The 230,686-nt window shown below is 67.6% G+C and carries 188 protein-coding genes, 2 pseudogenes and 1 riboswitch (2 of these 191 only partly in view); of the genes and pseudogenes, 88 read left to right on the forward strand and 102 right to left on the reverse strand.

Annotated features, from left to right (window positions below; translation table 11 throughout):
• The 6 genes in view from ACIGKQ_RS05820 to ACIGKQ_RS05845 are tightly spaced (at most 51 nt apart) and all read right to left on the reverse strand, a layout consistent with a single transcriptional unit that may run on beyond the window.
• A protein-coding gene (locus tag ACIGKQ_RS05820; protein ID WP_396572690.1) for an amino acid adenylation domain-containing protein crosses the window boundary here: on the reverse strand, positions 1 to 1,118 show its start. It extends 3,478 nt beyond the left edge of the window; the window shows 1,118 of its 4,596 coding nt (coding positions 1-1,118); its start codon is at positions 1,116 to 1,118; the stop codon falls past the left edge of the window.
• Entirely contained in the window at positions 1,115 to 6,604 is a 5,490-nt protein-coding gene (locus ACIGKQ_RS05825; RefSeq protein ID WP_396572692.1) for an amino acid adenylation domain-containing protein, read from the reverse strand. Before ACIGKQ_RS05825 ends, ACIGKQ_RS05820 begins: the two co-directional genes overlap by 4 nt.
• A gap of 5 nt (positions 6,605 to 6,609) precedes the next feature.
• A complete protein-coding gene (locus ACIGKQ_RS05830) occupies positions 6,610 to 7,530 on the reverse strand; it encodes a hypothetical protein (RefSeq protein ID WP_328714763.1) in 921 nt (306 codons plus the stop codon).
• A 51-nt stretch (positions 7,531 to 7,581) separates the two neighbouring features.
• Positions 7,582 to 10,821 (reverse strand): nocobactin polyketide synthase NbtC, encoded by a 3,240-nt coding sequence (gene nbtC, locus ACIGKQ_RS05835; protein ID WP_396572693.1) that lies wholly within the window; start codon positions 10,819 to 10,821, stop codon positions 7,582 to 7,584.
• Entirely contained in the window at positions 10,814 to 12,130 is a 1,317-nt protein-coding gene (locus ACIGKQ_RS05840) for a polyketide synthase (protein WP_396572695.1), read from the reverse strand. The genes nbtC and ACIGKQ_RS05840 overlap by 8 nt, the downstream gene beginning before the upstream one ends.
• Positions 12,130 to 12,921 (reverse strand): thioesterase II family protein, encoded by a 792-nt coding sequence (locus ACIGKQ_RS05845; RefSeq protein ID WP_396572697.1) that lies wholly within the window; start codon positions 12,919 to 12,921, stop codon positions 12,130 to 12,132. The genes ACIGKQ_RS05840 and ACIGKQ_RS05845 overlap by 1 nt, the downstream gene beginning before the upstream one ends.
• Positions 12,922 to 12,986: 65 nt before the next feature.
• Here ACIGKQ_RS05845 and ACIGKQ_RS05850 point away from each other — a divergent pair, with 65 nt between their 5' ends.
• The gene (locus tag ACIGKQ_RS05850) at positions 12,987 to 13,628 is read left to right on the forward strand and encodes a GNAT family N-acetyltransferase (protein ID WP_396572872.1); all 642 of its coding nucleotides are present in this window, start codon (positions 12,987 to 12,989) and stop codon (positions 13,626 to 13,628) included.
• A 10-nt stretch (positions 13,629 to 13,638) separates the two neighbouring features.
• On the opposite strand, the gene ACIGKQ_RS05855 is transcribed toward ACIGKQ_RS05850, so the two are convergent.
• The 3 genes from ACIGKQ_RS05855 to ACIGKQ_RS05865 are packed head-to-tail and all read right to left on the reverse strand — an operon-like array spanning position 13,639 to position 19,921.
• Positions 13,639 to 14,952: a SidA/IucD/PvdA family monooxygenase gene (locus ACIGKQ_RS05855; RefSeq protein ID WP_235725813.1), complete on the reverse strand. Its 1,314-nt coding sequence runs from the start codon at positions 14,950 to 14,952 to the stop codon at positions 13,639 to 13,641.
• Positions 14,952 to 18,554, reverse strand: a complete 3,603-nt coding sequence (locus ACIGKQ_RS05860; protein ID WP_396572699.1) for an amino acid adenylation domain-containing protein — start codon at positions 18,552 to 18,554, stop codon at positions 14,952 to 14,954. Before ACIGKQ_RS05860 ends, ACIGKQ_RS05855 begins: the two co-directional genes overlap by 1 nt.
• Positions 18,551 to 19,921 (reverse strand): salicylate synthase, encoded by a 1,371-nt coding sequence (locus tag ACIGKQ_RS05865; protein ID WP_396572701.1) that lies wholly within the window; start codon positions 19,919 to 19,921, stop codon positions 18,551 to 18,553. Before ACIGKQ_RS05865 ends, ACIGKQ_RS05860 begins: the two co-directional genes overlap by 4 nt.
• A gap of 126 nt (positions 19,922 to 20,047) precedes the next feature.
• Here ACIGKQ_RS05865 and ACIGKQ_RS05870 point away from each other — a divergent pair, with 126 nt between their 5' ends.
• Together ACIGKQ_RS05870 and ACIGKQ_RS05875 are read left to right on the forward strand one after the other, a co-directional pair.
• Complete coding sequence (locus ACIGKQ_RS05870) at positions 20,048 to 20,278, forward strand: hypothetical protein (RefSeq protein WP_396572702.1); 231 nt, start codon at positions 20,048 to 20,050, stop codon at positions 20,276 to 20,278.
• A complete protein-coding gene (locus ACIGKQ_RS05875; RefSeq protein ID WP_396572704.1) occupies positions 20,271 to 21,947 on the forward strand; it encodes a (2,3-dihydroxybenzoyl)adenylate synthase in 1,677 nt (558 codons plus the stop codon). Before ACIGKQ_RS05870 ends, ACIGKQ_RS05875 begins: the two co-directional genes overlap by 8 nt.
• Positions 21,948 to 21,969: 22 nt before the next feature.
• Here ACIGKQ_RS05875 and ACIGKQ_RS05880 read toward each other — a convergent pair whose 3' ends face one another.
• Positions 21,970 to 22,725, reverse strand: a complete 756-nt coding sequence (locus tag ACIGKQ_RS05880; protein ID WP_235725817.1) for a siderophore-interacting protein — start codon at positions 22,723 to 22,725, stop codon at positions 21,970 to 21,972.
• A gap of 58 nt (positions 22,726 to 22,783) precedes the next feature.
• The gene (locus ACIGKQ_RS05885) at positions 22,784 to 23,131 is read right to left on the reverse strand and encodes a GNAT family N-acetyltransferase (RefSeq protein ID WP_235725818.1); all 348 of its coding nucleotides are present in this window, start codon (positions 23,129 to 23,131) and stop codon (positions 22,784 to 22,786) included.
• A 187-nt stretch (positions 23,132 to 23,318) separates the two neighbouring features.
• A riboswitch (TPP riboswitch) is annotated at positions 23,319 to 23,434 on the forward strand.
• On the opposite strand from ACIGKQ_RS05885, the gene thiC reads away from it, so the two are divergent.
• From thiC to ACIGKQ_RS05900, 3 genes are all read left to right on the forward strand, one after another.
• Positions 23,426 to 25,102 carry a phosphomethylpyrimidine synthase ThiC gene (thiC, locus tag ACIGKQ_RS05890; RefSeq protein WP_396572705.1) on the forward strand — a complete coding sequence of 559 codons (1,677 nt, stop codon included), beginning with the start codon at positions 23,426 to 23,428 and terminating at the stop codon, positions 25,100 to 25,102. Its footprint overlaps the riboswitch before it by 9 nt.
• The gene (gene thiD / locus ACIGKQ_RS05895) at positions 25,102 to 25,962 is read left to right on the forward strand and encodes a bifunctional hydroxymethylpyrimidine kinase/phosphomethylpyrimidine kinase (RefSeq protein ID WP_235725820.1); all 861 of its coding nucleotides are present in this window, start codon (positions 25,102 to 25,104) and stop codon (positions 25,960 to 25,962) included. Before thiC ends, thiD begins: the two co-directional genes overlap by 1 nt.
• Positions 25,963 to 26,075: 113 nt before the next feature.
• The gene (locus ACIGKQ_RS05900; RefSeq protein WP_235725821.1) at positions 26,076 to 26,858 is read left to right on the forward strand and encodes an HAD-IIA family hydrolase; all 783 of its coding nucleotides are present in this window, start codon (positions 26,076 to 26,078) and stop codon (positions 26,856 to 26,858) included.
• Positions 26,859 to 27,096: 238 nt separating this feature from the next.
• Here ACIGKQ_RS05900 and ACIGKQ_RS05905 read toward each other — a convergent pair whose 3' ends face one another.
• Complete coding sequence (locus tag ACIGKQ_RS05905; protein WP_235725822.1) at positions 27,097 to 27,477, reverse strand: SHOCT domain-containing protein; 381 nt, start codon at positions 27,475 to 27,477, stop codon at positions 27,097 to 27,099.
• 113 nt (positions 27,478 to 27,590) lie between these two features.
• Between ACIGKQ_RS05905 and ACIGKQ_RS05910 the strand changes: the two genes are divergently transcribed.
• Positions 27,591 to 28,622 (forward strand): LLM class flavin-dependent oxidoreductase, encoded by a 1,032-nt coding sequence (locus ACIGKQ_RS05910; protein WP_396572708.1) that lies wholly within the window; start codon positions 27,591 to 27,593, stop codon positions 28,620 to 28,622.
• On the opposite strand, the gene egtD is transcribed toward ACIGKQ_RS05910, so the two are convergent.
• Complete coding sequence (egtD, locus tag ACIGKQ_RS05915; RefSeq protein ID WP_396572710.1) at positions 28,609 to 29,565, reverse strand: L-histidine N(alpha)-methyltransferase; 957 nt, start codon at positions 29,563 to 29,565, stop codon at positions 28,609 to 28,611. The two genes, ACIGKQ_RS05910 and egtD, sit on opposite strands and share 14 nt — an antisense overlap.
• Positions 29,562 to 30,848: an ergothioneine biosynthesis protein EgtB gene (gene egtB / locus ACIGKQ_RS05920; protein ID WP_396572711.1), complete on the reverse strand. Its 1,287-nt coding sequence runs from the start codon at positions 30,846 to 30,848 to the stop codon at positions 29,562 to 29,564. Before egtB ends, egtD begins: the two co-directional genes overlap by 4 nt.
• 266 nt (positions 30,849 to 31,114) lie before the next feature.
• Between egtB and ACIGKQ_RS05925 the strand changes: the two genes are divergently transcribed.
• Positions 31,115 to 31,870: a Clp protease N-terminal domain-containing protein gene (locus ACIGKQ_RS05925; protein WP_266060832.1), complete on the forward strand. Its 756-nt coding sequence runs from the start codon at positions 31,115 to 31,117 to the stop codon at positions 31,868 to 31,870.
• Between the two features lie 9 nt (positions 31,871 to 31,879).
• Here ACIGKQ_RS05925 and ACIGKQ_RS05930 read toward each other — a convergent pair whose 3' ends face one another.
• Positions 31,880 to 32,488: a DUF5709 domain-containing protein gene (locus ACIGKQ_RS05930; RefSeq protein ID WP_396572713.1), complete on the reverse strand. Its 609-nt coding sequence runs from the start codon at positions 32,486 to 32,488 to the stop codon at positions 31,880 to 31,882.
• Between the two features lie 94 nt (positions 32,489 to 32,582).
• Between ACIGKQ_RS05930 and ACIGKQ_RS05935 the strand changes: the two genes are divergently transcribed.
• Positions 32,583 to 33,707 (forward strand): hypothetical protein, encoded by a 1,125-nt coding sequence (locus ACIGKQ_RS05935; protein ID WP_396572715.1) that lies wholly within the window; start codon positions 32,583 to 32,585, stop codon positions 33,705 to 33,707.
• Between the two features lie 124 nt (positions 33,708 to 33,831).
• Positions 33,832 to 34,413 carry a hypothetical protein gene (locus ACIGKQ_RS05940; protein ID WP_266060830.1) on the forward strand — a complete coding sequence of 194 codons (582 nt, stop codon included), beginning with the start codon at positions 33,832 to 33,834 and terminating at the stop codon, positions 34,411 to 34,413.
• Positions 34,414 to 34,439: 26 nt separating this feature from the next.
• Here ACIGKQ_RS05940 and ACIGKQ_RS05945 read toward each other — a convergent pair whose 3' ends face one another.
• Entirely contained in the window at positions 34,440 to 35,009 is a 570-nt protein-coding gene (locus ACIGKQ_RS05945) for an HdeD family acid-resistance protein (protein ID WP_266060828.1), read from the reverse strand.
• 67 nt (positions 35,010 to 35,076) lie between these two features.
• Here ACIGKQ_RS05945 and ACIGKQ_RS05950 point away from each other — a divergent pair, with 67 nt between their 5' ends.
• Entirely contained in the window at positions 35,077 to 35,946 is an 870-nt protein-coding gene (locus tag ACIGKQ_RS05950; RefSeq protein ID WP_396572717.1) for an acyl-CoA thioesterase domain-containing protein, read from the forward strand.
• A gap of 65 nt (positions 35,947 to 36,011) precedes the next feature.
• Positions 36,012 to 37,085, forward strand: coding sequence for a DUF4185 domain-containing protein (locus tag ACIGKQ_RS05955; protein ID WP_235725830.1), 1,074 nt, complete (start codon positions 36,012 to 36,014; stop codon positions 37,083 to 37,085).
• A gap of 60 nt (positions 37,086 to 37,145) precedes the next feature.
• Here ACIGKQ_RS05955 and ACIGKQ_RS05960 read toward each other — a convergent pair whose 3' ends face one another.
• The 3 genes from ACIGKQ_RS05960 to ACIGKQ_RS05970 all read right to left on the reverse strand — a co-directional run bounded on the left by ACIGKQ_RS05960 (position 37,146) and on the right by ACIGKQ_RS05970 (position 39,481).
• Positions 37,146 to 37,769, reverse strand: a complete 624-nt coding sequence (locus ACIGKQ_RS05960) for a DUF305 domain-containing protein (RefSeq protein WP_396572720.1) — start codon at positions 37,767 to 37,769, stop codon at positions 37,146 to 37,148.
• Positions 37,770 to 37,863: 94 nt separating this feature from the next.
• Positions 37,864 to 38,277 carry a hypothetical protein gene (locus ACIGKQ_RS05965; protein WP_235725832.1) on the reverse strand — a complete coding sequence of 138 codons (414 nt, stop codon included), beginning with the start codon at positions 38,275 to 38,277 and terminating at the stop codon, positions 37,864 to 37,866.
• Positions 38,278 to 38,287: 10 nt separating this feature from the next.
• Positions 38,288 to 39,481 (reverse strand): phosphatase PAP2 family protein, encoded by a 1,194-nt coding sequence (locus ACIGKQ_RS05970; protein WP_396572721.1) that lies wholly within the window; start codon positions 39,479 to 39,481, stop codon positions 38,288 to 38,290.
• Positions 39,482 to 39,664: 183 nt separating this feature from the next.
• Between ACIGKQ_RS05970 and ACIGKQ_RS05975 the strand changes: the two genes are divergently transcribed.
• From ACIGKQ_RS05975 to ACIGKQ_RS05990, 4 genes are all read left to right on the forward strand, one after another.
• The gene (locus ACIGKQ_RS05975; RefSeq protein ID WP_235725834.1) at positions 39,665 to 39,880 is read left to right on the forward strand and encodes a hypothetical protein; all 216 of its coding nucleotides are present in this window, start codon (positions 39,665 to 39,667) and stop codon (positions 39,878 to 39,880) included.
• 48 nt (positions 39,881 to 39,928) lie between these two features.
• The gene (locus ACIGKQ_RS05980) at positions 39,929 to 40,699 is read left to right on the forward strand and encodes a deoxyribonuclease IV (protein WP_235725835.1); all 771 of its coding nucleotides are present in this window, start codon (positions 39,929 to 39,931) and stop codon (positions 40,697 to 40,699) included.
• A gap of 248 nt (positions 40,700 to 40,947) precedes the next feature.
• Positions 40,948 to 42,783 carry an acyl-CoA dehydrogenase gene (locus ACIGKQ_RS05985; RefSeq protein ID WP_396572723.1) on the forward strand — a complete coding sequence of 612 codons (1,836 nt, stop codon included), beginning with the start codon at positions 40,948 to 40,950 and terminating at the stop codon, positions 42,781 to 42,783.
• 129 nt (positions 42,784 to 42,912) lie between these two features.
• Positions 42,913 to 45,045 carry an MMPL family transporter gene (locus tag ACIGKQ_RS05990; RefSeq protein WP_396572725.1) on the forward strand — a complete coding sequence of 711 codons (2,133 nt, stop codon included), beginning with the start codon at positions 42,913 to 42,915 and terminating at the stop codon, positions 45,043 to 45,045.
• A 62-nt stretch (positions 45,046 to 45,107) separates the two neighbouring features.
• On the opposite strand, the gene ACIGKQ_RS05995 is transcribed toward ACIGKQ_RS05990, so the two are convergent.
• The 5 genes from ACIGKQ_RS05995 to ACIGKQ_RS06015 form a co-directional block, all read right to left on the reverse strand.
• A complete protein-coding gene (locus tag ACIGKQ_RS05995; protein ID WP_235725839.1) occupies positions 45,108 to 45,527 on the reverse strand; it encodes a type II toxin-antitoxin system VapC family toxin in 420 nt (139 codons plus the stop codon).
• The gene (locus ACIGKQ_RS06000; RefSeq protein ID WP_235725840.1) at positions 45,511 to 45,744 is read right to left on the reverse strand and encodes an AbrB/MazE/SpoVT family DNA-binding domain-containing protein; all 234 of its coding nucleotides are present in this window, start codon (positions 45,742 to 45,744) and stop codon (positions 45,511 to 45,513) included. The genes ACIGKQ_RS05995 and ACIGKQ_RS06000 overlap by 17 nt, the downstream gene beginning before the upstream one ends.
• A 126-nt stretch (positions 45,745 to 45,870) precedes the next feature.
• A complete protein-coding gene (locus ACIGKQ_RS06005; RefSeq protein WP_235725841.1) occupies positions 45,871 to 46,647 on the reverse strand; it encodes an SDR family NAD(P)-dependent oxidoreductase in 777 nt (258 codons plus the stop codon).
• A 218-nt stretch (positions 46,648 to 46,865) separates the two neighbouring features.
• Positions 46,866 to 48,578 (reverse strand): VanW family protein, encoded by a 1,713-nt coding sequence (locus ACIGKQ_RS06010; protein ID WP_235725842.1) that lies wholly within the window; start codon positions 48,576 to 48,578, stop codon positions 46,866 to 46,868.
• Between the two features lie 221 nt (positions 48,579 to 48,799).
• Positions 48,800 to 50,095, reverse strand: a complete 1,296-nt coding sequence (locus tag ACIGKQ_RS06015) for an acetyl-CoA C-acetyltransferase (RefSeq protein WP_235725850.1) — start codon at positions 50,093 to 50,095, stop codon at positions 48,800 to 48,802.
• A gap of 147 nt (positions 50,096 to 50,242) precedes the next feature.
• On the opposite strand from ACIGKQ_RS06015, the gene ACIGKQ_RS06020 reads away from it, so the two are divergent.
• Positions 50,243 to 51,598, forward strand: a complete 1,356-nt coding sequence (locus ACIGKQ_RS06020; RefSeq protein WP_396572728.1) for a 3-oxoacyl-ACP reductase — start codon at positions 50,243 to 50,245, stop codon at positions 51,596 to 51,598.
• Positions 51,598 to 52,485 carry a MaoC/PaaZ C-terminal domain-containing protein gene (locus ACIGKQ_RS06025; protein ID WP_396572729.1) on the forward strand — a complete coding sequence of 296 codons (888 nt, stop codon included), beginning with the start codon at positions 51,598 to 51,600 and terminating at the stop codon, positions 52,483 to 52,485. The genes ACIGKQ_RS06020 and ACIGKQ_RS06025 overlap by 1 nt, the downstream gene beginning before the upstream one ends.
• A 77-nt stretch (positions 52,486 to 52,562) precedes the next feature.
• Here the strand turns inward: ACIGKQ_RS06025 and ACIGKQ_RS06030 are convergent, their stop codons facing one another.
• The 5 genes from ACIGKQ_RS06030 to ACIGKQ_RS06050 all read right to left on the reverse strand — a co-directional run bounded on the left by ACIGKQ_RS06030 (position 52,563) and on the right by ACIGKQ_RS06050 (position 58,346).
• Positions 52,563 to 53,144, reverse strand: coding sequence for an SRPBCC domain-containing protein (locus ACIGKQ_RS06030; protein ID WP_396572730.1), 582 nt, complete (start codon positions 53,142 to 53,144; stop codon positions 52,563 to 52,565).
• A 3-nt stretch (positions 53,145 to 53,147) separates the two neighbouring features.
• Positions 53,148 to 53,468, reverse strand: a complete 321-nt coding sequence (locus ACIGKQ_RS06035; RefSeq protein WP_396572731.1) for an ArsR/SmtB family transcription factor — start codon at positions 53,466 to 53,468, stop codon at positions 53,148 to 53,150.
• A 270-nt stretch (positions 53,469 to 53,738) separates the two neighbouring features.
• Positions 53,739 to 54,353 (reverse strand): TetR/AcrR family transcriptional regulator, encoded by a 615-nt coding sequence (locus tag ACIGKQ_RS06040; RefSeq protein WP_396572732.1) that lies wholly within the window; start codon positions 54,351 to 54,353, stop codon positions 53,739 to 53,741.
• Between the two features lie 67 nt (positions 54,354 to 54,420).
• The gene (locus tag ACIGKQ_RS06045; protein ID WP_396572734.1) at positions 54,421 to 56,598 is read right to left on the reverse strand and encodes a LuxR C-terminal-related transcriptional regulator; all 2,178 of its coding nucleotides are present in this window, start codon (positions 56,596 to 56,598) and stop codon (positions 54,421 to 54,423) included.
• Between the two features lie 5 nt (positions 56,599 to 56,603).
• Positions 56,604 to 58,346, reverse strand: coding sequence for an Hsp70 family protein (locus ACIGKQ_RS06050; protein ID WP_396572736.1), 1,743 nt, complete (start codon positions 58,344 to 58,346; stop codon positions 56,604 to 56,606).
• Positions 58,347 to 58,556: 210 nt separating this feature from the next.
• Between ACIGKQ_RS06050 and ACIGKQ_RS06055 the strand changes: the two genes are divergently transcribed.
• The 4 genes from ACIGKQ_RS06055 (at position 58,557) to ACIGKQ_RS06070 (ending at position 67,811) form a co-directional block, all read left to right on the forward strand.
• Entirely contained in the window at positions 58,557 to 61,817 is a 3,261-nt protein-coding gene (locus ACIGKQ_RS06055; RefSeq protein ID WP_396572737.1) for an IniB N-terminal domain-containing protein, read from the forward strand.
• Positions 61,818 to 61,883: 66 nt separating this feature from the next.
• Positions 61,884 to 63,722 carry a dynamin family protein gene (locus ACIGKQ_RS06060; RefSeq protein ID WP_396572739.1) on the forward strand — a complete coding sequence of 613 codons (1,839 nt, stop codon included), beginning with the start codon at positions 61,884 to 61,886 and terminating at the stop codon, positions 63,720 to 63,722.
• Positions 63,722 to 65,200 carry a dynamin family protein gene (locus ACIGKQ_RS06065; protein WP_396572741.1) on the forward strand — a complete coding sequence of 493 codons (1,479 nt, stop codon included), beginning with the start codon at positions 63,722 to 63,724 and terminating at the stop codon, positions 65,198 to 65,200. Before ACIGKQ_RS06060 ends, ACIGKQ_RS06065 begins: the two co-directional genes overlap by 1 nt.
• Before the next feature lie 553 nt (positions 65,201 to 65,753).
• The gene (locus ACIGKQ_RS06070) at positions 65,754 to 67,811 is read left to right on the forward strand and encodes an HNH endonuclease signature motif containing protein (protein WP_396572743.1); all 2,058 of its coding nucleotides are present in this window, start codon (positions 65,754 to 65,756) and stop codon (positions 67,809 to 67,811) included.
• On the opposite strand, the gene ACIGKQ_RS06075 is transcribed toward ACIGKQ_RS06070, so the two are convergent.
• Together ACIGKQ_RS06075 and ACIGKQ_RS06080 are read right to left on the reverse strand one after the other, a co-directional pair.
• Positions 67,795 to 68,274, reverse strand: a complete 480-nt coding sequence (locus ACIGKQ_RS06075; RefSeq protein WP_396572745.1) for a hypothetical protein — start codon at positions 68,272 to 68,274, stop codon at positions 67,795 to 67,797. The two genes, ACIGKQ_RS06070 and ACIGKQ_RS06075, sit on opposite strands and share 17 nt — an antisense overlap.
• A 68-nt stretch (positions 68,275 to 68,342) precedes the next feature.
• A complete protein-coding gene (locus tag ACIGKQ_RS06080; RefSeq protein WP_396572747.1) occupies positions 68,343 to 69,545 on the reverse strand; it encodes a glycoside hydrolase family 3 N-terminal domain-containing protein in 1,203 nt (400 codons plus the stop codon).
• Between the two features lie 29 nt (positions 69,546 to 69,574).
• Between ACIGKQ_RS06080 and ACIGKQ_RS06085 the strand changes: the two genes are divergently transcribed.
• From ACIGKQ_RS06085 to ACIGKQ_RS06100, 4 genes are all read left to right on the forward strand, one after another.
• Positions 69,575 to 70,144, forward strand: coding sequence for a universal stress protein (locus ACIGKQ_RS06085; RefSeq protein WP_235722805.1), 570 nt, complete (start codon positions 69,575 to 69,577; stop codon positions 70,142 to 70,144).
• A gap of 136 nt (positions 70,145 to 70,280) precedes the next feature.
• Positions 70,281 to 70,769, forward strand: a complete 489-nt coding sequence (locus ACIGKQ_RS06090) for a hypothetical protein (RefSeq protein WP_235722806.1) — start codon at positions 70,281 to 70,283, stop codon at positions 70,767 to 70,769.
• A 67-nt stretch (positions 70,770 to 70,836) separates the two neighbouring features.
• Positions 70,837 to 71,037 carry a DUF2613 domain-containing protein gene (locus tag ACIGKQ_RS06095; protein WP_160902062.1) on the forward strand — a complete coding sequence of 67 codons (201 nt, stop codon included), beginning with the start codon at positions 70,837 to 70,839 and terminating at the stop codon, positions 71,035 to 71,037.
• A gap of 92 nt (positions 71,038 to 71,129) precedes the next feature.
• Positions 71,130 to 75,383 carry an alpha-(1->3)-arabinofuranosyltransferase family protein gene (locus ACIGKQ_RS06100; RefSeq protein WP_396572749.1) on the forward strand — a complete coding sequence of 1,418 codons (4,254 nt, stop codon included), beginning with the start codon at positions 71,130 to 71,132 and terminating at the stop codon, positions 75,381 to 75,383.
• Positions 75,384 to 75,394: 11 nt separating this feature from the next.
• On the opposite strand, the pseudogene ACIGKQ_RS06105 reads toward ACIGKQ_RS06100, so the two are convergent.
• Positions 75,395 to 76,537 (reverse strand): annotated as a pseudogene (locus ACIGKQ_RS06105) (acyltransferase family protein); the annotation flags it as partial.
• Positions 76,538 to 76,618: 81 nt separating this feature from the next.
• Here ACIGKQ_RS06105 and ACIGKQ_RS06110 point away from each other — a divergent pair.
• Positions 76,619 to 77,830, forward strand: a complete 1,212-nt coding sequence (locus tag ACIGKQ_RS06110; protein WP_396572750.1) for a DUF3068 domain-containing protein — start codon at positions 76,619 to 76,621, stop codon at positions 77,828 to 77,830.
• Here the strand turns inward: ACIGKQ_RS06110 and ACIGKQ_RS06115 are convergent.
• The gene (locus ACIGKQ_RS06115) at positions 77,760 to 78,935 is read right to left on the reverse strand and encodes a polysaccharide biosynthesis protein (RefSeq protein ID WP_396572874.1); all 1,176 of its coding nucleotides are present in this window, start codon (positions 78,933 to 78,935) and stop codon (positions 77,760 to 77,762) included. The genes ACIGKQ_RS06110 and ACIGKQ_RS06115 overlap by 71 nt on opposite strands.
• Before the next feature lie 246 nt (positions 78,936 to 79,181).
• Here ACIGKQ_RS06115 and ACIGKQ_RS06120 point away from each other — a divergent pair, with 246 nt between their 5' ends.
• The gene (locus tag ACIGKQ_RS06120; RefSeq protein ID WP_266060897.1) at positions 79,182 to 80,102 is read left to right on the forward strand and encodes a CoA ester lyase; all 921 of its coding nucleotides are present in this window, start codon (positions 79,182 to 79,184) and stop codon (positions 80,100 to 80,102) included.
• Positions 80,103 to 80,109: 7 nt separating this feature from the next.
• The gene (locus ACIGKQ_RS06125; RefSeq protein WP_396572751.1) at positions 80,110 to 81,861 is read left to right on the forward strand and encodes a hypothetical protein; all 1,752 of its coding nucleotides are present in this window, start codon (positions 80,110 to 80,112) and stop codon (positions 81,859 to 81,861) included.
• Here the strand turns inward: ACIGKQ_RS06125 and ACIGKQ_RS06130 are convergent.
• A complete protein-coding gene (locus ACIGKQ_RS06130; protein ID WP_235722810.1) occupies positions 81,800 to 82,969 on the reverse strand; it encodes a glycosyltransferase family 4 protein in 1,170 nt (389 codons plus the stop codon). The two genes, ACIGKQ_RS06125 and ACIGKQ_RS06130, sit on opposite strands and share 62 nt — an antisense overlap.
• A 258-nt stretch (positions 82,970 to 83,227) precedes the next feature.
• On the opposite strand from ACIGKQ_RS06130, the gene ACIGKQ_RS06135 reads away from it, so the two are divergent.
• Together ACIGKQ_RS06135 and ACIGKQ_RS06140 are read left to right on the forward strand one after the other, a co-directional pair.
• Complete coding sequence (locus ACIGKQ_RS06135; protein ID WP_235722811.1) at positions 83,228 to 83,911, forward strand: TetR/AcrR family transcriptional regulator; 684 nt, start codon at positions 83,228 to 83,230, stop codon at positions 83,909 to 83,911.
• Complete coding sequence (locus ACIGKQ_RS06140) at positions 83,908 to 84,678, forward strand: class I SAM-dependent methyltransferase (RefSeq protein ID WP_235722812.1); 771 nt, start codon at positions 83,908 to 83,910, stop codon at positions 84,676 to 84,678. Before ACIGKQ_RS06135 ends, ACIGKQ_RS06140 begins: the two co-directional genes overlap by 4 nt.
• A 16-nt stretch (positions 84,679 to 84,694) precedes the next feature.
• On the opposite strand, the gene ACIGKQ_RS06145 is transcribed toward ACIGKQ_RS06140, so the two are convergent.
• From ACIGKQ_RS06145 to ACIGKQ_RS06180, 8 genes are all read right to left on the reverse strand, one after another.
• Positions 84,695 to 85,453: a hypothetical protein gene (locus ACIGKQ_RS06145; protein ID WP_235722813.1), complete on the reverse strand. Its 759-nt coding sequence runs from the start codon at positions 85,451 to 85,453 to the stop codon at positions 84,695 to 84,697.
• A gap of 52 nt (positions 85,454 to 85,505) precedes the next feature.
• Positions 85,506 to 88,064 (reverse strand): ABC transporter permease, encoded by a 2,559-nt coding sequence (locus ACIGKQ_RS06150; protein ID WP_396572754.1) that lies wholly within the window; start codon positions 88,062 to 88,064, stop codon positions 85,506 to 85,508.
• A 4-nt stretch (positions 88,065 to 88,068) separates the two neighbouring features.
• A complete protein-coding gene (locus ACIGKQ_RS06155) occupies positions 88,069 to 88,965 on the reverse strand; it encodes an ABC transporter ATP-binding protein (protein WP_396572756.1) in 897 nt (298 codons plus the stop codon).
• Positions 88,966 to 89,069: 104 nt separating this feature from the next.
• Positions 89,070 to 90,083 (reverse strand): esterase-like activity of phytase family protein, encoded by a 1,014-nt coding sequence (locus ACIGKQ_RS06160; RefSeq protein WP_235722816.1) that lies wholly within the window; start codon positions 90,081 to 90,083, stop codon positions 89,070 to 89,072.
• Positions 90,084 to 90,344: 261 nt separating this feature from the next.
• Positions 90,345 to 92,174, reverse strand: a complete 1,830-nt coding sequence (locus ACIGKQ_RS06165) for a phosphoenolpyruvate carboxykinase (GTP) (RefSeq protein ID WP_266060782.1) — start codon at positions 92,172 to 92,174, stop codon at positions 90,345 to 90,347.
• A 220-nt stretch (positions 92,175 to 92,394) separates the two neighbouring features.
• Complete coding sequence (locus ACIGKQ_RS06170; RefSeq protein ID WP_266060781.1) at positions 92,395 to 92,793, reverse strand: DUF6802 family protein; 399 nt, start codon at positions 92,791 to 92,793, stop codon at positions 92,395 to 92,397.
• A 184-nt stretch (positions 92,794 to 92,977) separates the two neighbouring features.
• On the reverse strand, positions 92,978 to 94,435 hold the full coding sequence (locus ACIGKQ_RS06175) for a GTPase domain-containing protein (RefSeq protein ID WP_287015178.1): 1,458 nt from the start codon (positions 94,433 to 94,435) through the stop codon (positions 92,978 to 92,980).
• Positions 94,420 to 95,286 carry a hypothetical protein gene (locus ACIGKQ_RS06180; protein ID WP_266060778.1) on the reverse strand — a complete coding sequence of 289 codons (867 nt, stop codon included), beginning with the start codon at positions 95,284 to 95,286 and terminating at the stop codon, positions 94,420 to 94,422. The genes ACIGKQ_RS06175 and ACIGKQ_RS06180 overlap by 16 nt, the downstream gene beginning before the upstream one ends.
• A gap of 104 nt (positions 95,287 to 95,390) precedes the next feature.
• Here ACIGKQ_RS06180 and trmB point away from each other — a divergent pair, with 104 nt between their 5' ends.
• The 4 genes from trmB to ACIGKQ_RS06200 all read left to right on the forward strand — a co-directional run bounded on the left by trmB (position 95,391) and on the right by ACIGKQ_RS06200 (position 101,810).
• On the forward strand, positions 95,391 to 96,170 hold the full coding sequence (gene trmB / locus ACIGKQ_RS06185; protein ID WP_235722821.1) for a tRNA (guanosine(46)-N7)-methyltransferase TrmB: 780 nt from the start codon (positions 95,391 to 95,393) through the stop codon (positions 96,168 to 96,170).
• Entirely contained in the window at positions 96,167 to 96,907 is a 741-nt protein-coding gene (locus tag ACIGKQ_RS06190; RefSeq protein WP_287015175.1) for an NYN domain-containing protein, read from the forward strand. The genes trmB and ACIGKQ_RS06190 overlap by 4 nt, the downstream gene beginning before the upstream one ends.
• 123 nt (positions 96,908 to 97,030) lie before the next feature.
• Entirely contained in the window at positions 97,031 to 100,306 is a 3,276-nt protein-coding gene (locus ACIGKQ_RS06195) for an MMPL family transporter (protein WP_396572759.1), read from the forward strand.
• Positions 100,307 to 100,454: 148 nt separating this feature from the next.
• A complete protein-coding gene (locus ACIGKQ_RS06200; protein WP_396572761.1) occupies positions 100,455 to 101,810 on the forward strand; it encodes an MFS transporter in 1,356 nt (451 codons plus the stop codon).
• A gap of 106 nt (positions 101,811 to 101,916) precedes the next feature.
• On the opposite strand, the gene ACIGKQ_RS06205 is transcribed toward ACIGKQ_RS06200, so the two are convergent.
• From ACIGKQ_RS06205 to ACIGKQ_RS06215, 3 genes are read right to left on the reverse strand one after another with little or no spacing between them, the layout of a single operon-like run.
• A complete protein-coding gene (locus ACIGKQ_RS06205) occupies positions 101,917 to 102,612 on the reverse strand; it encodes a response regulator transcription factor (protein ID WP_287015172.1) in 696 nt (231 codons plus the stop codon).
• Positions 102,581 to 103,816, reverse strand: coding sequence for a MacS family sensor histidine kinase (gene macS / locus ACIGKQ_RS06210; protein WP_396572763.1), 1,236 nt, complete (start codon positions 103,814 to 103,816; stop codon positions 102,581 to 102,583). The genes ACIGKQ_RS06205 and macS overlap by 32 nt, the downstream gene beginning before the upstream one ends.
• Positions 103,785 to 105,137 carry an AI-2E family transporter gene (locus tag ACIGKQ_RS06215; RefSeq protein WP_328714734.1) on the reverse strand — a complete coding sequence of 451 codons (1,353 nt, stop codon included), beginning with the start codon at positions 105,135 to 105,137 and terminating at the stop codon, positions 103,785 to 103,787. The genes macS and ACIGKQ_RS06215 overlap by 32 nt, the downstream gene beginning before the upstream one ends.
• 34 nt (positions 105,138 to 105,171) lie before the next feature.
• Here ACIGKQ_RS06215 and ACIGKQ_RS06220 point away from each other — a divergent pair, with 34 nt between their 5' ends.
• Together ACIGKQ_RS06220 and ACIGKQ_RS06225 are read left to right on the forward strand one after the other, a co-directional pair.
• Positions 105,172 to 106,317 carry a YbhN family protein gene (locus ACIGKQ_RS06220; protein ID WP_328714732.1) on the forward strand — a complete coding sequence of 382 codons (1,146 nt, stop codon included), beginning with the start codon at positions 105,172 to 105,174 and terminating at the stop codon, positions 106,315 to 106,317.
• 6 nt (positions 106,318 to 106,323) lie between these two features.
• Complete coding sequence (locus ACIGKQ_RS06225) at positions 106,324 to 106,788, forward strand: DUF3054 domain-containing protein (RefSeq protein WP_372474978.1); 465 nt, start codon at positions 106,324 to 106,326, stop codon at positions 106,786 to 106,788.
• A 98-nt stretch (positions 106,789 to 106,886) separates the two neighbouring features.
• On the opposite strand, the gene ACIGKQ_RS06230 is transcribed toward ACIGKQ_RS06225, so the two are convergent.
• Positions 106,887 to 108,530: an NTF2-like N-terminal transpeptidase domain-containing protein gene (locus ACIGKQ_RS06230; protein ID WP_235723034.1), complete on the reverse strand. Its 1,644-nt coding sequence runs from the start codon at positions 108,528 to 108,530 to the stop codon at positions 106,887 to 106,889.
• A gap of 150 nt (positions 108,531 to 108,680) precedes the next feature.
• On the opposite strand from ACIGKQ_RS06230, the gene ACIGKQ_RS06235 reads away from it, so the two are divergent.
• Entirely contained in the window at positions 108,681 to 109,427 is a 747-nt protein-coding gene (locus ACIGKQ_RS06235; protein WP_396572765.1) for a pirin family protein, read from the forward strand.
• A gap of 81 nt (positions 109,428 to 109,508) precedes the next feature.
• On the opposite strand, the gene ACIGKQ_RS06240 is transcribed toward ACIGKQ_RS06235, so the two are convergent.
• Positions 109,509 to 110,954: a dihydrolipoyl dehydrogenase family protein gene (locus ACIGKQ_RS06240; protein WP_396572766.1), complete on the reverse strand. Its 1,446-nt coding sequence runs from the start codon at positions 110,952 to 110,954 to the stop codon at positions 109,509 to 109,511.
• 57 nt (positions 110,955 to 111,011) lie between these two features.
• Here ACIGKQ_RS06240 and ACIGKQ_RS06245 point away from each other — a divergent pair, with 57 nt between their 5' ends.
• A complete protein-coding gene (locus tag ACIGKQ_RS06245) occupies positions 111,012 to 113,000 on the forward strand; it encodes a M13 family metallopeptidase (protein ID WP_396572768.1) in 1,989 nt (662 codons plus the stop codon).
• A 17-nt stretch (positions 113,001 to 113,017) separates the two neighbouring features.
• Entirely contained in the window at positions 113,018 to 113,536 is a 519-nt protein-coding gene (locus ACIGKQ_RS06250) for a potassium channel family protein (RefSeq protein WP_268900060.1), read from the forward strand.
• Between the two features lie 59 nt (positions 113,537 to 113,595).
• Here ACIGKQ_RS06250 and ACIGKQ_RS06255 read toward each other — a convergent pair whose 3' ends face one another.
• The gene (locus ACIGKQ_RS06255; RefSeq protein WP_160902038.1) at positions 113,596 to 114,723 is read right to left on the reverse strand and encodes an NDMA-dependent alcohol dehydrogenase; all 1,128 of its coding nucleotides are present in this window, start codon (positions 114,721 to 114,723) and stop codon (positions 113,596 to 113,598) included.
• A gap of 190 nt (positions 114,724 to 114,913) precedes the next feature.
• Here ACIGKQ_RS06255 and ACIGKQ_RS06260 point away from each other — a divergent pair, with 190 nt between their 5' ends.
• From ACIGKQ_RS06260 to ACIGKQ_RS06270, 3 genes are all read left to right on the forward strand, one after another.
• Positions 114,914 to 116,968: an MMPL family transporter gene (locus ACIGKQ_RS06260; protein ID WP_396572770.1), complete on the forward strand. Its 2,055-nt coding sequence runs from the start codon at positions 114,914 to 114,916 to the stop codon at positions 116,966 to 116,968.
• 164 nt (positions 116,969 to 117,132) lie between these two features.
• Entirely contained in the window at positions 117,133 to 118,089 is a 957-nt protein-coding gene (locus ACIGKQ_RS06265; protein WP_266060895.1) for a R2-like ligand-binding oxidase, read from the forward strand.
• A 236-nt stretch (positions 118,090 to 118,325) separates the two neighbouring features.
• Entirely contained in the window at positions 118,326 to 119,183 is an 858-nt protein-coding gene (locus ACIGKQ_RS06270; RefSeq protein WP_266060761.1) for an alpha/beta fold hydrolase, read from the forward strand.
• A 221-nt stretch (positions 119,184 to 119,404) separates the two neighbouring features.
• Here ACIGKQ_RS06270 and ACIGKQ_RS06275 read toward each other — a convergent pair whose 3' ends face one another.
• The 3 genes from ACIGKQ_RS06275 to ACIGKQ_RS06285 all read right to left on the reverse strand — a co-directional run bounded on the left by ACIGKQ_RS06275 (position 119,405) and on the right by ACIGKQ_RS06285 (position 123,947).
• Positions 119,405 to 120,085: a slipin family protein gene (locus ACIGKQ_RS06275; protein WP_266060760.1), complete on the reverse strand. Its 681-nt coding sequence runs from the start codon at positions 120,083 to 120,085 to the stop codon at positions 119,405 to 119,407.
• A 441-nt stretch (positions 120,086 to 120,526) separates the two neighbouring features.
• Positions 120,527 to 122,701: a 3-hydroxyacyl-CoA dehydrogenase NAD-binding domain-containing protein gene (locus tag ACIGKQ_RS06280; RefSeq protein WP_396572773.1), complete on the reverse strand. Its 2,175-nt coding sequence runs from the start codon at positions 122,699 to 122,701 to the stop codon at positions 120,527 to 120,529.
• A gap of 34 nt (positions 122,702 to 122,735) precedes the next feature.
• Positions 122,736 to 123,947, reverse strand: a complete 1,212-nt coding sequence (locus ACIGKQ_RS06285) for an acetyl-CoA C-acetyltransferase (protein WP_396572775.1) — start codon at positions 123,945 to 123,947, stop codon at positions 122,736 to 122,738.
• Between the two features lie 130 nt (positions 123,948 to 124,077).
• Here ACIGKQ_RS06285 and ACIGKQ_RS06290 point away from each other — a divergent pair, with 130 nt between their 5' ends.
• Together ACIGKQ_RS06290 and ACIGKQ_RS06295 are read left to right on the forward strand one after the other, a co-directional pair.
• Complete coding sequence (locus tag ACIGKQ_RS06290) at positions 124,078 to 125,250, forward strand: TetR/AcrR family transcriptional regulator (RefSeq protein WP_396572776.1); 1,173 nt, start codon at positions 124,078 to 124,080, stop codon at positions 125,248 to 125,250.
• A 127-nt stretch (positions 125,251 to 125,377) separates the two neighbouring features.
• The gene (locus ACIGKQ_RS06295; protein ID WP_235722845.1) at positions 125,378 to 126,310 is read left to right on the forward strand and encodes an adenylate/guanylate cyclase domain-containing protein; all 933 of its coding nucleotides are present in this window, start codon (positions 125,378 to 125,380) and stop codon (positions 126,308 to 126,310) included.
• Here ACIGKQ_RS06295 and ACIGKQ_RS06300 read toward each other — a convergent pair.
• From ACIGKQ_RS06300 to ACIGKQ_RS06315, 4 genes are read right to left on the reverse strand one after another with little or no spacing between them, the layout of a single operon-like run.
• On the reverse strand, positions 126,277 to 127,356 hold the full coding sequence (locus ACIGKQ_RS06300; protein WP_396572779.1) for a sulfate/molybdate ABC transporter ATP-binding protein: 1,080 nt from the start codon (positions 127,354 to 127,356) through the stop codon (positions 126,277 to 126,279). The genes ACIGKQ_RS06295 and ACIGKQ_RS06300 overlap by 34 nt on opposite strands.
• A complete protein-coding gene (locus ACIGKQ_RS06305; protein WP_396572781.1) occupies positions 127,353 to 128,135 on the reverse strand; it encodes an ABC transporter permease in 783 nt (260 codons plus the stop codon). The genes ACIGKQ_RS06300 and ACIGKQ_RS06305 overlap by 4 nt, the downstream gene beginning before the upstream one ends.
• Positions 128,135 to 128,908, reverse strand: a complete 774-nt coding sequence (gene modA, locus ACIGKQ_RS06310; protein ID WP_372512341.1) for a molybdate ABC transporter substrate-binding protein — start codon at positions 128,906 to 128,908, stop codon at positions 128,135 to 128,137. The genes ACIGKQ_RS06305 and modA overlap by 1 nt, the downstream gene beginning before the upstream one ends.
• A 32-nt stretch (positions 128,909 to 128,940) precedes the next feature.
• Positions 128,941 to 129,342 carry a molybdopterin-binding protein gene (locus ACIGKQ_RS06315; RefSeq protein WP_235722849.1) on the reverse strand — a complete coding sequence of 134 codons (402 nt, stop codon included), beginning with the start codon at positions 129,340 to 129,342 and terminating at the stop codon, positions 128,941 to 128,943.
• A 246-nt stretch (positions 129,343 to 129,588) separates the two neighbouring features.
• Here ACIGKQ_RS06315 and ACIGKQ_RS06320 point away from each other — a divergent pair, with 246 nt between their 5' ends.
• Together ACIGKQ_RS06320 and ACIGKQ_RS06325 are read left to right on the forward strand one after the other, a co-directional pair.
• Positions 129,589 to 130,605, forward strand: a complete 1,017-nt coding sequence (locus tag ACIGKQ_RS06320) for an ATP-binding cassette domain-containing protein (RefSeq protein WP_287015162.1) — start codon at positions 129,589 to 129,591, stop codon at positions 130,603 to 130,605.
• A complete protein-coding gene (locus ACIGKQ_RS06325) occupies positions 130,602 to 131,450 on the forward strand; it encodes an ABC transporter permease (protein ID WP_396572784.1) in 849 nt (282 codons plus the stop codon). The genes ACIGKQ_RS06320 and ACIGKQ_RS06325 overlap by 4 nt, the downstream gene beginning before the upstream one ends.
• 51 nt (positions 131,451 to 131,501) lie before the next feature.
• Here ACIGKQ_RS06325 and ACIGKQ_RS06330 read toward each other — a convergent pair whose 3' ends face one another.
• Entirely contained in the window at positions 131,502 to 132,809 is a 1,308-nt protein-coding gene (locus ACIGKQ_RS06330) for an ROK family transcriptional regulator (protein ID WP_287015160.1), read from the reverse strand.
• A 567-nt stretch (positions 132,810 to 133,376) separates the two neighbouring features.
• Here ACIGKQ_RS06330 and ACIGKQ_RS06335 point away from each other — a divergent pair.
• Positions 133,377 to 134,423 (forward strand): sigma-70 family RNA polymerase sigma factor, encoded by a 1,047-nt coding sequence (locus tag ACIGKQ_RS06335; protein WP_328714725.1) that lies wholly within the window; start codon positions 133,377 to 133,379, stop codon positions 134,421 to 134,423.
• A 23-nt stretch (positions 134,424 to 134,446) separates the two neighbouring features.
• Here ACIGKQ_RS06335 and ACIGKQ_RS06340 read toward each other — a convergent pair whose 3' ends face one another.
• Complete coding sequence (locus ACIGKQ_RS06340; RefSeq protein ID WP_235722855.1) at positions 134,447 to 134,878, reverse strand: VOC family protein; 432 nt, start codon at positions 134,876 to 134,878, stop codon at positions 134,447 to 134,449.
• Positions 134,879 to 134,975: 97 nt separating this feature from the next.
• On the opposite strand from ACIGKQ_RS06340, the gene ACIGKQ_RS06345 reads away from it, so the two are divergent.
• Positions 134,976 to 135,662, forward strand: a complete 687-nt coding sequence (locus tag ACIGKQ_RS06345; protein ID WP_266060748.1) for a histidine phosphatase family protein — start codon at positions 134,976 to 134,978, stop codon at positions 135,660 to 135,662.
• A 265-nt stretch (positions 135,663 to 135,927) separates the two neighbouring features.
• Here the strand turns inward: ACIGKQ_RS06345 and ACIGKQ_RS06350 are convergent, their stop codons facing one another.
• The 5 genes from ACIGKQ_RS06350 to ACIGKQ_RS06370 form a co-directional block, all read right to left on the reverse strand.
• Positions 135,928 to 136,665: an SDR family NAD(P)-dependent oxidoreductase gene (locus ACIGKQ_RS06350; RefSeq protein ID WP_396572786.1), complete on the reverse strand. Its 738-nt coding sequence runs from the start codon at positions 136,663 to 136,665 to the stop codon at positions 135,928 to 135,930.
• Positions 136,658 to 137,683, reverse strand: coding sequence for a phosphotransferase family protein (locus tag ACIGKQ_RS06355; protein WP_396572788.1), 1,026 nt, complete (start codon positions 137,681 to 137,683; stop codon positions 136,658 to 136,660). The genes ACIGKQ_RS06350 and ACIGKQ_RS06355 overlap by 8 nt, the downstream gene beginning before the upstream one ends.
• Positions 137,680 to 138,894: an acyl-CoA dehydrogenase family protein gene (locus ACIGKQ_RS06360; RefSeq protein WP_235722859.1), complete on the reverse strand. Its 1,215-nt coding sequence runs from the start codon at positions 138,892 to 138,894 to the stop codon at positions 137,680 to 137,682. Before ACIGKQ_RS06360 ends, ACIGKQ_RS06355 begins: the two co-directional genes overlap by 4 nt.
• Positions 138,895 to 138,983: 89 nt before the next feature.
• A complete protein-coding gene (locus tag ACIGKQ_RS06365) occupies positions 138,984 to 139,634 on the reverse strand; it encodes a TetR/AcrR family transcriptional regulator (RefSeq protein ID WP_235722860.1) in 651 nt (216 codons plus the stop codon).
• Positions 139,635 to 139,679: 45 nt separating this feature from the next.
• On the reverse strand, positions 139,680 to 140,345 hold the full coding sequence (locus tag ACIGKQ_RS06370) for a TetR/AcrR family transcriptional regulator (protein WP_235722861.1): 666 nt from the start codon (positions 140,343 to 140,345) through the stop codon (positions 139,680 to 139,682).
• Between the two features lie 119 nt (positions 140,346 to 140,464).
• Between ACIGKQ_RS06370 and ACIGKQ_RS06375 the strand changes: the two genes are divergently transcribed.
• A complete protein-coding gene (locus ACIGKQ_RS06375; protein ID WP_396572791.1) occupies positions 140,465 to 141,379 on the forward strand; it encodes an oxygenase MpaB family protein in 915 nt (304 codons plus the stop codon).
• Between the two features lie 48 nt (positions 141,380 to 141,427).
• Here ACIGKQ_RS06375 and ACIGKQ_RS06380 read toward each other — a convergent pair whose 3' ends face one another.
• Complete coding sequence (locus ACIGKQ_RS06380) at positions 141,428 to 142,729, reverse strand: alpha-hydroxy-acid oxidizing protein (protein WP_396572792.1); 1,302 nt, start codon at positions 142,727 to 142,729, stop codon at positions 141,428 to 141,430.
• Between the two features lie 137 nt (positions 142,730 to 142,866).
• Here ACIGKQ_RS06380 and ACIGKQ_RS06385 point away from each other — a divergent pair, with 137 nt between their 5' ends.
• The 8 genes from ACIGKQ_RS06385 to ACIGKQ_RS06420 all read left to right on the forward strand — a co-directional run bounded on the left by ACIGKQ_RS06385 (position 142,867) and on the right by ACIGKQ_RS06420 (position 154,717).
• Positions 142,867 to 145,107 (forward strand): MMPL family transporter, encoded by a 2,241-nt coding sequence (locus tag ACIGKQ_RS06385; RefSeq protein WP_396572794.1) that lies wholly within the window; start codon positions 142,867 to 142,869, stop codon positions 145,105 to 145,107.
• Positions 145,108 to 145,407: 300 nt separating this feature from the next.
• Entirely contained in the window at positions 145,408 to 146,646 is a 1,239-nt protein-coding gene (locus ACIGKQ_RS06390) for an amidohydrolase family protein (RefSeq protein WP_396572796.1), read from the forward strand.
• A gap of 4 nt (positions 146,647 to 146,650) precedes the next feature.
• A complete protein-coding gene (locus ACIGKQ_RS06395; protein WP_266060738.1) occupies positions 146,651 to 147,925 on the forward strand; it encodes a threonine/serine exporter ThrE family protein in 1,275 nt (424 codons plus the stop codon).
• A gap of 823 nt (positions 147,926 to 148,748) precedes the next feature.
• The gene (locus ACIGKQ_RS06400; RefSeq protein WP_266060736.1) at positions 148,749 to 149,504 is read left to right on the forward strand and encodes an ATP-binding cassette domain-containing protein; all 756 of its coding nucleotides are present in this window, start codon (positions 148,749 to 148,751) and stop codon (positions 149,502 to 149,504) included.
• Position 149,505: 1 nt separating this feature from the next.
• Positions 149,506 to 151,470 (forward strand): YhgE/Pip domain-containing protein, encoded by a 1,965-nt coding sequence (locus ACIGKQ_RS06405; protein WP_266060734.1) that lies wholly within the window; start codon positions 149,506 to 149,508, stop codon positions 151,468 to 151,470.
• 84 nt (positions 151,471 to 151,554) lie between these two features.
• Positions 151,555 to 152,964 (forward strand): glutamate decarboxylase, encoded by a 1,410-nt coding sequence (locus tag ACIGKQ_RS06410; RefSeq protein ID WP_266060732.1) that lies wholly within the window; start codon positions 151,555 to 151,557, stop codon positions 152,962 to 152,964.
• Positions 152,965 to 153,024: 60 nt separating this feature from the next.
• Positions 153,025 to 153,693 carry a hypothetical protein gene (locus ACIGKQ_RS06415; RefSeq protein WP_235722870.1) on the forward strand — a complete coding sequence of 223 codons (669 nt, stop codon included), beginning with the start codon at positions 153,025 to 153,027 and terminating at the stop codon, positions 153,691 to 153,693.
• Between the two features lie 10 nt (positions 153,694 to 153,703).
• Entirely contained in the window at positions 153,704 to 154,717 is a 1,014-nt protein-coding gene (locus ACIGKQ_RS06420; protein WP_266060730.1) for an AraC family transcriptional regulator, read from the forward strand.
• Positions 154,718 to 154,736: 19 nt separating this feature from the next.
• Here the strand turns inward: ACIGKQ_RS06420 and ACIGKQ_RS06425 are convergent, their stop codons facing one another.
• Positions 154,737 to 155,357, reverse strand: coding sequence for a LysE family transporter (locus ACIGKQ_RS06425; RefSeq protein WP_328714718.1), 621 nt, complete (start codon positions 155,355 to 155,357; stop codon positions 154,737 to 154,739).
• Between the two features lie 80 nt (positions 155,358 to 155,437).
• Between ACIGKQ_RS06425 and ACIGKQ_RS06430 the strand changes: the two genes are divergently transcribed.
• Both ACIGKQ_RS06430 and ACIGKQ_RS06435 read left to right on the forward strand, forming a co-directional pair.
• Positions 155,438 to 156,355: a LysR family transcriptional regulator ArgP gene (locus ACIGKQ_RS06430; RefSeq protein WP_266060725.1), complete on the forward strand. Its 918-nt coding sequence runs from the start codon at positions 155,438 to 155,440 to the stop codon at positions 156,353 to 156,355.
• Positions 156,356 to 156,442: 87 nt separating this feature from the next.
• Positions 156,443 to 158,330 (forward strand): annotated as a pseudogene (locus tag ACIGKQ_RS06435) (alkyl/aryl-sulfatase).
• Between the two features lie 38 nt (positions 158,331 to 158,368).
• Here the strand turns inward: ACIGKQ_RS06435 and ACIGKQ_RS06440 are convergent.
• Positions 158,369 to 159,667: an MFS transporter gene (locus ACIGKQ_RS06440; RefSeq protein WP_266060723.1), complete on the reverse strand. Its 1,299-nt coding sequence runs from the start codon at positions 159,665 to 159,667 to the stop codon at positions 158,369 to 158,371.
• A gap of 96 nt (positions 159,668 to 159,763) precedes the next feature.
• Between ACIGKQ_RS06440 and ACIGKQ_RS06445 the strand changes: the two genes are divergently transcribed.
• A complete protein-coding gene (locus ACIGKQ_RS06445; protein ID WP_266060721.1) occupies positions 159,764 to 160,243 on the forward strand; it encodes a DUF2231 domain-containing protein in 480 nt (159 codons plus the stop codon).
• Between the two features lie 43 nt (positions 160,244 to 160,286).
• Positions 160,287 to 160,976, forward strand: coding sequence for a response regulator transcription factor (locus ACIGKQ_RS06450; protein ID WP_235722875.1), 690 nt, complete (start codon positions 160,287 to 160,289; stop codon positions 160,974 to 160,976).
• On the opposite strand, the gene ACIGKQ_RS06455 is transcribed toward ACIGKQ_RS06450, so the two are convergent.
• Complete coding sequence (locus ACIGKQ_RS06455) at positions 160,937 to 162,382, reverse strand: cell wall metabolism sensor histidine kinase WalK (RefSeq protein WP_235722876.1); 1,446 nt, start codon at positions 162,380 to 162,382, stop codon at positions 160,937 to 160,939. The genes ACIGKQ_RS06450 and ACIGKQ_RS06455 overlap by 40 nt on opposite strands.
• A gap of 154 nt (positions 162,383 to 162,536) precedes the next feature.
• Between ACIGKQ_RS06455 and ACIGKQ_RS06460 the strand changes: the two genes are divergently transcribed.
• Complete coding sequence (locus ACIGKQ_RS06460) at positions 162,537 to 163,226, forward strand: phosphatase PAP2 family protein (RefSeq protein WP_235722877.1); 690 nt, start codon at positions 162,537 to 162,539, stop codon at positions 163,224 to 163,226.
• Here the strand turns inward: ACIGKQ_RS06460 and ACIGKQ_RS06465 are convergent.
• Positions 163,153 to 164,169, reverse strand: a complete 1,017-nt coding sequence (locus ACIGKQ_RS06465; protein ID WP_396572800.1) for an iron-containing redox enzyme family protein — start codon at positions 164,167 to 164,169, stop codon at positions 163,153 to 163,155. The two genes, ACIGKQ_RS06460 and ACIGKQ_RS06465, sit on opposite strands and share 74 nt — an antisense overlap.
• Before the next feature lie 89 nt (positions 164,170 to 164,258).
• Here ACIGKQ_RS06465 and ACIGKQ_RS06470 point away from each other — a divergent pair, with 89 nt between their 5' ends.
• The gene (locus ACIGKQ_RS06470; protein WP_235722879.1) at positions 164,259 to 164,495 is read left to right on the forward strand and encodes a CDGSH iron-sulfur domain-containing protein; all 237 of its coding nucleotides are present in this window, start codon (positions 164,259 to 164,261) and stop codon (positions 164,493 to 164,495) included.
• A gap of 20 nt (positions 164,496 to 164,515) precedes the next feature.
• Here the strand turns inward: ACIGKQ_RS06470 and ACIGKQ_RS06475 are convergent, their stop codons facing one another.
• Together ACIGKQ_RS06475 and ACIGKQ_RS06480 are read right to left on the reverse strand one after the other, a co-directional pair.
• On the reverse strand, positions 164,516 to 168,778 hold the full coding sequence (locus tag ACIGKQ_RS06475; protein WP_396572802.1) for an amino acid adenylation domain-containing protein: 4,263 nt from the start codon (positions 168,776 to 168,778) through the stop codon (positions 164,516 to 164,518).
• A gap of 209 nt (positions 168,779 to 168,987) precedes the next feature.
• Positions 168,988 to 170,040, reverse strand: coding sequence for an alpha/beta hydrolase family protein (locus ACIGKQ_RS06480; RefSeq protein WP_266060892.1), 1,053 nt, complete (start codon positions 170,038 to 170,040; stop codon positions 168,988 to 168,990).
• Positions 170,041 to 170,192: 152 nt separating this feature from the next.
• Here ACIGKQ_RS06480 and ACIGKQ_RS06485 point away from each other — a divergent pair, with 152 nt between their 5' ends.
• The gene (locus tag ACIGKQ_RS06485) at positions 170,193 to 171,380 is read left to right on the forward strand and encodes an MFS transporter (protein WP_266060716.1); all 1,188 of its coding nucleotides are present in this window, start codon (positions 170,193 to 170,195) and stop codon (positions 171,378 to 171,380) included.
• Between the two features lie 19 nt (positions 171,381 to 171,399).
• Here the strand turns inward: ACIGKQ_RS06485 and ACIGKQ_RS06490 are convergent, their stop codons facing one another.
• Positions 171,400 to 172,374 carry a Ku protein gene (locus tag ACIGKQ_RS06490; RefSeq protein WP_235722882.1) on the reverse strand — a complete coding sequence of 325 codons (975 nt, stop codon included), beginning with the start codon at positions 172,372 to 172,374 and terminating at the stop codon, positions 171,400 to 171,402.
• A 71-nt stretch (positions 172,375 to 172,445) separates the two neighbouring features.
• Between ACIGKQ_RS06490 and ACIGKQ_RS06495 the strand changes: the two genes are divergently transcribed.
• Both ACIGKQ_RS06495 and ACIGKQ_RS06500 read left to right on the forward strand, forming a co-directional pair.
• Complete coding sequence (locus ACIGKQ_RS06495; protein WP_396572805.1) at positions 172,446 to 174,827, forward strand: ATP-dependent DNA ligase; 2,382 nt, start codon at positions 172,446 to 172,448, stop codon at positions 174,825 to 174,827.
• A 55-nt stretch (positions 174,828 to 174,882) separates the two neighbouring features.
• A complete protein-coding gene (locus ACIGKQ_RS06500) occupies positions 174,883 to 175,599 on the forward strand; it encodes a dienelactone hydrolase family protein (protein WP_396572807.1) in 717 nt (238 codons plus the stop codon).
• 20 nt (positions 175,600 to 175,619) lie between these two features.
• Here the strand turns inward: ACIGKQ_RS06500 and ACIGKQ_RS06505 are convergent, their stop codons facing one another.
• The gene (locus ACIGKQ_RS06505) at positions 175,620 to 176,645 is read right to left on the reverse strand and encodes an alcohol dehydrogenase catalytic domain-containing protein (protein WP_396572809.1); all 1,026 of its coding nucleotides are present in this window, start codon (positions 176,643 to 176,645) and stop codon (positions 175,620 to 175,622) included.
• Positions 176,646 to 176,859: 214 nt separating this feature from the next.
• On the opposite strand from ACIGKQ_RS06505, the gene ACIGKQ_RS06510 reads away from it, so the two are divergent.
• The gene (locus tag ACIGKQ_RS06510; protein ID WP_266060711.1) at positions 176,860 to 177,618 is read left to right on the forward strand and encodes a metallophosphoesterase; all 759 of its coding nucleotides are present in this window, start codon (positions 176,860 to 176,862) and stop codon (positions 177,616 to 177,618) included.
• Positions 177,619 to 177,664: 46 nt separating this feature from the next.
• Here the strand turns inward: ACIGKQ_RS06510 and ACIGKQ_RS06515 are convergent, their stop codons facing one another.
• The 24 genes from ACIGKQ_RS06515 to ACIGKQ_RS06630 form a co-directional block, all read right to left on the reverse strand.
• On the reverse strand, positions 177,665 to 178,705 hold the full coding sequence (locus tag ACIGKQ_RS06515; protein ID WP_266060889.1) for a YdcF family protein: 1,041 nt from the start codon (positions 178,703 to 178,705) through the stop codon (positions 177,665 to 177,667).
• 84 nt (positions 178,706 to 178,789) lie between these two features.
• Positions 178,790 to 179,212, reverse strand: a complete 423-nt coding sequence (locus ACIGKQ_RS06520) for a DoxX family protein (protein WP_396572811.1) — start codon at positions 179,210 to 179,212, stop codon at positions 178,790 to 178,792.
• 170 nt (positions 179,213 to 179,382) lie between these two features.
• Complete coding sequence (locus tag ACIGKQ_RS06525; RefSeq protein ID WP_396572813.1) at positions 179,383 to 180,912, reverse strand: NAD(P)(+) transhydrogenase (Re/Si-specific) subunit beta; 1,530 nt, start codon at positions 180,910 to 180,912, stop codon at positions 179,383 to 179,385.
• On the reverse strand, positions 180,909 to 181,214 hold the full coding sequence (locus ACIGKQ_RS06530) for an NAD(P) transhydrogenase subunit alpha (protein WP_160902001.1): 306 nt from the start codon (positions 181,212 to 181,214) through the stop codon (positions 180,909 to 180,911). The genes ACIGKQ_RS06525 and ACIGKQ_RS06530 overlap by 4 nt, the downstream gene beginning before the upstream one ends.
• Positions 181,214 to 182,296, reverse strand: coding sequence for a Re/Si-specific NAD(P)(+) transhydrogenase subunit alpha (locus tag ACIGKQ_RS06535; RefSeq protein ID WP_235722888.1), 1,083 nt, complete (start codon positions 182,294 to 182,296; stop codon positions 181,214 to 181,216). Before ACIGKQ_RS06535 ends, ACIGKQ_RS06530 begins: the two co-directional genes overlap by 1 nt.
• A gap of 410 nt (positions 182,297 to 182,706) precedes the next feature.
• Positions 182,707 to 184,260, reverse strand: a complete 1,554-nt coding sequence (locus tag ACIGKQ_RS06540; protein ID WP_396572816.1) for a molybdopterin-dependent oxidoreductase — start codon at positions 184,258 to 184,260, stop codon at positions 182,707 to 182,709.
• A gap of 52 nt (positions 184,261 to 184,312) precedes the next feature.
• Entirely contained in the window at positions 184,313 to 185,788 is a 1,476-nt protein-coding gene (locus ACIGKQ_RS06545; protein WP_235722890.1) for an FAD-binding protein, read from the reverse strand.
• A gap of 145 nt (positions 185,789 to 185,933) precedes the next feature.
• The gene (locus ACIGKQ_RS06550) at positions 185,934 to 188,192 is read right to left on the reverse strand and encodes a cation-translocating P-type ATPase (protein ID WP_266060704.1); all 2,259 of its coding nucleotides are present in this window, start codon (positions 188,190 to 188,192) and stop codon (positions 185,934 to 185,936) included.
• A gap of 6 nt (positions 188,193 to 188,198) precedes the next feature.
• On the reverse strand, positions 188,199 to 188,363 hold the full coding sequence (locus tag ACIGKQ_RS06555) for a hypothetical protein (protein WP_266060703.1): 165 nt from the start codon (positions 188,361 to 188,363) through the stop codon (positions 188,199 to 188,201).
• On the reverse strand, positions 188,360 to 188,563 hold the full coding sequence (locus tag ACIGKQ_RS06560) for a heavy-metal-associated domain-containing protein (protein ID WP_235722893.1): 204 nt from the start codon (positions 188,561 to 188,563) through the stop codon (positions 188,360 to 188,362). The genes ACIGKQ_RS06555 and ACIGKQ_RS06560 overlap by 4 nt, the downstream gene beginning before the upstream one ends.
• A gap of 111 nt (positions 188,564 to 188,674) precedes the next feature.
• Positions 188,675 to 188,968 (reverse strand): metal-sensitive transcriptional regulator, encoded by a 294-nt coding sequence (locus ACIGKQ_RS06565; RefSeq protein WP_235722894.1) that lies wholly within the window; start codon positions 188,966 to 188,968, stop codon positions 188,675 to 188,677.
• Between the two features lie 121 nt (positions 188,969 to 189,089).
• On the reverse strand, positions 189,090 to 190,073 hold the full coding sequence (locus ACIGKQ_RS06570) for a hypothetical protein (RefSeq protein WP_396572819.1): 984 nt from the start codon (positions 190,071 to 190,073) through the stop codon (positions 189,090 to 189,092).
• A gap of 214 nt (positions 190,074 to 190,287) precedes the next feature.
• Positions 190,288 to 191,169 carry an alpha/beta fold hydrolase gene (locus ACIGKQ_RS06575; RefSeq protein WP_396572821.1) on the reverse strand — a complete coding sequence of 294 codons (882 nt, stop codon included), beginning with the start codon at positions 191,167 to 191,169 and terminating at the stop codon, positions 190,288 to 190,290.
• A 76-nt stretch (positions 191,170 to 191,245) separates the two neighbouring features.
• The gene (gene nadB / locus ACIGKQ_RS06580) at positions 191,246 to 192,874 is read right to left on the reverse strand and encodes an L-aspartate oxidase (protein ID WP_396572823.1); all 1,629 of its coding nucleotides are present in this window, start codon (positions 192,872 to 192,874) and stop codon (positions 191,246 to 191,248) included.
• A gap of 89 nt (positions 192,875 to 192,963) precedes the next feature.
• Positions 192,964 to 194,358 carry an NADH-quinone oxidoreductase subunit N gene (locus ACIGKQ_RS06585; protein WP_396572877.1) on the reverse strand — a complete coding sequence of 465 codons (1,395 nt, stop codon included), beginning with the start codon at positions 194,356 to 194,358 and terminating at the stop codon, positions 192,964 to 192,966.
• 15 nt (positions 194,359 to 194,373) lie between these two features.
• Positions 194,374 to 195,879 carry a NuoM family protein gene (locus tag ACIGKQ_RS06590; protein WP_396572825.1) on the reverse strand — a complete coding sequence of 502 codons (1,506 nt, stop codon included), beginning with the start codon at positions 195,877 to 195,879 and terminating at the stop codon, positions 194,374 to 194,376.
• Between the two features lie 2 nt (positions 195,880 to 195,881).
• Positions 195,882 to 197,729 (reverse strand): proton-conducting transporter membrane subunit, encoded by a 1,848-nt coding sequence (locus ACIGKQ_RS06595; RefSeq protein WP_396572827.1) that lies wholly within the window; start codon positions 197,727 to 197,729, stop codon positions 195,882 to 195,884.
• 7 nt (positions 197,730 to 197,736) lie between these two features.
• The gene (locus ACIGKQ_RS06600) at positions 197,737 to 198,039 is read right to left on the reverse strand and encodes an NADH-quinone oxidoreductase subunit K (RefSeq protein ID WP_266060692.1); all 303 of its coding nucleotides are present in this window, start codon (positions 198,037 to 198,039) and stop codon (positions 197,737 to 197,739) included.
• Positions 198,036 to 198,599: an NADH-quinone oxidoreductase subunit J gene (locus ACIGKQ_RS06605; protein WP_396572829.1), complete on the reverse strand. Its 564-nt coding sequence runs from the start codon at positions 198,597 to 198,599 to the stop codon at positions 198,036 to 198,038. Before ACIGKQ_RS06605 ends, ACIGKQ_RS06600 begins: the two co-directional genes overlap by 4 nt.
• A 2-nt stretch (positions 198,600 to 198,601) precedes the next feature.
• Positions 198,602 to 199,537: a complex I subunit 1 family protein gene (locus ACIGKQ_RS06610; RefSeq protein WP_396572831.1), complete on the reverse strand. Its 936-nt coding sequence runs from the start codon at positions 199,535 to 199,537 to the stop codon at positions 198,602 to 198,604.
• Complete coding sequence (locus ACIGKQ_RS06615; protein WP_396572832.1) at positions 199,530 to 200,696, reverse strand: hypothetical protein; 1,167 nt, start codon at positions 200,694 to 200,696, stop codon at positions 199,530 to 199,532. The genes ACIGKQ_RS06610 and ACIGKQ_RS06615 overlap by 8 nt, the downstream gene beginning before the upstream one ends.
• On the reverse strand, positions 200,687 to 201,031 hold the full coding sequence (locus ACIGKQ_RS06620) for an NADH-quinone oxidoreductase subunit A (protein WP_235723042.1): 345 nt from the start codon (positions 201,029 to 201,031) through the stop codon (positions 200,687 to 200,689). Before ACIGKQ_RS06620 ends, ACIGKQ_RS06615 begins: the two co-directional genes overlap by 10 nt.
• Positions 201,032 to 201,221: 190 nt before the next feature.
• Positions 201,222 to 202,016, reverse strand: coding sequence for an alpha/beta fold hydrolase (locus tag ACIGKQ_RS06625; protein WP_287015128.1), 795 nt, complete (start codon positions 202,014 to 202,016; stop codon positions 201,222 to 201,224).
• An 11-nt stretch (positions 202,017 to 202,027) separates the two neighbouring features.
• Complete coding sequence (locus ACIGKQ_RS06630; RefSeq protein WP_266060684.1) at positions 202,028 to 203,071, reverse strand: NAD(P)-dependent alcohol dehydrogenase; 1,044 nt, start codon at positions 203,069 to 203,071, stop codon at positions 202,028 to 202,030.
• Positions 203,072 to 203,256: 185 nt separating this feature from the next.
• Here ACIGKQ_RS06630 and ACIGKQ_RS06635 point away from each other — a divergent pair, with 185 nt between their 5' ends.
• The 7 genes from ACIGKQ_RS06635 (at position 203,257) to ACIGKQ_RS06665 (ending at position 210,759) form a co-directional block, all read left to right on the forward strand.
• A complete protein-coding gene (locus ACIGKQ_RS06635; protein ID WP_266060683.1) occupies positions 203,257 to 204,528 on the forward strand; it encodes an MFS transporter in 1,272 nt (423 codons plus the stop codon).
• Between the two features lie 44 nt (positions 204,529 to 204,572).
• A complete protein-coding gene (locus ACIGKQ_RS06640) occupies positions 204,573 to 204,938 on the forward strand; it encodes a metalloregulator ArsR/SmtB family transcription factor (protein ID WP_266060681.1) in 366 nt (121 codons plus the stop codon).
• Between the two features lie 170 nt (positions 204,939 to 205,108).
• The gene (locus tag ACIGKQ_RS06645; RefSeq protein ID WP_396572835.1) at positions 205,109 to 206,053 is read left to right on the forward strand and encodes a metal ABC transporter substrate-binding protein; all 945 of its coding nucleotides are present in this window, start codon (positions 205,109 to 205,111) and stop codon (positions 206,051 to 206,053) included.
• Positions 206,040 to 206,822, forward strand: a complete 783-nt coding sequence (locus ACIGKQ_RS06650; protein WP_235722909.1) for a metal ABC transporter ATP-binding protein — start codon at positions 206,040 to 206,042, stop codon at positions 206,820 to 206,822. Before ACIGKQ_RS06645 ends, ACIGKQ_RS06650 begins: the two co-directional genes overlap by 14 nt.
• Before the next feature lie 38 nt (positions 206,823 to 206,860).
• Complete coding sequence (locus ACIGKQ_RS06655; protein ID WP_396572879.1) at positions 206,861 to 207,682, forward strand: metal ABC transporter permease; 822 nt, start codon at positions 206,861 to 206,863, stop codon at positions 207,680 to 207,682.
• A gap of 47 nt (positions 207,683 to 207,729) precedes the next feature.
• Complete coding sequence (locus ACIGKQ_RS06660; protein ID WP_396572837.1) at positions 207,730 to 209,130, forward strand: ABC1 kinase family protein; 1,401 nt, start codon at positions 207,730 to 207,732, stop codon at positions 209,128 to 209,130.
• Positions 209,131 to 209,238: 108 nt separating this feature from the next.
• Positions 209,239 to 210,759, forward strand: coding sequence for a DUF3068 domain-containing protein (locus ACIGKQ_RS06665; protein WP_396572839.1), 1,521 nt, complete (start codon positions 209,239 to 209,241; stop codon positions 210,757 to 210,759).
• 296 nt (positions 210,760 to 211,055) lie between these two features.
• On the opposite strand, the gene ACIGKQ_RS06670 is transcribed toward ACIGKQ_RS06665, so the two are convergent.
• Positions 211,056 to 211,385: a hypothetical protein gene (locus ACIGKQ_RS06670; protein ID WP_396572841.1), complete on the reverse strand. Its 330-nt coding sequence runs from the start codon at positions 211,383 to 211,385 to the stop codon at positions 211,056 to 211,058.
• 146 nt (positions 211,386 to 211,531) lie between these two features.
• Here ACIGKQ_RS06670 and ACIGKQ_RS06675 point away from each other — a divergent pair, with 146 nt between their 5' ends.
• Positions 211,532 to 211,807: a hypothetical protein gene (locus tag ACIGKQ_RS06675; protein ID WP_396572843.1), complete on the forward strand. Its 276-nt coding sequence runs from the start codon at positions 211,532 to 211,534 to the stop codon at positions 211,805 to 211,807.
• 110 nt (positions 211,808 to 211,917) lie between these two features.
• Here ACIGKQ_RS06675 and ACIGKQ_RS06680 read toward each other — a convergent pair whose 3' ends face one another.
• Entirely contained in the window at positions 211,918 to 212,880 is a 963-nt protein-coding gene (locus ACIGKQ_RS06680) for an alpha/beta hydrolase (RefSeq protein WP_396572845.1), read from the reverse strand.
• A 328-nt stretch (positions 212,881 to 213,208) separates the two neighbouring features.
• Between ACIGKQ_RS06680 and ACIGKQ_RS06685 the strand changes: the two genes are divergently transcribed.
• The 8 genes from ACIGKQ_RS06685 (at position 213,209) to ACIGKQ_RS06720 (ending at position 224,235) form a co-directional block, all read left to right on the forward strand.
• A complete protein-coding gene (locus tag ACIGKQ_RS06685; protein WP_396572846.1) occupies positions 213,209 to 214,696 on the forward strand; it encodes an amidase in 1,488 nt (495 codons plus the stop codon).
• A gap of 68 nt (positions 214,697 to 214,764) precedes the next feature.
• Entirely contained in the window at positions 214,765 to 216,426 is a 1,662-nt protein-coding gene (locus tag ACIGKQ_RS06690; RefSeq protein ID WP_396572848.1) for an FAD-binding dehydrogenase, read from the forward strand.
• 41 nt (positions 216,427 to 216,467) lie between these two features.
• Positions 216,468 to 217,523: a Dyp-type peroxidase gene (locus tag ACIGKQ_RS06695; RefSeq protein ID WP_396572850.1), complete on the forward strand. Its 1,056-nt coding sequence runs from the start codon at positions 216,468 to 216,470 to the stop codon at positions 217,521 to 217,523.
• Between the two features lie 45 nt (positions 217,524 to 217,568).
• Positions 217,569 to 218,378: a family 1 encapsulin nanocompartment shell protein gene (locus tag ACIGKQ_RS06700; protein WP_328715809.1), complete on the forward strand. Its 810-nt coding sequence runs from the start codon at positions 217,569 to 217,571 to the stop codon at positions 218,376 to 218,378.
• A gap of 88 nt (positions 218,379 to 218,466) precedes the next feature.
• A complete protein-coding gene (locus ACIGKQ_RS06705; protein ID WP_396572852.1) occupies positions 218,467 to 220,200 on the forward strand; it encodes an ABC transporter ATP-binding protein in 1,734 nt (577 codons plus the stop codon).
• Entirely contained in the window at positions 220,197 to 222,173 is a 1,977-nt protein-coding gene (locus tag ACIGKQ_RS06710) for an ABC transporter ATP-binding protein (RefSeq protein WP_396572854.1), read from the forward strand. The genes ACIGKQ_RS06705 and ACIGKQ_RS06710 overlap by 4 nt, the downstream gene beginning before the upstream one ends.
• 39 nt (positions 222,174 to 222,212) lie before the next feature.
• Positions 222,213 to 223,571, forward strand: coding sequence for a TrkH family potassium uptake protein (locus tag ACIGKQ_RS06715; protein ID WP_396572856.1), 1,359 nt, complete (start codon positions 222,213 to 222,215; stop codon positions 223,569 to 223,571).
• A 25-nt stretch (positions 223,572 to 223,596) separates the two neighbouring features.
• Complete coding sequence (locus ACIGKQ_RS06720; RefSeq protein ID WP_235722921.1) at positions 223,597 to 224,235, forward strand: TrkA family potassium uptake protein; 639 nt, start codon at positions 223,597 to 223,599, stop codon at positions 224,233 to 224,235.
• A 9-nt stretch (positions 224,236 to 224,244) separates the two neighbouring features.
• On the opposite strand, the gene ACIGKQ_RS06725 is transcribed toward ACIGKQ_RS06720, so the two are convergent.
• Positions 224,245 to 224,931 carry a hypothetical protein gene (locus ACIGKQ_RS06725; protein ID WP_396572857.1) on the reverse strand — a complete coding sequence of 229 codons (687 nt, stop codon included), beginning with the start codon at positions 224,929 to 224,931 and terminating at the stop codon, positions 224,245 to 224,247.
• A 46-nt stretch (positions 224,932 to 224,977) separates the two neighbouring features.
• Between ACIGKQ_RS06725 and ACIGKQ_RS06730 the strand changes: the two genes are divergently transcribed.
• Positions 224,978 to 225,547 (forward strand): YdeI family protein, encoded by a 570-nt coding sequence (locus ACIGKQ_RS06730; protein ID WP_396572858.1) that lies wholly within the window; start codon positions 224,978 to 224,980, stop codon positions 225,545 to 225,547.
• Positions 225,548 to 225,649: 102 nt separating this feature from the next.
• On the opposite strand, the gene ACIGKQ_RS06735 is transcribed toward ACIGKQ_RS06730, so the two are convergent.
• A complete protein-coding gene (locus tag ACIGKQ_RS06735; protein WP_396572860.1) occupies positions 225,650 to 226,441 on the reverse strand; it encodes an SDR family oxidoreductase in 792 nt (263 codons plus the stop codon).
• Positions 226,442 to 226,734: 293 nt separating this feature from the next.
• On the opposite strand from ACIGKQ_RS06735, the gene ACIGKQ_RS06740 reads away from it, so the two are divergent.
• Complete coding sequence (locus ACIGKQ_RS06740) at positions 226,735 to 226,872, forward strand: hypothetical protein (RefSeq protein WP_287014670.1); 138 nt, start codon at positions 226,735 to 226,737, stop codon at positions 226,870 to 226,872.
• 82 nt (positions 226,873 to 226,954) lie between these two features.
• Here ACIGKQ_RS06740 and ACIGKQ_RS06745 read toward each other — a convergent pair whose 3' ends face one another.
• The 3 genes from ACIGKQ_RS06745 to rnhA all read right to left on the reverse strand — a co-directional run bounded on the left by ACIGKQ_RS06745 (position 226,955) and on the right by rnhA (position 228,654).
• The gene (locus ACIGKQ_RS06745; protein WP_266060655.1) at positions 226,955 to 227,161 is read right to left on the reverse strand and encodes a cold-shock protein; all 207 of its coding nucleotides are present in this window, start codon (positions 227,159 to 227,161) and stop codon (positions 226,955 to 226,957) included.
• 123 nt (positions 227,162 to 227,284) lie between these two features.
• On the reverse strand, positions 227,285 to 228,217 hold the full coding sequence (locus ACIGKQ_RS06750) for a D-isomer specific 2-hydroxyacid dehydrogenase family protein (RefSeq protein ID WP_287014672.1): 933 nt from the start codon (positions 228,215 to 228,217) through the stop codon (positions 227,285 to 227,287).
• A complete protein-coding gene (rnhA, locus tag ACIGKQ_RS06755; protein WP_235723046.1) occupies positions 228,214 to 228,654 on the reverse strand; it encodes a ribonuclease HI in 441 nt (146 codons plus the stop codon). The genes ACIGKQ_RS06750 and rnhA overlap by 4 nt, the downstream gene beginning before the upstream one ends.
• Before the next feature lie 179 nt (positions 228,655 to 228,833).
• On the opposite strand from rnhA, the gene ACIGKQ_RS06760 reads away from it, so the two are divergent.
• Positions 228,834 to 229,601, forward strand: a complete 768-nt coding sequence (locus ACIGKQ_RS06760) for a methyltransferase domain-containing protein (RefSeq protein ID WP_235722927.1) — start codon at positions 228,834 to 228,836, stop codon at positions 229,599 to 229,601.
• Between the two features lie 120 nt (positions 229,602 to 229,721).
• Positions 229,722 to 230,686, forward strand: the 5' portion of a protein-coding gene (gene mgtE, locus ACIGKQ_RS06765; RefSeq protein ID WP_396572863.1) for a magnesium transporter. The gene runs 373 nt beyond the window's last position; the window shows 965 of its 1,338 coding nt (coding positions 1-965); it begins with the start codon at positions 229,722 to 229,724; the stop codon falls past the right edge of the window.

A 230,686-nucleotide genomic window follows, 5' to 3' on the forward strand; every position in this document is an offset into this window, starting at 1 on the left:
GCCAAACTCTCCATCGCCAGCGGTAGGAAGCGGGTGCCGTCGGGCGCGGAGACCGGCTCGGTGGCCGACCCGATCGGGGCGTTCTCGAATACGAAGAGCGTGTCGAACAGGGCCGAATGCCCCGACGCCCGTTGGATATCCGACAACCCCAGGTATCCGTGGTCGCGCATCTGGATCGACGTGCGTTGCAGGGCAGCGCAGTTCGCTCTCACCGTCTCGGGTTCACCGGCGGCCGCAGTGAGTCGGACGCGCGCCGGGACGGTGTTGATGAACAGGCCGATCATCTCGTCGGCGCCCGCAAGACCCTGCGGACGCCCGGAAATGGTGGTCCCGAACACGACGTCGTCTCGATCGGTGAGCCTTCCGAGCACAGTGGCCCACGCGTATTGGACCGCGGTGTTGACCGTGAGGCCCGCCGATCTGGCCCACGTGATCAGGCGTTCGGTGTCGGCGACCGGCAGACGATGACGCGTGCGCACGGGTTCGGTGGTCGTCGTACCGGCCTCACCGAGCATCAGCGGCTCGACCCCCGCGAGGTGATCCACCCACCGCGCGCGGGCGGCGTCGACGTCCTGCGCGGCCAACCAGGCGATGTAGTTGCGGTACGGCCGAACCGGCGGCAATGTCGAACTCGAGGCGCCCGCGGCGTAGATCGTGAGCAGTTCGGAGAAGAACAGCGCGATCGACCACCCATCCATCAGGATGTGATGTGCGGTGACCAGCAGTCGCCATCGGCCGTCGAGCTCGACGAGCTTCACCCGGATCGACGGCCCGCGGCGCAGATCGAACCGGCGGGCGCGTTCGGCGGCGGCCAATTCGTCGAACTGTGCGGCGGTGGCGCTGATTTCCTCCCAGGGGACCTTGACGCGACTGGGCACGATCTGCACCGGTTTCGGTAGATCTTTGTCCCACAAGGACACCCGGAGATTAGGGTGTCTGTCGACGATCACGTCGACGCTGCGATGCAGCCGGTCCACGTCGAGCGGGCCGGTGATCTCGACGACGAATTGCATCGAGTAGACATCGAATCCCTCGCCGGCCATCTCGGACAGCGTGAACAGCCCTTCCTGTAGGGGGCTGAGCGCCAGTACGTCCTCGATCTCGGGCGCGGTGGTCACTGCTGCGACTTCCAGGCCGCGCCGAGCGACGACAGCATGTCGTCGCTGAGACCCGACGCACTCATCGGTGCAGCGTCGGCCTGGTCATCGGCGTGCCGTGCTGCGGAATCGCTCCCCGCTTGATCGGCACCCGGATCCTGGGTCGACGATCGGGTCTGCTCCTCGTCGACGGCCGCGGCCAATTCGGCGATCGAGTAGTGGTCGAAGATCTGCTGCGGTGCCAGCGGGAGACCTTCCGCGGCTGCGCGGGCTGACCACTGGATCGAGATGACGCTGTCGCCACCGACGGCGAAGAAGTTGTCATCGCGACCGAGTCCGTCCACACCGAGCAGATCGGACAGGATGGCGATCAGCCGTTCCTCGGTCGGGGTCTGCGCCCCTCCCCCGGCAGTCGCGGTCATCGCCATCACCATCGGCGCCGGAGTCGAATCGAACGGATCGGTGAATCGTGATCCGGGTGCCAACGCGGACAGCGTCTCGCCGAGTGCGGCTCCCGCCCCCGACTCGGTGGCCACCCACTCGCGCACCGACCCCAGGTCGGTCGACCCGGTGTGCTGTAGCGCCGCCAGCGTCCGCGGTGTCGCGTGCACGCGGTGCGGCCGGTCGCGGGTGATGATGGCGGCGAGTTCGGCCGGGTCCTCCGCGTGCATGTCCGGGGTGATCACTCCGGGCAGCGGCGGCAGCACGATCGCCTCGACCGGGGTGTCGGCGTCCGCGCCGAAGGCGGTCAGCATGGCGCCGAGCGCGGCCGCGATTCCGTCGATGGTGCTCTGGTCGTAGAGATCTGCACTGCCGACGATGCGACCGTCGAGACCGCCTTCGGCGCTCACGGTGAGGATCACGTTGAGATCCAGGAACGAGGTGTCCTGCTCCACGGGCAGCAGCGCAATGGTGGCATCGGCGTCGTCGAGCGGCCGGCCGGTGATGTTCTGGTCCCGATCACGGAAGTGGATCATGCTCTGGAACAGCGGGTTCCGGGATCTGGTTCGCCGCGGATTGAGCGCCTCGACGAGCCGCTCGATGGGCACATCCTGGTGAGCGAAGGCGTCGAGGACCGTGTCGCGGCAACGCCGGATGAGTTGCCGCACGGTCGGCGCGCGGTCAGTACGCGAACGCAGTGCCACCATGTTGGCGAACAGACCGACGAGGCGTTCGGTACCGACGTCGACGCGTCCGGCCACCGGGGTGCCGATGGTGATGTCGTCCCCACCACCGAGCCTGCTCCAGAGTGCCGTCAACGCAGCGGTGATCATCATGAATTCGGTGGCGCCGCAATCATCGGCCGTGCGCCGCAACCGTCGATGCGTTTCCGGGGACACCGCCAGGTCGGCGAGCACGCCGGCCTTCCCGAGCGCGGGCGGGCGTGGCCGATCAGCGGCAACCGTGATCTCATCTGGTTGCCCGTCGAGCACGGCACGCCAGTGCTCGATCTGCCGACGGCCGAATTCTGCTGCGCTGTCCAGATCTGCGGCGCTGTCGGACTTCGCGGCACCGGACGCATCCGTGGCGTGCACGTCGGCTCGGTCCACCCCCACCGGGAACACCCGATGCTGCCAGAGTGCGTAGTCGGTGTAGGTCAGTTCCGGTGTGGGCAGTGCGGGCGCCATCCCCGCGACGCGGGCCCGATAGGCCGCGATCAAATCGTCAATCAGCACATCGGTGGACCAGTGGTCGATCACCATGTGATGTACCACCAACGACAGGGTGTGCCGGGTGTCGTTCTCGCGCAGCAGACTCACGTTCAGCAGCGGCCCCTCGGCGAGGTCGAAGAGGTGCTCGCGGGTCTGAGCCAACTGTGCGGTGAGCGTGTCCGGGCCATCGACGTCGACAACCGGCACGTCCAGACTCACACTGTCGGCGACGCGTGCGGTCGGCAGGCCGTCGCGCTCCACGAACGTGGTGCGCAGCGCGGAGTGGCAGGCGACCACATCGTCGAGCGCGGCACGCAGCGCAGCCACGTCGATCGGACCGTCGAGTCGCAACGCCAGCGGGATGTTCCCCGCCGCGCCCGGCCCTTCGAAACGGTGCTGGAACCACATCGCGAGCTGCGAAAAGGACAGCGGAACCGGGTCGGGCACATCGACGTGGCGCAACGGTGGGCGGGTGGATGCCGTGGCGTTCGGGGGTGCCGGCATGCTCACCGATGGTGCGGCCGGGACGCTGGTGTCGACGCCGGTGCTGTCGTCGAGACCGACAGCACCGTCATCCAGGGCGTCGAGTTCACCCAGGTCGTCGATATCGCCCAGGTCGTCGAGGTCGATACCGAACTCTTCGCGCACCGCGGCATTCACCGCAGCCGCCAGTCCGGCGACGGTCGGATTGTCGAGCGGCAGACGTACATCCACATCGATACCGAACTCGGTAGTCAACGTGGTCACGAGCCGAGCAGCGAGTAACGAATGGCCACCCAGGTCGAAGAACGATGCTCCGGCCGAAATGTCGTCGCGGCCGAACAGTTCGGCATAAACCGCCGCGATCCGCTTCTCGGTCGGCGTCTGCGGTTCCCGGTCATCGCGGGGACGCACCGTGATGATCGGCAGCGCATCCCGATCGAGCTTGCCGTGCGTCGTCAGCGGCACCTCGTCGATGACGGCGACCGCGGACGGCACCATGTAGTCCGGAAGGCGGGTGCGGGCGTCGGCCAGCACCGCGTCGAGGTCGATCGCCGACCCTGCGTGTGCCGCCGGGATGACGTAGGCGATCAGACGCGCACCGGAATCGTCGGAGTCCACCAGGACGAGCGCATGGGCGACGTCGGGATGGTGGGTCAGACCGGCTTCCACCTCACCGAGTTCGATGCGGAATCCGCGCACCTTGACCTGCTCGTCGGCGCGGCCCACGAATTCCAGGTCGCCGTCGGGATTTCGGCGCGCGAGGTCTCCGGTGCGATAGAGACGAGCTCCCGGCGTGAACGGATCGGCGACGAACCGCGTCGCGGTCAGCATCGGGCGACCGAGATATCCCCGCGCCAGTTGCGTACCGCCGAGATAGATCTCCCCGACCACACCGTCAGGGACCAACCGCAGTCCCGGGTCGAGCAGGTAAGCGGCCACATTGGTGTTGGGTGTGCCGATCGGCACCACGGTGTTGCCCTGCGGTGTGGTGATCGGGTGATGTGTGGCTGCGACGACGGCCTCGGTGGGTCCGTAGTTGTTCGACAACGCCGCATCGAAGTTGGTGGTGAAGGCGTCGGCCACCTCGCCGGAGAAGGCCTCGCCGCCGACCGGGACGGTGCGCAGCATCGTCCACTGTTTGACCTCCGGCACCATCAGCAGCGTCGACAGCAAGGTCGGCACCATGTGCATCACGGTCACGCGACGACGTACGAGAAGCTCTGCCATATAGGCGATGTCGTGCACCGCACCGGGCTTGGGCACCACCAGGGTCGCGCCCACGGCCAAGGTGCAGAAGATCTCGAACATCGATGCGTCGAAGCTCACCGACGACGTCTGCACGAGCCGATCCTCGGCACCGATCACCTCGCCGGCACCGAATCCGATCAGATGATCGGCGATGGCATCGTGCGACACCGCAACACCTTTCGGCGCCCCGGTGGAACCGGAGGTGTAGATCACGTAGGCGAGATTCGATGGATGCAGCGGCGATCGACGTTCGGCGTCGGTGGGAGCGCTTGCCGCCGAGGCGTATTCCGTGTTCGACGACACCTCCTCCTCGGCGGCCGCCAACGCGGCTGCGTCGAGTACCAAGCGAGGCGCGGCGTCGGAGATGAGGAACTCGGTTCGGTCGGCCGGATAGTCGGGGTCGATCGGCAGATATGCGGCACCCGACTTGAGCACAGCCAGCGCGGCGACCACGAATCCGACCGATGCGCCGAGGCGGAGTCCGATCACGTCGTCGGGGCCCGCACCCGATCGGATCAGCCAGTGCGCCAGCCGGTTCGATCGCTCGTCGAGGGCCCGGTAGCTCAGGGTGACATCATCGGAGACGACCGCATCATGCTCGGGGCGCGCGGCGACCGCGGCGGCGAACAGATCGACGACGGTACTCGACGCGACCGGCGCGCGGTGCCCGGTGGAGGCCGCCAGCACGCGCTCGCGTGCGGCGGGGGCGAGAAGTTCGTGGTCCCGGATCGGCGCGAGCGGATTGCCCAGCATGTGCTCGAGCAGGTTGAGGTAGCCGTCGGCGATGTCGGATGCCAGGACGTCGCCGAAGCGTTCGGTGTCGTATTCGATCTCCAGCGACGCCTGCTCACCGGTCACGATGCTGAACTCCAACGGCAGCTGACCGTTCGGCGTGCTCAGCTCGACGAGAGGTTCAGCGGCGACTCCGCGCAAGGCGAAGCCCTGTGCGTCGCCGCGGGCGCTGAGGCTGATCTCGACGAGTTGTTCGAGTCCGTCGGCTCCGGGCGCGCGCTGCGGGTTGAGCGCTCCGACAACCGCGTCGATCGGCGCACTCTGGTGGGCCAGTCCGTCGGTCAGGCGCTGTCCCGCCAGCGAGATGAGCCGGTCGAAGTTGTCGTGGCCGGCCAGCCGGGTTCGCATCAGCAGGGTGTTGCCGAAGTAGCCGATGAGCGGGGCTGCCTGGGCAGGCCGCTGGGTGACCGGAACCGCGATCGTGAAGTCGGTGGCCCCGGTGAGCCGATGGATCAGCGCGTCGAGGGCGGCGGCGTAGACGGTGAACGGACTGACCGCGCCCGTGCGGGCCAGCTCGTCGACTCGGTCACGCATGGTGTCGGGCAGCGGACGGGTGAGCAGCGCACTCTGGCGCCGCCCGGAGGCGTCGGCGCGCCGGGCCGGTAGGCCGACCGGTTCCGGAAGCGGGGTGAGTTGGGTTAGCCAATGGTCGAGGTCTGCGGCCACTGTCGCGGCGTCGGTGTCGGGCAGGTCGACATACTGCCGCGGCAACGGCGTCGACCCGCCGGCGTCGGCCACACCGTCCTCGGCGTTGTATGCGCGGTTGACCTCGTCGAACAGAATCGGCCACGACTCGTCGTCCCAGCAGATGTGGTGCACGGTGAGCAGCAGGATGTGTTCGTCGGTGCCGGAGGCGATCAGTAGCAGCCGGATCGGCGGCTGAGTCGTGAGATCGAACGGCGTCCCGAACTCCCGGCGCGCGAGCACCGTCAGCCGCCGGTCGCGACGAGTGCCGGTCAGATCGCCGATGTCGTCGGTGCGCCAGGCCAGGGTGGCGGCGGCGTGATGACGCGCACGTGGCTCGCCGTCGTCGTCCGATTCGTAGGTGGTGCGCAGGATCTCGTGGCGGGCCACCACCGCGGTGAACGCGGCACGCAGCCGCTCCTCGTCGAGCGGACCGGCGAGCCGATAGGCGACCCCGACGTTGAGGCTGGTGTCCGCGCTGTCGCGGTGCGACACGAACCAGAGTCGGCGTTGGGCCGCCGCCAACGGACTCGTCGCACCGTCCGGGCGGGCCGCGATCAGTGTGTCCGTACCGGAACCGGCCAGCCCGCCGGCCGCCAGCCGCTGACGGAGAAGTTCTTTCCTGCGCTGGGTGAGATCGTCTGCCATCGCGGTCAGAGGCTGCAGGGGATCTGCGCGTAGGAACCGATGTCACAGATCGACCGGTTCGACAACTTCCACTGGCCGCCCTGCCAGACCCAGTACACCGGCATGCGGGCCGGCTGGTAGCCCGGCGACTTCAGTTCCAGCGTCGCCTTGGCGGTGTTGCCGTTCACGGTGACCGGCCCGGTCACGTTGTAGGTGAAACCGAGCGGCTTGAACCGCTGGAGCAGCAGCACGATGGGCTGCGCCTGGTTCACTGCGCGCTGACCACCCTCCAGACGCTGCGCCTTCTGGGCATTCGATCCGCCACCGACGAGGACGTCGAGGTCGTTCTGAAGCTGACCGACCGTCGGCGTCGCCCGCGATGCGGTGGTCGTCTGGGTGGTCTGCTGAGTCTGCTGGGTCGGCTGCTGCGGGGCTGCCTCAGGCACCGCGCCCGGTGCCAGTCCTCCACCGGAGGCGCCGCCACCGGCGGGCAGGTCGGCGCTGCTGCCCTCGCCGGGCGGGCCGAGCACCTCCCCCTTGGGCCCGGCCGCGATCGACGGGTTCGCGGCACCGGCCGGCGGTGCGGCAGACGCCGGCGCACCGGCGGTGGGCGCCTGCTGCGGCAGCTGTCCCTGTGCGGAACCCAGGTTGACCACCGTGGGCTGCGCGGATGATGCCGACGTGCCCTGCCCGATGTCGGACAGCAACAGACCGACCACACCGATCGTCACGATCAGCGCGGAGATGATCGCCGAGACGCCGCCGGCCACGAGCACGGTCGGCCAGCTGACGCCCCCGGCCGGGCCATTCGGGGCGTCGCCCGAGTCATCTGCCGGCTCGTCGGTCGGGGTGTCCACGGCGCTGTCGGCCGCGGACTGCTCTGGCGTTGCCGAGTAGGCCTGGGCACCGATCGGTCCGGTGGCGGTGTCGTCGTAATCGCTCGACATGGGCTCGCTCCCCTCACTGGGCCCGTGCTGTTTCATTAGCCTGACCTTACTTCATCGACCTGCAGGGATGTCAGGAGCCATCAGGGCGATGACCTCCCGCAACGTCGCACCACCGAGTATCGCCTCGATCGGGAGGTCCTGGCCGAGCGTGGCCTGCACTCGCTTGCGTAGGTCGAGGGCCTGCAGTGAATCCAGACCGAGTGCTACCAGCGGAAGATCGGGGTCGAGATCCATTCCGCCCGCCGGCAAGCCCATCGCGCCGGCGAGTTCGGCGCGGAGCAGTTCGGCCTGGCCAGATTTGGTCGTCCCAGGACCCGCTTCGACACTGTCGGCGCCAGGTGCAGGAGTGTCGACTGTCTCCATCGGAGTGACCGGGGGCGGTGCCGCGGGTGCCGGATCGCCGACAGACGGCGTGGGGCTGTCACCGACCTCGGTCAGGATCTGCGCGGCTCCCAGCACACTCAGCAATGCACGCAACTCGCCGAAGTCGGCGGCGAGGACGACGCTGTCACCGGACAGATCCGCGAATCCCGCCGCGATGGCCGCAGCGGGAGCCATCGGGATCACCCCGGCGCCCGCCACCCGGGCCACACCGTCGGCGTCGAGCGGCCCTTGAGCCTGCCACAGTCCCCACTGCACCGACACCGCGTTGATCCCGTCGGCGCGCAGCTCGGCGGCCGTGACGTCGAGCATCCGGTTTGCCATCGCGTACAGGGCCTGGTCACGGCCGCCCAGCGTCGCGGCCAGCGACGAACACAGCACCACGCGCACATCGTCGACCTGTGGGACGGCGCGGATGACGTTGCCGATGCCGACGACCTTGGCGCGGGTGGCGGTCGCGATGTCCGTGGTGGAGATGGTTTCCATCGGCCCCGCCACATAGTTCAGGGCCGCGTGCAGGACCACGCTGACGGGTTCGGGCAGGCGGGCCGCGAGGTGGTCGATCGCGGCCTCGTCGCCGATGTCGCAGGCGACCACGTCGATGACCGTCTGGTATCGACGGCGGATGGCGTCGATACGGCCGAGTGCCTCCGCCGTGCCGCCCGAGCGGCTGACCAGCGTGATGCGGCCGGCGCCCCCCGACGCGAAGTGCGCACAGAATTCCAGTCCGAGCTTGCCGGTGCCGCCGGTGATGAGGACGTGTGGCGTGTCTGCCCGCAGCGGCGCGGCGGTCGTCGCATCGGGTGCGGCGGGGATCAGTCGTTTCACGAATGGCGAGCCCCCGCGCAGCGCGATCTCCGGTTCGTCGGCGATGTGCAGCGCGGACAGCACAGCGGATGCCCGCTCGCCGGCGGACGCAGTGTCTTCGGCGGCGCCGAGGTCGAGGTGTCGGAACCGGGTACCCGGGTGTTCGGCGGCCGCGCACCGCAGCGCGGAGCTCACCGAGGCCTGGACCAGATCCGGTGCCGTTCCGTCTCCGGCCGCGTCGCTGTCCACCGATTCACCATCGATCGTCAGCCACCAGAACTGTTCGACGAGCGGCCCCGGGCCGGGCCGCCAGCGTCCGTCGGCGAGAACAGCTGCGAGGTGATCGCCGGCCGTGTCGGGTTTGGTGCCCGGCAGGCCGGTCAACAGCAGCACGGTGTCGAACGCCGACTCCGGTTGCTGCCCTTGACCGTCGGTCGTCGTCGGGTCGACCACGTCGGCGACTGCGCCGTGATCCGGAGCCGCCGCACAGATCTGCGCGGCCAGGTCCGCGCATTGACCGGTGGGATCGAGCACCGCGATCTTTCTCGGCGCCTGGGTCTTGCGGCGCTTCAACGGAAGCCAACCGGCCTGCAGACGATGCGCGGCCCGGCCGACCTGCCGGGCGGCCCAGTCCGGCGAATTGACGTCGTCGCCGAGCCCGGATTCGCGGTCGGCCCACAGATGGACCCGGCGCATCACGGTGTTCGGGAACCCTTCCAGCGGTGGCCGCGGAGTCGCCTGCGCGTCGGCGTCCCCCAGCGCGTCCCACCGGAATCCGGTGTCGGCGACGGCCACCGCGGCGACGTTGCGCGTGAATTCGGCCAGGCCATCGGCATCACGCCGCGACGTACCGAGGATCTGTCGACTCGATCCGGCATCGTCGACCCCGGCCAGCGTCTCGCCGATCGCGAGCAACAGAGTGGGGTGTTCGGACATCTCGACGAACAGGTTGGCGCCATGGGTCCGCGCGGCATCGCTGATCGCCTTGTCGAAGCGCACCCGGTTGCGCAGATTCCAGAACCAGTAGTCGCCCAACGACATCGACTCGTCCAGAGCCCCGCCGAGTGTCGCGCCGACGCACGGCAGCCCGCCGGACAGCATCGACTCATTCTCCAGGTAGGTGCCCAGCGCGTCGAGGAAGGCAGGCTGGTACTCGCTGACGATGCTGGTGTGCGCCGGGTACTCGACGCGAATCTCCTTGGCGAATTTGCCTTGGGCGGTGAGCGATTCCACCATCTCGAGCACTGTGTCCCGTTGGCCGGAGATGCACAGGATGTGGGCGGAGTTGACCACCGACAGCTGCGCCCACCCAGAGTGGCGAGCCAGCATGTCCTCGCATTCGTCGACGTCGATGCCGACGACGGCCATCGTGTGCCCGCGCGGCGACAGCTCGTGGACCAGCCGGGCGCGGATGGTCACGATCGTCAACGCATCCGGCAACGTCATCGCACCACTGCGGTAGGCGGCGGCGATCTCACCCTGCGAGTGCCCGACGGTGACCGCGGGCGCCACTCCGGCGGCGTCCCACATCGCGGTGAGCCCCACCATCTGCATGAACAGGGCCGGCTGGATCACCCGGACATCGGATGCCGCCGGGTCGTCCTCGGCGAGCTCGCCGAGCACGTAGTCGCGCGGCGACGTGCCGAACAGTCGCATCGACTGTGTGTGACATTCCTCCACCGCGCGCCGATACGGTTCGGAGAGTGCGTGATACCCCCGTCCCATGCCGGGTCGCTGGCTGCCCTGGCCGGGGAAGGTGTAGGCGATCTGCCGGGATGTGGCGGCGCCGGCACCGACGATGACGTCGGGATGCGGCCGTCCCTCGGCGAGTGCGTCGAGCGCGCCGGCGAGCTGATGAGGCTCGGTGGCGAGGATAAGTGCGCGATGCCGGCGGGCCGGCCGGGTGCGCAGCAGCTGATCGGCGACGGCGGCCACCGGCACACCCGGATGTGTTCGGACGTAGTCGTGCAGGGCTGCGGCCTCGGCTGCGATGAGCTCTGCGGCATCGGAACTCACCAGCACCGGCACCCGCCCGTCGGGCATCCGCGGTCCCGCGAACGGGGCTGCGGCACCCGACATTGCGCGTGTGGTCGTCTCAGACATGGGCTGCCTCGCTCTCCGCGACCGGCATCGAGATGATGGCGTGGGCGTTGGTTCCCGACACCCCGAAACTCGACACCGCGGCGTAGCGGCGGTCTCCGCGCGCCTGCCACGGCTGTGTCGTCGTCGACAAGCGCAACCCGCCGCGATCCCAGTCGATGGCGGCGGTGGGGTCGTCGGCATACAAGCTCGGCACGGTCATCCCGTGTCGGCCACACTGCAGCACCTTGATGAGTCCGAGGATGCCCGCGGCCGCCTGTGCGTGTCCCGCGTTGGATTTCACCGACCCGAGCAGGACCGGGCGGTCGGCTGGCCGGGCGGCACCGTAGGTGTTCTGCAATGCCTCGAGTTCCATCGGATCGCCCAGCGGCGTACCGGTGCCGTGTCCTTCGATCACGTCGACGTCGGCCGGGCACACCCCGGCGGCAGCGATGGTGCGATCGACCAGCTGCTGCTGGGCGCGTGCACTGGGCACGACGATCGGGCCGCCGCCACCGTTGTGGTTGACCCGCGTGCCGAGCACGGTGCCGTAGATGCGATGGCCGAGCCGCCGTGCGCGGCCCTCCGGTTCCACCACCACCACGCCGGCACCCTCGCCCCACAGGGTGCCGGTGGCGCCGGCACTGTAGGAACGGCAGTGTCCGTCGTCGGCCAGTCCGTTGTTCTTGGCGAACTCGAAGAAGGCGCCGGGAGAGCCCATCACGCACACACCGCCGGCGAGCGCCCACTCGCATTCCCCCGACCGCACGGCGTTGGCGGCCAGATGCAGCGCGGTCAACGACGACGCGCACGCGGTGTCGACGGTCATCGACGGGCCGACCGTACCCAGGACGTGCGAGATCCGGCCGGCCACCGCACCCAGCGCGGTACCGGCGATGCGATGACCGGAGTAGTCGTTGACCGCGGCAGCGCGCGGCCCGTACTCGGCGATCGAGGCACCCATGTAGACGCCGACCTCATGGTCGCGCAGCGCCGCGGGATTGATTCCAGTGTTCTCCAGCGCCCGCCACGCCACTCGCATCGCGACACGCTGCTGTGGGTCCATGGCGACCGCCTCACGGGGACTCACCCCGAAGAACAGCGGGTCGAAATCGGCCGCGCCGCGCAGAAATCCGCCGGCATCGGAAACCTCACCCCAGCCCTCGAGTGCGCCGAGCGCCAGCACCTGATCGACCGGCCAGTCGCGGTCCCGCGGAAACGGTTCGATGAGTTCCACACCGTCGGCCAGTGCGGCGAAGAAGTCCTCGGGTGTCTCGATCCCACCGGGCGCCTCCACCGCCATGCCGGCGATGACGACGGGTTCGACGCTCATCAGTGGCCCACCCGGTGGGTGGCCGCGTCGCGGGTCTCGACGAGCACCTCGAGGATCTCCGTGTCGTTGGCGTCGAGGTAAAAATGTCCCCCGTCGAGGACGCTGACCGTGACGTCGTCGGCGTGCTGGGTCCAGGTGTGCAGGTCGTGCGGCCGGATCACCGGGTCGTCTGCGCCACCGAGCACCGTGATCGGCGCGGCGATGCGCGCATCGGTTGTCGCGCTGTACGCGTCGAACGCCTGGTAGTCGGCGCGTAGCACCGGCAGCGCCATCCGCATGACGGCGTCGCTGCCCATCACCGCTCCCCCGGTGCCGTCGAGCGCCGACAGATGCGCCATCAACCTGTCGTCGTCGGTCGGATGCGGCGGGAGGTCGGCGACCTTGCTGGGCGCGGTCGCCGCCGAAACCACCAGTCCCGCGATCGGTACCGCCGAACCCTCCGCGCGGCGAACGAATTCGAACGCGACGATGGCGCCGAGGCTGTGGCCGAAGACGGTCAGCGGGCGTTCGGATGCGTCCGGTCGGGCGAGATAGGCCGTGTGCGCTTCGGCGGCCAGATCGGTGAGAGCGGTGGCTGCCGGTTCACGCATCCGGTCCTGGCGCCCGGGGTATTGCATGATCAGCACGGTGAACTCGCGACTGAACAGTTCCGACAGCGCGCGATAGGCCGATGCCCCGGCGCCGGCATGCGGAAACACCAGCAGCGGAGGGAGGCCGGGTCGCAGCGGCTGATGGAACTGCCGCAGCGCACCGAGGGCGGGGCGGGCGGTGCCGGTCTGGTTCTGCGTCATGTCAACTTCCTGTGTGGGTTAGCCTGGCCAGCATGTCCACTCGAGACCGAACGGAGCCGACCCTCATGGAATCCGCCGCTGCCGGGACGCCCGATGGGTACACCATCGGCCGCGAGATCACCGATGTCGGAGCGGATGTGGTCGCCGCCGGCGGCCCGGTGGTACCGGCGCTGACCGGCCGTTTCCGGTTGCGGGCGGTGGACCCGACCGGCGACGACCCGGCGATGCTGGTGTCGTGGTTCGCTCGGCCGCATCTGGTGGAAACCTGGGAGCAGGAGTGGTCGGAGGCGAAGTGGCGGGCCGACTCGACGCACCGCCTCGCCGGCGACTATTCGCGTCCGCTGATCGTCTCGCTCGACGGAACCGAGATCGGTTACGTCGAGCTGTACCGGCCCGCTCGTGACGAGATCGCGCGGCTGTACCCGGTGGACCCGTACGACATGGGCATCCACATCGCGACCGCTGACCCGGCACTCACCGGCCGCGGCGTGATGTCGGGGTGGCTCGCCGAGTTGGCGCAGGCTCTCTTCGATGCCGATTCTCGTTGTCGGCGTGTGGTTCTGGAGCCCGATGCGCGCAACTCGCGAGTTCGCCGCGCACTGACCCGTCACGGGTGGACCGATGCGGGTGAGTTCGATGTGCGGCCGGATCGGCGGATCGCCCTGCACATCCTGGGCCGCACCCCGGCCGACGTGCCGCAGCTGTGATCCGAGCATGTCAGCGTTCCTCACTCAGGACGGCCGCGCGTGCACCGCGGCCCTGACGCTCGGTGATCCGTAGCACCCGGTTGGACAGTTCGCCGAGCGAACTCAGGTTAGGGAAGCCCGGACCTTGTGCAAACCCGGCGAGGTTGGGTAGGAACAACTTCGGCGTCAGGCCAGTGACGGCGAGGTCGTGACCGATGGCCGACTCGATGCGTTCGAGCGTGGGCGGCCAGCCCAGTGTCAGTTCCAACAGATCCGCGGCGTCGTCGGTGAACAGGTCCAGGAACCATAGTGGTTGCCCGCCGGTCGCGTCGACGACGAGGTCGAAGGTGAGGGTCTGCGGGGCGCGCCCTTCGTTGTGCAGTGTCACCGCGATCAGCTCACCGGCCCGGCGGGCCGCCACCACGCGACCCTGCAGATGCTGGATACGACTGTCGCCGAGCAGGTTTTCCTGCACGCTGACCGAGAAGACACCGCGGTCGGTGCGCCGGATCACGTCGCGCCGTTCGGCCGGCGAGATGGCCGACCATCCGGTCGGATCGCTGAACATGGCGTTCTCGAAGTAACTCTCGCCACGTGTGTAGATGGTGGCGCCCGGCGAGATCACCGAGACCGACATGACCTCGTGGCGGGCCAATTCGTCGAGGGCAGAACCTGCGGTCTCGCCGCCACCGATGACCGCGGCGCGGGAGGCCACGGGCAGGTCGCGGCGCGAGACGCGGTCCCAGAACGCGGCAACCGACAGCACGTGCTCGTCGTCGAGGATCGCGGTGTCGCTCGATCCGGGTCCGGTGATCATGAGCGCATCGCCCACCACCTCACTGCTGCCGCCGTCGGGCATGGCGATCTGCAGGCTCCACTGGTCGTCGTCGGCGGAGACCGAACGCACGGTGCCGATGGTGATGTCGAGGTCGATGCGGGTGGCCACCCACTGCAGGTAGCGCGCCCACACATGGTGATGCGGGTTGGGGCGACCTCGGTCGATCCACTCGGCGTAGGTCTGGTGTTCCACCAGGAACGACATCCAACTGTAGGCCTGCATGCGGCGGCTGATCTCGGCGTTGAGGTCGCTGTGTGCAGTGCGGCCGGTGACCGTCGACCGGTAGGGGAAACCGATGTCCTTCTCGGGTCCCGTGCCGAGCCGGTGACGACCGTCGGTCCAGCCGCCGATGGACTGCCAGTTCGCGCCCACCGCATGCGATTCCACCACACGGACGTGCGGCGCCGGCAGCCCGAGTCCACGCATCACGGAGGCTTTGGCGGCCACGGCGATCGCCTTCGGGCCGGCCCCGATCACCAGGAGGGTCTGCGGAGGTCGAGTGCTCATCAGCGCGATCCCCCGGCCAGTTCGGCATCGGTGAGTTCAGCCTCGTCCATGGCCGCCACCTCGAGGTAGATCGCCGCCACCTGGTAGAGCCGGCCGGGCTGTTCGTCGGCCGCATCCACGCGCTGCGCGAGTTCACGCACCGTACGGGCGGTGAAGATGTCGACCACACCGATCTGCGGGGCGTCGAGCCACTCCCGGGCGCGCGCCACCACGGCGGTCGCGAGGACCGAATCGCCGCCGACGGCGAAGAAGTCGTCGGTCACCCCGATCCGGGCGGGGTCGGCGCCGAGCACCTCGACGACGATCATCAACAGCGCCCGCTCGAGGTCGTCCGCCGGTTCCACCCTCTGATGGTTGCCGGCGCCGGTGTCGTCGAACACCGCGGCGATCGCGGCGCGGTCGAGTTTGCCGTTCCCGGTCAGCGGGAGCTCGTCGAGGATCTCGATGGTGGCCGGGATCATGTAGGCAGGCAACAACTCCCGCAGCGCAGCGGCGATCGTTTCGGCGGACGGCCCCGTGGCGGCGGTGTCGTCGGTGGTGACCGCGGCGGCCAGACTGCGGGCACCGCCGGGCGCGGTGAGCACGGTCGCGACTGCGTGACGAACACCGTCGACCGATCGCAAGGCACCCTCGACCTCACCGAGTTCGACCCGGAATCCACGGATCTTGACCTGATGGTCTGCCCGACCCAGGAATTCGATAGTGCCGTCCGGCCAATACCGCGCCAGATCGCCGGTGCGATACCACCGGTGGCCGTCACGTTCGATGAACCGTTGCGCGGTGCGCTCGGGATCGTTGCGGTATCCGTGCGCCACACCGGCACCGCCGACCCAGAGTTCACCGGTGACCCAGTCCGGGCAGTCGCGGTCGGCCGAATCGACGATGCGACACATCACGTTGCGCAGCGGGGTTCCGAACGGCACCGACGTCCACTGCGCCGGCGGATCGACGACCTCGCAGACGGTCCCGTGAATGGCGATCTCGGTGGCACCGCCCAAGCCGGCGAAGCGGGCGCCGGGTGCCAACGCATGCAGGCGGCGCGGTAGGTCGACGCCCACCCAGTCCCCACCGAGCAACACCGCGCGCAGCGAATCTCCGAGCCCGGCAGATCCTTCCTCGGCGACGGTCAGCAGCATGTCCAGCGCACTGGGGACGCAGGTGAGGATCGACGCGCGATGGGTGCGCAGCAGATCGAGCCAGCCGGCCGGGTCGCGGGCATCGTCGGCGTCCACCGCGATGACGGCACCGCCGGCGCTGTAGAGGCCGAAGATGTCGTAGACGGAGATGTCGAACTCGAGTGCCGCCACGGTCAGCGAGCGATCCTCGGGGCCCACCGCGAAGCGGTCGTTGATGTCGTCGATGGTGTTCATCGCGGCCCGGTGCGGCACCTCGACACCCTTGGGCGTGCCGGTGGAGCCGGAGGTGAACAGGATGTAGGCGATCGATTCCGGGTCGGGCAGCACGGCTTGCGTGAACGGCGCGCGATGCGTCCTGGCGTGGGCGAGGTCGATGCCGACGACCCCGTCGAGCATGTCGTCGAGCGCGCCGTCGGCGCCGAGGACCACCCGGATGTCGCCGGTGGACAGGATCGTCGCGCGGCGCGTGACCGGCTGGTCGTGACCGATCGGTACCCAGGTGGCCCCGGTCGCGAACACCCCGAGTGTGGCCACCACCTGGTCGGGCCCCTTCGGGATCTGCACGCCGACCGCGTCGCCGGGAAGCACCCCTGCATCGCGCAGGGCGCCGGCCACCGCGAGTGCCTGACCCGCCAGTTCGCCGTAGCTCAGCGTGCCGCCACGCCAGAACAGGGCGGCGCGGTTGGGTTCGGCGACGGCGCGGGTGAAGAATTCCTGGTGCAGCACTCGCCCACTGCTCGGTGCGGCGGTGTCGTTGACCCGTCGTCGCACCTCCCGCTGCAGGGCGGGCAGCGCGGGGACAGCTGTACCCAGCCAGCCGGAGTCCCCGTCGGTCAGCCGTTCGATGGCCGAGATGTAGTGCGCGAACATCGCTTCCACCACGCCCGGCGGAAACGCCGCAGCGCGCACATCCCAGTTGAGCAGCAGGCCGCCGCGCACCTCGGTCACCTGTGCGTCCAACGTCACCTGCGGGCCCTGCGACACGATCCAGGAGGGGTCGCCGAGGCGGGCCAGCACGTCCTCGGAGAAGAGCTCGCCGAGTCCCAGTGCACTGGTGTAGACCACCGGAGCCAACACCTGTTCGCCGCGGGCACGCCCCAGGTCGCGCAGGACCTCCAACGCTCCGTAGCTGGCGTGTGACCCGTTGGCGTGCATCGTTGTCTGCATCGACCGGGCCAGGTCGAGCATCGATCGGGTGTGCCGGACGTCGACATCGATGAGCACCGACGAGCTGAAGTCCCCGGACACCCGATCGATCTCGGGATGCAGGGGCTCGCGGTGGAAGAGAGGGACATTGAGCAGGAAGCGATCGTCGCTGGACCATGCCCCGATGGTGGCGGCGAACACCGCGGCAAGCGCGATCGCGGGCGTCACGCCGCGCTGGTGCGCGGAACCGAGCAGAGTCTCCTTGGTGTCGGCGTCGATCCAATGATGATGACGCACCACGCTGTTGGGTCGTTCGCGGTGATTGTCGATGGTGCCGGCGGACTCGCTGCGGGCGGGCAAGGCCGGTCCGGACGGCAGTTCGTCGAGTCGTTCCGACCACCAGCGGCGGTCCCGGTCACGGTTCGGTTCGGGGCGCTCGGCGCGATAGGTGAGGTAGTCGCGGTAAGTCACCTCGGCCGCGGGCTGCGCCTGACCGTCATACAGTGCGACGAGGTCGGCGAGCAGCATCCGATAGCTCATCGCATCCGCGGCGAGCATGTCGATGTCGAAGTGCAGGCGATGGCGCCCGTCCGGCAACAGGGTCAGGGTCAGGTCGTACACCTGACCTGCGGCGACGTCGAGCATCTGGTGGCTCTTGGTGTCGCGGAGGACCGCCAGTTCGCGTTCGATCGCCGCCGGGGTTTCGGCACGGAGATCGTTGACCATCAACGGATCTCGGCCGAGGTGGTCGAGCACCTGTTGAGTGCCGTCGGGCCGGAAGCGGGCCCGGAGCATGGGATGGCGCTGGACGAGATCATCGGCGGCGGCGCGCAGACGATCGACATCAATTCCGGCGCCGTCGAATTCGACGTAGAGGTGGGCGGCCACCCCGCCGAGGTCGGCGGCATCGGTGCGGCCGATCCAGTACGCATGCTGCATGGGGGCGAGGGGAAACGCGGCGTCGTCCGAATCCGCGGTGCCGTCGGCGAGATTCTGGGTTCCGTCGGCGAGATTCTGGGTTCCGTCGGCGGGTTTCGGGGTTCTGTCGGCGGGTTTCGGGGCGTTGTCGCTGGTTGCCGGGGTTCTGTCGGCGGCGGCCAGCATCCGGGTCCACGCGTCGACGGTCGGCTCGGCAGCGAGTTGGGCAAAGTTGAGTCGGTGCCCGCGTTTACGCCAGCCGCCGGCGATCTTCATCATCCGGATCGAGTCCAATCCGAGGGAGATGAGGTCGGCGTCGTCGGCGATCTCGTCGCGTGGGATTCCCAGCGCGTCGACGATGGCGTCCTTGACCTCGTCGTGCGGTCTCATGGACTCACTCATCGGCCACCTCCCCCGCGTCGCACCACATACGGCGCGACGCTGTCGAGCTTCTCGCAGGTCTCTTCGAATTCGCGCGCCGGGGTGGACTGACCGACGATCCCCGCACCCGCTTGCAGCCACGCGGCTTCGTCGGTGGCGAACACCGTGCGCAACGCCAGGGTGGCTTCGAGTTCACCGGCCGACGACGCCGTGATCACCGCACCGGAGTACAAGCCGCGAGACTCCGGCTCCAGTCGATAGATCGCCTCCAACGCAGGTGCTTTCGGGATTCCGGAAGCGGTGATGGATGGGAACAACACCGACAGCGCCTGCCAGGGATCGGCATTCGGGGCCAACTGCCCGGCCACCGTCGAGGCGAGATGCTGCACGCTGCCGCGCTCGCGCACCACCATGTACTCGCTGACCGCAGTGCTACCCGGGGTGGCGATCGAGGCGATCTCCTCGATACATGCGCGTACCGACATTGAGTGTTCCACAACCTCTTTCGGATCAGACAGCAGATCGGCGCGGGCAGCCGCGTCGTCGGCGTCACCGCGTCCGAATGCTCTCGTGCCGGCCAGCGGTTCGGTAACCACCCGTCGGTCGGCATCGACGGCAACCACCAACTCGGGGCTGAACCCGGCGCCCGACATCGCGCCGAGTCGGAACAGATAGGACCGGGCCGGATCGTTGGCCTCGCGCCCCCGGACGAAGGTGGCCGAGATGTCGATGTCGAACGGGATGTCGACACGCCGCGACAGGATGACCTTCTGGTAGTCGCCTCGGGCGATCTCGTCGACCGCGCGGGCGACCCGGCCGCGGTAGTCGTCCCGGTCATCGGACACATCGACGGGCATCACATCGACCGCCGCAGACTCGGGCGGCGCCGTTGCTCGCGCAGCGACCGCCAGCAGTCGTGCTGCGCGATCCGGGTCGGTGTCACCGGTGTCGATGTGGGCGGGATCGACGGTGTCGGGTTCGATGACCAGCTCCACCTCGGGCACGATCAGATGCGCCAGCTCCGCGTCTTCGGGAACCCGCTCGAGCAGACCATGACGGGGCGCACAGAAATCGAATCCCACCCACCCGTAGACACGCCACGTCGACGACTTGAGGCCGGCCAGCGCATCGGCGATCACACGGGCTGGGTCTCCCGACCACTCGGTCGTCGTTCGTGAGTGCCCGTCGACGACGTCGACCGTGCTGCGGGTGAGGATCAGCCGTGCACGCACACCGGCCGCGAACACCCAGCGACCTTCACGCTCGTACACCAGGTACTCGTCGAACTCGCCCGATGCGGCCCACGCGGCGCAGATCCGGGCCGCGGAGAGCGGCGGACGCAGGTCGTCGGCCACACCCCCGGCGGCCGCTTCAACGGTCAGCGACATGACCGAGTCCTCCTCGCACAAGCTCGTGATTCGTACAACCCCCGTTAGGTAAGGCTAAACGATGGAGGCGGACAACCGAAGCTCACATCGGTAAGCCTGGCCTTATCGGTGTGTTTGAATACCCCCATGAGTGCCCGGAGATCGTCGTGGCGGCGGCGAGTGAACATCCCGGTCGTGATCGCCGCCGCGGGCGTCGCCGCGGTGATCTCGGCGTTCGCGGTGGCCCTCGTCCTGATCGGACTGGTCATCGCCGACGGTCGGAGCCCCGCACCGCAACCGCAGCCCAGCGTGATCGACATCGGCGCCGGAACCTCGGCCGTCTTGGGCTTCCACACGACGGCGGCCGCCCATGTCTGACGTCGGCACATCTGACACGACCTCGGTCGCCGATCTGCAGCTCGGCTTCCGCCCCCACCCCGATGCAATCGCCGCGCGCTATCGCGACGCAAGCATCTTTCCCGACCTGCCGTTGTGGCACCCACTCGAACGCGCCGCGGCCCGGCACCCGGATGCGCCCGCCGTCACCGATACCGCGACCACCGACCACCTCACCCTCAGCTATGCCGAGCTGTATGCCGCCGTGTTGCGCCGGGCGGCAGGCTTCGTGCAGGCCGGCCTGCGGCCGGGTCAGCGGGTGATCCTGCAGCAACACAACTCGGCGGCGTTCGTCATCACGCTGTTCGGGCTGCTGCGCGCCGGTGTGGCGCCGGTGATGACGCTGCCCGCGCATCGGGTCAGCGAGATCGCACACCTCGCCGCCGGTTCCGCTGCCGTCGCCTACATCACCGAGGACGACCGTCGCGGATACGACTACCGCGAATTGGCCGCGGATCTGCAGCGACGCGTCGGCACGGTGGGGACTGTGTTCGTCGACGGCGACCCCGGCGTGTATGCCGCACTGCCCGATGCCGACCCGGAGACCACCGGATTGCCGTCGGCCGAGGACACCGACCCGGACGCGCCGGCACTGTTCCTCATCTCCGGCGGCACCACCGGGCTGCCGAAACTCATCGCGCGGACCCACAATGACTACGCCTACAATGCGCGCCGCTCCGCCGAGGTGGCCGAACTCACTGCGGCCGACACGTATTTGGTGGCGCTGCCCGGTGCCCACAATTTCCCGCTGTGTTGTCCCGGGATGCTCGGGGTGATGACGGTTGGGGGGCACACCGTCGTCACCGACAACCCCAGCCCGGACAACACCTTCGACCTGATCGAGCGCTACCGGGTCACCGTGACCGCACTCGTCCCGGCGCTGGCCCAGGTGTGGTGCGCGGCCACCGAGTGGGAACCCGCCGACATCAGCAGTCTCCGACTGCTTCAGGTGGGTGGCGCCAAGCTGGCCGAACCCGACGCCGTCGCACTCGATGCCGCACTGGGCGACGTGGTCCAGCAGGTGTTCGGGATGGCCGAGGGACTCATCTGCTACACCCGCCTCGACGACCCCCGCGAGTTGGTGCACGCGGTGCAGGGTGCACCGATGTCGGAGTTCGACGAGGTGCGGGTGGTCGATGAGAACGGTGACGACGTGCCCGACGGCACCGACGGCGAACTGCTGGTACGCGGTCCGTACACGATCCGCGGCTACTACCGCGCCGACGAGCATAATGCACGCTCGTTCACCCCGGAGGGCTTCTACCGGTCCGGCGACCGGGTACGCCGACTGCCGTCGGGCCATCTGGCGGTGACCGGCCGGATCAAGGACACCATCGTGCGGGCCGGTGAGAACGTCGCTGCCGATGACGTCGAGGAGAATCTGCTCGCCCACGAGTCGATCCGTGCAGCCGCAGTCGTCGGCCTAGCCGACGAGTCGTTGGGTGAAAAGATCTGCGCCGCCGTGGTGCTGTCGCACGATCATCCGCGGGGACGCGAACTGACGCTCCCTGAGGTCCGCACGTTCCTCGCCGAACGTGGACTCGCGTCGTTCAAACTGCCCGACCGCCTGGTGGTGGTGCCCACCCTGCCGGTCACCGCGGTCGGGAAGATCGACAAGGCGGTGCTGGTCCGGTCGCTGCAGGAGCCGTGACCGGGCTCACGCCTCGGCGTCGTCAGGAAGCCGGACCGTTCTCCCGCCAGTAGGCCTGGGCCTTCACGTTGGCCTTGCCAAGCTTGTAGTCATTCTTGAACAACCCGGACACCGCGCGTGTGGACTTCATGTCCAGGGCGACGAACCCGTGATGATCGGTGGCGTCGAACGCGGCATCGCGGACCGCATCGGTCAGCGCCGTGCCGTCACGCTTGATCCAGTTGATGGTGTCCTGGTCGCGCAGTCGCAGCGGTAGCGACGTGTCGGATTCGTGCACGTACTCGAACCAGATCGTCGCCGGCGCCGACGGGTTCGACGACGCGGAGATCGCGTCGAGCAGCGAGTTGATTGCCGGCAGCGCCGCGGTGTCGCCCGCGATCAGCCAGCCCTTGGGGGCCGGGTCGCCGATGGCGAACTTCGACCCCATGAAGGTCGACGAGATGGTGTCGCCGGGCCGGGCCGACTGCGCCCACCGGGTGGCTGCGCCGTCGTGGATGGCGAACTCGAGGGAGAACGAGTCGGTCGCCGGGTCCGGATCGACAAGGGTGTAGGCGCGCTGATGGAGCTTGCCGTGCTTGTTCTCGAACCAGATGCGCAGCCACATCGTCGGGTGGACCGGGCGGTCGGCGAGCAGGCCGCCACCGGTGAAGCCGAGCCGGATGTAGTCGTCGGTGACCGGTTCATTGCTGGTCACGGTGAGCTCGTAGTCGTCGGCACCCATGAGCTTGAGGACGGCGCCCTGCCACCCGCGCGACTTGGACTTGGTCTGTTCCGCCATGTGACACGGCCTTCCCTCGACAGCAACTTCCGTCAGGGTAGCCTAACTTAGGCTGCGCTCACGCCGGCGCCAGCGGCACGATCCCCGGATGGGAATCGAGGTACGACTTGGTGAACGAGCAGACCGGCCTCAGCCGAGCTCCTTGGTCACGCACATACGCGATGGCCCCGACCATCAGGCGGGTGCCGAGACCGTGGCCGGTGTATTCGTCGTAGAGCACGGTGTGCAGGATCGTGATTGTCGGTTTTCCCTCGCTGACCTCGGTGCTGTACCCGAGCACGCCGACGAGGTCGCCGGCCACCCACAGCTCGAACCTGTCGCGGTCGGGATTGTGGACCACCTGGGCGATCTGCTGCAGAATCGCCTGCGCAGACTGTGGTGGTCGATGCTGATGCTTCCTCTGCACAATCCCTCCTGAACGCGGCGGATCGCCGGCGGCGGGGCTCCCCTCCCGACACCGACGTAGGACCCTATGTGATCCCTGTCACAGGCTACCCTACGATGGCGTAGGTTGTCGGTCGCGGCCCCCGGCCCGCACCGAGCACGGCGACGTCGTAGGGTGGTGCTGATCCCGGCGGACGCCGCGATCGACAAATTGAACACGCGGGGGCTCCCACGATCACCGGGGGCTGAGATGGCGACGGGACGGTCGCCGACCGCCTGAACCTGTCCGGGTAATGCCGGCGTAGGGAGTCGCATCATGGGAACACGTGTATCCGAAACTGCCGTCTCGACTGTCACCCAGGGACCGATCGAGGGAAGCAGCAAGCACTACCGCGAGATCGATCATCTCCGGGTTCCGGCGCGACGCATCCAGCTGACCAACGGCGAGCACCTCGACGTCTACGACACGTCCGGTCCATACACCGACGTGACCGCGACCATCGACGTGGAGCAGGGATTGCCGCCGACTCGCGATGCGTGGCACCGACCCGAACCAGTGAACGGGGCGTCGACGCAGCTGGCGTGGGCACGCGCCGGCATCGTCACCGACGAGATGCGCTTCATCGCCGCACGTGAGGGTGTCGAGGTGGAACTCGTGCGTGCCGAGGTCGCCGCAGGACGTGCGGTGATCCCCGCCAATCACCGTCATCCCGAATCCGAACCGATGATCATCGGCAAGCGGTTCGCGGTGAAGGTCAACGCCAACATCGGAAATTCGGCAGTCACCAGTTCGATCGCCGAGGAGGTGGAGAAGATGGTGTGGGCCACCCGATGGGGCGCCGACACCATCATGGACCTGTCCACAGGTCGCGACATCCACATGACCCGCGAATGGATCATGCGCAACTCCCCGGTCCCGGTTGGCACGGTGCCGATCTATCAGGCGCTGGAGAAGGTCAACGGTGATCCCACCAAGCTGACGTGGGAGATCTACCGCGACACCGTGATCGAGCAGGCCGAGCAGGGCGTGGACTACATGACCGTGCACGCCGGGGTGTTGCTGCGGTATGTGCCGCTCGCGGCCCGGCGGGTCACCGGCATCGTCTCGCGCGGCGGATCCATCATGGCCGCCTGGTGTCTGGCGCATCACCAGGAGTCGTTCCTCTACACCCACTACGAGGAGCTGTGCGAGATCTTCGCCCGCTACGACATCACCTTCTCGCTGGGTGACGGTCTGCGGCCCGGCTCGATCGCCGACGCCAACGACGAGGCGCAGTTCGCCGAGCTCCGCACCCTTGGCGAACTCACCACGATCGCCAAATCGCATGGTGTGCAGGTGATGATCGAAGGACCGGGCCACGTACCGATGCACAAGATCGCCGAGAACGTGCGACTCGAAGAAGAGTTGTGCGAAGAGGCGCCGTTCTACACGCTCGGACCGTTGGCCACCGACATCGCACCTGCCTATGACCACATCACCTCGGCCATCGGCGCCGCGATGATCGCGCAGGCCGGCACCGCGATGCTGTGCTACGTGACGCCCAAAGAGCATCTGGGACTACCCAATCGCGATGACGTCAAGGTCGGTGTGATCACCTACAAGATCGCCGCTCACAGCGCCGACCTCGCCAAGGGGCATCCGGGCGCGCAGGAGCGCGACGACGCGCTATCCAAGGCGCGCTTCGAGTTCCGCTGGACCGACCAGTTCAACCTGGCCCTCGATCCGGATACCGCACGCGAATATCACGACGAGACGATGCCCGCCGAACCGGCCAAGACCGCGCACTTCTGCTCGATGTGCGGGCCGAAGTTCTGCTCGATGCGCATCTCGCAGGATGTGCGCGACTACGCCGAGCAGAACGGCCTGGTGACCGCCGAGGACATCGACCGCAAGATCGCCGAGGAGATGGCCGCCAAGTCGGCGGAGTTCGCCGAGCACGGCAACCGGGTCTATCTACCGTTGGAGGCCGCGGCCGGAGGCTCCCCCACCTGATGACCGATGACCTCCGATTACCCACGGCGCCACCCGGTGTGACGCCGCGACGGGTTCTCACCATCGCGGGTTCGGACTCGGGCGGCGGCGCCGGCATCCAGGCCGACATGCGCACCTTCGCGCTTCTCGGACTGCATGCCTGCGTCGCCGTGACAGCGGTGACGGTGCAGAACACGGTGGGCGTGCAGGATTTTGCGGAGATCGCGCCGGCGACGGTGGCCGCGCAGATGCACAGCGTGGTCACCGACATCGGCGTCGGGGCGGCCAAGACCGGGATGCTGGCCTCGGCACCGATCATCGAGGCCGTCGCCGCGGCATGCGGCGAGCTCGGCGTCGGTCGCGATCGGCCCGTCCCGCTGGTCGTCGACCCGGTGTGTGCGTCGATGCACGGTGACCCCTTGTTGGCTGCCGAAGCCCTGGAGACGTTGCGTTCCACCTTGATCCCCATCGCCACCGTGGTGACGCCGAACCTCGACGAGGTGCGGCTGATCACCGGCATCGACGTCGTCGACGCCGCGTCGCAACAGGACGCGGCCCGCGCCTTGCACGCGCTGGGGGCACAATGGGCGCTGGTCAAGGGCGGGCACCTGCGCACGTCGGCCCAGAGCCCCGACCTGCTGTTCGACGGCGAGCACTTTCACGAGTTCGCCCATCCTCGCATCGAGACCGGGCACGATCACGGCGCCGGGGACACCCTCGCGGCGGCCACCGCCGGTGCGCTCGCGCACGGATATGGGGTGCCAGACGCGATCGACTTCGCCAAGCGGTGGGTGACCAGGGGACTCGAGGCCGCCTACCCGCTTGGGGCCGGGCACGGTCCGGTCAACCCGCTGTGGCGGGTGTCAGAGCGTCCCGACTGACCGCCGCGGCGAACGCGGCACCCACGACCGAAATGCACCCCAGCGAAACAGCCCAGGGGGCGCATTTCGAGGGTTCGACGCGGCCATTGCCGAGCCCGGCCATAATGCGGTACATGAGCTGGAACTATCTGATGGACATGGACGGTGTTCTCGTCCGCGAAGAACACTTGATCCCCGGCGCCGACGAGTTCCTGGCCGAGCTGCGCGCCAACGATGTCCCGTTCATCGTGTTGACCAACAACTCGATCCGTACCCCGCGCGACCTGCGGGCACGCCTGCTGCGCACCGGCTTGGACATTCCCGAGGAGTCGATCTGGACGTCGGCACTGGCCACTGCCCGGTTCCTGGAGTCACAGCGCCCGGGCGGATCGGCGTACGTCGTCGGCGAGTCGGGTCTCACCACGGCGCTACACGAGATCGGCTACGTGATCACCGATTCGGACCCCGACTACGTCGTACTCGGGGAGACTCGGACGTACTCGTTCGAGGCGATCACCACGGCCATCCGCCTGGTGGAACGCGGGGCCCGGTTCATCGCGACCAACCCCGACGCCACCGGGCCGTCGGCGGCCGGCTCGCTCCCTGCGACAGGCGCCGTGGCCGCCCTGATCACCCGGGCCACCGGCCGCGAACCGTATTACGTGGGCAAGCCGAATCCGCTGATGATGCGCTCAGCGCTGCGGCAGATCGGTGTGCATTCCGAGCACACCCTGATGATCGGTGATCGGATGGACACCGATGTCATCTCCGGCATGGAGGCCGGGCTGGAGACCATCCTGGTCCTGTCCGGCATATCGACTCCCACGTCGGTGGAACTGTTCCCCTATCGGGCCACCCGGGTGATCGATTCGGTTGCCGATCTCGTCGGCCACACCGCGAACCCATTCGGGACCTGACAGGCTCGCGCGCCCCGCGCCCCGCGCCCCGCAACCTCACCCTCCCACGCGCCCAGCACGGCAGCCGACAGAACCCCGTTTCGCGCCGACAGCACCCGCCACAAAACCCAAACAGCACCCGCCCTACCAAGGAGCGGGTGCTGTCGGCGCGAAACGGGGTTCTGTCGGCGCGAAACGGGGTTCTGTCGGCGCGAACCAGATGCCGTCGGCGCGAAACAGGGTTCCGTCGGCGCGAAAGCTAGCTGAGCGCCTTCGCCTTCAGCGAATCGAACTCCTGCTGGGTGATGGTGCCAGAGTCCAGCAACTGCTTGGCGTCGGCGATCTGCTCGGCCGGGCTCTTGGCCGTGGCGACCGACTGGATGTAGCTGTCGGTGGCCTGCTTGGCCTCCTTGACCGCCTCATTCTGACGCTCTGCCATACCGCGGCCCTTGACCAGCAGGTAGACGATTGCGGTGATGTACGGCAGCAGGATCAGGAAGATGATCCACACGGCCTTGATCCAGCCGGAGGACTTGTCACGGAAGAGGTCGATGATGATGTGCCAGAGGACGATCAGATAGGCCACGAACGCGAAAATGACGATCGTGTACCAGATGAAGTCCCAGAACGAGTCCCACATCGGGCATACTCCTTAGCCGGTAGGTGACGTCGGGGTGTCCGACGCTGCGTTCCATAGCTTCTCACAGCTGCGCTCACGCAGTGCGCATTGACCGGCAAAGCTAGGGTGCTCCCATGGAACTCGGCCTCGATACTTTCGGCGACGTGACGGTTGACGACGACGGGAATGCGGTGTCTGCGGCACAGACCATCCGTGACGTCGTGGCACAAGCAGTCCTCGCCGACGAGGTGGGTGTCGACTTCTTCGGAGTCGGGGAACACCACCGCGACGACTACGCCGTCTCGGCACCCGAAGTGGTCCTCGGTGCCATCGCCGTTGCGACCCACCGGATGCGGTTGGGCTCGGCGGTGACCGTACTCAGTTCCGACGACCCGATCCGGGTATTCGAGCGTTTCGCCACCGTGGACGCGTTGTCGGATGGCCGCGCCGAAGTGATTCTCGGGCGCGGATCGTTCACCGAGTCGTTTCCCCTGTTCGGCTACGACCTCGCCGATTATGAGGAGTTGTTCACCGACAAACTGTCGCTGTTCGCCCAGCTGCGGACGGGCGAACCGGTGACCTGGTCGGGTGCGACCCGCACTCCGCTGACCGGACAGTCGGTGTACCCGGGGTTGTCGTCGGCGCCGCTGCCGACCTGGATCGCGGTCGGCGGGAGTCCGGAGTCGGTGATCCGCGCCGCGACGCACGGTCTGCCGCTGATGCTGGCGATCATCGGGGGCGATCCCGCCCGGTTCACGCCCTACACCGATCTGTACCGCCGTGCGCTCGGTGAACTCGAGCAGCCCACCGATCTGCCGGTGGGAGTCCACTCCCCCGGCCACATCGCCGACACCGACGAGCTGGCACGCGAACAGCTCTGGCCGCATTACCGGACCTACATGGCCCGGATCGGCCGCGAACGAGGCTGGCCGCCACCCACCCGGATCGAGTTCGAGCGCGCCGCGGGCCCGGCCGGCGCGCTCCATGTGGGCTCTCCCGACACCGTGGCCCGCAAGATCGCGGCAACCGCGAAGACACTGGGGCTCAACCGCTTCGACCTCAAGTACTCACACGGCACGCTGCCTCACGAGCATCTGATGCGCAGCGTCGAACTGTACGGCACCCAAGTAATCCCGCAGGTCCGCGACCTGCTCAGCGCCGACTGAGCGTCACCAGGAAGTCGTCGTGATCGTCGGTCCACTGCCGCTCCACCACGACCCCGGCCTGAGCCAGTTCGTCGGCGAGTGTCGAGCGATCGAACTTGGTGCTGATCTCGGTGAGGACCTCGGCACCGCGCTCGAGCTGCCAATTCCGGTCCAGGCCGCGGAACCGGACGTCGACATCGCGGCGGGCACGCAGCCACATCTCGATGCGGTGCTGCACCGGGTTCCACCGGGCAATGTGGTCGAAGTCGTCGACGTAGAGCCCGTCGGCGTCGAGCCCGCGGCGGAGCACCTCGATCATGTTCCGATTGAAATCGGCCGTCACACCGGCTTTGTCGTTGTAGGCCGCCACAAGTCGGCCAGTGTCCTTGATGAGGTCGGCGCCCAGCAGGAAGTAGTCTCCCGGATCGAGCGCCTTGGCCAGGCGGCCCAGGAAGGTGGCGCGCATCGCGTCGTCGAAGTTGCCGATGGTGCCCCCGAGGAACACCGCAATCCGCGGACCGTCCGAGGCCGGCAAGGCGAGGTCGGGCGCGGTGAAATCAGCGACCGCCGGTTCGATGTCGATATCCGGGTAGTCGCGGGCGAGTTCGGCGGCCGAGGATTCCAGGATCTGGGTGCTGACATCGAGCGGCACATAGGTGAATCGACGCCCCGTGGCCTCGGCCCGGTCGGCGAACGCCGCCAACAGCAAGCGTGTCTTGGTGGAGGTGCCCGACCCGAATTCCACCATGGTCGCCGCATCGGTCAGCGCAGCGATCTCGGTGGCACGTGCGTACAGGATCGACGTCTCCCGACGCGTCGGGTAATACTCCGGCAACCGGGTGATTTCGTCGAAGAGCAGGCTGCCCCGCTCGTCGTAGAGCCACTTGGTGGGCAGGGTCGGCGGATCGGACCACAATCCGTCGGCGGCGTCGTCGGCGAGTTGACGACCGGCGTCGGCGGTCATCGGGCCAGTCGCAGACCGGAGAAGGCCCACCGCGCCGAGGCCGGAAAGAAGTTACGGTAGGTGATGCGCTCGTGCCCGGGTGGGGTCACCGCGCTCGCACCGCGCAGTACATGCTGGTCGCACATGAACTTCCCGTTGTACTCGCCGACCGCGCCGTTGGCGGGCACGAATCCCGGGTAGGGCAGATAGGCGCTGGCCGTCCACTCCCACACGTCGCCGATCATGGTGGCGCCGGCTCTCCCGGGATGGCAACGTCCCACGTCGAGTAGCTGTCCACGTGCGCTGTCGCCGGTCTCGGCGGCTGCCTCCCATTCGAACTCGGTGGGTAGCCGCGCGCCGGCCCACCGGGCAAATGCGTCGGCCTCGTAGAACGACACGTGCACCACCGGTTCGTCGGCGACCAGCTGACGTCGGCCAGATAGCGTGAAGGTGGTCCACTCCCCATCCACCAGGCGCCAGTATTCCGGTGCCTGCCAACCGGTTTGCGTGATGTGCGCCCAGCCGTCGGACAACCAGAGTTCGGGACGCCGATAACCGTCGTCGGCCATGAACGCCAACCATTCGGCGTTGGTCACCGCCCGCTCGGCGATCTCGAAGTCCTCCAGGAAGACCCGATGTCGGGGACCCTCGTTGTCGTAGCTGAAGCCGGCAGATCCCGGCGTTGCTCCCACTTCGGTGACACCGCCGGCCACCGAGCGCCAGGTGAGCGGACCGGGTTCACCGGGCTCGTCGATGTCGCGATCCACGTAGACCGGATCGAAGGCATGTGTGGAGAACAGGTGCTTGATGTCCATCAAGAGCAGTTCCTGATGTTGCTGCTCGTGATTGCATCCCAGCTCGAGCAAGGCCAACGCATCGTCGTCGAGTACCCCGCGTTCCAGCGCATCAACCATCGCGCGGTCGACGTACTCGCGGTAGAGCCCGACGTCGGCGACACCCGGTCGGGTGACCAACCCGCGTTCGGGGCGTGGATGCCGGGCGCCGACCGCCTCGTAATAGCTGTTGAACAGGTAGCGGAATGAGTCGTCGTAGACGTGATACGACTCGACGTTTCGGAGGATGAACTCTTCGAAGAACCAGGTCACATGCGCCCGATGCCATTTCGCCGGGCTGGCGTCGGTCATCGATTGCGGCGTCTGATCCTCGGCGGAGAGGTCCGCGCTCAGAGCGTCGGTCAACGACCGCACCTCGAGGAATCTGCGGGCCTGGGCGGACATGGACTCGACGTTGCCGGACTGGGTCGACTCGGTCTCGATCGACACAGGGCGATTGGTGATGCTCACCGGTACCTCCCGTTGTGGTGGACCCGGCGGCAAGGCCGGGGGCGGACGGGCAACCCTGGCATCCATCGTTACCAGCCTCCCCACCGCTGTCAACGACGCTCGAGTCAACGCACTCGAGCGACGACACTCAGCGATGCCGGTGGCCTCAGACGTTCGACGGACGGGTTCGGTGTCATCGCATCACACGCCACCGACAAGTTCCGCCGGCAACCAACTGCGTCAACCATTGGTTGACGCATTCTCGATTGTCAACCTAGTGTTGACGCATGCCCGAGCGCACCCAGGTCCACGATGTCCGCCTCGATGATCTGATCGCCGGTGTCCGTGCCGCGCACGATGATCCCCTGGACCAGCTGACCGGCGCCATGATCACCGCCGAACACATCGGCGAAGTGGCCGACCACCTGATCGGCCACTTCGTCGACCAGGCCAGGCGCACCGGGGCCTCGTGGGCCGACATCGGTGCGGCCATGGGGGTCAGCAAACAAGCGGCCCAGAAACGGTTCGTGACGCGCACACCCGCCGACGCCGCGCCGACACCGTTGGCAGATGAGGCGAATCCGTTCGCGCGTTTCACTCCGCGAGCACGCAATGTGATCGCCGAGGCACACAATGTGGCAGTCGCCGATCACAGCACCGCGGTCACGCCCGAGCACCTGGCGCGGGCGTTGGCCGTGGCTCCGGAATCCATCGCCGATTTGACCTTGCGCGCCCACGGTGTGCCGGCGGCATCTCTTGCCGCCGCGTGCACTGCCAACGGCCCGGCGTCGACTGCGATGCAGCCCTCCGAGGGCGAGAAAACTGTTGTGCCCTACGACGAGCGGTCCCGTTCAGTGCTGCAGGCGACACTGGCGTCGGCGGTCGATCTGGGCCACGATTTCGTGGGCACCGAACACATCCTGTTGGGCCTGTTCACCGATCCGGAGATGGCGGCCATACTGTCGGGGCTCGGCATCGAGCAAACCGTCGCCCGCGCAACCATCGTCAGCTCGCTCGCCGACCTCGGTCACGGCGCGAGCTGACGCCGACGATCAGCTGTCCGATCGACCGGATCCACCGGCAGTGGAGTCGGACTCGTCGGACCACTCCACCTCGTCGGCGGCGATGTAGTGCATTGCCGCCTCTTCGGCAGATGCTCCGGCGCCGTCGATGCCGACGTCGCCGGCCACCGCATCCTTCTCGCGGTCGACGCCCGACCCCTCGTCCGGAGCCACCAACCGTCCCGACCGCCCGTCCCCGGCTTGTTCGTCGCCTTCGAAGTCATCCGAACGATCGGATTCGTGCGACCGCCAGCGCTTCTCGACGTTCTCCTCGGCTTCGATGTCGTCGAGCGGATCGGTCGCCCCGATGTCGGCTTCTTCCTCGGCGAGCCGTTCGTCCAGGGTCTCCCCGTCGCGCTGCTCCCGCTCGGTGAGCCCGTGACGCGCGCCGCTCGGCTGATGGTCGGGCGGCGAATATCCCTCGTCGAGGACATCGTCGACACCACGGTCGACCAGCGTGTCCTCGGGTTGCAGTTGATCGTCGTCGTCGAGGCTGTACTCGCCGTCGGAACCTTCCGGGGTGCTGCCGATGTCACTCACGGGTTCCACGATGCCAGCCCGCCGGTGCCGAATCCAGGTGTAGCGGTCGTGCACGCCCATTGAGGACGCCGGGCACCTGAAATCCTGACGCCGAGACACGACGTGGAGTGCCAAACACTGTTGACCGGCGCCGGTGTTCCGTATCCTCCCTGCCATGACCACACCGTCAGATCCACAGAATCCCGGTTCTTCCGACCCCGACCCGGGTGCAGGCGCCGAGTCCGGTCGTACCCCGGAGCCGGGCACCGGCGGCACACCGCCGCCGTCGTATCCGCCGCCGGGCTCCACACCCCCGCCGCCGCCGTCCGGCTACCCACCGCCCGGTTCTTACCCGCCGCCGTCGGGCCCGCCGCCCGGTGGTGCCTACCCGCCGCCACCGGGTCCGCCGCCATCAGGCCCGCCCCCGCAGGGGCCTCCGCCGCAGGGGCCGCCCCCCGGGTACGGCGCCCAGCAACCCGGCTACGGTGCGCAGCCCGGCTACCCGCCGCCCCCGGCCGGTGGCTACGGCCAACCCGCCGGCGGTCCCGGCGGATACCCGCCGCCGCCGGGCGATTACGGCGCACCGGGCGCCTACGGCGGTGGCGCGTACGGCGCTCCGACGGCCGAGCAGTTCTCCATCGGCGAGGCCTTCAGCTACGGCTGGAACCGCTACAAGGAGAACGCGTTGTCGTGGATCGTGGTGATCCTGATTTCGCTCGTCGTGTCCGGTGTCATCCAGTGGCTGGGCAACATCTCGTCCGACTACGGCCGGATCTTCTGGATCAGCGCCATCTTCGGCATCATCGCCACGATCATCGGCTACATCTTCCAGGGCGCCTATGCGCGTGGCGCGCTCGACGAGACGTCGGGTAGCAAGCCCGATATCGGCCGCTTCTTCAACGTCAACTTCGCCGCGGTCATCATCACCGCGTTCCTGGTGGGACTGGGCACCTTCATCGGCCTGATCCTGCTCATCATCCCGGGCATCGTCTTCGCGTTCCTCGCCTACTGGTCACTCACCTTCGTCGTGGACCGCGACATGGACCCCATCGAGGGCATCAAGGCCAGCTTCTCGGTGATCAGCAAGAACGCGGGCACCCTGTTCCTGCTGGCGTTGGCCGTCATCGGCCTCAACATCGTCGGTGCGCTGCTGTGCCTGGTGGGCCTGCTGGTGACCCTGCCGGTCACCATGATCGCCACGACCTACGCCTACCGGTTCTTCACCGGCGGCCAGGTCGCACCGTTGGCGTCGGCGGCCCCGATGGCCCCGCCGCCATATCCGCCGAATCAGCAGTACTGAGCGGCTTCGCTCGACGCAACGACCCGGTCACCTCACGCCAGGTGGCCGGGTCGTTTCGCGTCTGCATGTCGCGTGTCCGGATGAATTCCGCCCGCAGGCCCGCCGAGTGCGGAACAATCGACACATGCTCGCGGAAATGCAAGACGAGGCCGAGGCATATCTTTCGGCCGGCGAGTACTCGCACGCGCTCGCCGAGTTCTCCGTGCTGCGAGAGATCCGGTCGCGACGCGAGGGCCCGTACTCGGTGATGTACCTGTCCAACCTGCACGATTGTGTGCGGTGCATGTCGGAGTTGCAGTTGTGGGCCGATTCCACCCCACTGTGCCGCGAACTCCATGGCAAGTATGTCCGCACCCACGGTCGTGGACAGTCGGACACGGTGGATGTCGCCAAGCACTGGGCATGGGCGCTCGTGCATCTGCACGACTATCCGCCGGCCGTGCAGCTGTATCTGACAACTGCGGACGCTTTGTGGGACAGTCACCCAGCGCAGGCACGGCGCCTGCTGGCGGCGGCGGTCGCCCACCGAACCGGCGTCGATCCGGCGGCGTCGATCCTCGATGCCACCGGACCCCACGTCGATCCGGTTCGGCTGGCACACGGCCCGGATGTCGAGGCCGCGATGACCCAGTTGATCGAGCGACTTCCCGCCGACGTCGAGGCCGCCCGCGCCGCGGTCACGATCGACGGCCTCGAGTTGGCCTGATTCTCAGAAGCTCGGCAGCCCGCGACTCAGACCAGCGGCTCCTCGATCTTCTTCGGCAGGGTCAGCAGCGTCACGACGCTGATCACGATGAGCATGATCGCCGCGATGATCAGGAAGGTGGCCAGGGCGAGGCCGGGGATCAGCATCATGACGATGCCGGCGATGATCGAGACGACACCGGACAGGATCAGCACCCACCGCGGCACGTGCTGGGACCCGGCGGACGCGCGGGCGAGGTCGGCGATTCCCTGGAAGATCCAGCCGATACCGATGAAGATCGCGAGGAAGACCAGCGATTCCTCGGGATTGAACACGGCGATGACGCCGGCGGCCAGGATCAGTGCACCGATGAGACCCAGGGCAAAGCGCCAACCGCCGGACAGCAACGTCGAGGCGAAGGCCTCGTAAAGCCGGAACAGTCCGGCCATGATCAGCGAGATCCCGAAGAGCACACCGATGATGAGCAGGGTCGCCTTCGGCCAGACGAGCGCAATGATCCCCAGGACGATGCCGACCACCGAGGTCGCAATCATCGTGGTGCGCACCGCGGCCACGAGTTCGTTGGGGATCTGCCGTGCGTAATCTGCAATTGTCATGGACGCAGGTTAGTACGCGCCGAATGGTTCGACACCACATTCTTGGGTCGAACAGAAGGGAAACTTCGTGTCGTCGATCGCATTCTTCTCCGTCGATTCCGGCGGCACCGATTCCACTGGACAGAGTCTTTTCCTGCCGACCCGGTATGCCGCGAGCCTGTGGGCTCCGGGCACTCTGAACGGTCCCGCGGTGTGTGCGTTGGCTGCCCGGGCGGCCGAACGTGACCACTCGGTGCCGGGCTTTCGACCGGCACGCTTCACCATCGATCTGTTCAAGGCCGCCCGCGACGTCCCCACCGCGACCCGTGGCCGCTTGCTACGCAACGGGGGCCGGATCAAGGTGGCCGAGGTCGACGTCGTGCAGTTCGTCGACGACACCGAGGTCACGGTTGCCCGCAGCACCACCGTGTTCGTCAAGGAGGCCGCCAATCCGCCCGGGGAGCGCTGGGAGCGGTCGCCGGAGATGATCGAGTTCCGGCCGCCCGAGACCGATTCCGACGATCCGCTGCCCTGGTTCGGCACCGCCACCGCCGACGGCACGATCGAGTGGAGCCAGGACATGGGCGCCCACCAGAACGCCCAACGCACGTGGCTGTGGACGCGCGCGGTGTCCACTGTGGTCGGCGAGCGGCCGTCATCGTTCGAGCGCTCGGTGATCAGCGGCGAATCGACCAGCCTGGTCTGCAATTGGGGTAGCGATGGCATCGCATTCATCAACTGTGATCTGACGGTCGCGCTCTCGCGTCTGCCGGTCGGGCCGCGCATCGGGGTCGAAGCGGCCAGCCATGTGGAAGTCGACGGGATCTCCACCAGCACCACGAATCTCTACGACAGCGACGGCCAGTTCGGCGTCGGCATGGTCACCGGCGTGAACAACTCGGCCGCCACCATCGACTTCACCGCCGTCGATACCGGGGGGCGGTACAGCGAGGCGTGAATTTCATTCGTTCGGGGGTCGATGTCACACTCCGGTGACGCTCAGGTCTTGATAAGGTCACCGCCATGACGCGGCTCACAGGACGGTGGCGCACAGCCCTGACGGTCACGGCACTCGCCGCCACACTGACCGCCGGCCTCGCGGCTACTCCGCAGGCCGAGGCGACCGATGTCGCCGCGGCCAACGGCCGGATCGTCGCCCGGCTCACCGGCCCCGGCTCAATCAACGACACATTCGGGCGTTTCAACATCGTCGGCACCGATCTGGGCGTCCTGTGGGACAACGGGCACGGCGAGATCATGGCCGCCTTCGGCGACACCCAGACGTTCAACGGGTGGTCGCTGCTGTACGGCGAGTTGTGGTACTGGCGTTCCAATGTCCTGCTGCGCAGCACCGACCGATATCTGGGCGACGGAATGACCTTCACCGGTCACGCCGGACCACCCGGTCACGCCAAGCGTCTACTCAAACCCGACCTGCGCAAAGAGATCACCATCATCCCGACCGCCGGGGTGGCCGCCAACGGCAAGCAGTACATGAACGTCATGTCGGTCAAACACTGGGGACCGCCGGGGATCTGGTACACCAACTGGTCCGGCCTGGTGGTGTCGGGGAACAACGGGCAGAGTTGGCGCGCGGTCAACGCATTCCGCCCCAACGGCGGCGGAAACCACAAATTCCAGATGTCGGCGTACCTGAAGGTCGGTGACACGGTCTACACCTACGGCACCCCCGACGGCCGATGGGGTGCGGTGTACCTGGCCCGTGTGAAGGCCTCCGACATCGAACATCTCGGCAAGTACGAGTACTTCTCATGGGGCCGGTGGGTGCGCAACAACCCGGATTCGGCGACCCCGGTGATGGCGGCACCGACCGGCGAGTTGTCGGTCGCGTGGAATGAGTACCTCGGCAAGTTCATCTCGTTGGGCCAGAAGGATTCCGGTGTGGTGCTGCGGACCGCCGACCGGCCCGAGGGACCGTGGTCGTCGGGCGAACTCGTGGTCCCCGCCAACGACCCGTACTCGGGCTACGCCCCCTACATTCACCCGTGGTCGTCGGGCAGCAGCCTGTACTTCACCTACTCCATCTCCGCGGGCTATCAGGTCTATCTGATGCGCATCCCGTTGCGGAAACCCTGACCCGCCCCGCGGGTCGGTCCGGACTCCGATGCGTCACGTCCGGACCGACCCGTCACCGCATCACCGTCGCAGGATCGAGTTCATCTCGTCGATCTCGGCCTGCTGGGCGGACTTGACGCGCTTGGCGAGCTCCCGCGACGGACCGTTGACGCCGTCGGCGAGTTCGGTGTCGGCCATCGCGATCGCGCCCTCGTGATGCGCGATCATGCCTTCGAGCCACATCCGGTCGAAATCTGTGCCCTCCGCCTGTGACAACGCCGCCATCTGTTGCGGCGTCATCATGCCGGACATGTCGTGGCCGCCCGCGCCGTGAGCATCACTGTGACCGCCCATCTCGCCGGAGACGCCCCAGGAAGTCAGCCGCGCGGTCATCTCGTCGATCTCGGGTTTCTGGGCGGCCCTGATGCGGTCGGCCAGATCCCGCACCGCAGGTGTGGTGGTCCGGTCGGCCACCAGATCGGCCATCATGAGCGCCTGCATGTGATGCGGGATCATCTCCTGGTTGAAGGTGACGTCGGCGTCGTTGTGCCGGCTGTCCGACGACTCGGTCGACGGCTCCATCGGCATCGTCGTCGTGGTGACGGCGGTGACCGACGACGGTGGCGCGGCGTCGTCGACGTCCGAACACGCGCCCAGCAGGGCCACGGCCGCCACGGCCGCGCCCACGAAAATCTGTCGTTTCATTGTCTTGGGATCCTCTGCAGAGTGAAGGGCCCGCGCTGCGGTCAGCGCAGGCGGAGATGTCGGCGGGCCGGACACACGGTCCGGCGCACGCCGATCAGCAGCGGATCACCTGCATTCGGAGATGGGTGGGCATGGCCCACGGCGGCGGCCGGCCAGAGCGACCGACCAGGCGGGCATGAATCGACCGCAGCAGCGGCGGGATCGGGAATCCCCACGCCAGCACCAACACCGCGATCGCGATGACGACCGGGTCGTCGTTGCGCAGGAACATGCAGGGATGTTGGTGGGTGTCGCAGTCGCCGGCGTCATCCATCGTCGGTTCATCGAGTTGATGAGCCGCCGGGCCGATCGTCGTCGAACCGTGTGACGCCGACGGCGGGTGATGACCGCCGGCGGCGGTGCCCACGGCGATCACCGAATGCATCAGCAGGATCGACGCCGCGACCGCGAGCAGTAGCCCCACCCGCAGCTGCGTCGACGACGGGCGACGCAGGCGGGATCTCAACACGCAGCCGAGACTACCCAGAGACCGGTGAATCGGACTCGGCCGCCTCGGTGGTCGCCGTGGTCTCGGCACCGGCCTGCTCACGTTGCTTCTTGCGCGGGATCAACCACCTCCGGTCGACGACCTGCGCCACCAGGATCACGAAACCCGCCAACGCCCAGCCCAGGATGATGTCGAAGACGTAGTGCTCGGCGGTGTAGACGAGGGTGAACGCCATCGCGACCGCGTAACCCATGAACTGCGTTCTGCCCAGGGCCTTGACCCGGGGCCACATGAACAGCGCGAGCAGCATCGTGAGACCAGCGTGCAACGACGGGATCGCCGCAACCAGGTTGGCCTTGCCCTGCCCCACCTCCACGAGGGTGGAGGCGGCGTGGATGTTGAGGAAGTTCCAGCCGCGCGCCGAGATCCGTTCGACGTAGGGTTGCGCGTCCGGGTTGGACGGGGTGACCTCGCCGAGGATGCCGCCGTCGGCGACCGCGCCCTCGTACGCCATGCAGGTGGGTTCGCGGGGGTGGTCGGCGACCTGTTCTGCGGTGCATCGGGCCGCGGCCCACGGCGGTGCGGCCGGCACCAGCGTGTAGCCGACCAGCGCCAGAAAGGTCGTGGCGACGAAACAGGCGGCGTACCGGCGCCATGCGGACCGGTCCCGCAGCCACAGCACCGCGGCGGCGGCGTACGGGACGATGAAATACGACATGTAGATGACGCTGGTGACGACTTCCCACCACGGCGGCTCGGGGGCCTTGATGTGGCTCTGCAGCCACACGGTCGGGTTGACACCGAACATCCACTGGTCGACGTCGACCGCCAGATGCCACTGGGTCGGCATGTCGACGATGCGCGCGACGTCGCGCGTCCAGTCGTAAAGTAGCAGGATCAGCGCGAAGGGAAGCCAATCGATGATGACGCTGATCGCCTTGCGACGACCGATCGACGCCGCGAGCATGCCCAGACACAGCAGGATGATCAAGCGGGTGCGGTCGAAGGCGAGTCCGTAGGCTACGAACTCGTAGATCATGAACACGACCCACGCGACGATCGCGATGCGCCGCACCATGGTGAGGTCACGTCGTCGCTGAGGCCCGGTGTCGACGGCCGCAGCCGCCGCGACGTCGTCGATCACCGGCTCGACGCCGCGGGTGCGCGACGTGGCGGCAGACCCGTCCGAGGCCGGACCGTCGTCGACCGCGTCGTCAATGCTCACTCGTATTGGTCCTGCCCGCCCACGCCCGTCGAGCCGATCCCGACAGGGCTCCTGCACGTTACTTTCCGTAAGCCTAGTGATCACCTTCCGTTCGAGAGCCGGTAAACCGCCGTCAGAGTGCCGACAAGTCCCGGATTCACCCATATGCTGGTGATCGGCGTCACATCGACGGGGAGGAGAGCCGTGCCCGACCGCTACCTGCGCTACGGCGAACAGCGCTACATCATCACCAAGGAAGCCGAGTCCCGACTCAACCGCGCGCTCGACTCGGTCTACGCCGAGGGCAGCCGCGGCCACGAGTGGCTCAACCTCTACAACGGCACCGAGGCGCCGTGTCGCCTGCTGATCGCGACCGGGGTGCCCATCACGATCGAGACCGTCCCCGGTCTCGATGACTGAACCCGACGCGCGAACCGCGGCGTCGGAGGCGACCATTATCGTTGAGCCATGCGCATCGGAGCACACCTGCGTGAGGACGCCGACCCGTTGTCCACCGCCGACGAACTGGGCATCGACGTCTTTCAGATGTTCGTGACCGACCCGCAGAGCTGGAAGAAACCGCAACCACGCCCGGACGCCGAGGCGATTCGCGACTCCGCGATCGACGTGGTGGTGCATTCGAGCTATCAGATCAACGTCGCGAGCCTCAACAACCGACTGCGGATGCCGTCGCGCAAGGCGGTCGAACAGCAAGCCGCCGCCGCTGCCGACCTCGGCGCCTTCGGTCTCGTCGTGCATGGCGGACACCTGCGTGACGGCGAGGACGCCAAGGAGGGATTCGCCAACTGGCGCAAACTCTTCGATCGTCAGGTCGACAAGGGCGGCTTCGGCGTACCGATCCTGATCGAGAACACCGCCGGCGGCGATCACGCGATGGCCCGCACCCTGGAGGCCATCGACCGGCTATGGGAATCGGTGGGCGATTTCGAGCAGGCCGGATTCTGTCTCGACACCTGCCACGCGTGGGCGGGCGGCGAGGACCTGGTGGGTCTGGTCGAACGCGTGAAAGCGATCACCGGGCGCATCGACCTCGTCCATCTCAACAATTCCCGCGACGAGTTCGACTCGGGTCGCGACCGCCACGCCAACCTCGCCGGCGGCCACATCGATCCCGACGTCCTCGTTGCGGTCGCCGCCGCCGCCGACGCCCCGGTGATCCTCGAGACCCCGGCCGACGGCATCCCCGACGACCTGACGCTCCTCCGCGACGCCCTCTGACCGGCCCGTTCCCGCTCGTGCCCCGGTATTGCTTCATCCCCCGGTTGCCGCTGGGGGATGAAGCGATACCGGGGGACGAACCGTCGCAGCACGCGCACGCTTGCTCGAGTTAGCGCAGATCACAGACCGATCAATTGCTCCGTGCCGCGGATGACGCTATTCTGTAGTTACCGGCGAGTAACTTAGCTTCTGCCGATCGTGCTTCACCACACGCGTAGCCCACACCGCCAGTCAGATAAGGAACCTCCATGGGCCATTACAAGAGCAACATCCGCGACCTGCACTTCAACCTCTTCGAGTTGTTCGACCTCGACAAGGTGCTCGAAGAAGGCGACTTCGGCGATCTCGATCACGAGACCGCCGTGGACATGCTCCGTGAGGTCAAGGCGCTGGCCGAGGGACCGATCGCCGAATCGTTCACCGACGCCGACCGCAACCCGCCGGTGTTCGACCCGGAGACCCACAGCGTCACCATCCCCGAGAGCTTCACCAAGTCCTACAACGCACTCATCGAGGGCGGCTGGGACAAGATCGGTATCGAGGAAGAACTCGGAGGCCTGCCCGCACCGCGTTCGCTGTACTGGGCCATCGGCGAGATGATCCTGGGCGCCAACCCGCCGGTCTTCATGTACGCCGCCGGCTCGGGCTTCGCCAACATCTTCTTCAACAACGGCACCGAAGAGCAGAAGAAGTGGGCCGCCATCTGCTCCGAGCGCGGCTGGGGCGCCACCATGGTGCTCACCGAGCCCGACGCCGGTTCCGACGTGGGCGCCGCCCGCACCAAGGCCGTCAAGCAGGAAGACGGCACCTGGCACATCGACGGCGTGAAGCGCTTCATCACCTCCGCCGACCAGGACATGACCGAGAACATCTTCCACCTGGTTCTCGCCCGCCCAGAAGGCGCCAAGCCCGGCACCAAGGGCCTGTCGCTGTTCTTCGTGCCGAAGTTCCACTTCGACCACGAGACCGGTGAGCTCGGTGAGCGCAACGGCGTCTTCGTCACGAACGTCGAGCACAAGATGGGCATCAAGGCCTCGGCCACCTGTGAGCTGAGCTTCGGCCAGCATGGCACCCCGGCCGTCGGCTGGCTCGTCGGCGAGGTGCACGACGGTATCGCGCAGATGTTCGACGTCATCGAGCACGCCCGAATGATGGTGGGCACCAAGGCCATCTCGACACTGTCGACCGGCTACCTCAACGCCCTCGACTACGCGAAGGAGCGGGTGCAGGGCGCGGATCTGACCCAGATGACCGACAAGACCGCCCCGCGTGTCACCATCACCCATCACCCGGACGTGCGTCGTTCGCTGATGACCCAGAAGGCATACGCCGAGGGCCTGCGCGCGGTATACCTCTACACCGCGTCGCACCAGGATGCCGCTGCGGCACAGATCGTTTCCGGCGCGAGCCCCGAGTTGGCCCACAAGGTCAACGACCTGCTGCTGCCGATCGTCAAGGGCGTCGGCTCCGAGCGCGCCTACGGCATCCTCGGCCACGAGTCGCTGCAGACCCTCGGTGGTTCCGGCTTCCTGCAGGACTACCCGATCGAGCAGTACATCCGTGACTCGAAGATCGACTCGCTCTACGAGGGCACCACGGCCATCCAGGCGCAGGACTTCTTCTTCCGCAAGATCATCCGCGACAAGGGCCAGGCCTTCTCCCACGTCGCCGGCGAGATCGCCAAGTTCCTCGACGCCGAGGGCGGCAACGGTCGGCTGAAGTCCGAGCGCGCGCTGCTCAAGACCGCGATGGACGATGTGCAGACCATGACCGCCACCCTCACCGGGTACCTCATGAACGCACAGGAGGACTCGAAGGAGCTGTACAAGGTCGGACTCGGTTCGGTGCGGTTCCTGCTGTCGGTCGGCGACCTGCTCATCGGGTGGCTGCTGCTGCGTCAAGCCGAGGTCGCGCTGGCCGCACTGGATTCCGGCGCCTCCGCCGAGGACAAGCCGTTCTACGAGGGCAAGGTCGCCGTGGCGAGCTTCTTCGCGAAGAACATGCTGCCCGAACTGACCACCGCCCGTGTCAACATCGAGAACATCGACGCCGAGATCATGGAGGTCGACGAGGCGGTCTTCTGAACCACTCGCTGATCACCTGACACAGTTTGTCCCCCGGGTAACTTTCCCGGGGGACGAACTGTTTTCGGCGTACGGGCACCGTCGTCGGAGTAATCTGCTTCGTGGCACACCGCCACGAGAGGATCAGCGATGTTCGCTGCGCTCGCCCGTGTGGTCGTCGGCCATCCCTGGCGGGTGGTCGGCGTGTGGATCGTCGCTGCGCTGGCGATCATCCTGTTCTCCCCCAACCTGTCCGACCACACCACCGGCAACCAACAGGACTTCCTGCCGTCTTCTTTCGAGTCGGTGACCGCCCAGAACATCGGCGACAGCGAGTTCCCGGCCACCGCCGGTGCCACCGGGACACTCGTGGTCTCGCGTCGCGACGGCGGCGCGCTGACGCCCACCGATCAGCAGACGGCGTTGGGCCTGGCCACCACCCTGCAGAACGACAACATCGCCGGAGTCGGCGCCGTATCGGCTGGGCCGCAATCGGTCTCGCCCGACGACAAGGTGGTCGCCATTCAGGTGGCGTTCACCGGACAGCCGGGCGAACCGCAGGTGAACGACGCCGTGCCGGCGGTGCGCGAAGCAGCGTCGTCGGCGTTGCAGAACACCGATCTCACCTCCGGCCTCACCGGCAACGCGGCGATCCTGGTGGACAGCAACACCGCCTACGACGACGCCGAACGCATCATCTCGATCGCCACCGTCATCGTCATCCTGGCCACCCTGGGCATCCTGTTCCGCAGCCCACTGATCGCCGTCCTGCCGGTGTTCGTCATCGGCGTCGTCTTCCTTGCTGTTCGCGGCGCCACCGCGTGGGCCACCCAGATCTTCGACTTCGAGGTGAGCACCACTCTCGACGCCATCCTGGTCGTGGTGCTCTTCGGCGTCGGCACCGACTACACCGTCTTCCTGCTGTTCCGGTATCGCGAACAGGTGCGCGACGGCGCCGATCGGCTCGACGGCCTCGTGGCCGCGACGGGGGCCGTCGGCCGCGTGATCGCGTCCTCGGCGCTGACGGTCATCGGCGCGTTCGCCGCGCTGTTCTTCGCGCGACTCGGCTCGCTGAACTCCTTGGCCCCGGGGTTGATCATCGCGGTCGCCATCATGCTGATCACCACCCTCACTCTGATCCCGGCAGTGATCTCGATCCTCTCGAAGGTCATGTTCTGGCCGGTCGGCCCGGGACACGAGCCACAGCGATCAGCTTTCGCCGCCCTCGGGCGCAGAGTCGCGTATCGCCCGGTGATCACGGCCGCGGCCATCGGGGTCACCCTCATCGTGCTCGCGGTGTTCAGCTCGGGCTACAAGGCGACCTACGACACTCTCGGCGAGATGCCCTCGGACACACCGTCACAACAAGCATTCGACACCCTCGCCGCGTCGATGCCGCCGGGCGACCTGAGTCCCACCCAGGTCTACGTGAAGGCCAACGGCCCCATCCCGCAAAACGAATTGGCTGCACTGACAACGAATCTGGAGGGCGTGGCCGGTGTCGCCGCAGTGACGCCACCACGGGTCAGCCAGGACGGCACGGCTGCGGTCGTCAACGTCGTACTGGACACCTCACCGTTCTCCACCCAAGCCCTCGACACGATCGACGATTCACTACGCCCGGTCGCGCATTCCTCGGTCCCCGGCGCAGTGGTCGCCGTGGGCGGACAAACCGCCACACTGGCCGACGTACGTTCCCAGTTGCATTCCGACACCCGCCACGTGTTCCCGGTCGCCGTGGTGATCGTGTGGATCATCTTGGGCGCGCTGTTACTGGCCGTCCTCGCCCCGGTGAATCTGATCGTCAGCGTCTTCGTCACCTTCGCCGCGACCCTCGGCACCCTGGTGATCGTGTTCCAGTATCTGCTCGACTATGTCGGCATCGACTTCTCGACACCGATCGTGCTCTACCTGTTCGTGGTGGCCATCGGCACCGACTACAACATCCTGATGGCCGAACGCGTTCGGGAAGCCTTCGTGGGTGGTGAAACACCTCGCGACGCAGCGCAACTCGCGATCACGAAGAACGGCCAGACCGCAGCGGCGGCCGGCGTGATCCTCGCGTTGACCTTCGCCTCGCTCACGCTGACCGGGTTGAAGAATCTCGCGGAGTTGGGTGCCGGCGTCGCCATCGGGGTGGTGCTGGCGTCGTGTGTGATGGCCCCGATGCTGGTGCCGGCATTGTCGGTGATCGAGCGCAGCGCGTTCTGGTGGCCGACGCGCCAGTCGGCGACCGGGACCGAGGCGGGCCGCCGCTTCGACGACGCGCACCCATCACGCTGACGCGCATGTCGCGACGTGCGCGGTCACGCGACGGGTGCGCGGATGATCTGAAAGGCGACCTCTCACAGCAGCTTCAGCCGGACTCCCAGCGCGCGGTAGATCGGTTCGGCACGACGGTCCAGGCTCAGCAGGGTGAGGTTCGCGTGTGCGGCTGCTGCTCCGACGAGTCCGTCGTACACCGCGCCACCCGAGATACCGACCGTCGCGAACCGCTCGACGAGTTCGGCCGTGTGCTGCGGGCTCAGGTGACACCGGTGCGGGAAGTTCGTCGTGATCAACCGGGCAGCGGCACGAGCGGTCAATCGCTGCGGCGGCGGCAGGCGGGTGAGCACCGAGTACATCTCGAACGCCGCGTGACCGCTGAGCCCCAGCGTTCTTCCCTTCACCTCCGCACGGACGTCGGAGTGCCCTACCTGCTCCGGACGCACCAGCGCGATCGCGGCACTCGTGTCCAGCAGGAGGACCTCAGCGTTGGTCGCCAAGGCGCAGTTCTCGAATGTCGTCGACCGATAGGTGCGCGCCGCCCTCCGGCAGCATCAGCATTCCTTCGTCATCGACGAGCTCATCGGTGGCCACCGGTTCCAGGACCAACCCGCTACCCGCAACGGTGATCTCGATCTCCCCAGGGATCAAACCGACCCGGTCGCGCAGTTCCTTGGGCACCACCACCCGGCCGGCACGATCGATGGTCGTTCTCATACCATGACGCTACCACTGAAATGGCAGCGAGCAGCGGCTTCACAACAGCGCGCACCCGCCCGGCAACCGCGCGCGTCTCGACGTGCGCGCGGACCGAACGGGTGCGCGTGAGTGTGTGTCGCAGCCCTACTTCGGAGGCATCCGGATGCCGCCGTCGACGCGGATCACCTCGGCATTCATGTAGGAGTTGGTGACCAGCTCGATCACCATCGAGGCGAGTTCGTCGGGCTTGCCCAGGCGGTGCGGGAACAGCACGGACTCGCCCAGCTTCGCCTTGAAGGCCTCGGCGGCTTCGCCCTCACCGTAGATCGGGGTGTCGATCAGGCCGGGCGCGATGGTGTTGACGCGCACACCGACGGCCGCGAGGTCACGCGCAACCGGCAGGGTCATGCCGACCACGCCACCCTTGGACGACGAGTACGACGCCTGACCGATCTGACCGTCGAACGCGGCGACCGACGCCATGTTGACGATGGCACCGCGCTCGCCGGACTCCAGCGGGTCGTTTTTGCTCATCGCGGTGGCGGCCAGACGGCAGGCGTCGAAGGTGCCGATCAGGTTGATGGCGATGACCTTCTTGTACGCATCCAGGTCGTGCGCCGACGAGAACTCGCCGTCGCGGCCGATGGTGCGCTGCGCCCAACCGATACCGGCCGAGTTCACCAGCGCACGCAGCGGGCCGAGCTCGGTGGCCTTGTTCACAGCCGCCTCGATCTGCGCGGTGTCGGTGACGTCGACGCGCACGAACGCACCGCCGACCTCCTTGGCGAGGGCCTCACCCTTGTCGGCCTGCAGGTCGGCGACGACGACCTTGGCTCCCTTGGCCGCCAGCTGGCGAACCGCGGCCTCGCCGATACCCGACGCGCCGCCCGTGACGATTGCACTTGCTCCATTGATATCCACGTTGCGGAGCCTATCGAGCGTTACATCGCTCGGTCTAGTGTCCCGCGCCGGAAGTTCGTTTCATGAGTTCGGCGGTCCAGGTGGATGCATCGCGAGGCGGCGGAGGAAGCAGGTACTGGATGTACCTCCGACGACGCCAACGAAGCGAGGCGCCGCCTGGGCGTCGAAATCATCAACGAATTTCCGGCGCGGGACACCAGAGGGGGCGGGGGTTGATCTCAGACGCAGGCGACGTTCGGCGCCGGATCGTATTTCACCGTGCGGGTGTTGCGACTGATCTCGGCGCCGGACGCGGCGTCGCTGATGATGCGGGTGTTCGACGTGGTGAACCCGCGGCTGCCGGTGGAGGCTATGCAGTTGTCGCCTTTGGGCAGCTTCAACGACGGAGGGTCGGTGTAGGCGTACCGCTCGCCCGTGATCGATTCGACATCGACGGTGGTGGTGCTCCACATTCGGACGGTGACGTCGGACGGTGACCAACCGGTCTCGATGTAGATGCCGTGCTTGGTGTTGTTGCGGAACACCAGGTCGATCGCACCTTCGAAGACGGTGGCCTCGCGAGCTTCGGGATACCGGGAGATGTAGTAGCTGTGCTCGGTGTGTGCGACATCCTCGAGACCGGCGAAATAGGCCGCGTTGTAGAGCGTGGTCGCGAACTGGGAGATACCGCCGCCGACCGCTTTGTCGGCGTGCCCGTCGTCGATGATCGTCGACGTGACATAGCCCTGCGCGGTGCCGCGCGGCCCGGTGTAGCCGTTCAGCGAGAACTTCTCGCCGGGCATGACCAGTGCGCCGTCGACCTCGGCGGCGACGAGGCGGATGTTCTCGCCGGATGCGCTGGAGAACCCCGAGGTGGTGAACTCGCTGACCACTTCACGCACGCCGAGTCCGCGTGCCTGCCGGGTGGTCAACTTTGGCTTCACCGGCGCATAGGCGACCTCGACCACCCGCGAGTCCGACACGTCTGCGCCGGTCGCGGTCGCCGCGGTGGAGGCCACGGTCTTGTCCCAGTCGACGCGCGAACCGTCGCGCGACGGCACCACGGTGGGACTGCCGCTGCTCAGTGAGAACGTGGCGTCCACGGCTTTTCGTTCGGTCTCGGCGAGCTCGGGCCGCAACATCTCGGCGCTACGTTTGGGGTCGATCTCGGGTTGCAGTCCGCCACGCCCGTCCGCGACGAATGTCAGCACCGAGCCGAGCTGGGCCGGCGTGACCCGTACTGACACGTCGTCGGCACCATCGAGGGTGACCGGCGCAGCCACCGCGCGGGTGGCAGCACCGGCGACCGTCTGACGGACCACCTCGGCCGACACGGACGGATCGAAGTCCTCTGTGGGCAGGTCGATGGGTTTGTCGTCAAGCCATTCGGTGACCAGCGTCGTCGCCGCCGCATCGCGGGCCACGCGCTTGCCGGCGGCGGGCATGTCTGCGACCGGGGTGGGCACGTCGTCGGTCACCTCGTAGTGCACCCCGCCTTCGACGGCGGCCTTCTCCAGTTCGGGGCGCAGGTCGTCGAGCGTGGCGTCGAAGACCGCGCGGTCGATGGTCACGACCGGTTCCACGGTGTGGGTGCGCCCGAGAATCGCCATCAGCCTGGGCAGCGGACTGCGGGGCTGCTCCATCAATCGGGCTTTGGTGGCCGCGGCGTCGAAGTAGAGGCCGAGATCGTCGGGCGCGACGGTGGCCGATCCGGAATCGGTGCGCAGGCGCACCCGGTGATTCGCTCGTTCGGACAGTCGGTCGACAACTGCCTGGGCCTGCGCATCGGCGAGATTGCCCGCCGGAATGCCGGCGACCACGGCACCGCGCGCGGTGGTGTCATCGGTGAGGACGAGGTCGGTCGCGAGGACGATGCCGAGTGTGGCGGCGATGCCGACCGCGACACGCACCACCGCAAGCACGGCCGGATGTGTGTTCACGGAGACAACCATAAGGAAACGTTGATGGATACGCCGCGTCGAGTGTTCGACTGTCGGGCGCCCCACAAAGTAGGCGCCCCGACCGAGCTGCCGGGTCGGGGGTCTGGCAGCTCAGCCGGAGCTACTCGTATATCTACGCTACTTCGCGCGGCGTTACAGCTTTCCGAGAACTTTTTTTCGGCGAGTGTGACCGGATCGTTGCGCAGGCCTCAATCCGGTCACATCTGCGCTGGTCAGCCCTCGACTATGGCCGTTACGCCCTGGCCGCCGGCCGCACAAATCGAGACGAGCGCACGGCCGCCGCCGTTCTCGCGGATCGTCTTGGCCGCCTGCGCGATGATCCGTCCTCCGGTTGCGGCGAACGGGTGACCGGCGGCCAGCGAGGAGCCGTGCACGTTCAGCTTGGCGCGGTCGATCGCTCCGAGCGCGTTGTCGAGGCCCAGACGCTCCTTGCAGTACTCCTCGGACTCCCACGCCGCGAGGGTGGCCAGCACGACGCTGGCGAAGGCCTCGTGGATCTCGTAGAAGTCGAAATCCTGCAGGGTCAGCCCGTTGCGCTCGAGCAGCCGGGGCACCGCGTAGGTGGGGGCCATCAGCAGACCGTCCGGGCCGTTGACGTAGTCGACGGCCGCGGTCTCGCTGTCGACGAGGTAGGCCTGCACCGGCAGCCCCTTGGCCTCGGCCCATTCGTCGGTGCCCAGCAGCACCGTCGACGCACCGTCGGTCAGCGGGGTGGAGTTGCCCGCGGTCATCGTCGCGTCACCCAACGAGACACCAAAGACCGGCTTGAGCTTGGCGAGCTTCTCCGCGGTGGAATCGCCCCGCAGGTTCTGGTCGCGGGTCAGTCCCAGGAACGGGGTGATCAGGTCGTCGAAGAAGCCGGCATCGTAGGCGGCCGCCATGTTCTGGTGGCTGGCCGCAGCGAGCGCGTCCTGGTCGGCACGCTTGATGCCGAACTCCTTGGCGGTGATGGCGGCGTGCTCCCCCATCGACATGCCGGTGCGCGGTTCACCGTTGCGCGGGATCTCGATGCCCAGTTTCGGCAGCAGCTTCAACGCGTTGAGCAGCTGATCTTTGGTACTGCGTGACCGGTTGACCTGGAGCATCTGCCGCCGCATCGACTCCGAGACACCGATCGGCGCGTCGGAGGTGGTGTCCACGCCGCCGCCCACGGCGACGTCGTAGCGGCCGGCCGCGATGCCGTCGGCCACCGCGACGATGGCCTGCAGGCCGGTGCCGCAGGCCTGCTGGATGTCGAAGGCGGGCGTGTAGGGCGACAGCGCCGACCCGAGGACGCATTCGCGCATGAGATTGAAATCACGTGAATGCTTGAGGACGGCGCCGCCGGCGACCATGCCGAGACGCTCCCCCTGGAGGCTGTAGCGGCTCACCAGGCCATCGAGAGCTGCGGTGAACATCTCCTGATTGCTGACCTCGGCGTAGGTTTTGTCCTGGCGGGCGAACGGAATCCGGTTGCCGCCGAGGATCGCGACCGGGCGCTGAGTGCGGGTCTTGGGTGTCTGAGCCACTTCGATCTCCCAGGGGGTGTAGTTCGATGTCTGTACAGTATTCTTACCCATGAGTAAGTTAGTTGTCGAACGTCGCTTTGCGTGAGCGTCGTCGCACACGGACTTCACCCAACCCGATCTGCCGTCGAAGCACAGAGGAGATCTCCCGTGGCAGCCACTGGCCTGTACTCGAATTTCGTCCATTCCGCACCCGGCTCGTTCCTCGCGAAGCAGGCCGGCCTGCCCGTCCCGCCGACGCTGCGCCGCTACAAGCCATCGGAGCCGCCGCTGCCCGGCCCGGTGCTGCTGGGTGGATCGGGCCGGCTCGTCGAGCCGCTGCGCGAGATGTTGTCGGCACCCGACTACACCCTCATCCAGAACGCCACGTCCGGCCGCAGCGCCGACAAGTACGGCGCGCTGGTGTTCGACGCCACCGGCATCACCTCGCCGTCGGAGTTGCGTCAGCTGTTCGAGTTCTTCGGACCGCAGATGCGTTCGCTGGCGCCCAGCGCGCGACTGCTGGTGCTGGGCACCACCCCGGAGCTCGTGTCCGACCCCAACGAGCACGTCGCCCAGCGCGCGCTCGAGGGCTTCACACGCTCGGTCGGTAAGGAGCTACAGAAGGGCGCGACGGTCCAGCTCGTCTACGTCTCCCCCGACTCCAAGACCGGTCTCACCGGCCTGGAGTCGACGGTGCGGTTCGTGCTGTCGGCGAAGTCGGCGTTCGTCGACGCACAGGTCATCAGGGTCGGCGACGCCGATGCGACCGCACCGAAAGACTGGGATCGTCCACTCGAGGGCAAGGTGGCCGTGGTGACCGGCGCCGCCCGCGGCATCGGCGCCACCATCGCCGAGGTCCTCTCCCGGGACGGCGCCCACGTCATCTGCGCCGACATCCCGGCCGCCGGTGAGGCGCTCGCCGAGACCGCCAACAAGGTCAAGGGCACCTCGTTCCCGCTGGATGTAAGCGCCGACGACGCCGGCGCGAAGCTCGCCGAGCACGCGCTCGAACGTCACGGCGGTATCGACATCATCGTCAACAACGCCGGCATCACCCGCGACAAGCTGCTCGCCAACATGGATGCCGCGCGCTGGGACTCGGTGATCGCGGTCAACCTCATCGCGCCGCAGCAGCTCGTGAACGGACTGATCGAGAAGGGCGCCCTGAAGGAGGGCGGCGCCGTGATCGACGTGTCGTCGATCGCCGGCATCGCCGGCAACCGCGGCCAGACCAACTACGGCGCCTCGAAGGCCGGCGTGATCGGCCTGGTCGACACCTACGCGCCGATCCTCGCCGAGAAGGGCGTCACCATCAATGCGGTCGCCCCGGGCTTCATCGAGACCAAGATGACCGCCGCGATTCCCGTCGCGACCCGCGAGGCCGGCCGCCTGATGAGCTCGCTCCAGCAGGGTGGGCAGACCGTCGACGTCGCCGAAACCGTGGCGTACTTCGCCAACCCGGCGTCGAGCGCCATCACCGGCAACGTGGTCCGCGTGTGCGGCCAGGGATTCCTGGGGGCCTGATGGCCAAGACGATCACACTGTCCAGCGCGCCGGGCACCGCCGAGGTCTACTCGAAAGCCGTCGGTGCGATGCTCCCGGTCATCGGCAAGCCCGCCAAGGTGCGGGCCGACGCCGTCATCCCCGACCGCCACTATCGGTTGGAGAACGTGCGGGTGAACCCGGAGCAGCTGCACGCCTACACCCGGGTCACCGGCCAGCGATTCGGTTCGACACTGCCTATCACCTACCCGTTCGTGCTGCAGTTCCCCCTTGCCATGAAGGTCATGACCGACGGCGACTTCCCGTTCGGCGCAGTCGGTTCGGTGCATCTGGAGAACTCGATCCATCGGGTTCGCCCGATCGGCGTCGACGAACCGCTGACCATCGACACCCATGCGGAGAACCTGCGCGAGCACCGCAAGGGACTGTTGATCGACATGATCTCGGAGATCCGGGTGGGCGCCGAACTGGTGACGACGCAGACCGCGACGTTCCTCAAACAGCAGAGGACCAGCCTGTCCGACGAGCCGCGCGGCCCGGAGCCCAAGCAGTACGCTCCGCCGCCGCCGGATTCGATCCTGTCGGTGGACCTCGGACGTATCCGCCGGTACGCCGAGGCCTCCGGCGACCGCAACCCCATCCACATGGGCAACCTGACCGCGAAGGCGTTCGGCTTTCCGAAGGCCATCGCGCATGGCATGTGGAGTGCCGCAGCCGCGGTGGCCAACGTCGAGGCGCAGCTGCCCGACGACGTCACCTACACGGTGCGCTTCGGCAAGCCGATCCTGTTGCCCGCCAAGGTGAACCTGTACACGCGACGCATCGACGGAAACGGCGCGTTCGACATCTCCGTGCTCGACCGCCGCAAAGGTGCCCCGCACCTGACCGCGACGACCCGCGGCGCCTGACCCGCACGGTTCGTCCCCCGGGTTTCGTCACATCCTCCGAAAGTTTAGAGGGGGTTTGGCGATACCCGGGGGAGGAACTATGACGATTCCGCGAGCAGGGATGCGTAGTGGCCTCGGAGACCGATGACGTCCTGGCGGTCCTCGTGCACAGCGCCTGTCTCCACGAGACTCTGCAGGGCATCCAGGCAGGCGTGCCATCCGGCCGCGGTCCCGGCGTGGCCCATCGGTCCCGGCTCCCCCGGCCAGGTGGTGAACACCAGCCGCGTGCCGTCCGCGGTCGGCTCGAGTTCGAATCGCAACACGTCGGCCTTGCCCTGCGGATTACCCCAGACCAACTCGAATACCTTCGGCGGATCGAACTCACGGATCTCGCCGGGCAGCACCTCGTCGAAATCGAAGCGCGTCGTGTCGACGCCGGCGTCCTCCAACGCCGCCTGACTCTCCGCCGCCTCGTCGGGCCAGAACGGTAGCTGCACCAACGCACCAGCGGCGCGCACCCCGACGATGTCGGCGGGAAACCAGTGCCGCAAGCTGTCCGACTCGGTCAGCGCACTCCAGACCTTCTCCGGCGAATGTGCCAGGTGCCGTTCGTATCTCAAGGACAGTTTGTCGCCGTCGCGTACGACTGTGCCGAATCGGTCGGTCGCCTTCTGGTTCATGCCTCAGTCCTCCTTGTCGGTCTCATCCAGATGCCGTTCCAGGGCATCGAGTCTGTCTGCCCAGATCTCGCGAAACGGAGCAAGCCACGCGTCGAGGTCGCGCAACCCGTGGTCGTCGAGTGTGTAGTAGCGCCGTGGCCCGTCGACGCGGACGCGCACCAACGCCGCCTCGTCCAGCACCCGAAGATGTTTGGACACATTGGGTTGCGAAATACCCAACGCGTCGACGAGTTCACCGACCAGACACTCCCGACTACGCAACAGATCGAGGATGCGCCGACGAGTCGGCTCCCCGATCACCGTGAAAACGTCTCGGTCGACCATGTAGCCAACATGCCATAGTTGGCATATGCCGGTCAAGGCATATAGACAGTTGGGGGTGCCGGTTCGGCGGGCTTCGTGACGCGTCTCCTCCGTTGCCGCTCCTCAGCCAGCGGAGGGAGGTACCTCACCAAGCCTCACCACGGCGGCCGAGAGAACCCTGTTTTGCGTTGAGAGAACCAACCCGGCTGGATTCTCTCGGCACAACTCTGGGTTCTCTCGGCGCAAAACAGGGTTCTCTCGGCGTACGCCGCGGAGAACTCCAACAAGCCGTCAGTCGGCGGCAGCGTCGGCAGTGCCGACCCCCTTCAGACCGCGCCAGGTGATGCCGACGAGTAGGTCGGTGGCGGTTTCGAGGTCCACGTCGCCTTCGGTGATGCGGTCGGCGACAGCTTCACCGGCACCAACCAGGGCGACGGCGGTGAGTTCGAAGTCGATGTCGCGGGCACCCTCGACGGTGGTGCCGGTGCGAATGAGTTCGGTGACCATCTCGGTGACGCGTTTGCGGCTGTCGGAGACGAAATGCGAGAACGTCTGAGTGCCGACGGCGACGCGGTAGAGCACCTTCCACGACTGCCGGTGCTCGTCGACGAAGCGCAGGAATTCCTTGACGACGGTGTAGGCCTGTTCGCGCTGGCGCAGCGACGGGTCGAAGCCGACGCTCATGGCCTCGATGAAGCGAGTGGATTCGCGTTCGATGCAGGCGCTGAACAGCTCGTCCTTGGAACCGTAGTACAGGTACAGCATCGGCTTACTGATCTCCGCCTCGGCGGCGATGGAATCCATCGACGCCTCGCGGTAGCCGTTCTCGGAGAACACCTTGACCGCGGCATCGAGCATCTGCTGTTCCCGCACCGCACGGGGCAACCGCTTGGTACCGCCGGCCATCACCACTCCTCACCACTAGCCCAGATCGCGCGTCGACGCGTTCGGACCATCTTACCCGGGGGTAAGTTCAGCGGTAGCCGACCTCGCGAATTGCGGCCAGGAGTTCCGAGCGGGAACCTGCGTCGAGCCGCCTCCGGATGTTGGCGACATGATGCTCGACGGTCTTCGCCGAGATGAACAGACGCTCACCGATCTCCCGGTAGGTGTATCCCGCCAGCAGCTCACGCGCAACTTCGGCTTCTCGCTCGGTGAGCGGACTGTCGACGACGGGGGCCGGCGCCGACACCGCGGCCGGCACCTCGGGCATGGATGTCTCGCTCCACTGCCAGGCACGATGCCACGCCGTGCCGGAGCCGAGCGCGCCCAGCAGATCGTCGATCGCAGCGCACTGGCGGTGCAATCGGTCGGCGTCGTCGAGGCGGGCGGCACTGCGCCGGCATTCGTCGACGACGATCAGGTCGTGCAGACTCACCTGCATCGTCGACACCGACGGCGCCACCCGCTGCCACCGCGAGGCGAGCGCATCGCGATCATCGGCCCGACGCGCGGCGCCGAGTCCCGCGACGACCGCCCGCAGCCGGGTCGCCGGTGTCAGGTCGTCGAGGTGCGCGGCCGACCCATCGGTGCCGTCGGCCAGCACCGACAGCCAAGACCGCAGCACGTCGCGGTCGCCGGGCGACACGGCCTCGACACCCTCGACCAGTGCTCGCGCACCGTCGAGTTCGCCGCGGCAGAAGGCCAGCGCGAACACCGGCCACACGCACGGCCGCAGCGACTCGGCATCCCCGACCGCCGACCAGGCCGCGATCACCGCATCGCAGGAAGTGCCCCCGTCGCCTGCGTCGAGCAGATAGCCGATGACGGTGTCCTCGGCATGCCGCAGCGTCGACGGTGGTCCGGTGCCGGCGGCGCGCACGGTGTCGGCCCCGCCCCGGTCCCCGACGCCGAGCAGCGCGGTCACCGCAGCGGCGCGATGCACTCCGAGGTGCTCGGTACCCAACCAACCGAACAGCTCGGCGGCATGGCCCGGACGCCCGGCCGCGGTGGCGACCTCGGCGGCCACGGCGACGGTGTCGGCAACCTCCGGCCCCGGCTCGCAGCCGGACTGCAGCACCTCGTCGAGCAACGCGGCCGCCCCGACCACGTCGCCGGTGTCGAGGATCAGTCGCGCGCGATGCGGACGCAGCATCGTCGGCGCTCCCCCACCCCGTTCGGCGGTCGCCAACAGCGCCGCGGCACGCTCGGGTGGCGCCTCGTCAGCGGCCGCACGCAGAGTGTCGACGATGACCGTGCCGGTGAGGCCGGCCTCCACGGCGCGGACCGCATCGTCGGCGGTCAGGTTGCCGGTGTCTAGGACGGTCTGCGCGACCCGTCGGCGCAGCACACCGAGACGCACCTCGCCGACGACGGCCCGCAGCGTGTCGATCAGTTCGGGCAGTGGCCGGTCACAGGCCCCCAGCAGGCCGGTGCCGCGGGCACGGTCGACGGCATCCCCGGCATCGCGCGGTTCGAGCTCCAGGATCGTCGACACCGAGTGTGGATCGAGTGCGGCGCCCACAGCGGCCACCGCCAGCACGTCGAGCGCGTCGTCGTCGAGGTCACCGAGCAGCTGGTGATGCCAGTCGCGTGCGATGCGGGTCGCGACGGCGACCGGGTCGAGTTCGGTGAGCGCATCGGGGTCCTCGATGTCCTCGCCACGCACGGCCTCGAGCGCGACGTCGATCAGGGCGCTCGCGCCGCAGCACCGTCGACGGATGTGGGAGGCCTCGGTCGGGGTGAGGGACACGCCGAGTTCGACGGCCCGGTCGATCACGTCGCCGGTGGACATCGCGGGTCGTTCGAGTTCCATCCCGCTGCGTCGGGCCCGTGCGATGAGGGCGGGGAGCTCTCGGCCGCGGCGACGTTTCTGGGTGGCGCCGACCAGAGCGATCTGTCCGCGCTCGAGGCGTGCGGCGAGGTCGGCCACCACGTCGCTCGGCCAGGTGTGCAGGTCGTCGGCGATCACCACCGGGCGGGTGCCGGCGCTCGTCGACGCTCCAGCCGGTCCCACCACGACGTGCGCGCCCGCGTCCCGCAGGCGGTGCTCGACCGTCGCCAGCAGTCCTGATCGGCCGGTGCCGGGCGGACCGACGATGAGCGCACAGTCTCCGGCACCGCTACCGAGCCGTTCGACGACGTCGTCGATCCAATCGCGGGCCGCGGTCGCCGACCGCCGGTGTGCCGCATCTGCCGTCTCCACCGACATCGGCGCTACCGGCCGAGGCACAGCAGGTCGGTGACACCGCACACGGTGTCGCCGGCGCCGCCGACGATCTCGCCGGGCAGCTGGGTCAACCCGCCACCGCCGGAGCCACCGCCATTACCGCCACCGCCGGAACCGCCGCCGGTCCCCGAGTCCGCCGGGAACTCTGGTGGCGGGCTCGGCGCGGGCGGGTTGGGGCTGGGATTCTGACTACCCGGAGAACCGGTCCCCGGAGCCTGGGTGCCAGGGGTCTGAGTGCCCGGGGCCTGGGTACCGGGCACTTGAGTGCCCGGAGCCTGGGTTCGAGGGGCCTGCGTGCCCGGCGCCTGAGTGCCCGGCGCGGTGGGCGTGCCCGGCTGATCGGCCGCGGTGGTGCCCGGCGCCGTCGTGGTGGCACCCGACGCACCGTTGCGACTCTCGAGTTGTTCGACCTGCAGCCCGGCCGTGCCGCCGGCCGGTGATGTCCGACTCGAGGGTCCCTCGGTGACCGCGGCCCCGGCCGGCGCGGGTGTGGCCGGTTCCGAATGCCCGACGAGGCCGGTACCCACCGACAGCCCGGTCGCGGTGATGACCGCCAGCGCCGCTGTGCCGACGGCCACCAACGTGCCCCGTCGACGGCGACTGAGCCGGGGTTCGGGTTCGCCGACCGGCAGTGCCGGCGCCGGGATGATGCCGCGCACCGGCGGCTCGGCCGGTTGCACCGCGGTCGCGGCGGCGTCGACCGGCAGGACGGCGGTGGACTCCGCCGACACGCGGGATTCCAACAGGATGGCCCCGGCTGCCGGGGCGGTGATCGGGTCTGGGTCCACCACCACGGGGGTCCGCGCGGCGGTCGAGAGCAGCTCGGCCACGAGTGGGATCGCCGCACCACCGCCGGTGGCGACGATCGCGCTCACCTGGGTGGGCTCGACGTCGGCGGCGATGAGTGCCTCACGGATCAGCGCGGCCGATTCCAGGATCGGGGCGCGCAACAGATTCTCGACGTCCTCACGCACCAGCCGCGCCTCGGTGTGCACCGAGGCGACCGCGACGTCGACGACGGTGTCGGTGTCCACCGACAGCGTCTCTTTCGCGGCGCGGCAGTCCGCGCGCAGACGTTCCAGGTCGTCGAGCACCGTCGGATCGGCCATGGTGGTGGCCGCCGCGCCGAGCGCCGACGCGGCACCGGTCACGTCGAGGACCTCGGCGAGCAGCAGGCGATCGAACTCGCGACCGCTGACCGCCGACGACGTCAGCGGCTGCCCGATCACCTCGGGATTGTCGCCGGCCCGTACCACCGACACCGTCAGCGCCGAGGCGCCCAGATCGTGGCAGACCACCAGCGAATCGTCGGCGAACGAGCCGTGCGCATGTTCGGCGGCGGCGACCGCGGCGGCGGACGTGGACTGCCAGCCCACCTCCAGGCCGGTCGGCTCGAGGCGGTCGTCGACGCTGCGTCGCGCCGCATCGAGCGCGTCGGCGCTCCAGCTGTCGGGGTAGGCGATCGCCAGCCGCGCTGACGACACGTCGGCGACCTCGTCGGCCACCGCCTGCACCATGGCGACAACCGCCTCGGCGAACAGGTCCGCGGCAGCGATCGGGTCGCCGTCGGCGTCCACGAGCGCGACGGGGTCACCGACCCGATCGAGGAAATCGTCGCGGCCGACGAGTCCGGTCGTCTCACGCGTGATCGTCGCTTCCCACGCGGCGTCGGTCGCCACCGTCGCCACGCACGTGTCGGCGCCGATCTTGACACCGATTCCGAGGGTCATCACCCACACTCCTGTCCTCGCACCCGGATCGGAGTCGACAGTTCCGACATCACCCGTTGCCGGTGATGGCCCTGGTCTCCAACGGTGCGCTTGCTGAGTGTGTCGCGCTCAGAGGGCCTTTCGTTAGCTCTACGCAGAGAATGGGGACAAAACCCCGAGGGTGCCCCGGGGCCCGCCGAAGAACCCGGGATTTTCCCCGATGCGGCGCCGGTGACGGTGTCCCTACCGTCGGATTCACGACACGAGATCACCTTGGTCTCGTCCGACGAGGGGACGATCCTGATGGCCACCAACGCCGTACTCGACTTCATTCTCGGCCTGCTGCGCGACGACGAATCGATTGCCGCGTACTGCCGCAACCCGCAGGCCTCGCTCGACGCGGCCGGCCTGCACGGGGTGACTCCGGCTGACATCTCGGCCGCCGCGCCGCTCATCGCCGACGCCGGTCTGGTGTCGGCGGGTGCCGGCATCGGGGCGATCACCGGCGCCGGCGCAGCGCTGGGCGGCGGGGCCGGATTCGGTGGCGGAGCTGCCGGCGGTGCCCTCGGAGGGGTGGGCATCGGCGGTGGCGCTGCCGGTGGGGGCGGGGTCGGCCTGGGCGGTGTCGGGACCGGCGACATCGGACTCGGCGGCGGCTCGATGGGCGGTGTCGATCTCGGCGGTCTCGGTTTCGGGTTGGGAGGTTTCGACCTCGGATCCTTCACCGTCGGTGACATCGACTTCGGGTCGGCGCTCGGTGGCATCGGGCTCGGCGCGATCGACCTGTCCGGATTCCAGGTGAGCGATCTGGATCTGGGCGGCATCGCGTTCGGCGATCTCGACCTCGCCGGACAACTCGCGGTGATGCTGGGCGCCACCCTGTCGGCCGGGCTGGCGGCGGGCGGTACGGTGGCCGCCCAGTTCGGCGGCACCATCGGTGCGGCGCTGGACACCATGCTCGCCGGCGGGATGTCGGCGGCGGCGGGTATCGGCGGGCAGGCTGCGGCGGCGCTGTCTGCAGCGCTGGGGGCCGAGGGCGCACTCGTCGGCCAGTTCGCCACCGCACTGGATGCCGCGCTCGAAGCGGGCGGCGGTCTGGCCGGTGCCGTGAGTGGCGGACTGTCCGGGGCGTTGAGTGCCGGTCTGGAACTCGGCGGTGCGGCCGCCGGCGCATTCGGCGCGACCCTCGGCGGCCTGGTGGGCGCCGGGATCGGCGCGGGCGCCGGACTCGGTGCCGAACTGGCAACCGCATTGTCGGCGGGGCTCGGCGCCGGTGGCGCAGTCTCCGCGGTGTTGTCCGGAGCGTTGGGCCTCGACGCCGCGCTGGCCTCCGAACTCTCGGCCGCATTCGCCGGGACCCTGGCCGCGGCCGGTGGTGTGGAAGCCGCGCTGAGCGGACTGCTCGACGCGCAGGCCATCAGCGAACTGTCCGGTGAGCTGGGCGCCACCCTCAGCGGTGGGTTGGCCGCCGGACTCGGTGCCGGCGGCGCGGTCGCCGCCGAACTGGGTACCGCGGTCACCGCGGTGCTGTCGGCGAGCGCGGCGGCCGTCGGCGGGATCGCGTTGACCGGCGGCGCCGGACTCGGTGCGGTGATGGGTGGTGCCGTCGCCGCCGCGCTCGGTGTCGGCGGCGGAGCCGAAGCCGGGTTGTCGGCTGCCCTCGACGCCGCGCTCGGCGCAGGCCTGGAGTCGGTGATCTCCGCAGGTGGTGACCTCGAAGGGGCCGTCGGGGCCGCCTTGTCGTCGACGCTGGCCGCGGGTGGCGACGTCGCCGCCGACCTCGGGGCAGCGCTCGGCGGGGCGTTGGGCATCGCGCTCGACGGTGGCCTGGAACTCGACGGACTCTCCGCAGGCGCCGCCCTCGACGGACTCCTCAACGCGGGTGCCGGGCTGGACACCTCGCTGTCGACCGTGCTGTCCGGGGCGCTGGGCGCCGGCGGCGAGGTGGGCGCCGACCTCGGCGGCGCGCTGGCGGGCGCGCTGGGCGCCGGCGGCGTGCTCGGCGCGGACCTGACGGGACTGCTCGACGGTGGCCTGACCGGCGATCTGTCGGCGGGGCTCGCCGCGGTCGGCGGTGCCGGTGGCGACATCGCCGCCGCCTTGGGCACCTCCCTGGGCGGCATGCTGGACGGCGCCGTCGGCGTCGACGGTCTGCTGTCGGCCGCATCCGGCGTCAGCATCGGACAGCTCCTCGCCGCCGACCTGGGCACCGCGCTCGGTGTCGACGGCGCACTCGTCACCAACCTCGGCAACTCACTGGACGCCGCGCTCGGCGGCTCGCTGTCCGGCGCGTTGGGCGGGGAGGTCTTCACCGGCACCACGGCCGAGCTCGGAGGGGCACTGTCGTCGGCGCTCGGCGCCGGCGGTGAGGTGGCCGCAGGGCTCGGCGGTTCGTTGGGGGCGGTGCTCGGTGCGGCGTACTCGGGGGATCTGGGTTCGGAGTTGACCGGGCAACTCAACGCCGGCACCGACCTCACCACCGCGGTCACCTCGACACTGGGTACCGCACTGGACCTCGACGCCTCGGCCGCCGACGGCATCACCGCCACCCTCGACTCGAGCCTGCACTCCGTCGGCGGTCTGGGCGGATTGGTGACCGGTGAGATCGATGCGATCGCGAACCCGACGCTCGCACTCACCGACACCGGGTTGTCGGCGACCGGACCGCTCTCGGTCGGCGGTTCGCTGGCATCGACCGGACTGCTCGGCGACGACCTGTCGCTGACCGGCGACTCCGGCGTCACAGGGGCCCTCACCGGCGGTCTGGACAGCGGACTCGGGCTCACCAGTGGGCTGGGTCTGGACAGCGGGCTGGGTCTGGACAGCGACTCGGGGCTGGCCGGTGGTGCCGGTCTGGCCGGTTCGGCTGCCGGCGCGGTGGACCAGACCGTGCAGGGCGCCGGCGTCGATCTGGGTCTGTCCGGTGACGGCTCGGCATCCGGCGGCGGCGAACTCGGTGGCGCCCTGACCGGGGGCACCGGCCTGACCGACGGTCTCGGTTTGCAGAGTGGCCTGGATCTGCCGGGCGGTTCCGCAGACGGCGGACTCGACGTCGGCGGTGTCACCGATGCCGCGGGTCAGGTCACGGGTGGACTCGACAGCACGGTCGGCGGCGGGCTGGATGCGGCGGGCCAGGTGACCGGCGGACTCGACAGCACCGTCGGTGGCGGCCTGGATGCGGCGCTCGGAGGCCCCGCGGCCTCGCTGAGCGGTGGTGCGGACGGCTCGGCCGACGCGTCGGCCTCGGCGGCCGGTGGAGCGGAGGCATCGGGCGGTGCCGACGCCGACAGTTCGCTGACCGGTTCGGCTACGAGCGCCGCGGATGGCGCGCTGTCCGGAACCGTCGACACCGCATCCGGGTTGACCTCGGATCTGTCCGGCGGACTCACCGGCGGACTGACCAGCGGGCTGTCCGGTGGACTCGGCGGAGACACAGATGCGGGCGTGACCGACACGGATACGTCCGACCACGACGGGTTGCTCGGCAACTGATCCCACGCCATCCCGCGACACGCACCGTCGCCGCGTTCCGTCCGACCCCGTTACCGTGAGAGCACCATGACCGACAGCACACCCGCTCCGGGAGACGCTCCCGCGGGCACCACGTCCGCCCTCCCCGAGTTGCTCGACCGCATGGTCGGCCTCGCGGAGGAGGCCGGGCGCGGTGACCTGGTCACCCGGCTGTCCGGGGCGCGGACACGACTGACCGATCCTCGCCTGCGGATCGTCGTCGTCGGCCAGCTCAAGCAGGGTAAGAGCCAGTTCGTCAATGCGCTGTTGAATCTCGAGGTCTGCTCGGTCGGCGACGACGAGACGACGGCGGTGCCGACCGTGATCGGCCATGCCGCGCAACCGGTTGCGCACCTCGTGGTCGGCGGCGCGGCCGAGGACCGGGTACCGGTCCCGCTGGATCAGATCACCTCCATCACCCCGGCCACCGATCTCGCCGAGGGTCGGGAGGTGGCGCGGCTGGAGGTCGACGCACCGGGACCGTTGCTCGCCGACGGACTCGTCGTGGTGGACACGCCGGGCGTCGGCGGGCACGGGCACCCCTACGCGGCAACCACATTGGGAATGGTGGCGACCGCGGATGCGGTGCTCTTCGTCTCCGACGCCAGCCAGGAGTTCACCGCCCCGGAGATGCGCTCCCTACAGCAGGTCACCGAGTTGTGTCCGACCGTGGCGTGTCTGCTCACCAAGACCGACCTCTACCCGCAGTGGCGGGCGATCGCCGATGCCGACCGCGCGCACCTGCGCACCGCGGGCATCGACATCCCGGTGCTGCCGGTGTCGTCAGCGCTGCGGATTCACGCGTTGCGCCTGCAGGACGAGCAACTCAATACCGAAGCCGGGTTCGTCGACCTGTACCGCTACCTGCGTGGCAGCGTGGTCGCCAACGCCCAGCAGGCCACCCGGGCGACCGTCGCCAACGATCTGCGGGTGGTGTCCGAGCATCTGGCGTTGACCTACGGCAGCGAACTGGCGGGGCTACGTGATCCGGATACCGCGCGCCGCGCCGTATCGGGTTTACAGGAGGCCAAAGACCACGCGGAGACCATGCGTCGCCGCACCGCGCAGTGGCAGCAGACGCTCGCCGACGGGATCGGTGATCTCGCCGCGGACATCGACCACGACCTGCGTGATCGTTTACGCGCGGTGACCCGGGAAGCCGAGCGGGCCATCGACGACGGCGATCCGGGCACCGACTGGGATCGGTTCGCCGAGTGGCTGGCCGATCAGACCGCGGCGGTGGTGGGCGACAATTTCGTCTGGGCGCACGAGCGATCGGTGTGGCTCGCGCAGCGGGTGGCCGCACACTTCGCCGAATCCGGCGACGAATCGCTGCCCGCCATCGACATTGCCGATCTGGACGGGGTATTCGACTCGGTGGCCGAACTGGCCGCGCTGGATGCACAGAAAACCGGACTGAGCCAGAAGCTGCTGGTGGGGATGCGCGGGTCGTACGGCGGCGTCCTGATGTTCGGTCTCATCTCCACGATGATGGGCATGGCGTTGATCAACCCGGTGTCCGTCGGCGCCGGAGTATTGCTGGGCAGCAAAGCCTATCGCGACGACAAGCAGGCACGCATCGTCGAACGGCGCGCCAAGGCCAAGAACGCGGTGCGGGCGTTCACCGACGACGTCAGCTTCCAGGTCGGCAAGGAATCACGCGATCGTCTGCGGGTGATCCAGCGAGTGTTGCGCGATCATTTCACCACCGTCGCCGAACAGACCTCACGTTCGATCGCCGAGTCGCTGAGCGCAGCGCAGTCCGCCGCCTCACTCGCCGATACGCAACGCACGCAACGGGCTGCCGCGGTGGAATCGTCACTGTCGGACGTCGCGGCGCTGCGCCGCGCCGCAGACCGTCTGGAATCCCTCGCGGTGACGGCGTGATGACCGGTGTCGATCAGGCCGCCGAGTTCATCTCGGCGGCACGCGCGGCGGTGACGGGCGACGCAGCGGCGACCGCAGCGGTCGACAGATGCGCGCAACGACTGTCCGAGCCGGTCCGCATCGCGTTGGCCGGCTCCCTGAAAGCCGGAAAGTCGACGTTGCTCAATGCGCTTGTCGGGCAGGATATCGCGCCGACAGATGCCACCGAGTGCACGCGTGTGGTCACGTGGTACCGGCGCGGCCAGGTGGCGTCGGTGTCCGCGCGGGCTGTCGACGGTCGATCGATGTCGATCCCGGTCACTCGCACTGCCGGGCGGCTCGGTTTCGACTTCGGTACGTTGACCGCCGACGACGTCGACCACCTCGACGTCGAATGGCCTTCGCGCGCACTGCACACCCGCACCATCGTCGACACCCCGGGCACGGCGTCGTTGTCTACCGAGTTGTCGGCCTCGACGTTGTCGCTGCTCACGCCCGACGACGGACAGTCCGGCGTCGATGCGGTCGTCTATCTGATGCGTTCACTGTCGGCCACCGACACCGACATGTTGCGCCGCATCGCCGCATCGATCGGCGGCGGGTCTGGGCCCCTCGGCGTGATCGGTGTCGTGTCCCGCGCCGATGAGCTCGGCGCCGGCCGGATGGATGCGATGATCTCTGCCGAGCAGATCGCTGGTCGATTCGCGACCGAACTGTCGCGGACCGGCTTGTGCCAGGCCGTGGTTCCGGTCGCGGGTTTGGTGGCCTTGGGTGCACGCACGATGCGCGAGGCGGAGTTCCGCACGCTGATGGAGCTGGCTGCGGTCGCGCCGGCCGACCTCGAGTCCGCGCTGCTCAGCATAGACCGCTTCCAACGACCAGACCTACTCCCCCACATCGACGCTGCGTCGCGCCGAGCGCTCGCCGAGCGATTCGGGGTGTTCGGGATACGGCTGGGGGTGACGCTGATCCGCTTCGGCGTCACCACCTCGACGCAACTCGCCTCGGAGATGATCACCCGGAGTGGCCTCGCCGAGCTCAGTGACGTCATCGACATCCAGTTCGGTCAACGAGCGGACCAGCTCAAGGCACATTCGGTGCTGGTGACCCTCGACCATGTGCTGTCGCACAACGGAAGTCCCGCAGCCACCGACGTGCGCGCATCGGTCAGGCAGGCTCTCGCCGACGTCCACGGTTTCCGCGAACTCCGGCTGCTCAACACGATTCGCGCCGGCGGGCTGCCGCTGACCGAAGATCAGACCGACGAGCTGAGCCACCTGATCGGCGGCCACGGCGTCGACCCCGCCTCCCGACTCCGCCTCCATCCCGACGCCTCCCCGCCGGAGATCCGCGCCGCGGCCGTGGACGCCGCGCAGTCGTGGCGCACCCAGGGCCGCCACCCACTGCTGCCCGCCGAGGCGTCTGACGCATGCGCCACCGCTGTACGAAGCGCCGAAGGTGTTGTTGCGCAGATCGACGCGTACGCCGATCACCTCTGAGGAACGAACGAAGCCCTTGGTCGCGAGGGGCGACCGAGCTTGCGAGGTCGCGTCCCCTGATCCTGAGCAGCGACCGAGCTTGCGAGGGAAGCGTCACGAAGGGGCCCACCCACGCAACCGTATTCACTTACCAAAAGTTGTCACACCCCACCGCTATCCTGAACCCAACACCTCACCGAACAGGTCCGTCCACACCCCACCCGCAGCACCCCGAAGTTGTCAGACCTGACCGATATTCTGATAGCAGTCCGACTACCCGCCAACGTTTCCCACCGCAAGGAGGAAGTCCATAACTCACTTCACGATCCCTGAGGAGCGTCCGAGCTTGCGAGTCCGCGTCACGAAGGGTCCACCCACGCAACCACACTCACCCACGAAAAGCTGTCACACCCCACCGATAACCTGAATCCAACTTCACCGAACAAGTCCATCCACACCCCACCCGCAACACGCCAAAGTTGTCAGACCCACCCGATAGTCTGATAGCAGTTCGATTCCCCACCAAACCATCCCGATCCTGATACCGCTGCTCGTCGCCGGAAAGGAGTGTCTTGTGTTCACCTTCACCGACCGTGCCGCCGACGACGCCCTCCTAGCCGGCAGCAGCATCGACGAATTGGCGCAACACGGACGCGACCTGTTGCGGCTGAGTAACCAAGCCCAAGCCATCGCGATGCAGATCGCCCGCCAGATCGGGCAATCCACCTACAACGAGCGCCTCGCCGGATACAACGATTTCGTTCCGAACCGAGTCCGCAACGCCGCCGACAAAGCCGCGAAAGGCGAAATCTCACTGCAGTTGGGTATTTCCCGACGTCAAGCCGGCGAATGGGTCAGTCTCGACGAACTACTCGACGAACACCCCAAGATCCGTGACGCCTTCCGCGCCGGAGATTTGAGACCCCACCGGCTGGGTGTGGCCATCCGCGGCGCCGCCACCGGCCCCACCGGCGACCTGCGAGCACGACTCGGCGAACTCGCCGACAACGCCGAAACCACCGACGAACCCGACAGCAAGGATGTCGACGAGAAACTCACCCTCGACCTCGACGACCCCGAATCTGACCTCGATCCCGGCACCGACGGTGACGACTCCGACGGCGACGGCACTGATGATGGCGGCTCCGATGATGCTGCGTCCGAGACCGACCCTGCCGCCACCGACGATCCCGCCGCCGACGATGCCGACGAGGATGAGCCGTGGGATTTCGATGATGTGGTGCTCGATCTGGCCAGCCGACCCACCACCGACACCGCCCTGCGAGATGATCTCGACGCCATCATCATCAGCCTCGACCCCGATCGAGCCGCCGAGACCCGAGACGACATCACCGACCTGTTCGGGGATGTGACGATCGGTAACGAAGCGTTCGGGCACATGACCGTCGATGCCTGCATCCCCGCCGAACACGGCGTACACCTGCGCGACCGCATCAGCGCCCTCATCGGACGACGGGTGTGTCGCCGCGATGGGCGCAGCATCAAAGCCCAACGCGTGGCCGCGTTCGCCGAGATCATCAAAGCTCCCGGCGCAAAGCTGCGCTGCCACTGCGGCGACGACACCTGCCCCACCCGCCAGACCCGCACCAACAACCCAGCACCCGCGACAGCACCCACCCCGAGTGCCGGTGACAGCAATGTCAGCGACTCGGCTGTCGACGAACCCGCGATGGGTGGGCCTGATGCGGCTGAAGAACAGCCGATCACCCTCGCCGACATCGACAATCACAGCGACATCGATGGCGACGGCGACAGCAACGGTGAGAGTGGGCAATCCGACACCGGAATCGACGCCGATGACGAGGCTGAGCATGTCGCGCCCCCGCAACCGCGACGCGACTTCATCACCGCACCCCGTGCCGAGCACGACACCGACGTGGCCGATGCGGAAGCAACCGACGACTCCGACGCGGACATCGAAGACACCACGGCCGCAGAGGCCGAACTCACCACCGATACCGAAGAAGCCGAGACCACCGCAGACGCCGAGGTAACCGACGGCCGTGACGACGACCCCACCGACACCGACACCGACACCGACACCGACACCGACACCGACTCCGACTCCGACCTCATCGTCCCCGGCCTGACCCTGCTACGCGACCCGACCGGTCTCGACCCGACCCGCCTGATGGGCTACGGCGCCATCGATCCGGCCCATGCCGCTCGGATCGCACCACACGCCACCACCATCACCGCCCGCCCCAGCGAAACCCGCACCGCCAGCGGGTTGATCATCTTCGGCAACCGCACACCAGCCCCACCCATCGACCCCACCGGCCACGGCGGGTTCGCCACCCCACCACCCGGAGCACTGACCTACAAACCGTCAGCCGCCCTACGCGCCGAGATCATCCAACTCGACCGACGCTGCCGCTACCCGTACTGCGGCCGACCATCCGAGGAATGCGAACTCGACCACCTACACAAGTTCTGCCATGCCGAACCGCTGGCCGGCGGCTGGACCGTGGCCTTCAACCTCGCACCCCTATGCCGCCCCGACCACGACCGCAAACACGACGGGCCGTGGATACCGACCATGCACACCGACCGCACCATCACCTGGCGCAACGCCCGCACCGGCCAGATCATCGTCACCTACCCGCGCTGACGTAGGCGATCACCGTCGCCACAGCGCCGATCGCAGACCCAACGGCGGGCAGGGGCCACTGGAACAGCGCAGGTAGCCCCGCCTCGGCAACCGCAGATGACGACGGCCCGATGACGATCGCTGCACCCACCGTCACCGCCACTGCCGCAATCACCGCGACCACGAGCCACCCGCGCCCCGAACCCGCGCCCTGCCACAGGCGAGTGCATCCGTAGATCGCCGTCACCACCAAGACGCCTATCAGCACCGCTCCCACACCGAGCGCGATGTTCACCGCCCGCACCACCTCGTCGGCGGTCGCGCCCGGTTCGTCGCGCGCGAGGTCGAGCGACAACACCACGCGAATCTCGTTCAGGTGCAACGCCACCAACACCGCGGTCACCGCGATCACCACGATCGCCGCCGCCCACAGGCCAACCGCAACGACGACCCCGCGACCGCGCACCGGACGTTCGGTGCGCATCGGAGTGATCTGAACGCGAGGACGAGGCGGCTGATCGTGTCGGGCCGCACCCTCGTCGGGCGGCTCGTTCAGCACGTCAGCACGCCCTTCGATCGCAGCACGCGCACCACCGAACGATCCACCCGCTGCTCGCTCAGTCGCTGCGACGCCACCTGCTGCTCGAGTGCATCGAGCACCGCTGGCACGCGGTCAGTCGTGAGCCACAATGCGATATCGGCGCCGGCGCGGATCGCCATCGGAGCAGCCTGCTCGATCGGGTACCGCGCACTGATCGCCGCCATCCCGGACAGGTCGTCGGTGAACACCACACCGTTGTATGCCGGTCCGCCATAAGGCTTTCCGGTCCGCAACATGCCATACGCGCGCGGACTGATGCTGGACGGCGTCTCCGGCCCGGTCAGCCCCGGCACGATCAGATGCCCCATCATCACCGCAGCCGGCCCCGGATTTTGCAGCAACGTGCGATACGGCACCAGATCACTGGTCTCCAGCGTCGACAGCGGCGGCGTCACCACCACGCCTAGATGAGAATCACCCGAACCGTGCCCATGCCCGGGAAAGTGCTTGAACACCGGGGTGATCCCGGCCGACGCCAAACCTTCGGCATAGGCCTGCGCGTACTCGGCCACCACCGCCGGATCGTTGCTGAACGAGCGATCCCCGATCACCTCGCCATCGGCCTCATCGCTCACGTCGGCCACCGGCGCGAAATCGACGGTGACACCCAGTTCACTCAACTGCCGTCCGGTCGAGGCGGCCAACTCCCGCACCTGTTCCGGCGTTCGGGTCTGCGCGAGTTCCCGCGCTGACGGGCTGTCGATACCCAACTCCGACAACCGCGACACGCGACCGCCCTCCTGATCGACAGTGATCATCAACGGGATTCGCCCTCCCCGCGACATCCGCGCCGCGGCACCGCTGGTCAGGATCGACTTGTCGGTCCAGCTACCGACAAAGATCCCGCCGATCTGCTCGGAGTCCACGATCGCCTGTGCGTCCGCGGTACCGGTCACGCCGACGACGATGAGCTGGGCGAGCTTCTGCCGCAACGTCATCCGATCCAGTTCGGCCGCACCGCACGCCACCGGCGTCGGCGAGGCCACGGCCGACGAACTCGACACCACCGACGTAGCGCTGTATGCCGACGTCGCGCTGCTCGTGACGCCCGCGGGTTCGCTGCTCGCACACCCGGCGCTCATCACCGCCACGACCGCGACCGCGATCATCGACACCACGCCACGCACAACGGAACCTCGTGTAGATGAGCCCATGCGACGAGTCTGGCATGTAACCTGGGGCAATGGACGTGGGGTCCGACCCGAGCGCACCCACCACCGCCCAGTCCGCCCCGACCAACGGTGGTATGGACCGGGGTGCCCGCCAGACCCTGATGATCGCCTACGACGGGTCCGACAATGCCGACCGCGCCATCCGCTACGCCGGCCGATTCCTCCGCGCACAGACCGCGTACGTCGTCACCGCGTGGCAGCCCGGTGAACTGTCCCCAGCCCGCCTGTCGACGCTCTCAGGCGGCATGCAGCCGTTCATCGACACCCGCCTCGAGGAAGGAGTCGACCAGGCTCTCGAAGAGGAAGCCGAGACCATCAACCGCCGCGGCGTCCAACTGGCCCTCGAGGCCGGACTCGCCGCGAGAGGTTCACTGGTCGAGGTCGAATCCACCGTGTGGGGAGCGTTGGTCGCCGCCGCCGACGCGCTCGCCGTGGATCTGCTCGTCACCGGCACCCGCGGGTCGTCGGGCTTGAAGGCGCTGCTGCGGTCGAGCGTCGCCGAGCGGGTCCTCAAACACTGCCACCGGCCGGTGTTCATCGTTCCGGCGCAATGTGAGAAGCAACCGCCGGTCACTGCGTAGTGACTCCGCAGCCCTCGCGGGATCACAAGGCGGTCACAAAAACGTGACGTGGCTAACAAAGCACGCCCGGCCGGCGGTAACGCCCATAGCGGACACCGCATCCGTGAACGCCATGTCGTCGTCTATAAGAGGAACCATGTCTGTGCGCCAGTCGCTCCGCCATCGTGTCGCCGCCGCCGCTGCTGCCGTCGCCATCACCGGCGCCGGGGTCGTCGGCCTGACCACTGCCGCCGCGGGAGAAGCCGCCGCCGCCACCGAGTACCGGATGACCCAATGCCTGGGGCTGAGCCCCAACGTCGTCGACGTCCCGTTCATGCCGAGTCGCGCGATCGTGGCGCAGTACGCCGGGAAGACCTACATCGCCGTCGACTTCACCAGCTACTGGATCGGCGTCGGCTACCGCTCCGACGCCCGCCTCGACTGGCACAACACCCGCACCAACAAGCGCGGCGTGCTGCGGTCGACGACGCACATCAGCCCGCCGTATCAGGGTGTGCACAACTTCGTCGTCAACACCTCCGCGATCGGCACGGGCCGCGTGAACATCACCTTGAACGCGACCAACAGCAACGCACTCTGGGCGATCCCCGCCATCGCATGCAACGGATCGATCGTGATCCGCTGACCGGCCCACCGGAACCACGCGACCACGGTGACCGTCGTCATCACCGGTCGATGGTAGTTTCGTCGCCATGACCAACAACCGTCTCGTCGCCGGCGCCGTGGCCGGGGTCGCCGGCATCGTGGTGGGTCTCGGCGCGGTGTTCCTCGGCGGATTCCTGTCCACCGAGACCAGCCCGTCGACGGACGTGAACAGCATCAACCCCAACAACGGGTTCGTGCAGGGCTCGGTCGACTACGGCTCACGCGGCGATTCCGGGTCCGACAACTGACCTTCGGGCGGCCCTCCCTGACGCCTATCACGCCAGCGGTACATCGCTCCTCGACGCCCCAGGACGCCACGCTCTCCCGCCGCGGCATCGCGGTGGCGGCGTTGTGCTCGTTGATCATCTCGTTCCTGCAATCGCCAGGGCGGATCTCGGCCGACACCAAACTCGACCTCACCGCCAACCCAATCGGGTTCCTCGCCCGCGCCGCCCACCTGTGGTCTGCGAACGCGCCGCTCGGCCAGGTGCAGAATCAGGCCTACGGCTACTTCTTCCCGCACGGCGCGTTCTTCGCGCTCGGCGACGTCCTGCACCTCCCACCCTGGGTGATGCAACGGCTGTGGTGGGCCATGCTGCTCGTCATCGGGTTCGTCGGCATCGTCCGACTCGCCGAGGCGATGCGCATCGGTTCCCCCGGCTCCCGGGTCATCGCCGGCATCGTGTTCGTGCTGAGCCCACGCATCCTGACCACCATCGGCTCGATCTCATCGGAGACGCTGCCGATGGTGCTGGCCCCGTGGGTGCTGATTCCGATCATCCGGATACTCGCCCCCGCCCCCGACCGCCCGCTCTGGCGGGCCGGTCTCCAGTCGGCGGCCGCCGTCGCTCTGATGGGCGCGGTCAACGCTGTGGCCACCCTCGCCGCACTCGGTGTCGCGGCGCTGTGGTGGCTGCTGCATGCGCCGGCACTGTCCACGGTCCCCGCGCGCCGCTGGTGGCGCTTCGGCGCGTGGTGGGCCCTCGGCCTGACCATGGCCTGCGCCTGGTGGGTGATCCCGCTGCTCATCCTGTCGCGAGTCAGCCCGCCGTTCCTCGACTTCATCGAATCATCGCGGGTCACCACCGAATGGACGTCGCTGACCGAGGTGTTGCGCGGCACCAGCTCATGGACCCCGTTCGTGTCGCCGGAACGTGTCGCCGGCGCCGTGCTGGTGACCCAGCCCGCCGCGGTCCTGGCAACCGGGGTCCTCGCCGCCGCCGGACTCGCCGGGCTGTGCATGCGGCGGATGCCCTTCCGCGGACGATTGGTGGCGGTGCTGGCCGTCGGTCTGCTGCTGATGTGTGTCGGTTACGCCGGCGAACTCGGCTCCCCCATCGCCGAACCCGTGCGGGTGTTCCTCGACGGCAGCGGCGCCTTCCTCCGCAACATCCACAAGTTCGAACCGTTCATCCGCATCCCGCTGGTCCTCGGCATCGCGCATCTGCTGGCCCGCGTGCCGCTGCCCGGCACCACGTCGGTTCGCGACACCGCGGCTTCCTTCGCCCACCCCCAGCGGTCCCGGCCGGTGGCCGCGGCGATCGTCGTGGTGGTCGCCGCCATCGGCGCCGGTTCGCTGATGTGGACTGGCCAACTCGCGCCCGCGGGCACCTACAAGGAGATCCCCGACTACTGGCGTGCCACCGCGAACTGGTTATCGGCCCACAGCACCGACCCCGACACCACCGCCCCCACCCGCACACTCGTGGTGCCGGGGGCACCATTCGCCGACCAACTGTGGGGACTGACCCGCGACGAACCGCTGCAGCCGCTCGCCGACACCCCGTGGGCGGTGCGTGATGCCATCCCGTTGACCCCGCCGGGCGCCATCCGCGCCCTCGACTCGGTACAACGCGCGATCGCCGACGGCCGCGGCTCCCCCGGCCTCGCCGCCACCCTCGCCCAGCAGGGCATCGGCTTCGTGGTGCTGCGCGCCGACCTCGACCCCGACACGTCGCGCTCGGCCCGCCCGCTGGTCGCCCAGCAGGCCCTCGACACGTCACCGGGACTCGACCGGGTGGCCACCTTCGGCCCCGACGTGGGGCCGGCAGCCGTACCGGGTGTGGTGCGGGACAATGGTTTACGCCCACCGATGCCGGCCATCCAGATCTATGCCGTCAACGCCGACACCGGATTCCCCGGCACCGGACCGGTCCTCGTCAACGCCGACGCCACCCCACGGGTGGCAGGTGGACCGGAGGCGCTCGCTGCGGTCCAGGAACAACGGGCACGCACCGGGAACCCACCGATGGGACCGGCCCTGCTCGCCGCCGACGCCCGCCACGCCGGACTCGGCGACGGCCCCGGCGTCCTCATCACCGACACGCCCACCGACCGCGAAACCGACTTCGGTCGCGTCGACGACCACAGTTCCGCCATCCGCGCCCCCGACGACCCGCGGCGCACCCAGAACGCCGTCGCCGACTACCCCGTCGACGGACAACCCCTGGTGCATGGCGAATGGCTGCTGAACAACCAACCCGGCCAAGTTCGCGTCACCACATCCGGGTCTGCCTCCGACGCAACCCAACTGGGCCAGACATCGCCGGCCAACTCGTCGGCGGCGGCCTTCGACGGCGACCCCGACACCGCCTGGGTCTCCGACGGCCTCGACTCCGCGGTCGGCAAGTGGTTGCGACTCGACTTCACCGAGCCACGTTCGGATCTCGCGGTCACCCTCACCACCGCGCCGGCGCTGGGCTCCGACGTGTCGGCCATCCTGGTCAGCACCGAGTCGGGCAGCGCTGTCACCCAGAACGTGGAACCGGGCACCCCGGTCACGGTGACCGCTCCCAGTGGCCCGACCCGCTGGGTACAGATCCGGGCGATCAGTACCGCCGACGGCAGCGCAGGCAACCAGTTCGCTCTCGGCGAGGTGTCAGTCGCCGACCTGGCCTCCCGCACCCCGCTCACCATTCGGCACCGCGTCACACTGCCCGACCTGCCCTCCGACACCACCGTCTCGGGTTGGCTGCTCACCCAGGAACTCGGCGGCCGCTCGACCTGCGTCGCCGACGACACGGCCGTGCGCTGCGCACCCGGCCTCGGCCTGGCGCCGGAGACACCTGGGATCGTCACGCGTGCCCTGTCGGTGCCCGCCCCGGTCACCGTGGACCCGACGGTCGTGCTGCGGCCGAAATCCAGCGATGCGTTGCGCGCGTTGATCCACACCCCCGGCCAGGTCACCGCAGACGGCCCCACCGCCGTCGACGATCCGCGCGGCAACGCGAGTGCCGCGGTGGACGGTAACCCCGAAACCACCTGGACCGCACCCGAACCCGCCACGCGTTCCGACGACGAGGAGGCCGACGACCCCGAGCTCGTGATCCGGCTACCGCAGGCCCAGCGTGTCGAGCGCCTCAGACTGATTCTGCCCGAACGATATCCGGCTGCGCCGCACCGCGTCACCGTCGACCTCGGCACAGGCACCCAGGCACGCACCGTCGGCCGCGACGGCATCGTCGACCTGGCGCCGGCGGTGACCGACCGGATTCGGTTGACCGTCACCGAGACCACCGACCTCATCGACGTCAACAGCCTCGGATTCGCCCGCGCCGCCCCGGTCGGGATCAGCGAAGTGCAGATCCTGCCCGGCCCGCAGCCGACCCCCGACGACGACCGGGTGATCGACATCGGCTGTGACGCCGGCATCGGGTTGACCGTGTCCGGTCAGGTGATCGGCCTGTCGGTGCGCATCACCGCCGGCGATCTGCGTGCGGGCCGTCCCGTCGTCGCCACACCCTGTACCTCCCAACCGGTCTCGCTGCCCGCGGGCGAACAGGAACTGTCGGTCAACCCCGGCCCGGCATTCAGCGTCGACCAGGTCTCCTTGCCGGTGACCGACCGGTCCGACGTCGGCACATCGCGCGCGCCCGTACCCGCCGACGTCACCGACTGGTCGGACACCCACCGCGGTGTCGCGGTCGACGCCGTCGACCGCGACCGCATCCTGGTGGTGCCGGAGAGCATTAACCCCGGGTGGCAGGCCTCACTCGACGGCCGCGAGCTGGCCCCGGTGGTGGTGAACGGCTGGCAGCAGGGTTGGGTGGTGCCCGCGGGTGCGGCCGGTTCCATCGACCTCACATACCGGTTCGACTCGCTCTACCGCTGGTCGCTCGGCCTCGGGCTGGCCCTGACCGCGCTGCTGTTGCTGCTCGCCTGGTGGCCACGGCGCACCTCGGACCACCCCCACCCGCAACCGTTCACCGGCCCCAGCCTCTCGGAGTCCTGGCTCACCGGCGCGGCCGCGGTGTCCTGGCTGGGCGCGGCGTGGTTGCTCGCCGGCTGGGCGGGTCTGATGGTCGCGGTGCTGACCGGCGTGATCACCCTGAGCCTGCGCCCACCGGTCACGGTGACCCTCGTGTTCGCCGCGATGGTCGCCGCCACCCTCGGCCTCGCGAGCGGGCCCTGGCACGCCTCGACCGGCTACACCGGCTTCGACTGGTGGGTTCAGTTGCCCGCGTTGATCGCCGTCTCGTCGACGGTCTTCTCGGCTGTGTTCGGCGACGAATCCGGCTGGGCCCGGCGACGATTCGCCCGTACGCTCTCCCAGGTGCGCAGCCGCCGACGAGCCGGTTCCTCGATGAAGGCGTAACTGGCCGCCGACACCCCGATCGTCAGGGCCAGGGTGATGGCCCACACGAGCACGAAATCGCCGTTGAACGGCACAATCCCGAACAGCGGAAACACTGCGGCCAGCACCGCGAGATGCCAGATGAAGATGCCGTAGGACCAGCGGCCCAACGCCAGCATCACCCGCGAGCACAACAACCGGAACGGCCCCGCCGACAACACCAGTGGCGCGAGCACCGCGAACCCGCAGATCGCACCGAGGACCATCTTCACGGCGAACTGCCAGGGCGCGAGATCACCCAGGCCGGTGGGGCCGGCGATCGGCGTGCAGGCCAGCACGTAGGCGACGAGCAGCAGCGCGGCCATCACCCACCGCCGGGCACCGATTCCGACGACCACCCGCAACCAGCGAGGCACCGGCCGACGGGCGTCGAACTCGATGGCGCCGACCATCTCCGCGAGCACCAGACCGGCCAAGAACCACGGCAGATGCCCGAACACCCAGTTCTTCGGTTCCACCCCGGCGGCCACCGGTAATACCATCGCGAGCCAAGCCCACCCGAGGCTGAGCGCCCCGAGACCGAACAACACCGGTATCCGCCACCCGATCCGCCCGCTCCCGGCACCGTCGGCGACGCGCAGCCGCACCATCGCGAGCCCGATCACCGGCAGCAAGGCGTAAAAGGCGACCTCCACCGACAGACTCCACATCTGGGTGAGCCCCGCCGTCAACGACAGCGGCACGAACACCTGCGTCAGGGTGAGGTTGGCCAACCACACCGTGAGGTCGGCGCCCTTGGCGTCGGGCAGCAGGGTGAGCACCACGAACACCACCACCACATACGCCGGCCAGATCCGCACCAGCCGATGGAGCAGATAGCGGCGCACCCGCGGGCGCGGCACGGCGCGATGTGCGGCGGCCACCCACGGCCGCCACAGCAGAAAACCGGACAGTCCGAAGAACAACGCCACCGCCAGATCGAGGCGACCCAGCAGCGGACCCAGTACCGGGAGCTCCACCGCCCGCGTCTGGAAGGCGACATGGGTGGTCAGCACGCCGATCGCCGCAATCGCCCGCATTCCCTCGAGCTGGCCGAAGAACCGACGCACCTCGCGGGCAGCCGTCGGCGCGTCGGACGCGGAAACGACACTGGTCGGGGGATCGATACTGCTCATGCTGGTCACTCAGGGTAGCCGGACGTCACACAGCGGGTCACGCCTACGGCGCCGGCACAGCCGGTCAGTACGCTCGCCCCTATGTCGTCGCCCGGCCCCCACGGTGTGCAGCCCAGCCGTCTGCAGACCACCGATCTCATCGGACCGGTCCTGCTGTTCGTGGGTGGCTTCCTGCTCGCGGCCGCGATCGCACTGCCCACGGTGTTCGTCGACGGTCTGCGCACCATTCCGCTGTCCACCGACGTCACCACCACGGCCCTGAGCACCGGCACCGGTGACGCGGAGTCGGCGCAGGTGTTCGACCGGTGTTCGCTGGCCACCGCGTCGGCGCGGGTCGTCGGCGCCGACCTCGTCCGGCAGCAGCGGTTCGTCGCGGTCCAGCCGTCCGACGCCGACCGCGTCACCCTGCAGGCGGGCACATCCATCCAGGCCGACTCGCTGAGGGTCGACGACCGCGAGGTGGATCCGCAGGCCCCGCGCCCCGGCAGCGACACCGAGCCGCCGGCCGGGCAGGCCCCGTGCACCGATCCGACCGTGGGCGCCGTCCGCGACCGCATCACCCTCGACCGCACGTCGGCGCTGCCCGACCTGGGTCCCACGAGCGGACAGCCCGGCAGTTCCGAGATCCAGTACGACAGCAATGCCGCCCCGATTCGCGTCCCCGACCGCACCGGCTACACCTATCTGCTGCCGTTCGGGGTCTCCGACACCGAACACACCTGGTTCGACGTCATCACCCGGCGCACGGTGCCGCTGCGCCCGGCGGGCACGACGACCGTGCACGGCCGCGACGCCACCCGCCTCGTCGCCGACGTCCCCGACACCGACCTACATCAGATCAGCGGCGATGCGCAGAGCGCCCCGCCGACGATCATCACCCGGCCCGCCTCGTGGTTCGGGGTGCCCGGTGTCGACCCGGCCCGCGAACTGACGGCCACCCTGCACCACAGCGCCCGCACCGAACTGGCCGTCGACACCGCCACCGGCACCATCCTCGACGAGCAGATCACCATCGAACAGAGCTACCGCTTCATCGACACCTCGCTCCCGGATCAGCGGCTGACCGCGTTGTCGGCGAGCTTCGGCTACGACGACCCGACCCAGGCACGGATGAGTGACCGCGCGACCTCGTTGAACACCCCGATCACCATCTGGGGTCGCGTCGTGCCGATCCTGGCCGCCCTCGCCGGGCTGGCGGCCATCGCGGCCGGCCTGATGCTCATCACTCGCGGCTGGCCGCCCCGACGACCTCGTCGACCCGCTGCGCACGCAGACCCCACACCGTCGTCGTGACCGCGGCGATCGTCGCCGCGGTCGCCGCCGTGGCCGCGAGCGCCACGATCGTGTCCACCGCGCCCACGATCACCGCGATCTCGGCGGCGACCACCACCCACGTGACCGCGGACACCCCGGTCGCCGAGCGGGCGATCGCCGACAGCAACGCCACCTGCAGGACGGCCAGCATCGCGCCGGTGTAGGCGAACAGCCACAGGATGGGCACCAGCGGCTGGTAGTCGGGGCGCACCAGCACCGGTACCAACGGTCCGGCCAACCCGGCACCCACGGTGAGGATCACCCCGATCAGCGCCACCACCCCGACCGCATGCACCAGGGAGCGCCGCGACGTCGCCGGGTCCGCCAGGCGGGGATAGAACACCACCCCCACCGCCTGCGGCAGCCAGAACGCCACCTTGGTCGCGATCGCCCCCAACGCGTAGATCCCCGCGTCGTCGGGCGAGAGCACCGTGCGCGACAGCAGCAGGTCGACCGACGCCGCCACCACCAGCACCAACTGCACGCCGGAAGCCTGCACCACGCCGAGCAGTCCGATACCGCCCGAGCCGAGTGCAGTCCTGCCCGGTGTCGGCGAGCCGATCGGAGCCACCCGGGTCGCGTACAGCACCACCACCGCGGCGACCGCGATGCCCGACGCGCTGGCCGCCAGCGCTCCGGCGGGACCGGCACCGACGGCCAGTGCAGCGATCAGCGGCGCCGTGCGCAACACGCCGACCGCCGCGAGTACCCAGCCGAGCAGGCGGAACTGCTTGTGCCCCTGCAGTATTCCCTGACCGGCGCCGATAACGGTGAGCATCGGCGCCGCGACGAGGGCCGCCGAGGTGGTGTCGATGCTCATCGAGGTGACCCACGCAGTCGGGACGATGGCGACCACCACCAGTACGCAGACGGCAATCGTCGTCTGTACCGTCACGCGACGAATCCGGCGCGGATCGGCGTGGTGGACCACGGCGCGCGCGACCACCGCCTGCAAGGCCAGCGCCGCGACGGTCAGCACGAGCATCGCGGTGAGGCCGACGGCGAGTTCGCCGTATTCGGCGGTGTCGAGCCACCACCGGCTCGCGGTGAGGTGGATGAGATAGGCACAGACGTTGGCGACCATCGATCCACCCGCCACCCAGCCCAGCGCCCCGGCCACACCCGAGCGCTCGGCCCTGGCCGTCGTGACGTCAGCCGACCCGAGAGCACGCCGATCGTGTCCAGCGATGCGGTCGTCGTGCCCGGCCATGGCCTCAAGTGTGCACGTCGCGTCCGGCAAGCCGGGGACGGCACGGTGTTTTGCACGCCGCACGCGCGATAGGCAACGATGGTGAGGTCCCATCCGCCGCCGCAGGAGCGCACCGCCTCGATGTACGACCAGAACTTTTCCGACGACGCCGCCAGTACAGATCCCGTCGGTTTCCGTATCGATCCGGTACTCGCGCGCAGTTGGCTGCTGGTCAACGGAGCCCACGCCGGACGATTCGAGGCGGCGCACCGGTCACGCGCCGACGTCGTGGTGCTCGACATCGAGGATGCCGTGGCGCCCAAAGACAAGGTGAGCGCCCGCGACCACGTGGTGCAGTGGCTCGACGCCGGACACTCCGACTGGGTACGGGTCAACGGGTTCGGCACCCCGTGGTGGGCCGACGATCTCGCGGCACTGGCGAGCACATCGGTGGGCGGGGTGATGCTCGCGATGGTCGAGTCGGTCGACCACGTCAGCGAAACGGCCAAGCGGCTGCCGGATGTGCCGATCGTGGCGCTGGTGGAAACCGCACGGGGGCTCGAACGGATCAGCGAGATCGCCTCGGCCAAGGGCACGTTCCGGCTGGCGTTCGGCATCGGCGACTTCCGGCGTGACACCGGCTTCGGCGACGACCCGGCCACCTTGGCTTACGCCCGGTCGCGATTCACCATCGCCGCCAAGGCGGCTCACCTGCCCAGCGCCATCGACGGCCCCACCGTCGGGTCGAGTGCGCTGAAACTGTCCGAGGCCACCGCGGTGAGCGCGGAATTCGGGATGACCGGCAAGATCTGCCTGACACCCGACCAGTGCCACCCGGTCAACGAGGGCCTGTCGCCGTCGCAGGACGAGATCAGCTGGGCGCAGGAGTTCTTCGCCGAGTTCGAACGCGACGGCGGCGAGATCCGCAACGGCTCCGACCTGCCGCGGATCGCCCGCGCCACCAAGATCCTGGATCTGGCCCGCGCGTACGGCATCGAGAACTCCGACTACGACGACGACTCGGTGCACTCGCCCGCCCCGTCGGACACCTATCACTACTGAGCCGGCCATGACCCGGCGCCGCCACCCGGTCGTCCTCCTGTGCGCCGTCAGCGGCGCACTGGCCGCGCTGATCATGGCGCCGCTGCTGCGGTCCGGACACCTGCTCTACCGGGATGCGGTGTCCACCCCACGCTCCTTCGTCACCGACACCACCCTGGGCGTCGGGGATCTGCCGCCGCGCGCGGTCCCGCAGGACTGGGTCGTCGCGATGGCGTCGTCGGTGGTCGACGGCGGTGCGGTGGTCGTCGCGATCACCTTCGCCGCCCTCGTGTGCGCCGGCGTCGGCTACGGCCGTCTGGCGCTGCGTCTGGTGGGCGCCGCCGGGCGCACCGGCGCGGCTGCCGCGGCGATGGTCGCGATCTGGAATCCCTATGTGGCCGAACGCCTCCTGCAGGGACACTGGAGTCTGCTGGTCTCGTATGCAGCACTCGGGTGGGTCGCCACCGCGGCGTGCGACATTCTGCGTGACACCGTCGACGGCCAGTCGGAGGCAACCCCGCGCTGGGTGCCGTGGACTCACCTGGTGGCCGCGCTCTGCGCCGCCGCCTTCACCCCGACTGGGTCGATGTTGTCCGGCGTTCTCCTCCTCGCGCTGACCGGGATCGGTGCGCGCAGAATCCGATACGAGGGATCCGGGGCCGCCCGGGGGCGGACGCTCGGCCTCTGGTGGATCGGGTGGGTCGTCGCCGCCCTGCCGTGGTTGACCGCAACACTTGTCGGCCATGCGTCCATCGCCGCCGGCGACAACGGTTTCACCGTCTTCGGCGTGCGTGCCGAACCGGGACTCGGCACCATCGGCACGGTGCTCGGGCTGGGCGGCATCTGGAATGCCGAGGCTGTTCCCACCAGCCGCACCATCTGGTGGGCGGCCGTGGCGACGGCGGCGCTGCTGCTCGTCATCGCCACCGGCACCGTCTGGTTGTGGCGTCACCGGGGACCCGACACCGGCGTGATCGCGACCCTGGGTGTGGTGGCCGCGGCCACCGCCATCGCCGTGAGTGTGGCAGCCATCGGGCCGGTCGCCGAGACGCTGTCGGCCGCCACCGTGGACGTGCCGGGACTCGGATTGTTCCGCGACACCCAGAAGTACCTCGCGCTGCTCGTACCGTTCGTCGCCGTCGCGACCGCCGCCGCGGTGGCCGCCGCACGCCGCTGGGTGCCCGCCGGTTTCGCGCTCGCCGCCACAACACTTCTGATCGTCGCACCGCTACCAGACCTCGCGTGGGGTGTCGGCGGGACGATCTCCCCGGTCACCTACCCGTCGGACTGGGCGGCCGTCTCGGCACAGATCACCGCCGATCACGGCGCGGTGGCGGTGTGGCCGACCGGGTCGGTGCGGCAGTACTCGTTCACCGATGGACCGTCACTGGACCCGCTGCCCCGAATGGTGCGCGCGCCGGTCGCCGAATCCGGCCGATTGGTGGTGGATTCGGCGGTCGTCGATCCGCCGTCCGGGCGCGGTGCCGACGTCGACGCGGCATTGTCGGCCGGTGGCTCAGTCGGGCGCCTGACGGAGCTGGGTGTCGGCTGGGTGGTGGTGGAGAACAACGATCCGCCATCGGCCCTCGCCGCCGAGGCGGCGGTCGTGTTCCGCGGCGCCGACCTGACGCTCTATCGCATCCCCGGGCCGATCGCCGATCTCGGGGCGTCCACCGCCGCGCGGACGACAGCCATTGTCGCCCATCTCGTCTGGGCGGTTACCGCGGTGATCGCACTGGTCGCGGCGCTGATTGCAGCAGCCCGTCGAACACGTCGATGAATCCGTCGGCGGTCGCCGACCACGAGTAGCCGGCCGCCTTGCGTTGCGCGTTGCCACCGAGGCGCGCGGCCTCCTCCGGGTTGTCGATCAGTTTCCTTGTCGCGCTGACCAGTTCGTCGACGCCGTCGACGAGCAGGCCGGTCTCGCCGTGCTCGACCGACTCGACCAGTCCGACCGAACTGCGGTAGCCGATGGTGGGCACCCGATGTTGGGCCGCCTCCACCACCGCCAGACCCCAGCCCTCCTTGCGCGATGGCATCAGATGGACGTCGGCGCGGGCAAGCAGCTGATGTTTGCGGGGCTCGTCGACATGGCCGTGGAAAGTGACGAATCGTTGCACACCGAGCCGGGCGGCGGTGTCGCGCAGTTCATCCGACCACCAGCCACCGCCTATCACGTCGAGGTGCACGTCGGCTCGGGTGTGGCGCAATTCGGCGACCACGGCCAGGGCGTCCTCCACCTGCTTGTGTGGGACCAGTCGGGAGAGCACACACAACCGCGGGCCGCCGGTCGGGTCGTCGGACTCGGCGAGGTTCGCCGGCTGGGGCACGATCGCGTCGATCCCGTTGCGGATCACGGTGATCCGTTCACGGTCCACGCCGAGGGCGACGAGTTCGTCTGCCGACGGACCCGACACCGTCACATACCTACTGCGTCGGTGCACCCGCGGCGACACCCGCGATTCCAGCCACCAGCCGAACCTCCCGAGCAACCGTCCGGCGACCGGCCACTGCTCGCGATGGCAGTGATGAACCAGCACCACCGTGGGCACCGGCGACACCGTACCGGCGAAGAACGGGATGCCGTTCTGGGTGTCGATGACGATGTCGGGCGCACCGGGCAGCCTGCCGCGGCCCCACCGCGCGGCCACGATCGTCAGCAGAGCGCGCGGGTACACCGAGAGTCGACCACCGGCCCGCAGGATGCGCACCCCGGCCCGGTGCTCGATCGCCGGCGCGCCATCGTAGGCGGCGGTCAGCAGCGTCACTCGCATACCGCGCTCGACCAGTTCCGCGCCGACGCGTTCGAGATAGCGTTCACTGCCTCCACCCTGCGGGTGCGTGGTGTCGCGCCAGCAGAGCAGCAGCACATGAATCGGTTCGGACATTGCGACCAGAGTAGGCGATCGCAACAGCAGAACCCCCGAGCCGTACGTGGTATCCCCTCCATACCGCGTCCGACCCGGGGGTCCCGGTCCGACGACAGACAGCGTGTCTGTTGCGGCTACACTGTAGCCGCTAACCCGTCGGACGTCTACAACGATAGTTGAGACGATCCGTACCGGCGAGGTGAGCGTGACGGGCGAGCCGAGTTGCCTCGGACACCACGTCGCCCGACCGTCCATCAGCCGAGACGAGGAACCTCGATGCCGGAGCATCCCCGCGGCCGACCGCCGCTGCCCGCCGAGGAGATCTTCGCAGAGGCGCTGTCACTACTGGCCGACGGCGGGCAGGGGTCGCTCGGCATGCGCGCACTGGCCCGGCGGCTGGGCTCCTCGACCTCCACGCTCTACCGTCAGTTCCCGGGCGGCAAGGATGAACTGTGCACCCGCCTGGCCGAACACATCATGTCGGAGATCGTCGCCGCGCTGGCGCGCTCGGACCTCGGCGACCGGTGGGATCAGGTCGTCGAACGCTCCGCCGTGGTCACCTTCGACGTCCTGCACCGCCATCCTCACTCGGCGAGTCTCTTCGCCGGTCAGGTGCACTTCGGGCCGATGGGGTTGACCCGCTACGAACGGTCGCTGACGCTGCTTATGGCAGCGGGCCTGTCGGCCTCGGATGCGGGCGCCGCCGATCACGCGCTGGCGCGGTTGATCGTCGGATACGCGTTGCAGTCCGCACAGGACACCGAGGACGACCGCGCCGCGGTGTTCGAGTACTACCGCGGCCTCGACGCCGGGCAGTACCCGTCGTTGAGCACGGTCGTACCCGCTCTGCCGAAGGATGTGCGCTCGGAGTTCCGGTTCGCGTTGCACACCTTCATGATCGGGCTGCGCGCCCGCTCCGGCGGTTCGCCGGGCACCGGCCAAGCGCGGGTGGACACGTGAGGCGGCGGCTGCCGGGGCGGGGTATCCGGCCGGAGTTCGCCCAGTACGCCACCCTGTCGCGTGCCGCACGCCTGCTCGATGACTTCCGGTTCGAGCAGACCGATCCGGCACGTTTCTACGGCGCCATCGCCGCCGACACGGCCCAGATGGTCGGCGATTGGCACGACCGCCCCCTGCGGGATGCGGTGATCCTCGACGTCGGCGGTGGTCCCGGCTACTTCGCCGACGCCTTCGACCGCCGCGGCGCGCATTACATCTCCGTCGAACCCGATCCGAGCGAGATGCACGCCGGCGGCCTCGAGCACCGCACCTCCGTTCGCGGCTCCGGACAGCAGCTGCCGTTCGCCGACCGCTCGATGGATGTGACGTTCTCCTCCAACGTGGTCGAGCACACCCGCGAACCGTGGCGGATGGCCGACGAGATGCTGCGGGTGACCCGACCGGGCGGCACCGTGATCATCAGCTACACGCTGTGGTGGGGGCCGTTCGGCGGACACGAGATGGGCCTGACGCACTACGTCGGCGGGCATCGCGCCGCGCGGTGGTACACCCGTCGGCACGGTCATCCGCCCAAGAACCTTTACGGCACCTCACTGTTCCCGGTGACCGCAGCGCAGGGGCTGCGATGGGCCGGCACCGTGGCCGGTGCCGACGTCGTCGGCGCGTTCCCACGCTATCTGCCGTCGTGGCTGTGGTGGGTGATGCGCGTGCCCTGCCTGCGCGAGATCCTCGGCACCAACCTGGTGCTGGTGCTACGGAAACGCTGAGCGCCGCGGGGCGGCGTCAATTCACGGTCGCCGCGCAGCGCAGCGGCCCGCCTCGACTGGTCGACGACGCCAGCAGATCCTCACCACGCAGGATGTTGCAGGTCACCGGGCCGCGGATCACGATGGCGGTGATCTCCGCCGACGTCCCGCCGACCGTCGCCGCCTGCGACCACGGGGTACCGGCCGCGGCGACCACCGTCGAACTGCCCTGCTCGAGGTAGCGGATGCCCACCACGTCACCATTGCCGGTGAGCTGATAGACCACCTCGCCCGGGGCCACGGTGGGTGTCGTCGTGGTCGTTGTGTCCTCGGTCGTGGTGGTGGTCGACGTGGTGGTGTCCTCGCGCTCGGTGGTCGACGTCGTCGCCGACGACGAGTCGGCGCCCGCCGTTGCGTCCGTGCCGTCGTCGGTGCCGCCGCGCGCGATCAGCACACCGACCAGCGCCAGCACCACCAGGGCGCCGAGCGCGGCCAGCGCCAGACCGACGGTGCGTCCGGTGTTCTTCGGTGGCGGGGGCCCCGGTGGTACCGGACCGCCGTAGCCGGGCCCCCCATAACCCGCGCCGTAGTTGGCCGCGGTGTACGCCTGCGGCGCGTCGTAGGGCCCCGGCTGCGCCGCCGTGGTCGGCGGCTCGCCGGGGCCCGCGCCCTGTGCACGCTGACCCGGGATCTCATCGGTCGGCCCGTAGGCGGCCGTCTCGTCGGAAGGCTCGAAACGTCGCGTCTCCGGGCTCTCGCGATTCGGGTCCCAGGGTTCGTCGGGTGGTCGGGTCATGGACCGATTGTGTCACTGCCCGCCGACGACGCGGGTGTGCGACCCGAGGCCCTCACGCCTCGACGATCGCCTCCAGCGGCCGCGTGCGCGCCGCCCGGACCGCCGGCCACAACGCTGCAAGCACGCCCACCACCGCCGACGCGACCAGCGTGATGACGATCAGAGTCCACGGCACCACAGGCGTACCGAGGCCCCATTTCGCCAACGTGCGCACCAGCGCCACGCCGATGACGGTGCCGAGCAGCACCCCGAGGATGGCACCGAAAATGGCGATCAGCACCGACTCGAGGTAGATGCTGCGACGGACCTGCGCCCGTAGCATGCCGACGGCGCGCAACATTCCGATCTCCCGCTTGCGTTCCACTACCGACAACGCCAGCGTGTTGATGATCCCGAGCACCGCGATCAGCAGGGCCAGGCCGAGCATCGCGTACAGGGTGGCCAGCATCTGATCGATCTGACTCGACACCGAACTCTTGAACTGCGTCCGGTCCTGCACCTGGACGGTCAGGTAGGACGCTGTGGCATCCTCCAGATTCGTGCGCAACGTCTCCGCGGAGACACCCGGTTCCGGTGCCACGAATATCATCGCGCTCACCTGCGCCGACGCCGGCACCAACTGGTCGTAGACGTCGGGTCCGACCAACCAGGGCTGCAACGCCTCGTTGTCGGCGTACACCCCGGACACCGTGACCGGTACCTCCTGGCCGGTGGGTCCGGTGAAGGTGACCACATCGCCGCGCTGCCAACCCTTGTCGATGCTGGTGCGTTCGCTGACGAACATGCCGTCGGCAGGCAACTGGTCCGACGCCCCGTCGCGCATGTCGAGCACCGCGACATCGGCGGGCTGCCCGCCCACCGCGCCATAGCCGGCCACCTGCTGGCCGTCGGCAGTCGCCTGGATGATGCCGAAACTGACCGACGCCGCCACACCGTCGACCTGCTCCACCTGGTCGGCGACCGCCCCGGGAATCGGCATCTGATTGCTGCCGGCGACGATGAACTCCGCAGTCATCCCGCTGTCCACGGCCTCGTTGACCGTGCCCTTGAACGAGGTTCCCAGGGTGCCGATGACCGCCACCAACATCAGACCCAGAGTCAACGCGAACGCCGTCGCCGCGGTCCGTCGCGGATTGCGCACCGCATTGGTGCGGGCCAGACGGCCGATCCGGCCGAACGGGGCGCCGAGCACCGAACCGAGAGCACCCACCACCGGCCGCGACAACGCCGGACCGGCCAAGACCACCGCCGCGATCGCACCTGCCGCACCGGCACCGACCGCGATCGCCGGTCCGACGCCGACGCCCATCGCACCGGCGACGATGGCCACCAGCGAGATGACACCCACGACCGCACCGACGACGGTGCGTCGCACCAGCGGAGCAGACCCCTCCGCCATCCCGGCGCGCATCGCCTCCACCGGCGGCACCCGTGACGCCCGCACAGCCGGCACCCAGGCGCTGATCATCGTCACCACGATCCCGACGAACAACGCCGCCAGTACCGCCCACACGCCGATCTGCAGCGGCGCGTCGGGTAGCCCCGAGGCCGAGGTGGTGAGCGCCTTGAGCAACGCCGCCAAACCGATACCGACGGCCAGGCCCACCAGCCCGCCGATCACACCGACCACAAACGCCTCGAACAGCACCGACCTCGACACCTGACGTCGGCTCGCACCGACCGCCCGCAGCAGCGCCAGTTCGCGATTGCGCTGCGCGACGATCATCGAGAAGGTGTTGTAGATGATGAAGGTGCCCACGATCAGGCCGATCGCGGCGAACGCCAACAGGATTGCGGTGAAGATCGTCAGGAACTCGTTGACCTGGTCCTTCTGGTCTTGACGCACCTGATCGCCGGTGCGCACCTCGTAGGTGTCGGGCGGCAGAGCCGCCTGCACCCGCTTCTGCAACTCTTCCGGCGTGACACCGTCGACCGCGGACATGTCCACCTGCGCGACATGCTGCCCGTCGGAGAACAAGCTGCGCGCGGTCGCCTCGTCGAACTGCACGTTGACGTAGCCGCCGGTGGAGCCGGGCAGATCGAGCAGCCCGACCACCGTCACCTCACGCGGCTGCGCCGAACCCTGCCCCACCACGAGTTGTGTGGTGGACCCGACCTGCAGGCCGGCTTCGTCTGCGGCCGACGAATTCAAGGCCACCTCACCGGCATTCGTCGGACCACGACCACCGGGCAGGATCTTGCTGCTGTCCGGGGACAACGACTGATCAGGCGGAAGGTAGGCGGTACCGACACTGGGAGCGCCACCGGTCTGCAACGCCTTGCCGTCGGACCCGGCGATCGTCACCGAGCCGGTGTAGTTGGCGACGATCTTGTCGATACCCAGTTCCTGCTTCTGCGCGGTCAGGTCGTCGACGACCGTCAGCGGCACACCCGGCGACTGATTGCTGTCCGGGGTGATCTCCACCGCCACGCCTGGCGCCGCCGAGTCGAAGATGTCGTTGAACGCTTTGGAGATGGTCGACGTGAACACGATCGACCCGGCCACGAACGAGGTGCCGAGGACGATCGAGAACACGGTCAGGAAGAGTCTGAGTTTGTGAGCGCGCAGGTTGCGCAACGACACCCGGCGCATCACCGTCGAGGAGGCCATGTGGTCAGCGCACCTCGGAGGTGTTCTCGTCGGCTGCGTGCTTCGGCCCGCTCGCTTCGCTCCCGGCGCCGCTCACATTCGGCCCGCTCGCTTCGCTCCCGGCGCCGTCACCACTCGGCCCGCTCGCTTCGCTCCCGGCGCCGTCAAGATTCTTCATCACCTCGAACACGTCATCGGCCGAGGGGCGCGCGAGTTCGCGGACGATCTGCCCGTCGGCGAGGAACACCACCCGATCGGCATAGGAGGCCGCACGCGGATCGTGGGTGACGATCACCACCGTCTGCCCGAACTCGTCTGTCGCCGCACGCAGGATCGACAGCACCTCGCCCGATGACCGCGAGTCGAGATTGCCGGTCGGCTCGTCGCCGAAGATGATCTCCGGCTTACCGACCAGGGCGCGGGCACACGCCACCCGCTGCTGCTGCCCGCCGGACAACTCGCTGGGCAGATGATCGAGACGATCGGCGATCCCGAGACGCCCGATCACCGTGTCGAACCACTCGGTGTCGATATCGCGGCCGGCGATGTCGACCGGCAGGGTGATGTTCTCCCGAGCAGTCAACGTCGGAACGAGATTGAACGACTGGAACACGAATCCGATGCGGTCGCGCCGCAACTCGGTCATCGCCTTGTCGGAGAGGCCGGTGAGATCTGCCTCACCGATGTGCACGCGTCCACCGCTGGCGACGTCGAGCCCGGCGAGGCAATGCATCAGGGTGGACTTGCCGGAACCCGACGGCCCCATGATCGCGGTGAACTCGCCTTCGCCGAATTCGATGGTGACGCCGCGCAGGGCCTCGACGACGGTGTCACCCGTGCCGTAGACCTTGGTCAGATCCGCCGCGCCGGCGGCGACCGCGCGGGTGTCGATGAGTGAACCGTCCGTATGAGCCGATGTCATGGCATCAACGGTGCCAAAACTCCCGACCGTTGGCCATCAGGAATATCCCTGAGACGGACTCGGGGTACGTCCTCGGGTCATTCGGACAGCGGAGCGGCACCCAGTCAGCGCGTGGGCAGATGGACTTCGAGACCGTGCACGCGGGTCGGACCGGCGAACATGTCGTTGGTCACGATGTAGAGGATGCGCGACCGGTAGCCCTTCGACGGAGTCGCCGGAAGCCAGTTACCCCACGCCAATCCCGACATGTTCCCGGCAGCCAGACGCGTCAACGGTGCGGTCGAGAAGATCCGCTTCTTCGGCATCGACTTCTCGCGGCCGGACAGCTCCTTCTTCCCGGTGACCGGGGTGGCCCCACGCGTGGTGGTCCAGTAGATGCGCGCGGCGCGCCCGTTGCCGCGTTCGAGCACCAGGTAGTCGGTGTTGTTCACCGCGAGCACATCGGCGGCCACCTTGTCGCCGTCGGTGCGGTAGACGTACTCCGACGTGCCGCGGCCGGCCCAGGTGATCAGACGCGCCGACGTGCGCGCGTCCTGCTTCAGACCGCCCGCGGTGATCGCGCTGACCCGATCACCGGGCGACACGGCCACTCCGGTGAACCCGCGCTGACCGTTCAGGCCGGACTTGCCGGAGACCCGGTAGGCCGACGGAAGCGGCAGATCCCGCACGTGATTGCCGATCGGACCGGTGACACGGACGAACTGATTCGCCCCGCCGCTGGCCACCACATAGCCGTCCCCCAACCGGCGGATGCCCTCGAACTGTGCGCCGCCGGGAAGGATCGGCAGGTTGTAGGGAGCGAAAACCGTACCGCCACCGGTCACGCGGCCCCCGCCCGTGAAGCCGAGGTTCGACGTGAACGGGATGGTGGCGTTGTAGGTCCGGGCCGGGCCCTGCCGGCCGACGTCGGTGGAGATCAGCACGTACGTGCCGTTTCCGGTGCGGTCCAGGCCGGAGATCGCGCCGAAGGTGGGGACCGCACCGATGATCGTGGAATCCCTATACAGCGCAATCGGTTCGCTGCTCGACGGTGCCGCCACCGCCGCACCTGCGGTCATCGTCGAAAGCCCTACAGCACAAGCGGACACGAGCGCCGCCCCCCACAAGCGAAGTCTCATGGTAGGGCACCCTACCCCATGGTTCGGTCGCCGACCGGCCCACCAAGCCCCCGGCCCCCGCCAACCCGGCCCCGCACCCGGCAACCCGACTTCCCCAACTCACCCCACGGAGGCCGAGAGAACCGCAAAAAGCGCCGAGAGAACCCAGCCAATCACGCAGCCAGATTCTCTCGACGAAATTCTGGGTTCTCTCGGCGCTTTTTGGGGTTCTCTCGGCGCGAGGGGGTAGCCGACCGCTGTCGGCGCACCCTCAGACTCAACTCACGAGAGACGCTGCTTCAGGTGATCGAGCTCGTCGCGCAGTGAGCTGGGGAGCTTGTCGCCGACGAAATCGAACAACTCCTCGATCAGCGGGATCTCCTGGCGCCATTCGTCGGCGTTCACCGCGAGCGCGGCCGCGATGTCCTCGGCCGGCACACCATCGAGGCCGTCGACGTCGATTTCCTCGGGCTTCGCGACGATGCCGACAGGAGTCGAGATGCCCTCGTTCTTGCCCTCGATCCGACCGACGATCCACTCCAGCACGCGGCTGTTCTCACCGAAGCCCGGCCACAGGAAGCGGCCGTCGTCGCCGCGACGGAACCAATTGACGTAGAAGACCTTCGGCAACTTCTGCGCGTCGGCATTCTTGCCGAGGTCGAGCCAGTGGGCGAAGTAGTCGCCCACGTTGTAGCCGAGGAACGGCAGCATCGCCATCGGGTCGCGGCGCACGGTGCCGACCTTGCCCTCGGCGGCTGCGGTCTGCTCGGAGCCGACGGTGGCGCCCATGAACACGCCGTGCTGCCAGTCGCGGGCCTCGGTCACCAGCGGCACGGTGGTCTTGCGGCGGCCACCGAACAGGATCGCCGAGATCGGCACGCCCTGCGGATCGTCCCACTCCTTGGCCAGCGACGGGCACTGGTCAAGCGGGGTGCAGTAGCGCGAGTTGGGGTGGGCGGCCTTGTGATCGGACTCCGGCGTCCAGTCGTTGCCGAGCCAGTCGGTCAGGTGCGCCGGCTTCTCGCCGCCGATGCCCTCCCACCAGATGTCACCGTCATCGGTCAGTGCGACGTTGGTGTAGAGGGTGTTACCGGCCTCGATGGTCTTCATCGCGTTCGGGTTCGAGTCGTCGCTGGTGCCCGGCGCCACACCGAAGAAGCCGAACTCGGGGTTGATCGCGTAGAGGCGACCGTCGTCGCCGAAGCGCATCCACGCGATGTCGTCGCCGACGGTCTCGGCTTCCCAGCCTTCGATGGTCGGCTGGATCATCGCGAGGTTGGTCTTGCCGCAGGCGCTCGGGAACGCGGCGGCGACGTAGTAGACCTTCTTCTCGGGGCTGGTCAGCTTGAGGATCAGCATGTGCTCGGCCAGCCAGCCCTCGTCGTGGGCGAGGACCGACGCGATGCGCAGCGCGTAGCACTTCTTGCCCAGCAGCGCGTTGCCGCCATAGCCGGAGCCGAAGGACCAGATCTCGCGGTCCTCCGGGAAGTGCGAGATGTACTTCTCGGAGTTGCAGGGCCACGGGACGTCGGCCTGGCCGGGTTCGAGCGGCGCACCGACGGAGTGCAGCGCCTTGACGAAGAAGCCGTCCTCGCCGAGGAGTTCGAGGACCTGGGGACCGACGCGGGTCATGATCTTCATCGACAGCACGACGTACTCGGAGTCGGTGATCTCCACGCCGAGCTTGGGGTCGTCGGAGCCGAGCGGGCCCATGCAGAACGGGATGACGAACATCGTGCGGCCGCGCATGCACCCGCGGTACAGACCGTTCATCGTGGCGCGCATCTCGGCCGGGTCCACCCAGTTGTTGGTGGGACCGGCGTCTTCGGCGGTCTTCGAGCAGATGTAGGTGCGGGACTCCACGCGCGCGACATCGGCGGGGTCGGATTGCGCCAAGAACGAGTTCGGCTTCTTGTCCTCGTTCAGCTTGACCAGGGTGCCCGCCTCGACCAGCTGACCGGTCAGACGCTCCCATTCGGCGTCGCTACCGTCGGACCACACCACCCGTTCCGGCTGCGTCAGCTCCGCGACCTCGGCAACCCACGCCAGCAATCCGGCGTGTTTCGTCGGGGCGGTCTTCGGGTCCAGGCCTGGAATGGTGGCTGAGGTCATGATCGGTTCTCCTCCGAGGTGACGGCGCGATGCACAGCCGTCGCGATGTCGTCGTCACCACAGGATACGTTCACCGAGCGCCCGCTAGGTACCGGGGTGATCCAGATGCGGCAAATCCCACATCACGACATCGGCCAATGGCGTATGCCGACGTTGCGTCGGCCCCGAGTCGGCGCGCGATCGGCCATGCCGGGTAGCTCAGCGGCCTCGGTCTCGTCGGTCAGCCCAACCTACCGGTGTCGGTGGCCACCCAGGTGCCGCTGCCCGGGTCGAGCACCCGCGACGAGAACGTTCCTTCCGCATCGACCTCGGTGATCTTGTCCACCTGCCCGTCGTGGTCGGAGTCGGTGTAGACGGTGAGTCCACCGTCGCCGGTCCGGGTCAATGAGTCGCGGATGCCGTCGTCGTCGGTGTCGACATCGGCCGGGCCGAGATCCCAGATGCGGCCGTCGGAGTGCATCCACAAGTGATCATCCGGTGTCGACGTGGCACCCGCGTGCTCGAACACCGCGCCGGCGTCGTGGCGGCCCACCGCGGCGCCCCCATCCGGATCCACCGACCCCTGGTGGTCGAACGATTCATTGCCGAGTGGATCACCACCCAGAAATGACATGTCCATCCGCACTCCCCTCGTCGATGCCGCATCCGCACACCACCGTGATGATAAGACGCGCCGGCCCGCCATTCGGTTCCATCGCACTTCGGCCCCCCTCCCGGCGGCCGTCGCATCGGTTCTTCCACCTGGTTTCGTCAGATCGGCCAACTGCAGTTGGGGGACGAAGCGATACCCGGCGGAGGAACCGTCACACGCGAGCGAGTTCGGCGCGCAGTGCCCGGACGCGGGCGAGACGGTCGCGTGTGGGTTGGCGGGCCGCGCCGGTGCGCAGGGCGCGCAGCTGCTCGTCGATCGCGGCGATATCGGCGGCCGCCTGGCGGGTACGACGTTCGTGGTAGCGGGTGATCTGACCGATCAGATGGGCTTCGGCCGCGGCCACTCGTGACCCCACCCGGTGTTCGAGTCGCGCCCGGGTCTCGTTGAGCGCCTCGCCGCTCCAGGTGCGCATTTCGGCCCGTACCGCGGCCGATCGCCGCACGCGGATCACCAGTACCGCCACCAGGACGCCGAGCACCAGGGTCAACGGCATACTCACCCACTGGAGCGTGTGCACCGAGGCCATCGGCGCCACGATGAGCCGCCCGAGCCCGAGCCCGCTGGACGCACCGATCAGCACCACCAGCAGATCCTCTCCGCTGCGCCGTGCCGTGGGCACCGGCCTGTCGAAGGGCGGCCCGACGTCGTCGGTTCCCGCGACCGGTGCCGGTCGGGGCGCCGCCGCGTCGATGCCGAGCAGTGCTGCGGCCGACACCTCGTCGAGGCGCTCGTCGGTGGCCGTATCGACCCGCGCTCGCATCGCCGTGGTCTGGTCGGTGAGCCACCGGGCGAACTCGTCGCGACCCCGCGCGGACAGCCCCGCCGTGCGAGCGGTGGCGTCGGCGGCGAGCGCGCGGGTGCCACCGGCGATGTCGGCGATCGTCTCGCTGCGCACCCGGGTCAGTCCGGCCCGCACCACCGCCAGCCGGTCGGCCCGGCCGCGGTCGCGGGATTCGAGCACGCGACGACGGTGAGCGGCCAGGTTCTCGGGATCGTCCTCGCGGGACGCCTCTGCGGCGAGTAGCTCGTCTTCGAGTTGCCCGAGCGCTGCCAGCGCGGCACCGGTCCGGGCGCGTTCGCGCCGCTGCGCGGGTGCAGCGGCCATCTCCTCGGCAGCCCACTGCAGCAGCGCGCCGACGCCCGACTCGGCGTCGGTCCCGGACAGCGCGAGCGTCGACGACACCGCGAAGACGGGGAGTTCCTCGCGCGGATCGAGCGTCGCGCGATGGGCGCGCAGGATGCGCGGCCACTCCCAGTAGGCGTCGATCTTGGTGCACACCAGCGCCACGGTTCCGAAGCGCCGCCGCAGCTCGTCGACGGCGCCGCGCTCCTCGGCACCGACCGACGACGTCGGATCCACCACCAGCAGTGCCGCGCCGACCGCCGCATCGTCGGCGCGGGCGCCCCATCGGCCGGACTCCACGCGCAGCGTGGGGTCGATGTGTCGGCAGGCCTCGAGCAGCGTCGACACCCCGGTCCCGCCGATCCCAAAGACCGCGACATCGGTCCCCCCGCCGACGATGGCGGCCGGTTCGTAGCCGGTCAATCCGGCCACGGCCGCCGACACATCGGCGGCCACCCCGGCGCCGGCCATCACGCCGCCGGCCATCTCGTCGCCTCGGTCTCGGCGAGTTGCGCAAGCAGCGGCTCCACGGCGTCGCGGTCGTGCCCGCGTGCGGCGATCGTCTCGAGCCGGGTGCGCAGCTCCACCAGCCGCCACTGCCGGACCCGCCCGACGCGTTCGGTGATGGGCGCGATCACCTCGTCGATTCCGCTGCGTCGCCACAGTTCGCGGTCGAGCATCGTCGTATCGGTCACGTCGGGGTGTGCGGCGAGCAACTCGAGCGCGATCTCGATTCCGGTCCGGTCCAGCCGCCGCATCAGTGCGGCGCGCATGACGCGTTCGTCGTCGGGGCCGGCGGAGAGGAACGCCCCGGCCATCGCCGGCATCTCTTCTCCGGTGCGCGCCAGTTCGCGGAGGAATCCGAGTTCGTCGTCGGTGACCGTCGCACGTGCCAGCAGCGCCGACACCGGGATCACCGCCTGATCGATCTGCTCGGCGCAACGCGCGGCGACCTCGGCGGCCACGACCGGATCGCGGTGGGTGTCGGATTTGTTGAGCACCACGATGGTCCGGTCGGTGGGTGAACGGGCCAGCATGTCCCGATCGTGCGCCCGCGGCGGGCCGGTGAGCACATGCATCCACAGATCCGCGTCATCACCTCCGGTATCGCTGGTCGCGGCCACCGACAGCCGCTCGTGCAGAGCTCTCGCGAAGGTTGCCCGACCGCTGCCCGCACGACCGGTCACCCGCACCTGCAGGGGCCGCGCGTAGCGGCGCGCGGCGTCGGCGAGTTCGGCGCGCGCGGGTGAATCGGGTGCGACGACGTCGGCGAGGCGCCCGGACTCGGCCAGCCGGGCGGGCGTGTCCGGGGACACAGTGCTGGGGTCGTTCGCCATGCTGGAAATGTAACGTGCACCATCGCAGCGCGGCATGGTGTCCGGCGAGTCGATTGCCCGCTGACCGGGGCCGAAGCGGTGTCGGCTGTTCCGCGACACCACCCATGCGCAACGATGGACGGGTGAGCGAGAGCGTCGATCAGTCACGTCTGTACCCGCGGGTGACCAGTTTTCGATTCCGTCGGGGCACCCTGACGACGGGTCAGCAGCGCAATTGGGAGCAGTTGTGGCCCCGGCTGGGCCGCGACCTCGCGATCGGTACCGACCGGGTCCCCGAGGAACCGATCGACCTCCCGGAGTTCTTCGGCCGCAACGCACCCGTCGTCCTGGAGATCGGGAGCGGCACGGGGATCTCGACGGCGGCGATGGCCACCGAGGAACCCCACGTCGACGTCCTCGCGGTGGAGGTCTACAAGCCGGGCCTCGCACAACTACTGGGTCTGGTGGACCGCGGCGGACTCACGAATGTGCGGATGGTGCGCGGCGACGCCGTGGTGGTGTTGACCGAGCTGCTGACATCGGAGTCGCTGACCGGGATCCGGGTGTTCTTCCCGGACCCGTGGCCGAAATCACGTCACCACAAGCGCAGGCTCATCCAGAGCGGCACGCTGGAACTGATGGCCGACCGATTGGTGCCCGGGGGTGTGCTGCACATCGCGACCGATCACGCCGGGTATGCGGAGTGGATCGCCGAGCATCTCGCCACCCAGCGGCGTGACCGACCGCACGTCGTCCAGGCGACGGCCGGCTCGCCCATCCTGCTCGACCGTCCCACCACCAAATTCGAGGGGCGCGCCGAACGAGAGGGTCGCGAGGTGAACGAATTCGTATATGTTCGGCCCCAACCCCCCACTTCCCGACCCACCGAAAGCGGCGGAGCATGAGCGACGACGTCACTGCGACCCAGCCGGCCCCCACCCAAAGTGCCGGGTCAGCGCCAGGTTCCGGACCGTCGGGCACCGGGCCGAATCGGTTCGCCGACACCATCTCCGGCCAGAGCGGAACACCGCGGGTGCTGTTGGTCTGGGATGCACCCAACATGGACATGGGGCTCGGCGCGATCCTCGGCGGCCGCCCGACCGCGGCGCACCGACCGCGCTTCGACGCGCTGGGCCGCTGGCTGTTGCAGCGCACCGCCGACATCTCCGCCACCGCGGCGACGGGCACGTCGGTGGAGCCGGAGGCCACCGTCTTCACCAACATCGTCCCGGGCAGCGCCGACGTGGTTCGGCCGTGGGTGGATGCGCTGCGCAACGTCGGTTATGCGGTGTTCGCGAAGCCCAAACTCGCCGATGACAGTGATGTGGACAGCGACATGCTCGACCACATCGCACTTCGCAGGCACACTGTTGGACTAGCTGGCCTCATCGTCGCCTCGGCCGACGGCCAGGCGTTCCGGGAGCCGCTGCTCGAGGTGGCCGCCGACGGCGTTCCGGTCACCGTGATCGGTTTCCGCGAGCATGCCAGCTGGGCCTTGACCACCGAGGAGTTGGAGTTCGTCGACCTGGAGGACATCCCGGCGGTGTTCCGTGAGCCGTTGCCGCGGATCGGTCTCGACTCGTTGCCCGACGACGGGGCGTGGCTCACACCGTTCCGACCGTTGCAGGCACTGCTGCACTGATCACGGTTCCATCGATCCCGACCGACTCAGGGATCACTCAGGACCGCTTGCCACAATCCCGCCTGAAGAACTTCCCGCGCGCAGCACTTCATCCGCCAGGTACGACCGAGAAAGGAACGAGGCGTGTTCGGAGCCATCGGCACATTCGTCTTTCGAATGCGCTTCGCCGTGATCGCGGTTCTGATCGCCCTGATGGGCGGTCTGGGCCTCTACGGTCTCGACCTCGGTAAGTACCTCAGCCAGAGCGGCTGGTTCGATCCCACCTCGGAGTCGGTGAAGGGATCGGTGGTCGCCGACACCGCGCTGGGCCGCGATCACCGGTCCGACGTCATCCTGCTGATCACGCCACCAGAGGGCACCTCCGTCGACGACCCTGAGTTCGGCGCAAAGGTGGAGAACTTCGTCGATGACCTCATCGCGCAGCACGGCGACATCGTCAACCGCGAGGATCCGGGCATCATCGACCCGTTCTATCTGCGCGATCAGACGTCCACCTCGCAGGCCGCGCAGGCCACCATCCGGGAACGCACGTTCACCGACGACGGCCGCCACGCGTTCATCAGTATCGGCGTCAAGGGTGACGACGACACCACGGTGCTCAACAACTACACCGTCATCGAACCGTTCTTCGACGACATCGGCGCGAGATTCAACCTCGAGGACACCACGTTCGAACTCGCCGGCCTCCAACCGGTGGCAGGCAGTATGGCCGACGGCATGGACAAGGACATCCACCGTGCCGAGGTGATCGCCCTGCCGTTGGTCGCGATCATGTTGTTCTTCATCTTCGGCGGGGTGATCGCAGCCTGTCTGCCGGTGCTGATCGGCGGTCTGACGATCGCCGGATCGCTGGGCATCATGAAGATCCTCGCCCAGATCACCGAACTGAACATCTTCGCGCAGTCGGTGGTCACGCTGATCGGCCTCGGTATCGCGATCGACTACGGCCTGTTCATCGTCAGCAGATTCCGCGAGGAACTCGCCGAAGGGTATTCGACGAAGGCCGCGGTCCGCCGAACCGTGATGACGTCGGGACAGACCGTGGTGTTCTCGGCGACCATCATCGTCGCGGCGCTGGCGTGTCTGCTGATCATGCCGCAGGGCTTCCTCAAGTCGGTCGCCTACGGCGCGATCGCGTCGGTGACGCTCGCGGCGATCTTGTCGATCACCGTGTTGCCGGCCACCCTGGCCATCCTGGGGCCGCGGATCGACGCGCTGGGTCTGCCGTTCCTGCGGCGCACCAAGACCAAGGAAGAGGTCGAGAACGGGTTCTGGGGCCGACTGGCCGGTTGGGTCATGCAGCATCCGGTGGCGACTGCGGTCCCCACGATCCTGCTGTTGCTGGTGCTCACCATTCCGTTCGGCGGAATCAAGTTCGGCGGCATCAGCGAGGCCTACCTGCCGCCCGACAACCCCAACCGGGTGGCGCAGGAGAACTTCGACGAGTATTTCCCCACCGAGCGCACCGAAGAGATCAAGCTGGTCGTCGCCTACGACCCGAACGACGCGGCCAGCGGGCAGAAGATCCAGCAGATCGCCGACGAGGCCAATCAGATCCCCGGCTTCACCAAACAGTTCAGCCCGTCGTCCGACGGCGGGGCGCTGACCGGCCAGTACGGCGACAACGGACCGCAGATCATCCAGATGTCGGCGGGGCTGGTGGACCGCAACACCGCCGCGCCCGCCATCGACGACCTGCGCGCGATCGACACCCAGGGCCTCACGATGTGGGTGGCCGGCACCCCGACACTGACGCAGGACTCCATCGATGCGCTGATGTCACGGCTGCCGATCATGGCCGTCCTGCTGGTGCTGGTGACCGGCTTCCTGATGTTCCTGGCGTTCGGCTCGCTGGTGCTGCCGATCAAGGCCGCGCTGATGACGGCGCTGGGGCTGGGGGCCACGCTGGGCATCCTGACGTTCATCTTCGTCGACGGTCACGGCGCGGCGCTGGCCAACTTCACGCCCGGGCCGCTGTTCGCCGCGGTGCTGGTGCTGATCATCGCGATCATCTTCGGTCTGTCCACCGACTACGAGATATTCCTGTTGTCTCGCATGGTCGAGGCCAGGCAGAAGGGCGCGACCACCACCGAAGCCGTTCGGGTGGGCACTGCCCACACCGGTCGCATCATCACCGCGGCGGCGGCGATCCTGGTGGTGGTCACCGGCGCGTTCGGCCTGTCCGAGATCGTGATGATGAAGTACATCGCCTACGGCATGATCGCGGCGCTGATCCTCGATGCCACCATCATCCGCATGTTGCTGGTGCCGTCGGTGATGAAGATGCTCGGCGACGACTGCTGGTGGGCGCCGCGCTGGATGCGGGTGATGCAACAGAAGATCGGGCTCGGCGAGACGGTTCTCGACGATGAGCCCGACGAATTGCGCGATCAGGCCGCTGCCTCGCGGATGCGCTCGGCCGGCACCATCGTCGCCGAGGCACCCACCTCCACGATGCGCGCCGCTCCGCGGTCGACGCGCGGCGACGTCGGTGTTCCGGCCGCCGCAGCGACGGGTGCGGCCGCCCGCGGTGCCGCACGCACCGCCCCTCGGCCGACACCGGATCGTCAGTCGCCGAGACGTTCGGCGAACGTCGCGGCGCCACAGGCCGTGCCCGGTGGCCGACTACCGCGTGAGGGGCAGGTCGCCGGGCCGTCGGCCGAACCGGCGCCCGCACGCGTGGGCCCGTCCGCGCCGCCGACGGGCGACCGCTCAGCGAGCCGACCGACTCCTGCGGCACGTCCCGCACCCACATTCAGTCGCGCACGGCGTTCGCGGTCGGACGGCCCGGACACCGGCAGCTGGCGACTGGGAGCGGGTGGCATCCGCCTCGGCGACGATGAGCCGTCGGCCCAGTCTCCGTCGGCCCAGTCTCCTAACCCCCAATCTCGTAACCCCCAATCTCGTAACCCCCAGTCGGCTCCGACCCAGGCCCCGACGGCCCACCCCGGTGCGGCACCGACCCGGTCACAGCAGCCCCGCCCCGTGTCGCCGCCGGCCGCCTCGGCACCACCGCCACCGACGGCCCCGCGACCGCAGCGCCCGACCCCTGCCCCGCCGGCGGATTCGGCTCTCGGTCGCCGCCCGGCGCTGGACAACACGGGTAAGCGTCCGCTGGCGGCGTCGTTGAGCCCCGAAGGCGAACGACGCACCTCGCGGCCGCAGCGACCAGGGGGGTCACCGATGGATCGTGGTCTCAGCAACGAGACCCCGCCGTTGACCGGCCGGCAGCCGGATGGGGATCGACCCGGTACGGCGGAACCCACCGACGGTGGCGAGGGGCGCCGACGGGCCACCGACCGGCACGCCCGCTCCGACAACGACGGCGACGGCGCGCAGATCAGTGTGCAGGAACTGCTTCGCCGCAGCCGCTCAGGCAACGGCCGCTCGGAAAGCTGACCTCGGCGGCGTCGGATGCGCTCGGTTATCAATCACGTGATCTGAGCTATCAAAGGTCACCTTGGTCAGGACTGGCCAAACACCTGATGTGATCGGCCGCACATCAACGCAGGATTGTCTCCCAGCACACCCACCTTGGAGGCAGCCCATGAACGCACCCACCACCTGGACGAGCCCAGAGCACCGAAAAAGCGTGCTTTGGGTGGTGACCCTCGCCGCGATCGCCATTGTCTTCGACGGCTATGACCTCGTCGTGTACGGCACCGTCCTACCCACCCTGCTCGACGACCCATCGCAGCTGGGCGAACTGAGCCCGGGCACTGCCGGCGCGCTCGGCTCCTACGCGCTGATCGGCATGATGATCGGCGCGTTCATCGCGGGCACCTTCGGCGATCGGGTCGGCCGCCGCCGGATGATGCTGATGAACATTGTGTGGTTCTCCATCGGAATGGGAGCCACCGCACTGGCTCCCAACGTGGCCACCTTCGGTGTTCTCCGGTGTCTGACCGGAATCGGCATCGGTGGCCTGGTCATCACCGTCGGCGCCCTGGTCGCGGAGTTCGCGCCCACATCCAAGCGCAACCTGTTCAACGCCATCGTCTACAGCGGCGTCCCGTTCGGCGGCGTGCTGGCAGCGGTTCTGGCACTGCTGTTGGCCGATCACATCGGCTGGCGTGGACTGTTCTGGGTCGGCGCGTTGCCGCTGGTGACGCTGCTGCCGCTGGCGTGGCTCAAGATGCCTGAGTCGCCGCAGTGGCTGGTGTCGCGCGGCCGGCTCGACGAGGCGAGCGCCATCGGCACCCGCACCGGTATCCCCGTCGACCTCTACCCGCAGCCCGCCGGACAGGCCACCGCGCAGCCGGACAAGGTCGGCTTCGCCGCCCTGGCCTCACGCCGGTTCGCGCTGCCCACCCTGCTGCTGGGCACGATGAGCTTCGCCGGACTGCTGCTGACCTACGGCCTCAACACCTGGCTGCCGCAGATCATAGAATCGGCCGGTTTCAACGCCAAGGGATCGTTGTCGTTCCTGCTGGTCCTCAATGGCGGCGCCATCGTCGGCGGCCTCATCGCCGCCCGCCTCGCCGATGGTCGCGGCCCGCAGCGCATCGTCGCCACCTCGTTCTGCCTGGCCACATTCGCCCTGATCTGCCTGACCCTCGGGTTCCCGCTGCCGGTGTTGCTGGCTGCGGTCGCCGTTGCCGGTACCGGCACCATCGGTACCCAGGTGCTGATCTACGGCTACGTGTCGAACTTCTACCCCACCTCGGCCCGTGCCGCCGGTGTCGCGTGGTGCGCCGGATTCGGCCGGCTCGGCGGCATCGTCGGTCCGGTGATCGGTGGACTGCTGATCGGCGCAGGCATCTCGTCGAGTGCGGCGTTCTACATCTTCGCCGCAATCGCCTTGGCCGGGGCGGCCGCGACGATGCTGGTGCCGCAGGACAAGCCGAAGGCCGAGGTCACCGCCAACCCGGTCACCGAAGCGCCGTTGGCTGCCGCCGAATAGCCTTCCGGAACAACGACTCTGGCCCCTGAGGAGCCCGCGAACGGAGTGAGCGTGCGGGCCCCTCCGACATCGTGTGGGTCACCGAAGGACGCCCCGCCCGTCGCACTCATTCATCCAACCCCTGTTCGATCGCATACCGCGTCAGCTCCACTCGGTTTCCGAGCTGGAGCTTTCGCAGTGTCGCCTGGACATGGTTTTCGACGGTTCGGTGACTCAGCGACAGTCTGGTACCGATCTGTTTGGCACTGAACCCTTTCGCCACCAGTCGCAGGACCTCGGTCTCCCGGTCGGTGAGGGTGGGACGGCTGTCGTCCCGATCGGGTGTTGCCGAGATCCGCCGGTACTCACCGAGGATCAATCCGGCCAGCCCCGGCGTGAACACGGCTTGCCCATCGGCGGTCGCCCGGACCGCTTCCAGCAGCTCTGCCTGCGACGCACTTTTCACCAGATAACCACTGGCACCGGCCTTCACCGCCTGCAGAACGTCGTCACGCTCCTCCGACGCGGAGAGCACCAGGACCCTACTGCCCGGCGACACCTCGAGCACACCTGCGGTCGCCTCGGCACCGGTGCCGTCGGGCAGCTGCATGTCCATCAGCACCACGTCGGGCGAGACCGCGCCGGCCCGGCGCACGGCAGTGCCGACACCGTCGGCGGTCGCCACCACATCGAAGCCGTCCTCGGCCAAGTCACGGGCCACGCCCTCCCGCCAGATCGGGTGATCGTCGACCACCATCACCCGCAGTGCGGTCGCGGCGCCGTCCACCGACTCACCCGACCCGGTCGGCATCTGTTGCGCCATTACCCCTCCCGTCCACCGGAATCGTCAGTTCCCATTCTGTGCCGCCCTCGGGTGCGCATTCGAGGTGTGCGGTCCCACCCAGCGACTCGATGCGCCCGACGATCGACGTGGAGATCCCCATCCGCCCCTGTTGTTGCGCTTCCCCGAGGCGTCCCGGCTCAATACCCACCCCGTCGTCGCGGATACTGACCACGAGCTGATCACCGAGATCCTCGAGCAACACGAATGCACGCGCCCCTGACCCGGCGTGCCGGACGACGTTGTCGAGGGCGTTGATCACGGCGGCGCGGATTTCGGTGGCCACGAATGCCTCCACGTCGACCGCGGTTCCCGGAGCACTGACCGAGACACCGTCCGCGGCCAGGGCACGCAAACGGGCTGCGAGATCGACGGTGGTTCCGTCGATCTCGATCTCCTCGGCGGCCCCCGAGACCAGCCGTCGCAGCGCGTACTCCTGTTCGCCGGCAAGTTCGGCGAGCGCGGCGGTCTCACCGCCGATTTCACGGCCCCGTCGGGCGATGAGCGCGAGGACCTGCAATACCCCGTCGTGCACCTCGCGTGAGAGCCGCTCGCGTTCCTCGGTCGCCGCGGCGATCCCCGCCGCCTGCGCCAGCACCGCCTGGGCGCGGCGCGCGATCACCGCGGCCAGTCCGACGGCCATCCCGGTGGCCACGATGATGATGATCGTGGCGTTGCGACCGAAGTTGAGGTCGAAAGCGCCCTTGACGAATGCACTGGTGCCGCCGACGAGCAGCCCCGACACGATGCCCCAGACCGGCCCGGCCAGCAACGCCACCGAGATCACGGCATTGACGGCCCACAGCGTGGTCGGCCAACTCTGGTTGTTCAGGGCCCAGGATTCGGTGGCCACATATGAGGTGGACAGCATCATCGCGCAGGCCACCGCCACGTCGGCACTCACCCAGTAGCGGTTGCGACCGAAACCGACGTAGTAGGCGATGCCGCTGGTTGCCGTCCACGCCGTCAAGACCGCGAACAGCACCCACGCGGTCGCGCGGTGGGCCAGATCGTCGTTGATCGCGATCTGAAAACCCAGGGCGTACATATACGAGAGCAGCCGGAACAACTGCGCGGCCCGCCACAGCGGCCCCACCGGATCGGTGTCGACGGCCATCGCCAACTGAGTGGCGCGGCTCGGTCGGTGGAGCGGTTCAGGTGTCGTCGTCACGGCGTCGCGGGTCATCGGCGTCGGCGTCGGAGCGGGCGTACTCGTCGTCGGTCAACCCGCCGGAGTCCTCGTGCTCGGCCGGCAGGGTGGTCGTCGGGCGCAACTCATCGACGGTCTGGGTGTGGACGGTGTCCTCGGCGTCACGATGGTCTACGCGATCCCACCTCGGTTCGTCGGGTGAGGCGGAGTACATCGGCTCATCGGCCCGCTCCTCGCGGCGTTGCGCCGACGGCGCGCTGCCCGACAGGTGACGGACCGCGGTGTTGGCGAACGCGATCAACGGCACGGCCAGCAGGCCGCCGATGATGCCGGCGGAGACGATGCCCGCCGCGATCGCCAACACCACCGCGACCGGGTGCAGTCGCACCGACCGGCCCAGCAGGAACGGCTGTAGCACATGACTTTCCAGCTGCATGACACCGACGACGATCGCGAGCGCGATGATCGCGGCGATCCAGCCCTGCGTCACCAACGCCACCAGTACCGCCAACGTCCCGGTCGCCAACGCGCCGACGATCGGGATGAAGGCTCCCAAAAAGATCAGCGAAGCCAGTGGCAGCGCCAGCGGAACGTGCAGGATGGCCAACCCCACGCCGATACCCAGCGCATCGACGAAGGCGACCGCGACCGTGGCCCGCACGTAGCCGACCAACGTCGCGAAACCTGCGACGCCCGCCGCCCGCACCCGACCTCGCGTATCGACGGGGATCACCTTGGTGACGAACGTCCAGATGTGGCCGCCACCGTAGAGGAAGAAGATCAGCAGGAAGAAGGCGAGCAGCGCGCCGGTGACGATCTCGGTCGCGGTGGTCGCCGTCGCGAGTGCGCCGCTGGTGACCTGGGCCTGGTTGTGCTGCAGGAAGCCGGTGAGGTCGTTGCCGATGTTCTGGACCTGGTCGCGGTCCACGCCGAACGGGCCGTCGACGAGCCAGTCACGGCTGCGGTCGATGGTCGTGGTGATCTCGGAGGTGAGCTGCGGGAACCCTCGGATGAACTCCTGCACCACGAAGGTCAGGACCGCCGTCAACAGGCCGAGCACCACGACGATGGCGAAGAGCACCGCCAGCGACCTGGGCATGCCCGCCCGGTCGAGCGCATCGACGACGGGCACCAGCATCGCCGCACCGAGAATGGCCAACGCCACCGGCACCAGCACTTCCTCGAACTGGTTGAAGGTCAACACCAGGACGTAGGCGGCACCGGCGATGACCAGCAACCGCCATGCCCATTCAGCGGTGGCACGGACCAGCGGGTGCACCTTCTCACGATCGACCGTGACGATGTCGGCGGGCCGCTGCGCACGGGGTGATCGATCTACGGTGTCGGCATCGCTCACAGACACCAGCGTAGCTGTGGATATGGTGTGGGCTATGTCGTCGGAGGGGCCCGCCACGGGAAGCGTGTCCATGCGGTCACGCTTCTGGTGGCTGCGGTGGGTGCTGCTGGCGATCGTCGTGGTCATCCTGGCCGTCGAGGTCGTGTTGATCTCGCCCAGCCTCGAGGAGGCCTGGCGCCGCATCGGCGACCTCGACTGGGTCTGGATCGTCGCCAGCATCGTCGCCGCCCTGCTGTCCATGGACAGCTACGCGCAGGTCCAACGTGCACTGTTGCGATCGGGCGGCGTCAAGGTCGGCCAATGGCAGTCGTTGTCGGTGATCCTCGCGTCCAATGCGGTGAGCCAGACGATGCCGGGTGGCCCGGTGTTGTCGCCGGCCTTCGTCTACCGCGAGACCCGCAAGTGGGGCGCCACACCGGTCGTCGCATCGTGGCAGGTGGTGATGTCCGGTCTGCTCGCCGGCGTCGGCCTGGCGGTGCTCGGGTTCGGCGGCGCATTGCTGGCGGGCGCCAAGACCAGCCCGTTCTCGGTGTTCTTCTCGGTGGTCGGCTTCATCGCGGTCGCGGTGGTCTTCCAGTATCTGGCCAGCCATCCCGAATCGCTGCAGAGCACCCTGCTGCGGGTGATGGACTGGATCAACCAGGTCCGCAGCAAACCCGCGGGCAACGGGCACGACCGCATCATGGAGACACTCGAACAGCTGCGTGCGGTGCAGCTGTCCAAACGTGACCTCGGGGTGTCGTTCGGTTGGAGCATGTTCAACTGGGTCGCCGACGTCGCGTGCCTCGCGTTCGCGTGCTGGGCGGTCGGCGCGCATCCCAGCATCGCCGGACTGATGGTGGCCTACGCGGCCGGGAAGGCGGTCGGCACCGCGGTTCCGCTGCTGCCCGGTGGCATCGGTGTCGTCGACGCCGTGCTGGTTCCCGCCCTGACCTCGGCGGGAATGCCGGCCGCCGACGCCATCACCGCCGTGCTGGTCTATCGCGTCATCAGCTACATCCTGATCGCGGCCATCGGCTGGGTGGTGGTGCTGTTCATGTTCCGCGGCACCTTCCGCACCGGCGAGACCCTGGAGGAGGAGCTCGATCGCGACCTGGACTCGGAGCCGGGGGCCGGACGGGTCGACGAGCGTGATGCCGGTCCGGGTGATGGTCGACGGCCCGACGACCCGCTACCGTAGGGGACCATGTCGAGTTCTCCCGTTGTCGCAGGTACCGACGCCCGGGCAGCTCGGGCCCGAGCGCTGCCGATGCCGGTGACCGCACTCATCGATCTCGTCGCGATCACGGTGTTCGTGATGATCGGCCGATCCAGCCACGACGAGGGACTCACCGTCATCGGCGTGCTGCAGACGCTGTGGCCGTTCGCGGTGGGCGCGGCCGCGGGATGGTCGATCGCGTATGTGTTCTCCCACGTGCGGTCCAGCGAGTGGTTCGGCCACGACTTCCACCCCGAGCGGCTCGTGCCCGCCGGCGTGATGATCTGGTTCTGCGCCGTCGCGGTCGCGATGATCTTGCGCTACCTGCTGCACCAGGGCGTCGCCCCGAGTTTCGTCGTTGTCGCCACCATCACCCTCGGCGTGTTCCTCCTGGGATGGCGCGCAGCCTACGGGGTGGTGCGTCGTCGCTCGGCCTCGTCGCGCGCCAATTGATCTTCCGCGCGCGCAGCCTCACGCGCGAATGATCGATGCGCGCGCGAAACCCACCGACCCCTGAGGAGCCCGGAGCTTGCGGAGGGCGTCACGAAGGGCTACTTGATCCGGAAATACTTCTGCGCCACCTGCAGCGCCGCCGTCCCCGATGTGTTGCCCTCGGTGTAGATGACGATGACCTTGCCGCCCTGCAACCCGAGGAACCAGCCGGGACCCTGCGGCCCGTTGGTACCCACCAGCGCCTTCAGGCCGGGCGCTCCGGTGAGATCACTCGCATCGCCGGTCTTGGCTACCGTCGTCATCGCCCGCAGGATGGGCGCGGTGGTAGCCGCGTCGAGCTCGCCGAGCTGACCACCGGCCACCGTCGTCGGCACTCCCTTGATCACATACGGAGCCACCGAGGTCATCGTGCCCTTCGAACTCCGCGCCAGCGCCACCCCGAGTGCACCCATGTTCATCATCGACATGCTCGGCCCGTCCGGCCGGAAGTCGACGGTGGCCACTCCGGGCTGGTCGTTGGTCGGCGTACTGGCACCGGGAACGGTGAACTGCACACCCAGTCCCAGCCGGTCCATGATGGCGTCGCTGGATTCCTGGTTGGCATTGGCGGTGCGATCCACTTCGGTGAGCACCGGGTTCAGGGTGGTGCCCACGGGATAGACGGTGTCAGCGTTGATGCCCCGGTCGACGGCGTAGCTGTTGCGGGCCATGCCGAGGACTGCGCCGGTGGCCGCGTCGAGCGCCAGGATGGTGGCCGGCTGGCCCACCTCGACCGCCGCATCGCCGAGGGTCAGCTGCAGGCTCTGGTCGACGGTGGTCTGCACATCCGGCCCGGGCGGACCCTGCTCGCCGGCCAACTTGCGCGGCTTGATGCCCGGGCCCACCATCTGCACCTCCCAGCCGGCGGTCGCGTCACGGATGGCCTGCCAGTAGTTGGTGAGCCCCGCCTCCAGGGGCGACGACAGTCGCCGGTCGGCCATCACCAGCATGCCCGCCTTGCGCACCACGACACCGGGCACCGCATTCGGGTCCGACTGCAGTACCTGCATGTCCGGTTCACGCAACGTCACCGCGGTGATGGGTTTGCCGGGGGTCTCGGCCAGCTTCTCGGAGATGACCTGAGAGGTGATCAGCGGTGCGATCGGCTTGATCGTGCGGGCCAGTGCCCGTACCGAACTGCGCACATCCCCGGTCTGGTTCGGGTCGAGGATGATGTCGTTGACCGGCTGCAGGTACATGAACGTCTTACCGCTCCGGCTGCGCACCCGCGGTGCCGGGGTGGCGTCGGTGCGGATCTCGCGCAATTGTCCGCCCACGGGGAGCCCGGGGTGGATCACCGACGGCTCCCAGGTGATCTTCCAACCGGTCGACAGGTGTCGGGCGGTTCCCGAACTGGTGGTCTCGTAGCTGCGGTCCTTGTCCCACCGCCAGGTGGTCTTGAGCCCGAACGACGCCGTCCCGTCGCTGTACTCGACGGGGTTCTGCACCACCATGTCGATGTGCTCGGCATCCATGGACTGCAGGGTCTCGGTGAGTGCCGCCCCGGCCTGGCCGGGGGCGGTGGTGAACTCGGCCGCCCCGCCGGCGTCCTGGCGTTCCATAGCCGCGGCAAATTGCGCCACCGCACCTGCGGCGTCGCCGCTCTCCCCACCCGACACTCCACACGCGCTGAGCGCCACCACGACGCTGCAGGTCGCCGCCGCACAAGCCACCTTCGGCGCGCGCTTGACCCAGATCTTCATAGTCTCAATTTTCACTCTTGTCACACTGGATTTCGATGCCGTCCGCTTCCATTCGGGGATCCGAGGGGTCACGATCGGGTCTCGGGGATCCCGAGGCAGCCCAATTGATGTGGCCGATACCACACGTTCGTTCGCGGCACATAATGGGTCATGGTCTACTCCGTGATTCCGGCCGCCGACCGCGCGGTCACCACCACCGACTGGCTCACGTCCCGACACAGCTTCTCCTTCGGCGATCACTACGATCCATCCAACACAAATCACGGCTCTCTGTTGGTGAATAACGATGATGTGGTCACTCCGTTACAGGGCTTTGACCAACACGCGCACCGCGAGTCTGAAATCGTCACGTGGGTCACGTCCGGCGCACTGGTTCACCAGGATTCGGAGGGCCACTCGGGCATCGTCTATCCCGGTCTGGCACAACGGATGAGCGCCGGAACCGGGGTGCTGCACTCGGAGCGCAACGACACCTGGCCGGATCATCCCGAAGCCGGCACCGTACCCGTCCGGTTCGTACAGATGTGGGTGATGCCCGACGAGTTCGGACTGACCCCCTCCTATGCCGCCGCCGACATCTCCAACGAGCTGACCGCCGGAGGTCTCGTCCCGGTTGCATCCGGGGATCCGAATCGTGATTCGGCGATCCGCATCGCCAATCGCTCGGCCACCTTATTCGCCGCCCGCCTCGACGCCACGAGCTCGGTGGAACTGCCCAGCGGCCGGTTCACCCATGTCTTCGTCACCCAGGGATCACCCACAGTTGGCGAGCACCTGCTTGCCGAAGGCGACGCGGTCCGCGGCGGCGATCTCGGCGGTGTGCGAGTATCGGCGGCCGGTGACGCGGAGATCCTCATCTGGGTGATGGACCGCGATCTGCGCGAACTCATGGGCTGAGTCGGCACCGCATCCCCCGCCACCCCGGCGACAGAACCCAGTTTCTCGCCGACGGAACCCAAAATCTCGCCGACAGCATCGTCAGCGCAGCGACTCCAGCAGCCGCAACCAGATCTCGCTGACCGTCGGATACGAGGGCACCGCATGCCACAGCCGATCGAGGGTGACCTCCCCGACCACCGCAACGGTCGCCGAATGCACGAGTTCGGCGGTGCCCGCTCCGACGAAGGTCGCGCCGACGACGACGTCGCGGGTTCGGTCGATCACCAGTTTGGCGTGTCCCGAGTAATCCGGGTCGAGCAAGTACGTACCGGCGACGGCCAGGTCCATGTCGGCGACGGTGACGTCGATGCCGCTGTCACGTGCCTGCTGCTCGGTGAGACCGACCGCGGCAACCTCCGGCCGGGTGAACACCACCTGCGGAACCGCGGAATGATCGGCGAACGCCGAATACCGCGAGCTGTCGAGGTTGCGTCCCTCGGCCCGCGCAGCGATCACGTCTCCGGCGACGCGCGCCTGGTACTTGCCCATATGTGTCAGCGCCACCCGTCCGTTGACGTCACCGACGGCATAGAGCCACGGATGACCGGACACGATCAGATGGTCGTCGACCACGATCGGTCCGCTGTCGGGCAGATCGATCGCGTCGAGCCCGAGGCCCTCGGTGGCCGGAGCACGCCCGGCAGCGACCAGGATCTCGTCGACGTCGAGGATGTCGCCGGAGCTCCGCAACATCACCCGCGCCGGACCTCCGTGCAGGCGGCCATATCCCGTATCTGCAACATCGCGCCGTTCGACACGGTCGATCTCGGTCCCGAACCGGATGTCGACACCCCGATCGGTGAGCGCGCCGGCGACCATCTCGCCGACGAACGGTTCGCTCTTCGGCAGCAGCCGGTTGCCGCGCACCACCATCGTCAGCTCACGCACGCCCAGGTCCAGCAGCCAGGTGGCCGCCTCGCAGGCCACGACTCCGCCCCCGAGCACCACGATGCGTTCCGGGATGTCGACGAGGTTGGTTGCATCCCGCGACGTCCACGGCAACGACTCGCGCAGCCCGTCGATCGGTGGGATCGACGCAGTGCTGCCGGTCGCGATCACGACGGCTTCGCGGGCATGGATGCGGCGATCCCCCACCGCCACCACCCGCTCGCCGACGATTCGCCCGTGCCCGCGGATCACGTCGATCCCCGCGCCCTGCGCCCACTCCACTTGGGAGCTGTCGTCTCGCCCGCCGGTGATGGCGTCGCGGCGGGCGAGTACCGCCGACGGTTCCGGCGCCACTCCGGACAGACGTTCCCGTGCACCCGGCAGCGCGGCCGCGGCCGCCAATGCCGCACCGGGGCCGAGCAGCCCCTTGCTGGGCATACACGCCCAGTAGGAGCACTCACCGCCGACGAGTTCGTGCTCGATGATCACCGCGGTGCGGTCACTGCCGCGGATGGCATAGTCGGCGGCGTTCTCCCCGACCGGTCCGCCACCGATCACGACGACGTCGTAGGTGCTGGTCTCGGTGTTGTTGCCCATACCACCACCGTAGGTGAGCAGGCTGACGAATCGAGGTTGCGATGACAGGATGGACGGGTGACCGCTTCGCAGACTGACACCTCGCAGGTTTCCGGTATTGATCTCAGCTGGGTGGACGACGACGTCCGCGTCCAGGACGACCTGTTCGCCCACGTGAACGGCAAGTGGCTGGAAAGCCACGTGATCCCGGAGGATCGCTCACTCGACGGCGCCTTCCACGTGCTACGCGATCGCGCCGAGGAGAACGTGCGCGACATCATCACCGAATGCGCCGATGCCGACGCGCTGAGTGGTTCGGACGCGCAGAAGATCGGTGACCTCTACGCATCGTTCATGGACACCGACCACATCGACGCCCTGGGCATCGGGCCGATCCGCGGCGAACTCGACAAGATCGCGGCCATCGGCTCGACCGACGACCTCAGCCTGCGCATCGGGCGCCTCCAACGCCACGGCGTCGGCGGCCTGTTCGGCCTCTACGTGGACACCGACGCCAAACAGTCCGACCGCTACCTGGTCCACGTCGTACAGTCCGGGCTAGGCCTGCCCGACGAGTCCTACTACCGCGAGGACAAGCACGCCGAGACCCGCGCGAGCTACCTGGCCCATGTAAGTCGGATGTTCACGCTGGCCGGCGTGGACGGCGCCGACGACGCCGCGCGGCAGGTGCTGGACCTGGAGACCGCGCTGGCCGAACATCACTGGGACGTGGTGCGCCGCCGCGATGCGGAGAAGACCTACAACCTGATGGCCTTCGCCGAATTCGCCGACGCCGCCGGGTCGTTCGACGTTTCCACCTGGCTCGGCGGCCTGGGCACCACCGGCGATTCGACGTTCGCCGAGGTCGTGGTCGGTCAGCCGTCGTTCGTCTCCGGTGCGGGCGAGCTGATCGGTTCGCGTCCCCTGGACGAGTGGAAGACGTGGCTCACCTGGCGGCTGCTGCACTCGGCGGCACCGTATCTGTCCGGTGACGTCGTCGACGAGAACTTCGACTTTTACGGACGCACGCTGACCGGCGCCGAGACCATCCGAGATCGCTGGAAGCGCGGCGTCGGCTTCGTCGAGGACGCGATGGGATTCGCCGTCGGAAAACTGTATGTCGACAAGCACTTCGGGCCCGAGGCGAAGGCCCGGATGGATGAACTCATCGACAATCTTGTCGCCGCCTACCGCCGCAACATCACCGAACTCGAGTGGATGACGCCGGTGACCCGCGAAAAGGCGCTGGCCAAGTTGGAAAAGTTCACTCCCAAGATCGGGTTCCCCAACACCTGGCGCGACTACGACGCGCTCACGGTCGACCGCGGTGACCTGATCGGGAACGTCGCCCGCGCATCGTCCTTCGAGCAGGACCGGGAGTTCGCCAAGATCGGGCAGCCGGTGGATCACGACGAGTGGTTCATGACCCCGCAGACGGTGAACGCTTACTACAACCCCGGGATGAACGAGATCGTCTTCCCGGCAGCCATTCTGCAGCCGCCGTTCTTCGATCCGGATGCCGACGACGCAGCCAACTACGGCGGTATCGGTGCGGTGATCGGCCACGAGATCGGTCACGGCTTCGACGATCAGGGCGCGAAGTACGACGGCGACGGCAACCTGCTGGACTGGTGGACCGACGAGGACCGCACCGAGTTCTCAGCCCGCACACGCAAACTGATCGATCAGTACGGCGCGTTCACCCCGGTCGGCCTAGACGAGCAGTACAAGGTGAACGGCGAGTTCACCATTGGTGAGAACATCGGCGACCTCGGCGGCCTGTCGATCGCATTGGTCGCCTATCGGCTCGCCACCGAGGGGACCACACCGCCGGTCATCGACGGACTCAGTGGCGAGCAGCGGGTGTTCTTCAGCTGGGCGCAGATCTGGCGCACCAAAACCCGTGACGCAGAGGCGATCCGTCGACTGTCCATCGACCCACACTCACCGCCGGAGTTCCGCTGCAACGGAGTGGTCCGCAACATCGACGCGTTCTACAGCGCCTTCGATGTAACGCCCGGCGACGCACTTTATCTCGACGAGTCCGAGCGCGTCCGGATCTGGTAGAGCCGGTGGCGCAGGAATTGGGGGACCTCGCCGACGCACGCAGAAACGTCGGCCGACGTCAGGTCGCGGCGGCGATCATCCGGCCGATCGCCGCCGCGGTACTTCTGTTGATCGGCTACTTCGCATTGCCGATCAACAAGGAGAGCTCGGTCAACTATCTCGGCCTGATCGTCGGCGCACTTCTCCTGATGGCTTTCTGTGCGTGGGAGATCCGGCACTTCATCCGATCGCCGTACCCGGTCGCCACCGCGGTGGAGATGCTGGTGGCCATCGCGGCGTTTTACATCGTCGGCTTCGCCACCGTGTATTTCCTGTTCTCCGAATACGCCCACGGCAGCATGAGCACCCAGCTCACCCGGATCGACGCGCTCTACTTCTGCCTGACGGTGTTCACCACCACCGGCTTCGGCGACATCTCCGCGGTGTCACAGGGGGCGCGAGTGGCCGTGTCGATCCAGATGGTGAGCACCCTCGCCCTCCTCGGCCTGGGCATCCGATTCCTCAACGTGCTGGTCAACGCTCGTGTGAATCGCTGAGCGATTCCGTAGTACGAACATGCGAAACTTCGCGTGTTCGTACTACGGAATCGAAGAACTCAGTAGTCGTCGTCGCCGTAGACGATCATGCCGCGGATGTTGTTGCCCTCCAACATGTCGTCGTAGGCCTCGTTGATCTGATCGAGTCGGTAGGTGTTGGTCACCAGATCGCTCAGATTCAGCTTGCCGGCGCGGTACTCGTTGAGCAGTGTCGGCACCTGGGTACGCGGGCTGGCGCCACCGAAGATGGCACCCTGCACCCGCTTCTGCAGCAGCGTGAGCTCGAACAGGTTCATCTGGGCGTCCATGGACGAGAAGTTGCCCATGCCGGTCACGATGACCTGACCACCCTTACCGGTCAGACTCAGTGCGGGCTGGATCATCGATCCGTCGATCTCACCGACCGTGAGGATGGTGGTGTTGGCCATCTTGCCCCAGCTGATCTCGCCGAGGACGGGTAGCGCCTCTTCCATGGACTCGAAGGTGTGGGTGGCCCCCATCTTCTCGGCCATTTGGCGCTTGAAGGGCACGGGGTCCACCGCCGCGACGATCCGGGCGCCCGCAGCGGCCGCACCCTGGACGGAGTTGATACCGACGCCGCCGACGCCGACCACCACGACGATATCGCCGGCATGCGTGCCGCCGATCTCCACCGCCGACCCCCACCCGGTCGCCACCCCGCAACCGAGCAGTGCAGCGGTCTGCAAGGGAATGTCCTCTTCGATTTTGACGAGGGACGCCTGGTTGACGGTGATGTAGGGCGCGAAGGTGCCCAACAGGCACATCTGAGTGAGGCCCTGCCCGTCGGTGGTGTGCGCCCGATGGGTGTCATCGGCGATGGACAACCCCGTCAACAGGCGAGCACCCTCGTCGCAGAAGTTCTGATCGCCCCGTGAGCACGGATCACACACCCCGCAGGCCGGAATGAAGGCGGTGACCACGTGGTCACCCTCCTTGAGGTTGGTGACACCGGGCCCCACCTTGGTCACCACACCCGCGCCTTCGTGGCCACCGAGCACCGGCATCGGGGCCGGGCTGTCGCCCGTCCGCAGGTGGTGATCGGAGTGACACAGACCCGAGCTGACCAGCTTGACCTGCACTTCACCGGCTACCGGATCACCGAGCTCGAACTCCTCGATCTGCCACTTCTCACCCGGATTCCGGAGAATTGCCCCCTTGGTCTTCATGCGCGCACCCCTTTCGTTGGACAGCGTTGTGCGATCTGGTACACATCGTTGCCTCATATGCATCACCGCGCATACGAAATCGTTACTCTCGTTGTGGCAGTTCAAGTTTGGGCGTGTGTATCGAGCGTTAGCTCGGTGCCTGTCCGACTGGTCGTCCTCGCGGAGATCGCGAACGTGTAGACATGAAGCCATGGCGACCACGCCCCGGCTCCGCTGGCTGATCCCCGCGCTCCTTCTCCTCGGTTGGCTTGTCATCGGAGGCGTCACCGGCCCCTACGCAGGCAAACTCTCCTCGGTCGCCACCAACGACAACAGCGCGTTCCTCCCCGCGTCGGCGGAGTCCACCGAGGTCAACGACATGCTCGCCGGCTTCACCGACTCCGACACCGTGCCGGCGATCGTGATCGCCGAACGGCCGTCCGGTCTGACGCCTGCCGACACCGAGTTCCTCACCACGGCCACCGCGCCCCTGGCCGGCACGGAAGGCTTCGGGCCGGAATTCTCGCCGCCGATCCCGTCGCAGGACGGTCAGGCAGCGCAGATGTTCATCCCTATCGCGGCCGAAGGTGAACCCGCCGACCATGTCGAGGATCTTCGCAACGCCCTCGCGTCACCACCAGAGGGACTGACGGTCCTGGTCACCGGACCGGCCGGCCAGATCGCCGACCTCGGCGAGGCATTCGCCGGGATCGACGGGCTGTTGCTGCTGGTCGCGGGCGTCGTGGTGATGCTCATCCTGTTCGTCGTCTACCGCAGCCCGATCCTGCCGTTTGTGGTGATCATCTCCGCGATCTTCGCGCTCGGCCTCGCATCGGGGCTGGTGTATCTGCTCGCCTCGGGCGACATCCTGGAACTCAACGGCCAGAGCCAGGGCATCCTGTTCATCCTGGTCTTCGGCGCCGCCACCGACTACGCGCTGCTGCTGGTGTCCCGGTTCCGCGAGGAACTGACCCACAACGACGACAAGTACGCCTCGATCCGCGCCGCCTGGCGCGGCACCATCGAGCCGGTCAGTGCGTCGGCCGGCACCGTCATTCTCGGGGTGTTGTGCCTGCTGTTCTCCGACCTGAACTCCAATAAGAGCCTCGGGCCGGTCGCCGCGATCGGGATCGCCGCATCATTCGTCGCATCGATGACGTTCTTGCCGGCGGCGCTCGCTTTGCTCGGCCGCACCGCGTTCTGGCCGTTGGCGCCGAAACACACCGACTCCTCCGAGCCGAGCAGCACGCACCGTTTCTGGGCAGCGATCGCCGACCGCGTCGCCACACGCCCGCGTGCCATCTGGATCGCCACCCTGGTGGTGCTACTCATCGGTGCCGCATTCGCCCCGACATTCAAGGCCGACGGCGTCGCCCAGACCGATTACTTCCTCGGATCGGTGGATTCGGTGGAGGGCGCCGAAATCCAGGCCCAGCATTTCGACGCCGGCAGCGGTTCGCCCACCTGGATCATCGCCGATGCACCGCAGGGCACCGCGGTGCTCGACGCGGTCCGCGGCGTCGACGGCGTGGCCTCGGCCGAACTCGTGCAGGGTGGCGGCAACCCGACCGTCGTCGACGGAAAGGTCGCGGTGCAGGCGACCCTCACCGACACCGCCGACTCGCTGGCCGCACAGGACACCGTGGTGGCGATCCGCGACGCCGTGCATCCGATTCCTGACGCCGACGCCTTGGTGGGTGGCACCACCGCCATCGACCTCGACACCCGGACCACCGCGATCCACGACCGCAACCTGATCATCCCCATCGTGCTGGTGGTGGTCCTGGTGGTGCTCATGCTGCTGCTACGCAGCATCGCCGCTCCGGTCATGCTGCTGGCCACGACGGTGATCTCGTTCGCGGCGACCCTCGGCGTCGGGGCGCTGGTGTTCAACGGCCTGTTCGACTTCGCCGGCGCCGACCCGGTGGTCCCGTTGTTCGCGTTCGTCTTCTTGGTCGCCCTCGGCATCGACTACAACATCTTCCTGATGACGCGTGTCCGCGAAGAAGCACTGACCCACGGCACCCGCGACGGCATGTTGCGCGGATTGACGGCCACCGGCGGTGTGATCACATCGGCGGGCGTCGTACTGGCCGCGACCTTCGCGGCACTGGCGGTGATCCCGTTGCTCTTCCTTGCCCAGATCGCCTTCCTCGTCGCCTTCGGCGTCCTCGTGGACACGCTCATCGTGCGCACACTGCTCGTGCCGGCCCTGACGCTGGACATCGGCAAGCGGGTGTGGTGGCCGAGTGCGTTGTCCCGCTGAGGATTTGGCAATTCTCCGCGTGGCGATCGACCGGTGGCGACCGCCGCTGGCGATGCGCCGAAACCAAACAGCGACCTGAGAGTTCACAGAAACCAGTACGCCCGTCCGCCACGCCGACTAGCGTCGATTCATCGGATTCGAACGATAGTTAGCTGGTGATCTCCATGACTCTCGCCGACCACACCACGCAGGGACGCACCGACTTCGCGTCACTGCGCAGCGGAGGCCTCAACTGGGACTCGTTCCCGTTGCGGCTCTTCGTCAAAGGCAATGCCCGGTTCTGGGATCCGGCCGCCATCGACTTCGGTCGCGACGCCCAGGACTGGACCGAGATCACCGACGAGCAACGACGCAGCACAACCTATCTGGTGAGCCAGTTCATCGCCGGCGAGGAAGCCGTCACCCAGGACATCCAGCCGTTCATGAAGGCGATGGCCGACGAAGGCCGCTTCGGCGATGAGATGTACCTGACCCAGTTCTGTTTCGAGGAGGCCAAGCACACCCAGGTCTTCCGGCGGTGGATGGACGCGGTCGGCCTGAACGGGGATCTGCAGTCCTTTGTCGCCGACAACCCCTACTACCGACAACTGTTCTACGACGAACTCCCGGCCTCACTACACGCCTTGGACAACGACCCCTCCCCACGAAACCAGGTTCGCGCGAGCGTCACCTACAACCACGTCATCGAGGGCAGCCTGGCACTCACCGGCTACTACGCGTGGCAGACGGTGTGTGCGCGGCATCAGATCTTTCCGGGCATGCAGACGCTCATCAAGTTCATCGGCAACGACGAACGCAGACACATGGCGTGGGGAACGTTCACCTGCCGACGCCACGTGGCCGCCGACGACTCGCTGTGGGATGTGGTCACCGGCCGCATGGAAGAACTCATGCCGCTGGCCCTGGGCATGATCAACTGGGTCAACGAACAGTTCGACGAACAGCCCTTCGGACTCGACAACAACGAGTTTCTCGTCTACGCGGCCGACCGCGGACAGCGCCGCCTGAGCGCCATCGAATCCGCGCGCGGCCGGCCCGTCGCCGAGATCGACCTCGACTACTCGCCGGAGACCCTCGAGGAACAGTTCGGGGAAGAGGACGCGGCCGCGATGGGGCGGTGAGCCCCGACCCGAATGTCCGCGAGCATCACCACTCGCCGCCGTCGATTGGATAATCCACCCGACCCGGCCCACCGGTGATCCGGACGGACACGCACCCCCGGCTCAAGGAGTACCAGCGCGCGAGCGTGCGAGCCCCACCCCCACCCGCCGGCCGAGGAGCGACGAGCGGGCGTGCGAGCCCGTCGCGTCACGAAGCCCCCGTGACAACAAACTAGAACACGTTCTACCCTGATCTCGTGGATGTCACCTACGACGCGACCAAGCGCGAACTCTCGACCGACCAGGGCACGATCCGCTATCACGAGGCCGGCGATCCTTCCGCCCCACCGCTGGTGTTGCTGCACGGCTCGGGGCCGGGCGTGACCGGCTGGCGCAACTACCGCGGCAACCTCGGCTTCTTCGCACAGACCCATCACTGCTACGTCATCGAGTTCCCCGGCTTCGGCGTCAGCGACCCCGTCGAGGGCCATCCGGTGCTGACCGCCGGGTCGTCGGTGATCCGGTTCATGGACGCCCTCGACGTCGAGTCCGCACCGATGATCGGCAACTCGATGGGAGGTGTCGTCGGCGTCAACCTCGCCATCAAGAAACCCGACCGCGTGGAGAAACTGGTCACCATCGGCGGCGTCGGACCCAACGTGTTCAGCCCGAGCCCCAGCGAAGGGCTCAAGCTCCTACAGGAGTTCACCGACGACCCGGATCGCGACAAGCTGGTTCGCTGGCTCTCGGCGATGGTCTACGACCGCGAGCTCGTCACCGAGGAACTCATCGAAGAACGCTGGCAGGCCGCGATCCATCCAGACGCCCAGAAGACCGCACAGATGATGTACGGGTCGGCGGCGTTCGAGATGCAGCAGCAGTTCATGGCCGCCTCCGACACCCCGCCCTACTGGTCGATGATGCACAAGGTCGCCTGCCCCACCTTGTTGACGTGGGGCCGCGACGATCGGGTCAGCCCACCCGACATGGCGATGGTGCCGATGCGGCTGATCCCCGACGCCGAGTTGCACGTGTTCCCCAAGTGCGGGCACTGGGTGATGATCGAGGCCAAGGAGGCTTTCGAGTCGGCGGTGCGCGCATTCCTGCTGCGCTAGCTCAACTCGCCGGTCAAGTAGCAGCGAGCCGCATCCAATCTGCCGGTCGAGTATCGCCGAGCCGCTACGCAATCCGCTGGTCGAGTAGCGCCGAGCCGCAACTCTTTTCGCCGGTCGAGTATCGCCGAGCCGCTACGCAATCCGCCGGTCGAGTAGCGCCGAGCCGCTAGGCGAGGCGCGTATCGAGACCACGCAAGCAACCTCGATACGCGCCCACCCACCTACTCAGCGGCCGCCGGCACGTCCGCGCCGTCAACCGACAGCACGACCCGCGACCCATACGGAACCGCTTGGATCAGCCGCAACTGAGCCAGCGCCGGGTGCGCGTCGAGCAGACGACCGGCGTTCGCCAGCGAACGCAGCGCCGCCGTCTCCGCACGCGCCGCCTCCAGCTTCGCCAGACCGCGCGACTTCGCGGTGATCACTTCGAGCGCCGCAGCACGGACCTCAGCCGGCACCACGATGTCCTTCACCACCACGTCGCGCACCTGGAGGCCGACCTCGGTTCCCGCCGCCGACGCGGCCGATCGGATGGCCCCGGTGTCCAGCGCATCGCCGCGCCGGATCAGGTCGTCGGCACTCACCGACGCCGTCGCCGCACGAAGCGCAATCTGGGTGGCCAGGTATACCGACGCAATCGGGTCAACGGCACGCTCAGTGAACGCCACCGCGTCGGTGACGACCATTCGTAGCGTCATCGATACACGCACCGACATGGCGTCAGACGTCAACACCTCCTGCAGCGCAACAGGTACGAGCCGCTCACGCAGGTCGACGACCCGGTACTGAGCGTCTGATCGCGGCGAGTAGCTGCCCGTCTGGAGGACTCGCGACAGCGAGCCGCCCCGATACTCGAGGACGACGCAGCCGGGATCGACGGACATACGGTTGAAAATGGACATGGCGAGCCTCCTTTCCATTGCGTTGCAAGACATGTCGCTTCGGTATTCGGTGTTGTTGATCGGCCTGCCTGGCGGGACGCCGCCCGCGGGCGGACCGATCGGTGGGGCCCTGTCGTCGACATGCGACGGTGGCCGCTGGACCGATCACGTCCGTGCTCCCGGGGGCGACGCCGAGTGAGGACTCGAACCTCGAGGACGTCAAACCTTTGCCATGCAGTAGACGTCGGGAATCACACGCGCAGAACATGATCGCGGTACCCCGCTCTCGACTGCTCTCCCGATGCCGACGCAGAACTCTGCCACGGTGGCCGTGATCGCGCAACGCATTTGTCGCCGCACCCAGATGCATCGTGGCAGCCAGCACATCGAAAGGGCCCCGACCGGATCGAATCCGCTCGGGGCCCCTTTCGTCAGCTGAGGTCAGCTCAGAGCTTCTCGCCCCTAAAACTTCTCACCACGAGCTGCCTTGTCCACCAGGCTCTGCGGTGGCTCGAAGTTGCTGCCGTACTTGGACGCGAGATCCTTGGCACGGTCGACGAAGCCCTGCAGCCCGCCCTCGTACTGGTTGATGTACTGGATGACACCACCGGTCCACGCCGGGAAGCCGATGCCGAAGATCGAGCCGATGTTGGCGTCCGGCACCGAGGTCAGGACACCCTCGTCGAAGCACTTGACGGTCTCGAGAGCCTCGGCGAAGAGCATGCGCTCCTGCATGTCCTCGAACGGGATCTGCTTGGAGCCCGAGTTGAACTGCTCGCGCAGGCCAGGCCACAGACCGGTGCGCTTGCCGCTCTCGTCGTAGTCGTAGAAGCCCTTGCCGTCCTTGCGGGCGGTGCGGCCGTTCTCGACCATCCAGTCGACGACGGCGTTGCTGCCGTGCTGGGGAACCTCTTTGCCCTCGGCCTTGAGCGCCGCCTCGGTCTCCTTGCGGATCTTCTGCGGCAGGGTCAGGGTCAGCTCGTCCATCAGCTGCAGCGGCGGGGCCGGGTAACCGGCCTGGCTGCCCGCATGCTCGATGAACACCGGGTCCACGCCCTCACCGACGGCCGCGATGGCCTCGTTGACGAAGGTGCCGATCACGCGGCTGGTGAAGAAGCCGCGGCTGTCGTTGACCACGATCGGGGTCTTACGAATCTGCAGCGTGTAGTCGATGACCTTGGCCAGCACCTCATCCGAGGTCTTCTCACCGCGGATGATCTCCACCAGCGGCATCTTGTCGACCGGCGAGAAGAAGTGGATGCCGATGAAGTCCTCTTGCCGCTTGACCCCCTGCGCGAGGCTGGTGATCGGCAGGGTCGAGGTGTTGGAACCCAGGATGGCGTCCGGCTCGACGATGTCCTCGATCTCCTGGAAGACCTTGTGCTTCACGTCAACCGACTCGAAGGCGGCTTCGATGACCAGGTCGACACCCTTGAAATCGGCGGCGTCGACGGTCGGGTGGATCCGGCCGAGCAGCGCGTCGCTCTTCTCCTGGGTGGTCTTGCCCTTGGCGAGTGCCTTCTCCTCGAGCTTCTCGGAGTAGCCCTTGCCCTTCTTGGCGGCGTCGAGGTCGATGTCCTTGAGCACGACCTCCATGCCGGCCTTGGCCGATACGTAGGCGATCGCGGCACCCATCATGCCTGCGCCGATCACACCGACCTTCTTGGCGGTGTACTTCTCGATCCCCTCGGGGCGCGAGCCGCCACCGTTGATGTGCTGCAGGTCGAAGAAGAACGCTTTGATCATGTTCTGCGCGACCTGACCGGTCACCAGCGAGACGAAGTAGCGGGTCTCGATGATGTCGGCGGTGTCGACGTCGACGTAGGCACCTTCGACGGCGGCGGCCAGGATGGCGCGCGGAGCCGGCATGTTGGCGCCCTTGATCTGCTTTCGCAGCAACGCCGGCAGTGCCGGCAGGTTCTGTGCGAACGCCGGGTTGGTGGGAGCACCACCCGGGATCTTGTAGCCCTTCTTGTCCCACGGCTGCGCGGCTTCCGGATTCTCCTTGATCCATGCCTTGGCGGCCGGGATCAGTTCCTCGATGGAGCCGACGACCTCGTCGACCAGTCCGGTCTCCTTGGCCTTGGTCGGGTTGAACCGCTGCCCCTGCAGCAGCACACCCATCAGCGCATTCTGGATACCGAGCAGACGCACGGTACGGACCACGCCACCGCCACCGGGCAACAGGCCGAGAGTTGCCTCGGGCAGACCGATCTGGACACCCTTGACATCGGCTGCGATGCGGTAGTGGGTGTGCAGCGCGATCTCCAGGCCACCGCCGAGCGCGGCACCGTTGATCGCGGAGACGACCGGCTTGCCGAGGGTCTCGAGGCGCCGCATGACCTTCTTCATGGCGTTGGTGCGCTCGGTGATCGCGGTGGCGATCTCTTCCTTCGACTGCGAGCCGCGGTCGCTGCTCATGTCCTTGAGGTCGCCGCCGGCGAAGAAGGTCTTCTTGGCGGAGGTGAGCACGACACCGGTGATGTCGTCCTTCTCGGCTTCGAGGCGCTCGACGATCGTCGGCAAGGAGGTCATGAACAGGTCGTTCATGGTGTTGGCGCCCTGGTTCGGGTCGTCCATGGTCAGGACAACGACCCCGTCGGCGTCCTTCTCCCAATTGAACATGTTGTCACTCATGGTGTTTGAAGAGTTCTTTCTGTGAAGTGGAAGGTCAGAGACGCTCGATGATGGTCGCGACACCCATGCCGCCGCCGATGCACAGGGTGACCAGGCCGTAGCGGCCACCGGTGCGCTCGAGTTCGTCGAGGCAGGTGCCGAAGATCATCGCGCCGGTCGCGCCGAGCGGGTGACCCATGGCGATGGCGCCACCGTTGACGTTGACCTTCTCGTGCGGGATCTTCAGATCCTTCATCCACTTCATGACGACCGACGCGAATGCCTCGTTGAGCTCGAAGACGTCGATGTCGTCGACGGTCAGACCGGCCTTCTTCAGCGCCAGCTCGGTGGCCGGGGTCGGGCCGGTGAGCATGATGGTCGGCTCGGAGCCGATCTCGGCGAAGGTGACGATGCGGCCGCGCGGGGTGAGCCCGTTGCGCTTGCCGGCCTCTTCGCTACCGAGCAGCACCAGGCCGGAGCCGTCGACGATGCCGGAACTGTTGCCGCCGGTGTGGACGTGGTTGATCTTCTCGACGTTGTGGTACTTCTGCAGCGCCACATCGTCGAAGCCGGCCATGTCGGCCAGCGCCTGGAAGGCAGCCTTGAGCTTGCCCAGCGACTCGACAGTCGAGCCCGGACGGCGATGCTCGTCGTGGTCGAGCACGATGACGCCGTTGATGTCGCGGACCGGAACCACGGACTTGGCGAAGTAGCCGCTGGTCCAAGCCTTCTCGGCACGGGCCTGCGACTCGGCGGCGTAGGCGTCGACGTCTTCGCGGCTGAAGCCCTCGAGGGTGGCGATCAGGTCGGCGCCGATGCCCTGCGGGACGATGTAGTTGTCGTACGCGGTAGTCGGGTCGGTGAACAGCGCTCCGCCGTCGCTACCCATCGGCACGCGCGACATCGCCTCGACACCACCGGCCAGAACGAGATCGTCGAAGCCCGACGCGACCTTGGCGGCGGCGAGGTTCGTGGCTTCCAGGCCGGAGGCGCAGAAGCGGTTGATCTGGGTGCCGGGGACGCTCTCGGGCAGGCCGCTGTTGAGGGCCGCGGTGCGGGAGATGACCGCACCCTGCTCACCCACCGGCGACACCACGCCGAGGACGACGTCGTTGATCTCGGCCGGGTCGAGGGAACCGTGCCGGGAAAGAACCTCGTCGATCAACCCGGACACCAGGTCGACCGGCTTGACGCTGTGCAGCGAACCGCCGCGCTGCTTGCCACGGGGCGTACGGATCGCCTCGTAGATGAATGCTTGATCAGCCACGATTGAGTGTTCCTTTCGCATGAACCATGTGTGGTTACCTTCCCAGGCTAACGTGGAATAACTTGTTTGGCTATAGCGGGTGGTCAGGGACTCACTTGCATCGCAAAATATGCGCTATGGTCGATTCACCATGCCTACCGATAAGCCCATCCGGCGCACCCGCCCGGCCGACCGCAAGAGCCAGCTCGTCGAGCAGGCCGCCGTGCTGTTCGCCGACCGCGGGTACACCCAGGTGTCGCTGGCCGACATCGCCCGGGCCGCAGGGGTCACAGCACCGTCGGTGTACCGGCATTTCGACGACAAACAGGCCCTGTTGGCGGCCGCGGTACTCGCCGGCGTCGACGATCTCGAGGCCTGCACCGGTCGCGCGATGGCCGACCCCGATGCCCGGGTCGACGACCTGATCGCAGCGGTCTGCACGCTCGGGGTCCGACGACCCCAGTCGACGTCGTTGTGGCGTTGGGCGAGCCAACATCTCACGGACGAACAGAACCGCGAGGTGGTCCTGCGCACCCGCGCGATCCTGCACCGCTGGGGCGCGGCGCTGGCCGAGGGAACCGACCTCGCCGAACGGGAGGCGGTCACCCTGGCGTGGGCGGTGCTGAGTGTGGCGGGCAGCCTGTCAGTGCACAACACCCGACTCTCGACAACGCGATCGCTCGAGGAGGTCGATCTGTTGGTGCGGCGGGTGATCGTCCTGCGACCGGCCACGGCGCCACCCCTGCCCCCGCTGCCACCTCCGGGCGCCGGCATACCCACCCGACGCGATGAGATCCTGGATGCCGCCGCGGCGCTGTTCGCCGAGCGCGGGTACAGCGGCGTCGGCGTCGACGACATCGGCGCCGCCGTGGGTATCACCGGGCCCAGCGTGTACAAGCACTTCAGTTCCAAGATGGCGATCCTCGCCGGCATCGGTCAGCGCAGCGCCACCCGCCTCGAAGCCGGCGTGATGGCCGCCTACGCGTCCACCTCCGACCCGGCCAAACTGCTTGCGCTGCTGGTCGACTCGTATGTGAACGTGATCACCTCCACCCCGGATCTGTCCGTGTCGTTCAACAACTCCTATGCACTGGCCGGCCAGCCGACGGCGCATGACCTGATCGACATCCAGCGCCGCTATGTGGCTCGCTGGGTGGACCTGCTCACCCAGGCGCAACCTGAGCTGACGCGCGAACGCGCGGCCATCGACGTGCACGCGTCCCTTTCGGTCGTGAACGACGCGATCCGCATGCGGCGCGGCGTCCATCGACCCGAGTTCGGGGCTCAGATGGCGTATCTGATGAAGGGTGTGTTGGGGGTCTGAGCGGCGTACACCTACTCGCGCACCTATCGATCATTCGCGCGTGAAATTTCACGCGCGAATGATCACCGGGCGCGCGGGAACCATGTTCCCGGACCGCGCACCAGCCGGCCTCACCTAAGCTGACCCCATGACGACACCGGGCACCGGCGAACCGCGCTACACCCGCGACGAACTCGTCGCCGAGCTGGGGTTGAGCGCTGAGTATGCCGAGAAGATCTGGAATGCCTTTGGTTTCGCCCGCACCTCGACGCCGGACAAGATCTTCACCGAGGCCGATCTCGACGCGTTGCGATTGTTCGCCGACTCCGAGGACACCATGCCGCAGACCGCGCAGGTGGCCACCGCGCGGGCCATCGGCCAGACGATGGCCCGCTTGGCGGATTGGCAGGCCGATCAGCTCCGCGAGTTCGACCGCGATCCCGACGTCCCGTTCACGATCGACCAGATGTCGGCAGCGCTGGGGCAGGTGCAACAGCTGATCTGGCGCCGGCACCTGGCCCTGGCCCTCGACCATGGCGTGGAGCTCGAGTCCGACGAGAGCCACGATCTGGTGGTGGGGTTCGCCGACATCGTCGGCTACACCAGTTTGTCTCGCCGGATCGCCCTCGACGAACTGGAGCAACTGCTGGAATCGTTCGAGGAGAACGCCTTCGAGATCGTCGTCGCCAACGGCGGCCACGTCATCAAGACGCTCGGCGATGCGGTCATGTTCACTGCGCACCACCCATCGGAGGCCGCCGTGATCGCGATCGCCATCCATCGACTCTCCGAGTCCGACGAGATCCCGCCACTGCGCGTCGGGCTCGCCCGCGGACGGGTGCTGAGTCGGCTCGGCGACGTCTTCGGTGAACCGGTGAACATCGCCGCACGACTGGCCGGATCGGCCCGCCCCGGAACGATTCTGGTCGACGACGCGGTCGCCACCGGCCTGGCCGAAGACGAACGGTTCTATCTCCGGTCCATCCCGTCACTCAACGTCCGCGGATATCGTCGTCTCAAAGCGAGAACCCTGGAGGTCAACAAGTACTACGACGGACCGGTCGACGACGGCACCCGATAGATCCGCACCTCACTGGCCTTGACCACCATCGTCACCTCCAGCCCGGGCGCCATCGCGAGGTCTGTCACCGCCGACCAGGTGACCTCGGCGTCCACGACTTGATCACCACAGCGAGCCCGCACGACCGCATGATCCCCCCTCGGCAACACATCGGTGACCTGCGCACGCAGCTCGGTGCGCGGACTACCGTGCGGCGCTTGCAGATAGACCGCCACCGCCCGCGGCGAGAACGCAGCAGCACACGCGTGCCCGTCACCGAGATCGTCGGCGGCGACACCGACCACCTGTCGGCCGGCGCCGTCGTCGACGGCATCTGCGTGAAACCGTCCGACGAAGAGATTCAGCCCCGACAACGAGGCGGTGAACGGATGCCCAGGCCGCGTGAGAACGTCGGCGGTCGGCCCCTCGTCAACCACCCGACCATCATCGAGGACGACGACGTCACCGGCCAGTGCGACCGCGTCGATCAGGTCGTGGGTCACCAGCACGGTGGTGCCGCGACGTTCCGCGAGCAGATCCCGTAGCAGCGATCGGATCTGCTGCGCCACCGAGACATCCAGCGCGGCGAACGGTTCGTCCAGCAGCAGGACGTCGGGTTGGACGGCAAGCGCGCGGGCCAACGCCACCCGCTGCGCCTGACCGCCGGACAACTGGCCGGGCATGCGGTCGGCCAGGTCGGCGACGCCCACCGCGTGAAGCCAATGGTCGGTCCGGGCGGCGACCTCGGTGCGTCCCAGTCGTGCTGCGGCGGGCCCGAATGCCACGTTGCGACGCACGCTCAGATGCGGGAACAGCCGCGCCCGTTGTGCGAGCAACGCCACCGACCGACGATGCGGGGCAACGAACTGCCGCGCGTCCTGCATAATCCGATCCCCCACCAGAACCGTCGAATCGGCGGTTCGCCGCAGCCCCGCCAGCACCGACAACGCGGTGCTCTTGCCGGCTCCGTTGGGCCCCATCACCGCCACTGTGGCGCCCGCCGCCACGTCGAGATCGACAGTCACCGAGGGGTTCTCGACCCGAATCCGTGCGGACAGACCGCTCATGACGGCGCCGTCCCACTCGGCCGCAGGTGCACCGCCACCACCACGACAAGAGCGACCACCATCAGCACCAATGCCAGTGGCAATGCTTGTGCGGGATCGTTGATCGCATCGAGATAGATCCGCAGGGGCGCCGTCTGAGTGGTCCCCGGCAGATTGCCGGCGAAGGTGATGGTGGCCCCGAACTCGCCGAGCGCCCGCGCGAACGCCAACACCGTTCCGGCCAACAGCGACGGAATCACCAGCGGCAAAGTCACTTTCCACAAAGTCCGGGTTGGACCCGCGCCGAGGGTGGCGGCCACCTGCTCGAACTCGCCGTCTGTCGAGCGCAAGGCACCTTCGACACTGATCACCAGAAACGGCAACGCGACAAAGGTCTGCGCCAGGATCACCGCCGTCGTCGTGAAGGCGATGGTGATGCCGGCGTCGTCGAGATACTGCCCGACCACCCCGTTGCGCCCGAGCGCATAGATCAGCGCCAGGCCCCCGACGACGGGCGGTAACACCAACGGCAACAACACGAGTGCCCGAATCACCCGCACCACGATCCCGTCGGATCGCGCGAACACCACCGCCATCGGCACCCCGAACAACAGACACAGAGACGTACTCGTCAGCGCGGTGACCACCGCCAAGCGCAGCGCATCCAGCGATTCCTGCGACGTCACGGAGGCGACGAAATCCTGCCACGGCATCCGGACCACCAAGGCGACCGGACCGATCAGGATGAATGCCACCCCCACAGCGGCGGGGGCATACAGCCAGACGGGTATCCGACGCATCAGGCCGGGGCGGGAGTGAACCCGGCCGCACCCAACACCTCGGCGCCGGTTTCGCCGAGAACCATGTCGACGAACATCTGCGCGTCGGCCGCGTGCGGGGTGCCTTGCAGTGTCGCGATCAGGTACGAGTTGACCACGGAGGCGAACGCCGGGTCACCCACCGCCGACACCGTGTTGCCCGCCCCTTTCGCGTCGGTGACATAGACGAGTCCGGCATCGGCCTGCCCCGAGGTCACCTTGGCCAGCACTGCACTGACCGAAGTCTCTTCACTGACCGGCGACAACTCGATACCCGTGTTGCGTTCCACCTGGGCGGTCGCCGCGCCACACGGCACCTCGACCGCACACACCACCGTCGAGATGTCCGGATTGGTGAGGCTCTCGAACCCGTCGATGTTCTTCGGGTTGCCTGACGCGGTCACGATGACCAGCGTGTTGGTGGCGAAGATCTTCGGATCGACTGCAGCATCGCCAAGTCGTTGCATGGTCGCCTCATCCGCGGTGGCGATCACGTCGGCGTCGGCGCCCTGCTGGATCTGGTTCACCAACGCCGACGAACCGGCGAAGTTGAGCCGCACGTCCACACCCTCGTGAGCCTTCTCGTACATGTCGGCGATCTCGGTGAAGGTCTGCGTCAACGACGCCGCGGCATAGACGTCGAGTACCGAGTCCGACCCGGTGTCGTCATTCGAACAACCGACGCTTCCCGTCGCGACGGCCAGCGTCACACCGGCAACCACAAGTGCTCGGCGGAACAACCCAGAAATCTTCACGCAGTCTCCTCAACTCATCTCTACCGATCCACTCAATCCGGTCGTCGCTCCACGATCACGGTGGTCGCCTTGACCACGGCCGTGGCCACCACACCCGGTTCGAGCTGCAGCTCCCGCGCCGCCTCTGAACTCATCAGCGAGGTGACCTCGAACGGCCCACATTGCATGCTGACCTGCGCCATCACGCCGTCGGCGATCACTTCGGTGACCAGTCCGGTGAAACGGTTACGTGCCGACCGGAGCACCGGGTTGCCGTCGTCGGGTGGGCGTCGCGCGCGGTCACGCGCGAGGGCGGCGAGTTCCGCTCCGTCGACGGTCGCCACACCCTGCTCGCCACCCGCGTCGCTCAGCTGGCCGGTGCCCACCCACCGGCGCACGGTGTCATCGCTGACGCCCAGCAACTCGGCTGCATCTCGGATACGAATCGCGGCCACGACCCAACAATATCCGCAGAATCGGGTATTTCAGTGCAGAATACCCGTATACGCGGAACGCCAGGTTTGGGTTGACTTCGAGTGAAGTTGAAGTTCTCCCGTGATCTGACATATCGGACTTCGCCGTAGCGCCGCGGCGATGATTTTCGGGACGCGCGCGGGTCTGTGTACCTGACGGGGCAGCGCCGTCCCGACACCGAAAATTGGCTCGCCATCTGTCAGACCCCATCGATATCGTGGAGAATCATGAGCTCACCCACTGCTCCGGCGGTAACGCCGGCCACCCCGTCGACGCGCGACGTCGCCATCGAGGCCGTTGATCTCGTGAAGCGCTTCGGCGATTTCACCGCGGTCGACGGCGTCAGTTTCACCGTCCCCCAGGGATCGGTCCTCGGCCTGCTCGGGCCGAATGGCGCAGGAAAAACCACCACGGTGCGGATGATGACGACGCTGTCCCCACCCACCAGCGGCACCGCGCGGGTCGCCGGGTACGACGTCATCGAACAACCCGACATGGTCCGCCGCAGCATGGGTCTCACCGGTCAGGCCGCGACGGTCGATGAGATCCTCACCGGCCGGGAGAACATCCGCATGATCGGCGGTCTCTATGGCATCGGACGCAAAGAACTCGCACGACGCTCCGAGCAACTGCTCGAACAGTTCTCGCTGACCGAGGCCGGCGACAAACAGGTCAAGTCGTATTCCGGCGGCATGCGTCGCCGGCTCGACCTGGCGGTGAGCCTCCTGGCCGCGCCACCGGTGTTGTTCCTCGACGAACCCACCACCGGCCTCGATCCGCGCAGCCGCACCGAACTCTGGGATGTGCTGCGCGACCTGGTCAAAGGCGGCACAACCCTGCTCTTGACCACCCAGTATCTGGAAGAGGCCGATCATCTCGCGGACAACATCGTGGTGATCGACAAGGGCACCATCATCGCGCAGGGCACTTCGCTGCAACTCAAGGAACAGGCCGGCGCGGCCAGCCTCGTGCTGACCGTGTCCGACGCCGCCGACATCCCGGCAGCCGAGGCACTGCTGCGCAAGACCGGCGGTGAGGTCTTCATCGACGAGGGTGCCCGCAAACTCACCACCTCCGCCGACGGGCTGGCCGACCTCACCCGGGTCGTCGGCTGGTTCGACGAGAGCGGCATCGCCGTCGACGATCTCGGCCTCGCCCGGCCCAGCCTCGACGACGTGTTCCTGTCGCTCACCGGCCACCGCGCCGAAGACGAAACCTCCACCGAAGAGGAGCAGAACGCATGACCACCACCGCGTTCACCGGCAGCGCCATCTCCCAGCGCCCGGAGATCCATCAGACCACCATCTGGCAACAGTCCTGGATCATGGTCAAGCGCAACATGATCCACACCCGGCGGATGCCGGAGATGCTCTCCGACGTCACCATCCAGCCAATCATGTTCGTGCTGCTGTTCGCCTACGTGTTCGGCGCCTCGATCACCAACACCGGCGGACCGTCATACAAAGAGTTCCTGCTGCCCGGCATCATGGGTCAGACGATCGTGTTCACCGCCTTCATCGTCTCCACCGGCATCACCGCCGACCTGGAGAAGGGCATCATCGACCGGTTCCGATCGCTACCCATCCGCCGCTCCGCGGTGATCATCGGGCGCAGCATCGCCAGTCTGCTGCACTCATCGATCGGCATCGTGGTGATGGCAATCACCGGCCTGGCCATCGGCTGGCGTATCCGCAACGGTTTCGTCGACGCGGTGCTGGCCTTCGCCCTGCTGCTGCTGTTCGGGTTCGCGATGATCTGGTTCGGCATCCTCGTCGGGTCGTGGCTCAAGACCGTCGAGGCGGTGAACGGTTTCATGTTCACCACCTTGTTCCCGATCACCTTCCTGTCCAACGCGTTCGTGCCCACCGACCCGATGCCGACGTGGCTGCAGACCATCGCCGAGTGGAACCCCATCTCGTCGCTTGTGCAGGCACTTCGCGTGTTGTGGGGCAACGGTCCGGCCGCCGGCCCCGGCGAGCCGTGGCCGCTGCAGAACCCGGAGCTGGCGACACTGATCTGGTCGGTGGTGCTGACGGTGGTCTTCGCGCCGTTCGCCCTGCGCGCCTACAACAAGCGCACGATCGACTGAGCAAGCTGCTGAGTGAGTCAGACGTTACGGTTTCCGCAACGTCTGGCTGACTTACGCCGTCACGGCCAAAGCCTCCAGCGGGTCCGCGTAGATGGCATCCAGCGACACCGCACCGGCGGCCTGCTGCTGCACCGTCGACCCCGAATGTGACACGCGCACATCCCGGCTGGCGACCACCGAGGTGGCTTTGAGCGCTTTGGCCACCGTCGGCAGTGTCGCGGGAAAGTCGGTGAACGCCTGCCCGCCGAGCACGATGTGATCGGGGTTGAAGATGTCGGCGATCAACGCGACCGTGCGGCCCAGCACTTCGGCGCGTTCCTCCAGCAACGCCCGCGCGGTCGCATCACCGTTGCGGGCGCTGGCGTGCACGCCCTCGATGTCGGCGACGCGCAACCCCAGCGCCTGCGCCGCGGTCACCACGCCGGTGTCGCTGGCGGCCGCCTCCAGTTGCCCTGTCTTAGCCGGGTCGAGCAGTGTGGTCGGCCCGGTTGGGAAGTGCCCGATCACCGGCGGCCCCGCGGCCGGCGTGTGGACCGTTCCGTCGACGCAGAAGGCGGTACCCACCATCTCGCGGGCGTAGAAGTACAGGAAGCTCGACTTCTTCTGTTCCGGATTGACCACCAACTCCGCCGAGGCCATCGCCTCCACATGCGATGCCACCGACACCGGCAGACCGACCGTCTCGGCGATCACCCGCCCCACCGGGGCCGCGCTCCAGCCCAGTCGTGGATGGTCGACGTGTCCACCGGGGGCGACCCGGCCGCCGAGGGCGACACCCGCCCACAGCACGCGACGACCCGTCCAGCGGGTCAGGAAGCGGCGAGCGCTCTGGCCGATGGCAATGAGGACGTCATCAGGGGTGTCGGCGATCGGCGTTTCGATTTGGATTGCCCCGACGACCCGGTGATAGAGGTCGTGGGTGGTGATCGAGGTGACCTTGTAGCCGATGTGGATGCCGAGGGTCAGGAAGTCGGCGACGTTGAGTTCGAACGGTAAACGCGGACGGCCGATGGCCCCGGCCGGTGCGAGATCGGCCCGTTCGCGCAGCAACCCGGCCTTGAGCAGGGCACCGACCTGCCGGTTCACCGTCGACACGCTCAGACCGGTCTGCTCGGCGGCCTCGTCGCGGAAGACGGGGCCGGCCAGCCGCGCCGTGCGCAGGACGAGGGCAGCGGGTTTCGACGACAGCTGCAATTGTGGAGTGGCGACGTGAATGTCGAGGCCCCCCTTCCGAACCCGCTCTCGGCGAGACGGCGACGTCCGGGCCGGTCCGGATCTGGTGCCGACCGGCGCGGCAGAAACCGTGCGGGCGGATGCAGGGGAGATCGCGGTGGATCGGTGGTCGAGCGTTGCGGTCATCTGTGTGTCCTCATCGAATGTGCCACATCCGGCCCGGCCGCGCGTCTGTGCGCGCCGGAGTCGAGGTGGCGAAGAGAGTGGGCGTCGCAGGCCCGGGGCGAGTGTGCGGATCAGCGCATTCGTCGACAACACAGGACACGTGCCAACGGCAGCCGGCAACCCAGGGCGGTGGTCACATAGGTGACCTCTGGGAGTCGGGTGGTGGCGTGCGTCATGTCAATCAAGCTAGCAACGGCGCAGGTCGACCGGCAACCGCCGCACCCGGGGATCACTGCCCTGCGTGACCGGCCCACTGGGGCGTTCACCGGCGAATATATGCCCGCGCCCTGTGGTGCCGACCACTTGCGCGCAGCGTGATTCCAACCCCCGGCCCACGGTCGCCGCGCGGGTCGGCGGTCCCCCTCACAACCGCCGACCCGACGGATTCTCCGCCGCGGCGCGTCCCCGACCACTTGGGCCGAAACGCGCAGCCATGGTTTGGACGCATCAGCGTCGTCCCCGGTTCCATCGGATGTGTCATCTATTCGCAGGCTGACCTTGTCAGAGGTGTCCCGTAATCTTGATCACATGTCCACCGCGACCACCCAGACCGCGCCTGACGACGACTTCGTCGAGGTCTTCGAGCCGTACCGGCGCGAGATCCTCGCGCACTGCTACCGCATGATGGGCTCGCACCACGACGCCGAAGATCTCCTGCAGGAGACCTACATCAGGGCGTGGCGCGGATACGCCAAGTTCGACCGCCGGGCCTCGGTGCGCACCTGGCTGCACAAGATCGCGACGAATACCTGCCTGACGGCACTGCAGAGCAAGCAGCGGCGCCCGATGCCGTCGGGGCTCGGCGGGGACGCCTTCGACCCGACCGACACCCTGCTACAAGACCACGAGGTCCCCTGGCTCGAGCCGTTCGCCGGCACGGTCGACGAGATCGCACCGGGCGACGATGCCGATCCGGCGTATGTGATCGGTGCACGCGAGTCGATCCGACTCGCCTTCATCGCCGCGCTGCAACATCTCCCCGAGCGACAGCGGGCGGTGCTGATCCTGCGCGATGTGCTGCAGTGGAAAGCGGCCGAGGTCGCCGACACCATCGGCGTCACCACCGCGACCGTGAACAGCCTGCTGCAGCGTGCCCGGGAACAGCTCAAGAACACACCCGGGCCCGACCAGTCACCGAGCGTGCTCGACGACTCGACCAAACGCGAGTTGCTCGCGAAGTACGTCTCGGCGTTCGAGCGCTACGACATAGACGCGATCGTCGACCTGTTCACCGACAAATCCATCTGGGAGATGCCCCCGTTCACCGGTTGGTATCAGGGGGCCGAGGCGATCGGCGAACTCATCGCCCGCAACTGTCCCGCCGAGGGGCCCGGCGATCAGATCCTGTTGCCGACGGTGGCCAACGGACAGCCCGCATTCGGGCTCTACATGCGCGAGCCCGATGGCGTGCATCGTCCGTTCCAGTTGCAGGTCCTCGACCTCGGCGCGGACGGCACGGTCGCATACGCGGTGGCGTTCTTCAGCTCGACGATGGAGGAGGATTTCGCCAGGTTCGGTCTGCCGCCGACACCGTACGACGCGCCGGCGCGCACGTCTCCGAGCCCATTCCACTGACTCCCCCGCACCGACCGTATTGCTCAGCAGACCTCCGCGGCCTCATCCGGACCCGCGGCGATCTGCGCCGGGTCCATCCACAGCACCTCCCAGGCGTGCCCGTCGGGATCGCAGAAGCTCCGGCAGTACAGGAACCCGAGGTCCTCGGCGGCACGGAGGTGGGTGCCGCCGTGGGCCAACGCCGCGTCCGCGTACCGATCGACCTCGGCGCGCGATGTCGCCGACACCGCTACCACCGTCTCCCGTCCGTACCGCGGATCGGCGAGGGCACCCGCGGCGTAGCCGGCAAAGCGTTGTGCCCGATGCAGCACCACCCGACAACCGTCGTTGACCGCGAAACACACCGTCCCCTCGTCACAGAACAGCGCGTCGAACCGGAAGCCCAGACGGGTGAAAAAGGCGCGTGACCGTGCCACGTCGGCTACGGGCAGATTGACGAACACCATCGTCGACACAGCGGACACTCCTCGATCGCGGACAGACCTGCAGGTGCAGACCGCGGCAACAGCCCGAACTCATCGGCGTCGGCCGCTACGCCATAGGGTGTGACCCATGGGCGTGATCTATCTGGTGCGGCATGGGCAGGCCGATCCGAATGCGTACGGTGTGTACGGCTCCGACGAGCCGCCGGTCAACGGACCGGGCGGTCTCACCGACGCCGGACAGCTGCAGGCGCGCCTCACCGGTACCCTGCTGTCCGGTCTCACCGATACGATCACCGCGGCGCTCAGCGGCGATCTGCCGCGACAGTCACAGACCCTGGCGGGTGTTCTCGCGCAAGTCCCCGGTGCGCCGACCCCGGAGGTCGACCCTGATTGGAACGAGTACGCCCTGCCCGCCCTGGTGGGATCGACCAGCGCCGAAGAGTATCGCGACGGCCGCAGCTATCAACAGCGCCTCGACGCGGGGCTGGCCGACTGGATCAGCGGAACCGGTGAGCACGGGACCGGCGAGACCTTCACCGATTTCGCCAAGCGGGTGCGCGCCGCCGCCGAACGCGCCACCGCGCTGGCTGGCTCAGGACAGACGGTGCTGGTGGTGTCGTCGGCCGGCACCATCACGCAGTGGCTGGCACAACTGTGGGAGATTCCGCCGAGCGCGTGGCCCGCATTGTCTCGCACCATGGTCAATGCATCGGTATCGAAACTGATCGTCGGACGCAGCGGCGTCTCGGTGGTGTCGTTCAACGAACACGCCCACCTCGCCGACCGGGAGGGTGGGCTCGCCACGTTCCGGTGATCTCGATACGGCTCCTCGCTGCGCTCGTCACCTACTCGATCAGCGAGGGGAAGCTCGTCCACTCGAACAGCGAGGAAAAACCCGCCCACTCGAACAGCGGGGGAACGGCCGACTCGAACAGCGGGGGAAGCTCGTCCACTCGAACAGCGAGGAAAAACCCGCCCACTCGAACAGCGGGGGAGCGTCCACGGATGAGGCGCTCCACTCGCCGGTCGAGTAGCAGGACCGGCGACGAAGGAGACGGCCCTGCGTATCGAGACCCCCGTCACGCCCGGTGCAGGTTCTCCCCCGGCCGCGTCAAAACGACGTTGGGCAGCACAGCATTTCGCGACAACTGGGTCACCGAGTGGGCGATGGTGGCGACGTCGCCGACGGTGATCATCTCCTCGCCCGGGATCGTGTCTTTGAGCCAGTCGGACATGTCGGTGTCCACGTAACCCGGGGCGATGGTGGTGGCGCTGACCCCGTTGACCGACTCCTCGAGATTGAAGGTCTCACACAGCGAGATCAGGGCCGCCTTCGTCGCCCCGTAGGCGGACAACTCCGGCTCCGGGTAGACACCCGTGATCGACGCGACCGCGATGACCTTTGCCGCACCGGCGATCTCGGTGGTCGACCGCAGCACGGGCACCAGCGACTGCAACAGGATGTACGGCGCACGCACATTGACCTGATAGAGCCGGTCGAATCTGCGCACCGGAAGGTCCGCGACCTTCCCCTTCTGTCCCATACCGGCGTTGACGACCAGCGCGTCGCAGCGACCGAATGCCTCACGGTGCGCCGCGGCCAGACCTTCTACCGCGTCTGCGTCGGTCATGTCCGCCGGGATCACCTCGACCCGTCCGGCCCCCAGATCGCCGAGTTCACCGGCCCGCTGCTCGAGCGCCTCACGTCCGCGCGAACTGATGGTGAGATCCCATCCGTCGGCGGCGAACCGCTCCGCGATCGCCGCGCCGATACCGCGCGACGCGCCTGTTACCAGCGCAACCTTGTTGTCAGACACGATTTTTCCCCCTCAATGTGCTCAGACCCGCCGAAATGAAATCGCCGGTCGCCTCGGCCGCGCGGTCCGCACCGTCGGATGCCGCACCGGCTCGTGCCCGATAGGTGATGCCTTCGGCGATCACGCCGAGCTTCAGATTCGCCAGCGCGAGATAGAAGTCCCAGTCACCCAGGTCGCCACCGGTACGGGTGGCGTAGCGCTGCGCCATGTCGTCGGCGGAGGGATACCGGTCGCTGGTCCAGGCTGCGTCGAACCCGACGACGCGGTCAAACCCCTTGCGGCGGTACACACACATCAGTGCGATGTCGGTCAGCGGGTCACCCAGCGTCGACATCTCCCAGTCCACCACTGCCCGAACAGTTCCCGGGTCGTCGGCGGACAGAATGGTGTTGTCGACGCGGTAGTCGCCATGCACGATCGTGGTGTCGGCCTCGACCGGGATCCGCTCGCTCAACTCCGCGACCAGCCGGTCCACATCGTCGAGATCGCGTGTCTTGACGTGCCCCCATTGCCGCGCCCAGAGCTTCACCTGCCGGGCCGCGAACCCGTCGGGTCGACCGAAATCGCCGAGACCGACGGCCCGGAAGTCGACGGCGTGCAGCCGCACCAGGGTGTCGACCAATCCGTCGACGTTGCGGTCGATCTCATCGTCGGACAGCGCCGTCAGATCGTCGTCGGTGCGGATGATGCGGCCGTCGACGAACTCCACCACTGTGAACGGCGCTCCCAGCACCGCGCCGTCGGAGTCGATGGCCACGGTGGGCGCCACCGGCACGTCGGTGGATTGCAGCGCGCTCGTGACCGCCCATTCCCGGTTCATGTCATGCGCCGAGGGGGTGAGCCCACTCGTTGGCGGACGCCGCACCACCCAATGCGATTCGTCGTCGCGCACGCTGAAGGTGAGGTTGGATTTGCCGCCGCTGATCAGCTCCACCCGAAGGTCACCGGCGACCCGGACGCCTTCGCGGACCAGGAAGTCGCGCAGCAGCGTGGAATCCAGCGCAGGATGCTCGCTCATCGGCCGGCCACCGCCTGGGCGGCCTTCTTCGCCCGGCCGATGGCGCGACGTGCGATCGCCCAGCGATGCACCTCCGAGGGTCCGTCGTAGATCCGGAACGGTCGCAGCTCCTGCTGCAGACGAGCGATCGGCAGGTCCTCGGACACGCCGAGGCCGCCACACATCTGCATGCTGCGGTCGGCGATACGGGTGTATGCTTCGGCGGCAAAGGTTTTCGCGATGGACGTCTCGTTGGAGGCGTGGCTACCGGCGTCGAGTTCGTGGCATGCCTTGACCAGCAACGCCATGCTGGCGGCGAGGTCGATCTCGTTGTCGGCCACCATCTGTTGGATCATGCCGAGGTCACCGAGCTTGCCGCCGAAGCCTTCACGCTTGGAGACGTAGTCGACGGCGACGTCGTGGCAGCGTTGCGCGGAGCCGAACCACCGCATGACGTGGGTCATCCGCGCCGGGCCGAGGCGCACCTGCGCATACCGGTATCCTTCGTCGACCTCGCCGAGGATGTCCTCATCGGGCACGAACACATCGGTGAAGCTGACCTCACAGTGTCCACCGATCATCGACCGGTCGGTGGTGACGATGTGGCGGTCCACGGAGATGCCCGGGGTGTCGGCGGGGGCCAGGAACATGGTGGCGCCGCCCCGATCACCGGGTGCACCGGCGGTGCGGGCCATGATGATGAAGAAGCCGGCCCCCTCTGCACCGGTGATAAACCGCTTCTCGCCGTTGATCTTCCATCCGCCGTCGACCTTCACCGCCGCGGTGCTCAACGCATTGGGGTCCGAACCCGCCCCCGGTGACGGCTCGGTCATGGCGAAGGCCGACCGCACGTCGCCGGCGGCCAGTGGCGCGAGATACTTCTGCTTCTGCTCGTCGCTGGCGATGTGCGCCAGCATGTGCACATTGCCCTCGTCGGGGGCGCCGATGTGCAGGGCGATCGGCCCGAAAGTGGAATAGCCTGCAGCGGCGAACACCGGCGCCCGATCGGACATGTTGAGGCCGAGCCCGCCGAACTGCACCGGTGCGTGCGGCGCAAAGATGCCCTCGGCCTTGGCCTTGGCATTCATCTCCCGTCGGAGATCGTCGCCGCCGGCGGCGTTGATGTCCCCGCGGTGCTCGTTCTCCAGGGGCAGGACATAGTCGCGGACGAACCGGGTCGTCTTCTCCACGACTTCGGTCACATCGTCGTCGTAACGCAGGTCAACGGACATCGCATCTCCTCACCGGGTGGTACCGACCGAGCGATCGTTCGGCGATCGACACCTTGCCAGGTGATGGGGCTCAGGTCAACCCGAGGAGATCAGACGGCGCCGTCGGCTCGATAGCCGACCAGCGCGCGGGCCAGTTCCAGGTTGCGCGCGATGAGTTCGTCGGCCCCGAGTTCGCCGTCGAGCTTGAACCAGGTCGAGACTCCGACACACATGGTGGCGACGGCGCGGGCGGCGTCCTTGGGGTAGGGCGTCGCGAAGTCGCCCGCCTCGACGCCGGCGAACACGATCTCGTCGACCATGTGCTGCTGCCGGTCGCGGTGGCCGATGTAGGTGGGTTTGTAGCCGTCGTCGAGGCTGCGAATCTCCGTAGAGCCCACGAACGCCTGCTCGCGGCGGTACATGTGGAACCGCAACAACGATTCGACGACGGCATCGAACTGGTCGACGGGCCGGTCGCCGGCCTCGGCGATGGCCACCTCGGAACGGTGCAGCAGATCGGTCATCGTGCGTTCGAGCAGACCCTGGAGCAGGGATTGTTTGGACGGGTAGTGGTGATAGAGCCCCGGCACCGAGAGGTTGGCACGTGCAGCGATCTCGCGGACCGACGTCCCGTGGTACCCATGCTCGGCGAATGCCGCGAGCGCGGCCGCCAGCGGCACGGGCAGCGTCGACTCGCCGTAGTCGCGCCATTGGCCCAGGGACTCCGGACGCACATCGGTGTCGCCGGTCCCGCTAGTCATGAGGTCCAACATAGTCGTAGCCGGTCCCGCGGCCCGCATCCGGCACTAGTCGAAGCGCGCCACACCGTCGGCCAGCGCCATCATCAACCCCACGCTGACGTCGACAACACCCTCCCGATCGAGGTCGAGATGCCCTTCCAGCCAGGCCGCGAGGACGCGTCCGAGTCCACCGACCTGGAAGTGCGCCGCGGCGATCCCCCTTGGACGCGACTTGAACTCGACCACGCCCGACGCCGACTGCACGGTGAGCGCGGCGAAGATCTCGGTGGATTCCATCCGCTTGGCCGCGATCGTCGGACTCAGCAGCGCCTGCGAGAACAACAGTCGACCCTTACGCCGGTCCTCGTCGATGACCGCGACGATGGCCCCGACGGCAGCACGGACCTTGCCCTCGACATCGTCGCCGGAATCGAATGCGGCCACTCCCAGCTCGGCGATCTCCCCGATGACACCGTCGAACGTCGCGGCGACCAGCGCTTCGATCGAATCGAAACTCTCATAGAAGTAGCGGGTGGTGAGGCCGGCCTCCCGGCAGACCCCGCGGACGGTGATGGAGCCGCCGTCCGAGGCACCCAGCAATTCCAGCGCGGCGTCGATCAGTGTCGCCCGCCGTCGGGCCACCCGGATGCCTCCGTCTTCGCCACCGTAAGCGCGCAGGTTCTCACCTGCGGAAGCGTCGGCAGGTTTCGTCTCACCGGATGTACTCGCCACCCATCCATCTTGACACTGTCGTCACCGGCGCCGTCGGCGCTTGACATCGACCAGCTTGACAATGTCCAATGAAAAAGACAACAGCCGTAGTCAGATGGCGGCTCGAACAGGGGGTTTCAATGAGCACCGAACCACTCGTCGATGACATCGACCTGCCACCCGCCTTCGCCGCGGTCGACCCGGATACCGAGTACATCCCGCCGCAGGCGCGGATGACCCGTGGTGAGCTCGACGCGCTGCCGACGCGCCAGAACGAGATGAAGGGCATCTCGGCCCTCGCCGGACCTGCCAACGTCATCATGCAGCTCGCGATGCCCGCAGTGGGATACGGCGTCTACGAGAGCCGCGTGGACAGCGGCAACCTCTTCAAGCATCCCATCAAGCGCACCCGCACCACCCTGAGCTACCTTGCCGTCGCCGTGATGGGCACGCCGAAGGATCGGCGCCTGTACCGCAAGGCCGTGGGCAAGGCGCACGCACAGGTCCGCTCCACCGAAGACAGCCCGGTCAAGTACAACGCGTTCGATCCCAAGCTGCAGCTCTGGGTGGCCGCCTGCCTCTACAAGGGGTGGGAGGACATGCAGTACTTCTACGGCGATCCCGCCGACATCACCGAGGAGGCCTACCAGAACGGCGCCGTGCTGGGCACCACGCTGCAGGTCCCGCGTGAGATGTGGCCGGCCACCCGTGCGGATTTCCAGACCTACTGGGACGAGACCGTGGAGACCTTCGAGATCGATCCCGTCATCCGCGACATGCTCATCTCCATCGTGCGGGCCGAGTTCATGCCGCGCTGGTTCAGCTTCCTGTTCGGCTGGTGGTTCGAGTTGCTGACCATCGGTTTCCTGCCGGAGAACTTCCGCGACAAGATGGGACTCGAGTTCAAGCCGTGGAAGCGTCGGGTCTTCAACGCGCACAACAAGGTCGCCAAGGCCATCAGTGATCACCTGCCGAAGGTGTTGCGCGAGTTCCCCTTCAACTTCTTCCTGTGGGATGTCCGCTGGCGCATCCGCACCGGACGCCCGCTGGTCTGACCTCCCGGCGATTTCGTAGTACGAACATGCGAATTTCGCGCGCTCGTACTACGAAATCCGGTGGAGGGCGTCGGTGGTGATGTCGGCGACGGAGGTGTGGCCCGACAGGCCGAGGGTGAGGTCGAGTTCGGCGATGATGTTGGCGACCACATCCCGCGCACCGTCGGCGCCGGCGAGCGCCAGCCCGTACATGTGCGGGCGGCCGATGCACGCGGCGTCCGCGCCGAGCGCGAGCGCCTTGAACACGTCGGCGCCGGTGTGAATTCCGGAGTCCACCAGCACCCTCATCCGGCCGTCGACCACCGGCGCGATGGCGGCCAGGGCGTCGATCGACCCGATCGCACCATCCACCTGACGGCCACCATGGTTCGAGACGATGATCCCGTCGACCCCGACATCGATCGCCCGGCGCGCATCGTCGGGGTGCAGCACCCCCTTGAGAACGATGGGTAGCGACGTCCGATCCCGGAGCCCGGCGATGTCATCCCAATTCAGCGACGGCCGCGAATAGATGTCGAGGAAGGTCTGCACCGCGGTCCGCGGCTCAGGCGCCGTCAGATTCTTCAGCAGGCGTCCCGGCGAGTTCCGCGCGATGGATAACAAGGTCTTGATCGCGCCGAGCGAGATCTCCGGACGCTCCCCCACCGCGGCCCTGACCCGATCGGCGACGATTTCGGTGAACCTCGGGTCCGACGTGTACTGGTCGATCCCCTCACCGCGCGCAAACGGCAACGACCCGATATTCAGGTCCTGCGGCCGCCACCCCAGCATGGTGGTGTCGAGGGTGACCGCCACGGCGTCGGCCCCCATCTTCTCCGCGCGCGCCAGCAGACTGTCCACGAGGTCGTCGTCGGTAGACCAATACAGCTGAAACCAACGCGGCGCGCCCGGCCGCACCCGGTCCATCTCCGCGGCCACCCGCTCCATCGGCGCGCTGCCCTGGTTGGAGAAGATGTAGGGCACCCCGAGTTCCGCGGCCGCATGGCCGATGTGCACGTCGGCCTCGCGGGCCGCGAGTGCACCCGCGCCGACCGGGGAGAACAGCACCGGAGCCGGTAGCGTCCGTCCGAACAGTTCCGTCTGCAACGAGCGCGACGACACGTCGCGAAGCACCCGCGGCACGATCGCCCACCGATCGAGGGCCGCCCGGTTGCTCGTCATCGTCGAGCCCTCGCCCGCGCCCCCGGCGATGTAGGCCCACGCGCGCTTCGACATCACCGACCGCGCCCGGCGCTCGAGCTCGGCGTGATCGGTCGGCACACGAGGCCGACGACCGTGGACGCCCTGGGTGTAGATCTCGTTCTGCCGGGCCCGGCCGACGCCCGTCGACGCGGCGTTTTCATCGGTCACGGTGGCACTCCTGACGAATGACGACAATCATGGGCTCTCATCATAGAAATCGGGCCGGGCGCCTGTGCCCGCGGTCACATCGCCGTGTCCCCACTCCCGACTACCCTGACCCTCACATCCAAGGGAAGGTTCTGACCGTGGCGTTGTGGTTGTACCGGCTCGGCCGTTTCACATTTCGACACAAGTGGTCGGTGATCGGCGCCTGGCTCGCCGTGCTGATCGCGCTCGGCGCGATCGTCGGTGCAGTCCAACCGAAGTTCGCCACCGACTTCGAACTCCCCGGCACCGACTCCGATCGGGCGATGACGGTGATGAAGGAGGACTTCCCCGCCATCAACGAGCAGCAGATGGAAGCCTCGACCAGCATCCTCATCGCCGCCGACGACGGCTTGGCCAATCACATGCAGCAGATCGACGCGTTGGTGGCCGATGCGCGTGACCTGCCCGAGGTGATCGACCCGCAAACCGTCGCCAACCCGGTCACCGTCGCCGAACAGAACCCCGCCATGGCGGCCGCGGTGCTCGGCGACGACGGCAGGGTCGGACGGATCCAGATCAGCCAGAACATCCCCATGCAGGACCTCACGCCGGCCGAGATGGAACAGTTCAAGGAGCTGCTCGCCGAACACCGCGGCGATGGCCTGCAGGTGGAGGGCACCGGATCGCTGATGCAGGTCTTCGAGGCCGGCGGCACCTCGGAACTGCTCGGTTTCGCCGTCGCCTTCATCATCATGATCGTCGCGTTCGGCGCATTGATCGCCGCGTTCATCCCGATCGTCACCGGCATTCTCGGTGTCGGCATCACAATGCTGCTGGTCACCTTGAGCGCCGAGCTCATCAACGTGCAGCAGAGCGCCACCACGATCATCACGATGCTGGGCATCGCGGTGTCCATCGACTACGCGCTGTTCATCGTGTCGCGCTACCGCTCGGAGCTCAATCTCGACGGCAATCGGGAGGCGTCCGCCGGGCGGGCCGTGGGCACTGCGGGGTCGGCGGTGGTGTTCGCCGGCCTGACGGTCATGGTGGCCGTCGCTGCGCTCGGCGTGGTCGGCATCCCGTTCATCACCCAGATGGGTGTGGCGGCCGCGGTGGCGGTGTTCATCGCCGTGCTCGGGGCGATCACGCTCATCCCGGCATTGCTCGGTGCATTCGGCCGGTTCGCGTTCACACCCCGCATCCCCGGCGTCCGGCACGGCGACGAGCCCGACTCGCAGCCGTCCAACGGTCTGCGGTTCGCCCGGTTCATCACTCGCTATCCGCTGCCGGTGGCCATCATCGGGCTGGTCTTGTTGGCCATCGCCGCGATCCCGATGACGAAGATGGAACTGGGCATGGAGTCCACCACCGACAGCGAGTACGAAGCCACCCAGTTGCTGCAGCGGGGATTCGGTGAGGGGATCAACGGGCCCCTGTTGGTGACCGTGAGCGACGCCCAGGGTGGCGACGTCGCCCCGGCCGCCGCCGAGGTGGTGGCGCACGTCAAGACCCTCGACAATGTCGCCAACCCGGCGCAGATCACGTGGGTCGGCAACGGCCAGAATCCGGCCAACACCCAGTCGGGTGCGACTGCCGCGTTGATCTCGGTGACGCCGGAGCAGTCACCGAGCGGTCCGGCCACTCACGAGCTGATGGAGCAGATCCGCGATTTCGCCGCGACAGATCCGGGCGGTGCGACGGTCAACGTCGGCGGTCAGACCGCGATCATGTCCGACATCTCCGACAAGCTCAGCTCGGCGCTGATCCCCTTCCTGATCGTGGTGGTGGGCCTGGCGTTCATCATCCTGACGGTCGTGTTCCGCTCGCTACTGGTGCCGCTGATCGCGACCGTCGGCTTCCTGTTCTCGGTGTGCGCCACCTTCGGTGCGACGGTCGCGATCTTCCAGGAGGGCGACTTCGGGATCATCGACCACACCAAACCGATCATCTCGTTCCTGCCGATCTTCCTCGTCGGTGTGGTGTTCGGTCTCGCGATGGACTACCAGGTGTTCCTGGTGACCCGCATGCGCGAGGAATACGTGCACGGGGTGTCGGCGAAGGACTCGGTGATCATCGGCTACCAGCACGGTGCCCGCGTCGTGGCCTCGGCCGCGGTCATCATGATCTCGGTGTTCGCGGCGTTCATGCTCGCCCCCGACACCATCGCCAAGATGATGGGTTTCGCGCTGGCCGCAGCGGTGTTCTTCGACGCGTTCATCATCCGGATGATCGTCGTACCGGCAGTGATAACCCTGCTCGGCGACACCGCCTGGAAGCTACCGAAGTGGCTGGACAAGATCCTGCCCAACGTCGACGTCGAGGGCACCGCCATCCGAGAGATCCCGCTGGAGAACAAGGTCGACCCCGACCTGTGGGAGCCGCAGCCGGCGAAAGTGTGAGCCCCGACCTCCTCCGATGGAAGCCAAACGGTCCGCGAGTAGATTTCGGCGCCCGCGAGCGGATGAGAACTCGCAGGAGCAGAAGTGGGCTCGCGAGACGAGGCGCATGCTCGCCCCAGACCGGGGGCCGCTGCCGTCCGGTGCGGCTCCTCGGTCGGACGAGGTTCCGCCGGCTCGGGGCCGGCGCCCAGACGGTCGATCGGCGCCGACGAACGTCTGTTTTGTGCCAGATATCGGCTACCGGGCGGAAATGTGTCGTCGGATGCTGAGATCTCTGCATCGATCGCGTACACCGATGGTGTGACGACACTAATCCTGCACAACGCCCGGCTCATCGACGGCACCGGAGCCGATCCCGTCTCCGACGCTGTTGTTGTCATCGACGACGGGAAGATCACCTACGCCGGAAGCAATTCGAGCGCCCCACAGGTCGACGAGTCGACCACACCCGTCCGCATCGACGTCGGCGGGAACACCGTCACCCCCGGCTTCTTCGACTGCCACGTCCACCTGTCGCTGCCCGGCACCAAGGGCTCGCCGATCATGGCCGCGATGGTCCCCCAGTCCTACCGCTACTTCGAGATCCTGGACCGCCTCACCGCCACCATCGGTGCCGGCGTCACCACGGTCCGCGACCTGATGGGTGTCGACGTCGGGGTCCGCGACGCGGTCGCCCACGGGATCATCGAAGGACCGCGGCTGCTGGTCGCGGACAAAATGTTCAGTCAGACCGGCGGCCACGCCGACTTCCACATCCCGTCCGGACTCGATGGCACCGGGCTGATCGGCGGACTCATCGTCGACTCGGTCGACGAAGCACGCCGTCACGCCCGCGCACTCCTGCGCGACGGCGTCGACCTGCTGAAGGTCGCCTCCAGTGGCGGCGTCACCTCCCCCAGTGATGACCCGGACTGGCTTGGTGCCCGCACCGAGATCGTCGCGGCGCTCGTCGAGGAGGCCGCCAACTACGGAGGCCGTAAGGTGGCCGCCCACGCCATCGGCCTCGCCGGCATCCAAGCCGCTGTGCAGGGCGGCGCACACAGCATCGAGCACGGTTACGCATTGACCGCCGAATTGCGCACCGAGATGGTCCAGCGCGGACAGTTCCTGGTTCCGACGCTGATCGAGACGCTCAAGCCCGACACTGCGACCCCGCAGGCCGTCGCCAAAAGCACCAAGTGGCACGCGCTCGCCCACGAGTCGATCCAGGCGTCGGTGGAAGCCGGGATCAAGGTCGCCGTCGGCACCGACGCCGGGCTGGTCCCCGATCATGGCGACAACCTCGGCGAACTCGGTTGCCTGGTGAAATTCGGCGGCATGAGCCCGATGCAGGCGCTCGTCGCGGCCACCAAGACCTCCGCCGAGCTGTGCGGCGTCGACGACACGTTGGGCACCCTGGAAGCGGGCAAACTCGCCGACATCGTCGTCGTGAAGGGTGACCCGCTCGCCGACATCGATTCCCTCACCGACCACGCCAACATCCTGCTGGTCCTCAAGGAGGGCAAGTCGGCGATCAACCGCGGCGGTTTCTCGATCTGACCCGATGACGTCAGACCACACTGCCGAGCACGGAGACAGCCCAGACACCGCGGAGATGCTGACCCTCATCGTCGAGGTCGGCAACGCTCTCAACAGATCGTCGTATCCGGTCCCGCGGATCACCCAGGTGATTCACGACATCTGTACGGCCTACGGTCACGACATCGCGACCCAGGTGTTCGCCAACTACATCATCGCGCTCGACGAGTCGGCCGGCCGGGTGCGGATGGCCAACACGGGTTCGATGTACCGCTTCGACCAGATCGCCGAAGCCGAGGCACTGGTGCACCGCCTGCGGGAGGCCGGTGTGCCGATCAGCCAGGCCATCGATGAGTTCGGTGCGATCGCCGATTCGCGGCCGCCGGTGAATCCGCTCGTCCGCGGCGTCGGGTACGCGCTGATGGCGCTGGGCTTCGCCTTCTGCTTCCGGATGAGTGCCGCGGCTACCGTTGCCGCGGTACTGGTGTCGATACCGGCGGCGACGATCCTGCTGTGGTCCAACGTCAAAGGCGCGCTGGCGGCATTGATGCCGGTGCTGTTGACCTTTCTGTCTGCGCTTGTGATCACGTTGTGGGCGGTCCATGGTGGATTGCCGGATCCGGTTCGACTGGCGGTGATACCGGTCGTGACATTGATCCCCGGGGCAGCACTGGCCACCGCTCTGATCGAGATCACCGCGGGTGACATGATCGCGGGCACAACACGTCTGGCCTATTCGCTCGTCGTTCTGCTGTCCATGGCATTCGGATTGGCGTTGGCGATCGACATCGTCGGACTCACGTCAGCAGACCTACAGGACCTGACGAGTTCGCAGGCACCATCGTGGGTGCTATGGCCGGCAGCACCGATCTTCGGTCTCGGCACGATGCTGTACTTCTGCACGCCACGGCGGTTGTGGCTGTGGGTGCTCGCTCTGACTGTCGGCACCTTCTGGCTCAATCACTTTCTGGTGAATGCGATCTCGTCGGCGTTCGCCGGTGGCGTGGCCATCGGGACCGCGCTGCTCGTGGCGTGGACGATCAACGCGTATGCGAAGGGCCGACCGAGCGTGCTTGCGGTGTTCTTGCCTTCCTTCTGGCTCATCGTTCCCGGATCGATGGGATTCGTGGCGGTCAGCGGCGCCATCACCGCCGATCACCAACTCGACAGTCTGGGCACAAACGCCGCGCTCTCCGTGCTGAGCATCGCGATCTCCATGATGATCGCCAGCGTGATCGCCCCTTTCATCACCCGCCAACACTGGCCGACGACATGGAAGCTGCTGCTGAACACCCGATAAACACCTGGTATCGCCGAGCACACCGCTGATCGAACTCGCCGACCCCACCGGCGGCCGACAATTCCCTGCCCATTCCTGCCGCAGCCGGCTGCCCCGCACAGCGACTCTTACCCCACTTCCTCGCTCGCGCCCTACCGCTGCGCCAACAAAGTGCAGAAAAGTGCCATCCATATGAAAATTCTGTGCCCACAATCAGGGACGGCCAGGGCCTTTCGCGCCACCCGAAAGTGCGGAAAGGCACGCACTTTTCCACATATACGCAACGACCGACCGAAAACCTGGACACAAACAACGCCGCTGCGGTATTCTACTGCGCCGACCGTCCCCGCAGCGAGCTTTCCGGCAGCTATATCGCGTTCTCCTGCAGTCACTTCGACCGGCCGGCCGCAGTGTCACCACGGTTCGGCCGCGGTCGACAACTTTCGTTTGCTCGCGCTAGATTCTCCACCATGAGTTTCACGCCTGATCCCCGCAGGACCGCATTCCGCAAGGCCGCATGCCTTGATGGCATGTTCGACAGGTCATCCACTGCGACATCTGACGCGTTCGTCGCCTGTCCGTCTGCACGGTGCACCTGAACATCGGCACCGACAATGCGCTGAAGTGGGAGCGGCCCAGTCTCGGCGTCGCATAGTTTCTTTTGTTCGCCGATACCAACCTGACGCAGGTCCGAGTAAGACGAGATCCTTCCCTGCACCCGTAACCAATCATCACAGAGTCGCAGTCGGTAGGTTCAGCCCACTGAACCCGCCGAGTCGATAACGCCATTCATTCGATTTGCCGTGCGGCGCGGACCGCCAGGCACCGACGACGGGAACAGACGATGCCCGACGACAATTCGTTCAGCAATGAGATCACCACGGAGATCGCACCGATCGCCGACGAAGGTGATGTGCTGCTGCACGCCGAAGAGATCGGGGTGCGGGCGTCATGGGGTCGCATATTCGGCCCCACGAGTCTTTCTGTCCGCGCCGGCGGAGTCACAGTGCTTGCGGGGTCGGGTGGGCGAGGTCGTACCGCGCTGCTCCTCACGTTGGCCGGACGCATGCGGCCGTCCACCGGCACCCTGACGGCGTTTGGCCGCGCCAACGATGCCCACCATCTGTTCTCGCAGGCCGCGATCGCCGACATCGACGAGGTCGATGGTATCGATCAGACGATTCGAGTCAGTGATGTTGTGACCGAACAGATCCGGTGGGCCGCGCCCTGGTACCGGTGGGTTCGTCCGTCACGGCAGGAGGACCTCGAGCGACTGTGTGGGCCGGTCTTCGGCAACTTCGCGTTGCCCGCGATGAAGGACTACGTCGAAGAACTCCCCGAGCTCACCGCAGCGCTGTTCCGAATCGCGATGGCGAACATTCGTCGGCCGCCGCTGTTGGTGGTCGGTGGTGTCGATCGGCTGACTCGCATCGAGAGCGCCGACAAACTTCTCTCCCGCCTGGTCGACCTGGGACGTGACCAGACGGTGATCACCGCAGATGTCAACGGGGCCCGGCTCAACGGTGTCCGGGACGTTGTCGACGTTCACAACCTGACAGACGACGAGTTCGTCCAGCTCGAACAACACGATCGGATCTGACATGCTTGCCGCATTCTCGCCGGGCAGCGATTTCAAACGCTACTACCGGGGCCGCATGCCCCGACTCGCTTTGGCCGTCATCATCCTCATGCCGCTGCTCTACGGTGCTCTCTATCTGTGGGCATTCTGGAATCCCTTCGACGCGGTGAACAAGATCCCGGTGGCCCTGGTCAACTCTGATCGCGGCACCACAGTTGAGGGCGAACCGCTCAAGGCAGGCGATCAGGTTGCGCAGGGCCTGATCGATTCGAAGCAACTGGACCTGCATCCCGTCTCGGCCGATGACGCCAGAGATGGTGTGGAGCATGGGAAGTACTACTTCTCCATCACTCTTCCCGAAGACTTCAGCGAGGCCGTCGCGTCACCCACCGGGTCCGATCCCCGTTCGGCTGAACTGATCTTCACCTACAACGACGCCAACAACTATCTCTCGACCGTCATGGGGCAGGATGCGGCCGAGCAGGTGGTCAACCAGGTCGGCGCTCAGGTCGGCGCGCAAACGTTTGACATCGTGCTCAACGATGTGAGCGGCCTCATGCCGAAACTGAAGCAGGCGCAGGACGGCGTGAATGAACTCAATGCCGGAATGGAGACAGCCAACAACGGTGCCCAGGAGCTGGCAACCAATCTGGTGACGGCCCGCAACGGGGCCGGTGAACTGGCGGGTGGACTCACCCAACTCGACAACGCGGTCACCTCGGCGACCGACCCCATTCTCAACATCCTCGATCGATCCGGCGGCGCCGGCCTCGACGCCAACCAGCTCAACAGCGTGGTTCAGCGCCTAGGTTCCGACGCCTCCACACTCGACGCCCAGCTCTCGGCCGCCGCGTCTACTCAGTCACAGGCCAGCCGTTTGGTCTCCGGAGTGGTCGAACAACTACGGGCGAACTCTGATCCCAACGTCCGCCGGCTGGCCGACACCTTGACACCTGCGGTGCAGTTCCTGGCCACCGAGGGCTTGGGACCGAACGCGGACAATACGATCAGCCGGGTACGCGAGGACTCGAAGACGCTGTCACAACAACTCGGCAACCCGCAGAGTCCTGCCCGTACGGCCATGGCCTTGCTGGAGAACGGTGGACTGCGCTCGGACATCCTCGCCGCGCGCGGCGCCGCCGACGAACTGAGCTCGGGTGCAGATCAACTCAGCTCAGGACTCGTCGAGCTCAGTGATGGCGCCGATCAGTTGGCGGCGGGCACTACACAGCTGGCTTCGGGTACCGAGGAACTCGCAACTCAGGTCGACGAGGGAGTCAAGGCGGTCCCGCAATGGTCAGGTGAGCAACGCAACGCTCTGGCCGACGCCCTCTCCAAACCTGTGGCGCTGACGGAGAACACTCTCAACGAGGCGAAGACCTTCGGCACCGGGTTCACACCGTTCTTCTTCGGATTGGCGTTGTTCGTCGGAAGCATCATCGCCTGGATGCTGTTCACTCCGCTCCAGTCGAGGCCGATTGCGCAGGGGCTCAGCTCACTACGCGTGGTCCTGGCCTCCTATGCGCCAACGTTCTTCGTCGGCGTACTCCAAGCCGCGATACTTTACCTGGTCGTTGTCTTCGCAGTAGGACTGCGCCCGATGTACCCCGTGGCCACCTTCGGCTTCATGTTGTTGATGGTCGCAGTGTTCCTGGCCATGATCCAGATGTTCAATGCCCTTTTCGGGCCGGCAGTGGGTAGGGTCGTCACGTTGGCATTCCTGATGATCATGCTGACGTCTGCGGGAGGGATATATCCGGTCCCGACGACGACAAAACCGTTCCAGTACATCCACTGGGTCGATCCGATGACATACACGGTCACCGGACTCAGACAGCTCACGCTCGGCGGGATCGACCATCGCTTCTGGATCGCGCTCACCGTCCTGGTACTCCTGACCGCCGCCTGTCTCGCAGTCTCGACCTGGGCGGCCCGCCGCAACCGGCAATACAACATGGATCGGCTGTATCCGCCGGTCGAGGTGTAGGAGGCCGCGCGACAGCCATATCCGACACGACGAGTAACGCATACCCGCTGAAGTGACCCCTGATCTTTGACGAGGAGAGTTTCCATGTCCGAGCGCAAGCACACCAATGCACGTCACACGACGAATATCGGCGACAGTCTCACTCTGAACCCGGTTTTCGTCCGTCCAGGTGAAGCCACCGAGCTTCCGAAGTTCACCATCCCGGAGGACATGAGTCTGCCGGAGACCGCCTACCAGATCGTGCACGACGAGGCGATGCTCGACGGAAATGCACGGCTGAACCTCGCGACCTTCGTCTCGACCTGGATGGACGACGAAGCCAGGCAGCTGTACGCAGAGACCTACGACAAGAACATGATCGACAAGGACGAGTACCCGCAGACCGCGGCGATCGAGGATCGGTGCTGGAAGATCCTCGCCGATCTGTGGCATGTTCCGGACGTCGAGAACTCGATCGGGACATCGACCATCGGTTCCTCGGAAGCCGCGATGCTCGGCGGCCTCGCTCTCAAACGCCACTGGCAGGCCCGGCGGAAGGCCGAGGGCAAGCCGATCGACAAGCCGAACCTCGTGCTGTCCACGGCCGTTCAGGTGTGTTGGGAGAAGTTCCTGAACTACTTCGAGGTCGAGCCGCGATGGGTACCGGTCAGCGACGAACACATCGTCCTCGACGGACACGACCTGGACAAGTACGTCGACGAGAACACCATCGGCGTCGTTGCGATCATGGGTGTCACCTACAACGGTCTCTACGAGCCGGTCAAGGAGATCTCCGCGAAGCTCGACGAGATCCAGGACAAGACCGGCCTGGACATCAAGATCCACGTCGACGGCGCATCCGGCGCGATGATCGCCCCGTTCTGCCAGCCGGATCTCGAGTGGGACTTCCGTGTTCCTCGAGTGGTCTCCATCAACACCTCCGGCCACAAGTACGGCCTTGTCTATCCCGGTCTGGGGTGGATCATCTGGCGCGACGTCGAGGCACTGCCCGAGAGCATGGTGTTCCACTGCAGCTATCTCGGTGGCGACATGCCGACCCTCGCGCTCAACTTCTCTCGCCCCGGTGCACAGGTCCTGTTGCAGTACTACAACTTCCTTCGCCTCGGCCGCGAGGGCTACCGGCAGGTGCAGCAGGGCTCTTTGGATGTCGCGCAGCATCTCTCGAGCGCGATCGGAGCAATGGGCCCATTCGATCTCGTGAGCAAGGGGGACACGATCCCCGTCTTCGCCTGGCAACTCAAGTCCGGCTACACCGACAAGTGGACGCTCTACGATCTGTCAGATCGGCTGCGGATGAAGGGGTGGTTGGTTCCGGCGTATCCGATGGCCGACGACCTCGCGGACATGACGCTGCAGCGGATCGTCGTTCGAGCAGGTCTCAGTCATGACCTCGCGAACGCGCTGTTGCGCGACATGGAGAGCGAGATCGCGTTCCTCGACAACCTCTCCGCCCCGATGCCGCGGGAAGGAACCGGCTCGCATTTCCACCACTGAGGTCGCCGCCGGGGCGACGTGTCCGTCGCCCCGGTCAGACAGTTCGAAACGGGAGTTGGGATGAGTATTGCGGATGCCGGCGCCGACCGGATCGGTGCGGCGCTAGCCCCGACCTTGCGGAAGCAGTGCTGGGGCTTCATGATCGGCTCGGCATTGTTCGCACTGGGGTCGGCTCCGGGCTTCGGACAGTGGGCCGGTGCCGCGGCGTCGAACATCTGCTACTTCATCGGCGCATGGTTCTTCACCACCGCCGGCTTGATCCAGTTGTTGCGCAGCGGCGACCGCACCGCGCCGGTGACGTACGGGACGGGCCGGATGGTGCGAGCCGAGTGGTTGACCGCTGCATCCCAATCGCTCGGCACAGTGCTCTTCAATGTGAGCACAACAGCCGCCATAGCCGCCCACTCGATCCCGTCTCAGCGCCATCTCGTATGGAGCCCCGACGCCGGCGGGTCATTGGCCTTCTTGGTCAGCGGCGCAGTCGCGTACATCGCCTACTATCGTGCGACAGGGACGAACTGGGCACCCCGGCGCGCCGACTGGTGGTCGGTGCAGATCAACTGGATCGGGTGCGTGGCATTCGGCGTGTCGGCCGTGGGCGCCTACATCACCCCCGACGGGGTGACGGTCGACGCCACAGTGGCGACGGTGGGGACGTTCATCGGCGCGCTCTGCTTCTTCTTCGCTTCGCTCGTCGTGCTGCCCAGGCGGCGGACGCCCAGTGCGTAGGACGGGCATCATGACGGACAGGCCATCGACGCGACTGACCTGTGACCTGGTTTCGGAGTGGACGACCCGGCTGGAGGCTTACGCCGGAACCAGTCCCCCGACACCACCGATCGGGCGCTTCGGGGCCGACGGCATGACCCAGTACAACGCACTGGTCGACGTGAGCACACCAGACCCCGACAACTTCGGGGCGATGTTGTACCGGCGCACCCTGTCGAAGCTGACCACATACTGTGCACTCCACACGCCGATGCTGTTGGAAAGAACGCCGCAGTTGGTGCGTGCCAGGCCATATGAGAGTGTCGTCGTCCATGTCAGCTCCATGCCCGGCCACATAACGGTCCGACAAGGAACCCGTGATGTCGCCTATCGGCCAGGCCAACTGGTATTCGTGAACTTGGCCGTCCCGTACAGCCAGTACTGCGAATCCGTCACCGACCCCACCGGCATCATCATCCCGACCGAGATGCTGGGACGTCTGCGGAGGACCGCAGAACTGACCGAACGCAGCGGGGCGTCATCAACTCTCCTGGCGCGCGCAGCGGCGGGATTCGTCACACGGTTTGCTGCCGACACCGCGCTCTCGTCCGGGCCTGTCCCACCTGTCGACACCGAGCTGGCCGCCGTGGACTTGATCGCCGCGGCGCTGGCCGAACTCAATGTCGAGAGATACCGCCTCGAGGACAACACCCTGTTCGTTCACGAGGCCGCGCTCGACCTGATCGAACGTCACCATCGCGACCCCGATTTCTCCCCCGACGTGATCGCAGAAGAACTCCATGTGAGTCGGCGCCAGATCTACCGCCATTTCGAGAACGCAGGGCAATCCGTGGCGGGTCTCATCGCGGCACGACGAGCCCGCAGCGCGCGCGAACTCCTGGAAGCCAACCCTGCACTATCCATCTCGGAAGTCGCGGCTGCATGCGGATTCCCCAGCGTCGCCACGTTCAGAAACCGATTCCGACAGCACTACGGAATCGGACCGCGAGATTACCGAAAGTCTGTCCTGCAACCGCAACGATGACTGTCACGCCGGCGGTCCGCTACACCGACAGCAGCAACCCCGCCCCCACCACAAACATCACCACGGCGACGGTGGCATCGAGGATGCGCCACGACCGGGGCGAGCCGAAGAACCGCGACAGCCTGGTGGCGCCACCGCCCAACGTCGCGAACCAGAGCAGGCTGGCCAGGCACGCACCCACGGCGAACGCCCACTTCGCGTGTCCGTGACTGTTCGCGATCGCACCCATGGTGAGCACGGTGTCGAGGTAGACGTGCGGGTTGAGCCAGGTCAGGGCGAGGGTCATGCCCACGGCCGCCCAGCGACTCACCGTCGCGGCCTCACCGGCATTGGCGACGATCGCCTCGGAACTGCGTAGGCAACGCCGCGCCGCCATCAGCCCGAGCACGATCACGTAGCCGCCGCCGAAGATCTTGGCGACTTTGACCACCGACGGATGAGCGGCCACCAACGCACCGAGACCGGCCACCCCAGCCACGATCAGCACCACGTCTGAGATGGCACACACCACCACCACGGGCACCACATGCGCTCGCGCAACCCCTTGGCGAAGGATGAACACGTTCTGCGGACCGATCGCGATGATCAGCCCGGCGCCGGTCAACAGGCCGGCTACGGCGGCAAGAACGTAGGTCGTCACGACTACGAAGTTAGGAGGCACCGCATCAACAGTCCAACGAATGTTTTTCACGAATCATGAATCAGACTTATGATTCCGAAATGGAGATCAGCCAAGAGGGTGTGCAGACGCTGGCCGCAGTCTTGCTGGAGGGCACCTTCGACGGTGCGGCCGGCGCGCTGCACATCACCCCGTCCGCGGTCAGTCAGCGGATCAAGGCACTCGAGGCGTCGGTGGGCCGGGTGGTGGTGCGCCGGACGAAACCCGCCACCGCGACACCTGACGGTGAGGTCCTGGTGCGACTGGCCAAACAGTGGGATCTGCTGACGGCCGAGGCGCGCGCGGAGCTGCTCGGTGGCGATCCCGCCGACCCGCGGGGTCCACGCATACATCTTCCGATCGCGGCCAACGCCGACTCGCTGGCGACCTGGTTTCTGCCCGTGATCGCCCGGATGCACGCCCGGCACCCGGTCGCCATCGAGGTGCTCCGCGACGACGAAAGCCAGAACAGCCGGTTCCTGCGGTCGGGAGAAGTATTGGGCGCCATCACCTCCGACCCGCTCGGCATCCGGGGCTGCACCATCCGCCCCCTCGGAGCAATGCGATACCTGCCGGTCGCGACGCCGGACTTCGTCACCCGATGGATGCCTGACGGGCCGACGACGGATGCGCTGGCACAGGCGCCGATGGTGTTGTTCGATCGCAACGACTACATCCAGCGCGACGTCCTGACCCGACTGGCCGACGGGCCTGTCTCGCCACCGATCAATTACGTACCGGCGTCCACCGAGTTCCATCGCGCCGTCGAACTCGGCATGGGGTGGGGCGCGGTCCCCGAGGTGCAGATCGCCGACGCCCTGCGGTCGGGCCGGGTAGTCCGGATCGTCGACGACCACGCGGACGTCCCATTGTTCTGGCAGTACTGGAAGCTGAGCTCCCCGGTGCTGGATTCGTTGACGGCGCTGACGGTGGCGGCGGCAGCCGAGCATCTCGTGCCCACGAGACAACCAAACCACTGAACGCGATCGACCAACTCGCACGACAGGTTAGACAGCGGTTGATGACTCGTTGGTTGACTCGACGCACCACCACCGATCTAATGACCCCTGACCCAGGAGCCGCGAGATCCGATCGAATCCATTGTGTCGCAGCACCGCGAGGTTTTGAACCGATTGCCATTCGGCGACACAACAGATTTCGAGGATGCGCAGCACGGATTCATCGCGTCGGCAGAGTCATGTGTCATCCGCAACGACGACGGCCGCGTGGTGTGGGACAACGACTCGTATGCCTTCGTGACCGGTGAGGCGCCGGATTCTGTCAATCCAAGCCTCTGGCGCCAATCGACGCTGACCTCGATGCAAGGCCTCTATGAGGTCATCCCGGATCTGGTATATCAGGTGCGCGGATTCGACGCCTCCAACCTCACGTTGATCGAGGGCGACGAAGGCGTGATCGCTGTCGACCCGCTGGTCTCCGCCGAGACCGCAGCGGCCGCCCTGGCCCCCTACCGCGAACACCGCGGACAACGTCCCGTCACCGCCGTCATCTACACCCATTGCCACGCCGACCATTACGGCGGCGTCAGAGGCGTCACCACCCAAGAGGACGTCGACGCCGGCCGGTGCGCGGTGATCGCACCCGAGAAATTCGTCGAACACCTCGTTACCGAGTGGGTCTACGCCGGTGGGGCGATGGCACGACGCATCAGCTACATGTACGGCACCGTGGTCGACCGTGACCCTCGAGGACAGGTGGGTGTCGTTCTCGGACAGACGAATTCGACCGGATCGATCACCCTGATCAACCCGACGATCGAGATCACCGACACCGGGCAGGAACACACTGTCGACGGGCTTCGGCTCGTGTTCCAGCTTGCGCCGGGCACCGAGGCCCCGGCGGAGATGCACTTCTATCTGCCCGACCACCAAGCGCTATGCGTCGCAGAGAATGCCACGCACACCCAGCACAACCTACTCACCCTCCGCGGCGCCGAGGTGCGTGACGCGCACGCGTGGGCGCACTACGTCCAAGAGATAATCGACATGTTCGGCCACACCGCCGAAACAATCTTCTCGCCGCACCACTGGCCGATGTGGGGTAATGAGCGGATCGTCGAGTTCCTGTCGCTGCAGCGAGATCTGTACGCCTACATGCATGATCAGACTCTTCGGCTGCTGAACAAGGGCTACACAGGCATCGAAATCGCCGAAATGATGACACTCCCGCCCGCCCTGGAGAAAGGCCTGGCACGCACGCGGCTACTACGGCTCGGTGAGCCACAACGTCAAGGCCATCTACCAGCGCTACATGGGGTGGTTCGACGGGAATCCGGCACACCTGTGGCAGCATCCCCCCCCCGAGGAGCAGGGCAGACGGTACGTGGAATACATGGGAGGCGCTGCCGCGGTCCTCGAGCGCGCCCGGAAGTCCTTCGACGACGGCGATCTGCGCTGGGTGGCCGAGGTGGTCAGTCATGTGGTGTTCGCCGAGCCGGACAACACCGAGGCCAAGGAACTACTCGCCGACGCGCTGGAACAACTCGGGTACTGCGCAGAGAACGGGACCTGGCGCAACATCTACCTCGCCGGCGCCTACGAACTGCGCCGCGGCAACTTCGGCACCCCGGTCTCCAGTCGGTCGGCCGACACCCTCGCCCAGCTCACACCACCGCAGATCTTCGACGCATTGGCGGTCCAGATCGACGGACCCCGCTCGTGGGATGACACCATCAATCTCGACGTCGTGCTGCCCGACACCAACACGACCTATCGGGTGCTGCTGCGAAACGGCGTGCTCACCCACACCGCGGCACCGGCCGCGAACCCCGCCGATGTAACCATCACTGTGCCGGCCAACCGCCTGTTCACGGCGCTCACCGCCGCCGATCCCACCGACGCGGGTGCGCAGGTCAGCGGTGACCCCGCAGCCCTCGGTCGGCTGGCCGGCTACATCGATGCGCCCGACCCGGACTTCGACATCGTCATGCCGTGAGGGGCGGTGGGTCCGCCATACCGTCGGACCCACCGCATTCAGTTGATTGCCGTCACGTCCGTCAGCACCACCCGCAACGGATGCTCGATCTCGTCGCGCCACAGTCGGGCGGCGAGGTAGAAGGCGCCGGCCACCGGCACCGGCAACAGTCCGGCCAGCACGAAGGTGGCGGTGAGCCCGATGGCATGGCTGATCGGCGCGGCCACCGCCATCGACACGGGCATCAACGCAACAGACACGAAGAAGTCGAGACTGGCCACCCGACCCAGTAGTTCGGGCGGCACCCGCCGCTGCAACAGCGTGCCCCACAACACCATCGGGCCGTCGAACATCACGCCCATCAGAAGGCCGGCGGCGACGAACATCCACGTGGCGTCGGCGACACCCATGATCACCAGGGGCACACTGGAGAAGCTCCAGATGCCGAACATGACCGACAGGTACCGTCGCGGCATCGGGATCGACGCGAACACCAGCGAGGCCGACGCCGCTCCGATCCCGAACCCAGTCAACACCAGCGCGTGATCGGATGCGCCGGCGCCGAGTTCACGCAACGCGAACGGCACCAACACCTCGATCGGCCCCATCACCGCGAGAACGAGAATGCACGCGAAGAACAGCGTCGCCCACAACCACGGGGTACGCCACATGTACGCGAACCCCTCGAGCAGATCGGTGACAACCGACCGCACCGGATGCGCCGTGGTCGCGGTCAGATCCCGTCGCACCGTCACCGGCGTCATCGCCACATACGCCAACGCCGACGACGCGCTGGCAACGCCGGCGAGTACGATGGCCGCCGCCGGTGAGGCCATCGAGATGGCGCCGCCGGCCACGATGGGCCCGATGGCCTGAAAGATCACCGGCCGCAGAAACCCCTCGATCCCGTTGGCCGCCTGCAACTGTGCGGCTTCCACCACGCTGGGCAGCAGCGCCGAGTAGGCCGGGTAGTACATGCCCATCGTGATGCCGCCGAGCAGCGATGCGCCGATCAACACCGGCAGGGACAACACGCCGAGCAAGCCGGCGACACCGACGATGCCGAAGGCTGCGAGCTTGACCAGTTCCAGCCCGATCATGATGCGCCGCTGCGACACCCGATCGGCGAGGATGCCACCCGCCAGGGTGGACACCACCATCCCCACCGCGGCGACGCCGGTCACCACGGCGAGCTGCCCGGGGCCACCGCCGAGTTCGATGACCTGCCATACCACCCCGACCGTCCACACGCCGTCGGCGAACATCGCCAACATCAACCCGAGAACGAGCAGCCGGTACTGCCGCAGCGCGAAGGGTTTCAACGCCGCGGGCAGTTGGTTTCCGGCCGACACGCTCACCTACCCAGCTTGCCGGATATGCAGGTCAGCAAGCCAACGATTTTCTTTCACCCGCATTTCAGCGCTTCTTCAACCGAAGCTCGCTACTTTCGCTGTGTGGATACTCTCAACGGATTGCCTGCGCACCCGCTCCTCGTGCACATCCCGGTGGTCTTCGTGCCCTTGACGGCTCTCATGGCCATCGTTGTCGTGTTGTGGCCGGCGGCACAGCGCCGGCTGGGAATCTTGGTGCCGCTGTTCGCCCTCGCCACCCTGATCGCGATACCGATCACCACCAGCGCCGGCGAAGCACTCCAGCAGCAGCTGGGCAACCCGCCGTTCATCGAGCACCACGCCGAACTCGGCGAGCAGATGATCTACTGGTCCGGGCCACTGTTCGGCCTCACCGTGCTGTGGTGGGCGTTGCACAACGAGCGGATCGTCGCTGCGGTACAGACCCGAGTGCCGTCGATGACCGGCCTGACCCGGCGTGTGGTGGACATCGTGCTGGCCGTGGCGATTCTCGCCGTCGCCATCGCATCGATCGTGATGGTGTACCGCATCGGTGACAGTGGCGCCCAGGCGGTATGGGGGTAGCCTATGAACCGAACAGCGCCCGAGCCGCACGGACATTGATCTCATGCGCGTGTTGGTGATCGAAGACGACCCGCGAGCGGCCGAGACGTTACGGCGAACGCTCACGGCAGATGGCTGGGCGGTGGATGTCGCCGAGGACGGCGCCGAGGGTGTCGAGACCGCATGTGTGCGTACCTACGACGTCATCGTCTGCGACATCATGATGCCGGTGCTCAACGGCTACGAAGCGGTCCGCGAGCTCCGCCGGCGCGACGTGTGGACTCCGGTCATGATGCTCACCGCCAAGGACGGAGATTACGACCAGGCCGATGCGTTCGACCTGGGCGCCGACGACTACCTCGTCAAACCCTTCTCCTTCGTGGTCCTGTCCGCCCGGCTCCGAGCTCTCGTGCGCCGCGGCGCACCGGAGCGGCCCGCGATCCTCCGCGCCGGTTCGCTCAGTCTCGACCCCGCCCGGCGTGAGGTTCGGCGCGACGACGAGCTCATCGAGTTGACCGCTCGAGAGTTCGCCGTCCTCGAATACTTCATGCGTCACAAGGGATCGGTGGTCTCCAAGGCCGAGATCATCGCGTCGGTATGGGACGCCCACTACCGCGGCGACGACAATATCGTCGAGGTCTACGTCGGTTACCTTCGTCGGCGCATCGACACGCCTTACGGTCGCCGGTCGATCCTCACTGTCCGCGGCGCCGGCTACCGACTTGCCGAGGACGGCGGCGACTCGACTGCCTGATCCGTTTCCGGTAGTGGCAGTGACACAGTGATGGTCGCACCGCCGCCGGGGGTCTCGGTGACTCCGACGGTTCCGTGATGGGCCCGGACGATCTCACCGACGATCGACAGACCCAGTCCCACCCCGCCGACGCTACGCGTGCGGGTCGGGTCGAGCCGCACGAATCGCTCGAAGATGCGTGCGCGATCCGGCTCCGGAATTCCTGGACCGTCATCGGCCACCGACACTTCGGCCGTGGCACCGCAGATCGCCATCGAGACATCGACGGACGTTCGGGCGTGACGGGCAGCGTTGTCGCTCAGATTGCGCAGAACCCGAGAGATCTGGCCCCGATCCCCGCGCAGACGTACCGGGAGGACGGTGGCGGTGACCGTCAGGTCGGTGGTGAGGTCAAGCCGGGTGATCTCGTCGTTGACGAGGTCGTCGAGGTCGATATCGGCCAACTCGGGAGTCATCCCGAACTCATCGGCACGGGCGAGCAGCAGCATGTCGTCGATCAGATCACGCAATCGATGTGCCTCCGGCAGAAGCAGAGTCGACACCGTCGCGTGGTCGATCGGCTCGCCGGTTCGGCGTGCGAGTTCGAGCAGTCCCAGAATCGTAACCAGGGGGCTGCGCAACTCGTGTGACGAGTCGCCCACGAAGCGCACCTGTTGTTCCCGGGCGAAGGCCAGCCGGTCCAACATCTCGTTCATGGTGGTGGCCAGGGTTGCGATCTCGTCCTCGGTGGCCGGCACGGGAATGTGCTGCGCGCGGCCCGAGCGCGAGATCGCCGCCACCTCTGCGCGGATGGACTCCACGGGCCGCAAAGCCCTGCCCACCAGATAATGGGTGGCGACGACGGATGCGGCGACGATGATCGGGAAAACCACGCACAGCACCGCGAACACCGTCCATACCGTGGCATGGATCGGACCTTCCGCGGCGCCGACCACAACGGTCACCGTTTCGTCGTCCGGGGTCGCGACGCCCTGCACCGTCACGCGATATTCGGGCTCATCATCGCCGTACGCGGCGTCGACGACGGTCTGACGCTGATCGGCCGCCACCGGCCCCACGATGCCGCGGCTTTGCTGGTCACCCGAACTGGCGGCAACGACCCTGCCAGCCGGATCCAGAATCTGGACCAGGTCGATCGTGTCGGTGTGGACGAGCAGCGCCGGATCGATCCCACCCACACCGTCCGTGGCGGCCGAGTCGGCGATCTCGGTGGCACGCGAGGACGTCGCCGCATCCGCGGAGGAGGTGAGCGAGTGATACAGCACGAACAGCACCACACCGCCGGCGATGGCCAGAGCCAACGTCAGCATGCCTGCGCCGAACACGGTCAGCCGCGTGCGCACACTGGTGCGCCGCTGCCGCACACCACGACCCGACGGGTGACGTCGGCGCGACCGCTTGGGCATCCCCCGAATGTACGTCGTCGCGACGCCTTCCCGAACGGCCCGCAGAGACCGGCAACGTCCGCGCCGGTGCGCACCCGCGCGGGCACCTGTCAATTTCAGCCGGCATTCAGCGGCGTACAGCAGTCCCACAGGTGCCTAGCCACATGCTGGCCTCATGAAGCGGTTCTCGGCCCTCATGATCGCGACCGTCCTACTGTTGCTCGTGTTGGCGTACGGAGTGGGCGTGATGACCCGACACCAGCCGTTGGAAGCGCTCGACGAGTCCACTCTCCAATTCGTGCTCGATCACCGGGACCCCACGCGCAGCGGCATCGTTGTCCTGGTCACCGCCCTGTTCGGACCCCTGTGGGTCGCGGTGATGACGATGACAGCAGCGGGAGTCGCATTCGTCGCCGACCGCACCGTGGTTCGTGCGCTGACCATCGTCGCCACCGTCAGCGCAGCAGGCGGGATCTGCGAGATCCTCAAAGTTGTCGTACACCGAGCGCGGCCACCGGCAATCGATCAGATCACCACGGTAGAGACCGTCAATTCCTACCCCTCGGGACATGTGACGGGCATAGCCGCCCTGCTCCTGGTGTTGGCCGTGATCATCACCCATACCACGCTCACGCGATCGATCGCGATCATCTCGGCCCTCGCGCTCACCGCGGTGGTTGCGGCGACTCGGCTGTACATGGCAGCGCACTGGCTCACCGACGTCTCCGCGGCGGTGGCGCTCGCCGGCGCAGCAGCGCTCACCGTACCGGTTGCGGTTCGCGGCGTCGTTCTCAGATTCCCCATTGCCGCAACAGGTACTGCGCGACATCGGCATCCAGCGCAAGGGCGGCACGAAAGCCGGTGAGCAGATCCATCGACAGCGTCGGCTCGGCTTCCAGCAGCGGAACGGCCATGTCGTACAACGCGATCTGCTCGTGCACGGCATCGGCCTCGACGTGTTCGTCGAAGAATGCAGTCGCGGCATCGCCGTAACCCAGTCGTCGAAGACCTTGTGCGTTGCGTTTGTTCGGGATCGACGAGGTGCACTCGAGTGCCAGCAGGTGGCCGACGACCGCCGCCCGCAGTTCACGCCGTGAAGCGAACAATGTCAACGCATTCGACCATGCCAGGGTGATGGCCGGCAGCCCGCTGGCGTAGAGGGCGTAGTCGGTGGTCAACCCGAGTGCCTGCATTGTCCGAGCGAACAGCGTCGAGTGCATCCACTCGTGACGTCCGCCGCCGTACTCGTCGCTTTGGATCTCCACCAGGGCGGCCTTGGCGCGGCCGGTCAACCGCGGGATGGCGGTGGTGTGCGGATCGGCTTCACGCAGGTGGTAGAGCGACCGATGCCGGAGCAGGTCCCGGTAGTGTTCGACGGTCCCGTTCGTCGCAAGGTGCACCGACAGCGGTGGTGAGTCCACGGCGGCGAGCTCGGCGCGCACTCGATCAGGCAGCTCGGCGGCGGTACACGCCACGATCGGACCTGTCCGATCCCGGATCGCGGCCTCGAGTGCACCACCCAACCGCCACCGCAGATCGGCCACCGCGGGATGTTCGTTCCAACGGTCGTCGACACCGGCCAGTCCGCGACCGTCTAGCTCGGCCAGCAAGAACCATGTGCGCTGTGCGTCGAGGTTGTCGAGAAGCGTTGCATCGTGAGGGAGCGTCAACAGCGCCTGATCGCCGACCGCCAGGCCGCGGCGTGGGTCGTGTGGGTTGCCGTCGAGCAGTTCGGCCAGGGCCCGACCGAGGTCACCGCACGGCTCGACCATCGGGCAGCGCCCGGCCCCAACGGTTTCCGTGGTCACGTCGCCATCCACCCACGTTCGGCCACCGGTCGGCGGCTGCGTTCGTCAACTCGCTCGCGTCCGGCCGCCTCGTGGCGCACCATGGTGATATGGATTCCGCTCAGTTCGAGAACCCGCGCAGTGCGCGTCGCGCCCCCGCGCGCATCACGGTCACCCCCGGTGGCCCCCTGGTGGTGCGTGGCGACGTCGAGATCGTCGACACCCTGGGCGATCCGGTGCCGCGGCGCCGCGCCACGGTGGCCCTGTGCCGGTGTGGCCGGTCGGCGATCCAGCCGTACTGCGACGGGAGTCACGCGGTTGGTCGTTCCCCCATCCGCGGCGAGTGAGTGGCGTCGAGGCTGCCGGGTCACATCGACTCCACGCGCTGCACGATGCGTGTCGACACCGCGTCGATCTCGCAGTGGCCGAATGCTTCTGCGCTGCCTGTCATCCGCACGACGAGACCGCCATCACGGGTCGGTGAGCCTTCCACCTGCAGCAGCCACCGTGTGTGCGAAGGCGGGAACACGTGGAGTCGACCGGGGTAGGCGGCAGTATCGATCGCCGGTGTCCACCCGATGAGCAGCGGCACCGCGAACAGGTGGCCGTCCACCGCCGGACGCCCGAGAGCGCACAGCACGTCCTCCATGGGCTGCGTGGTCGCGTCGATACATGCTCGGGCGACCTCGGTGGCACACCGATGATCGGCATCGGCGTCGAGCGGGATCAGCGCGCTGAGGACGAAATCGCCGACGACGTCCTCGGAGCCGGCCGGCCGTCGGGAGATCGGGGTTGCCGACATGATGTGTCGATCGCTGGTGACATCGGCCAGCGCCGCCGCGACGACGCCCCGGAACGCCTCGAACGGTGTCATGCCCCGGGCGGCGGCGTCCTCAAGAAAACGCTCGTAGAATCGCACACCGATCACGGTCCTGGCGCGAACTGCCGCGGCGATCGGCAGGTGGTCGGGCGTGATGCCGGCCAGCGTCCACGCCGCATCCGGTGCGGCAGAGACGATGTCGGCGTGGCGAGGGTCTCCACTCGACTCGGTCGGACAGTGCCACGGCCCGGTCGGCGCCGGCGGCAGGCGCCGACCCTGCATCAGCGCGGTCGCCTCAGCAGCCACGATCGCCAGCGACTGCCCGTCGACAGCGATGTGGTGCGCGACGATGACCACCGCCGTCACGGTGCCGGCGGGGCCGGTGACCATCGCGACAGCGACCGGAGGAGCGGTTCGCACGTCGAGCTTTACCGAGAGTTCCGCAGCGATCAGCTCCAGATCGGTGCGTCCGGGCGTCGCCGGCGACTCGGTCACCGACAGCACCGCGTCCACCGAGATGTGCGATTCGGTGTGCACGACCGGACCGTCGGCGGTGTCGGGAAAGCTGGAGCGCAACAACGGGTGTCGGTCCAGCAGTGTCTGCACCGCAGAACGCACGTCGGCCGGCTCGGCCGCGGCTGCAGACTCGGGTACCCACGCGATGCGGATGAGTTGCGCGGCCCGATCACCGGGTTCGCGGGACACGGTGCGCTCGGCGGCAGACAGAGAACGCTCGCACTGCCGCTCGCTCGGCGAGGGCGACGGTCGCGAGGGCTGCCGGGGTGTGTCCGACATCCGGGCGGCGACCTCGGCCAGAGCGGGTGCGGTGAGCAGGTCGTTGGCGGTGACCTCGGGATATCCGGCGGCGGCGAGTACCCGGGCGGCCCGTATCACCGCCAGCGAGTCGCCACCGTTGTCGAGGAAGCTGCGATCGAGATCGATCGACGTCACGCCGACCGCGTCAACGACGGCCTCGAGCACCAGCTCTTCTCGTACCTCCCGGGGCCGACGAAGCGCCGGCTGTTCGGGCAGGTGGTGCGCATCGAGCGCCCGCCGGTCGAGCTTGCCGTTGCCGGTTCGGGGCAGCTCGTCGAGACTGACGATCCACGACGGGATCATGTAGGTCGGCAGACTCCGCGCGAGATGGCTGCGCAGATCGCCGGCATCCGGTGACGTACCGGGTGATTCGGGTACCACGAAGGAGATCAGCGCCTTTCGGCCGGAGGGCAGTTCACGCAGGACTGTGGCGCTGTGCCGCACTGCGTCGGCCATGCTCAGCGCGGCATCGATCTCGCCGAGTTCGATGCGCAGTCCGCGCAGCTTCACCTGGTGATCTCGGCGCCCCAGGATGTGTACCTCCCCGTCGTCGGTCCACGTGGCGAGATCACCGGTTCGGTACATCACCGGGTCGTCGGCGAACGTGCACGCCTCGAAGACGGCGGCGGTCTGTTCTGGGTCGTCGAGGTACCCGTCAGCCACCTGGGGACCCGAGCAGTGCAGGGTACCGAGCGCGCCCGGTGGTTGGGGCCGTCCTCGGCGGTCGAGAATCGCTTCGGTCACCCCGACCATCGGTGGTCCGACCGTCACCGGTCGGCCCGGAACGAGCTCGCCGGAGAAGTTGATGCTGCACCGGGTTTCGGTGGGCCCGTACGCATTGCGCATCCTCACGCGGTCGCCCCAGGTTGCCACCAGCCGGGCCGGGATGGCTTCGCCACCGAGCACCACGTGCTGAAGTCGGTCGGCGACACCGACGGGCAGGGTGTCGAGTACCGACGGCGTCACGATGATGTGGGTGACGTCGCGCTCGTCGATCACAGCGGCGAGCGCGTCACCGCCGTGCGCCGTCGTCGGTGCGACGACCAGGGCAGCGCCGGTGGCCACCGAAGACAGCATCTCGACGATTCCGGTGTCGAAGGTGGGCGCGGATGCGTGCAGCATCCGGGATTCCGGTGTGAGCGCATATGACCGCCGGATCTCTGCCACCAGCGCAGGAATTCCGCGATGTGGCATGTCCACACCCTTCGGCTGACCCGTCGATCCGGAGGTGAACAGTAGGTATGCGCGGTCGTCGGCACCGCGGTCGATCCCGGGGGGTTGCCATGCGGGTTCGTCGGTGGTGTCCGATGTGGACTCGTCGATGCCGGTGATGTCGAGTTCCACCCAACGCACCGGCGGCGGACCCGGTCGGCCCGGGGCGCACAAACCCACTCGGACATTGGTGCGCGCCAGAATTTCCCGCGTCCGGCTTGCGGGCGCGAATGGATCATTGACGGGCACCCACACTGCGCCGGCCCGGACCACCGACCAGAACGCCACGACCGACGTCGCCGACCGGTCGACGCACACCGCCACCGCGTCCCCCGGTCCCACCCCCTCGCTGATGAGCGCCCGGGCACCACGATCGGCGGCGGCCACGAGGTCGCCTCGAGTGAGTACGACATCACCGTCAAGGATCGCCGGCTCCGCCGGACGGTGCACGCGAAGGTGCTCGAGCATTCCCGCGGTCGGGACGAACGGTGGCGCCGGCGGCCCACTGCGGCAACGGAAACGGCCCCACTCGCCGGGCAGGAAGATCGACCTGTCCGACACCGGCTCGTGCCCGTCGATCTCGTCCAGCGTCGCAGCCAGGTGTCCGTCGAATCGGGCAGCCAACGTCGCCAACCCATCCGAGTCGACCCGCTCGGACGGCGCCTCCCAGGTGATCGCCCGCAGTCCGTCGTGATCGGCCGGGTGCAGGGTGACCGCCACATCGCCGACCGGTCCGGTCCGCAGCACCTCGATCTGCCAGTGCACCCCGTCCACGGTGGGCCGGCTCACCGCAGGTAGGAGGTTGACCACCGCACCGAAGTCGGTGATGTCCTCGCGCGCACGCATCATCTCTTCACGCCGGAACAGCTGGTGGCGCAGGCTTCCCACCACGGTGGTGGCGACCTGCGTGACGGCACTACGCACTGGCCTATCGCCGATCCCGTTGAGGGACAGTGGAATCACGTTCGACAGGGGTGCGACAGTCCGCTTGCGCACACCTGATGTGCGGGCCGCGACCGGCAGCGACAATCCGACGTCGGTAGTGTCGAGCATCCGCGCGCAGAAGGTCGCGAAGGCGGCCACTGTCTCGGTGGATGTCGGCGACCGTTCGCCCGTCACCTGCCTCGTGACGCGGGTGATGGCGGAGGTCGGGACGGTCGGCGCGCCGGCGAGAAACGATGATTCGTGGCGGGCCAGAGTGTCTGCCCAGTACGACGCGTCGGTATCGTGCCGATCAGACTGTTGGTAGCGCGCGTCAGCGCGGTCGATGTCTGCGTCGCTCGGTACGCGTAGATCGCCGGCACACGCGGTTCCGCCGTACACATCGGCGATGTGTCCCATCACCCGCCAGGCGCCGGCACCGTCGGTCAGCACATGGTGGACGCGTACCACCCAGTGATGCAGTTGCGGGTGCATGGTGTGCAATTCGCTGCGCCACAACGGTGTGGTGAGATCGGCGCCGTCGAGCGCATCGATGAACTCGTCGGCGCGCAGAGCGCCGGCGGTCACCGGGTCGGGCTCGCCAGAGAGATCCACGAGTTCCACCACGGCCCGCCCGGAGCCTGCCGGCCGCAGCGGCTGCGCGCAGTCGGGGTCCGCGGGAGACAGTTCGGGCGGGATGTGCACGTCGTGCCAACCGATGTGGTCGAGCACGTCCCGGGTCGACCGGATGAGGCGACGGGTGTCGAGGGGTCCGACGAGGGTGACGCGGAAGGCGACCACATGCGAGACCTGGGGCCGAAACAGTTGCGCCAACCAGAGCGCTCGTCGGGCGACCGTCACCGGTGCACCGGCCCTGTCGCCGAGATGCACGCTCGATGAGACGTTCCGATGGCCGCGAGGTCATTGCCGATTGTGTGTACCACCTGTCGTCGGGTTACGACCCGACAGGACTTCGGCGACCGTCCGGTCGCCGCGGTTCCCGCCGCCCCAGTGAGTACTCATACCGCCAACCTATGGTGCAGAAGTTGAAAGGGTGCTGAACCCGCGGGTCAGGCCCCGAGCGCCCGCGCGAACATCGGCCAGGACTGGTGCATCTGGTCCTGCCAGTATCCCCAGGAGTGCGTACCGGCGGCCGGGAAACGCACGGTCGCCGGGATGCGTAGTGCCGCCAGCCGACCGGCCAGGGTCTGCGTGCAGTATCGCGACACCGCCTCGGAAACACCGCCGACGGCCACCTGGTCGGCCAGTGCCCCGACGTTCCCACCGATCCTGCGGTCGCTCAGCGTGTCATGCGCGCCGGGTAGACCGGTCGCGGCGCTGATCCAGAGTGCGGGTGTGCGATTGCGCAGCTTGTAGGCGTTCACCACCGGGTCCTGTGCGGTCCATTGCGGGTCTCCCGGCGGACCGTACATGTTGCTCGCGTCGGCACCGCCCGGGAAGAACGCGACGGACCGAAGTGCGAGCTGCCCCTGGGGAGAAGCGGTGTCCGCACACCCGGAGTACGCACCGACAGCGCGGTACATTCCGGGATGGTTCTCGGCGATCCGGATCACCGCGGTCCCCGACATCGAGATCCCTGCAATCCCCCGCGACCGAGCGAGCCCAGTGACGCCGCCGTGTGCGCGTTCGAACGCCCGGGGCAACTCGGAGGTCAGGAAGGTCTCCCACCGCAACGGCCGATTCGTGGTGACCCCGAAGCGGAAGTTCGCAGCCGGATCGACACGCCGCCAGTCCGCGTAGTAACTCGCGGCGCCGCCGATCGGGGTGACGGTCCAGACGTTCTTGCGGGCGTAGAAGGCGTTGGCGTCGGTGGCGTGCGTCCAGTCGTCGTCCTTCTCGCCGCCGGTCGATCCGCTCAGCAGATACATCACAGGCGCACCCGGATTGTTGTTGGCCGGCGACTGCACCAGCACCGGGACCTGGGTGTGCATCGACGGCGACCACACCGAGGCCACAAAGTTGCGTGGCGACGTCCGCGTCTCTCGGTAGGGCGCGGCCGAGGTGGCGTGTGCGTACCGAACACCGTCCAGGGTGTCCCCGCGTGCCGGGGTGTGACCTGCGACGACCGCGGTTCCGATGACAGCGGACAGCGCCAGCAACATGGCCGCGGCACTGCGGGTCACTACTCGAATCGACTGTGGCATGGGGCCCTTTCGGGTCGCGGAGTGCCCGGGATCGGCCGCCGGACAATGCCATAGTAGGCACAGGGCCGGTGTTACCCGGAGCGCATTGGGTCAAACGTCCAGGAGGTGACATGACCGGCCGCGGATCAGCGCAGAACGCCCGGCCCGTGATGTTGGGCGTCACCGTGCTCGCGCTCACCCAGTTCGTGATCATCGTCGATGAGACCGCGGTCTCGATCATCGGCCCGGTGATGGCGCGGGACCTGCATCTCGGAGCCGAAGCCCGACATGTCCTGATCACCCCGTTCGCGGTGGCATTCGTCTGTGCGCTGCCACTCACCGGAGCACTGCTTCGGCGAGCCGACCCGCGGGCCGCCGTGATCCCGGCAGCGATCGCCTTCGCGCTGACCGCGGGCGCAGGCGCTGCGGCACAGAACCTCCCGCAACTCGTCGGGGCACGGGCTGCGCAGGGTGCGGCCGCGGCGGTCAGCGCAACGTGCCTGCTCGCGTCTGTGCATCTGGTCACGTCCGGGCACCCGCTGCGGGTCCGCGCATTCGCCGTGTTCTCGCTGGTATCCGGTGCCGGGGCCGTCTCCGCGCTGGTGCTGATCGCACCCTTGGCGAGCGCGTCGTGGCGCTGGTGTTTCGTCGCGGTCGCCGTAGGGGCCGTGGGGTGCGCCGGCGCATGGATGGCGGTGTCGCGGCGACTCCGGCGATTGTCGCCGGAGTCGCCCGATGCGCCCGACCCCGCACTGTCCGGGGACGTGCCACCGCGGCCAGACCATCTCACCGCGTGGACATTCGCGGCCGTCATCGGAGCAAACGCCGTGCTCGCACTCACCGTGATCAGTGTGAGCTTTGAGCTCCAGCAGGATCACGGGTGGTCGCCCACCCAGATGGGCTGGGGGTTCCTGGTGCTCAACGGTGCCGCCGCGCTCGGTGCCCTCACGGTGGCTCGAGTCGGCGCGGCGAGCTCGGTGCGCCTGCCGTTGATTGTCGGCATGTTCGTCCTCGCCGGTTCCTGCATCTTGTCGGCGACCGTTGCGAGCACGCCGATCACGTTGCTCCTCATCACGATCCCGGTGGGTCTCGGTATCGGGGTGGTGTTCCCCGTCGCCAATCACGGCACCCTGGACACCGCAGGCGCACGTCCGGTCGGGCGGGCCGCGGCGCTCGGGGCCGCGCAGCAGGCAGGACTGGCGGCCGGCGCGATCGTCGCCGCCACACGTTCAAACATCGTGGTGCTGGGGGTGGCGGTCGTCGTCGCCGTCGGGGTACTGACCGCCCTGCTGCTGACCGCGACAACCGCCCGCACCTGATACGCCGATGGCGCGGCCGCTACGCAGACTTCTTGGCAGCGGTCTTCTTTGCCGTGGTCTTCTTGGCGGCCGTCTTCTTCGCCGTCGACTTCTCGGTGGTCTTCTTGGCCGCGGTTTTCTTCGCCGGCGCCTTCTTTGCCGGTGCTTTCTTCGCCGCCGCCTTCTTGGCCGGTGTCCTCTTCGCGGTGGACTCCTCGTCGTCGGATCCACCGCCGGAGTCCTTGTCCTTCACCGATGCTCGCAGCGCGGCGAGCAAATCGGCCACCTCGGAGTCCTCGTCGGCCTCGGGCTCCTCGTCACTTTCCGGGAACGCCTCGGCACCATCGGCCTTGGCTTCCACGAGTTTCGACAGTTCGTTCTGGTAGCGGTCCTCGAACTCCGACGGGTCGAAATCCTTGGCCATGGTCTCGATCAACGACGCCGCCATGTCGAGCTCCTGCGGGCGGATCTCGGTGTCTTCCTCCAGGAACGGGAAGTCCGCGGCACGCACCTCGTCGGGCCACAACAACGTCTGCAGCGTCATCACGCCGTCCACCACCCGCAACGCAGCCAACCGGGTGCGGTTACGCAACGTGAACTGGGCGATGGCGAGTCGTTCGGTCTTCTGCAGCGCCTGCGCGAGCAACGCATACGCCTTCGGCGATTTCGACGATGGCTCGAGGTAATAGGGCTTGTCGAAGTAGATCGGGTCGACCTGTTCGGTCGGCACGAACTCCAGGATCGAGATCTCCGGGCTCTTCTGCACCGGCAGCGTCGCGAGGTCCTCCTTGGTGAGGATCACCGTCTCGCCGGAGTCGGTCTCGTAGGCGTTGGCGATGTCGGAGTAGTCCACCTCGGTGTCGGTGCCCTCCCGCACCCGGCGGTACCGAATTCGCGTGCCGTCCTTGGAATCGACCTGGTACGACCTCCGGTCGTGACTTTCCGTGGCGGAGTACACCTTGACCGGCACGTTGACCAGGCCAAAGCTCAGATCGCCCTTCCAGATCGAGCGCATGCGCCCCATTGTGCCACCCATTCGCGCGATCCTCGGCCCCGACGACAAGTCGGGCGTGGACAATGGACGTCATGGGTGGTGGTGAGAGCCTCGACATCGACGGCCGGCGTATCCCCATCACCAATCTCGACAAGGTGCTGTTTCCTGCCACGGGGACCCGGAAATTCGAGGTCATCGACTATTACTCGCGGATCGCGGCAGTCATGTTGCCGCACCTGGCGGGCCGTCCGATCACCCGCAAGCGGTGGCCGAACGGGGTCGAGTCGATGCCGTTCTTCGAGAAGGATCTACCGTCATCGGCGCCGGATTGGCTCGCACGGTTCGGCGAACAGCACAGCAAACGCGTCATCACCTACCCGCTCGCGACGTCGCGGGCCGACCTGGTGTGGTTCGGGCAGATGGCCGCGCTGGAACTGCACACCCCGCAGTGGCGCGTGCCGGCCGACGAGGCAGCACCCAAGGCTGATCGCCTGGTCCTCGACCTCGACCCCGGGCCGGGGGTGCCGCTGACGCAGTGCGCTCAGGTCGCGTTGATGATTCGCGACATGCTGGAGGCGGCCGGGCTGACGGCATTCCCGGTGACCAGCGGTGGCAAGGGTATGCACCTGTACGCCCGGTTCGATCGGCCCGTCTCCCCCGATTCCGCCCGCACGGTCGCCAAGCAGATCGCCACCTCCCTGGCGGCCGCACATCCCGACGACATCACCGCGACCATGGCGAAATCCGTCCGTACCAGCAAGGTGTTCATCGACTGGAGCCAGAACAGCGGATCGAAGACCACCCTCGCGCCCTACTCGATGCGTGGCCGCGAGCAACCATGGGTGGCCGCACCGCGCACCTGGACCGAACTCAGCGAGCCCGATCTCGCGCAGTTGCTGTTCAACGAGGTCCTCGAACGGGTCGACTCCGTCGGCGATCTCCTCGCCGACCTCGACGAGCTGCCCGAACTCGATGACGCCTCCCCGCCCCCAGCGGAGACCCGGAGCGCCAACGGAGGGTCGCCACGTTGGGCCCCCGAACCGAATCCCGTCGTCAGCCTCGGCGAGTACCGCCGCAAACGTGACGCCGACAAAACCCCCGAACCCTTCGGCGACGACGCCCATCGCGAACGGACACAGTCCGAAGACACCCCGGGCGACCCGATCTTCGTCATCCAGGAACACCACGCCCGGCGCCTGCACTACGACTTCCGGCTCGAACGCGACGGTGTGCTGGTGTCCTGGGCGGTGCCGAAGAACCTGCCCGACGACCCGGGTCAGAATCGGCTGGCCGTACACACCGAAGACCACCCGATGGACTACGCCGACTTCGAAGGTGACATCCCGGCCGGCGAATACGGTGGCGGCCACGTGGAGATCTGGGATCGCGGCACCTACGAGACGGAGAAGTGGCGCGACAACGAGGTCATCGTGCGGTTGCATGGCAACCGAATCCAGGGCCGCTACGCATTGATCAAGACCGGTGACAAGAACTGGCTCGCACATCTGATGAGCGACGAGCCGCGACCGATCCTGCCCGACAGCCTGCGTGATCCGCGGCCGATGCTGGCCACCGACGAATCGATCGAGAACCTGGACGGGCGAGACTGGGCGTTCGAGGGTAAATGGGATGGCTATCGAATCCTGTTGCGCTACATCGACGGGAACTTCCGACTCACCTCCCGATCGGGCATCGACATGACCGCCGACTTCGCCGAATTGCAGTCCATTGCCGATGATCTGGGGCTCATCGACGTGGTCCTCGATGGCGAGGTGGTGGCCCTCGACGCCAGCGGCCGCACCAATTTCACCCTGCTGTCGGCGCGCAACAACACCGACGAGGAGCTGACGCTGAAGTTCTACATCTTCGACATCCTCTACCTGAACGGGACTTCCCTGCTACGCAGGCCGTGGTCGCAGCGTCGTGAGCTGCTCACCGAACTTGCGCCGGCCTTCGCCCGTTCGGCCTACGCCGAGGTTCCGGCGTTGCTACCAGGGCCAGGCCGCGCGGCAGTCGAGGAGAGCCGCGAACAGGGCTACGAGGGTGTCGTCGCCAAGCGCCGGACGTCGACATATCAGCAGGGTCGTCGCACCACCCAGTGGCTCAAACACAAGAACTGGAGCGACATCGAGGTGGTGGTCGGCGGCTACCGCCCGGGCCGGGGCAATCGGGCGCACACCATCGGCTCATTATTGCTCGGGCTCCCCGAGGACAACGGGCTGCGGTATGTGGGCCGCGTCGGCACCGGCTTCACCGACGCCCAATTGCGGTCCCTGGCCGAGGAACTCGAGCCCCTGCGGATCAACCGCTGCCCGTTCGTCGACAAGCTCGACCGACCGGTGGCCTCCAGCGCCGTCTGGGTGCTACCCAAGATCGTCGGCGAGGTCCGGTTCATGGACTGGACCACCACCGGCCACCTGCGCCATCCCAGTTGGCGCGGCATCCGCCGGGACAAACTGCCCGGCGACCTGTGAGGAGAAGGGAGGACCCACGTCCAACGAACTCATCGCCATCAGCACTCCCGACGGCGTGGCTGATGCCTATGTGACCACTCCCGACGACGTGCCCGGCCCCATGCCCGGTGTGCTGTTCATCGTCGACGCAATCGGCTTACGTCCGCAGACAAAGGCGATGGCCGATCGGATCGCGTCCTGGGGCTATGTCGTACTGGCGCCCAACGTGTTCTACCGCGACGGGACCGCTCCCACTTTGGAACCCGTCGGCGACCTGACCGAGCCGGAGAACCGTGCGACGTTCAAGTCCGAGGCAATGTCGCGGGTGAAGGCACTCACCAACGACCTCGCCGAGCGTGACCTGTCGGTCTACATCGACACCCTCCGCGGGCGCGACGACGTCCGCCACAGCGACATCGGTGTCACCGGCTACTGCATGGGCGGCCGACTGGCGTTGCTGGCCGCGGCGACCCGCCCCGACGCGGTCGGTGCGATCGGTATGTTTCACACGGGCGGCCTCGTGACCGACAACCCGGACAGCCCACATCGCCTGCTGCCGAGAATCCGAGCCGATGTTCTGGCGATTCACGCAGACCAGGACCGTTCGCTGCCGCCGGAGGCCGTCGCCGAGTTCGAGCACGCGTTGACCTCATGTGGGGTCAGCCATTCGGCTTGGGTCCACGAGGGTGCCCACCACGGGTTCACCATGGCCGACACGGCCGCGTACCATCCGGCGGCGGCCGAAGAACACTTCGAGCGACTCGACGAGCTGTTCACCCGAACACTTCGTTGACGCGCGGTGGGCGCGGGACCCTAGACCTCGAGGATGACCTTCACGCAGTCGGCGGAACGCTCCGCGACGCGCGCGTAGGCTGCCGCGGCGTGCTCCAACGGCATACGGTGGGTGAAGATCCCGTCGGTGGACAGCTCACCCGAACGCACCAGCGGCAGGAGCTCCGGCCAGGCCTGCTGGATGGGTGCGGTGGTAGATCGCAGGGTGACGCTACGGATCAGGGCCATGGTCGCGGGGAACGGGAACGGGTTGAGGTCGTGCACGCCGACGACCGACACCGTGCCGCCGGCCCGAACAAGCGACAACGCGCTGCTCATGGTGGTGTCGCTGCCAACCGCGTCGATCACCGCGTGCGGCCCCCGTCCACCGGTCTGCTCGGTCAGGACCCCCAACTCCGAAGGGTCCAGCCCGACCGCACCACTCGCGGCGGCCGTCGCACGACGACCGGCCACCGGGTCGACGGCGTAGACGGTCTCGGCACCGAGCGCCAGGGCGCTACGCACCGCGCACAGACCCACCGCCCCCAACCCCGTGACCACTGCGCTACCACCTGCCGGGATGTCGGCGCGCCGGGCGCCGGCCCAGCCGGTCACCAGGTTGTCGGTCAGCAGCAGCGCCGCCTCGGCGCCGAGATCGTCGGGCATCGAGAGCAGTTGGAAGTCCGCGGCCGGTACCGCGAGGAGTTCGGATTGGGCACCGCCGAGAACGCCGCATCCGAAGATGACCGGCCCCTGCACACAGGTAACCGGGTCCAGCGTCGAACATCCATCGCATGCACCGCAACCGGCCACCGACGACACCACCACCCGGTCGCCGACGGCATGCTCGCGCACCTGCGACCCCACCTCGACGACGGTGCCGAAGGCTTCGTGCCCCAGGGAGATCGGCGCGATGAGCGGGTAGTCACCTTCATAGAAGTGGAGGTCGGACCCGCAGATCGCGGTCTGCTCCACCTGCACGATCGCGCCGTCGGGGCCGGGCAGGACCGGGTCGTCGACGGTGTCGACCCTGACCTCACCGGGGTTCTCGATCAGTACGCTTCGCATCAGCAGATCCCTCCAGCACCCGCGGTCGACGGCGGCCATCGAAGATGTGGCCATCGTTGAGGTGTGGGGTCCCCCGACCCTGCCGCGTTCATCGGTACACAGTAGGCAGCCGACGCGGCCGCTCGTGGCTTTTTGCGCGGCGACGACGGCCCTCGTCGCGCCGAGGACGGGTTGCTTGACTAGCCTCAGGTTAGTCAGTGAGCAAGGAGCGTGAGTGTTCGTCGTCGCCCACATCAGCGACCTTCATTTCAACGGCACGCGGTACAACCGCCGCCGGATCGAAGCGACGCTCGACTACATCCACGCCCGCGCCGCCGGCATCGACGCTCTGCTGGTCACCGGCGACATCACCGACGAGGGCAGTGAGTCGGAGTACCGGGAGGCCTACGGCACGCTGTACAGCCCGCTGCCGATGCTGATCACCGCCGGCAACCATGATCATCGGGAACGCTTCAACGACGGTCTGCTCGGTCACCGCAGCAGCGCGCCGGTCAACCGTTCCGAACTGATCGACGGGGTGCTGTTCGTCGTCTGCGACAGTTCCATTCCCGGCCGCAACGATGGCCACCTCGACGACGAGACCCTCGGCTGGATGTCGGAGCAGATCAGTGCTGCCGGTCCACGGGTTCCGGTGATCGTGGCGTTCCACCACCCGCCGACCACCCTCGGCATGGATTTCATGGATTCGATCCGGCAAACCGGTGAGGAACGACTGGCGGCACTGGTGACCGAGCATCCGAACATCGTGGGTTTCGTCTGCGGGCATGCGCACACCCCGGCGGTCACCATGTTTGCCGGCCGACCACTGGCGATCGCGCCGGGCGTCGCCTCCACCTTGAACCTCCCGTTCGAGGGCACCGAGATCATCAACCGCGGCCAACCGCCCGGTATCGCCTTCCACATGGTGTCCGGTCTCGACGACGGACCCGACGCCTGGCGGCTGATCACTCACTATCGGTCGGTGATGTTCTAGAACTCGGGCGAGTGCGACGAACGTGCCGAAAACCGCTACGTTCGACTCACTCGGCGGGCAGCGAATCGATCGCCGACGACCCTGCGTCGAGAAGACTTTCGAGCAGCTTCTCACCGAACTCGGGGATCAGGCCCGGCCCGGTGTCGGGCAGATTGTCGGGCAACGGCAGCCCGGCCGTGCGTGTCGCCGGGATCTCGGCCGCGCGGGTGGCCTCGAGCCGGATTCCCTTCTGCCGGTCGCGGGTCAGCGGTTCGCGATATTTGTCGAGTTCGGTCGCGGTGGTCACGGTGGCCACCGACCGCAGTCCCACCGCAGCGAAGTCGGCTGCCGCGCGCCGGATGTGGTTGGGTGAGGTGATCAGGATGATGTCATTGATGCCTTGCCCGCGGAGGATCTCGGCGGTGTTCTGCGCGTTGGCCACCGTTGATCCCGAGCGCCCCTCCTCGGTGATGCGTCCGGCGTCGACGCCGTTGGCCACCAACCATTTCTTCATCGCGGCCGCCTCGGTGATGCCCTTCTTGGGGGCGCCGCCTGCCACCACGATCGGCGCGGATGCCGCGGCCTCGGCCTGCGCCTTGCCGGCGGTGACGCGGCGGATCAGCTCCGGCGCCATCTTGCCATTGCCGTTGAGCCCGTATCCGAGAATGACGATCGCCGTCCGGCCGGTCACGGTTTTCGGGGAGGTGTCCGGCACGATCTGCGCGGCGGCATCCACCCCGGCGATGATGTTGCGCGCGGTCGTGTGCAACGTCCGGTTGATCCCGTTCAGCTTCGCCAGCGCTGCATCACTTCCGGCGGCATCGTCGACCTGCGCCGACCAGATGGCCTGCAGCGCAAGTGCATACGGGTCCACCGGAACCACGCTGAGCATCTGCTGCAACGACTCGAGCCCACCGGTCACGTCACCGGCGGCGAACTTCTGCTGCGCCGAGTTGTAGAACGTGGACGGGTCCATCGCGGTGACCGCCGGGCGGACGCCCGGTTGCGCGGAATGGTCGACCGGCAGCGCGCCGATCACGAGACCACCGACGGCCGCGGTCGCCACCACGCCGACAGCGGCCAGGCGTGCACGTTTCACTCTCGTCACACGAGTCACTTGCGTAACAGTAGGCTGGGAACCTCACGCCGCAGCACCCGTCCGATCCCAACTCGATAACACCCACCGAATCCATCAGCGCCGGATTCCGGCCACCTTCAGCAACTCCGGGCGACGCAGCACGAGTCCGACCCACAGCAAGACACCGAAGTAGACGGCGAACAGGGTGTGGTCCAGCAGCGGCGCCTCGATACGCATGTTGGCGGTGACCGCGCCACCGAGGTAGGCGGTCAAGCCCACCGCGCCGAGCACCGCGGTCCGCGGGATTGCGAACACCACAAGGCAGATGAGCAACACGGTGCCCATGATGTAGGTCTGGTCGATGGGGAAGCCGAGCTCGGCGGTGCTTTCGACGACACTTTCGGGCTGCGTCAGCTTGCCGACGATGTCGAAGACCAGGAAGGCGCCGAGCACGACGCTGATGACGACTCCCGTTGTGTGCCGCCAATTTCGGCGGGTGGTGGTCCGGTCGGTTTCGGTGATGGTGTGGGTGGTCATGATGTCCTGCGATGGTGGTGGGTGGTTGTGCGTAAATAGACCACCACTCACCACGAAACTCATCGCCCGCCTCGCCAGACCCCCGAAGACGACTCTTCCCCCGGGTGTTGTTTCTTCGGTCGACTGCAGTCGGCCGAAGAAGCGATACCCGGGGGAAGAACCGAGAAGCGCTACAGCGCCTTGAGCTCCTCGATGACGCTGTCGACGCTCTTCTTGGCGTCGCCGAACAACATCGACGTACCGTCGGCGAAGAACAGCGGGTTCTCGATGCCGGCGTAGCCCGAACTCATCGACCGCTTGAGCACGATGGTCGACCGGGCCTCGTCGACGTTGAGGATCGGCATGCCGTGGATCGGGCTGCTCGGGTCGTTGCGGGCGGCCGGGTTGGTGACGTCGTTGGCGCCGATGACGATGGCGACGTCGGTGCGGTTGAACTCACCGTTGATGTCGTCCATCTCCTTCATGGCGTCGTACTCGACGTCGGCCTCGGCCAGCAGCACGTTCATGTGTCCGGGCATCCGGCCGGCCACCGGGTGGATGGCGTACTTGACCTCGACGCCCTTGCCCTCGAGCAGGCTGGCCATCTCCTTGACGGCGTGCTGGGCCTGCGCAACGGCCAGCCCGTAGCCGGGCACCACGATGACCTGGTTGGCATAGGCCATCTGGATCGCGGCGTCGGCGGCCGAGGTGGCCTTGACGGTACCGCCGGCCGCGCCGCCCGGACCGGCTGCGGCGTCGCCACCACCACCGAAGGAGCCGAACACGATCGCCGGGATGGACCTGTTCATCGCCTTGGCCATCAGGTTGGTCAGGATCGAACCCGAGGCGCCGACGATCATGCCGGCCACGATCAGCGCGGTGTTGTCCAGCGCGATACCCGCGGCCGCCGCCGACAACCCGGTCATCGCGTTGAGCAGCGAGATGACCACCGGCATGTCGGCGCCGCCGATCGGGAACACCACGAATAGCCCCATCACACCGGCCGCGACGAGCAGGCCGAGCATCCACCAGCCGCTGGCGCCCCCACCATTGGCGGCATTGATACCGAGGTAGACGGCGATGGCCAACGCCACCACCAGGAGCACGATGTTGGCGAGCTGGAACAGCCGCGCGTTGCCCACGAACAGCTTTTCCAGCCCCTTGGGCAGGATCTCCTGCAACTTGGAGAACGCGACGAGCGAACCCCAGAACGAGATCGAACCGATGATCGCGGCGATCAACGACCCGATCACCAGCGGCGAGGCCGGTTCGGTGTTGTGGAACTCGCCGAAGCCGGAGGTCTCCAGGAACTCCGCCCACGCGATCAGCGCGACGGTACCGCCACCGACACCGTTGAACAGCGCCACCAGCTGCGGCATGGCTGTCATCTTGGTGCGCAGCGCCGGCGGGATGCCCAGCACCACACCGAGAACCAGACCGATGACGATCAGAATCCAGTTGATCGTCGGTACTCCGACGGTGGAATGTCCGTCGTCACCGACGGCACCCTCGTTGTAGACGTAGAGCAGGGTCGCGGCCACCGCCAACGCCATACCGGTTGCCGCGATCCAGTTACCGCGCACCGCGGTTTTCGGCCCGGTCAGGCCCATCAGGCCGTAGATGAACAACGAGAACGACACGATGTAGAGGGCCATCACCAGATAGGAGATGCCCTGACTCGGGGTGTGGGCGTCTGCCGCCAGCACCAGGTCCGCGGTCACTTGGCCGCCTCCTTCTTACCCTTGAACATGCCCAGCATGCGGTCGGTGACCGCGAAGCCACCGATCACGTTGAGCGTGCCGAACACCAACGCGACGAACGCGATGATCCGAATGCCCCAGTTGGCGTCGGCGGGCAGTTTGCCCAGCACCACCAGCGCGCCCAGCACGACGATGCCGTGGATGGCGTTGGTTCCCGACATCAGCGGGGTGTGCAAGGTGTTGGGCACCTTGGAGATCACGGCGAAGCCCACGAACCCGGCAAGAACCAGGATCGCGATGTTCGCCAGCAGTCCGGTGTACATCAGGCCGACACCTCTTCTCGGGTCACGCAGGCACCAGCCAGCACCTCGTCGTCGAAATCCGGTGTGAACGCACCGTTGTCGTCGAGCATCAACTCGAGCAGGGCGAGCAGGTTCTTCGAGTACAGCTCGCTGGCATGCTCGGGCATCGTCGCCGGCAGATTCAGCGGCGAGGCGATCGTCACGTCATGTTTGACGACGGTCTGCCCCGGCTCGGTCAGTTCGCAGTTGCCGCCGGTCTCCCCCGCCAGATCGATCACCACACTGCCGGCCTTCATCCCCTCGACCGCCGCCGCGGTCACCAACCGCGGCGCGGGACGCCCCGGCACCAACGCAGTGGTGATCACCACGTCGAAACCTTTGATCGCGTCCTCGAGCGCCTGCTGCTGCTTGGCGCGCTCGTCGTCGGTCAGTTCGCGGGCGTATCCGCCCTCACCGGCGGCGTCGATACCCAGATCGAGCCACTGCGCACCAACCGAACGCACCTGCTCGGCCACCTCGGGCCGCACGTCATAGCCGGTGGTCCGGCCGCCGAGGCGTTTGGCGGTGGCCAACGCCTGCAGTCCGGCGACCCCCACCCCGAGCACCAGCACCGTGGCCGGTTTCACCGTGCCCGCGGCGGTGGTCATCATCGGGAAATACCGCGTCGACAGGTCCGCGGCCACCACGACCGCCTTGTAACCGGAGACATTGGCCTGCGAACTCAGCGCATCCATCACCTGGGCCCGCGATATACGCGGAATCGCCTCCACCGCATAGGCCTCGACGCCTGCGGACTTCAGCGCGCCGATCTGGTTGTCGGCGTTGCGCGGCGCCAGAAAACCGATCAGCTTCTGGCCGCTGCGCAACTTGCCGATCTCGGCGTCGGTCGGCGGGGCGACCCGGACCACCACATCCGCGGAGTACGGGTCGCCGATCGTCGCACCCGCGTCCACATACTGTTCGTCTGGAATCAACGCTCCCAGACCGGCGCCCGATTCGACGATCACCGGGACACCCTTCCCGACCAGCGAGCCCACCACCTTGGGGACCAGCGCCACTCGGCGCTCGCCCTCGGCGGACTCGCGCACGACACCCACACTCATAGTTCTCACCTTTGGTTTCGGACAGGTCGCACTTGGCTGACCGGACCCCTCGGTCGCCCCACATCGCATTCGGATCGCGGTTGCGATGTGCCGGGCGGCAGTGCATTGTCGCCCGGCTCACAAAAACGTGCGACGAACATAGCACGAGGTCACGCGCAAGGGTTCGGTCAGTCGGATTGGTCACTCAACCCTTGACGGAACATGTTCTATCAATTCTGGACAGTTGTCTATTCAGCTGTCCGGGATGCCTGGCAGTGGCCGTGGTTGCAGGTCGAGTTTCGCCGCACCGGTAGGACCGGAGTCCGCGGCGGAAGTTCGCGGAAGAATGTCCGCCGACATCACCACACGGAGCCGTGGGCCGGATAATCCATCCGAGAGTCCCCTGCGGTGATCCGCACGGACACTCCGGCTCAGGACACCGAGAACCGACGCGCATCCAGGCCGGTGGCCCCGTCCGGAATCGGCGACGCGTAGGCCTCGACCTGTTGGTTGCCATCCTTGTCGATAGCGCGGCATTCCACGGTGTGCTCACCCGGGGTCGCATCCCACGCGAAGCGCCACTGCCGCCAGGTGTCGATGGAGTATTCGGTGGCCAGCTCGGCGCGCTGCCACCCTCCGTCGTCGACGCGCACTTCGACCGCAGCGATCCCGGTGTGCTGCGCCCAGGCGGTTCCGGCGATGATGACCTCGCCCGCCTCGATCCGTGAATCCGTGGGGCGATCGATGCGCGAGGACAGCTTGATGGGCCCGAGTGCCGACCATCCGCGGGTGGTCCAGTACGCCTTGGCGTCGGCGAAGGTGGTGAGTTCCCAGTCGGTGACCCACTTGGTGGCCGACACATAGCCGTACAGGCCCGGCACCACCTGCCGCACCGGGTAGCCATGCTCGACCGGCAACGGCTCCCCGTTCATGCCGATCACCAGCAGCGCGTCGCGGCCGTCGGTCACCGCGGACACCGGGGTGCCGCAGGTCCACCCGTCGGCGCTGGTCGACAGCAGCATGTCGGCGCCCGGCCGCACACCCGCCCGATCGAGCAACGTCGCCATCGGCACACCCAGCCAGCGCGCGTTGTCGATGAGGTCGCCCCCGACCTCGTTGGACACGCAGATCAACGTCACGACGCGTTCGGTCATCGGCATCGCGACGAGCTCATCCCAGCCGATGCGGATCTCGTTGTCGACCATGCCGTGAATACGCAGTGACCATCCCTCGGTGGTCAGGTTGGGGACCTGCAACGCGGTGTCGATCCGGTAGAAGTCGGCGTTGGCGGTGACGAACGGGGTGGCGCCGGGCAGATCCAGGTCGGCGCCCGGGGGGATCGGCGGTGCCGGCGTGCGTGGCGACGGCAGGATGAGCTTGGTGCGGTCGGCCACGGTGCGGGCGGTGTCGGCGAGCATGCGTCGTCCGACGGTGCCGACCACCACCGCCACCGCCGCGATACCGCCGGCGGTCAGCACGAATCGGCGGTCCACGCGGCGCCCGGCCGGGGCCGGATCATCGTCGGGGCCTGCCTGCTCCTCGGGCAGCATCGAGACCAGCAGGCGCAACACCAGCACCGCCACCGCTGCACCGAGAAGCGAAGGCAGCACGAACGTCCACCGCGAGTCGGGCCGATCCCACGCCGCCAGCACACCCACCACGCCGAACACCGCGACGACGACCGCGCCGATCGGCGGCCGACGATGCTCGGCGATGCCGCACGCAGCCGCGATCAGGGCGATCAGCACTCCCATGCCGATGTAGAGAGCGGGTTTGTCGGCGGTGCCGAAGGTACCGATGGCGAACTCACGACCGAAGGTCGGCGCATGGTCGACGACGGCTGCGCCGACGGCGAAGAAGGGTGACGACCCGGTGTCGATCCACGCGGCGACGATCTCACCGACCGCGAGTCCGGCGCCGACGGCCACCAGTCCTGCCGCGGCCGCGGCGAACAGATGACTACGGGTACCGACGCGGGAGGTCACATCCCCTTGATACCCCACCACCCCGCTGCGGCGGGGCGCCCGGCGTGCACCGTCACCCTTCGGTCACAACTGACGAGCGCTGTGCCGCATGCCGACCCGCGCGACGCCCGAAATACGAGCCCTCGCCGAGTTGCGTTCCGCTCGCGTAGCCCTTTCCGTCCTGGGCGATGTTGGCGGCACACGCGCCGGCCGCATAAAGCCCGGCGATGGGTGTGCCGTCGTTGTGGAGCACCTCGGCGTCGAGTGAGGTGGCCATGCCTCCCATGGTGAAACAGGAGTACATCGCCTTGCCGAGACTCAGGTCGAAGGCCCCCCAGGGGCCGTGGTCCTGCGGGGCCAGGAACTCCGCGGACTTGTGGAAATCGGGATCTTCTCCGCGAGCGGCGTTTGCGTTGTAGTCGGCGAGGGTCTTCTGCAGGCGCCCCTCCGGGATTCCGAGTGCCGACTCCATCTCCTCGACGGTTTCCCACCCGTCGATCAGGTTGATCAACGGAACCTCCGGACGCTCCATATGCGCCTCGTCGACGATGAGGAAGGCGGCCGAATCCGGTTGGTCCATCACGAAACCCGCGGTTCGCGAGTGGTAGGAGTCCTCGGCGACGAAGCGATCACCGTCCTTGTTCACCACGATGCCGGTGAGCAAAATGCTCGGTGGGTAGATCGGGGCGGTCACGAACGCCTGGTCCATGTGCCGCAGCGCGGCGCCCACGGATTCGCCGAGGCGGATGCCCAACCCGTCGTCGTAGGTACTGCCGAGGGTGAACGGCTTCTCGGCGACATGCGGCACGTACCGCGCGACCATCTCCTCGTTCATCACGAAACCACCGGCCGCGATGATCACCGAAGCCGCGCGGATGACGCCGTGAGCCTCAGGAGTGCGCCAGGACGCCCCGACCACGCCACCCGCGTCGTCGACGACGAGCTGCCGGGCGCCGGTCTCGTATCGGATCTCCGCACCGAGTTCGGTGAGACGCTTGACCAGGAGATCGACCACCATCGACGCACCACCGGTGTCGCCGGGCACCGGCACCTTGTGGCCGCGCGGCGCGGGGACGGCCATGTCCTTGAACGGCCACACCTTCTCGTTGCCGGTGAACATCAGCCCCTGGGTCTGCGGCTGGATCACCGCCTTCTCCGGATAGAAACTGCGCTCGAAACTGAACCCCAGCGACTCGAGCCAGGTGAAGTGCTCGACGCTGTCGACGCAGTAGGCGTGGATCTTGTCCGGCTCCGGGTCCCGGGACACCGCGGTGATGTATTTCTCCATCTCTTCGGCGGAGTCCGCGTGCCCGGTCGCCTCCTGCACCGCGGTACCGCCGCCGAGATAGAAGTGTCCGCCGGCCATGCAACTGGTGCCGCCCGCAGCGGCCGCGCGTTCCAATACCAGTACCTTCGCGCCCGCGGCCGCCGCTTCCACCGCCGCGCTGCCGCCGGCCACCCCGCACCCGATGACCAGCACGTCGACCTCGTCGGAGAACGACTCGACGGAGTCCAGCGCGATGGTGTCGGGGACCTCAGTTCCTGCCATGCCCACAGGGTAGACGATGGACTAGAACATGTTCTAGTTCAGGTGCGATGAGGGTCAGCGAAATGCCAACCGCGCACGCGCCATGCATCCGCGCACGTCGCGACGTGCGCGGATGCGTGACGAGTGCGCGCTTGCGCCAGACCCCTCACGAGCGCGAATGCGCCCGGAACCGCCGCAACCGCAGGCTGTTGGCCACGACGAACGCCGACGACAACGCCATCGCCGCGCCGGCGAGCATGGGGTTGAGCAGTCCGGCAGCAGCGATCGGAATCGCCGCGACGTTGTAGGCGAACGCCCAGAACAGGTTGCCCTTGATGGTGGCCAGGGTGCGACGGGCCAGGCGGATGGCGTCGACCACCGCCCACAGGTCGCCGCTGACCACGGTCAGGTCACCGGCCTGGATCGCCACGTCGGTACCGGTACCCATCGCGATCCCGAGATCGGCCTGGGCCAGCGCCGCGGCGTCGTTGATCCCGTCGCCCGCCATCGCCACCGAGTGGCCCTGTGCCTGCAACTCCTCGATGGTCGCCAGCTTCTGGGCCGGCGTGACCTCGGCGACGACCCGCTCGATACCGACCGACCGCGCCACGTGTTCGGCGGCACCGGTGTTGTCGCCGGTGAGCAGGATGGGGGTCAGGCCCATCCGGCGCAGTTCGGTGATCGCCGCAGCCGAGGTGTCCTTCACCTGATCGCCCACCACGAGCACGGCGACCGGCCGGTCGTCGAAGGACACGATCACCGCGGTGGCGCCACTCGACTGCGCCTCGGCGACGGCTGCCGACAGGGACTCCGGGAGCGCCACGTCGCTGCTCGGCTTCTCGACGACGACGCGGAGCCCGTCGACGGCTCCCCCGACGCCGGACCCCTCGATCGCCCGGAAATCGGTCACCTGCGGCGTCGGACCCGCATACCGACGTCCGGCGGCCGCCACGATCGCACGCCCGATGGGATGCTCCGATCCCGACTCGACCGCGGCCGCCGAGCGCAATGCCCGCTCCTCACCCGGCCCGTCGGCGACGACGACCATCGACTGCAGGGACATCTCTCCTGTGGTCACGGTGCCGGTCTTGTCGAGCACGATCGTGTCCACCCGCTTGGTGGACTCCAGGACCTCGGGTCCCTTGAGCAGTACCCCGAGCTGGGCACCCCGCCCGGTGCCGACCATCAGTGCGGTGGGTGTGGCCAACCCGAGGGCGCACGGGCACGCGATGATCAGCACCGCCACCGCGGCGGTGAAGGCTACCGAGATACCTCCGGAATCACTTGCGATGCTTGCACTTCCGAGCCAGAAGCCGAGCGTCGCGACAGCGATGGTGATCACTGCAGGCACGAAGTAGGCAGAGATCCGGTCGGCGAGGCGTTGCGCGTCGGCCTTACCGGCCTGCGCGTCGGCCACCATCTTCGCCATCTGTGCGAGTGAGGTGTCCGAACCCACCCGGGTGGCGCGGACGACCAGTCGCCCGGCGGCGTTGACGGTTGCACCGATGACCTCGTCACCGGCGGTGACCTCCACCGGCACGGATTCGCCGGTGATCATCGACGCGTCGACGGCCGAGACCCCGTCTAGGACGATCCCGTCAGTGGCGACCTTCTCGCCGGGACGCACCACGAACACATCGTCGACGGCGAGCTCGGCCACCGGGATGCGGCGTTCGTTCCCGTCCACGAGGACCGCGACATCCTTGGCGCCGAGATCCAGCAGCGCACGGAGTGCATCACCGGCACGACGCTTGGCGCGCTTCTCGAAGTAGCGGCCGGCGAGCAAAAACGTGGTGACACCTGCCGCGGCCTCGAGATAGATGTTGGCGGCACCGTCGCCGCGAGACGCGATCAGGTCGAAGCCGTGGTGCATCCCGGGTTCTCCGGCGGTGCCGAAGAACAGCGCGTAAAGCGACCAGGCGAACGCGGCGAGCGTTCCCATCGAGACCAGGGTGTCCATCGTGGTGGCTCCGTGGCGCAGGTTTATCCACGCGGCGCGGTGAAACGGGTAGGCGCCCCAGACGATGACGGGCGCCGCCAGCGTCAACGACAGCCACTGCCAGTAGGTGAACTGCCAGGCGGGCACCATCGCCAGGGCGATCACCGGAACGCTGAGCACCGCGGAGACGACGAGCCGCTGCCGCAGGTCGTCGAGTTCGGCGTCACCGCGCTCGTCCGATGAATCGTGCTCGTCGTCGCCCGGTCCGCCGACTGGCGACGCGTCATACCCGGCGTCTCGCACCACGGTGATCAGCTCGGCGGAATCCAGTGTGCCCGGATACTCGACATGCGCCTGCTCGGTCGCATAGTTCACCGACGCGCGCACACCGTCGAGCTTGTTGAGCTTGCGCTCGATCCGGTTGGCGCACGACGCACAGGTCATGCCGTCGATGTCGAAGTCGACCTGCTCGAGGCCAATGGTCATCTCAAATCACTCCGAATGCTGTTGATGGGTCCCGGATTCATGAGTGCCGGACGCGGGCGGGGAGGCATCCCCGGCCCACGGATCCACCACGCGGCCGACACCGAAGGCGATGCCGAAGACGGCAGCCAGGGCGGCGACGAAGGCGGCGATCCGATAGGCGGGGGTGGTCATGCCAGTTGGTAGCCGGCTTCGGCGACCGCGGCGCCGACCTCGGCGGTGTCGAGTTCGCGGTCACTGGTGACCTCGACGGCGCCGGTGTCGAGGGTGACGTCGACGCTGTGGACGCCGGAGATCTCCTCGATCTCCTCGCGTACCGACGCCACACAGTGCTCGCAGGTCATGCCGGTCACGGTGTAGGTGGCGGTGGTCATGGTTCGTTCCTCCTTCATTGGACGTCGAATCGACGTATGTGCGGTGGTGGTGCATGCCGAGCAGGCCGGATACACCGACGGCCGGTTCGCCGAGGGGCAGGATTGGCCGTGTCAGGACTTGACGAGCCGGGTGATCGCCGCCATGGCCTCGTCGATCTTTTCGTGGCCGGCGGCGTCGCTTTCCTGAGCGGCGTGCATCACGCAGTGGTTCATGTGCTCCTCGAGCAGACCCAGTCCGACGGCCTGTAGCGCCTTGGTCATCGCAGAGACCTGCGTGAGGATGTCGATGCAGTAGGCCTCGTCGTCGACCATGCGCTGCAATCCACGCGCCTGCCCCTCGATCCGCCGAAGCCGTTTGAGGTAGTCGTCTTTGCTGCTGATGTAGCCGTGCGATGCGGTGTCCATGTCTTCCATCCTGCCCTCAGATACCGGTACCCCCCTAGGGTACACATCGCAGGCCATGACCGAAACCCACACTGAACAGCAGTTTTGTCGAGTAGCTCACTCGACAGAATTCACAACGGCCCTACTTGCGGACTGCCGGACCCTCCGTGGGACGCATCGCGGCCGCGAGTTTCTCCAGCGCTGCGGCGACGTCGCGCAACGCCGCGGCGATCTCGGCACCGTGGCCGTCGGCTTCGTGGGCACTTCCGGTCCCCGACGTGCCGAGCGTTTGATTCGGCATGGACGCCTGCGGCGGGCGGGCCGGTGGCGCGGGAGCGACCGGCGCCGAAGCGGGCGCCTCGTCGTCGGGGTCGGGCAGGCGGTGGCGGCTCGACGCCTGCCGCGTCATGTCCGCGGGTGGTTCGGCGTCGGTGGACCGGCGACCGAGCCGGTAACCCTGGTGTCCGGCATGTGCTCGGACCGGTTGGGCGGTGGTCTCACGTCGGCTGGTCGGATCTGCCGGGATCGGGGTGGGCGGGCGCGGTGCGGCTGAACGCATCGGGCCGGATGGTTCGGGCGATGGCCGACCGGGCCGAAGGCGCTGCGCCTCCGCATCGTCGAGCGCCCGCTGAGGTACCGGTCCCGTTGCTGGTCGTGGCGCGGGTTGGCGCGCAGCCGACGGGGGTGCGGGCTGCTGCGGGCCGGCCATCCGCGGGGGTGCCGGGGGTGCAGACGCAGGCGATGGGGGCGCGGGCCGCTGCGGAGCCGGGCCCGCCGGCGGCCCGGCGTGCGGCGTCGACACGGCCGTGGGGGCGTGGCCGTTCGACGGCGCGAAGAAGTGCCCCCCGCCGTGGCCCTCGTAGAACAGGCATCCGGTGCCCTGCGGCGAGCGAGCCGTGCACGGATTGCGCTCGATCAGGGACTGGGCGTGGTCATCGAAGTCGTTCCACTCCAACCACAGTCGACGGTCGACCCGTGGATGCGAGCTGGCATCGGTGGCATGGTTCCCGCGATGACCCGCGGCCAGCCGGCAATGCAGCAGCCACTCCGACCGACCGGTCAGTCCCAACGCGTTGCGTTCCTGCGGTGTGCACACGACCGTCGACCAGCAGCCTTCGCCGTTCATCCGGTCACTCCTTCGGGCATCACGCACATGCAGTGGTCGATCATTTCTGACTCGGGGCGCGCCTGATTGCGCAGCACCCGCCATACGACGCCCCCGACTGCGTCTGATGACCGATCGGTGCCCTCCCCGGCGGCAAGTGTACGAAGGATCCACCCGTCCCCGCCAGGGTCGCGGCCCGGGTGTCGGCCGAAACCCGACAACTCTTGCGTCACGCTCAGCCTTCGAGGTACTCCAGCACGTGCTGTCCGACGACATCCGGGGCGTCGAGCTGAAGGAAATGTCCGGCGCCGTGGATCTGCGTCACGACACTTCCCGCGGGCAGTACCTCCGCCAATCCCTTGACGAAACCGCTGTGCATGCATCCGTCGGCCGCGCCGTGCAGGTACATCATCGGGCTGATGGGCAGCCGCAGCCATGCCGTGGAATCGTCGGCGTATCGCGGCGCGACCCGGGCGCGCAGCGGCGCGCGGTAATAGCCGAGAGCCGCCGTGCGATGTGCGGTCGACGGCAGGGCGGCCAACGCATTGTAGACGTCCGCCGCGTCGGGGGCCGGGCCCCATCGCCGCCACAGCATCGGGATCATCCGCCCCAGCACCCGCTCGGGCAGCACCGGGATCTGGTTGAACCCGATGTACCAGCTCTTGGCGAGTTGGCCGGGCAGCAGCCGGAGCCGTGCGCCGACGGAGCGTTCCCGAATCGCCGCGATCGGCGGCACCGCCAGCGCGATCAGTCGGCGGAACGGGTGGTCGGCGCGCGCGGCGATCGCATGCACCGTCATCGCACCCCAGTCATGCCCGATCAGCACCGCGCGGTCATCACCGTCGAGCGCTCGGTGCAGTTCGAGTGCATCGTAGGCCAGTGCGGCGACGTGGTAGTCGCCGTCGGCCGGGACCTCCGACGGCGAGTAGCCGCGAGTGAACGGGGCCACCACGCGGTAGCCGACCTCGGCGAGTGCCGGCCCGAGATGTCGCCACGTCCAGGCCGAGTCGGGGAAGCCGTGCAGGCAGATCGCCAACGGGGCCGACGGGTCTCCCCAGGTGAGCGCGTGCAGACGGAGGTGGCCGAGATCCACGTCGAGCCGGTCGGGCGCGGTCATGCTCGCCGACGTTACGCCCCCGACGTGGCGCGGCGGAGCGCAACGGTGCTCCCTGGCGCCGCCCCGGCGGGCGTCGTCAGGACACCAGTGTCGCGACGTCGCTGATCGCGTCGCCGGCCGCGCAGTCGCTGATCTCACCGTCGATGAGGCCGAAGCATCGGGTCCGGCCAACGGGATCGGTGTGCGGGTGGTCGGTGCGGGTGTGACATCCCCGCGACTCGGTGCGCGCAGTCGCCGCCGCGACCACCACCCGCGCGGCCAGGGTCAACGCCGCATCCTCGACATCGGCGACGGTGCGCACCGGCCGGGCTGTCGCGCCGGCGAGGTCGGCGGCGACCGCGGCCAGACCGGCAGCGTCGCGGCGCAATGCCACCGACCGTGTCATCCGATCCTGGAGTTCACGCCGCGGCATCGTCGCAGCGAGGGCAGTACACGGAGTCGGGTCGACCTCCACGACCGGTCGATCCCGGCGGGCGACGGCCACGGCGGCGGCGCGCCGCCCCAGCACGAGTCCTTCGAGAAGACTGTTGGAGGCGAGCCGGTTGGCGCCGTGCAGTCCGGTCCGGGCCACCTCACCGGCGGCCAGCAGTCCCGGGACCGCGGTGCGGCCGTCGACATCGGTCAGCACTCCCCCACACAGGTAGTGCGCGCCGGGCACCACCGGGATCCGGCCGCTGGACAAATCGAGCCCGGCGCCGACGACGCCGGCGGTCACGGTCGGGAACCGCCGATCGAAGTCGGACACGCCACGGATGTCCAGGTACACCGACGGCGCACCGGTCGCGGCCATCCGGGTCTCGATGGCGTTGGCGACGACATCGCGGGGCGCCAGATCGCCGCGCGGGTGCACGCCGTCGGTGACCGATCGTCCGTCGGCGTCGACGAGTCGTCCCCCCTCACCCCGCACCGCCTCGCTGATCAGCGTGCGCCGCCCGCGTGCGCCGTCGACGTAGAGCATCGTCGGGTGGAACTGGATGAACTCCATGTCCGCGACCACCGCCCCGGCCCGCAGCGCCAGCGCGATGCCGTCGGCGGTGGCGCCGGCCGGGTTGGTGGTCGCCGCGTACAGGTGGCCGCTGCCGCCGGTGGCAAGCAGCACGGTCGGCGCGTGGACGACCCGGTCGCGGTCGCGCGTGCGGAACGCCACGCCGGATACCTGGCCACCGGCGCGCAGGATGTCGGTGGCGATCGAGTGATCCAGACAGACGATGGGCGAGCTCGACGCAGCGGCGCGCAGCCGATGACTCAGCGTGGACTGCACCGCGGCACCGGTGGCGTCTCCGCCGGAGTGGATGATGCGACGCACCGAGTGCCCACCTTCGCGGGTGCGCGCCAGCTCACCGTCGGCGGAACGGTCGAACTCGGCACCCCAACCGATCAGCCCGGAGACCGCGCCGGGACCGTCGGTGAGGATCGGCCGCGACGTGACCGGGTCGGTGAGGCCGGCACCGGCGGCGATTGTGTCGGCCAGGTGCAGGTCCACGGAATCGTCGGTCGCCTCCGGGTTCACCACGGCGATGCCGCCCTGGGCATAGAACGTCGCCGTCGACTGCTCGGCCTGGCCGGCCGGCCGGGCCGCGCCCTTGGTGAGGACGACGACCCGCAACCCCGCCTCCGCCGCGGTCAGCGCGGCCGTCAGCCCGGCCACCCCGGCCCCGACCACCACGAGGTCGGCGCGCATCTCGTCGCGTTCGGTCGTCTGCATGTCGCACCTCTTCGGCCACGTTTTCGATCCCCAGTCGAAAACTGTACGCCTGTCGATGCGATGAGAACATGGCTCATGGTCCGGTGCCCTCAGCCCGCGAGCAGATTCCACACCGGCCCGGCCGCCACACCGAGCAGCAGCGATGCGGCCGCCGCGACGACCGCCGTCGCGGCCGCCCATGGTTCGGCCCGGGGCACATCGTCGGAGCGACCGGGCACAGTGCGCCCGAAGACCGGCGCCAACCAGCGCAGATAGAAGAACAGACTCAGCACGGTGGCGATCACCAGCGCGACCGCGAGCCACACCCATCCGCCGTCCCAGGCAGCGGTGGCGACGGTCAGTTTGCCGACGAACACCGCGGTCGGCGGGGTGCCGACGAGACCGAGCAAGGCCACCACCAGGCTGCCCGCAAGCATGGGTGAGGTCGCCGCGAGACCACGGTATTCGCCCAGCGTCCGCAGGTCGGGTCGCGCCGCCGACACCGCGAACGCACCGACGTTGGTGACGGTGTAGCCGACGAGATAGAACAGCAGCGCGGGGAGCGCGAACTCGCTGTCGCCGATCACCACGACCGGCACCAGCAGGAACCCCACCTGCGCGACCGTCGACCAGCCGAGCAGTCGTCGCGGGTCGTCCTGCCAGTATGCGGCCAGCGTGGCCAGGACCATGCCGGCGACCGCCAACACGGCGAGCGCTGCAGCCCACGCCACGGTGTCGGGCACGATCTGGGCCAGTCGGTAGAGGGCGACCAGTGCACCCACCTTGGGCACCGTCGTCACGAAGGTGGCAACGAGGGCATGCGATCCCTGCGCGGCGTCGGGGACCCAGAAGTGGGCGGGCACGCCGCCGGCCTTGAACAGCAGCGCCGCGCTGACCCCGAGCAGACCCGCGGCGACCACGGCTGCAGGCGCGTCGGGCAGGCGGCGGGCCAGTTCCGGGTAATCGGTCACCGCGGTGACGCCGTACAGCAGGGTGATGCCGGCGAGCATCACGATCCCGAACAAGGCACCGAGCAGGTAGGTCTTCATCGCCGCCTCCGCGCTCGCCCCATCGCGGCGCAGACCGATCAGCCCGTACAGCGGGATACCGGCGAGCAGGAAACCGGGCGCGAGGACCAGCAGATCCTGCGCCCCGGCGACGACGAGGGTGCCGGTCGTCGCGAACAGGATCAGCGCGTAGGTCTCGCTCTCCCGGTCCGATCCGGCGATCTCACCGCCGGCGATGGCGAGCACGGCGAGGGCCCCGACGCCGGCCGCGATGCGTACCACCCCGGTGGCGGTGTCGACTACGACGGCACCATCGAACGCCGTGGTCGTGGCGCCGGCCGACGCGACCGCGGCTGCGATCACGGCGCCCACCAGCACGACCGCCGCGAGGAGGCGTGTCCACCATTGACGGGCCCGCGGCACGAAGGAGCCGCAGATCAGCACCGCCAGACCGCCGGCGAAGATCAAGATCTCCGGCAGCATGACCATCGGGCGCATCATGTCGTCCACCGACTACCGCCCGACCAGGTCGACGAGGGTGGTGGCGGCCGGTTCGATGACGTCGAGCAGCGGACGTGGCATCACCCCGATGACGATCGACAGTGCGATCAGCACCCCGACTGCCGCGGTTTCGGTGACGCGCAGGTCCGCGAATCCCGGCGACCGGCCTGCGACCGGCCCGGTGAAGATGCGTTGCAACGCCCACAGGAACAGCCCCGCAACGAGCAGGATGCCCACCAGGGCGACGGCGGTCACCGGAACCGCGGCGATGCTGCCGGTGAAGATCTGGAACTCGGCGATGAAACCGGAGAAGGCGGGCAGGCCGAGCGAGGCGAAGGCACCCAGCGAGAACAGGGTCGCCAACCTCGGCGCCGACGACGCCAGCCCACCGTAGCCGTCGAGGTCGTAACTGTCGGCGCGGGCGAAGAACACCCCGGCGAGCAGGAACAGCGCGCCGGTGATCAGGCCGTGGCTGACCATCTGGGTGACCGCGCCGGTCACCGCCACCGAGCGGGCATCGGCGGTGTCGGCCGCGACCACACCCGCGGCGCCGACGGCCACCAGCACGTAGCCCATGTGGTTGACCGAGGTGTAGGCGATCATGCGTTTGAGGTCGGTTTGTGCGAGCGCGACGAGCGCGCCGTAGATCACCGACACCACGCCGACCACGATGACGACGGGCGCCCAGTCCTGCCAGGAGCTCGGCAGCATCGGCATCGCCACCCGCACGAAACCGTAGGTACCCATCTTCAGCAGCACCGCGGCCAACACCGCCGAACCGATGGCCGGGGCGTCGGTGTGAGCGGGCGGCAGCCAGGTGTGGAACGGCACGGCGGGCGTCTTGATGGCCAGCCCCAGCAGAATCGCGGCCAGGATGAGGCCACCGGTGAGCGTCCCGTCGGCCGACGGCGGCTGCGCCGCGAGTTCCACCATGTCGAAGGTGTGCGGGTCGGCGACCACGTAGAGCCCGATGAACCCGAGTAGCAGGACCAGCGACCCGACGAAGGTGTACAGGAAGAACTTGAGCGCAGACCGTCGGGCATCGCCGTGCCCCCAACCGGCGATGACGAAATACATTGCGACGATCGACAGATCGAAGAAGACGAAGAACAGGATGAGGTCGGCGGCGACGAACAAGCCCAGACTGACGCTCTGCAGGAACAGGAACAGCGCCACCTGCGCGCGCGGCCGGTCGTCGGTGTCGCGCAGCGCATAGATCGCGCAGGCCAGGAAGATCACCGCCGTCATCGCGATCACCGGCAGCGACAGGCCGTCGACGCCGACGTGATAGCTGCTGTCCACTCCGGGAATCCAGGGAACCTGCGCGTCGAGGGCCAGCTCGCCTCCGGCCGGGCGATCGTAGATCCACCAGGCCCACCCGACCAGCGCGAGGTCGACGGTGGTGACCGCGACCCACAGCCATCGGATCGCTTGGCCCGTCCATCCGGGAACCAGCAGAACCGCCGCGGCCGCCAACGGCACGAAGACGATCAGACTGAGGACTATCTGGCTGGGCACGATCACCTCACGAACACGAGTACGACGACGGCAAGGACCAGGACGATCACGATCTGCAAGTAGTACTGGTGGAGTTGGCCGGTCTGGGGGCGGCGGGCGAGCACGCCGAGCCGCCCCGCGAGTCTGGCAGCCCCCTCCACCGCGCCGTCGACGCCGTCGGAGTCGATGCGGGCGGTGCGGCGGGCGAACCGGGTGGTGGCGGCCGCGGTGGATTCGACAGCGGCGTCGAGCCGTTTGTCGGCGCGGGCAAGAGCAGTCGCCAGCCGCAGCGCCGGCCTGACGACAACCGCACGAACACCGCGTTCCAGGACCAACCAGTCTGCAGCCCAGGGAAGTTCACGGGACCACAACGTTTCGGACACCCCACGCCACCACACCAGAGCGACGACGATGGCGGCGAGTACCGCCGACACGGCCAGCTCGATCGCCGTGGACGTGGCGACCGACCCGTCGTCGAGCGCGTCGGCCAGGGCGGTACCCGCCGGCGGCAGCGCGAGCACACCGGCGACGGCCGCTCCGATCGCGAGTACGAACACCGGGGCCACCGCACCGCGGGGCGGTGACACCTCGAACGAGGCCGACACGCGCCGGATACCCGGTCGGGCCACCACCGCAACGATTTTCGCCGCGTAGACGGCCGACAGCACCGACGCCAGGAGGCCGACCCCGTAGAGCCACGGCGAGTGGTCGAGTGCCGCGGCGAGAACGGTGTCCTTGGTGGCCCACAACGACAGTGGCGCGACGCCCGCCAGTGCGAGTGCCGCGACGACGGCGGCGGCGCCGAGCACGCGCCACCGAAGCGCCACGCCGCCGAGCCTGCCGAGATCCTTGGTACCGAGCGTGGTCAGCCACGCACCAGCGGCGAGAAACAATGCGGCCTTGGTGAACGCGTGCGCGACGAGCTGCGCGGAGCCGCCCGCGACCGCGCCGAGACCACCGGCCGCGACCACGAAACCCAACTGCGCGGAGGTGGACGCCGCCAGCAGCTGCTTGAGATCTCGCTGCGCCACCGCGACCACACCGAGGAGCACCGCGGTCGCCATGCCGATCCATGCGGCGGTGGGCCCGGCCCAGCCGGTCACGTCGAGCAGCGGCGCGGTCCGCAGCAGCAGGTACCCACCCATCGCCACCATGGCCGCCGAATGCAGCAGCGCGCTGACCGGGCTGGGGCCTTCCATCGCCCGGGACAGCCAGAACGAGAACGGCAGTTGGGCCGCCTTGCCGAGCGCGGCCACCAGAACCCCGGCTGCGATCACGTGCCGCCATCCGTCGCTCGCCGCGGGCAGGTCTGCCAGCGCCATGCCCGCGCCCCCGGCGAGCGCCGCTCCGGCAGCGAGGTACAGCCCGAGGTCGGCGGTCCGCGTGGTGACGAACGCGACCGATCCGGCCGACATCGCGTCGGGGCGCTGCCAATGAAAGCCGATCAGCGCATACGACATCGCGCCCATCAGTTCCCACGCGAGCAGCAAGGTGGGCACCGTCGCAGCACTCGCGGTGACCATCACCGACGCGACGAACAGCAGCATGAGCCCGTGAAATCGGGCCGGAGTTGTGGTGATGTCGGCGGCAGCGAAGATGACGACCAGCAGCGCGACGATGGCGACCACCGGGATCACCAAGGCGGACAGGTCATCGACCGTCAGCGCGAAGTCGGCGCCGGCGATGAACGGGACTGACACGGTGGGACGTTCGATTGCCACCACCACCGCCAGCGCCGACACCACTGCGGTGACGGACATCCCGGTGGCGGCGGCGAAACGATCGGCACGCGGGGCCAGCGCGAGGATGCCGCCGGCCACCGTGGGCACCAGGAACAGCGACCACATCGCGGTCGCGACAAGGGTGTTCATCGGCGGCTCACTCGGCGAGTTCGTCGGCCATGTCGGTCATGTCGGCTCGTCGCTGTCGGTGCAGGAGGGTGGCCACCGCGAATCCCATGGCCATCTCCACGGTCATCGCGGCGATGATGACAAGTAGCAACACCTGCCCCGACGGGTCCGGGGCGAGGAACCACCACATCGCCCCGGCGGCCAAAATGACGCCGTTGATCATGAGTTCGAGGCCCATCATCACCATCACCACCACCTGTTGGGACAGTGCGCCGTACAGGCCGACGCAGAACAGCGCGGCGGCCACGAGGAGCACGGTCTGCAGGGTCATCGGCCCACTCCTCCCGGCTGCGGATCGCGGCCCGGTCGGGTCTTCAGGTCGTCGCCGAATCGGTCGTAGCGAGTGCGCTGCACCGCGAGCACGATGCCGGCGACCATGGTCGCGACCATCACCGGGCTGATGACGATCATCGCGAGCATCTTCGGTCCCATGAGTTCCTCGCCGAGGGCGCGAGTGACATCGACCGACGGCGTACCGCGCCGGCTCGGCCAGTCGGCCATCAGGATTCCCGCGGCGAGCAACATGAAGGTCCCGATCGACGCCGCGAGCGCCCACCGTTTGTCGTGCACCATGCTCATGGGCATGAGTGCCGGGTTCATCCCCATGAACATCACCATGTAGACAGCCATTACCGCCATCTCCATGACCATCATCAGGATGGTCACCACGCCGACGTAGTTCTGCTGCAACAACAGCAATGCCACTCCGACGGCGACGAACGAGATGGCCAGCGCGTAGGTGGCCCGCGCCATCGAGTCCACCCAGAACACCGCGGCCCCGGCGGCCACCGTGATGACCGCGCACACCCAGAAGATGATCTCTGTCAGCATGTTCAGCCCTTCCCGGCCGCGATGACGGCAACCACTAGGTCTTGGATCAGAACCAGCGGGAGCGCGATCACCCAGCCGATCTCCATGAACTTGTCCGGGCGCAGGATCGGCAGTCGGTGGCGCAGCCACACCAGTGCGGTGAGCACGATCGTCGTCTTCACCAGCACCCACAGCCAGTCGGGCAACAGTGGTCCGGCACCACCACCGAGGAACATGGGGACGGCGAAAGCGGCGCCCGCCGCGAGCAGCGCCAAGCGCCCACCCTGGAAGAGCAGACGGTCCACCCCGGACAGTTCGGCGGTCACTCCGCCGGCGAGGTCGCGGCCGGCGGCCGCGGCGAACGGACCCCACACCGAGAACGCCGTCACGGTAAGGCAGTAGACCAAAAACGCCACCGGCATCCACACGACATACCAAAGTCCCTGTTGTGCCGCCACGACATCGGTGACGCGGAGGCTCTCTGCGGCGATCGCGGGAGCAACCAGCGCGAACATCAGTGGCAGTTCGTAGCCCAGACCGTGTGCGAGGAAACGGTACCCGCCCACCAGTCCGTACGCCGAGTTGGCACCCCAGCCAGTGAGCCACACCAACGCCCAGATCATCACGTCCATTGCGTTGAACCACACGATGCCGACGTCGAGGTCGAACAAGGTCCACGAGCCGAGTGGTACGACGGTGATCATCAACAGAGCGGCGACGAGCATCCCGTATGCACCTGCACGCCAGAGCAATTCGTCAGCCTTCACGGGTACTCGGCGTCGTTGCCGAAGCAGCCGGGCGGTCTCGTACACAGGACTGGCCGCCGCGCTCAGATGAGCGCCGCGCGGAGCCGCGAGCACTCTATCGACCCCGGCGGCGTACAGCGCGAACACCCCGAGGATCGCCGCGGCGGCCGGCGCCCAGATCGCGGGCACGGTGGCGATGGTCGACTCATCCATGCTGTTCTCCCGGCGCGGGAATGACCATCTGCGCGACATCGATACCCAGACTGGCGATGACCAGCCGCGTGGCCGCGAGATCGAGCCCGACGATCAGTTCCGGTATCAGTAACTCCCCGCAGCGCCAGTGCAGGGGCGTCACGAAGGGTCCCCCCTCCTCACCATCGGCTCCCCCAATCGCACTGAGCCGCGCCAGCATCCGGTCGTACACGTCGCCGGTCAGTGCCGGAAGGCACTCGTCGACACCGAGTTCCTCAGCCCGATCATGATCCAGCACACCGAGACCACGCAGCGACCACCGCAGGGGCGACGACCGCCGAATCCGCCGATACAGCGGCCCAAGTTCTGCCCGCGCCCGCTCCAGCTCATCGTCGACGAGCAGTGCGCGCACCGCACGCGCCTGCGCTGCAACGTTTTCCGCGCCGGCTAGAGCCAACACATCGACGACAACCGAACAGTGGTTCACCGCTTCGACAGTTGAGTCGGCCCCGGACGCAACGAGCGCTTCTGCGTCGAGCACATCCACCTGCGCATCGACCACCACGTCACCCTGCAGCGTGCATTGGACGACGAGCCCGGCCGGCCAGTGAGTCATTATCGGCCCCAGCGGCAGATGCAGGACGTCCATCTCGAGGCCGTCGCGATCGTCGGCACCCTCAGCGAGTGGAATCCCGGCCGGTGCCATCGACCCGTGGTCCATGCCGCCGTGGTCCATGCCGCCGTGGTCCATCTGACCGTGGCCCATTCCGCCGTGGTCCATCCGGGCATGCTCATCGGCGTCGTCGGAGTGGCGCGCGGAACCGTCGTCGCCCTTGTCGTGTCGATGGCGCGCATCGTCGCGCTGCCGATCGATGTCGGACAGCTCGACAACCGCCTGGTCGAAGGCGGGATCCACCTGGCTGCGTTCGCCCACCTGGATGCGCACCCTCGGGCCCGGAAGCTGTTGCCAGACTTGCTCGATCGCCTCGGTGAGCCGTGGACCGGACGTTCGCACGACGGCGAGGACGTCGGCGTCGGCCGGCGACTCCGCAACCACCCATCCACGCTCCCGCACATTCTCGTCGACCACGACCTCGAGGAGACGATTCCCGGGAGCCGCCACGACGAGCACGTGGACGCGGCGTACGGCCAGCCGGGCCAGCAGCGACTTCAGGCCCATCGCAGCACGCCTTCTCGCCACGCCCAGGCGACGACCACGAACAGTGCCGCGAGGAAGACAAACATCTCGATGACCGCCGACATCCCGAGATCGGCGACAACCACTGCCCATGGGTACATGAACAACATCTCAACGTCGAAGGCCAAGAACAGCAGCGTCACCGGATACCAGCGTGCGTGATAGCGCGAGAGGGCGTGCTCGGCAGGCGCCCAACCCGACTGGAAGGGCATTACCGTCAGCGATGAGCGCGCCACCGCGGTGAGGCGGTGCAGCGCGAGAACCGCAACTATGACCCCGAGGGCCACCGTGAGCATCGCTCCCACCCCGGCGTAGATGACGCACCTCCTCCGGTCGCCGTACCGCACGATCACTGCCGTCACCGCGTTCCAGGCGAGTTGCCCGATGAGGTCCGCCTCAAACACCGCCCACTCTGTCTATACCCCTATGGGGTATTAGTCAACAGTCGCTGATGCCGCAATCGCTCTGGCCGCCAGAACGGCTGGCGATACCCTGGCGTCGAGCCAGTCAAGTCGTAACGAGGAACCCTGCGACCGCATCGGACCAGGAACGCAGAGCGTCCGGCGTCGACGCCACGCGCAGTTCGGCATTCGGTAGCGCTTCGGCGAGCAGTTCGCCGCTACTGACCGGGTGCGCCGGGTCTCCCGTCCAGGCCAGGATGAGCGTTGGCTGGGTGAGTGCACCGAACTCATCGGCCGGTGGAAGGTCGGTGATGGCCGAACCGCGCAGTACCCAAGGATAGATCGACGAGCGCACCGCAACCCGACCGACGTAGCGCTCGGTTTCGGCCAGCGCGGGAGACGCGGGAACATTCGGGGCCGCTCGCAAATACGCAGCCAACCCGCGACGTTCGATCGCATCGGCATCCGACACACGCAGGGGCGTCAAGGCACGCCGGGAATCCCAGATCGTCGGCGCCGTCGTGAGGACGAGCCGGTCGAATCGTTCGGGCGCAGCGAGGGCCGCGCAGAGGATCGTCGCAGTTCCCATGGAGGCGCCGATGGCGTGCACACGTTCGCCGGGCGCGGCGATGTCGAGCAGCGCGAGGAGATCGGCTGCGAGTTCCGGCCAGGTGTACTCGTCCGCGGTCCGCCCACCACTCGAGCGACCGTGCCCCCGAGCGTCATACCGAATCAGCCGATGCGTTGAACTCACTGCACGCCAATCGAATTGACCCGACGACTCCGGGCCGTAGGAGCATGAGCTCATTCCATGCGCCCACACCGCCGCCGGTCCACGACCCGTCTGGTTCCAGGCGAGTCGGGCACCGCGGATGTCGGCGAAGCGGAACGGCGGGGTCACCGCGGAGAAGGCTAGAGCGTCGCCGTGTCGATGACGAACCGGTACCGCACGTCGCTGGCGACGACGCGGTCGTACGCCTCGTTGATCTTGTCGGCGCCGATCACCTCGATCTCGGAGCCGATGCCGTGCTCGGCGCAAAAGTCCAGCATCTCCTGGGTTTCTGCGATGCCACCGATCATCGAGCCGGCAAAGCTGCGGCGATTCGCCGCGACCGCGAACGCGGGTACCTCGATCGGATGCTCGGGCAGCCCGAGTTCGACGAGTGTTCCGTTGAGGGCGAGCATGCCGAGGTACTTCTGCATCGGCAGATTCGCCGACACGGTGTTGACGATCAGGTCGAACTCGTTGCGCAGGTTCGTGAACGTATCCGGGTCGCTGGTGGCGTAGTAGTGATCGGCGCCCAGACGCAGGCCGTCCTCCATCTTCTTGAGCGACTGCGAGAGCACGGTCACCTCGGCGCCCATCGCGTGGGCGATCTTGACACCCATGTGCCCCAGTCCGCCGAGCCCGACGATCGCAACCTTCTTGCCGGGACCGGCGTTCCAATGCCGCAGCGGCGAGTAGAGGGTGATCCCGGCGCAGAGCAGCGGCGCGGCCTCGTCGAGCCCGATGCCCTCCGGGATGCCGCACACGTAATTCTCGTCCACCACGATGGCCTTGCTGTAGCCGCCGTGGGTGGGCTCGCCGTCACGGTCGACGGCGTTGTAGGTGCCGGTCATGCCGCGCTCGCAGTACTGCTCGTCGCCGGCCTGGCACGGCTCGCATTCTCGGCAGGAGTCGACGAAGCAGCCGACTCCCACCCGGTCACCGACCGAGTACCGGGTGACCTCGGAGCCGACCGCCGAGACGATGCCGGCGATCTCATGGCCGGGCACCACCGGGAAGGCGGTACGCCCCCACTCCCCGCGGGCGGTGTGGATGTCGGAGTGACAGATTCCCGCGTACGCGATGTCAATGACCACGTCATGTGGCTTCGGATCGCGACGCTCGATGGTGGCCGGCTCCAGCGGAGCGTCGGCGGCGGTGGCGATGTAGGCGTTGACGGTGGTGGGCATGGATGCTCCCTGTTGTTCGACGTCAGGTTCGCGGGATGCGAGTCGAGCTCGTCGATCCCGCTGCGGACCTCCCCGCGCTCGTTCCAGTGTTCCGCAGAACCGGCGCCGAGTGTGCCGACGAGCGAGTTCGTCACATCACGGAATATTTATGTGCGCATATGCGCACCTATGTCTACTATCGATTCGTGGTCAGCTTGTTCCGCATCCCGGTGTTTCGGCGGTTGTTCGCCGCCCAGGTCGTCTCGCTGCTCGGGACCGGCCTGATGACCGTGGCGCTGGGACTATTGGCGTTCGACCTGGCGGGCACCGACGCGGGAGCCGTACTAGGCACCGCGCTGGCGATCAAGATGATCGCCTACGTCGTGATGGCGCCGATCATGCGCGCCGTGTGCAGTCACTTCTCGGCGCGCTCGGTGCTGGTGGGCGCCGACGTCGTGCGCGTGGTGATGGCGGCCGCGCTGCCCTTCCTCGGCGAGGTGTGGCAGGTGTATCTGCTGGTGTTCGCACTGCAATCGGCGTCGGCGACGTTCACCCCCACGTTCGGCTCGGTGATCCCGACGGTGGTGACCGATCGCGACACCTATACCCGTGCGATATCCGCATCGCGGGTCGCCTACGACCTCGAATCGGTGGTCAGCCCGATGATCGCCGCCGCGCTACTCGGCCTCATGAGCTACTCGTATCTCTTCGTCGGCACCGCAATCGGATTCGTCGGCTCGGCCACGTTCGTGCTGACGTCCGGGCTGCACGGATCGCCCCGCCGGTCCGGCACTGTGCGCTCGGTCGGCGACCTCTGGGACAACACGACCGCAGGCCTGCGCATCATGCTGCAGCGCCCGGTCTTTCGCGGAATCTTGTGGGCCAATGTGGCCGCCGCCGCGGCCACCGCGGTGGTGGTCGTCGGTTCAGTGGTCTATGTCCGCGCAACGCTGGGTCTCGGCGATTCGATGCTCGCGGTCTCGCTCGCGGTCTTCGGCGCCGGGTCGATCGCGGCGGCCGTCGCGTTGCGGCGTCTGCTGCGGGCCCTCGGTGGCGTCCGACGAGTCGTCGGGCATGCCGCGATGCTGTGTGCAGCCGCGCTGGCCGGCGTCGCCGCGATGACCGCGACCCGCCCGACGCCGGCGGCGCTGCTGATTCTGTGGTTCGTCCTCGGCGCAGGGACTTCGCTGATCACCATGGCCACCACCCAGTTGCTGCGCGACCACACCCACGACGACGACCGGGACGTTGTCTTCACCGCGCAGTTCTCCTCGTCGCACGCCGCGTTCCTGGTGACGTATCCGCTCGCCGGTTGGGGTCCCGCCCTGGTCGGCCCCTGGGTGATGCCACTGGCGATGGCCGCGATGGCGGCGACCGCCGGCCTCCTCGCCCGACGCACCTGGACACGTGCGACATCGGCACGACCGGTGCGCGCGCACCGGTCGCCTACGATGACATCCGAGGCAGTGACCGGCTGAGTCCGTCGAGCAGGCCACGCCGATCCCGCGAGGAGGTCTGGCAGATGACCGACGAGACCGCGTTGCCACGCGACTCCCGCAGCCTGCATCACTTCGTCGATCCCGACCCCGCGCTGCTCGCTGCCGCGACCTCGGTTTTCGCCATGCTCGCCGAACCGACGCGACTGCACATCGTGTCCCTGCTCGCCGACGGCGAAACCGACGTCAGCTCTCTGACCGAGGCCACCGGCGCGTCCCGGACCGCGGTCAGCCAGCACCTCGCGAAACTGCGCTTCACCGGCCTCGTCGACACCCGCAAAGACGGCCGCCGCGTCATCTACCGCATCCGCGACGGCCATCTGCGCCGGCTGGTTGCCGAAGCGCTCAACTTCGCTGACCATCAGGTGACCGGCGAACCCACCCATTCGTGAGCTCGCCGGGCGGCGGCGACCACCACCCGCCCCGGTTCCTTCCCCTGACTTCCGGTCATCCCCCACAAACGCGCGGAAAGTCTGGCACTACCCCGGGGGAGGAACCGCGACGCCACCGAGTCAGGCATGGCTAACTTGCAAGTTCGGTAACCCGAAACTACGGTATGCGCATGTCACAGGTCCGGCGCGGTGCGTTCATCGCGGCCGTCGTGCTGCTCGTCACGGCCCTCGGCGCATGCGGTTCTGCCGGGACGCAGAGTGACCGCCCCAAGGTGCTCACCACGTTCACCGTGCTCGCCGACATCGCGCGCAACGTCGGCGGATCGCACGCCGAGGCCGTGTCGCTGACCAAATTCGGCGCGGAGATCCACGGATACGAGCCCACTCCCGGCGATCTACACAAGGCGATGGACGCATCGCTGGTGGTGGTCAACGGGCTGCATCTGGATGACTGGTTCGAGCGGTTCCTGGCCGACATGGATGTTCCGCGCATCGTCGCCAGCGACGGGATCGAGCCGATGCACATCAGTGAGATTCCGGGTGCGGCCGCCGACGAGGCGGACCGACCCAACCCGCACGCCTGGATGTCACCGACCGCGGCCAAGGTGTACGCCGCCAACATCGCGGCCGGCCTCGCGCGGGTGGACCCCGACCACGCCGAGGACTATCGCCGCAACGCCGCACAGTACGGGCGTCAGTTGGACGCCGAGCAGCAGCGCTTGATCGATGCGGTCGCCACGCTCCCGGATAACGAGCGGGCGTTGGTGTCGTGCGAAGGTGCATTCAGCTACCTGGCCCGCGACACCGGACTCACCGAGCACTACATCTGGCCGGTGAACTCCGAACAAGAGGCCACTCCCCAACAGATGCGCCGGACCGTGGAATTCGTCCGCGCTCGCGACGTGCCGGCGGTGTTCTGCGAATCCACCGTCAACGACGCACCGATGCGGCAGGTGCAGGCCGACACCGGCGCGCGCTACGGCGGAACCCTCTACGTCGATTCGCTGTCCGAGGCCGACGGACCGGTTCCCACCTACCTCGACCTGCTGCGCCACGACATCTCCACTATCGTCGCCGGACTCACCGGAAAGGACCTCGACCGTGCCGAACCCTGATACCGCACAACAGGTTCCAGCTCTCGACATTTCCGGACTCACCGTGCGATACGGCCCGGTGACCGCGCTCGACGATGTGTCCATGACGGTCCGCCCCGGCCGCATCTGCGGCATGATCGGCATGAACGGATCCGGCAAATCAACGCTGTTCAAGTCGATCATGGGGTTGGTGCGGCCCACCTCGGGGCGGGTGACGATCGCCGGGCACAGCACCTCGCGCGCCCGCGCTCGCGGGTTGGTCTCCTACGTCCCCCAGGCCGAGGACGTGGACTGGCAGTTCCCCATCTCCGTCCGCGAAGTGGCGATGACCGGTCGTTACGGACGACAAAACCTCTTCCGGCGCATCACCGCTCGCGACAACGAGGCCGTCGACGCCGCGCTCGCCCAGGTCGGACTCACCGACCTGGCCGACCGACAGATCGGGCGACTGTCCGGTGGTCAACGCAAACGCGCCTTCGTCGCACGCGGTATCGCGCAGGGAGCCGAGATCCTGCTGCTCGACGAACCGTTCGCCGGCGTCGACAAACGTTCGGAGGCAACAATCATCGACTTGCTCACCGACCTCGCATCGCATGGCCGCACCGTGCTGATCTCGACGCATGACCTGTCCACGCTGCCCTCCTTCGCCGACGAGGCGGTTTTGCTGATGCAACGAGTCCTGGTACACGACACCCCGCAGGAGGCACTGCGGCCGGAGAACCTGGCGCTGGCCTTCGGCGTCGACGTCACCGAACGCCGTGCGCCGCGCACCGACGCGGAGGTCGGCTGATGATCGAGTTCCTCATCGAGCCCTGGACGTTGTCGTTCATGCGGGACGCGTTCTTCGCCAGCGCCGTCGCGGCGGCCGTGTGCGCCCTGATCAGTTGTTGGATCGTGCTGATCGGCTGGTCTCTGATGGGCGATGCGGTGTCGCATGCGGTGCTACCCGGGGTCGTGTTGTCCTACATCGTCGGGGTGCCGTTCGCGATCGGTGCGGTGATCTTCGGGTTCCTGGCCGTCGCACTGATCGGCACCATCCGCGACACCAGTCGGGTCAAGGAGGACGCGGCGATCGGCATCGTGTTCACCACCTTGTTCGCCCTCGGCCTCGTGCTGGTCTCGGCCACCCCCAGCCAGACCGACCTCGGACACATCCTGTTCGGCAACGTGCTGGGCGTCAGCGGGTCCGCGCTGTGGCAGCTGGTGATCCTCGGCGCCGTGGTCACCGCGGTGCTGGTGGCCAAACGCCGCGACCTGACCCTGTTCGCCTTCGACCCGGTGCACGCGCATGCCATCGGGTTGTCGCGCCGGTGGCTGGGCGCCCTGCTCCTGGGGCTGCTGGCGTTGACCTGCGTCGTCGCCCTACAGATCGTCGGCGTCATCCTGGTCGTGGCGATGTTGATCATCCCCGGCGCCGCCGCGCATCTGTTGACCGACAAGTTCGGACACATGCTGCTGCTGGCCCCCGCGCTGGCCGTCGGGGCCACCGTGATGGGCGTCTACGTCAGCTACAGCGCCGACGTCTCGCCCGGCGGCATGGTGGTGGTCACCCAGGGTGTGATGTTCACCGCGATCTACCTTTTCGCACCCCGCAACGGCCTCGTGACCAGCTGGTACGGCCGACGCCGAACGGCAATCGCGACGGTCTGATCGGCTCGTCACCTGGGATCCACCGGTCGTGATCGTTACACTTGCCGATGGTGACAACGCAGAACTCCGCTGACGACGGCCGCAATGCCCCCGGTCCCGAGCTCCGCGCGCAGCTGCCCAGGGTGTCGCCGCTGACCGAGATCACCCGGTTCGGCGCGGCGACGGCACATGCCGCGGCGGGAGTCGGGCGTTTCGTGTTCCACAGTGCACAGGGCCTGCTGCACGGCAGAACACCGACCGCCGCCCTCGTCGCTCATGAGATCCGAACCATCTTCGAACATCTCGGCCCCACCTACGTGAAGCTCGGCCAGCTCATCGCATCCAGCCCGGGTGTGTTCACCGAGACCCTTGCTACCGAGTTCGAGTCACTGCTCGATCGGGTGCCGCCGGCCGATCCGGCTGCCATCCGCGAGCTGTTCATCGCCGAACTCGGCCGAGCTCCCGAAGAGGTGTTCGCCGCTTTCGACGTTCACCCGATCGCGTCGGCGTCGATCGCCCAGGTCCATACCGCCACCCTGCACTCCGGTGAGGAAGTGGTGGTCAAGATCCAGCGGCCGGGGATCACCGAACGCCTCGCCCCCGACATTGCACTGCTCGAACGGTTCGCGGGGCTCGCCGAGATCTCCGAATACGGCCGCATGCTCAGCGCCCGACACGTCGTCGAGGACTTCGCCGACGGCCTCGACGACGAACTCGACTTCCGCAACGAGGCGACCACGATGCGCGAATGGTACGAGTGCCTGCGCGAGGGGCCGTTCGGCGCTCGGGTACGGGTGCCGCAGGTGTACGACGAATTCACCACCTCCCGGGTGCTCACGATGGAACGCATCTACGCCATCCGGATCGACGACGCCGACGCCGTGCGCGCCGCCGGCCACGACGGGGTGGCGTTGTGCCGCAACCTGCTGCTCTCGTTGCTGGAGTCGGCCTTTCACGGCGGCCTGTTCCACGGCGATCTGCACGCCGGCAATGTGCTCGTCGACGCCGAAGGCACGTTGGTGTTGTTGGACTTCGGCATCGTCGGGCGCTTCTCCAAGCGCACCCGGCGCATCCTGCGGCAGCTCGTCGTCGATCTGATCGTGCGGGGTGACTACGAGGCCGCAGGTCGCGCCATCTTCCTGCTCGGCGCGGTCCACAAGCCAGGCTCGACTGCGCAGGGGGCCGAGGACATCAAGAAAGTCGCCATGCCGCTGGGCGCCACGGACCTGGCGTCGATGTCCTACACCGACCTGGGCCGGCAGTTGGCCGCGGTCGCCAAGGCCCACGATGCCCGGCTGCCCCGGGAGCTGGTCTTGGTGGGCAAGCAGCTGCTCTACGTCGAGAAGTACATGAAGCTCCTGGCCCCGCGGTGGAAGGCAATGGCCGACAAAGAAATCTACGGATACATGGCGGGGATCATGAAGGAGGCCGAGCGGGACCGGCGCGACGATCGGGCCGCATCCGGCTGACCTCCGACAGTTGTCGACCACGCGCCGATAGGGTGGGACGTTGAGTCCTGCCGTGTGGCGGGCCGTGTGGTTTCTGGGCGTGGAGCCTGTGAGTTCTGGGAGTGGAGAATGAGACGACTTTGGCTGGCGCTGCCGGCGTTCCTCGGCGCCGCCTGTATTGCCGCCGCCATCGCCATACCGTTGTTCCTGGTGCCCCAGCTGCGGGTGGTGCCCCTCGACCTCGACATCACCTCGGAGGCGACCACCGTGTCCGAGGACGGCTCGACGGGTGATCGTTTTCCGGCGCGGGTCTTCGACCGCTGCTCGGTGAACGAACGCCGCGCGCAGGTCGACGACGCTCATCTCAGTCAGCAGCGCCGGTCGGTGATCGTCGACCCGTCCGACCGTCGCCAGGCGACCTTGCAGTCCGCACAGACCGTGCAGATCGACCGCCTTCGCGATGCCGACGGCGAGGAGACCGAACCCACGATGGCGGCGGCGGACGCAGCCCGCGAGTGCAACGACGGGCTGCTCACCGCGAACATCGACCGGGTGTCGGTGAACCGCAAGAGCTCGGTGCCCAACGGGACGGTCAGCTCGCTGCAGCTCGAGGCCGCACCCGAGGGCGTCAACCCGCAGGACGTGTCCGTGGAGCTGCCCGACCGGCAGGGCTTCCAGTACAAGTTCGGGTTCGATGTGCAGAAGCGTTCCTACCTCTACTACGACACCAACACCCGCCAGGACATCCCGGTCGAGTTCGTCGGGGAGAAGACCATCGACGGCGTCACCGTCTACGAGTTCAGCGGCGAGGTCCCCGAAACCGATGTGTCGAGCCTGCCGAACGCCCAGGGACAGGCCGCGTTGGGCACCATCCTGACCATGCCGGCCAGCTGGTGGGGGATCTCCGGCCGGGGCGTCGAACCCCGCGACCAGGTCACCATGCACCGGTATGCGACGGCCACCCGCACCGTGTGGGTGGAGCCCGAGACCGGCACCATCGTCGACGGGATGGAAGACCAGCACCAGTACTTCCGCTCACCCGATCAGAGCGACGACACCCCGGCACCGATCCGCGACTTCCAGATGGATGTGTTGAAAGCTCGGTTCAAGTGGACCGATGAGACCGTCTCCAACCAGGCCGCCCGCGCCGACGACTACATGGGCCAGCTGCGGCTCGGCAACTTCTGGCTGCCGCTGATCCTCGCCGTCGTCGGTGTGGTGCTGCTGGGCGTGTGGGCGCTGATGTGGTGGCGGGGACGCCGCCGCGGCGACGACGACACCACCCCGCCCGCCGACGATCCGGCGACGACCTCGTGGCTGGGTGAGACACGCGGTGAGCATTCGCCGATCGCGCCCACCGATGACGCGGCCGGCGGTGGTGTCGCGGGAGCCGCTGGTGTCGCCGGTGCTGCCGGTGCTGCGGGTGCCGGAGCTGCCGATGCGCGCGCCGGCGGGGCACACGCTGCCGACCCGTGGGATCAGCCGACGGAGCAGATCCCGCGCGTCGAGAGCGCGCCCGAGTCGGAGACCGACGCGACCGCCGAGCCGTCGACCACCGAACCCCCGGCCGGCGATGACTCGGCCACCGGGTGGCTCACACCGCCGTCTGCCGACGAGACCCAGCGGTACCGGCGCCCACCGGCGGAGTAGGCCGCCGGCAACCACCCCGATTCGCGGCATCACCTTGCATCGGATGCAAGGTGATGTTGGCGAATCGGGGTGTCTACGTCGAGCTCGATGTGGGTGGAGCCGATCGGGCCTTCGGTGCGTCCAATGGGTATGGCTGAATTGTTCTGCATCGACCACGCGATGAGCCGCCACGAGCTGCACGCGCGCGGCCACACCGACCACGAGATTCACCTGGCGCAACGAGCGGGCCACCTCGAATCTCTCGCTCGCGGCCTGCTGATCTCGCCGCAATTCCTCGACGGGACCCGCGAGCAACGTCATCGCGAGATCGCGGTGGCCCGCCTGCGGACATCGCGCACTTCTGGCCGCGCGCTGGCCTCGGTGTCGGCCGCTGCTGTGCTCGGCCTCCCGATCTGGGGCCTGCCCACCCAGCGGGTGGTGATGGTCGACCCGTCGCGATCACCCGGTTCACGTTCGACCGGTGTTGTCCGCCTGATGACCGACACCCGGCCGGCAGCGACCACCACGGTCGACGGGGTTCTCGTGACCTCTGCGGCTCGCACCGTGATCGATGTCGCGCGGGGTTCGAGTCGCATCCCTGCGATCGCCGTCGGCGATGCCGCGCTGCACGCCGGCCTCTGCACCATGACCGAACTCGAGAACGAACTGGACCTCATCGCGAAGATGACCGGAGCGACGCGGGCGCGCCTGGTGGTATCACAGTTGAATGCGTTGTCGGAATCGGTGCTGGAGTCTCGACAGCCGCATCGAGTTGACCGACCGCGGGCTCCCAATGCCCGAACTGCAGGTCGACCTGTACGACTCCTGTGGACGATGGATCGCCCGGGCCGACTTCTACTGGCGCGAGCAGCGGGCCGTCGGGGAAGCAGACGGCGAGTCGAAGTACGCCGGCCAGAGTGGTGTCGCGGTCCTCCGCAAGGAGAAGGGGCGTTCGGACGCCATCGTCGAAGCCGACAACCGCGCGATCCACTGGGGGTGGTCCGACGTCGACGACGCCGATGGCCTCGCCGAGCGCGTCCGCCGACTGCTTATGCGACCGGCCGCGTAACCCCCTCGACACAGACACCCCGAAACGACGAAACCACCTTGGTATCGAACCAAGGTGGTTTCGTCGAACCGAGGTGGCTGCGTTAGCCGTTCAGATCAGCGCCCTGCCGATCAGAAGAACGCCGGCGCGAAGGTCGTGTTCCACGACTGCTTGAAGTCGTTCTGCCAGTAGTCCCACCAGTGCACACCGTCCGGGGTGATGTGGGTGGTGAGCTTGACGCCGGGCACCACGGCGAGGCGACCGATGTAGAGCTGGCTGCTCGTGGAGGCGGCGACCTCGAGCGGGACCATCTGCGCGAACTTGACCGGGTCGAAGTCGGCGCTGGACGGGTTCACCGAGGTGTCGTACTTGCTGCCGACGCCGGTGCCCGACGACACGTAGACGTGGTGACCGGCGAGGTTGTTGGCCGACAGGAACGGGTCGTTGGCCGCCCACTGACCGGCGGGCCACACGCCCCACATGTTGACCGGATTGCCGCCCATCTCGATGACCGACGCCTGAATGCCCTGGTTGAAGCCCGGCATGGTGACCGTCGGGTAGCCGCTGTAGGAGGCGACCGCCTGGTAGAAGCCCGGGTGACGCGACGCGAGGTTCAGCGCCGAGGTACCCGACATCGACAGCCCTGCCACACCGTTACGACGGTTGTCGCTGTTGTGCTTGCGCGCCATGTAGGCCGGCAGCTCGCGGGTCAGGAAGGTCTCCCACTTGTTGACGCCCAGCTTGGGATCGGCGCGCTCCCAGTCGGTGTAGAAGCTGCCCCCGCCACCGAACGGGATGGCCACGTTGGCGCCCTTGCCGTTCATGTAGCGCGCGACGTCGGTCTCGATGAGCCAGCCGCTGTTGTTGTTCGGGGCACGCAGGCCGTCGAGCAGATACAGCGTGGGCTTCGGTCCGCCGCCGCCGGCCGAAACGATGCACACCGGCACGCTGCGGTGCATCGCGTTCGAGTAGACGGATTCCACGGTGCATCCGTTGGCCGCGTGGGCTGCGGGCGCGGCGACCGCTGCGGCGCCCGTGGCGGCAACGAGTGCCACGAGTCCGGCGACCAGGCGCTTACGGGCGCGAGTCAGCATTCACAAGTCCTTATCGATCTTGACCTCGAGTCAGGCCAGGTCATTCTCAGGGCGTTCTCACGGGATTCTATGGCGCAAGGGGCCGACGCATACCCGTCGGGAGCGAGTGTAACGGCTCGATAACGCTCCGGCAAAGCCAGGAACGCGTCGCCCCGGACCTGCGCGGATGCTCCAGACCGACGACTCACGCGGACGACCTGGGCAAATATCGCAGCGCACTCGAGACCCGCTCCACCCGTTCACGAAACCGACGTTTCGCGTCACCGGGCCGTTATCGGTTTGCTCGATGAACGGTGACACTCAGGTATCGATACGTACGCTGAGCACGATGGAGCTCCGCGAGTACCTGCGCCACGACGCCACCTCTCTGGCCGGCTTCGTCGCCGCGGGCGAGGTCACCGCCGCCGAACTGCTGTCGCTGGCGCGACGTCGCGCCGACGACGTCAACCCTGCGCTCAACGCGATCGTGGCGCGCATGGACGACGCCGCCGACGCCCGGGCCGCCGACCCCACGCTGTCCGGGCCGTTCGCCGGGGTGCCGTTCCTCATCAAGGATCTCGCGCAGGAGTATCGCGGCTATCCGACGTCGTTCGGGTCGCGGTCACTGTCGCGCCACGTCGCCACCGAGCACTCCGCGGTCGTGCGCCGGTTCCTCGACGCCGGGCTGGTGATCTTCGGCAAGACCAACACCCCCGAATTCGGCGCCAAGGGCGTCACCGAACCCGAGTTGTGGGGACCGGCACGCAACCCGTGGCACACCGACCACACGCCCGGCGGGTCGTCGGGCGGATCGGGCGCCGCGGTGGCCGCCGGGATCGTGCCGGCCGCCGGCGCCAACGACGGGGGCGGCTCGATCCGGATACCAGCCGCCTGCAACGGCCTCGTCGGGCTCAAACCGACCCGAGGGCTCGCGCCCTTCGGCCCGGTCACCGGCGAACCCAAGTTCGGGATGGCGGTGCAGGGCGTGGTGTCGCGCACCGTACGCGACGCCGCCGCACTCTATGACGCGATCGTCGGCGCCACCGACGGTTCGGTGTACCCCACCCCGGTCCCGCCGACCCCGTTCGCCACCGTCATCGGCTCCCCGCCGGCACCGCTGCGCATCGGCTACTCGACGGTGTCGGCGATCAACCCACACCCGCACCCCGAGGCGATCGCCGCGGTCGAGCACGCCGCGACGGTCCTCACCGAACTCGGCCACCACGTGGAGGAGGTGACGCCACCGCAGGACGATGCTGCGCTGGCCCGCGACTTCCTGACCATCTGGTTCGCATCCCTGGCCACCGATGTCGAGGCCACGCGCACCCTCACCGGCGCCACCGACCGCGACTTCGAGGCCGACACCCTCGCGCTCGCCGAACTCGGACGGTCGGCCGGGGTGGTGGCCGCGATGGCGGCCCTCGACGAAGTCAACAAGCACGTGCTGGCGCTGGCGCAGTTCCACCGGACACACGATCTGTTCCTCACCCCGACGCTGGCCACCCCGCCGTTGCGGGTGGGCGCCACCACCACGCCCCCGCTGCTGCAGGCCGCGTCCCGGGTGATCGCGAAGGTGCATGCCGGAAAATTGCTGGCCCGCACCGGCATTCTCGACGACCTCATCGAGCAGAGCCTCGGCTGGGTGCCCTACACCCAACTCGCCAACCTCACCGGACGCCCGGCCATCAGCGTGCCGCTGCACTGGACCGCCGACGGGCTGCCGCTGGGGGTGCAGTTCGTCGGGCGGCTGGGCGCCGACGACGCACTGCTCGCGTTGGCAGCTCAACTCGAACAGGCGTCCCCCTGGGCGCATCGGTACGCCGACATCTCGGTCTGAGCGAGGCGACCCCGGCGGTCGGAGCGCGAGGGCTAAGGTCGATCGAGACGAGGGGAAGAGGAGGGCGTGTGAGCGAGCAGCAGGCCGACGCGGTGGTGGTCGGATCAGGGTTGGCCGGGCTGGTCGCCACCTATGAACTCACCCGCGCCGGGCGCAAGGTCGTCGTCGTCGATCAGGAGAATCGCAACAATCTCGGCGGTCAGGCGTTCTGGTCGTTGGGCGGTTTGTTCCTGGTCGACACCCCGGAGCAGCGACGCCTCGGCATCAAGGACTCCGCCGAACTGGCACTGCACGATTGGATGGGGTCGGCTGGGTTCGACCGCGACGACGAGGACTTCTGGCCTCGCCAGTGGGCCCGCGCCTACGTCGACTTCGCATCCACCGAGAAGCGGCAGTATCTGCACGATCTCGGTCTGCGCATCACCCCGATCGTCGGCTGGGCCGAACGTGGCGGCGGATTCGCCGACGGGCACGGCAACTCGGTCCCCCGCTTCCATCTCACCTGGGGCACCGGCCCCGAGGTGGTACGCGTCTTTGCCGAGCCTGTGTTGGAGGCGGAGAAACGCGGATTGGTGGAGTTCCGTTTCCGCCACCGCGTCGACGAGCTCATCGTCGACGACGGGGCCGCCGTCGGCGTGCGCGGTTCGGTCCTGCCGCCCACCGACCTCGATCGCGGGGTGGCATCGCCGCGCCACGTGACCGGCGACTTCGAGATCCGGGCGGGCGCGGTCATCGTCACGACCGGCGGCATCGGCCACAACCACGAACTGATCCGCCAGAACTGGCCGACCGAACGGCTGGGGACCGCACCGGAGACGATGATCTCCGGCGTGCCGGCCTACGTGGACGGCCGCATGCTCGGCATCGCCGAGGATGCCGGTGCCAGCCTGGTCAACCGGGATCGTATGTGGCACTACACCGAAGGCATCCACAACTGGGATCCGATCTGGCCCGATCACGCGATCCGCATCATCCCGGGCCCGTCGTCGCTGTGGCTCGATGCCAACGGAAATCGACTGGCACCGCCCAATTTCCCCGGCTTCGACACCAATTCGACGATGAAGGCAATCCTCGCCACCGGCCACGACTACTCGTGGTTCATCCTCACCCAGAGCATCATCGAGAAAGAGTTCGCGCTGTCGGGCTCGGAGCAGAACCCCGACATCACAAGCAAGGACCTCAAGTTCGCCGCCAAGAGCCGGCTCGCGAAGGGTGCGCCGGGCCCGGTGGCCGCCTTCACCGAGCACGGGGTCGACTTCGTGGTGCGCGACAATCTCCCCGACCTGGTGGCCGGGATGAACGCGATCACCCGGGGACCCGAACTCGACCTGCAGCATCTCGAGCGGGTCATCTCCGCCCGCGACGCGCAGATCGACAACAAGTTCGGCAAGGACGCCCAGTTGATGGCGATCACCAACGCCCGACAGTACTTGGGCGACAAGCTGGTCCGCGTGGCCAAACCCCACCGACTTCTCGATCCCGCACACGGCCCGCTGATCGCCGTCCGGCTCAACATCCTGACCCGAAAAACGTTGGGCGGATTGGAGACCAACCTGGATTCGCAGGTCATGCGGCCCGATGGCACCGCTTTCGACGGGCTGTTCGCCGCCGGTGAGGTCGCCGGATTCGGCGGTGGCGGCGTGCACGGCTACAACGCCCTGGAGGGCACCTTCCTGGGCGGCTGCATCTTCTCCGGACGTGCCGCCGGGCGGGCGGTCGCGCGCGGCTGACCCTCCGATGCGCCCGGTCGCGGTGGGCTACAGTGTGTCCCGTGCCGATCCCCCAGACGATCCTGACGCGAAAGACCACCTCGGCGCTGTTTCTGGTCCTCACCATCGACGACGACGGCGAAGACGCGGTCCGGGAGGTGCTGGGTGACCTACCCACGCTGACGCGGGCGGTCTCCTCGCGCGCGCCCGAGGCGGCGCTGGCCGCGATCGCGTCGATCGGTTCGGCCGCCTGGGACCGGCTGTTCGACGGGCCGCGCCCGCGCTCGCTGCGGCCGTTCGTCGTCTACCAGGGCGAGGTACACACGGCCCCGGCCACGCCGGCCGATCTGCTCGTGCACATCAAGGCCGACCGGATGGACCTGTGTTTCGAGGTCGGCCGACTGGTGACCGACGCGCTCGGCGACGCCGTCACCGTGGTCGACGAGGTACACGGCTTCCGCTACTTCGACCTGCACGACATCATCGGCTTCGTCGACGGCACCGAGAACCCGGTCGGACAGGCCGCGATCGACGCGATCACCGTCGGCGACGAGGACCCGGCGTTCGCCGGTGGCAGCTACGTGGCCATCCAGCGCTACGTCACCGACCTCGAGGCGTGGAACGCGCTGAGTGTTCCCGAGCAGGAAGACGCGATCGGCCGCACCAAGTTCGACAACGTCGAGATGGACGACGACGTGAAGCCCACGAACTCGCACATCGCGCTGAACGTGGTCACCGGCGCCGACGGCGAGGAAATCGACGTCGTTCGCGACAACATGCCCTACGGCGACGCCTCCGGCTCCGGGGAACGCGGCACCTTCTACATCGCCTACTCCGCGGGTCCCGACGTGACCGAAGAGATGCTGCGCAAGATGTTCGTCGGTGATCCGCCCGGCAACTACGACCGGCTGCTCGACTTCACCACCGCGGTCACCGGTGCGCAGTTCTTCACGCCGACCATCGATTTTCTCGAGGACCTGCCGGACCCGCCGACTGCGCCCGCCGACGAGGTCGGTGGCGACACCGCCACCTCCCCCGATGATCGAGTATCCACGAGCGAGCGCAGCGAGCCCGATCCACCCACCGACGGCTCCCTCGGCATCGGCTCTCTGCACTGATTCATCCGATCACCCATCCGGCCACTCACTCTCCCAGGAGGCAGCATGAACAACCTGCATCGCGAACTCGCACCCATCTCCGCGGCCGCGTGGGCCGAGATCGAGGAGGAGGCCACCCGCTCGTTCAAGCGCAACAGCGCCGCGCGGCGCCTCGTCGACGTCAACGGCCCGCTCGGCCTGGACATCGCCTCGGTCACCCTGGGGCATCGCAGCAAGATCGATCCGCCGGCCGATGGCATCGTCGCCCATCAGCGGCAGGCTCAGCCGCTGGTGGAGTTGAAGGTGCCGTTCACCGTCAGCCGCGAGGCCATCGACGACGTCGACCGGGGAGCTCAGGATTCCGATTGGGACCCGGTGCGCGATGCCGCGGCCGAGTTGGCCAGGGCCGAGGACCGGGCGATCTTCGAGGGGTACCCGGCCGGCGGGATCACCGGCATCCGGCCGGCTGCGTCGGCAACCCCGATTCCCCTGCCGGCCGACGTGCGCGACTACGCCGAGGCGCTGTCGCAGGCCACGACCGCATTGCGGCTCGCCTCGGTAGAGGGCCCGTACTCGCTGGCGCTGTCCAAGGACGTGTACACGCTGGTCAACGAGACCTCCAACCACGGTGTCCCCATCCGCGACCATCTACAGCGACTGCTCGTCGGTGGCGGCGACATCGTGTGGGCGCCCGCCATTTCCGGCGCGTTCCTGCTCAGCACCCGGGGCGGTGACTTCGAGATGAGCATCGGTCAGGACGTGTCCATCGGCTACGACCACCACGACGCCGACACCGTGACCCTGTACTTCCAGGAGTCCTTCACCTATCTCACCTACACCCCGGAAGCGGTCGTCCCGTTCACCTACGCGGAGTGACCGGTGGTCCGCACTTGATCACATCGCGCCCTTAATCACATCGCGCACCGTCGGAGTGAATTGCTAGCGTCTACCAAGTGATTGCGCGATGCTGAGCCGCCTCATCCGGACATATCTCACAAACTACCGCGGGTACCTGACAGCTGTGGTCGCCCTTCAGTTCGTCGCCACCGCGGCGATGCTGTATCTGCCCACGCTCAACGCCGACATCATCGACAAGGGCGTGGCCGAGGGCGACACCGACTACATCCTGCGTATCGGCGGGTGGATGCTGGTGGTCAGTGTGGTGCAGGTGATCTGCACGATCGCCGCCCAGTACTTCGGCGCGCGCACCGCGCTCGGCGTCGGTCGCGACATTCGCCACGACCTCCTTCATCGGGTCAACACCTTCTCCGCGCGGGAGGTGGGCCGGTTCGGTGCACCGTCGCTGATCACCCGCACCACAAACGACGTGCAGCAGGTGCAGCTGCTGGTGGTGATGAGCACCGCGATCCTGGTGATGGCACCCATCATGTGCATCGGCGGCATCGCGATGGGCATCCACGTGGCGCCGGGACTCTCGTGGCTGCTCGCGATCGCCGTCCCCATCCTCGGCCTCACCATGGCCTTGATCATCGCGCGGATGATCCCCGGCTTCCGGGCCATGCAGGAACGGATCGACGCCGTCAACCGGGTGCTGCGCGAGCAGATCACCGGTATCCGGGTGGTGCGGGCCTTCGTCCGGGAACGCCACGAGATCGATCGTTTCGGGCGCGCCAACGATCATCTGGCCGACGCCACTTTGCGGGTCGGTCGGCTGATGGCGCTGATGTTCCCGCTGGTCATGCTGATCACCAACGTCACCATCGTCGCGGTCATCTGGTTCGGTGGGCATGCGGTGTCCGACGGGTCGGTGGAGATCGGCGCACTGACGGCGATGATGAGCTACGCCATGCAGATCATGATGTCGGTGATGATGGCGTCGTTCCTGGCGATGATGGCGCCGCGCGCCACCGTCTGCGCCGAGCGGATCTGGGAGGTGCTCGACACCGACACCTCGGTGGTCTCCCCCACCGACCCGGTCGGATTCGCCACCGAGCCGTCCACCGTCGAGTTCCGCGGCGCAGAGTTCCGTTACCCCGGCGCCGACGACCCGGTGCTGCGCGACATCGGCTTCCGAGTCGAGAAAGGCACCACCACCGCGATCGTCGGTTCCACCGGGTCGGGCAAGACCACGGTGCTCGGCCTGATCCCACGACTCATCGACGTCACCGCGGGCGCGGTCCTCGTCGGCGGCACCGACGTGCGACGCCTCGACCCCGATCAGCTGCGCTCGGCCATCGGCCTGGTCCCCCAACGCCCGTACCTGTTCTCCGGCACCATCGCCTCCAACATCCGGCACGGCAAACCCGACGCCACCGATGAGGAGATCTGGGAGGCACTGCGGATCGCGCAGGCCGACGATTTCGTGGCGCGCATGCCCGACGGCCTCGACACCACCGTCGCCCAGGGCGGCACCACCGTCTCCGGCGGCCAGCGCCAACGGCTGGCCATCGCGCGGGCATTGATTCGACGCCCCTCGGTGTACCTGTTCGACGACTCGTTCTCCGCACTCGATCTGTCCACCGATGCCCGGTTGCGTGCCGCACTGCGCCCGGCCACCCGGGACGCCGCGGTGATCGTGGTGGCCCAACGCATCTCGACCATCGTCGACGCCGATCAGATCGTGGTGCTCAACCGCGGTCGGATCGTCGGGCTCGGACGCCACGACGATCTCGTGGAGAGTTGCGAGACCTACGCCGAGATCGTCGAATCCCAGCTCGCCATCCAGGACGCGTCATGACCCGGCCCGGCGGTGCGGGTCGACCGGGCGGCGGCGCGGTCGGTCCTCCGATGATGGCCGGCCCCGCCGAAAAGGCACGCTCGTTCGGTCCCTCCATCAAACGACTCATCCGCCTGCTGCTCGCCTACCGGGCGTTCACGGTGACCGTGTTGGCCTCCATCGTCATCTCGGTGATCCTGTCTGCGGTCGCGCCACGCGTCCTCGGCCACGCCACCGACCTGGTGTTCGACGGTGTCATCGGCACCACCCTGCCCGACGGACTCACCAAAGAGCAGGCCGTCGCCGGTCTGCGCGAACAAGGCCAGAACACCTTCGCCGACATGGTGTCGTCGATGGACGTCACGCCCGGTGTGGGCGTCGACTTCACCGCGGTGGGTCAGGTCCTGCTGATCGTGCTGGTGCTCTACGTGTTGTCGTCGGCGCTGGCGTGGCTGGCGGCCTACCTGCTGAACATCGTCGTGGTGGGCACCATCCGACGTCTGCGCGCCGATGTGGAGCAGAAGGTCCACCGGTTGCCCTTGAGCTACTACGACAAGGCCGCACGCGGTGACCTGCTCAGCCGTGTCACCAACGACCTCGACAACCTGTCGCAGAGCCTGCAGCAGACCATCGCGCAGTTCCTGAACTCGGTGCTGATGGTGATCGCGCTGTTGGCGATGATGATCTGGATCTCGCCGCTGTTGGCGCTGATCGCGGTGCTCACCGTTCCATTGGCCTTCATCGCGACCGCGCAGATCGCGAAACGATCCAAACCGCATTTCATGGCCCAGTGGTCGTCGACCGGCAAGCTCAACGCCCAGGTCGAGGAGGCGTTCACCGGCCACGAACTGGTCAAGGCCTTTGGACGCCAATCCGAGATCGAGGCCACCTTCGACGAGCGCAACCAGAAGCTCTTCGAGTCAAGTTGGCGCGCCCAGTTCATCTCCGGGATCATCATGCCGACCATCATGTTCCTGGGGAACCTGAACTATGTGGCGGTCGCCGTGGTGGGCGGACTGCGGGTGGCGTCGGGTTCGCTGAGCCTCGGCGAGGTGCAGGCCTTCATCCAATACTCGCGCCAGTTCACCCAGCCACTCACCCAGATCGGGTCGATGTTCAACCTGATGCAGAGCGGGGTGGCGTCGGCCGAGCGCATCTTCGACGTCCTCGACGCCGACGAGGAGACCCCGGACCCCGTCGATGCCCAGACGCCAGTCGACGGGCACGGCCTGATCGAGTTCGACGACGTCTCGTTCCGGTATGTCGCCGACCGGCCACTCATCGAGAACCTCTCGCTGGTGGCGCAGCCCGGACACATGGTGGCCATCGTGGGGCCCACCGGCGCGGGGAAGACGACGCTGGTGAACCTCATCATGCGCTTCTACGACGTCGACTCCGGAGCCATCGAGGTCGACGGCGTCGACTCTCGCCGGATGACCCGCGACGACCTACGGGAACGCACCGGCATGGTGTTGCAGGACTCGTGGCTGTTCGGCGGCACCATCTACGAGAACATCGCCTACGGCGATCCCACCGCGAGCCGTGCGGAGGTCATCGAGGCAGCCGAACTCAGCCACGTCGATCACTTCGTCCGCACCCTGCCCGACGGCTACGAGACCGTGCTCGATGAAGAGGGCGGTGGCGTCAGCGCAGGTGAGCGACAGTTGATCACCATCGCCCGCGCCTTCCTGGCCAAGCCGACGATCCTCATCCTCGACGAGGCGACCAGTTCGGTGGACACCCGCACCGAATTGCTGATCCAGCAGGCGATGGCCAACCTACGCACCGATCGCACGAGTTTCGTCATCGCGCACCGACTCTCCACCGTGCGCGACGCCGACGTGATCGTGGTGATGGAAGACGGCCACATCGTGGAGCAGGGCAGCCACGACGAACTGCTCGCCGCTCGCGGCGCCTACTGCCGGCTCTACAACAGTCAGTTCGCCGGTCCGCTCGAGGACGAGGTCCTCGAGGATGACTCCGTTGTCCGATAGGCGGTCGAGCCGCGGGGCCCGCCGACGCAGGGGTCGACGATGCGCCTGCTGACACCGCAGCATCCGGCGCGCCTGGTCGCCATCGGATTCGCCCTCGCGGTGGCGGTGGGCACCGTGTTGCTGATGTTGCCGATCGCCACCGAGAGCGGCGACTCGGCCCCACCGGTCACCGCGCTGTTCACCGCGACCTCGGCCGTGTGCGTGACCGGGCTCGTCGTGGTCGACACCGGCTCGTACTGGTCGACCTTCGGCGAACTGGTCATCCTCGCGCTCATCCAGATCGGCGGTCTGGGCATCATGACCCTCGCGTCGCTGCTCGGATTGCTCGTGGCCCGCCGGATGGGCTTGCGTATGCAGCTCGTGGCGCAGGCGGAGACCAAATCCCTGCGCCTCGGCGAGAGCAAACGGGTCGTCGTCGGCGTCATCGTGCTGAGCCTGATCGTGGAGGCGATCATCGCCGCGGTGCTCACCGGCCGGTTCTACACCGGATACGACGAGAGTTTCGGACGCGCCCTGTATCTCGGGATCTTCCACTCGATCTCGGCGTACAACAACGCCGGGTTCTCGTTGTACCCCGACAGTCTGGTCCCCTTCGCCACCGATCTGTGGATCATCGCGCCCATCGTCGTCGGGTTCGTCCTCGGCGGGCTCGGGTTTCCTGTCATGTTCGAGGCCGGCCGACACCTACTGCACTGGCTGCGCCGTGCCGAAGAGCGCATCACCGGATGGTCGCTGCACACCAAGATCACAGTGTGGACCTACGCCGGCCTCGCGCTGCTGGGGGCGGTGTCCATCACGGCCATCGAATGGTCCAATGCCGCCACGCTCGGGCCGCTGGACGGTGTGGGCAAGCTGGTGACCGGCGTGTTCGCCGGGCTGTCGCCGCGTACCGCAGGTTTCAACTCGATCGACGTGAGCGCGATGCATCCGTCGTCCCTGTTGATCACCGACATGCTGATGTTCATCGGCGGCGGCAGCGCCGGCACCGCCGGCGGCATCAAGGTCACCACCTTCGCACTGCTGGCCTTCGTGGTGATCGCCGAAGTGCGCGGTGAACCGAGCGTGCACGTGGTGGGTCGCAAACTCGCACCGGCGGTGCAGCGCCAGGCCATCACGGTGGTGCTACTCGGCGCCGGCGCGGTGATCGTCGGCACTCTGGCGATCATGTTGATGACCGAATATCGGCTGGAAGCCGTGATGTTCGAGGTGGTCTCCGCTTTCGCGACGGTCGGCCTGTCCACCGGCATCACCGCCGACCTGCCCGCCGGCGCTCAGGCGCTGCTCGTAGTGTTGATGTTCATCGGCCGGCTCGGACCGATCACACTCGCCACCGCACTGGCCCTGCGCGAGCGCACCCGCCGGTACGAGTACCCAGAGGAAAGGCCGATCGTTGGCTAACAGCAAGACTCGACACGGAACCCGCGTGGCCGTCATCGGCCTCGGACGGTTCGGCACATCGCTGGCGCGCGAACTGGTCAAGCAGGGTTCCGAAGTACTCGGCATCGATGCAGACCCGCGCAATGTCCAACGGTGCGCCGACGATCTGACGCACACGGCGGTCGCCGACACCACCGACCGCGAGGCCCTCGATCAGCTCGGTGTACCCGAATTCCGACTCGCTGTGGTCGGCATCGGCTCCGACCTGGAGTCCAGCATCCTGACCACATCGCTGTTGGCCGACTTCCGAATTCCGCGGATCTGGGCGAAGGCCACCAGCCGCCAGCACGGGCGCATCCTCGAACGGGTCGGCGCCCACCATGTGGTGCTGCCCGAACACGACATGGGCGAGCGCGTCGCACATCTGGTGACCGGCCGGATGCTGGACTTCATCCAGTTCGACGAGGATTTCGCGATGGTCAAGACACTCGCGCCGTCGGCGATCACCGGAAAGACGTTGTCGGCGAGCCGATTGCGTACCAAATTCGACATCACCGTGGTCGCCATCAAACGTCCCGGCGCCGAATTCACCTATGCGACCGAGGACAGTGCGGTGTCGGCGGGCGACATGCTGGTGGTGGCCGGACGCACCGCCGAAGTGGAGAGGTTCGCCGATCTGGCGTGACCCAGCAGGTCAGTCCGAGTGACCGTGTCCGGGTTCCAACGCGCCGGCGATGCGTTGCTCGAGTTGCTGCGCTGCGGCCGGCGGCACGACGATGAGTCCTTCGAGTTCGTCGCGCGCTTTACGGTAGGCGGCCTGACGCTCGGCCGCTGTCGCCCCGGCGTCAGCGGCCACCGCCACCAGCCGACGGGCCCGTTCCAGGCGCTCTCGTTCGAACGGGGTGAAGTCGGACTGTCGGCGGCGGCGCGCCTCCCGCTCGGCGGCGTCGAAGGCGGTTGCGTAGTCGCTCACGGCATCGCGGTACTCCGCGAAGGCCGCGGGTTCCAGCAGTTCACCGGGATCGGCCGGCCGCAGATCATCGGCACGCACCTTGGCGCGGTGAAACGCCAGGGTCAACGGCTCGCGCAGATCGGTCATCATCGGGTACTCGATGAGTGTGGCGAGGTCGAGTTCGTAGCCGAACCAGCGATCGTTCACGTCGTCGTGCCGGGCGAGGGCCTTGGCGATGGCGGCGGTGCTCGTCTGGGTGATCCGCAGTTCCTCGGCCCGCGACGACGCCCTGATCCGCTCGAGTTCGATCTTGTCGCGGCGACGCTTCTCGTTGTATGCGGCAATTCGGGCGGCCCAGCCCCCGACGACACCGCCGATCGGGAAGATCAGCCACCAGAAATCGCCGATGGAGCCCATGAAGCCACCCACGGTTCAATGCTACCGACGCTGCGGGTGGCGCATCTAAGCTTGGGGAGTGGCCGACCCCAACGCCGAACATCTCCACCCGGCGTCTCTTGCCGACTGGCACGACTGGTTGCGGGCGCACCACGACTCCTGCGCCGGGGTATGGGTGGTGTTCTGGCGCAAGGGCTCTGGACGGGAACCACTCGACTACGACGCCGCGGTGCGCGAGGCGCTGTGCTGGGGGTGGGTCGACGGCCACACCCGCGTCATCGACGAGCACCGCCGGGGCATGTGGTTCACCCACCGCGGACGCAACAGTGCCTGGGCCGCGTCCAACAAGGCGCGGGTCGCCGATCTGGTGGCCGAGGGCCGCATGCAGCCCGCAGGTCAGGCGGTGATCGACGACGCGAAGGCACGCGGCCTGTGGACCCTGCTCGACGACGCCGAGGCGCTCATCGAGTCTCCGGAGCTGACTGCCGCCCTCGACGCGGATGCCGCTGCCCGCTCGAACTGGGATGCGTGGCCGGCGAGCGTACGGAAATCCGCCCTCACCCAGCTCGCCTTCGCCAAGCAGCCCGCCACCAAGACCCGCCGCATCGCGACGATCGTCGAAAAAGCTGCCCGCAATGAACGCCCGTGACGCGATGCCGGACGCGTCGCCCCAACCGCTGGTCGAGTCGCCCGCGAGCCGCCAGGCGAGCGAGCATATCGAGACCCGCACCCACGACGACCGGCACGTCACCTACAGATCCGGGATCGGCAGATCCAGGTTCGGAGTGACGATTCCGCCGTCGACCTCGATGATCTTGCCGGTCAGATACGACCCGGCCGGCGAGGCGAGGAACAGCGCGGCGGCCGCCACATCCTCCGGCTCGCCGAGCCGGTGTAGCGGCGTGGCCGACTCGATCTGGGTGCGCATGTTCTCGTCGTCGGCGACCACATCGAGGGCCGACGTCAGGATCGCGCCCGGCGCTATGCCGTTGACCCGGATCTTCGGGTTGAGATCCATCGCGATGAGTCGGGTGTATTGGGCCAGTGCACCTTTGGCCGTTCCGTACGCCGCGTAGGCACGGCCGGGGGCCCGCCCCACCGTCGAGGTGATGTTGATGACCGCACCGCCGTCGGCATTGTCGAGCATATGCGGGACCGCCGCCAGGATCAGTGCGTGTGCATTGGTGACGTTGAAGTCGAAGGCCTGCGTCAGATGTCGGGGCTTGGTGTCGAGCAGCGGGCGCGGCATGGCGCCGCCTACGTTGTTGACCACGATGTCGAGCCGTCCGAACTCGTCGGCGGCTGTGTCGGCGAGACCGGCGGCGGTGTCAGGATCGGACAGGTCGGCCGCCACCACCAGGGCGCGCCGCCCGACCTCGCGGATGCGAGCGGCCACCTTGTCGAGTTCGCCTTCGCTGCGTGCCGAGATCACCACGTCGGCACCCGCCTCGGCGAAGGCGACCGCGATCGCGGCCCCCAGGCCACGCCCGGCGCCCGTCACGACCGCCACCTTGTCTTCGATACGGAATCTGTCGAGGATCACGCCCTCGAGGATGCCACCTATCCGCCAAAATGAGAACACGTTCTACTTCGAAATGTGGGGTCTGCCGCGTGTGTGCGCTGCGCTCACCATGCTGTGCCCTACACTGAAACCACTCTCATCGCGTCGCACGGCATAGTCATCCGTTACCCGATTCGGGCGGAACGCACTCTCCTCACGTGTCCGCTCGTCCCAGATGTACCGAGATGATCGGGCCCGCCAGTCGCACGGCGATGACCGCACCGACCCGTACCTCGGCCAGCCGGCCCCGGTCGAACCCTCGTGAACGGACGGACATGAACGACTACGACCCGCTCTTCTCACATGCTTCCGAGACCACCAACACCTCGGACCCGCAGACCACCGCCACCACGGACCTGTTCTTCTCGGCCACCACTACGCAACAGACCAGCGGTGGGCACAGCGCCGAGTGATCCGCCGAGGCAAGCGACCGGCTCGGAGACGACAAACGCCGCCCGAGTTGATCGGGCGGCGTCGGTACGAAAGCGGTGCTCGTCAGAGGGTGGTCACCGAAGTGGCCTGCGGCCCCTTGGGTCCCTGCTCCACCTCGAACTCGACACGCTGCTGCTCGTCGAGGGTGCGGAATCCACTGGTCTGGATGGCCGAGTAGTGAACGAAGACGTCACCGTCGGTGCTGTTGTCGGGAGCGATGAAGCCGAAGCCCTTTTCGCTGTTGAACCATTTGACGGTTCCCTGTGCCATGATGCGGGTACTTCTCTCTATATGCAGTCGGGCGCCAGTCGGCGCCCGAGCGACCATTGTGGCACATCAACCACCGTTTCCCGGAATCGGTCGACGACACCTCTCGCCCACGCACGGAGTAGCTCAGTAGTCCTGCCCCGGACGCACCACCGCCAGCAAGTCCTCCCCGGAGCGGTAGCGGCGAAGGTTCTCGGCCATCCACGGTGCCATCGCCCGCGTCAGCCCGGACGCCGGATTCGCGACGTGCGGGGTGATGATGACGTTGGGCAGCGACCACAGCGGGTCGTCTCCGGCCGGCGGCTCGGGATCGGTGACGTCGAGGGCTGCACCGGCGATCTCGCCGTTGCGCAGCGCATCAAGAAGCGCTGCCTGATCCACCAGCGGTCCCCGAGCCACATTGACGATCCACGCATGAGTGGGCAACGCGGCCAGGGACTGCGCGTTGATCAGATGATGGGTCTGCGCGGTTGCGGGCGCGGCGAGGACCACGTGGTCGGTCTGCGCCCACACCTCGTCGGTGCGATCGGACGGCACGGTCAGCGCGGCCCCGTCGACCGGCCGGCCGGAGCGGTTGACGGCGATGGTGCGGGCGCCGCACGCCGACAGGCGCGGGATCAGCGAGGCGGCAATACCGCCGGCCCCGATGATCGCGACCGTGGACCCGTGCAGCGAGCGGACCGCGGTGTCGATGGGTTCTTTGTCCCAGTGCCGGAGTACCGCCGTGTTGATCTGGCGCAGCCCGGCCAACAGCAGGCCAAGCGCATGCTCGGCGACGTTGTCGGCGTAGAAGCCCGAGGCATTGGTCCACACCCGGCGATCGTCGATGACGTCGGCGGCGACGTACTCCTCGATACCTGCGGTCTTGAGCGCGACCCACTCGATGTCGTCGTCGAGGTCGGGAAAGTCGGCGACCGCGCCGATCCACACCAGCACCCGGGCATCGGCGAGATCCACCACGCGGCCGCCGGCCGACTCCACGGCGGCCACCAGGTGCTCGTCACGGTTCGGCTCGACCGCCACCGGAATCGCGGCGGCGTCGGTCTTTGCGGGGCTCACTTGCGCGCCTCGACGATCCCGCGGGCGGCGGAGGTGGCCAGTTCGTCGGCGATCTCGTTGTAGTGGTCCCCCGAGTGTCCCTTCACCCATTTCCACGTCACCTCGTGACGCTTCTCCTCCTCGATGAGGCGGCGCCACAGCTCGGCGTTCTTCACCGGCTTCTTGTCGGAGGTCTTCCACCCGTTGCGCTGCCAGCCGGCCACCCATTTGGTGATGCCGTTACGCACATAATTCGAGTCCGTGTAGATGATTACCGTGGAGGGCCGGGTCAGCGCCGCGAGCCCCTCGATGGCGCCGGTCAGCTCCATCTTGTTGTTGGTGGTGGCCGGATCGGCCCCGGACAGTCGCTTCTCGCGTCCGCGGTGACGCAGGATCGCCCCCCATCCACCAGGGCCAGGATTACCCAGGCATGCACCGTCGGTGGAGATCTCGACCACGTCGTGTGGCTCGGTCGTCTCCGAGGGGAGAAGATCGGTGGACGGTTCGTCGGGGGTGGGTTCGAACAGGGCGTCGGTCACTCACCGAAGGGTACTGCACGGGTGCCATCGGCCGTGCCGAGGAGTTTGACGGGGATCGAGGCCTGCCGCCGACGCGCGCCGACGCCTAGTCTTGAACCATGCAGACCTGGGATCCGGACCGTTACCTGCAATTCGCCGACGCTCGTGCCCGCCCCTTCCTCGATCTCATCGCCCAGGTACCGACCGCACCGACCACCATCGTCGACCTCGGCTGCGGACCCGGCCACCTGACCCGCCACCTGCGAGCTCTGTGGCCCGAATCCCAGATCCTGGGGATCGACTCGTCGCCGCGCATGATCGAGAAGGCCTTCCGCGAGAACACCGATCCACACGCCAACTACGACATCGCCGATGCCGCCGACTGGTCGCCCAATCAGCCGGTCGATCTGATCGTGTCCAACGCGATGTTCCAGTGGCTTCCCGACCCGATGGCGATCATCGACCGCCTGCTCGGTCACCTCAACGACGGCGGCGTCTTCGCGGTCCAGGTCCCGGACAACACCGGGTCGCCGATGCACCGCGAGCTACGCGACCTCGCCGACGATCCCCGCTTCGCCGAACAACTGCGCGACGTGCGGCGGATGCCCGGTTTCGACCCGGCCGACCTCCTCGCCTTCTTCACCGAACGTGGCTTCACGACCAACACCTGGTCGACTACGTATCTGCACGTGCTGCACGGCGACGACCCCGTCTACGACTGGAGCGCGGGGACCACCGCGCGGCCTTACCTGACGGCACTGGACGACGACGACTGCGAGACCTTCATGGCCGAGTACAAGCAGCGCCTGCGTGACGCCTACCCGCCGCAATCGGTGGGCACTGTGCTGCCGTTCCGGAGGACCTTCGCGGTCGCCACGCCGTTCTGACCCGCGCTGGTGCCGACGATGGACACGGCGTCGTCGAAATCGTGACAACTGTGCGGCGGTGACGGGACACGTCACCCCACGGCAACCGTCCGTACACGCCACAGCCATACGTTGCGGTGCGTGATCACCACAGCTGCCGATCGGATCGGCCACCTCGTCCGAGCCGGCGACCTCCCGGCCGTCGCGGCGGATCTACAGGCCATGCCATCCGACGACGTGGCCGCCCTCATCGAACAACTCCCGCGGCGGCACCGCGGCGTGACTTTTCGACTGCTCGGTAAAGAGGCCGCCAACGCCGTTTTCGACGCACTTCCCCCGCCATTCCAGCGTGGCCTGGTGGAGGAACTCGGGACCGCCGAGGTCGCCTCGGCCTTCCGCGAACTCGATCCCGACGACCGCGCAGAACTCCTCGACGAACTCCCTGCATCGGTCGCCAAGGCGCTCGTGCGCGGGCTGTCGCCCGGCGAGCGGGAGATCACCGGAATCGTCCTCGGGTACCCGCGCGGGTCGGTCGGCCGCCGCATGAGCCCGGAGTTCGTCCACGCATACCCGGACGAGACCGTGGCACAGGCGCTCGATCGGATACGCACGAACGGCCGCGACGCCGAGACGATCTACGCCGTGCCGGTCGTCGACCGCGGGCGCCGACTCTGCGGCATGCTCTCCCTGCGTGATCTTCTGCTCGCCGACCCGGAATCGCAGCCGGGCGAACACATGTCGGAGCCGATCTACGCGCACGCGCTCGACGACGCCGAACCCGCCTCGTTCCGATGTGTGGAGCGGGGCGTCCTGGCCATGCCGGTGGTGGATTCGGAGAACCGCCTGGTGGGAGTCCTCACCATCGACGATGCCGTCGACGTCGTCGAACAGGCGCGCGATGTCGACGAGGCGCGCAGCGGTGCCCGCGAACGCCTCGAGGAGCCCTACCTCGTCTCATCGATCCTCAGCATCACGCGGGCACGCATCGTCTGGCTGTTCGTGCTCGCGGTATCGGCGATTCTGACCGTCAATGTGCTGGAGATCTTCGAGGGCACCCTCGAACAGGAAGTCGCGCTGGCACTGTTCATCCCGCTGCTCACCGGAAT

It is taken from the genome of Gordonia sp. NPDC062954, from assembly GCF_044543825.1.
Classification (GTDB): domain Bacteria; phylum Actinomycetota; class Actinomycetes; order Mycobacteriales; family Mycobacteriaceae; genus Gordonia; species Gordonia tangerina.

Excerpts from the sequence above, each read along its gene's own strand:
- ACIGKQ_RS06280 (WP_396572773.1), bottom strand. The coding sequence starts at position 122,701 with ATGAGTGACAACATGTTCAATTGGGAGAAGGACGCCGACGGGGTCGTT.
- thiD (WP_235725820.1), top strand. The coding sequence starts at position 25,102 with ATGACCGATGACCTCCGATTACCCACGGCGCCACCCGGTGTGACGCCG.
- ACIGKQ_RS06585 (WP_396572877.1), bottom strand. The coding sequence starts at position 194,358 with ATGCGCCCGATGGTCATGCTGCCGGAGATCTTGATCTTCGCCGGCGGT.
- ACIGKQ_RS05960 (WP_396572720.1), bottom strand. The coding sequence starts at position 37,769 with ATGAAACGACAGATTTTCGTGGGCGCGGCCGTGGCGGCCGTGGCCCTG.
- ACIGKQ_RS06335 (WP_328714725.1), top strand. The coding sequence starts at position 133,377 with ATGTCCACCGCGACCACCCAGACCGCGCCTGACGACGACTTCGTCGAG.
- ACIGKQ_RS06680 (WP_396572845.1), bottom strand. The coding sequence starts at position 212,880 with ATGCTGACTCGCGCCCGTAAGCGCCTGGTCGCCGGACTCGTGGCACTC.
- ACIGKQ_RS06415 (WP_235722870.1), top strand. The coding sequence starts at position 153,025 with ATGAGTATTGCGGATGCCGGCGCCGACCGGATCGGTGCGGCGCTAGCC.
- ACIGKQ_RS05955 (WP_235725830.1), top strand. The coding sequence starts at position 36,012 with ATGACGCGGCTCACAGGACGGTGGCGCACAGCCCTGACGGTCACGGCA.
- nadB (WP_396572823.1), bottom strand. The coding sequence starts at position 192,874 with ATGCAGACGACCGAACGCGACGAGATGCGCGCCGACCTCGTGGTGGTC.
- ACIGKQ_RS06275 (WP_266060760.1), bottom strand. The coding sequence starts at position 120,085 with ATGTCCATTTTCAACCGTATGTCCGTCGATCCCGGCTGCGTCGTCCTC.
- ACIGKQ_RS06700 (WP_328715809.1), top strand. The coding sequence starts at position 217,569 with ATGAACAACCTGCATCGCGAACTCGCACCCATCTCCGCGGCCGCGTGG.
- ACIGKQ_RS06065 (WP_396572741.1), top strand. The coding sequence starts at position 63,722 with ATGACCGGTGTCGATCAGGCCGCCGAGTTCATCTCGGCGGCACGCGCG.
- ACIGKQ_RS06655 (WP_396572879.1), top strand. The coding sequence starts at position 206,861 with ATGCGGGACGCGTTCTTCGCCAGCGCCGTCGCGGCGGCCGTGTGCGCC.
- ACIGKQ_RS06530 (WP_160902001.1), bottom strand. The coding sequence starts at position 181,214 with ATGTACACCGGACTGCTGGCGAACATCGCGATCCTGGTTCTTGCCGGG.
- ACIGKQ_RS06010 (WP_235725842.1), bottom strand. The coding sequence starts at position 48,578 with ATGGTTGTCTCCGTGAACACACATCCGGCCGTGCTTGCGGTGGTGCGT.
- ACIGKQ_RS06645 (WP_396572835.1), top strand. The coding sequence starts at position 205,109 with ATGTCACAGGTCCGGCGCGGTGCGTTCATCGCGGCCGTCGTGCTGCTC.
- ACIGKQ_RS06220 (WP_328714732.1), top strand. The coding sequence starts at position 105,172 with ATGTCGTCGGAGGGGCCCGCCACGGGAAGCGTGTCCATGCGGTCACGC.
- ACIGKQ_RS06760 (WP_235722927.1), top strand. The coding sequence starts at position 228,834 with ATGCAGACCTGGGATCCGGACCGTTACCTGCAATTCGCCGACGCTCGT.
- ACIGKQ_RS06150 (WP_396572754.1), bottom strand. The coding sequence starts at position 88,064 with ATGGCCTCCTCGACGGTGATGCGCCGGGTGTCGTTGCGCAACCTGCGC.
- ACIGKQ_RS06450 (WP_235722875.1), top strand. The coding sequence starts at position 160,287 with ATGCGCGTGTTGGTGATCGAAGACGACCCGCGAGCGGCCGAGACGTTA.
- ACIGKQ_RS06565 (WP_235722894.1), bottom strand. The coding sequence starts at position 188,968 with ATGGACACCGCATCGCACGGCTACATCAGCAGCAAAGACGACTACCTC.
- ACIGKQ_RS06330 (WP_287015160.1), bottom strand. The coding sequence starts at position 132,809 with ATGACCGCAACGCTCGACCACCGATCCACCGCGATCTCCCCTGCATCC.
- ACIGKQ_RS06405 (WP_266060734.1), top strand. The coding sequence starts at position 149,506 with ATGCTTGCCGCATTCTCGCCGGGCAGCGATTTCAAACGCTACTACCGG.
- ACIGKQ_RS06710 (WP_396572854.1), top strand. The coding sequence starts at position 220,197 with ATGACCCGGCCCGGCGGTGCGGGTCGACCGGGCGGCGGCGCGGTCGGT.
- ACIGKQ_RS05940 (WP_266060830.1), top strand. The coding sequence starts at position 33,832 with ATGCTCGCGGAAATGCAAGACGAGGCCGAGGCATATCTTTCGGCCGGC.
- ACIGKQ_RS06225 (WP_372474978.1), top strand. The coding sequence starts at position 106,324 with ATGTCGAGTTCTCCCGTTGTCGCAGGTACCGACGCCCGGGCAGCTCGG.
- egtD (WP_396572710.1), bottom strand. The coding sequence starts at position 29,565 with ATGACCGCCGACGCCGGTCGTCAACTCGCCGACGACGCCGCCGACGGA.
- trmB (WP_235722821.1), top strand. The coding sequence starts at position 95,391 with ATGCGCAACGATGGACGGGTGAGCGAGAGCGTCGATCAGTCACGTCTG.
- ACIGKQ_RS05900 (WP_235725821.1), top strand. The coding sequence starts at position 26,076 with ATGAGCTGGAACTATCTGATGGACATGGACGGTGTTCTCGTCCGCGAA.
- ACIGKQ_RS06190 (WP_287015175.1), top strand. The coding sequence starts at position 96,167 with ATGAGCGACGACGTCACTGCGACCCAGCCGGCCCCCACCCAAAGTGCC.
- ACIGKQ_RS06430 (WP_266060725.1), top strand. The coding sequence starts at position 155,438 with ATGGAGATCAGCCAAGAGGGTGTGCAGACGCTGGCCGCAGTCTTGCTG.
- ACIGKQ_RS06300 (WP_396572779.1), bottom strand. The coding sequence starts at position 127,356 with ATGAGCGGTCTGTCCGCACGGATTCGGGTCGAGAACCCCTCGGTGACT.
- ACIGKQ_RS06640 (WP_266060681.1), top strand. The coding sequence starts at position 204,573 with ATGACCGACGAGACCGCGTTGCCACGCGACTCCCGCAGCCTGCATCAC.
- ACIGKQ_RS05875 (WP_396572704.1), top strand. The coding sequence starts at position 20,271 with ATGTCTGACGTCGGCACATCTGACACGACCTCGGTCGCCGATCTGCAG.
- ACIGKQ_RS06255 (WP_160902038.1), bottom strand. The coding sequence starts at position 114,723 with ATGAAGACCAAGGGGGCAATTCTCCGGAATCCGGGTGAGAAGTGGCAG.
- ACIGKQ_RS06045 (WP_396572734.1), bottom strand. The coding sequence starts at position 56,598 with ATGTCGGTGGAGACGGCAGATGCGGCACACCGGCGGTCGGCGACCGCG.
- ACIGKQ_RS05870 (WP_396572702.1), top strand. The coding sequence starts at position 20,048 with ATGAGTGCCCGGAGATCGTCGTGGCGGCGGCGAGTGAACATCCCGGTC.
- ACIGKQ_RS05985 (WP_396572723.1), top strand. The coding sequence starts at position 40,948 with ATGGGCCATTACAAGAGCAACATCCGCGACCTGCACTTCAACCTCTTC.
- ACIGKQ_RS05980 (WP_235725835.1), top strand. The coding sequence starts at position 39,929 with ATGCGCATCGGAGCACACCTGCGTGAGGACGCCGACCCGTTGTCCACC.
- ACIGKQ_RS06135 (WP_235722811.1), top strand. The coding sequence starts at position 83,228 with ATGCCGGAGCATCCCCGCGGCCGACCGCCGCTGCCCGCCGAGGAGATC.
- ACIGKQ_RS06395 (WP_266060738.1), top strand. The coding sequence starts at position 146,651 with ATGACGTCAGACCACACTGCCGAGCACGGAGACAGCCCAGACACCGCG.
- ACIGKQ_RS06490 (WP_235722882.1), bottom strand. The coding sequence starts at position 172,374 with ATGCGCTCGATCTGGAAGGGCGATCTGAGCTTTGGCCTGGTCAACGTG.
- ACIGKQ_RS05830 (WP_328714763.1), bottom strand. The coding sequence starts at position 7,530 with ATGTCGAGCGATTACGACGACACCGCCACCGGACCGATCGGTGCCCAG.
- ACIGKQ_RS06715 (WP_396572856.1), top strand. The coding sequence starts at position 222,213 with ATGCGCCTGCTGACACCGCAGCATCCGGCGCGCCTGGTCGCCATCGGA.
- ACIGKQ_RS06480 (WP_266060892.1), bottom strand. The coding sequence starts at position 170,040 with ATGTTGCTGGCGCTGTCCGCTGTCATCGGAACCGCGGTCGTCGCAGGT.
- ACIGKQ_RS05855 (WP_235725813.1), bottom strand. The coding sequence starts at position 14,952 with ATGAGCACTCGACCTCCGCAGACCCTCCTGGTGATCGGGGCCGGCCCG.
- ACIGKQ_RS05840 (WP_396572695.1), bottom strand. The coding sequence starts at position 12,130 with ATGAGCGTCGAACCCGTCGTCATCGCCGGCATGGCGGTGGAGGCGCCC.
- ACIGKQ_RS05990 (WP_396572725.1), top strand. The coding sequence starts at position 42,913 with ATGTTCGCTGCGCTCGCCCGTGTGGTCGTCGGCCATCCCTGGCGGGTG.
- ACIGKQ_RS06550 (WP_266060704.1), bottom strand. The coding sequence starts at position 188,192 with ATGACCATTGGCCTCGAGCAGGTCGACTTCGACATCGACGGCATGACC.
- thiC (WP_396572705.1), top strand. The coding sequence starts at position 23,426 with ATGGGAACACGTGTATCCGAAACTGCCGTCTCGACTGTCACCCAGGGA.
- ACIGKQ_RS06115 (WP_396572874.1), bottom strand. The coding sequence starts at position 78,935 with ATGGTCGCCAACGTCTGTGCCTATCTCATCCACCTCACCGCGAGCCGG.
- ACIGKQ_RS06080 (WP_396572747.1), bottom strand. The coding sequence starts at position 69,545 with ATGGGCTCATCTACACGAGGTTCCGTTGTGCGTGGCGTGGTGTCGATG.
- ACIGKQ_RS06595 (WP_396572827.1), bottom strand. The coding sequence starts at position 197,729 with ATGAACACCCTTGTCGCGACCGCGATGTGGTCGCTGTTCCTGGTGCCC.
- ACIGKQ_RS06610 (WP_396572831.1), bottom strand. The coding sequence starts at position 199,537 with ATGGATGAGTCGACCATCGCCACCGTGCCCGCGATCTGGGCGCCGGCC.
- ACIGKQ_RS05825 (WP_396572692.1), bottom strand. The coding sequence starts at position 6,604 with ATGGCAGACGATCTCACCCAGCGCAGGAAAGAACTTCTCCGTCAGCGG.
- ACIGKQ_RS06110 (WP_396572750.1), top strand. The coding sequence starts at position 76,619 with ATGTCGTCGCCCGGCCCCCACGGTGTGCAGCCCAGCCGTCTGCAGACC.
- ACIGKQ_RS06600 (WP_266060692.1), bottom strand. The coding sequence starts at position 198,039 with ATGACCCTGCAGACCGTGCTCCTCGTGGCCGCCGCGCTGTTCTGCGTC.
- ACIGKQ_RS06265 (WP_266060895.1), top strand. The coding sequence starts at position 117,133 with ATGACTCTCGCCGACCACACCACGCAGGGACGCACCGACTTCGCGTCA.
- ACIGKQ_RS06665 (WP_396572839.1), top strand. The coding sequence starts at position 209,239 with ATGAGACGACTTTGGCTGGCGCTGCCGGCGTTCCTCGGCGCCGCCTGT.
- ACIGKQ_RS06410 (WP_266060732.1), top strand. The coding sequence starts at position 151,555 with ATGTCCGAGCGCAAGCACACCAATGCACGTCACACGACGAATATCGGC.
- ACIGKQ_RS06365 (WP_235722860.1), bottom strand. The coding sequence starts at position 139,634 with ATGACTAGCGGGACCGGCGACACCGATGTGCGTCCGGAGTCCCTGGGC.
- macS (WP_396572763.1), bottom strand. The coding sequence starts at position 103,816 with ATGACCCGCGACGCCGTGACGACGACACCTGAACCGCTCCACCGACCG.
- ACIGKQ_RS06420 (WP_266060730.1), top strand. The coding sequence starts at position 153,704 with ATGACGGACAGGCCATCGACGCGACTGACCTGTGACCTGGTTTCGGAG.
- ACIGKQ_RS06120 (WP_266060897.1), top strand. The coding sequence starts at position 79,182 with ATGTACGACCAGAACTTTTCCGACGACGCCGCCAGTACAGATCCCGTC.
- ACIGKQ_RS06290 (WP_396572776.1), top strand. The coding sequence starts at position 124,078 with ATGCCTACCGATAAGCCCATCCGGCGCACCCGCCCGGCCGACCGCAAG.
- ACIGKQ_RS06305 (WP_396572781.1), bottom strand. The coding sequence starts at position 128,135 with ATGCGTCGGATACCCGTCTGGCTGTATGCCCCCGCCGCTGTGGGGGTG.
- ACIGKQ_RS06740 (WP_287014670.1), top strand. The coding sequence starts at position 226,735 with ATGAACGACTACGACCCGCTCTTCTCACATGCTTCCGAGACCACCAAC.
- ACIGKQ_RS05925 (WP_266060832.1), top strand. The coding sequence starts at position 31,115 with ATGCCCGAGCGCACCCAGGTCCACGATGTCCGCCTCGATGATCTGATC.
- ACIGKQ_RS06170 (WP_266060781.1), bottom strand. The coding sequence starts at position 92,793 with ATGGACATGTCATTTCTGGGTGGTGATCCACTCGGCAATGAATCGTTC.
- ACIGKQ_RS06060 (WP_396572739.1), top strand. The coding sequence starts at position 61,884 with ATGACCGACAGCACACCCGCTCCGGGAGACGCTCCCGCGGGCACCACG.
- ACIGKQ_RS06145 (WP_235722813.1), bottom strand. The coding sequence starts at position 85,453 with ATGACCCGACCACCCGACGAACCCTGGGACCCGAATCGCGAGAGCCCG.
- ACIGKQ_RS06345 (WP_266060748.1), top strand. The coding sequence starts at position 134,976 with ATGGGCGTGATCTATCTGGTGCGGCATGGGCAGGCCGATCCGAATGCG.
- ACIGKQ_RS05880 (WP_235725817.1), bottom strand. The coding sequence starts at position 22,725 with ATGGCGGAACAGACCAAGTCCAAGTCGCGCGGGTGGCAGGGCGCCGTC.
- ACIGKQ_RS06155 (WP_396572756.1), bottom strand. The coding sequence starts at position 88,965 with ATGACATCGGCTCATACGGACGGTTCACTCATCGACACCCGCGCGGTC.
- ACIGKQ_RS06095 (WP_160902062.1), top strand. The coding sequence starts at position 70,837 with ATGACCAACAACCGTCTCGTCGCCGGCGCCGTGGCCGGGGTCGCCGGC.
- ACIGKQ_RS06470 (WP_235722879.1), top strand. The coding sequence starts at position 164,259 with ATGGATTCCGCTCAGTTCGAGAACCCGCGCAGTGCGCGTCGCGCCCCC.
- ACIGKQ_RS06705 (WP_396572852.1), top strand. The coding sequence starts at position 218,467 with ATGCTGAGCCGCCTCATCCGGACATATCTCACAAACTACCGCGGGTAC.
- ACIGKQ_RS06555 (WP_266060703.1), bottom strand. The coding sequence starts at position 188,363 with ATGACCACCCCCGCCTATCGGATCGCCGCCTTCGTCGCCGCCCTGGCT.
- ACIGKQ_RS06495 (WP_396572805.1), top strand. The coding sequence starts at position 172,446 with ATGGGTGGTGGTGAGAGCCTCGACATCGACGGCCGGCGTATCCCCATC.
- ACIGKQ_RS06485 (WP_266060716.1), top strand. The coding sequence starts at position 170,193 with ATGACCGGCCGCGGATCAGCGCAGAACGCCCGGCCCGTGATGTTGGGC.
- ACIGKQ_RS06325 (WP_396572784.1), top strand. The coding sequence starts at position 130,602 with ATGACCACCACCGCGTTCACCGGCAGCGCCATCTCCCAGCGCCCGGAG.
- ACIGKQ_RS06355 (WP_396572788.1), bottom strand. The coding sequence starts at position 137,683 with ATGAGCGAGCATCCTGCGCTGGATTCCACGCTGCTGCGCGACTTCCTG.
- ACIGKQ_RS06575 (WP_396572821.1), bottom strand. The coding sequence starts at position 191,169 with ATGACCGCGCCCGACCGGCTCGACGTGGATCTCGGCCACCTCCGTCTG.
- ACIGKQ_RS06260 (WP_396572770.1), top strand. The coding sequence starts at position 114,914 with ATGGCGACCACGCCCCGGCTCCGCTGGCTGATCCCCGCGCTCCTTCTC.
- ACIGKQ_RS06685 (WP_396572846.1), top strand. The coding sequence starts at position 213,209 with ATGGAGCTCCGCGAGTACCTGCGCCACGACGCCACCTCTCTGGCCGGC.
- ACIGKQ_RS06670 (WP_396572841.1), bottom strand. The coding sequence starts at position 211,385 with ATGGTGCAGAGGCCGGCGTGCAGCGCGGCATCGCCGACGGCGATCGCA.
- ACIGKQ_RS06035 (WP_396572731.1), bottom strand. The coding sequence starts at position 53,468 with ATGGTCGACCGAGACGTTTTCACGGTGATCGGGGAGCCGACTCGTCGG.
- ACIGKQ_RS06535 (WP_235722888.1), bottom strand. The coding sequence starts at position 182,296 with ATGAGTGTGGGTGTCGTGCGCGAGTCCGCCGAGGGCGAGCGCCGAGTG.
- ACIGKQ_RS06375 (WP_396572791.1), top strand. The coding sequence starts at position 140,465 with ATGAGCACCGAACCACTCGTCGATGACATCGACCTGCCACCCGCCTTC.
- ACIGKQ_RS06175 (WP_287015178.1), bottom strand. The coding sequence starts at position 94,435 with ATGGCCGGCGGCGTGATGGCCGGCGCCGGGGTGGCCGCCGATGTGTCG.
- ACIGKQ_RS06660 (WP_396572837.1), top strand. The coding sequence starts at position 207,730 with ATGGTGACAACGCAGAACTCCGCTGACGACGGCCGCAATGCCCCCGGT.
- ACIGKQ_RS06605 (WP_396572829.1), bottom strand. The coding sequence starts at position 198,599 with ATGCTGACAGAGATCATCTTCTGGGTGTGCGCGGTCATCACGGTGGCC.
- ACIGKQ_RS05905 (WP_235725822.1), bottom strand. The coding sequence starts at position 27,477 with ATGTGGGACTCGTTCTGGGACTTCATCTGGTACACGATCGTCATTTTC.
- ACIGKQ_RS06360 (WP_235722859.1), bottom strand. The coding sequence starts at position 138,894 with ATGTCCGTTGACCTGCGTTACGACGACGATGTGACCGAAGTCGTGGAG.
- nbtC (WP_396572693.1), bottom strand. The coding sequence starts at position 10,821 with ATGTCTGAGACGACCACACGCGCAATGTCGGGTGCCGCAGCCCCGTTC.
- ACIGKQ_RS05845 (WP_396572697.1), bottom strand. The coding sequence starts at position 12,921 with ATGACGCAGAACCAGACCGGCACCGCCCGCCCCGCCCTCGGTGCGCTG.
- ACIGKQ_RS06570 (WP_396572819.1), bottom strand. The coding sequence starts at position 190,073 with ATGAACGGCGAAGGCTGCTGGTCGACGGTCGTGTGCACACCGCAGGAA.
- ACIGKQ_RS06000 (WP_235725840.1), bottom strand. The coding sequence starts at position 45,744 with ATGAGAACGACCATCGATCGTGCCGGCCGGGTGGTGGTGCCCAAGGAA.
- ACIGKQ_RS06205 (WP_287015172.1), bottom strand. The coding sequence starts at position 102,612 with ATGGCGCAACAGATGCCGACCGGGTCGGGTGAGTCGGTGGACGGCGCC.
- ACIGKQ_RS06160 (WP_235722816.1), bottom strand. The coding sequence starts at position 90,083 with ATGAGACTTCGCTTGTGGGGGGCGGCGCTCGTGTCCGCTTGTGCTGTA.
- ACIGKQ_RS06040 (WP_396572732.1), bottom strand. The coding sequence starts at position 54,353 with ATGGCCGGCGGTACCAAGCGGTTGCCCCGTGCGGTGCGGGAACAGCAG.
- ACIGKQ_RS06125 (WP_396572751.1), top strand. The coding sequence starts at position 80,110 with ATGACCCGGCGCCGCCACCCGGTCGTCCTCCTGTGCGCCGTCAGCGGC.
- ACIGKQ_RS06165 (WP_266060782.1), bottom strand. The coding sequence starts at position 92,174 with ATGACCTCAGCCACCATTCCAGGCCTGGACCCGAAGACCGCCCCGACG.
- ACIGKQ_RS06630 (WP_266060684.1), bottom strand. The coding sequence starts at position 203,071 with ATGCCCACCACCGTCAACGCCTACATCGCCACCGCCGCCGACGCTCCG.
- ACIGKQ_RS06240 (WP_396572766.1), bottom strand. The coding sequence starts at position 110,954 with ATGGGCAACAACACCGAGACCAGCACCTACGACGTCGTCGTGATCGGT.
- ACIGKQ_RS06235 (WP_396572765.1), top strand. The coding sequence starts at position 108,681 with ATGGTCTACTCCGTGATTCCGGCCGCCGACCGCGCGGTCACCACCACC.
- ACIGKQ_RS05935 (WP_396572715.1), top strand. The coding sequence starts at position 32,583 with ATGACCACACCGTCAGATCCACAGAATCCCGGTTCTTCCGACCCCGAC.
- ACIGKQ_RS06505 (WP_396572809.1), bottom strand. The coding sequence starts at position 176,645 with ATGCGAAGCGTACTGATCGAGAACCCCGGTGAGGTCAGGGTCGACACC.
- ACIGKQ_RS06030 (WP_396572730.1), bottom strand. The coding sequence starts at position 53,144 with ATGAACCAGAAGGCGACCGACCGATTCGGCACAGTCGTACGCGACGGC.
- ACIGKQ_RS06455 (WP_235722876.1), bottom strand. The coding sequence starts at position 162,382 with ATGCCCAAGCGGTCGCGCCGACGTCACCCGTCGGGTCGTGGTGTGCGG.
- ACIGKQ_RS05865 (WP_396572701.1), bottom strand. The coding sequence starts at position 19,921 with ATGTCGCTGACCGTTGAAGCGGCCGCCGGGGGTGTGGCCGACGACCTG.
- ACIGKQ_RS06320 (WP_287015162.1), top strand. The coding sequence starts at position 129,589 with ATGAGCTCACCCACTGCTCCGGCGGTAACGCCGGCCACCCCGTCGACG.
- ACIGKQ_RS06050 (WP_396572736.1), bottom strand. The coding sequence starts at position 58,346 with ATGACCCTCGGAATCGGTGTCAAGATCGGCGCCGACACGTGCGTGGCG.
- ACIGKQ_RS05910 (WP_396572708.1), top strand. The coding sequence starts at position 27,591 with ATGGAACTCGGCCTCGATACTTTCGGCGACGTGACGGTTGACGACGAC.
- ACIGKQ_RS06075 (WP_396572745.1), bottom strand. The coding sequence starts at position 68,274 with ATGCGCACCGAACGTCCGGTGCGCGGTCGCGGGGTCGTCGTTGCGGTT.
- ACIGKQ_RS06085 (WP_235722805.1), top strand. The coding sequence starts at position 69,575 with ATGGACGTGGGGTCCGACCCGAGCGCACCCACCACCGCCCAGTCCGCC.
- ACIGKQ_RS06090 (WP_235722806.1), top strand. The coding sequence starts at position 70,281 with ATGTCTGTGCGCCAGTCGCTCCGCCATCGTGTCGCCGCCGCCGCTGCT.
- ACIGKQ_RS06295 (WP_235722845.1), top strand. The coding sequence starts at position 125,378 with ATGACGACACCGGGCACCGGCGAACCGCGCTACACCCGCGACGAACTC.
- ACIGKQ_RS06745 (WP_266060655.1), bottom strand. The coding sequence starts at position 227,161 with ATGGCACAGGGAACCGTCAAATGGTTCAACAGCGAAAAGGGCTTCGGC.
- ACIGKQ_RS06180 (WP_266060778.1), bottom strand. The coding sequence starts at position 95,286 with ATGGCGAACGACCCCAGCACTGTGTCCCCGGACACGCCCGCCCGGCTG.
- ACIGKQ_RS06675 (WP_396572843.1), top strand. The coding sequence starts at position 211,532 with ATGCCCGAACTGCAGGTCGACCTGTACGACTCCTGTGGACGATGGATC.
- ACIGKQ_RS06615 (WP_396572832.1), bottom strand. The coding sequence starts at position 200,696 with ATGGGCCTGAAGTCGCTGCTGGCCCGGCTGGCCGTACGCCGCGTCCAC.
- ACIGKQ_RS06400 (WP_266060736.1), top strand. The coding sequence starts at position 148,749 with ATGCCCGACGACAATTCGTTCAGCAATGAGATCACCACGGAGATCGCA.
- ACIGKQ_RS06130 (WP_235722810.1), bottom strand. The coding sequence starts at position 82,969 with ATGTCCGAACCGATTCATGTGCTGCTGCTCTGCTGGCGCGACACCACG.
- ACIGKQ_RS05850 (WP_396572872.1), top strand. The coding sequence starts at position 12,987 with ATGGAATCCGCCGCTGCCGGGACGCCCGATGGGTACACCATCGGCCGC.
- ACIGKQ_RS06520 (WP_396572811.1), bottom strand. The coding sequence starts at position 179,212 with ATGACCACCCACACCATCACCGAAACCGACCGGACCACCACCCGCCGA.
- ACIGKQ_RS05930 (WP_396572713.1), bottom strand. The coding sequence starts at position 32,488 with ATGGGCGTGCACGACCGCTACACCTGGATTCGGCACCGGCGGGCTGGC.
- ACIGKQ_RS06200 (WP_396572761.1), top strand. The coding sequence starts at position 100,455 with ATGAACGCACCCACCACCTGGACGAGCCCAGAGCACCGAAAAAGCGTG.
- ACIGKQ_RS06025 (WP_396572729.1), top strand. The coding sequence starts at position 51,598 with ATGGCCAAGACGATCACACTGTCCAGCGCGCCGGGCACCGCCGAGGTC.
- ACIGKQ_RS05860 (WP_396572699.1), bottom strand. The coding sequence starts at position 18,554 with ATGAGTGAGTCCATGAGACCGCACGACGAGGTCAAGGACGCCATCGTC.
- ACIGKQ_RS06230 (WP_235723034.1), bottom strand. The coding sequence starts at position 108,530 with ATGAAGATCTGGGTCAAGCGCGCGCCGAAGGTGGCTTGTGCGGCGGCG.
- ACIGKQ_RS06560 (WP_235722893.1), bottom strand. The coding sequence starts at position 188,563 with ATGACCACCGCCACCTACACCGTGACCGGCATGACCTGCGAGCACTGT.
- ACIGKQ_RS06545 (WP_235722890.1), bottom strand. The coding sequence starts at position 185,788 with ATGGCAGGAACTGAGGTCCCCGACACCATCGCGCTGGACTCCGTCGAG.
- ACIGKQ_RS06460 (WP_235722877.1), top strand. The coding sequence starts at position 162,537 with ATGAAGCGGTTCTCGGCCCTCATGATCGCGACCGTCCTACTGTTGCTC.
- ACIGKQ_RS05945 (WP_266060828.1), bottom strand. The coding sequence starts at position 35,009 with ATGACAATTGCAGATTACGCACGGCAGATCCCCAACGAACTCGTGGCC.